The 220,149-nt window shown below is 73.0% G+C and carries 206 protein-coding genes and 7 pseudogenes (1 of these 213 cut by a window edge); 115 read left to right on the top strand and 98 right to left on the bottom strand.

Annotated features, from left to right (window positions below; translation table 11 throughout):
• Positions 1 to 1,742: the 5' portion of a flagellin hook IN motif-containing protein gene (locus MET2598_RS0124830; protein WP_018262727.1), read on the bottom strand. The gene continues 340 nt to the left of window position 1, outside the view; the window shows 1,742 of its 2,082 coding nt (coding positions 1-1,742); its start codon is at positions 1,740 to 1,742; its stop codon lies off the left edge, out of view.
• A 231-nt stretch (positions 1,743 to 1,973) separates the two neighbouring features.
• Here MET2598_RS0124830 and MET2598_RS0124825 point away from each other — a divergent pair, with 231 nt between their 5' ends.
• The gene (locus tag MET2598_RS0124825) at positions 1,974 to 2,417 is read left to right on the top strand and encodes a flagellar biosynthesis repressor FlbT (RefSeq protein WP_084673929.1); all 444 of its coding nucleotides are present in this window, start codon (positions 1,974 to 1,976) and stop codon (positions 2,415 to 2,417) included.
• Positions 2,418 to 2,563: 146 nt separating this feature from the next.
• On the opposite strand, the gene MET2598_RS0124820 is transcribed toward MET2598_RS0124825, so the two are convergent.
• The 8 genes from MET2598_RS0124820 to MET2598_RS0124785 are packed head-to-tail and all read right to left on the bottom strand — an operon-like array spanning position 2,564 to position 10,972.
• On the bottom strand, positions 2,564 to 3,268 hold the full coding sequence (locus MET2598_RS0124820; protein ID WP_012330524.1) for an ABC transporter ATP-binding protein: 705 nt from the start codon (positions 3,266 to 3,268) through the stop codon (positions 2,564 to 2,566).
• Positions 3,261 to 4,043, bottom strand: coding sequence for an ABC transporter ATP-binding protein (locus MET2598_RS0124815; RefSeq protein ID WP_018262725.1), 783 nt, complete (start codon positions 4,041 to 4,043; stop codon positions 3,261 to 3,263). Before MET2598_RS0124815 ends, MET2598_RS0124820 begins: the two co-directional genes overlap by 8 nt.
• On the bottom strand, positions 4,031 to 5,044 hold the full coding sequence (locus MET2598_RS0124810; RefSeq protein WP_018262724.1) for a branched-chain amino acid ABC transporter permease: 1,014 nt from the start codon (positions 5,042 to 5,044) through the stop codon (positions 4,031 to 4,033). Before MET2598_RS0124810 ends, MET2598_RS0124815 begins: the two co-directional genes overlap by 13 nt.
• A gap of 10 nt (positions 5,045 to 5,054) precedes the next feature.
• Positions 5,055 to 5,909, bottom strand: coding sequence for a branched-chain amino acid ABC transporter permease (locus MET2598_RS0124805; RefSeq protein WP_051086598.1), 855 nt, complete (start codon positions 5,907 to 5,909; stop codon positions 5,055 to 5,057).
• A 52-nt stretch (positions 5,910 to 5,961) separates the two neighbouring features.
• Positions 5,962 to 7,203, bottom strand: coding sequence for an ABC transporter substrate-binding protein (locus tag MET2598_RS0124800; RefSeq protein ID WP_018262722.1), 1,242 nt, complete (start codon positions 7,201 to 7,203; stop codon positions 5,962 to 5,964).
• A gap of 48 nt (positions 7,204 to 7,251) precedes the next feature.
• A complete protein-coding gene (locus tag MET2598_RS0124795; RefSeq protein WP_018262721.1) occupies positions 7,252 to 9,624 on the bottom strand; it encodes a xanthine dehydrogenase family protein molybdopterin-binding subunit in 2,373 nt (790 codons plus the stop codon).
• On the bottom strand, positions 9,621 to 10,109 hold the full coding sequence (locus MET2598_RS0124790; protein WP_018262720.1) for a (2Fe-2S)-binding protein: 489 nt from the start codon (positions 10,107 to 10,109) through the stop codon (positions 9,621 to 9,623). The genes MET2598_RS0124795 and MET2598_RS0124790 overlap by 4 nt, the downstream gene beginning before the upstream one ends.
• Positions 10,106 to 10,972, bottom strand: coding sequence for an FAD binding domain-containing protein (locus MET2598_RS0124785; protein WP_018262719.1), 867 nt, complete (start codon positions 10,970 to 10,972; stop codon positions 10,106 to 10,108). Before MET2598_RS0124785 ends, MET2598_RS0124790 begins: the two co-directional genes overlap by 4 nt.
• Before the next feature lie 140 nt (positions 10,973 to 11,112).
• Here MET2598_RS0124785 and MET2598_RS0124780 point away from each other — a divergent pair, with 140 nt between their 5' ends.
• A complete protein-coding gene (locus MET2598_RS0124780; RefSeq protein WP_012330532.1) occupies positions 11,113 to 11,814 on the top strand; it encodes a TetR/AcrR family transcriptional regulator in 702 nt (233 codons plus the stop codon).
• Between the two features lie 234 nt (positions 11,815 to 12,048).
• Positions 12,049 to 12,684, top strand: a complete 636-nt coding sequence (locus tag MET2598_RS0124775) for a hypothetical protein (RefSeq protein WP_018262718.1) — start codon at positions 12,049 to 12,051, stop codon at positions 12,682 to 12,684.
• Positions 12,685 to 12,702: 18 nt separating this feature from the next.
• On the opposite strand, the gene MET2598_RS0124770 is transcribed toward MET2598_RS0124775, so the two are convergent.
• Positions 12,703 to 14,202 carry an amidase gene (locus MET2598_RS0124770; protein ID WP_012330534.1) on the bottom strand — a complete coding sequence of 500 codons (1,500 nt, stop codon included), beginning with the start codon at positions 14,200 to 14,202 and terminating at the stop codon, positions 12,703 to 12,705.
• Positions 14,203 to 14,755: 553 nt separating this feature from the next.
• On the opposite strand from MET2598_RS0124770, the gene MET2598_RS0124765 reads away from it, so the two are divergent.
• The 6 genes from MET2598_RS0124765 (at position 14,756) to MET2598_RS37305 (ending at position 21,572) form a co-directional block, all read left to right on the top strand.
• Positions 14,756 to 16,726: an alpha/beta hydrolase domain-containing protein gene (locus MET2598_RS0124765; RefSeq protein WP_018262717.1), complete on the top strand. Its 1,971-nt coding sequence runs from the start codon at positions 14,756 to 14,758 to the stop codon at positions 16,724 to 16,726.
• 26 nt (positions 16,727 to 16,752) lie between these two features.
• Entirely contained in the window at positions 16,753 to 17,820 is a 1,068-nt protein-coding gene (locus tag MET2598_RS0124760) for an alpha/beta hydrolase (RefSeq protein WP_018262716.1), read from the top strand.
• 47 nt (positions 17,821 to 17,867) lie between these two features.
• Entirely contained in the window at positions 17,868 to 19,145 is a 1,278-nt protein-coding gene (locus MET2598_RS0124755) for an amidohydrolase family protein (RefSeq protein WP_018262715.1), read from the top strand.
• Positions 19,146 to 19,535: 390 nt separating this feature from the next.
• Positions 19,536 to 19,979, top strand: a complete 444-nt coding sequence (locus tag MET2598_RS37310) for a class I SAM-dependent methyltransferase (protein ID WP_018262714.1) — start codon at positions 19,536 to 19,538, stop codon at positions 19,977 to 19,979.
• Between the two features lie 40 nt (positions 19,980 to 20,019).
• Positions 20,020 to 21,225: an IS256 family transposase gene (locus MET2598_RS0124745; protein ID WP_018261581.1), complete on the top strand. Its 1,206-nt coding sequence runs from the start codon at positions 20,020 to 20,022 to the stop codon at positions 21,223 to 21,225.
• 59 nt (positions 21,226 to 21,284) lie between these two features.
• Positions 21,285 to 21,572 carry a hypothetical protein gene (locus MET2598_RS37305; protein WP_018262712.1) on the top strand — a complete coding sequence of 96 codons (288 nt, stop codon included), beginning with the start codon at positions 21,285 to 21,287 and terminating at the stop codon, positions 21,570 to 21,572.
• 208 nt (positions 21,573 to 21,780) lie between these two features.
• Here MET2598_RS37305 and MET2598_RS0124735 read toward each other — a convergent pair whose 3' ends face one another.
• Together MET2598_RS0124735 and MET2598_RS0124730 are read right to left on the bottom strand one after the other, a co-directional pair.
• Positions 21,781 to 23,658 (bottom strand): TRAP transporter large permease, encoded by a 1,878-nt coding sequence (locus MET2598_RS0124735; protein ID WP_018262711.1) that lies wholly within the window; start codon positions 23,656 to 23,658, stop codon positions 21,781 to 21,783.
• The gene (locus MET2598_RS0124730) at positions 23,655 to 24,689 is read right to left on the bottom strand and encodes a TRAP transporter substrate-binding protein (protein ID WP_012330540.1); all 1,035 of its coding nucleotides are present in this window, start codon (positions 24,687 to 24,689) and stop codon (positions 23,655 to 23,657) included. Before MET2598_RS0124730 ends, MET2598_RS0124735 begins: the two co-directional genes overlap by 4 nt.
• 260 nt (positions 24,690 to 24,949) lie before the next feature.
• On the opposite strand from MET2598_RS0124730, the gene MET2598_RS0124725 reads away from it, so the two are divergent.
• From MET2598_RS0124725 to MET2598_RS0124710, 4 genes are all read left to right on the top strand, one after another.
• Positions 24,950 to 25,852: a LysR substrate-binding domain-containing protein gene (locus MET2598_RS0124725; protein ID WP_018262710.1), complete on the top strand. Its 903-nt coding sequence runs from the start codon at positions 24,950 to 24,952 to the stop codon at positions 25,850 to 25,852.
• Between the two features lie 283 nt (positions 25,853 to 26,135).
• Entirely contained in the window at positions 26,136 to 27,494 is a 1,359-nt protein-coding gene (locus MET2598_RS0124720) for an NAD(P)H-dependent oxidoreductase (RefSeq protein ID WP_012330542.1), read from the top strand.
• A gap of 201 nt (positions 27,495 to 27,695) precedes the next feature.
• Positions 27,696 to 28,028: a putative quinol monooxygenase gene (locus MET2598_RS0124715; protein WP_012330543.1), complete on the top strand. Its 333-nt coding sequence runs from the start codon at positions 27,696 to 27,698 to the stop codon at positions 28,026 to 28,028.
• The gene (locus MET2598_RS0124710; protein WP_018262709.1) at positions 28,025 to 28,918 is read left to right on the top strand and encodes an NAD(P)-dependent oxidoreductase; all 894 of its coding nucleotides are present in this window, start codon (positions 28,025 to 28,027) and stop codon (positions 28,916 to 28,918) included. The genes MET2598_RS0124715 and MET2598_RS0124710 overlap by 4 nt, the downstream gene beginning before the upstream one ends.
• Before the next feature lie 177 nt (positions 28,919 to 29,095).
• Here the strand turns inward: MET2598_RS0124710 and MET2598_RS41565 are convergent, their stop codons facing one another.
• On the bottom strand, positions 29,096 to 29,257 hold the full coding sequence (locus MET2598_RS41565; protein WP_018262708.1) for a hypothetical protein: 162 nt from the start codon (positions 29,255 to 29,257) through the stop codon (positions 29,096 to 29,098).
• 247 nt (positions 29,258 to 29,504) lie between these two features.
• Here MET2598_RS41565 and MET2598_RS0124695 point away from each other — a divergent pair, with 247 nt between their 5' ends.
• From MET2598_RS0124695 to MET2598_RS0124680, 4 genes are all read left to right on the top strand, one after another.
• Entirely contained in the window at positions 29,505 to 29,876 is a 372-nt protein-coding gene (locus MET2598_RS0124695; protein ID WP_012330545.1) for a hypothetical protein, read from the top strand.
• Between the two features lie 426 nt (positions 29,877 to 30,302).
• Positions 30,303 to 30,527, top strand: a complete 225-nt coding sequence (locus MET2598_RS0124690) for a hypothetical protein (protein ID WP_012330546.1) — start codon at positions 30,303 to 30,305, stop codon at positions 30,525 to 30,527.
• A gap of 56 nt (positions 30,528 to 30,583) precedes the next feature.
• Positions 30,584 to 31,057, top strand: coding sequence for a hypothetical protein (locus MET2598_RS0124685; protein WP_012330547.1), 474 nt, complete (start codon positions 30,584 to 30,586; stop codon positions 31,055 to 31,057).
• Between the two features lie 98 nt (positions 31,058 to 31,155).
• Complete coding sequence (locus MET2598_RS0124680) at positions 31,156 to 31,428, top strand: hypothetical protein (RefSeq protein WP_012330548.1); 273 nt, start codon at positions 31,156 to 31,158, stop codon at positions 31,426 to 31,428.
• 393 nt (positions 31,429 to 31,821) lie between these two features.
• On the opposite strand, the gene MET2598_RS0124670 is transcribed toward MET2598_RS0124680, so the two are convergent.
• Positions 31,822 to 32,106 carry a hypothetical protein gene (locus MET2598_RS0124670; protein WP_236728808.1) on the bottom strand — a complete coding sequence of 95 codons (285 nt, stop codon included), beginning with the start codon at positions 32,104 to 32,106 and terminating at the stop codon, positions 31,822 to 31,824.
• 266 nt (positions 32,107 to 32,372) lie between these two features.
• On the opposite strand from MET2598_RS0124670, the gene MET2598_RS0124665 reads away from it, so the two are divergent.
• On the top strand, positions 32,373 to 32,723 hold the full coding sequence (locus tag MET2598_RS0124665) for a DUF1476 domain-containing protein (RefSeq protein WP_236728807.1): 351 nt from the start codon (positions 32,373 to 32,375) through the stop codon (positions 32,721 to 32,723).
• Positions 32,724 to 32,772: 49 nt separating this feature from the next.
• On the opposite strand, the gene MET2598_RS0124660 is transcribed toward MET2598_RS0124665, so the two are convergent.
• Positions 32,773 to 33,417 carry an SOS response-associated peptidase gene (locus MET2598_RS0124660; RefSeq protein ID WP_012330552.1) on the bottom strand — a complete coding sequence of 215 codons (645 nt, stop codon included), beginning with the start codon at positions 33,415 to 33,417 and terminating at the stop codon, positions 32,773 to 32,775.
• Positions 33,418 to 33,528: 111 nt separating this feature from the next.
• Between MET2598_RS0124660 and MET2598_RS0124655 the strand changes: the two genes are divergently transcribed.
• The 4 genes from MET2598_RS0124655 to MET2598_RS0124640 all read left to right on the top strand — a co-directional run bounded on the left by MET2598_RS0124655 (position 33,529) and on the right by MET2598_RS0124640 (position 35,901).
• Complete coding sequence (locus tag MET2598_RS0124655) at positions 33,529 to 34,080, top strand: hypothetical protein (protein ID WP_012330553.1); 552 nt, start codon at positions 33,529 to 33,531, stop codon at positions 34,078 to 34,080.
• 183 nt (positions 34,081 to 34,263) lie between these two features.
• Positions 34,264 to 34,479 carry a hypothetical protein gene (locus MET2598_RS0124650; RefSeq protein ID WP_012330554.1) on the top strand — a complete coding sequence of 72 codons (216 nt, stop codon included), beginning with the start codon at positions 34,264 to 34,266 and terminating at the stop codon, positions 34,477 to 34,479.
• Positions 34,480 to 35,173: 694 nt separating this feature from the next.
• The gene (locus MET2598_RS0124645; protein WP_012330555.1) at positions 35,174 to 35,419 is read left to right on the top strand and encodes a hypothetical protein; all 246 of its coding nucleotides are present in this window, start codon (positions 35,174 to 35,176) and stop codon (positions 35,417 to 35,419) included.
• Between the two features lie 50 nt (positions 35,420 to 35,469).
• Positions 35,470 to 35,901, top strand: a complete 432-nt coding sequence (locus tag MET2598_RS0124640; RefSeq protein ID WP_018262706.1) for a hypothetical protein — start codon at positions 35,470 to 35,472, stop codon at positions 35,899 to 35,901.
• 71 nt (positions 35,902 to 35,972) lie between these two features.
• Here the strand turns inward: MET2598_RS0124640 and MET2598_RS0124635 are convergent, their stop codons facing one another.
• Together MET2598_RS0124635 and MET2598_RS0124630 are read right to left on the bottom strand one after the other, a co-directional pair.
• On the bottom strand, positions 35,973 to 36,176 hold the full coding sequence (locus tag MET2598_RS0124635) for a hypothetical protein (protein WP_012330557.1): 204 nt from the start codon (positions 36,174 to 36,176) through the stop codon (positions 35,973 to 35,975).
• A gap of 128 nt (positions 36,177 to 36,304) precedes the next feature.
• Positions 36,305 to 36,604, bottom strand: coding sequence for a hypothetical protein (locus MET2598_RS0124630; protein WP_012330558.1), 300 nt, complete (start codon positions 36,602 to 36,604; stop codon positions 36,305 to 36,307).
• Between the two features lie 568 nt (positions 36,605 to 37,172).
• Between MET2598_RS0124630 and MET2598_RS0124625 the strand changes: the two genes are divergently transcribed.
• The 5 genes from MET2598_RS0124625 (at position 37,173) to MET2598_RS0124605 (ending at position 43,159) form a co-directional block, all read left to right on the top strand.
• Positions 37,173 to 37,847: an OmpW/AlkL family protein gene (locus MET2598_RS0124625; RefSeq protein WP_018262705.1), complete on the top strand. Its 675-nt coding sequence runs from the start codon at positions 37,173 to 37,175 to the stop codon at positions 37,845 to 37,847.
• 284 nt (positions 37,848 to 38,131) lie between these two features.
• Positions 38,132 to 38,644 (top strand): hypothetical protein, encoded by a 513-nt coding sequence (locus MET2598_RS0124620; RefSeq protein WP_018262704.1) that lies wholly within the window; start codon positions 38,132 to 38,134, stop codon positions 38,642 to 38,644.
• Between the two features lie 230 nt (positions 38,645 to 38,874).
• Positions 38,875 to 40,275 carry an IS30-like element ISMtsp4 family transposase gene (locus MET2598_RS0124615; RefSeq protein WP_026190740.1) on the top strand — a complete coding sequence of 467 codons (1,401 nt, stop codon included), beginning with the start codon at positions 38,875 to 38,877 and terminating at the stop codon, positions 40,273 to 40,275.
• Entirely contained in the window at positions 40,272 to 42,764 is a 2,493-nt protein-coding gene (locus MET2598_RS37300; RefSeq protein WP_157182259.1) for a sensor domain-containing protein, read from the top strand. Before MET2598_RS0124615 ends, MET2598_RS37300 begins: the two co-directional genes overlap by 4 nt.
• A gap of 143 nt (positions 42,765 to 42,907) precedes the next feature.
• Positions 42,908 to 43,159: a hypothetical protein gene (locus MET2598_RS0124605; RefSeq protein WP_012330562.1), complete on the top strand. Its 252-nt coding sequence runs from the start codon at positions 42,908 to 42,910 to the stop codon at positions 43,157 to 43,159.
• A 9-nt stretch (positions 43,160 to 43,168) separates the two neighbouring features.
• Here MET2598_RS0124605 and MET2598_RS0124600 read toward each other — a convergent pair whose 3' ends face one another.
• Positions 43,169 to 43,405, bottom strand: coding sequence for a hypothetical protein (locus MET2598_RS0124600; protein WP_018262702.1), 237 nt, complete (start codon positions 43,403 to 43,405; stop codon positions 43,169 to 43,171).
• Between the two features lie 154 nt (positions 43,406 to 43,559).
• Here MET2598_RS0124600 and MET2598_RS0124595 point away from each other — a divergent pair, with 154 nt between their 5' ends.
• From MET2598_RS0124595 to MET2598_RS0124585, 3 genes are all read left to right on the top strand, one after another.
• The gene (locus tag MET2598_RS0124595) at positions 43,560 to 43,952 is read left to right on the top strand and encodes a hypothetical protein (protein WP_018262701.1); all 393 of its coding nucleotides are present in this window, start codon (positions 43,560 to 43,562) and stop codon (positions 43,950 to 43,952) included.
• A gap of 477 nt (positions 43,953 to 44,429) precedes the next feature.
• Complete coding sequence (locus MET2598_RS0124590) at positions 44,430 to 44,891, top strand: MucR family transcriptional regulator (protein WP_018262700.1); 462 nt, start codon at positions 44,430 to 44,432, stop codon at positions 44,889 to 44,891.
• A 92-nt stretch (positions 44,892 to 44,983) separates the two neighbouring features.
• A complete protein-coding gene (locus MET2598_RS0124585) occupies positions 44,984 to 45,238 on the top strand; it encodes a hypothetical protein (protein WP_012330566.1) in 255 nt (84 codons plus the stop codon).
• A gap of 2 nt (positions 45,239 to 45,240) precedes the next feature.
• Here the strand turns inward: MET2598_RS0124585 and MET2598_RS43465 are convergent, their stop codons facing one another.
• On the bottom strand, positions 45,241 to 45,531 hold the full coding sequence (locus MET2598_RS43465) for a hypothetical protein (RefSeq protein WP_265576513.1): 291 nt from the start codon (positions 45,529 to 45,531) through the stop codon (positions 45,241 to 45,243).
• A 213-nt stretch (positions 45,532 to 45,744) separates the two neighbouring features.
• Here MET2598_RS43465 and MET2598_RS0124575 point away from each other — a divergent pair, with 213 nt between their 5' ends.
• Positions 45,745 to 46,056 (top strand): PsiF family protein, encoded by a 312-nt coding sequence (locus tag MET2598_RS0124575; protein ID WP_018262699.1) that lies wholly within the window; start codon positions 45,745 to 45,747, stop codon positions 46,054 to 46,056.
• A gap of 217 nt (positions 46,057 to 46,273) precedes the next feature.
• Here the strand turns inward: MET2598_RS0124575 and MET2598_RS0124570 are convergent, their stop codons facing one another.
• Together MET2598_RS0124570 and MET2598_RS0124565 are read right to left on the bottom strand one after the other, a co-directional pair.
• The gene (locus MET2598_RS0124570) at positions 46,274 to 47,179 is read right to left on the bottom strand and encodes a response regulator transcription factor (RefSeq protein WP_012330569.1); all 906 of its coding nucleotides are present in this window, start codon (positions 47,177 to 47,179) and stop codon (positions 46,274 to 46,276) included.
• A complete protein-coding gene (locus tag MET2598_RS0124565; protein WP_018262698.1) occupies positions 47,172 to 50,513 on the bottom strand; it encodes an ATP-binding protein in 3,342 nt (1,113 codons plus the stop codon). The genes MET2598_RS0124570 and MET2598_RS0124565 overlap by 8 nt, the downstream gene beginning before the upstream one ends.
• A 267-nt stretch (positions 50,514 to 50,780) precedes the next feature.
• On the opposite strand from MET2598_RS0124565, the gene urtA reads away from it, so the two are divergent.
• The 10 genes from urtA (at position 50,781) to MET2598_RS37295 (ending at position 61,200) form a co-directional block, all read left to right on the top strand.
• Positions 50,781 to 52,037 carry an urea ABC transporter substrate-binding protein gene (gene urtA, locus MET2598_RS0124560; protein WP_018262697.1) on the top strand — a complete coding sequence of 419 codons (1,257 nt, stop codon included), beginning with the start codon at positions 50,781 to 50,783 and terminating at the stop codon, positions 52,035 to 52,037.
• Between the two features lie 101 nt (positions 52,038 to 52,138).
• Complete coding sequence (gene urtB / locus MET2598_RS0124555; protein ID WP_012330572.1) at positions 52,139 to 53,065, top strand: urea ABC transporter permease subunit UrtB; 927 nt, start codon at positions 52,139 to 52,141, stop codon at positions 53,063 to 53,065.
• Between the two features lie 14 nt (positions 53,066 to 53,079).
• Complete coding sequence (gene urtC / locus MET2598_RS0124550) at positions 53,080 to 54,234, top strand: urea ABC transporter permease subunit UrtC (protein ID WP_018262696.1); 1,155 nt, start codon at positions 53,080 to 53,082, stop codon at positions 54,232 to 54,234.
• A gap of 11 nt (positions 54,235 to 54,245) precedes the next feature.
• Positions 54,246 to 55,016, top strand: coding sequence for an urea ABC transporter ATP-binding protein UrtD (gene urtD / locus MET2598_RS0124545; RefSeq protein ID WP_018262695.1), 771 nt, complete (start codon positions 54,246 to 54,248; stop codon positions 55,014 to 55,016).
• A gap of 12 nt (positions 55,017 to 55,028) precedes the next feature.
• On the top strand, positions 55,029 to 55,787 hold the full coding sequence (gene urtE, locus MET2598_RS0124540) for an urea ABC transporter ATP-binding subunit UrtE (RefSeq protein WP_018262694.1): 759 nt from the start codon (positions 55,029 to 55,031) through the stop codon (positions 55,785 to 55,787).
• Between the two features lie 157 nt (positions 55,788 to 55,944).
• Positions 55,945 to 57,174, top strand: coding sequence for a formamidase (fmdA, locus tag MET2598_RS0124535; RefSeq protein WP_018262693.1), 1,230 nt, complete (start codon positions 55,945 to 55,947; stop codon positions 57,172 to 57,174).
• Between the two features lies 1 nt (position 57,175).
• Positions 57,176 to 57,556 carry an FmdB family zinc ribbon protein gene (locus MET2598_RS0124530; RefSeq protein ID WP_018262692.1) on the top strand — a complete coding sequence of 127 codons (381 nt, stop codon included), beginning with the start codon at positions 57,176 to 57,178 and terminating at the stop codon, positions 57,554 to 57,556.
• Between the two features lie 78 nt (positions 57,557 to 57,634).
• Complete coding sequence (locus MET2598_RS0124525; protein WP_018262691.1) at positions 57,635 to 58,681, top strand: aliphatic amidase; 1,047 nt, start codon at positions 57,635 to 57,637, stop codon at positions 58,679 to 58,681.
• Positions 58,682 to 58,732: 51 nt separating this feature from the next.
• Positions 58,733 to 59,530, top strand: coding sequence for a CbbQ/NirQ/NorQ/GpvN family protein (locus MET2598_RS0124520; protein ID WP_012330579.1), 798 nt, complete (start codon positions 58,733 to 58,735; stop codon positions 59,528 to 59,530).
• The gene (locus MET2598_RS37295; RefSeq protein ID WP_051086528.1) at positions 59,527 to 61,200 is read left to right on the top strand and encodes a VWA domain-containing protein; all 1,674 of its coding nucleotides are present in this window, start codon (positions 59,527 to 59,529) and stop codon (positions 61,198 to 61,200) included. Before MET2598_RS0124520 ends, MET2598_RS37295 begins: the two co-directional genes overlap by 4 nt.
• Before the next feature lie 108 nt (positions 61,201 to 61,308).
• Here the strand turns inward: MET2598_RS37295 and MET2598_RS0124510 are convergent, their stop codons facing one another.
• The 3 genes from MET2598_RS0124510 to MET2598_RS0124500 are packed head-to-tail and all read right to left on the bottom strand — an operon-like array spanning position 61,309 to position 64,269.
• The gene (locus MET2598_RS0124510; RefSeq protein ID WP_018262690.1) at positions 61,309 to 61,908 is read right to left on the bottom strand and encodes a GDSL-type esterase/lipase family protein; all 600 of its coding nucleotides are present in this window, start codon (positions 61,906 to 61,908) and stop codon (positions 61,309 to 61,311) included.
• A complete protein-coding gene (locus MET2598_RS0124505; RefSeq protein ID WP_018262689.1) occupies positions 61,905 to 62,882 on the bottom strand; it encodes a hypothetical protein in 978 nt (325 codons plus the stop codon). Before MET2598_RS0124505 ends, MET2598_RS0124510 begins: the two co-directional genes overlap by 4 nt.
• Complete coding sequence (locus tag MET2598_RS0124500; RefSeq protein WP_018262688.1) at positions 62,869 to 64,269, bottom strand: MBOAT family O-acyltransferase; 1,401 nt, start codon at positions 64,267 to 64,269, stop codon at positions 62,869 to 62,871. Before MET2598_RS0124500 ends, MET2598_RS0124505 begins: the two co-directional genes overlap by 14 nt.
• A 179-nt stretch (positions 64,270 to 64,448) precedes the next feature.
• Between MET2598_RS0124500 and MET2598_RS0124495 the strand changes: the two genes are divergently transcribed.
• Positions 64,449 to 64,979, top strand: a complete 531-nt coding sequence (locus tag MET2598_RS0124495; protein WP_012330584.1) for a PaaI family thioesterase — start codon at positions 64,449 to 64,451, stop codon at positions 64,977 to 64,979.
• 67 nt (positions 64,980 to 65,046) lie between these two features.
• Positions 65,047 to 65,454: a globin family protein gene (locus MET2598_RS0124490; RefSeq protein ID WP_018262687.1), complete on the top strand. Its 408-nt coding sequence runs from the start codon at positions 65,047 to 65,049 to the stop codon at positions 65,452 to 65,454.
• A gap of 124 nt (positions 65,455 to 65,578) precedes the next feature.
• Here MET2598_RS0124490 and MET2598_RS0124485 read toward each other — a convergent pair whose 3' ends face one another.
• The 3 genes from MET2598_RS0124485 to MET2598_RS0124475 all read right to left on the bottom strand — a co-directional run bounded on the left by MET2598_RS0124485 (position 65,579) and on the right by MET2598_RS0124475 (position 68,838).
• Positions 65,579 to 66,079 (bottom strand): MucR family transcriptional regulator, encoded by a 501-nt coding sequence (locus MET2598_RS0124485; RefSeq protein WP_012330586.1) that lies wholly within the window; start codon positions 66,077 to 66,079, stop codon positions 65,579 to 65,581.
• Between the two features lie 514 nt (positions 66,080 to 66,593).
• Positions 66,594 to 67,532 carry an SMP-30/gluconolactonase/LRE family protein gene (locus MET2598_RS0124480; RefSeq protein WP_018262686.1) on the bottom strand — a complete coding sequence of 313 codons (939 nt, stop codon included), beginning with the start codon at positions 67,530 to 67,532 and terminating at the stop codon, positions 66,594 to 66,596.
• A 13-nt stretch (positions 67,533 to 67,545) separates the two neighbouring features.
• On the bottom strand, positions 67,546 to 68,838 hold the full coding sequence (locus tag MET2598_RS0124475) for an MFS transporter (RefSeq protein ID WP_012330588.1): 1,293 nt from the start codon (positions 68,836 to 68,838) through the stop codon (positions 67,546 to 67,548).
• A 101-nt stretch (positions 68,839 to 68,939) separates the two neighbouring features.
• Here MET2598_RS0124475 and MET2598_RS0124470 point away from each other — a divergent pair, with 101 nt between their 5' ends.
• Positions 68,940 to 69,668, top strand: a complete 729-nt coding sequence (locus MET2598_RS0124470) for a GntR family transcriptional regulator (protein WP_018262685.1) — start codon at positions 68,940 to 68,942, stop codon at positions 69,666 to 69,668.
• Positions 69,662 to 70,549 carry an NAD-dependent epimerase/dehydratase family protein gene (locus MET2598_RS0124465; RefSeq protein WP_012330590.1) on the top strand — a complete coding sequence of 296 codons (888 nt, stop codon included), beginning with the start codon at positions 69,662 to 69,664 and terminating at the stop codon, positions 70,547 to 70,549. The genes MET2598_RS0124470 and MET2598_RS0124465 overlap by 7 nt, the downstream gene beginning before the upstream one ends.
• Here the strand turns inward: MET2598_RS0124465 and MET2598_RS0124460 are convergent.
• Positions 70,539 to 71,525, bottom strand: coding sequence for an aldo/keto reductase (locus MET2598_RS0124460; RefSeq protein WP_012330591.1), 987 nt, complete (start codon positions 71,523 to 71,525; stop codon positions 70,539 to 70,541). The two genes, MET2598_RS0124465 and MET2598_RS0124460, sit on opposite strands and share 11 nt — an antisense overlap.
• Before the next feature lie 116 nt (positions 71,526 to 71,641).
• Between MET2598_RS0124460 and MET2598_RS0124455 the strand changes: the two genes are divergently transcribed.
• From MET2598_RS0124455 to MET2598_RS0124445, 3 genes are read left to right on the top strand one after another with little or no spacing between them, the layout of a single operon-like run.
• Complete coding sequence (locus MET2598_RS0124455; protein WP_018262684.1) at positions 71,642 to 72,238, top strand: metallophosphoesterase; 597 nt, start codon at positions 71,642 to 71,644, stop codon at positions 72,236 to 72,238.
• Between the two features lie 54 nt (positions 72,239 to 72,292).
• Positions 72,293 to 72,550, top strand: coding sequence for a helix-turn-helix domain-containing protein (locus MET2598_RS0124450; RefSeq protein WP_012330593.1), 258 nt, complete (start codon positions 72,293 to 72,295; stop codon positions 72,548 to 72,550).
• A gap of 32 nt (positions 72,551 to 72,582) precedes the next feature.
• Positions 72,583 to 74,325, top strand: a complete 1,743-nt coding sequence (locus MET2598_RS0124445; RefSeq protein WP_018262683.1) for a SulP family inorganic anion transporter — start codon at positions 72,583 to 72,585, stop codon at positions 74,323 to 74,325.
• On the opposite strand, the gene MET2598_RS0124440 is transcribed toward MET2598_RS0124445, so the two are convergent.
• Entirely contained in the window at positions 74,297 to 75,193 is an 897-nt protein-coding gene (locus MET2598_RS0124440) for an NAD(P)H-binding protein (protein WP_018262682.1), read from the bottom strand. The two genes, MET2598_RS0124445 and MET2598_RS0124440, sit on opposite strands and share 29 nt — an antisense overlap.
• Positions 75,194 to 75,300: 107 nt before the next feature.
• Here MET2598_RS0124440 and MET2598_RS37290 point away from each other — a divergent pair, with 107 nt between their 5' ends.
• Both MET2598_RS37290 and MET2598_RS0124430 read left to right on the top strand, forming a co-directional pair.
• Positions 75,301 to 75,774, top strand: coding sequence for a winged helix-turn-helix transcriptional regulator (locus MET2598_RS37290; RefSeq protein WP_012330596.1), 474 nt, complete (start codon positions 75,301 to 75,303; stop codon positions 75,772 to 75,774).
• Between the two features lie 308 nt (positions 75,775 to 76,082).
• Positions 76,083 to 77,768: a methyl-accepting chemotaxis protein gene (locus MET2598_RS0124430; protein WP_012330597.1), complete on the top strand. Its 1,686-nt coding sequence runs from the start codon at positions 76,083 to 76,085 to the stop codon at positions 77,766 to 77,768.
• Positions 77,769 to 77,902: 134 nt separating this feature from the next.
• Here the strand turns inward: MET2598_RS0124430 and MET2598_RS0124425 are convergent, their stop codons facing one another.
• Entirely contained in the window at positions 77,903 to 78,313 is a 411-nt protein-coding gene (locus MET2598_RS0124425; protein WP_012330598.1) for a DUF2000 family protein, read from the bottom strand.
• Between MET2598_RS0124425 and MET2598_RS0124420 the strand changes: the two genes are divergently transcribed.
• Both MET2598_RS0124420 and MET2598_RS0124415 read left to right on the top strand, forming a co-directional pair.
• Positions 78,312 to 79,202 (top strand): AraC family transcriptional regulator, encoded by an 891-nt coding sequence (locus MET2598_RS0124420; protein ID WP_018262681.1) that lies wholly within the window; start codon positions 78,312 to 78,314, stop codon positions 79,200 to 79,202. The two genes, MET2598_RS0124425 and MET2598_RS0124420, sit on opposite strands and share 2 nt — an antisense overlap.
• 64 nt (positions 79,203 to 79,266) lie before the next feature.
• A complete protein-coding gene (locus MET2598_RS0124415) occupies positions 79,267 to 79,527 on the top strand; it encodes a hypothetical protein (RefSeq protein WP_012330600.1) in 261 nt (86 codons plus the stop codon).
• Between the two features lie 19 nt (positions 79,528 to 79,546).
• On the opposite strand, the pseudogene MET2598_RS37285 reads toward MET2598_RS0124415, so the two are convergent.
• A pseudogene (locus MET2598_RS37285) lies at positions 79,547 to 80,232 on the bottom strand (sigma-70 family RNA polymerase sigma factor).
• A gap of 386 nt (positions 80,233 to 80,618) precedes the next feature.
• Here MET2598_RS37285 and MET2598_RS0124405 point away from each other — a divergent pair.
• The gene (locus MET2598_RS0124405; RefSeq protein ID WP_026190927.1) at positions 80,619 to 81,005 is read left to right on the top strand and encodes a hypothetical protein; all 387 of its coding nucleotides are present in this window, start codon (positions 80,619 to 80,621) and stop codon (positions 81,003 to 81,005) included.
• A 55-nt stretch (positions 81,006 to 81,060) separates the two neighbouring features.
• Here MET2598_RS0124405 and MET2598_RS0124400 read toward each other — a convergent pair whose 3' ends face one another.
• The 5 genes from MET2598_RS0124400 to MET2598_RS0124380 all read right to left on the bottom strand — a co-directional run bounded on the left by MET2598_RS0124400 (position 81,061) and on the right by MET2598_RS0124380 (position 85,958).
• Positions 81,061 to 81,726 carry a response regulator gene (locus tag MET2598_RS0124400; protein ID WP_012330603.1) on the bottom strand — a complete coding sequence of 222 codons (666 nt, stop codon included), beginning with the start codon at positions 81,724 to 81,726 and terminating at the stop codon, positions 81,061 to 81,063.
• 225 nt (positions 81,727 to 81,951) lie between these two features.
• Complete coding sequence (locus MET2598_RS0124395; RefSeq protein ID WP_012330604.1) at positions 81,952 to 82,599, bottom strand: DedA family protein; 648 nt, start codon at positions 82,597 to 82,599, stop codon at positions 81,952 to 81,954.
• A gap of 61 nt (positions 82,600 to 82,660) precedes the next feature.
• Positions 82,661 to 83,161 (bottom strand): secondary thiamine-phosphate synthase enzyme YjbQ, encoded by a 501-nt coding sequence (locus tag MET2598_RS0124390; RefSeq protein ID WP_012330605.1) that lies wholly within the window; start codon positions 83,159 to 83,161, stop codon positions 82,661 to 82,663.
• Positions 83,158 to 84,864, bottom strand: coding sequence for a cisplatin damage response ATP-dependent DNA ligase (locus MET2598_RS0124385; RefSeq protein WP_018262678.1), 1,707 nt, complete (start codon positions 84,862 to 84,864; stop codon positions 83,158 to 83,160). Before MET2598_RS0124385 ends, MET2598_RS0124390 begins: the two co-directional genes overlap by 4 nt.
• Positions 84,861 to 85,958 carry a ligase-associated DNA damage response exonuclease gene (locus MET2598_RS0124380; RefSeq protein WP_018262677.1) on the bottom strand — a complete coding sequence of 366 codons (1,098 nt, stop codon included), beginning with the start codon at positions 85,956 to 85,958 and terminating at the stop codon, positions 84,861 to 84,863. Before MET2598_RS0124380 ends, MET2598_RS0124385 begins: the two co-directional genes overlap by 4 nt.
• 133 nt (positions 85,959 to 86,091) lie before the next feature.
• Between MET2598_RS0124380 and MET2598_RS0124375 the strand changes: the two genes are divergently transcribed.
• The 5 genes from MET2598_RS0124375 to MET2598_RS0124355 all read left to right on the top strand — a co-directional run bounded on the left by MET2598_RS0124375 (position 86,092) and on the right by MET2598_RS0124355 (position 90,331).
• Complete coding sequence (locus MET2598_RS0124375; RefSeq protein WP_018262676.1) at positions 86,092 to 87,084, top strand: class I SAM-dependent DNA methyltransferase; 993 nt, start codon at positions 86,092 to 86,094, stop codon at positions 87,082 to 87,084.
• Positions 87,085 to 87,187: 103 nt separating this feature from the next.
• The gene (gene pyrH, locus MET2598_RS0124370) at positions 87,188 to 87,910 is read left to right on the top strand and encodes a UMP kinase (protein WP_012330609.1); all 723 of its coding nucleotides are present in this window, start codon (positions 87,188 to 87,190) and stop codon (positions 87,908 to 87,910) included.
• Positions 87,911 to 88,045: 135 nt separating this feature from the next.
• Positions 88,046 to 88,609, top strand: a complete 564-nt coding sequence (gene frr / locus MET2598_RS0124365; RefSeq protein ID WP_012330610.1) for a ribosome recycling factor — start codon at positions 88,046 to 88,048, stop codon at positions 88,607 to 88,609.
• Positions 88,610 to 88,682: 73 nt separating this feature from the next.
• The gene (locus tag MET2598_RS0124360) at positions 88,683 to 89,486 is read left to right on the top strand and encodes an isoprenyl transferase (RefSeq protein ID WP_012330611.1); all 804 of its coding nucleotides are present in this window, start codon (positions 88,683 to 88,685) and stop codon (positions 89,484 to 89,486) included.
• Positions 89,486 to 90,331, top strand: coding sequence for a phosphatidate cytidylyltransferase (locus tag MET2598_RS0124355; RefSeq protein WP_012330612.1), 846 nt, complete (start codon positions 89,486 to 89,488; stop codon positions 90,329 to 90,331). The genes MET2598_RS0124360 and MET2598_RS0124355 overlap by 1 nt, the downstream gene beginning before the upstream one ends.
• Before the next feature lie 49 nt (positions 90,332 to 90,380).
• Here the strand turns inward: MET2598_RS0124355 and MET2598_RS0124350 are convergent, their stop codons facing one another.
• On the bottom strand, positions 90,381 to 92,378 hold the full coding sequence (locus MET2598_RS0124350) for a methyl-accepting chemotaxis protein (protein ID WP_018262675.1): 1,998 nt from the start codon (positions 92,376 to 92,378) through the stop codon (positions 90,381 to 90,383).
• 266 nt (positions 92,379 to 92,644) lie between these two features.
• Here MET2598_RS0124350 and dxr point away from each other — a divergent pair, with 266 nt between their 5' ends.
• From dxr to bamA, 3 genes are all read left to right on the top strand, one after another.
• A complete protein-coding gene (dxr, locus tag MET2598_RS0124345; RefSeq protein WP_018262674.1) occupies positions 92,645 to 93,805 on the top strand; it encodes a 1-deoxy-D-xylulose-5-phosphate reductoisomerase in 1,161 nt (386 codons plus the stop codon).
• A 363-nt stretch (positions 93,806 to 94,168) separates the two neighbouring features.
• Positions 94,169 to 95,329, top strand: a complete 1,161-nt coding sequence (gene rseP, locus MET2598_RS0124340; protein WP_012330615.1) for an RIP metalloprotease RseP — start codon at positions 94,169 to 94,171, stop codon at positions 95,327 to 95,329.
• Between the two features lie 354 nt (positions 95,330 to 95,683).
• Entirely contained in the window at positions 95,684 to 98,173 is a 2,490-nt protein-coding gene (gene bamA / locus MET2598_RS0124335; protein WP_012330616.1) for an outer membrane protein assembly factor BamA, read from the top strand.
• Between the two features lie 417 nt (positions 98,174 to 98,590).
• On the opposite strand, the gene MET2598_RS43045 is transcribed toward bamA, so the two are convergent.
• Positions 98,591 to 99,139: a substrate-binding domain-containing protein gene (locus MET2598_RS43045; protein WP_018262671.1), complete on the bottom strand. Its 549-nt coding sequence runs from the start codon at positions 99,137 to 99,139 to the stop codon at positions 98,591 to 98,593.
• Positions 99,140 to 99,356: 217 nt separating this feature from the next.
• Positions 99,357 to 99,482 (bottom strand): annotated as a pseudogene (locus MET2598_RS43040) (helix-turn-helix domain-containing protein); the annotation flags it as partial.
• A 443-nt stretch (positions 99,483 to 99,925) separates the two neighbouring features.
• Here MET2598_RS43040 and MET2598_RS0124325 point away from each other — a divergent pair.
• The 6 genes from MET2598_RS0124325 to lpxB all read left to right on the top strand — a co-directional run bounded on the left by MET2598_RS0124325 (position 99,926) and on the right by lpxB (position 105,308).
• Positions 99,926 to 100,621, top strand: a complete 696-nt coding sequence (locus MET2598_RS0124325) for a type 1 glutamine amidotransferase domain-containing protein (RefSeq protein ID WP_018262669.1) — start codon at positions 99,926 to 99,928, stop codon at positions 100,619 to 100,621.
• Positions 100,622 to 100,804: 183 nt separating this feature from the next.
• Positions 100,805 to 101,863 (top strand): UDP-3-O-(3-hydroxymyristoyl)glucosamine N-acyltransferase, encoded by a 1,059-nt coding sequence (gene lpxD / locus MET2598_RS0124320; protein WP_018262668.1) that lies wholly within the window; start codon positions 100,805 to 100,807, stop codon positions 101,861 to 101,863.
• Between the two features lie 109 nt (positions 101,864 to 101,972).
• Positions 101,973 to 102,470 (top strand): 3-hydroxyacyl-ACP dehydratase FabZ, encoded by a 498-nt coding sequence (gene fabZ / locus MET2598_RS0124315; protein ID WP_018262667.1) that lies wholly within the window; start codon positions 101,973 to 101,975, stop codon positions 102,468 to 102,470.
• Complete coding sequence (gene lpxA, locus MET2598_RS0124310; protein ID WP_018262666.1) at positions 102,467 to 103,294, top strand: acyl-ACP--UDP-N-acetylglucosamine O-acyltransferase; 828 nt, start codon at positions 102,467 to 102,469, stop codon at positions 103,292 to 103,294. Before fabZ ends, lpxA begins: the two co-directional genes overlap by 4 nt.
• Positions 103,295 to 103,302: 8 nt before the next feature.
• Positions 103,303 to 104,145: an LpxI family protein gene (locus MET2598_RS0124305; RefSeq protein WP_018262665.1), complete on the top strand. Its 843-nt coding sequence runs from the start codon at positions 103,303 to 103,305 to the stop codon at positions 104,143 to 104,145.
• Positions 104,142 to 105,308: a lipid-A-disaccharide synthase gene (gene lpxB, locus MET2598_RS0124300; RefSeq protein ID WP_018262664.1), complete on the top strand. Its 1,167-nt coding sequence runs from the start codon at positions 104,142 to 104,144 to the stop codon at positions 105,306 to 105,308. The genes MET2598_RS0124305 and lpxB overlap by 4 nt, the downstream gene beginning before the upstream one ends.
• 55 nt (positions 105,309 to 105,363) lie before the next feature.
• On the opposite strand, the gene gltA is transcribed toward lpxB, so the two are convergent.
• Positions 105,364 to 106,656, bottom strand: coding sequence for a citrate synthase (gene gltA, locus MET2598_RS0124295; RefSeq protein WP_012330624.1), 1,293 nt, complete (start codon positions 106,654 to 106,656; stop codon positions 105,364 to 105,366).
• A 315-nt stretch (positions 106,657 to 106,971) separates the two neighbouring features.
• Entirely contained in the window at positions 106,972 to 108,399 is a 1,428-nt protein-coding gene (gltX, locus tag MET2598_RS0124290) for a glutamate--tRNA ligase (protein WP_026190925.1), read from the bottom strand.
• 128 nt (positions 108,400 to 108,527) lie between these two features.
• Here gltX and MET2598_RS0124285 point away from each other — a divergent pair, with 128 nt between their 5' ends.
• The 3 genes from MET2598_RS0124285 (at position 108,528) to MET2598_RS0124275 (ending at position 111,830) form a co-directional block, all read left to right on the top strand.
• The gene (locus MET2598_RS0124285; protein ID WP_018262662.1) at positions 108,528 to 110,744 is read left to right on the top strand and encodes a ComEC/Rec2 family competence protein; all 2,217 of its coding nucleotides are present in this window, start codon (positions 108,528 to 108,530) and stop codon (positions 110,742 to 110,744) included.
• A gap of 330 nt (positions 110,745 to 111,074) precedes the next feature.
• Complete coding sequence (locus tag MET2598_RS0124280; RefSeq protein ID WP_012330627.1) at positions 111,075 to 111,365, top strand: hypothetical protein; 291 nt, start codon at positions 111,075 to 111,077, stop codon at positions 111,363 to 111,365.
• 51 nt (positions 111,366 to 111,416) lie between these two features.
• Entirely contained in the window at positions 111,417 to 111,830 is a 414-nt protein-coding gene (locus MET2598_RS0124275; protein WP_012330628.1) for a hypothetical protein, read from the top strand.
• Positions 111,831 to 112,035: 205 nt separating this feature from the next.
• Here the strand turns inward: MET2598_RS0124275 and MET2598_RS37275 are convergent, their stop codons facing one another.
• The 5 genes and pseudogenes from MET2598_RS37275 to MET2598_RS0124245 all read right to left on the bottom strand — a co-directional run bounded on the left by MET2598_RS37275 (position 112,036) and on the right by MET2598_RS0124245 (position 119,639).
• On the bottom strand, positions 112,036 to 112,293 hold the full coding sequence (locus MET2598_RS37275) for a hypothetical protein (RefSeq protein WP_018262661.1): 258 nt from the start codon (positions 112,291 to 112,293) through the stop codon (positions 112,036 to 112,038).
• 212 nt (positions 112,294 to 112,505) lie between these two features.
• Positions 112,506 to 112,979 (bottom strand): YaiI/YqxD family protein, encoded by a 474-nt coding sequence (locus MET2598_RS0124265; RefSeq protein WP_012330629.1) that lies wholly within the window; start codon positions 112,977 to 112,979, stop codon positions 112,506 to 112,508.
• Between the two features lie 142 nt (positions 112,980 to 113,121).
• Complete coding sequence (locus MET2598_RS0124260; protein WP_018262660.1) at positions 113,122 to 113,775, bottom strand: response regulator transcription factor; 654 nt, start codon at positions 113,773 to 113,775, stop codon at positions 113,122 to 113,124.
• A gap of 21 nt (positions 113,776 to 113,796) precedes the next feature.
• Positions 113,797 to 116,278 (bottom strand): annotated as a pseudogene (locus MET2598_RS37270) (TonB-dependent receptor).
• Between the two features lie 766 nt (positions 116,279 to 117,044).
• Positions 117,045 to 119,639 carry a PAS domain-containing protein gene (locus MET2598_RS0124245; protein ID WP_018262658.1) on the bottom strand — a complete coding sequence of 865 codons (2,595 nt, stop codon included), beginning with the start codon at positions 119,637 to 119,639 and terminating at the stop codon, positions 117,045 to 117,047.
• Between the two features lie 291 nt (positions 119,640 to 119,930).
• On the opposite strand from MET2598_RS0124245, the gene MET2598_RS0124240 reads away from it, so the two are divergent.
• From MET2598_RS0124240 to MET2598_RS0124225, 4 genes are all read left to right on the top strand, one after another.
• The gene (locus tag MET2598_RS0124240) at positions 119,931 to 120,188 is read left to right on the top strand and encodes a (2Fe-2S)-binding protein (protein ID WP_012330633.1); all 258 of its coding nucleotides are present in this window, start codon (positions 119,931 to 119,933) and stop codon (positions 120,186 to 120,188) included.
• Positions 120,189 to 120,279: 91 nt separating this feature from the next.
• The gene (locus tag MET2598_RS0124235; RefSeq protein ID WP_018262657.1) at positions 120,280 to 121,479 is read left to right on the top strand and encodes an MFS transporter; all 1,200 of its coding nucleotides are present in this window, start codon (positions 120,280 to 120,282) and stop codon (positions 121,477 to 121,479) included.
• A gap of 107 nt (positions 121,480 to 121,586) precedes the next feature.
• Positions 121,587 to 122,066, top strand: coding sequence for a response regulator (locus MET2598_RS0124230; RefSeq protein ID WP_012330635.1), 480 nt, complete (start codon positions 121,587 to 121,589; stop codon positions 122,064 to 122,066).
• Positions 122,067 to 122,177: 111 nt separating this feature from the next.
• Entirely contained in the window at positions 122,178 to 123,305 is a 1,128-nt protein-coding gene (locus tag MET2598_RS0124225; protein ID WP_026190924.1) for a Ppx/GppA phosphatase family protein, read from the top strand.
• Between the two features lie 20 nt (positions 123,306 to 123,325).
• On the opposite strand, the gene MET2598_RS0124220 is transcribed toward MET2598_RS0124225, so the two are convergent.
• Both MET2598_RS0124220 and MET2598_RS0124215 read right to left on the bottom strand, forming a co-directional pair.
• Positions 123,326 to 123,793 (bottom strand): PIN domain-containing protein, encoded by a 468-nt coding sequence (locus MET2598_RS0124220; protein WP_018262656.1) that lies wholly within the window; start codon positions 123,791 to 123,793, stop codon positions 123,326 to 123,328.
• Positions 123,790 to 124,071, bottom strand: coding sequence for a hypothetical protein (locus MET2598_RS0124215; protein ID WP_012330638.1), 282 nt, complete (start codon positions 124,069 to 124,071; stop codon positions 123,790 to 123,792). The genes MET2598_RS0124220 and MET2598_RS0124215 overlap by 4 nt, the downstream gene beginning before the upstream one ends.
• 197 nt (positions 124,072 to 124,268) lie before the next feature.
• Here MET2598_RS0124215 and MET2598_RS0124210 point away from each other — a divergent pair, with 197 nt between their 5' ends.
• Both MET2598_RS0124210 and MET2598_RS0124205 read left to right on the top strand, forming a co-directional pair.
• Positions 124,269 to 125,045: an RlmE family RNA methyltransferase gene (locus MET2598_RS0124210; RefSeq protein WP_018262655.1), complete on the top strand. Its 777-nt coding sequence runs from the start codon at positions 124,269 to 124,271 to the stop codon at positions 125,043 to 125,045.
• Complete coding sequence (locus tag MET2598_RS0124205) at positions 125,020 to 125,340, top strand: hypothetical protein (RefSeq protein WP_018262654.1); 321 nt, start codon at positions 125,020 to 125,022, stop codon at positions 125,338 to 125,340. Before MET2598_RS0124210 ends, MET2598_RS0124205 begins: the two co-directional genes overlap by 26 nt.
• Here MET2598_RS0124205 and MET2598_RS0124200 read toward each other — a convergent pair.
• On the bottom strand, positions 125,328 to 125,561 hold the full coding sequence (locus tag MET2598_RS0124200) for a hypothetical protein (protein WP_012330641.1): 234 nt from the start codon (positions 125,559 to 125,561) through the stop codon (positions 125,328 to 125,330). The genes MET2598_RS0124205 and MET2598_RS0124200 overlap by 13 nt on opposite strands.
• A 462-nt stretch (positions 125,562 to 126,023) precedes the next feature.
• Between MET2598_RS0124200 and MET2598_RS0124195 the strand changes: the two genes are divergently transcribed.
• Complete coding sequence (locus MET2598_RS0124195) at positions 126,024 to 127,091, top strand: extracellular catalytic domain type 2 short-chain-length polyhydroxyalkanoate depolymerase (protein WP_012330642.1); 1,068 nt, start codon at positions 126,024 to 126,026, stop codon at positions 127,089 to 127,091.
• 23 nt (positions 127,092 to 127,114) lie between these two features.
• Entirely contained in the window at positions 127,115 to 127,594 is a 480-nt protein-coding gene (locus MET2598_RS0124190) for a hypothetical protein (RefSeq protein WP_018262653.1), read from the top strand.
• A 270-nt stretch (positions 127,595 to 127,864) separates the two neighbouring features.
• On the opposite strand, the gene MET2598_RS0124185 is transcribed toward MET2598_RS0124190, so the two are convergent.
• From MET2598_RS0124185 to MET2598_RS0124160, 6 genes are all read right to left on the bottom strand, one after another.
• Positions 127,865 to 128,806 (bottom strand): 2-hydroxyacid dehydrogenase, encoded by a 942-nt coding sequence (locus MET2598_RS0124185; RefSeq protein WP_012330644.1) that lies wholly within the window; start codon positions 128,804 to 128,806, stop codon positions 127,865 to 127,867.
• Entirely contained in the window at positions 128,803 to 130,407 is a 1,605-nt protein-coding gene (locus MET2598_RS0124180) for an ABC transporter ATP-binding protein (protein WP_018262652.1), read from the bottom strand. The genes MET2598_RS0124185 and MET2598_RS0124180 overlap by 4 nt, the downstream gene beginning before the upstream one ends.
• The gene (locus MET2598_RS0124175) at positions 130,404 to 131,246 is read right to left on the bottom strand and encodes an ABC transporter permease (protein ID WP_012330646.1); all 843 of its coding nucleotides are present in this window, start codon (positions 131,244 to 131,246) and stop codon (positions 130,404 to 130,406) included. Before MET2598_RS0124175 ends, MET2598_RS0124180 begins: the two co-directional genes overlap by 4 nt.
• Positions 131,243 to 132,214, bottom strand: a complete 972-nt coding sequence (locus MET2598_RS0124170; RefSeq protein ID WP_012330647.1) for an ABC transporter permease — start codon at positions 132,212 to 132,214, stop codon at positions 131,243 to 131,245. The genes MET2598_RS0124175 and MET2598_RS0124170 overlap by 4 nt, the downstream gene beginning before the upstream one ends.
• 3 nt (positions 132,215 to 132,217) lie before the next feature.
• The gene (locus MET2598_RS0124165; RefSeq protein WP_018262651.1) at positions 132,218 to 133,822 is read right to left on the bottom strand and encodes an ABC transporter substrate-binding protein; all 1,605 of its coding nucleotides are present in this window, start codon (positions 133,820 to 133,822) and stop codon (positions 132,218 to 132,220) included.
• Between the two features lie 106 nt (positions 133,823 to 133,928).
• Positions 133,929 to 134,687, bottom strand: a complete 759-nt coding sequence (locus tag MET2598_RS0124160; protein ID WP_012330649.1) for a class II aldolase/adducin family protein — start codon at positions 134,685 to 134,687, stop codon at positions 133,929 to 133,931.
• A gap of 120 nt (positions 134,688 to 134,807) precedes the next feature.
• On the opposite strand from MET2598_RS0124160, the gene MET2598_RS0124155 reads away from it, so the two are divergent.
• Positions 134,808 to 135,509: a GntR family transcriptional regulator gene (locus MET2598_RS0124155; RefSeq protein WP_012330650.1), complete on the top strand. Its 702-nt coding sequence runs from the start codon at positions 134,808 to 134,810 to the stop codon at positions 135,507 to 135,509.
• Complete coding sequence (locus tag MET2598_RS0124150) at positions 135,506 to 136,546, top strand: histone deacetylase family protein (protein WP_012330651.1); 1,041 nt, start codon at positions 135,506 to 135,508, stop codon at positions 136,544 to 136,546. Before MET2598_RS0124155 ends, MET2598_RS0124150 begins: the two co-directional genes overlap by 4 nt.
• Positions 136,547 to 136,747: 201 nt before the next feature.
• Here the strand turns inward: MET2598_RS0124150 and MET2598_RS0124145 are convergent, their stop codons facing one another.
• Positions 136,748 to 137,137, bottom strand: coding sequence for a response regulator (locus tag MET2598_RS0124145; protein ID WP_012330652.1), 390 nt, complete (start codon positions 137,135 to 137,137; stop codon positions 136,748 to 136,750).
• Positions 137,138 to 137,467: 330 nt separating this feature from the next.
• Between MET2598_RS0124145 and MET2598_RS0124140 the strand changes: the two genes are divergently transcribed.
• Both MET2598_RS0124140 and MET2598_RS0124135 read left to right on the top strand, forming a co-directional pair.
• Positions 137,468 to 138,259 (top strand): class II glutamine amidotransferase, encoded by a 792-nt coding sequence (locus MET2598_RS0124140; protein WP_012330653.1) that lies wholly within the window; start codon positions 137,468 to 137,470, stop codon positions 138,257 to 138,259.
• Between the two features lie 76 nt (positions 138,260 to 138,335).
• Positions 138,336 to 139,085 (top strand): class I SAM-dependent methyltransferase, encoded by a 750-nt coding sequence (locus tag MET2598_RS0124135; protein ID WP_018262650.1) that lies wholly within the window; start codon positions 138,336 to 138,338, stop codon positions 139,083 to 139,085.
• Between the two features lie 209 nt (positions 139,086 to 139,294).
• Here MET2598_RS0124135 and polA read toward each other — a convergent pair whose 3' ends face one another.
• Positions 139,295 to 142,345 (bottom strand): DNA polymerase I, encoded by a 3,051-nt coding sequence (polA, locus tag MET2598_RS0124130; RefSeq protein ID WP_012330655.1) that lies wholly within the window; start codon positions 142,343 to 142,345, stop codon positions 139,295 to 139,297.
• Positions 142,346 to 142,643: 298 nt separating this feature from the next.
• Here polA and MET2598_RS0124125 point away from each other — a divergent pair, with 298 nt between their 5' ends.
• The 3 genes from MET2598_RS0124125 (at position 142,644) to MET2598_RS0124115 (ending at position 144,431) form a co-directional block, all read left to right on the top strand.
• Positions 142,644 to 143,117 (top strand): hypothetical protein, encoded by a 474-nt coding sequence (locus tag MET2598_RS0124125; protein ID WP_012330656.1) that lies wholly within the window; start codon positions 142,644 to 142,646, stop codon positions 143,115 to 143,117.
• Positions 143,118 to 143,167: 50 nt separating this feature from the next.
• Positions 143,168 to 143,770, top strand: coding sequence for a ribonuclease T2 family protein (locus tag MET2598_RS0124120; protein ID WP_012330657.1), 603 nt, complete (start codon positions 143,168 to 143,170; stop codon positions 143,768 to 143,770).
• 85 nt (positions 143,771 to 143,855) lie between these two features.
• Positions 143,856 to 144,431: a hypothetical protein gene (locus MET2598_RS0124115; protein WP_018262649.1), complete on the top strand. Its 576-nt coding sequence runs from the start codon at positions 143,856 to 143,858 to the stop codon at positions 144,429 to 144,431.
• Positions 144,432 to 144,617: 186 nt separating this feature from the next.
• On the opposite strand, the gene MET2598_RS0124110 is transcribed toward MET2598_RS0124115, so the two are convergent.
• Positions 144,618 to 145,274 (bottom strand): glutathione S-transferase family protein, encoded by a 657-nt coding sequence (locus tag MET2598_RS0124110; RefSeq protein ID WP_012330659.1) that lies wholly within the window; start codon positions 145,272 to 145,274, stop codon positions 144,618 to 144,620.
• A gap of 291 nt (positions 145,275 to 145,565) precedes the next feature.
• On the opposite strand from MET2598_RS0124110, the gene MET2598_RS0124105 reads away from it, so the two are divergent.
• The 3 genes from MET2598_RS0124105 to MET2598_RS0124095 all read left to right on the top strand — a co-directional run bounded on the left by MET2598_RS0124105 (position 145,566) and on the right by MET2598_RS0124095 (position 147,749).
• On the top strand, positions 145,566 to 146,780 hold the full coding sequence (locus MET2598_RS0124105; RefSeq protein ID WP_012330660.1) for a polyhydroxyalkanoate depolymerase: 1,215 nt from the start codon (positions 145,566 to 145,568) through the stop codon (positions 146,778 to 146,780).
• A 254-nt stretch (positions 146,781 to 147,034) separates the two neighbouring features.
• On the top strand, positions 147,035 to 147,328 hold the full coding sequence (gene rpsU / locus MET2598_RS0124100) for a 30S ribosomal protein S21 (protein WP_012330661.1): 294 nt from the start codon (positions 147,035 to 147,037) through the stop codon (positions 147,326 to 147,328).
• Between the two features lie 112 nt (positions 147,329 to 147,440).
• Entirely contained in the window at positions 147,441 to 147,749 is a 309-nt protein-coding gene (locus MET2598_RS0124095; protein ID WP_012330662.1) for a cupin domain-containing protein, read from the top strand.
• 151 nt (positions 147,750 to 147,900) lie between these two features.
• Here MET2598_RS0124095 and MET2598_RS0124090 read toward each other — a convergent pair whose 3' ends face one another.
• Positions 147,901 to 149,979, bottom strand: coding sequence for a flagellin hook IN motif-containing protein (locus MET2598_RS0124090; RefSeq protein ID WP_018262648.1), 2,079 nt, complete (start codon positions 149,977 to 149,979; stop codon positions 147,901 to 147,903).
• Between the two features lie 164 nt (positions 149,980 to 150,143).
• On the opposite strand from MET2598_RS0124090, the gene MET2598_RS0124085 reads away from it, so the two are divergent.
• The 8 genes from MET2598_RS0124085 (at position 150,144) to MET2598_RS0124050 (ending at position 160,223) form a co-directional block, all read left to right on the top strand.
• Positions 150,144 to 150,602 carry a flagellar biosynthesis repressor FlbT gene (locus tag MET2598_RS0124085; RefSeq protein ID WP_018262647.1) on the top strand — a complete coding sequence of 153 codons (459 nt, stop codon included), beginning with the start codon at positions 150,144 to 150,146 and terminating at the stop codon, positions 150,600 to 150,602.
• A gap of 206 nt (positions 150,603 to 150,808) precedes the next feature.
• The gene (locus MET2598_RS0124080; protein WP_012330665.1) at positions 150,809 to 151,318 is read left to right on the top strand and encodes a ferritin-like domain-containing protein; all 510 of its coding nucleotides are present in this window, start codon (positions 150,809 to 150,811) and stop codon (positions 151,316 to 151,318) included.
• 127 nt (positions 151,319 to 151,445) lie between these two features.
• Positions 151,446 to 153,380, top strand: coding sequence for an ABCB family ABC transporter ATP-binding protein/permease (locus tag MET2598_RS0124075; protein ID WP_018262646.1), 1,935 nt, complete (start codon positions 151,446 to 151,448; stop codon positions 153,378 to 153,380).
• 61 nt (positions 153,381 to 153,441) lie between these two features.
• The gene (locus MET2598_RS0124070) at positions 153,442 to 154,683 is read left to right on the top strand and encodes a glycosyltransferase family 87 protein (protein ID WP_018262645.1); all 1,242 of its coding nucleotides are present in this window, start codon (positions 153,442 to 153,444) and stop codon (positions 154,681 to 154,683) included.
• Positions 154,684 to 154,868: 185 nt separating this feature from the next.
• A complete protein-coding gene (locus tag MET2598_RS0124065; RefSeq protein WP_018262644.1) occupies positions 154,869 to 157,244 on the top strand; it encodes a hypothetical protein in 2,376 nt (791 codons plus the stop codon).
• Positions 157,245 to 157,336: 92 nt separating this feature from the next.
• Positions 157,337 to 158,050: a phosphatidylserine decarboxylase gene (locus MET2598_RS0124060; protein ID WP_018262643.1), complete on the top strand. Its 714-nt coding sequence runs from the start codon at positions 157,337 to 157,339 to the stop codon at positions 158,048 to 158,050.
• Between the two features lie 151 nt (positions 158,051 to 158,201).
• The gene (locus tag MET2598_RS0124055) at positions 158,202 to 159,026 is read left to right on the top strand and encodes a CDP-alcohol phosphatidyltransferase family protein (RefSeq protein WP_018262642.1); all 825 of its coding nucleotides are present in this window, start codon (positions 158,202 to 158,204) and stop codon (positions 159,024 to 159,026) included.
• Between the two features lie 96 nt (positions 159,027 to 159,122).
• Positions 159,123 to 160,223 carry a site-2 protease family protein gene (locus tag MET2598_RS0124050; RefSeq protein ID WP_018262641.1) on the top strand — a complete coding sequence of 367 codons (1,101 nt, stop codon included), beginning with the start codon at positions 159,123 to 159,125 and terminating at the stop codon, positions 160,221 to 160,223.
• 42 nt (positions 160,224 to 160,265) lie between these two features.
• Here the strand turns inward: MET2598_RS0124050 and MET2598_RS0124045 are convergent, their stop codons facing one another.
• The 3 genes from MET2598_RS0124045 to dapA all read right to left on the bottom strand — a co-directional run bounded on the left by MET2598_RS0124045 (position 160,266) and on the right by dapA (position 163,766).
• Positions 160,266 to 162,140 carry an OmpA family protein gene (locus MET2598_RS0124045; RefSeq protein ID WP_018262640.1) on the bottom strand — a complete coding sequence of 625 codons (1,875 nt, stop codon included), beginning with the start codon at positions 162,138 to 162,140 and terminating at the stop codon, positions 160,266 to 160,268.
• Between the two features lie 201 nt (positions 162,141 to 162,341).
• Positions 162,342 to 162,815, bottom strand: a complete 474-nt coding sequence (gene smpB / locus MET2598_RS0124040; protein ID WP_012330673.1) for an SsrA-binding protein SmpB — start codon at positions 162,813 to 162,815, stop codon at positions 162,342 to 162,344.
• Between the two features lie 48 nt (positions 162,816 to 162,863).
• Entirely contained in the window at positions 162,864 to 163,766 is a 903-nt protein-coding gene (gene dapA / locus MET2598_RS0124035; protein ID WP_018262639.1) for a 4-hydroxy-tetrahydrodipicolinate synthase, read from the bottom strand.
• Between the two features lie 163 nt (positions 163,767 to 163,929).
• Between dapA and MET2598_RS0124030 the strand changes: the two genes are divergently transcribed.
• Together MET2598_RS0124030 and MET2598_RS0124025 are read left to right on the top strand one after the other, a co-directional pair.
• On the top strand, positions 163,930 to 166,206 hold the full coding sequence (locus tag MET2598_RS0124030) for a transglycosylase SLT domain-containing protein (RefSeq protein ID WP_018262638.1): 2,277 nt from the start codon (positions 163,930 to 163,932) through the stop codon (positions 166,204 to 166,206).
• Positions 166,207 to 166,346: 140 nt separating this feature from the next.
• A complete protein-coding gene (locus tag MET2598_RS0124025; RefSeq protein WP_012330676.1) occupies positions 166,347 to 166,634 on the top strand; it encodes an MTH1187 family thiamine-binding protein in 288 nt (95 codons plus the stop codon).
• A 230-nt stretch (positions 166,635 to 166,864) separates the two neighbouring features.
• Here the strand turns inward: MET2598_RS0124025 and MET2598_RS0124020 are convergent, their stop codons facing one another.
• The 10 genes from MET2598_RS0124020 to MET2598_RS0123975 form a co-directional block, all read right to left on the bottom strand.
• On the bottom strand, positions 166,865 to 167,152 hold the full coding sequence (locus tag MET2598_RS0124020) for a hypothetical protein (protein WP_012330677.1): 288 nt from the start codon (positions 167,150 to 167,152) through the stop codon (positions 166,865 to 166,867).
• A 10-nt stretch (positions 167,153 to 167,162) separates the two neighbouring features.
• Complete coding sequence (locus MET2598_RS0124015; protein WP_018262637.1) at positions 167,163 to 169,067, bottom strand: flagellar motor protein MotB; 1,905 nt, start codon at positions 169,065 to 169,067, stop codon at positions 167,163 to 167,165.
• Positions 169,068 to 169,169: 102 nt separating this feature from the next.
• Positions 169,170 to 171,173: an O-linked N-acetylglucosamine transferase, SPINDLY family protein gene (locus tag MET2598_RS0124010; protein WP_018262636.1), complete on the bottom strand. Its 2,004-nt coding sequence runs from the start codon at positions 171,171 to 171,173 to the stop codon at positions 169,170 to 169,172.
• 346 nt (positions 171,174 to 171,519) lie between these two features.
• Complete coding sequence (locus MET2598_RS0124005; RefSeq protein ID WP_026190921.1) at positions 171,520 to 173,088, bottom strand: porin; 1,569 nt, start codon at positions 173,086 to 173,088, stop codon at positions 171,520 to 171,522.
• A 748-nt stretch (positions 173,089 to 173,836) separates the two neighbouring features.
• Positions 173,837 to 175,654 carry an ABC-F family ATP-binding cassette domain-containing protein gene (locus MET2598_RS0124000; RefSeq protein WP_018262634.1) on the bottom strand — a complete coding sequence of 606 codons (1,818 nt, stop codon included), beginning with the start codon at positions 175,652 to 175,654 and terminating at the stop codon, positions 173,837 to 173,839.
• Between the two features lie 82 nt (positions 175,655 to 175,736).
• Entirely contained in the window at positions 175,737 to 176,726 is a 990-nt protein-coding gene (locus tag MET2598_RS0123995) for an MBL fold metallo-hydrolase (protein ID WP_236728806.1), read from the bottom strand.
• 101 nt (positions 176,727 to 176,827) lie between these two features.
• A complete protein-coding gene (locus MET2598_RS0123990) occupies positions 176,828 to 177,832 on the bottom strand; it encodes a DUF2891 domain-containing protein (protein ID WP_018262632.1) in 1,005 nt (334 codons plus the stop codon).
• Between the two features lie 134 nt (positions 177,833 to 177,966).
• The gene (locus MET2598_RS0123985; RefSeq protein WP_012330684.1) at positions 177,967 to 178,164 is read right to left on the bottom strand and encodes a hypothetical protein; all 198 of its coding nucleotides are present in this window, start codon (positions 178,162 to 178,164) and stop codon (positions 177,967 to 177,969) included.
• Between the two features lie 56 nt (positions 178,165 to 178,220).
• Positions 178,221 to 178,535, bottom strand: a complete 315-nt coding sequence (locus MET2598_RS0123980) for a polyhydroxyalkanoic acid system family protein (RefSeq protein WP_012330685.1) — start codon at positions 178,533 to 178,535, stop codon at positions 178,221 to 178,223.
• 126 nt (positions 178,536 to 178,661) lie between these two features.
• A complete protein-coding gene (locus MET2598_RS0123975) occupies positions 178,662 to 179,036 on the bottom strand; it encodes a septal ring lytic transglycosylase RlpA family protein (RefSeq protein ID WP_012330686.1) in 375 nt (124 codons plus the stop codon).
• A gap of 351 nt (positions 179,037 to 179,387) precedes the next feature.
• On the opposite strand from MET2598_RS0123975, the gene MET2598_RS0123970 reads away from it, so the two are divergent.
• Positions 179,388 to 180,578 carry a site-specific DNA-methyltransferase gene (locus tag MET2598_RS0123970; RefSeq protein WP_012330687.1) on the top strand — a complete coding sequence of 397 codons (1,191 nt, stop codon included), beginning with the start codon at positions 179,388 to 179,390 and terminating at the stop codon, positions 180,576 to 180,578.
• 24 nt (positions 180,579 to 180,602) lie between these two features.
• Here the strand turns inward: MET2598_RS0123970 and MET2598_RS0123965 are convergent, their stop codons facing one another.
• Positions 180,603 to 180,980, bottom strand: coding sequence for a response regulator (locus MET2598_RS0123965; RefSeq protein WP_018262628.1), 378 nt, complete (start codon positions 180,978 to 180,980; stop codon positions 180,603 to 180,605).
• Positions 180,981 to 181,462: 482 nt separating this feature from the next.
• On the opposite strand from MET2598_RS0123965, the gene MET2598_RS0123960 reads away from it, so the two are divergent.
• Positions 181,463 to 182,023 carry a carboxymuconolactone decarboxylase family protein gene (locus MET2598_RS0123960; RefSeq protein WP_012330689.1) on the top strand — a complete coding sequence of 187 codons (561 nt, stop codon included), beginning with the start codon at positions 181,463 to 181,465 and terminating at the stop codon, positions 182,021 to 182,023.
• Between the two features lie 109 nt (positions 182,024 to 182,132).
• Here MET2598_RS0123960 and MET2598_RS42340 read toward each other — a convergent pair whose 3' ends face one another.
• Positions 182,133 to 182,306: a hypothetical protein gene (locus MET2598_RS42340; protein ID WP_012330690.1), complete on the bottom strand. Its 174-nt coding sequence runs from the start codon at positions 182,304 to 182,306 to the stop codon at positions 182,133 to 182,135.
• Positions 182,307 to 182,516: 210 nt separating this feature from the next.
• Between MET2598_RS42340 and MET2598_RS0123950 the strand changes: the two genes are divergently transcribed.
• Positions 182,517 to 182,846 (top strand): hypothetical protein, encoded by a 330-nt coding sequence (locus tag MET2598_RS0123950; RefSeq protein ID WP_012330691.1) that lies wholly within the window; start codon positions 182,517 to 182,519, stop codon positions 182,844 to 182,846.
• A gap of 210 nt (positions 182,847 to 183,056) precedes the next feature.
• On the opposite strand, the gene MET2598_RS0123945 is transcribed toward MET2598_RS0123950, so the two are convergent.
• Positions 183,057 to 183,554 carry a hypothetical protein gene (locus MET2598_RS0123945; RefSeq protein WP_236728805.1) on the bottom strand — a complete coding sequence of 166 codons (498 nt, stop codon included), beginning with the start codon at positions 183,552 to 183,554 and terminating at the stop codon, positions 183,057 to 183,059.
• A 397-nt stretch (positions 183,555 to 183,951) separates the two neighbouring features.
• On the opposite strand from MET2598_RS0123945, the gene MET2598_RS0123940 reads away from it, so the two are divergent.
• Complete coding sequence (locus MET2598_RS0123940; protein ID WP_018262626.1) at positions 183,952 to 184,458, top strand: hypothetical protein; 507 nt, start codon at positions 183,952 to 183,954, stop codon at positions 184,456 to 184,458.
• Between the two features lie 160 nt (positions 184,459 to 184,618).
• Here the strand turns inward: MET2598_RS0123940 and MET2598_RS37265 are convergent, their stop codons facing one another.
• Positions 184,619 to 184,792, bottom strand: a complete 174-nt coding sequence (locus MET2598_RS37265; RefSeq protein WP_018262625.1) for a CsbD family protein — start codon at positions 184,790 to 184,792, stop codon at positions 184,619 to 184,621.
• A gap of 136 nt (positions 184,793 to 184,928) precedes the next feature.
• Between MET2598_RS37265 and MET2598_RS0123930 the strand changes: the two genes are divergently transcribed.
• Positions 184,929 to 185,198: a hypothetical protein gene (locus MET2598_RS0123930; protein ID WP_012330695.1), complete on the top strand. Its 270-nt coding sequence runs from the start codon at positions 184,929 to 184,931 to the stop codon at positions 185,196 to 185,198.
• 85 nt (positions 185,199 to 185,283) lie between these two features.
• On the opposite strand, the gene MET2598_RS0123925 is transcribed toward MET2598_RS0123930, so the two are convergent.
• Together MET2598_RS0123925 and MET2598_RS0123920 are read right to left on the bottom strand one after the other, a co-directional pair.
• Entirely contained in the window at positions 185,284 to 185,538 is a 255-nt protein-coding gene (locus tag MET2598_RS0123925) for a recombinase family protein (protein WP_018262624.1), read from the bottom strand.
• A gap of 150 nt (positions 185,539 to 185,688) precedes the next feature.
• Complete coding sequence (locus MET2598_RS0123920) at positions 185,689 to 185,991, bottom strand: hypothetical protein (RefSeq protein WP_012330696.1); 303 nt, start codon at positions 185,989 to 185,991, stop codon at positions 185,689 to 185,691.
• Between the two features lie 326 nt (positions 185,992 to 186,317).
• Between MET2598_RS0123920 and MET2598_RS0123915 the strand changes: the two genes are divergently transcribed.
• Both MET2598_RS0123915 and MET2598_RS0123910 read left to right on the top strand, forming a co-directional pair.
• Positions 186,318 to 186,845, top strand: coding sequence for a FecR domain-containing protein (locus MET2598_RS0123915; RefSeq protein WP_012330697.1), 528 nt, complete (start codon positions 186,318 to 186,320; stop codon positions 186,843 to 186,845).
• On the top strand, positions 186,842 to 188,683 hold the full coding sequence (locus MET2598_RS0123910; RefSeq protein ID WP_018262623.1) for a CHASE2 domain-containing protein: 1,842 nt from the start codon (positions 186,842 to 186,844) through the stop codon (positions 188,681 to 188,683). The genes MET2598_RS0123915 and MET2598_RS0123910 overlap by 4 nt, the downstream gene beginning before the upstream one ends.
• Before the next feature lie 58 nt (positions 188,684 to 188,741).
• On the opposite strand, the gene MET2598_RS0123905 is transcribed toward MET2598_RS0123910, so the two are convergent.
• A complete protein-coding gene (locus MET2598_RS0123905) occupies positions 188,742 to 189,428 on the bottom strand; it encodes a Crp/Fnr family transcriptional regulator (protein WP_012330699.1) in 687 nt (228 codons plus the stop codon).
• A gap of 151 nt (positions 189,429 to 189,579) precedes the next feature.
• Here MET2598_RS0123905 and MET2598_RS0123900 point away from each other — a divergent pair, with 151 nt between their 5' ends.
• On the top strand, positions 189,580 to 189,777 hold the full coding sequence (locus tag MET2598_RS0123900) for a hypothetical protein (protein WP_012330700.1): 198 nt from the start codon (positions 189,580 to 189,582) through the stop codon (positions 189,775 to 189,777).
• A gap of 16 nt (positions 189,778 to 189,793) precedes the next feature.
• Here MET2598_RS0123900 and MET2598_RS0123895 read toward each other — a convergent pair whose 3' ends face one another.
• Together MET2598_RS0123895 and MET2598_RS42335 are read right to left on the bottom strand one after the other, a co-directional pair.
• Complete coding sequence (locus tag MET2598_RS0123895) at positions 189,794 to 190,297, bottom strand: MucR family transcriptional regulator (RefSeq protein WP_018262622.1); 504 nt, start codon at positions 190,295 to 190,297, stop codon at positions 189,794 to 189,796.
• 228 nt (positions 190,298 to 190,525) lie between these two features.
• Positions 190,526 to 190,699 (bottom strand): hypothetical protein, encoded by a 174-nt coding sequence (locus tag MET2598_RS42335; protein ID WP_012330702.1) that lies wholly within the window; start codon positions 190,697 to 190,699, stop codon positions 190,526 to 190,528.
• A 242-nt stretch (positions 190,700 to 190,941) separates the two neighbouring features.
• Here MET2598_RS42335 and MET2598_RS37260 point away from each other — a divergent pair.
• Together MET2598_RS37260 and MET2598_RS39840 are read left to right on the top strand one after the other, a co-directional pair.
• Positions 190,942 to 192,355 (top strand): annotated as a pseudogene (locus MET2598_RS37260) (IS30 family transposase).
• A gap of 49 nt (positions 192,356 to 192,404) precedes the next feature.
• Positions 192,405 to 192,812: a hypothetical protein gene (locus MET2598_RS39840; RefSeq protein WP_084673928.1), complete on the top strand. Its 408-nt coding sequence runs from the start codon at positions 192,405 to 192,407 to the stop codon at positions 192,810 to 192,812.
• A gap of 211 nt (positions 192,813 to 193,023) precedes the next feature.
• Here the strand turns inward: MET2598_RS39840 and MET2598_RS42330 are convergent, their stop codons facing one another.
• The 13 genes and pseudogenes from MET2598_RS42330 to MET2598_RS0123815 form a co-directional block, all read right to left on the bottom strand.
• Positions 193,024 to 193,200, bottom strand: coding sequence for a hypothetical protein (locus MET2598_RS42330; protein WP_012330705.1), 177 nt, complete (start codon positions 193,198 to 193,200; stop codon positions 193,024 to 193,026).
• Between the two features lie 126 nt (positions 193,201 to 193,326).
• Positions 193,327 to 193,539 (bottom strand): hypothetical protein, encoded by a 213-nt coding sequence (locus MET2598_RS0123870; RefSeq protein WP_018262620.1) that lies wholly within the window; start codon positions 193,537 to 193,539, stop codon positions 193,327 to 193,329.
• Between the two features lie 757 nt (positions 193,540 to 194,296).
• Positions 194,297 to 195,112 carry a hypothetical protein gene (locus MET2598_RS0123860; protein WP_012330708.1) on the bottom strand — a complete coding sequence of 272 codons (816 nt, stop codon included), beginning with the start codon at positions 195,110 to 195,112 and terminating at the stop codon, positions 194,297 to 194,299.
• Between the two features lie 354 nt (positions 195,113 to 195,466).
• Complete coding sequence (locus MET2598_RS0123855) at positions 195,467 to 196,831, bottom strand: MFS transporter (protein ID WP_012330709.1); 1,365 nt, start codon at positions 196,829 to 196,831, stop codon at positions 195,467 to 195,469.
• Positions 196,832 to 197,826: 995 nt separating this feature from the next.
• A complete protein-coding gene (locus MET2598_RS0123850) occupies positions 197,827 to 198,081 on the bottom strand; it encodes a hypothetical protein (RefSeq protein ID WP_236728804.1) in 255 nt (84 codons plus the stop codon).
• Between the two features lie 11 nt (positions 198,082 to 198,092).
• A complete protein-coding gene (locus tag MET2598_RS43035) occupies positions 198,093 to 201,014 on the bottom strand; it encodes a S8 family serine peptidase (RefSeq protein ID WP_051086527.1) in 2,922 nt (973 codons plus the stop codon).
• A gap of 1,005 nt (positions 201,015 to 202,019) precedes the next feature.
• The gene (locus tag MET2598_RS41560) at positions 202,020 to 202,181 is read right to left on the bottom strand and encodes a hypothetical protein (protein ID WP_018262618.1); all 162 of its coding nucleotides are present in this window, start codon (positions 202,179 to 202,181) and stop codon (positions 202,020 to 202,022) included.
• A gap of 151 nt (positions 202,182 to 202,332) precedes the next feature.
• Positions 202,333 to 203,700 (bottom strand): DUF3618 domain-containing protein, encoded by a 1,368-nt coding sequence (locus MET2598_RS0123835; RefSeq protein WP_018262617.1) that lies wholly within the window; start codon positions 203,698 to 203,700, stop codon positions 202,333 to 202,335.
• Complete coding sequence (locus MET2598_RS0123830) at positions 203,697 to 204,158, bottom strand: hypothetical protein (RefSeq protein WP_012330714.1); 462 nt, start codon at positions 204,156 to 204,158, stop codon at positions 203,697 to 203,699. Before MET2598_RS0123830 ends, MET2598_RS0123835 begins: the two co-directional genes overlap by 4 nt.
• Positions 204,159 to 204,682: 524 nt before the next feature.
• Positions 204,683 to 205,261, bottom strand: coding sequence for a YciE/YciF ferroxidase family protein (locus tag MET2598_RS43030; RefSeq protein ID WP_026190917.1), 579 nt, complete (start codon positions 205,259 to 205,261; stop codon positions 204,683 to 204,685).
• A gap of 312 nt (positions 205,262 to 205,573) precedes the next feature.
• Positions 205,574 to 205,900 (bottom strand): annotated as a pseudogene (locus tag MET2598_RS43025) (alpha/beta fold hydrolase); the annotation flags it as partial.
• A gap of 98 nt (positions 205,901 to 205,998) precedes the next feature.
• Positions 205,999 to 206,889 (bottom strand): NAD(P)H-hydrate dehydratase, encoded by an 891-nt coding sequence (locus MET2598_RS0123820; protein ID WP_012330717.1) that lies wholly within the window; start codon positions 206,887 to 206,889, stop codon positions 205,999 to 206,001.
• On the bottom strand, positions 206,886 to 207,644 hold the full coding sequence (locus MET2598_RS0123815) for a histidine phosphatase family protein (protein ID WP_012330718.1): 759 nt from the start codon (positions 207,642 to 207,644) through the stop codon (positions 206,886 to 206,888). Before MET2598_RS0123815 ends, MET2598_RS0123820 begins: the two co-directional genes overlap by 4 nt.
• Before the next feature lie 546 nt (positions 207,645 to 208,190).
• Here MET2598_RS0123815 and MET2598_RS0123805 point away from each other — a divergent pair.
• Both MET2598_RS0123805 and MET2598_RS0123800 read left to right on the top strand, forming a co-directional pair.
• Positions 208,191 to 210,266 (top strand): methyl-accepting chemotaxis protein, encoded by a 2,076-nt coding sequence (locus MET2598_RS0123805; protein WP_018262614.1) that lies wholly within the window; start codon positions 208,191 to 208,193, stop codon positions 210,264 to 210,266.
• Positions 210,267 to 210,547: 281 nt separating this feature from the next.
• On the top strand, positions 210,548 to 210,859 hold the full coding sequence (locus tag MET2598_RS0123800) for a hypothetical protein (protein WP_018262613.1): 312 nt from the start codon (positions 210,548 to 210,550) through the stop codon (positions 210,857 to 210,859).
• 101 nt (positions 210,860 to 210,960) lie between these two features.
• Here MET2598_RS0123800 and MET2598_RS0123795 read toward each other — a convergent pair whose 3' ends face one another.
• Positions 210,961 to 211,674, bottom strand: a complete 714-nt coding sequence (locus tag MET2598_RS0123795) for a sigma-70 family RNA polymerase sigma factor (RefSeq protein WP_012330721.1) — start codon at positions 211,672 to 211,674, stop codon at positions 210,961 to 210,963.
• A gap of 482 nt (positions 211,675 to 212,156) precedes the next feature.
• Here MET2598_RS0123795 and MET2598_RS0123790 point away from each other — a divergent pair, with 482 nt between their 5' ends.
• Positions 212,157 to 212,582: a MerR family transcriptional regulator gene (locus MET2598_RS0123790; RefSeq protein WP_018262612.1), complete on the top strand. Its 426-nt coding sequence runs from the start codon at positions 212,157 to 212,159 to the stop codon at positions 212,580 to 212,582.
• A gap of 128 nt (positions 212,583 to 212,710) precedes the next feature.
• On the opposite strand, the gene MET2598_RS0123785 is transcribed toward MET2598_RS0123790, so the two are convergent.
• Positions 212,711 to 212,983 carry a hypothetical protein gene (locus MET2598_RS0123785; RefSeq protein WP_018262611.1) on the bottom strand — a complete coding sequence of 91 codons (273 nt, stop codon included), beginning with the start codon at positions 212,981 to 212,983 and terminating at the stop codon, positions 212,711 to 212,713.
• A 376-nt stretch (positions 212,984 to 213,359) separates the two neighbouring features.
• Here MET2598_RS0123785 and MET2598_RS0123780 point away from each other — a divergent pair, with 376 nt between their 5' ends.
• The gene (locus MET2598_RS0123780; protein WP_018262610.1) at positions 213,360 to 215,402 is read left to right on the top strand and encodes a D--3-hydroxybutyrate oligomer hydrolase lipoprotein transmembrane; all 2,043 of its coding nucleotides are present in this window, start codon (positions 213,360 to 213,362) and stop codon (positions 215,400 to 215,402) included.
• A gap of 631 nt (positions 215,403 to 216,033) precedes the next feature.
• Here the strand turns inward: MET2598_RS0123780 and MET2598_RS0123775 are convergent.
• Both MET2598_RS0123775 and MET2598_RS42525 read right to left on the bottom strand, forming a co-directional pair.
• The gene (locus MET2598_RS0123775; protein WP_012330725.1) at positions 216,034 to 216,276 is read right to left on the bottom strand and encodes a hypothetical protein; all 243 of its coding nucleotides are present in this window, start codon (positions 216,274 to 216,276) and stop codon (positions 216,034 to 216,036) included.
• A 951-nt stretch (positions 216,277 to 217,227) separates the two neighbouring features.
• On the bottom strand, positions 217,228 to 217,383 hold the full coding sequence (locus MET2598_RS42525; protein ID WP_210163416.1) for a hypothetical protein: 156 nt from the start codon (positions 217,381 to 217,383) through the stop codon (positions 217,228 to 217,230).
• An 851-nt stretch (positions 217,384 to 218,234) separates the two neighbouring features.
• Here MET2598_RS42525 and MET2598_RS39825 point away from each other — a divergent pair.
• The 3 genes and pseudogenes from MET2598_RS39825 to MET2598_RS43880 all read left to right on the top strand — a co-directional run.
• Positions 218,235 to 218,927 carry a phosphatase PAP2 family protein gene (locus MET2598_RS39825; RefSeq protein WP_084673926.1) on the top strand — a complete coding sequence of 231 codons (693 nt, stop codon included), beginning with the start codon at positions 218,235 to 218,237 and terminating at the stop codon, positions 218,925 to 218,927.
• 216 nt (positions 218,928 to 219,143) lie between these two features.
• Positions 219,144 to 219,971 (top strand): annotated as a pseudogene (locus MET2598_RS37255) (IS256 family transposase); the annotation flags it as partial.
• A 56-nt stretch (positions 219,972 to 220,027) separates the two neighbouring features.
• Positions 220,028 to 220,149: pseudogene (locus tag MET2598_RS43880) on the top strand (IS256 family transposase); the annotation flags it as partial.

The raw sequence follows: 220,149 nt of genomic DNA, 5'->3' as shown, positions 1-220,149 counted from the left end.
GTCGAGCCCTGCACCGACAGCGTCGACGTGTTCTTCTCGTTGAAGCTGATCTTCAGCGTGTCCCCGGCGAGCAGGTTGACGCCGTTGTAGCCCGAATCCGCCGCGAGCTGGTCGATCTGGGTCAGCAGGTTGTTGAAGGTGCTCACCAGCCCGTTGCGCGCGGTCAGCCCGTCGCCGCCGATCACCGCGCTCGAGGTGCCGGAGTTGAACGGGTTGCCGGTGCCCGAGGCGGTGATCTTGAGGTCGTCGGTGCCCGAGTCGTTGGCGGTGGTGATCGAGATCCGCCCGGTCGCGGTGTCGATCGAGGCCTGGGCGTTGGCCGCCGCCAGGGCGCTGTTGAGCTGCGTCAGGGTCGAGATCTGGCCCGCCGCCGAGCCGAAGGTGAAGGTCGCGCTCGGGCCGGAGCCGACCTGCACGGTCAGCGACTTGCCCGCCAGGGCCGAGCTCGAGCCCGGCGCTCCCAGGCCCGCCGCGAAGGTGGTGGGCGAGTTGAAGCCGAGGTTGGAGAGCAGCGAGGTCGCGGTCGAGCCGTTGCCGAGGGTGATGGCGGTGTTGGTGTCGGCGGCCGTGAAGGTGAACTTGCGGTTGGTGGCGTCGTAGCTGGCCGAGACGGTGCCGCTGGTGGCGGTGCTGACCTTCTGGGCGATGGAGCCGAGCGTGTCGCCGGCCGCGATGTTGACGGATTGGCCGTTGACCGTGAAGTTGTCGCCGGCCTTGAAGCCGACCGCGATCGCCAGGGTGGCGGCGCTCGGCGAGAAGGTGCCGGCCGTGGTCGAGGCCGTCGTCCCGAAGCCGACCTGGCTGCCGGTGCCGCCCTGGACGGTGATGCTCGACCCGTCCGCCGCGCCGGTCAGCTTGATCTTGCCGCTATTGTCGGAGGCGGTGACGCCGGTGGTCGAGGTGACGGCGTTGATGGCGTTGATGACCTGGCTCTCGGTCGAGCCGGTGGCGACCGTGATCGTCGTGCCGTTGATGGTCAGCGTGGTGGAGGACGCGCCGGCGCCGTTCGTGGTGGTGCCGCTGGCCGCGAGGCCGGTCTCGGAGCCGGTCGCCGCGTAGGTGAACTGGGCGCCGGAATTGCTGCCGGTGAAGACGAGCTTGCCGGAGGAGGCCGCCACGGTGACGCCGGTGGTGGCGGATTGCGCGTTGATCTTGGTGACGGCGGCGTTGATGTCGTCGCCGGTGGCGAGCGCGATCGCGGTGCCGTTGAGGGTGACGGTCGCGGAGGCGGTGAGGGTCGTGTAGGAGCCGGCCGTGTAGGTCGCGACGCCGTTGCTGTAGGCGGTGCCGGCCGTGACGGTGGCGGCGGTGGCGGTGGCGTTGGCGCTCAGGGCGGTGTCGCTGACCGCCTGCGTGGCGCCGGTCGAGAGCAGGTTCTGGGCCGAGGCGCCGGTGAGCGCGGTCGAGACCGAGGTGGCCTTGACCGAGAAGGAATTGGCGGAGGCGAGGGCCTGCTGGGCCACCGACTTGAGCTGGTCGGTGAGGGTCTGGACCTTGGTGAGGCCGGTATTGGCGGCCTGGATGGTCTGGATGCCGTTCGAGACGCTGTCGAGGAGGGAGGACAGGGCGGTCGAGCGGGAGGAGAGGCCGTCGGCGGTGAAGAAGTTGGTCGGGTTGTCGAGGGCGGTGTTGACCTTCTTGCTCGTCGCCAGGCGGTTCTGGGTGGTGGCGAGGAGGGAGGCGGTGTCCTGCAACGACAGCAGGTTCTGCCGCGTGGCGGCAGACAGCGTGATAGACGACATGTGGGCAGATCCTGTTGATCTATACGCCCTCCAGTTTTGAGGGCACTCCCACTTGGCGCGGCACTCTTTGCCTATCTCTTAATGGGACCGGCAAACTACCCGGTTATCCCGCCACAGCCAGGGTATGATTAACGTAGTTTTATCAATCAAGCTGCATAACTCTGGCCATACCGATGGGATACAGCCGATCCTGCTCGCAAGCGCGCCTAAGTTTTCCGATGGGGCTCGAACATGCCGCTCAGACTTAATTTGAAGCCATCGGAGACAATTTATATAAACGGCGCCATCATATCGAACGGCGACCGAGCAACTGATATTGTAATCCACAATCATTGCCGCCTCCTGCGCGAGAGCGAGATGATCACGGAGGCGCAAGCAACTACGCCGTGCAGTAAAATCGTACTCCTTTTACAGAACGTGCACCTGGATGTGGACCCCGATCATGCGCTGGACGACCTCGCGCGGATCTCTGCCCAAATCCTCGCGCGCATGCCGGAGGCGGGGCCCTACGTCAGCAGGATCGAGAAGGCGATCGCGGAGGGGCAGACTTACCTCGCGCTGAAGCACGGTCGCGCGCTCGCCGCCCACGAGGCCGCGCAAGCGCCGGCGGCCCGCCCGGCCGGGGCGGCCGGTGCGCGGCGCGCCGCTCGGCCCGCGCCGCCGAGCGGCGCCTGAGCGCGCCCGCCGGGGAAGCGGATCGCGCAGCTCCCGCGCCGCGTTCGGGCATCACGCGCCGCATTTCGGCCATGCGGATGTCGGCTTCGCTCAGGCGCCGCGCGGGCGCGGGATCCGGGATCCGCTCCGATCAAGCGGATCCCGGATCACACGGCGCAGTAGCGGTCCTGGATCTCCGCATCCTCGCGCAGGGCCGCCGCGCTGCTCTCGTGCACCACCGCGCCCTGGTCGATGATCACGGCGCGATCCGCGAGATTGAGCGCCCACTCGACGTTCTGCTCCACGAGGAGGAGGGTCGTGCCGCCCGCGCGCAGGGACGCGAACAGGCGCCCCATCTCCTCGACGAGGACCGGCATGATCCCCTCCGACGGCTCGTCGAGGAGGATCAGCCTCGGCCGCGCGATCATGGCGCGGGCGATGGCGAGCATCTGCTGCTCGCCGCCCGACATGGTGACGGCGATCTGGTCGAGGCGCTCGGCGAGGCGCGGGAAGGTCTCGGCGATGGCCGCGATGGCGGGCCCCTCCGCGAGATTCCGCGGCGCCCGCAACAGGCCCAGGCGCAGGTTCTCGCGCACGGTCAGCCCCGGCACGATGCGGCGGTCCTCCGGCACGTAGGCGAGGCCGAGCGGGAAGCGGGCATGGGCCGGGCGCCCGAGCAGCTCCTCGCCGCGGAAGCGCACCGCGCCCGAGACCTTCGGCATCAGGCCCATCACGGCCCGCAGGGTCGTGGTCTTGCCCGCCCCGTTGCGGCCGATCAGCGCCAGGATCTCGCCCTCGCGGACCTCGAGGGAGAGGCCGTGCAGGACGTGGCTCGCGCCGTACCACGCGTGGAGGCCGCGGATCTCAAGCATGGCCGTAGCCGCCGCTCTGGCCGAGATAGACCCGGCGCACCTCCGCGTCGGCCTGGATCTCGGCGGGGGTGCCGTCCGCGATCAGGCGCCCGTGATGGAGCACGAGGATCCGCTCGCTGAGGCCCAGGATCATCTTCATCTTGTGCTCGACGAGCAGGATCGTGCGCTCCTCGGAGAGGCGGCGCAGCAGCGCCACCATGGCCTTGGTCTCCTCGGGGCCCATCCCGGCGGTGGGCTCGTCGAGGAGGAGGAGCTTCGGGGCGGCGGCGAGGGCGACGCCGATCTCGAGCGCCCGCTGCTCCCCGTGCGAGAGGCTCGCGGCCGGCCGGTCGCGCCGGGCGGCGAGGCCGATCGCCTCCAGGAGCGCGTCCGCCCGCTCGGCGAGGTCGCGCAGGGCGTCGCGGCGGGTCCAGAGGTCGTAGCGCGCCGCGAAGGCCTGCATGGCGGTGCGCAGGTTCTCGTGGGCGGTGAGGCGCGGGAACAGGCTGGTGATCTGGTAGGAGCGGGCGATGCCCAGATGCGCGAAGCGGTGCTGCGGCAGGCCCGCGATGGGGCGCCCGCCGAACAGGAGCGTGCCGCTCGTCGGCCTCAGGGCCCCCGAGAGCAGGTTGAAGAAGGTGCTCTTGCCCGCCCCGTTCGGGCCGATCACCGCGGTGATGCGCCCGGCCCGGAACTGCGCCGACACGCCGTCGAGGGCGACGAAATCCCCGAAGCGGCGCCCGAGGCCGCGCGCCTCCAGGAGGACCTCGCCCGCGCCCGTGCTCACCTGCGCCACGCGAGCCTCCCGAGCGCCAGGGCCGCGCCGCCGAGGCCGCGCGGCAGGAACAGCACGAACAGGATGAACACCACGCCCAGCGCGAGCTGCCAGTGGGAGGTCCACAGGCTCAGGCTGTCCTCCAGCACCAGCACCGCGAGCGCTCCCAGGAAGGGGCCGAAGAAGGTGCCGGCCCCTCCCACCAGCGTCATCACGACCGCCGTGCCCGAGAGCGGGTAGGCGAGGCTGTCGAGGGGCACGATCGAGAGGTGCAGCGCCGAGAGCGCCCCGGCGAGGCCGCAGAACAGGCCCGAGAGCACGAAGGCGAGGAGCTTCGTGCGCTCCACGTCGAAGCCGCAGGCGCGGGCGCGGGCCTCGTTCTCGCGGATCGCCTCGATCACGGCCCCGAACGGGGAGGCCAGGATGCGCGACATCGCGGCCAGGGCGGCGGCCACGCAGGCCAGCACGAAGGCGTACTTGGTCGCCGGGTCGAGGATGTCGAGGCCGACGGGCCCGAGGCCGATCCGGGCGACCGTGAAGCCGCGCAGCCCGTTCTCGCCCCCGGTCCAGCAGGAGGCCTGGAGGGCCGCGTAGTAGACGAGCTGGGCCAGGGCCAGCGTCACCATCGCGAAGTAGATGCCGCGGCTGCGGATCGAGAGGGCGCCGATGGCCAGCGCGAGGAGCCCGGCGAGGACGATCCCGAGCGCCATGGCGGCGAGCGGGTGCAGGCCGAAGGCGCCGATGGCGATCCCGGTGGCGTAGGCCCCCGTGCCGAAGAAGGCGGCGTGGCCGAAGGAGAGCAGGCCCGTATAGCCGTACAGGAGATTGTAGCCCGTCGCGTAGAGCCCGTAGATCAGCACGTTCACGGCGAGGGCCTGCGAGGGCAGGACCAGCGGCAGGAGCGCGAGCGCCGCGACCGAGGCCGGCGCCCGCCAGCGCGAGAGCGCGCCGGCGGCGAGCGGGGAGCGGCGGGAGGCGGCCTCGGGGAGGCCCGGCGCCGCGGCGGGATCGAGGGCGGTCACGCGGGTCTCCTCAGGTGCCGAGGCCGGGCTTGCCGAACAGCCCGTGCGGTCGCGCGAGCAGGACGAGCGCCATGAAGGCGAAGACCGCGATGTTGGCCATCTCGGGCGCCACCAGGGCCGTGAGGCTCACCACGATGCCGACGAGGAGCCCCGCCGCGACGGAGCCGAGCAGCGAGCCCATGCCGCCGATCACCGTCACGGCGAAGGCCTCGGACAGGACCGCACTGCCCATCTCCGGGTTCACGCTGCGCATCGGCGCCGCCAGGACGCCGCCGAGCGCCGCGAGCGCGATGCCGAGCCCGAACACCCACAGCCACAGCCGCTGGATGTCGACCCCGAGCACCCGCAGGATCTCGGGGTCGCGCGCCCCCGCCCGCACGATCAGCCCGAGCCGCGTCCGCTCGAGCGCCCACCAGAGCAGCAGGAGCAAGAGGGCGACCACGCCGATCACGAAGAGCCGGTAGACGGGGAAGAGGCCGATGCCGAGATCGGCGACGCCCGAGAGCGCCTCGGGCGTCGCCACGGGCAGGCCGTCGCTGCCGAACAGGATCCGCACGCCTTCGACGAGCACGTAGCCGAGGCCGAAGGTCAGCAGCAGCGCGTCGTCCGGCGCGCGGCCGGCGAGCGGGCGGATCAGCAGCCGCTCGACCACGAGCCCGAGCGCCCCGACGAGGAGCGGGCCGAGGAGCAGCGCCAGCCAGAAGCTCCCCGTCCGCTCCAGCACGAAGACGCCCGCATAGGCGCCGATCATGAAGAAATTGCCGTGCGCGAAATTCACGATGCCGAGCATGCCGAAGATGATCGACAGGCCGAGCGCCAGCATCACGAAGACGGCCCCGAGCGCCACTCCCGAGAAGAGCTGCATCGCGACGAGTTCGACGTCGAGGAATTCGAAGGTCACGCCGGGCTCCCGCTCCTCAGGCCCTGTGGCCGAGTTCCTCGCAGCTGCGCAGGGCGGCCTCGGACCCCGGCTCGATCGCCAGGATGGTGAAGAGGTCGGCCTCGCCCGCCATCTCGGACTTCTTCTTGGATTCGAGGACCAGGACCGACTGCACCGCCTGGTGGTCGCAGGCGCGGTAATGCTCCGGCCCCTTGGCGACGTCGTAGGTGAGCCCTTCGAGGGCGGTCACGACCGCCTCGGTGTCGGTGCCGCCGGCCTTCGTCACCGCCATCAGCAGCGCGCGCACGGCCGTGTAGGCGTAGGCGCCGTAATCGGTCGGGACGGCGCCGCCATGCGCGGCCCGGAAGGCGTCGTTGAAGGCCCTGGCGCTCGGCACCGTCTCCTCCAGGCGCCAGAAGTAGTTCGCGGCGCCGACGACGCCCTCGAAGGCGTCGGGCCCGGCCGCGAGGCGCTGGTTGTGCAGGAGCACCGGCACGACGAGGCGCGAGGCCCGCTTCATGCCGAAATCGTTCGCCTGCTTGATGGCGTTCGCCTGGTCGCGGCCGAAATTGCAGATGCAGAGGATGTCGGGCCTCATGGCCCGCAGCCGCGGCATGAAGGTCGAGTAGTCGGGCGCCCCGAAGGGATGCAGGATCTCGCCCGCGGTCTCGGCGCCGATCGCGGCCGCGGCGCGCTTGAAGCCGCGCAGCATCTCGTGGCCGTAGGCGTAGTCGGCGGCGAGGTAGGCGATCCGGCTGCCCTTGCGGAAGGCGTGCTTGGCGACCGCGGCGGTCGTCATGTGCGGGTTGAGCGCCTCGTGGAAGGTGGTGCGGCCGAAATCCTTGGCCTCGTTGATCGTGTCCGACTGGCTGATCGAGACGTAGAGCACCTTGCGCGAGCGGGTGATCTCGTTGACCGAGAGCTGCACCGCGCTCGACAGGGCGCCGACGATGAAGTGGGCCCTGTCCTTCTCGATCAGTTCGAGGGTGCGGGTGGCGGCCTCGCCGGGGTTGAGCTTGTCGTCGCGGACCAGGAGCTCGGCCATGCGGCCGCCGAGGCCGCCGGCCTCGTTGAACTGGCGCACGGCGAGTTCGGCGCTGCGGACCTGGTCCTTCGCCTCCGCCCCGAACGGGCCGGTGATCGGGACCGGGAAGCCGATGCGGATCGGCTCGGCGGCGCGGGCCGGCCGCCCGAGCCCGGCCAGCGCCCCGAGGGCGAGCCCGCCGCCGATCACCGCGCGGCGCGTCGGCGCCGCCCCGCCCGCCAGAAACCCGCCCATCGTCCCCTCCCCTGTCGGCCGGCGCGCCCCCGGCCCCGGCGCATCGGATCACACCGTCCCGAGGGCGCGCAGGATGCGCTCGGGCGTCATCGGCAGCTGCGCCAGCGCCGCCCCGAACGGCCTGAGCGCGTCGTTGACGGCGTTGAGCGCCGCCCCGGAGGCGGCGGCGGTCCCGGCCTCGCCGACGCCCTTGGCGCCGAGATCCGAATCCCCCGTCGGCGTCTCGACGTGGCGGATGACGATGTCGGGCATCTCGCAGGCCATCGGCACGAGGTAGTCGGCGAGGGAGCCGTTGAGCAGCTGGCCGCGCTCGTCGTAACGGCACTCCTCGAAGAAGGCGGCGCCCAGCCCCTGCACCACCCCGCCGCGGATCTGCTCGTCCACGAGGAGCGGGTTGATGATGCGGCCGCAATCCTCGACGACCCAGTGGCGCAGGATCCGCACGAGGCCGGTCTCGGCGTCGACCTCGACCAGGCTGCCGTGGATGCCGTTGCTGAACGCGAAGGGATACCCGCGCGGCGCGTGGTGATGCGCCACGGTGAGGTCCGGCGCGATGCCGGGCGGCAGGAGGTCGGAGCGGAAGGCGACCAGGGTGGCGAGGTCGCCGAGGCTCATCCGGGCCGTGCCCTCGGGGCCCAGGATCTGCCCGTCGCGCAGGGCGAGGGCGTCGGGCGCGGCCTGCAGGATGGCGCCCGCGATCTCCAGCACGCGGCGCCTGAGCTTGCGGCTCGCCTGGAGCGCGGTCTCGCCGCCGATCCCCGCCCCGCGGCAGGCCCAGGTCGCCCCGCCCGAGGGCGTGACGTCGGTGTCGCCGGTGATCACCCGCACCGCCTCGCGGCGGATGCCGAGGCCCTCGGCGACGATCTGGCCCATGATCGCCTCGGTGCCCTGGCCCTGCTCGGTCACGCTGATCAGGCACTGCACCTCGCCCGAGGGCGTCAGCTTGAGGACGCAGCCGTCCTGCGCGGCGATGTGGGCGCCCCCGACCCCGTAGAAGGCGGGCGAGGGGTTGGTGATCTCCACGTAGGTCGCGAGCCCGATGCCGCGATGGACGCCCCGGGCGCGGAGCGCCGCCTGCTCGGCCCGCAGGGCCGGGTAGTCCATGAGCGCGTGGAGCTGCTCCAGGCAGGTCTCCAGGGACAGGCGCTCGAACCGGTACCCGCTCGCGGTGGTGTGCGGGTACATGTCCTGCGTCACGTAGTTGCGGCGGCGGATCTCGAACGGGTCGAGCCCGACCCGCTCCGCCGCGAGGTCGACGAGGCGCTCGGTCACCGCGCAGGCGATCGGGTGGCCGACCGCCCGGTACTGGCTCATCTGGGTCTTGGTCTGGGCCACGACCCGCAGGTCGGCCCGGTAATCGGCGATGCGGTAGGGCGCCCCGATCAGGCGCACGACCTGGTTGCCCTCGACGGCGCTGGTGCGCGGATAGGCCGAGAAGGGGCCGACGCCGGTCAGGTCCTCCACCTCGATCCCGCGCAGCGTCCCGTCCGGGGCGACGGCGAGGCGGGCGCGCACCCGGTGGTCGCGGGCGTGGATGTCGGACAGGAAGGACTCGATCCGGTCGGCGGCGAACTTCACCGGCCGCCCGGTCAGGAGGCTCGCGCCCACCACCGCCATGTCCTCGTGGTAGAGGTGGAGCTTCATTCCGAAGGAGCCGCCGACATCGGGCGCCACCACCCGCACGCGGGATTCCGCGAGGCCGAAATGGCGGGCGTAGAGGTCCTGGAACTGGTAGGGCGTCTGCGTCGACTGGTGGACGGTGAGGCGCTCCTCGCCGGGATCGTAATCGGCCAGGATCGCGCGGGGCTCCAGCGTCACCGCGGTGTGCCGGCCGAAGCGGAACTCGGCCTCGACCGTCTCGGCGCCCGCGAAGGCGGAATCGGGCGAGCCCGATTCGATCCGGGTGCGGAAGATCAGGTTGTCGCCGAGCGCCTCGTCGATGAGGGCTGCGCCCTGCGCGAGCGCCGCCTCCGGATCGACGACCGGGTCGAGCTCCTCGAACTCCGCCTCGATCGCCTCCAGGGCGTCCTCCGCCTCGGCGCGGGATTCCGCCAGCACCATCGCGACCGGCTGGCCGGACCAGACCACCTTGCCCGTCGCGAGCGGGCGCTGGGGCGAGGATTTCATGCCGGCGAAATGGCCGAGCGTGCCGGTCCAGGGCGCGCAGATCCCCTCGAAATCGGCGCCGGTCAGCACCCGCCGCACCCCCGGCAGCACCAGGGCGGCCTCGGTGCGCAGGGCGAGGAGCCGCGCATGCGCGTAGGGGCTGCGCAGGAAGGCCGCGTGCAGCATGCGCGGCAGGACGATGTCGTCGGTGTAGCGCCCGCGCCCCTGCAGCAGGCGCTTGGCGCCGGGCCGCGGCAGGGCGGCGCCGATATAGCCGCCCGGCGCCCGGTGGGGGCTGTCGGAGGACGGGCTCACGCCTGCCTCCCCGCCCGCCGCGCCCGGGCGACCTCGGCGATCGCGTCCACGATCGCCTCGTAGCCGGTGCAGCGGCAGTAATTGCCCGAGAGCGCGTCGCGGATCGCCTCGCGGGAGGGCGCGCCCTCCTGTGCCAGGTAATCCTGCGCGGCGACCAGCATCCCGGGCGTGCAATAGCCGCATTGCAGGGCGTTCCGGGCGTGGAAGGCCGCCTGGAGGTCGGCGAGGGTCCCGGCCTCGGTGAGCCCCTCGACCGTCTCGACGGTGCCGCCGTCGGCCTGGACCGCGAGCGTCAGGCAGGCATGGACCGCCCGCCCGTCGAGGCGCACCAGGCAGGCGCCGCAGGCCCCCATCTCGCAGCCCAGATGGGTGGCGGAGAGGCCGAGATCCTGGCGCAGGAAATCCGCCAGCGACAGGCGCGGCTCGACGAAGCGGCGCACGGGGGCGCCGTTCACGGTCAACCGGATGGGCAGCGGCTCGGTCACGGGGCCTCCCCGGCGAGCGAGGCGAGCACGCGCCCGAGGAGCACCCGGGCGAGGTGCAGGCGCACGGCCCCGGAGAGGGACGCGTCGTCGGCCGGCGCGAGGTCGTCGCCGAGGGCGGCCTGCGCGGCGCGGATCGCCTCGCGGTCGAGCGGCCGGCCCGTCAGCGCCGCCTCGGCGCGCGGCGCGCGCATCGGCGTCGGCCCAACGGCGCAGAAGGCGAGCCGGATCGCCGCGACGCGCCCGGCCTCGCGCAGATCGGCGCTGGCGGCGAGGCCCGCGAGGGCGTAGTCGCCGCGCCGCCGCGCGAGTTCGTCGAAGCGGTGGCGCTGCCCCGGCGCCGGCGGGGGCACCCACACGGCCGCGAGGATCTCTCCGGGCGCGAGGGCGGTGTCGTAGAGGTCGCGGAAGAAGTCCTCGGCCGCGACCATCCGGGCGCCGCCCGCGCCCGCGATCTCCATCCGGGCGCCGAGGGCCAGCATGCAGGCCGGGAATTCCGAGGCCGGATCGGCGAGGGCGAGGTTGCCGCCCAGCGTGCCCTGGTTGCGGATCGCCGGATGGGCGACGTGGGCGGCCGCCTCCGCGAGGAGCGGCGCCCGCGCGGCGACGAGCGGGTCGCGCAGGATCTCCGCGTGGCGGGTGAGCGCGCCGAGGCGCAGGCCCTCCGGGCCGTCCGCGATGCCGCGCAACGCCGCGATCCGGCCGATATCGATCAGGAGGTCGGGCGCGTCGAGGCGCAGCTTCAGGGCCGGCAGCAGGCTCTGGCCGCCCGCCAAGTAGCGCGCCTCTCCCTCGCAGGCCGCGAAGGCCGCGAGCGCCTCCTGCAGGCTCTCGACGCGGCGATAGGCGAAGGCGCGTGCCTTCACGGGCGTCCTCCGGGGCTGCGGTCCGTTTCGACCACTTGGTCACAACGCTACGCGCCGAGCCGACGGGCCGTCAAGAGAATTGACCAAGCGCTCACAACGGGGGCAGGGTCGGGCGGTGACGGGGGAGGAGCGGGCCGGCCGTGAGCGAGGGCGTCGTGACGGGTCCGCCGGCCCGGCGGCGGCGGCACCTGCCCGCCGCCGAGCGGGAGCGGATGATCATTGAGGGCGCGACGCGGTTCTTCGCCGCGCGCGGCTTCGAGGGGCAGACGCGCGACCTCGCCCGGGGGCTCGGCATCACCCACTCGGCGATCTTCCGCTACTTCCCGACCAAGGAGGCCCTGATCGACCGCGTCTACGAGCATGTCTACGTCAGCCGCTGGAACCCCGACTGGGCCGGGCTGATCCAGGACCGCTCGCAGCCCCTGGAGGCGCGGCTGGTGCGATTCTACCGCGAATACGCGGAGCGGATCTTCGACTACGACTGGGTGCGGATCTTCATCCATTCGGGGCTGAAGGGCACCGACATCACCCCGCGCTACCTCACGGTGGTGCGCGACAAGCTGATCCGGCCGGTCTGCGCGGAGCTGCGGGCGAGCTTCGGCCTGCCCGATCCGGACGAGGTCCCGCTCGCCGAGCGCGAGGAGGAAGCCGTCTGGGCGCTGCACGGCAAGGTGTTCTACCTCGCGATCCGCCGCTTCATCTACGGCTGGCCGGTCCCGGACGACGTGGCGCCGATCATCGCCGACGACGTCCGCATCTTCCTGCGCGGCGCCCCGGCGGTGATCGCGGAGTGCTGCCGCCCGGCGGGGGGCGCCGGGGAGGCCGCGCGGGACGATGCCTGAGGCGGGCCGCGGCCGCGGGCCGTGCGCACGATCGCGCGACGGGCCAAGCCGATGACCCCACGCCCCACCCCCGCCCGCGCGACGGGCCTCGCCGTGCTCCTCGCCGCCTTCGCCGCGCGATGCGGCGCCCCTCGGCCCGGGCGGCTTCCGTCCCGGTCGGCACGACGATAGGCTGGCGATCATGAGCCGTCCGCACGCCCTGACGCCGTCATCCCGTGACCGGGGTCGGGTCGGATGAGTGAGGCGGATTCGCGGGCCGCCCGGCAGGCGCGCGCCTACAAGGTCACGATCTGGTCGATCGCCGGGGGCACGTTCCTGTTCGCGCTGGCGCAAGCCGGCTGGGCCGTCTCGCTCGGATCGGCGCAGTTCCTGAAGGACGCCGTCGACTGGATCTACACCGTCCTGCTCTACGGCATCGCGGCCGTGGTGTTCGGGCGCGGCGCCGCCGTCGAACGCCTGTCGGCCCTCGCGATCGCCGCCATCCTGGCCGTCGCGGGGCTGCACACGCTCTACGACCTGTCGCAGAAGATCGCCGACCCCCGGCCGATCGATCCCGGGCTGCTGGGCTTCTCGGCGGCCAGCGCGATCGCGATCGGGTTGCTCACGGCTGGTGCGCTGGCCCGGTTCCGGCACGATCCGAACCCGCTGATCACGGCCACGTGGCTGAGCGCCCGCAACGACGCGGTGACGACGACCGTCTCGGCGGGGGTGACGCTGGCGCTGCGGCTCGCGCCCGTGCGGTGGCCCGAATACGCGCTGGACGTCCTCGACGCGGGCCTCGCCTTCCAGGCCGCTTGCGTGACGGCGCGCAGCGCAGCCGCGAGCGCCTCCGCCGGGGAAGCCGGCCCTCCCTCGGCGCCCGCCCGGTGAGCGCGGCGCGCCGCCTCCCTAGGCGGAGGCGGCGCCGAGCGGGGGCAGGCGATGGCTCCAGGGATGGGCCTGCTCCAGCTCGGCCGCCAGCGCCAGGAGCGTCGCCTCCTCGCCGACGCGGCCGACGGCCTGGACGCCGACCGGAAGGCCGTCGGGCGTCCAGTGCAGCGGCAGGCTCGCCGCCGGCTGACCGGTCATGTTCCAGACCGGCGTGAACGGGATGAAGCGGAAGGCGCGCTCGGCCGCCTGGCGCAGGAGGGGCCCGTAGCGCAGGTAGCGGCCGACCCCGAGGCGGGCCGCCAGCGCCTCCAGGACGGCGTCGAGGCCCCTCGACCGCAGGTCGCCGTGCCTCACCGGCGGGCTGGCCAGGGTGGGCGTCAGCAGCACGTCGCAGCTGTCGAAGAAGCTGGCGATCCGGCGGCTGGTCCGGTGCAGCCGCTCCAGGGCGAGCGAGAGTTCGGCCGCCGAGAAGCCGTGTCCGAGCGCGCGGCAGAGCCAGGTGCTCTCCTCGACCTCGGCGCGCCGGGCCCGGTGCCCGGTCGTCTCCTCCGCGAAGGTGAATTCCTGCGCCACGGCGGCGAGGAAGACGGTCAGGAACCAGTCGAAATACGCGTCCGGGATCCGGGGGGCCGCCTCCACGACCGCGTGGCCGAGCGCGGCGCAGAGTCCGGCCGCGTCCTCGACGGCCTGCCGGCATTCCGGATCGACGGGCGCCCCGTTGGGCGCCTGCGAGGACCAGGCGATCCGCAACCGCTCCGGGGGGCGCGCGGCGGCGGCAGCGAAGGACTGGCCGGGCCGCGCGAGCGCGCAGGGCGCGCCCGGATCGGGGCCCGCCACGGCGTCGAGCAGCCGTGCGCTGTCGCGGACGCTGCGGGTGAGCACGTGCCCGACCGCCGCGCCGTGCCAGCCCTCGCCCAGATAGGGGCCGTTCGGGGTTCGCCCGCGGCTGGGCTTGAGCCCGAACAGCCCGCAGCAGGAGGCGGGGATCCGGATCGACCCGCCCCCGTCCGTCGCGTGGGCCATGGGCACGCTGCGGGCCGCCACGTGGGCGGCCGATCCGCCGGAGGAGCCGCCGGCGGTGCGGTCGAGGGCCCACGGATTGCGGGCGGGCCCGAGGTGGCGCGGCTCGGTCACGGGCGTCAGGGAGAGTTCCGGCACCTTCGTGCTGCCGAGGATGATCAGCCCCGCGGCCCTGAAGCGCCGCACCATCTCGCTGTCCCGCGGCGGCACCCATCCGCGCCAGATGCGGCTGCCGTTGTGGTAGGGCAGGCCCGCCGCCACGTGCATGTTGTCCTTGAGGAGGAACGGCACGCCCGCGAAGGGGCCGCCGACGGGCTCCCGGGCCGCCCGGCGGGCCTGGTCGAGCGCCCACTCGGTCATGCCGGCGAGGTGGGGCTCGACCTGCTCCAGCCGCGCGATCGCGGCCTCGACCAGTTCGGCCGGACCGACCTGCCGCCGCCGCACCAGGTCGGCGAGCGCCGTGGCGTCGAGACCGGGATAATCCTCGCCGAGGCTCATGGGCCGCCCCCGGTCCCGGCTCCGCGACGGGCTCGGTCCTGTCCGGATCCGCGCGGGTGCGGAGAGGCCCGCGCCGTCCCCGGAGAGGATGGGCTGCGCTCCCCGCCGTCAAGGGGCGGCGCGGAGCTTCGCCGCCCGTCGCGGCGCGCGGATCCGGGTCGGGGACCGGTGAGGACCGCCCGGACCCTGGACCGCGGGGCCCCGGTGCCCCGCGAGCGGGCGCGCCCTCGCCAGGAGCGCGCCGCGACGCGCGGATGAGCCGCGGCGCGGCACCCGTCCAAGATCCGTCGCGAGCACCGTCTCTCGATGCAGGGGTCCGACCCGGATCATTTGTTCGCTGATTGGCCGCCCCTTGTTGGCTGCGCGCGGGCGGTTCCGGCGGCGCGGCCGAACGCTCTGTTCACGATTGTCTTGCGGCGCCGCATCGCGCGCCGTCGATCCTGATCGTCCCTTGCATCGCGAAATGAACCTCGTGGATCTCGACGGGCGAGAGACCGCGTGTAAGATCCGGATCAACAGCGCAGCTTGACGCTGGTCGGGTGAGGAAACTGAAATGTGGAAGGTCGCGACCGCATTGCTGGGTGCGTTCGTCTGTGGACATTGGGCTCAACCGGCCCAGGCCCGGATCACCGCGATCGAGGTCAGGACGGTCGAGCCCTTCGCGGAGGGGCAGAGCTTTGGCGAGAGCGGCCCTTACGAGCGCGTCATCGGCACGGCACGCGGCGAGCTGGATCCGGCCGATCCGCGCAATGCCGGGATCGCCGACATCGCCCTGGCGCCCCGCAACGCGCGCGGCCTCGTGGAGTATCGGACCGACTTCTTCATGCTGCGGCCGAGCGATCCGGCCCGCGGCAGCGGCACGCTCCTGTACGAGGTCGTCAACCGCGGCAGGAAGTTCCTGTTCAACTGGGTGCTCGACGCGCCGCCCCAGGGCGCCCAGGCGGTCAACGATCCCCGCACGCTGCAGGATGCGGGCACGGCGCTCGTCCTGCGGCGCGGCGACACCATCGTGTGGTCGGGATGGGAGGCCGATGCCCTGCGCCAGCAGGGCGGGATGGCGATCGACGTCCCGGTCGCGACCCGCGGCGGCAAGCCCATCGTCGAGACGGTCCGCGACGAACTCGTGAGCGCCACCCGCGGCCCGCCCGAGGCGCCGTTCCTCCTCACCTTCAAGGCGGCCTCCCTCGACAGGGCCGGAGCGAGCCTGACGGTGCGCCGCCGCGAGGCGGACGCGCCGCGCCCGGTCCCGGAGAGCGCCTGGACCCTGGCCTCGGCCGGCGAGCTGCGGCTCCTGCCCGAGGGGCTGAAGCCCGAGCCCGGGACCCTCTATGAGTTCACCTACCGGGCCATCAACCCGAAGGTGCTCGGCCTCGGCTTCGCCGCCACCCGGGACGTGGTGGCCTTCCTGCGCGGGCCGCAGGCCGCGCCCGCCAACCCGGCGGGCGGCGCGGTCAAGCACGCCGTCGCGCTCGGGATCTCGCAGAGCGGGCGCTTCCTGCGCGACTTCATCCGGCAGGGCTTCAACCAGGACGAGGAGGGGCGGCGCGTCTTCGACGGCATGCTCCTGCACATCTCCGGCGTCGGCGGCGTCTTCCTGAACGCCCGCTTCGGCCAGCCCTCGCGCACCAACACCCAGCACGAGGACCATCTCTACCCCGAGAACGCGTTCCCGTTCTCGGCCGCCGCGATGCGCGACCCGGTCACCGGCCTGTCCGGCGCGCTGCTGCGCGGAGACGGCTTCGACCCGCTGCTGATGGAGGTGAACACCTCCACCGAGTACTGGCAGAAGGGCGCCTCCCTCCTCACCACGGACCCGCTCGGGCGGGCCGATGCGGCGCTGCCCGCGACGGCGCGGGCCTACCTCGTGTCCAGCGGCTTCCACTACGGGCGGGCCGGCCTGACCTCGACCCGGGGGCCCTGCGCGCTGCCTCGCAGCACGCTCAACCCCGCCCCGGCCCTGCGGGCGCTGCTCGTGGCCCTGGAGGAGTGGGTGACGACGGGCGCCGCGCCTCCGGAGAGCCGGGTGCCGCGCCTCTCCGACGGCACCCTGGTGCCCGCCGAGGATGCCGGCTTCCCCTACATCCCGGGCATGCGCGTGCCGGAGGCGCCGAACGCCATCGCGCGGTTCTCGACCTACGTCGATCCGCGCCCGGAGAGCGGCCCGCAATACCGGCCCCTCGTCCCGAAGACCGACGCGGACGGGCACGACGTGGCCGGCATCCGCCTGCCGGAGGTCGCCGCGCCGCGCGCCACCTTCACGGGCTGGAACCTCTACGCGGAGCCCTTCCCGGGCGGGGAATTGTGCGACCGGGAGGGCAGCCGGATCCCCCTCGCGCGCAGCCGCGCCGAGCGGCAGGCGTCCGGCGATCCCCGCCCCTCCCTGGAGGAGCGCTACGCCGAGGCCGGAGCCTATCTCGACCGGGTGAGGCGGGCGGCGGACGCCCTCGTCGCCGAGCGGCTCCTCCTGCGGGAGGATGCCGAGCGCCTCGTCGAGGCGGCCCGCGCGGCGGACGGCCAACCCTGATCGGAGCCGACAGCAGGAGATCCCCCATGACCGTCCGTTCGCGTCGCTTCCCCCGCCCGGGCGGCCTCCTCGCGGGGGCCCTCGCGGGCGCCCTCGCGGCCGGCGCCGCCGCCCAGGAGCCGCCCCCCCTCCAGGTCCCGGCCAAGTCCGTGCCGGTGCCCGCCGACGTCAGCCCGCAGCTGGCGAAGATCATCGGGGCGCCGCTGCGCACCAACTGGAACATCCATCCGCGGACCGGCGAGGAGTGGAAGCCGGTGGCCGAGGCGGGCGCGGCCGCGCTCGGCAAGCTCGTGCCCGGCATGCTCGAACGCCTGCACGTGAAGGTCGAGCGCACCACCATCGACGGGGTGCGCGCCTTCATCCTGACGCCCGAGACGATCCCGCCGGAGAATCGCGACCGCCTGCTCGTGCACGTCCATGGCGGCTGCTACGTGCTCAACCCCGGCGAGGCGGGCCTGCCGGAGGCGATCTTCATGGCCGGCTTCGGCCGCTTCAAGGTGATCTCGGTCGATTACCGCATGCCGCCCGAGGCCTACTACCCGGCCGCGCACGACGACGCCATGACCGTCTGGCGGGCGGCGACCCGGATGGCCGACCCGAGGAAGATGGGGATCTTCGGCACCTCGGCGGGCGGCGCGCTCACCCTGGCGATGGTGCTGCGCGCCAAGCAGGAGGGCGTGCCCCTGCCGGCCGCGATCGCCCCCGGCACCCCGATGTCGGACACCACGAAGGTCGGCGACAGCTTCGTCACCAACGCCATGCTCGACAACGTGCTGGTCTCGCCCGACGGCTTCTGCGACGACGGCGCCAAGGTCTACGCCGCCGGGCACGACCTCAAGGACCCGATGCTCTCCCCGGTCTACGGGGACATGCACGGCTTCCCGCCGACCATCCTGACCACCGGCACGCGCGACCTCCTGCTCTCGAACACGGTCCGGGTGCACCGGAAGCTCAGGGATGCGGGCGTCGAGGCGTATCTCCAGGTCGGCGAGGGCCAGTCGCACGCCCACTACATCCGCGACGACACCGCCCCGGAGACCCGCAAGGTCTTCGAGGAGATCGCGTGGTTCTTCGACGGGCACCTGGGCAAGTAGCGATCGGAAGGCGTGACGCCGGCTGGGCGGCACGCAGGGAGGGCACCATGAGCGACGTGACACGTCGGACCTGGCTCGGCGGCCTGTCCGCCGCCGGCATCCTGGCGGCGGCGGGGGCGAGGGGCGCGATCGAGCCCAACGACAAGTTCGACCTCGTGATCAAGGGCGGCGAGGTCGTCGATCCGAGCCAGTCCCTGCGCGCCAAGCGCGACGTCGGCATCCGCTTCGGCGTGATCGAGGCGCTCGACCCCGAGATCCCGGCCGCGCGCGCGCAGCGCGTGCTCGACGCCTCGGGCAAGCTCGTCCTGCCGGGACTGGTCGATCTCCACGCCCACACCTACCCGTACGGGTCGGCCATCGGCATCCCGGCGGACGAGACCGTGCCGTTCTCCGGGGTGACCACGGTGGTCTCGGCCGGCGACGCGGGCGCCAACAACCTCGCGGCCCTGCGCCGGCACATCGCCGCCCAGACCCGCACGCGGATGTTCGCCTTCGTGCACATCGCCAACAATGGCCTCTCGGCCTTTCCGGTCGCCGAACTCTACAACATCGACAATGCCCAGGTGGAGGCCTGCGCCCTGGCCCTGGCGGAGAACCCGGACTTCGTCATCGGCGTGAAGGTGCGGATGTCCGAGAACGTCATCTTCAAGCACGGTGCCGAGCCGCTGCGGCGGGCCATTCAGGCCTGCGAGATGTCCGGGCGCCCCGCCAAGATCATGGTCCATATCGGCGGCGTCGAGACCGCCGCGCTCATGAGCCAGATCCTGGACCTGCTGCGGCCCGGCGACATCCTCACGCATTGCTATTCGGGGGCGCCGAACCTCGCCGGCCAGTTCACGAACATCGTGCAGGACGGGAAGCTGCTGCCCGCCGCCCTGGAGGCGAAGCGGCGCGGCGTGATCTTCGACATCGGCCACGGCGGCGGCAGCTTCGACTTCACCGTGGCCGAGGCCGCGATCGCCCAGGGGGCGCCGCCGGACACGATCTCGTCCGACCTGCACGTGGTCTCGGGCAACACGCCGGGCATGCCGTTCCTGCCCTGGGTGATGAGCAAGTTCCTGCCGCTCGGCTTCAGCCCGGAGCAGGTCGTCGCGATGGCGACCTCCGCCCCCGCCCGGGTGATCGATCGCGGCCCCAAGCTCGGCACCCTCCAGGTCGGCGCGCCCGGCGACGTGTCGGTGATGGAGTGGGTGGAGGGGCCCGTGACGTTCGTCGACACCCGCGGCAACACCCGCGGCGGGACCGCCTTCCTCAAGCCGGTGCAGACGGTGAACACCGGCGTGGTGTTCGGGCGACCGTTCCAGGCGCCCTTCGCCGTGCGCTAGCGCGGAACGCCCGCGCGCGGGACGACCGGGCGTGGGGAGGGGTGGGCCATCGCCCTGTGGACGCTCCACCCCTCGCGGCGGCTCAGCGCCCGCGTCTGCCCGCTCCTCGACCACCTGAAGGGGACTTCCCCACCGGGGCGCCGGACGAACCGACCGCCTCCGCGGGTGGGCCGCGGCGCGCTCACCCTCGATCCCGCGCGGATCGGGGGCGGCCTGCCGGCAGGGCGGGAGAACGCGGCGCTGCGCGGGCCAGCCGCCCCGCCACCGCCGCCCCTCCCGGCCTCGGGGCGGATCATCGGCATTCGGCGCGATCCGTGCTATGTCCGACGGACGTCCCTCGCATGCCCCGACACGACCATCGGGCGCGGCCACGCGCGGCAGGAGGAACGGATGGGCTTCTACGAGCGGCATGTCGGTCCCCGCCTCGTGCGGTGTGCGTGCGCGATGGCCAATGTGAGTGCCGAGCGCGAGAAGATCGTGCCGCGTGCCGCCGGCACGGTGCTGGAGGTCGGGTTCGGCCCGGGCCTGAACCTTCCCTTCTACGACCCTGCGCGTGTCTCGCGCGTGATCGGCGTCGATCCGAACGAGGCGTTCCTGAAGCTCGGCGCGGCGCGGCGGCGGGCGGCCAAGATCCCGGTCGAGATCCGGACCGCGCCGGCGGAGAGCCTGCCGCTGGAGGACGCTTGCGTTGACACGGCCGTGATCACCTACACGCTCTGTTCCGTGCATGATCCGATGAGGAGCCTGTCGGAAGTGGGTAGCGTCCACGGACGAGGTGTAATTTTCAGGGGGTCCGGGGTGGGGCTTGGAGTGGCCATCGGAGCTGGCGGCTAAGGTGGAGTTTGCGGACTTCAACCCGAGCCAGGAGCACCCGATGACCGACGACAGAGTGGCACTGATCGAGGCGCTGCAGAAGGCCGACGACGGCAACTTCCTGCGCAGCCTCGCCGAGACCGTCCTGCAGATCCTGATGGAGGCAGACGTGGAGGGCCTGATCGGGGCGGGCCGCTACGAGCGCACGGGCGAGCGCAGCACCTACCGCAACGGCTACCGCGAGCGCAGCCTCGACACGCGGCTGGGCTCGCTCAACCTCAAGATCCCCAAGCTGCGCACCGGCAGCTACTTCCCAGGCTTCCTGGAGCCGAGGAAGACGGTCGAGAAGGCGCTGGTGGCGGTGATCCAGGAGGCGTGGATCGCCGGCGTCTCGACCCGGCGCGTGGACGAGCTTGTGCAGGCCATGGGCCTGTCGGGCATCTCGAAGTCGAGCGTGTCCAAGCTGTGCAAGGACATCGATGAGCGCGTCACGGCGTTCCTGACGCGTCCGCTCTCTGGCGCGTGGCCCTATCTGTGGCTCGACGCCACCTACCTGAAGGTGCGTGAGGGCGGGCGCATCGTGTCGGTGGCCGCCATAGTCGCCGTAGCGGTGGACACCGAGGGCCGGCGGGAGATCGTCGGGCTGCACATCGGCCCATCCGAGGCCGAGGTGTTCTGGACCGACTTCCTGCGCAGCTTGGTCAAGCGCGGGCTGTCGGGCGTGCAACTCGTGATCTCGGATGCCCACGAGGGTCTCAAGGCCGCGATCCGCCGGGTGCTCAAGGCGACGTGGCAGCGGTGTCGTGTTCATTGGACCCGCAATGCCCTGGCGTATGTGCCGCGCGCCCAGCAGACGATGGTCGCGGCGGGCCTGCGTCACGCCTTCCAACAGACGGATCAGGCCGCGGCCCGCGCTGCGCTCCACCAACTCGCCGAGCAGCTGCACACCCGCTGGCCGAAGCTTCACGGCTTCATCGCCGAAACCTGCGAGGACGTTCTAGCCTACATGACCTTCCCGGCCCAGCATCGCAGTAAATTGCATTCGACAAACCCGCTTGAACGCCTGAACAAGGAGATCAAGCGACGCGCTGATGTGGTCGGGATCTTTCCCAATACCGACTCGATCCAGCGCCTGATCGGCGCGGTGTTGCTGGAAGCCAACGACGAGTGGCAGCTGCAGCACCGCTACATGCAGGTCGAGGGCATGGCCGGCCTCACGTCGGCGTTGATCGAGGAGGCGATCACTCTTCCACCGCAAGCCGCCTGACCGATGGCCGCTCCAACTCCACCCCGAAAGTCCACCTCATTGACGGACGTGACCCGGAAGTGCGCCGCGTCCTCCGTCCCGGCGGCCGAGCCCTGTTCCTGGAGCACGGGCTGTCGCGCGACCCGAAGGTCGCCCGCTGGCAGTCCAGGCTGAACCCGCTCTGGCGAGCGGTGGCGGTCGGCTGCAATCTCATCCGGCCGGTGGCCGCCTCGTTCCGAGCGGCCGGCTTCGCGCTGACCGAACTGGAGGAGTACTACCTGCCGGGGACGCCCAAGCCGCTGGGCTATTTCAGCCGCGGCGTCGCTCACGCCGTCCAGGGCGGGCCCGCTTCCGGCGGGGGGCCGTGACCGGCCGGAGCTGAGCCGCGCCGGAACGGTGCGGGCACCGGGGCGGCCCGGCCGAAAGCCCGCTCCCCCCCGTCACCGCCCAACCGCGGCGGAGCGCGTCCGCCCCCGCCCGGTCGTCGGGGCGGATCCGGCCCGGACAGGTCCGCGGCCCCGTTCCAGTCCCGGCATTCCGGCGGGGTGGTCGCGCCCGGCAAGGGCGCGCCAGCCCTCAGAGGAACCCGGTCGAGAACCAGGGCACGAAGGTGAGCACGAGCAGGCCGAGGAACAGGGCCCCGAGATAGATCCAGATCCGGCGCATCCCGGATTCCGGCGAGACCTGCCCGATGATGCAGGCCGCGTAGTAGCAGAGGCCGAAGGGCGGCGCGAACAGCCCCAGGCCCATGGCGAGGATGACCACCATGGCGTAGTGCACCTCGTGGATCCCGAACTGGTGCGCGATCGGGAAGAGGAGCGGCCCGAACAGCACGATGGCCGGGATGCCCTCCAGCAGGCTTCCGAGCACCATGAAGGCCACGACCGAGATCAGCAGGAAGCCGACCTGCCCGCCGGGGACCGCGGCCATCGCCCGGGCGAGGTCGTGCGAGAAGCCCGATTGCGTGAGCGCCCAGGCCATCGCGCTCGCCGCCCCGACGATGAACAGGATCGCGCCCGAGAGCGAGGCCGTGCGCGCCAGCATCGGCAGCACCGCCCGCCAGCACAGGCCGCCCCGGTAGACGAGGAGGCCGAGCACCAGCGAGTAGGCGATGCCGATGGTCGAGACCTCGGTGGCCGTCGCGATCCCCTCCACCACGGCGGTGCGGATCAGGAACGGCAGCAGGAGGGCCGGCAGCGCCGCCAGCAGGGTGCGGCCCACCACCGAGGCGGGCGCGCGCGCCACCCGGACCGCGTCCTCCTCCCGGCCCGCCCGGTAGCGGGCGACGGCCGCCAGCACGAGGGCGAGGACCAGGGCGGGCAGGATGCCGGCCGTGAACAGGGCGGCGATCGACACGCCGGTGACCGAGGCGATGGCGATGAGCACGATCGAGGGCGGGATCGTCTCGCTCATCGCGCCGGAGGCCGCGAGCAGCGAGAGCAGCTCGCCGTCCTTCATGCCGCGCCGGCGCATCTCGGGAAACAGCACCGGGGCGACCGCCGCCATGTCGGCCGTCTTCGAGCCGGAGATGCCGGAGACGAGCAGCATCGCGCCGAGGAGCACGTAGGACATGCCCGCCCGCACGTGGCCGAGCAGCGAGGCCAGGAAGGCCACCATCACCCGCGCCATCCCGGTCGCCTCGACGAGCTGCCCGAGCAGCACGAAGAGCGGGATGGCGAGCAGGATCAGGCCGCTCATGCCCTCGTCCATCCGCCCGACCACGATGGTGAGCGGCGTCGAGGTGACGGTCAGCAGGTAGGCCGAGGTCGCGAGCGCGAACGAGAACGCGATCGGCACGCCCGCCAGGATGCCGAGGCCGAGGAGCCCGATGAAGAACACCACGAGGGCCCAGTTGCCGAGATCCGTCAGGAGCGGGGCGCCGAGGGCGAGGAGCCCGGCCAGCCCCGCGAGGACGAGCCCGACCCCGAGGAGGTCGGCGATCCCGCGGCGGGCGAGGCGCAGCGAGCAGCCGAGCAGCGCCGCCACGAAGCCGACCGGCACCGCGAGCGCCCGCACCGTCCCGGGCCAGCCGAGGGCCGGCGTCTCCACGAAGGACTGGTCCTCCGTGTAGTCGGAGGCGGCGCGGAGCAGGAGGACCAGGAAGACGAAGACCGTCCCGACCGCCAGCGCCTCGCACCAGGCCTGCGCCCGCGGCGGGAGCTTGCCGACCACGAAGGTGAGCCGCATGTGCTCGCCGCGCTGGATCGCCACGACGCTGCCCAGCATGGCGAGCCAGAGGAACAGGATCGAGGCGAGTTCGTCGCTCCAGATGATCGGGTGCCCGAGCGCCCGCGCGACGATGCCGGCGAACAGGATCGCCACCTCGGCGGCCACCAGGAGGGCGGCCGGTCCCTCGACGGCCGCGCGCAGGACGCGGTCGGCGAGGGAGAGCCAGTCGGAATGGGGGGCGGGGAGCGCGTCGGCGCGGCCCGGCATGTCGGCCGCCGCGCTCATGCGAGCGCCCCCGTCACGGATTCGAGCGCCTTCCAGGCCTCGGGGCCGAACTTCTCCTTCCAGTCGCGGTAGAAGCCGGCCTGGGTGAGGCTGCGGCGGAACGCGTCCTTGTCGGCGGCCTCGAAGACCAGGCCCTTGGCGACGAGCTGGGTCTTGAGCGTGCCGTTCAGCCGCGCCACGTCCTCGCGCTGCTCCTGCGCGGCCCGGTCGAGCTCGCGCCGCACGATCTCCTGCAGCGGCTCCGGCAGCCGGCCGAAGGCCCGCCGGTTCGCCACGATCCAGAACGGGTCCCAGATGTGGTTGGTCTCGGAGACGTATTTCTGGACCTCGTAGAGCTTGCCGGCGTCGATCGCCACCAGCCCGTTCTCCTGACCGTCGACGAGCCGGGTCTGCAGCGCGGTGTAGAGCTCGTTGAAGTTGATCGAGGTCGGGCTCGCCCCGAGCGCCGAGAACAGCGAGGTGAAGATCGGCGAGACCGGCACGCGGATGCGGTAGCCCTTGAGGTCGTCGGGCGTCCTGATCGGCTTCGAGGCCGAGGTGATCTGCCGGAAGCTGTTGTCCGCGGCCTTGGCGGCGACGAGGAGACCGGCCTTCTCGATCTGGGTGCGGACGTACTGGCCGATCGGACCGTCCGCCCCGCGCCACGCCTGGTCGTAATCCGCGAAGGCGAAGCCCACGTTGGTGATCGCCGCCCCCGCCGCGACGGTCGAGATCACCGAGCCGGCGATGTTGAGGAACTCGATCCCGCCCGAGCGCACCTGCGTGATCAGGTCGGTGTCGGAGCCGAGCTGGCTCGCGGGGAAGAACTTCAGTTCCAGGCGCCCGCCGGAGGCCTCGCGGATCCGCTGCGTCGCCTGGTCGAGGCGGGCGTTGATCGGCTGGGTGAGGGATTGGCCGGTCGCGAGCTTGTAGGTGAACTCGGCCGCGCGCGCCGGCCGGGTGCGGATCGCGACCAGCGGGACGGCGGCGGCCGCGGTCAGCAGGCTGCGGCGCGAGAGGCCGCCCTTCGGCTTGGAATCCGTCTCGGTCATGGTGTTTCCTCCAGCGCGCCGTCATCCGCTCGGTCGCGGTGCGGCATCGTTTCTGTCTGGGTTGCGCCGCGGGTCGGGCGGTGCGGGATTGGGGGGCGGGGCGCCCCGGGCGCGCGTCCCGCGCTCCTCCTCCCTGTCGCTCCTGTCGGCGCCCCGCTCCGGGGCGGCTCTTCTGGTGTCCTGCCCGACACTAGGAAGGGCGTTCATGTAGGACAATCCAGATTGTTTGCGCGTTCATGTAGCGCGGCTAAACTGTCGGCATGCCGGTTCCGCTTCGCGCCATTACGGTCTTCCACGCGGTCGCCCGCTCCGGGAGCATCACCCGGGCCGCGGAGGAGCTCGGGGTCACGCCCTCCGCGGTGAGCCAGCAGATCCAGACCCTGGAGGTCGGCCTCGGCACGGCGCTGATCGGCAAGGCGGGCCGCAACGTCGTCCTGACCGAGGCGGGCGAGCGCTACTTCGAGATGATCGGCGGCGAGATCGACCGGATCATGGAGGCGACGGAGCGCATCCAGGGATTCCGGTCGGTCACCACCCTCACGGTGCGGGCGACGCCGAGCCTCTCGACGAAGTGGCTGCTGCCGCGGCTCGCCCGCTTCCTCGACGCGCATCCCGACCTCGAACTGCGCCTCGACGGGACCAACGAGCCGACCGCCTTCCAGAAGGAGAGCGTGGACATCGAGATCCGCCACGGCACCGGGGGCTGGCCCGGCCTCTACGCGGAGGGGCTGGTGGAGGAGTGCTTCCGGCCCGTCTGCGCGCCCGCCCTCGCCGCACCCGGCAGCCTCGCGCCCGGGGAGCTTCACCGGCACCGGCTCATCCACTCGGTGAAGTCGCAGATGCAGTGGGCGCACTGGTTCAAGCTCGCCGGCACCGCCCCGGCGGCGCGCTGGCGCCGGCTGCTCTTCGACCGCACCCACATGGCGATCGACGCCGCGGCGGGCGGGCTCGGCATCGCGCTCGAGAGCGACCTGATGCTGTGGGACGACCTGCGATCGGGGCGCCTCGCCTGCCCGGTGCGCGACCCGCCGCGCACCGCCCTGGTGACGCAGTGGGTCACCTGCCCGCCCGATCACCTGCGCCTGCGCAAGGTCCAGGCCTTCCTCGACTGGATCCGCCGGGAGCGGGACGAGTGGGCGCGGGCGCGGGCGGCGACCCTTTAGCCGGGCTTCACGGTGGGCTCGGAAATCTGGATTGTCCTACACGAAGCGCGCTTCTAAGCATCATTCGCCGAAGTGGTCACCGGTTCGGCGGCGAAAATGATGCAAGAACAAGAGCTAAGCAGAGCTGCCCCGCGCAACTCCGCTTAGCGTCCGACCGTCACGACCTCGCCGCGCGGCCCCGAGACCCGCCGAGGTTGCAAGAGCGCGGACCGCCGCGCCGACGCCGTCCCGGCCCGCGGGGCGCCGCGGCGACCCGGCACCGGTCCCGCGGAGGAGGAAGCGCATGAACCTGTCCACCCTGCTGCTCGCCCGCGCCTCGGCCGGCCGGCCGGTCCGCGTCGGCCTGATCGGCGCCGGCAAGTTCGGCTCGATGGTGCTGGCCCAGGCCCAGCGCATCGCCGGCCTGCACGTGGTCGGCGTCGCCGACCTCAATGTCGGCCGCGCCCGCGACTCCCTCGCCCGCGTCGGCTGGCCGGAGGAGCGCTACGCCGCCCCGACGCTCGGCGACGCGGTGCGCAGCGGCCGCACCTGCGTGCTCGACGACGCGGCGGCGCTCAGCGCCTGCGACGAGATCGAGTGCATCATCGAGGCGACCGGGCACCCGATCGCCGGCATCCGGCACGCGCTCCAGGCCATCGACGCGGGCAAGCACGTGGTCATGGTCAATGTCGAGGCGGACGTGCTCTGCGGGCCGCTGCTCGCCGAGCGGGCGCGCCGCAAGGGCGTCGTCTACAGCATGGCCTACGGCGACCAGCCCGCCATCATCTGCGAGCTGGTGGATTGGGCCCGCTCCTGCGGCTTCGAGCTGACCTCGGCCGGCAAGGGCATGAATTTCGAGCCGCGCTACCGCTACTCCACGCCCGACACCGTCTGGGGCTTCTTCGGCTGGTCCGAGGAGGAGGTGCGCAAGGGCGACTTCAACCCCAAGATGTACAACTCGTTCACGGACGGCACCAAGGCGGCGATCGAGATGGCGGCCGTCGCCAACGGGACCGGACTCGATTGCCCGGACGACGGCCTCGCCTTCCCGCCGACCGGCCTGCACGACCTCGCCCGGGTCTTCCGCCCGGTGGCGGATGGCGGGCGCCTGCCCCGCAGCGGCCTCGTCGACATCGCGGCGAGCCAGGAGCCGGACGGGCGCGAGGTGTTCAACAACATCCGGTACGGCGTCTTCGTCACCTTCAAGGCGACGAGCGAGTACACGCGGGCCTGCTTCCGCCAGTACGGCCTCCTGACCGACCCGTCCGGCTGGTACGGCTCGATGTGGCGGCCCTTCCACATGATCGGGCTGGAGACGAGCGTGAGCGTGCTCTCGGCGGTGCTCCGCCAGGAGCCGACCGGCTGCTCGAAGGAGTTCCGCGGGGACGCGGTGGCGACCGCCAAGCGCGACCTCAAGGCGGGCGAGATGCTCGACGGCGAGGGCGGCTACGCCGTGTGGGCGAACGCCATCCCGGCCGCGAAGAGCCTCGCCCTCGGCGCCCTGCCGATCGGGCTCGCCCACAACGTCGCCCTCAAGCGCCCGGTCGGCAAGGACCAGGTGGTGCGCTTCGACGATGTCGAGCTCGTGAACGACCTCGACGTGGTGGCGCTGCGGCGGCAGATGGAGGACGCCGCCCGGCAGGCTCCCCCGAAGGCGGCCTGAGCCTCCCGCCTCGGGGCGGTCGCCCGCCCCTGCGACGGCGGCGCGGGGCAGGCCCCTCCGGCCGGATCGCCCCGCGGTCCGGCGCGCGAGGGGGTCCCGCGCCCAGGCCGGCCCGGGCCGGGCCGGCCGGCGCCCCCGGCCTCGGCCGACCCCGTCCCACCCGTCCGCGCCGCAGAGGCGCCGGACCCGCGCGAGCTGCCGATGACCGAGTCCCCTCCCCGCCCCTTCGTGGTGATCGCCGAGTTTAAGGTCAGGCCAGGCTGCCTGGACGCGTTCCTGGACCTCGCCCGCGAGGATGCCCGCGCCTCGGTCGCGCGCGAGCCCGGCTGCCGCAGCTTCGACGTCGCGGTCGGCGAGAGCGACCCGCAGACCGTGCTGTTCTACGAGGTCTACGACGACCGCGCCGCCTTCGCCGCGCATCTCGAGACCCCGCACCTCGCGCGGTTCCGGGCCGGGTTCCCGGCCCTCGTGGCGGAGGAGCGCCCGGTGCGGTTCCTCGCCCTGGCCTGCGCCGGCGCGCAGGTGTCCCGATGACGTCCGCCGCCACGATCGGCTTCCTCGGCACCGGCCTGATGGGCGCGCCCATGGCGCGCCGCCTCTGCGCGGCCGGCCACGCGGTGCGGGTCTGGAACCGCACCCCCGACAAGGCCGCCGCGCTCGTCGCGGAGGGCGCGCGGGTCGCGCAGGATCCGCGGGACGCCGCGCGCGAGGCCGACGCGGTGATCTGCATGGTGAGTTCCGGCCCGGTCAGCGACGAGGTCCTGCTCGGGCCGGAGGGCGCGCTCGCGGCGATGCGGCCGGGCAGCGTGCTCGCCGTGATGAGCTCGATCCCGGTCGAGACGGCCCGCCGGCAGGCCGGGATCGCCGCCGCGGCCAGCCTCCTCTACGTCGACGCCCCGGTCTCGGGCGGCGAGGCCGGCGCGGTCGCCGGGACGCTCGCCATCATGGCCGGCGGCAGCCCGGACGCCTTCGCCCGGATCCGCCCGATCCTCGCCGCGATGGGGCGGCCGACCCATGTCGGGCCGGCCGGCAGCGGGCAATTGGCCAAGCTCGCCAACCAGGCGATCGTCGCCTCGACGATCGTGACCGTGGCCGAGGCGATCACCTTCGTGGAGCGCGGCGGGGCCGATCCAGCCAAGGTGCGCGAGGCCCTGCTCGGGGGCTTCGCCGACTCGACCATCCTGAAGCAGCACGCGCTGCCGATGATCGAGCGGACCTTCGCGCCCGGAGGCCCGGCCAAGTACCAGCTCAAGGACACGGGCACGGCCCTCGCGCACGCCGCCTCCCTGGGCCTGGATCTGCCGGTGCTGTCGCTGGTGGACCGCCTGTTCGCGGGGCTCGTCGCGCACGGGGATGGCGATCTCGACCACAGCGCGGTGATCCGCGAGATCCGGCGCCGGAACGGCCTGTCGGATCAGGCCTGATCAGAGCCGCGCTCCGGCCGCGGCATCCCGCCGATCCCGGCGACGGGGCCGTCTCGGATGCGGTCCGGGCTGCACGGACCGGAGGACGGCCCGCCGCGGCGGGACCGGGCGGGCCGGGATCGCGGCGCCCGCCGCGCGCCTCGGCCCGGGCGGACGCGCGCAGGAGGGCCGAACGGCTCAGCGCCACCGCGGCGGCAGCGGCTGGGGATTGAGCCCGCCCGAGGCGGCGTCGAGATCCGCGTCGGACAGAACCGCCTTCGGGTCGAGCTTCGTCTTGAGCTGCGTGTTGGGCTGCGGCTTGGTCCGCGCCTTGGTCGGCGGCTTCGAGGTCTTGCGCATCGTCGTCTCCCGTCGATCAGGGCGCTTGGCCGAGCGTGACGGTGCCGGAACCGGCCGAGCGCGGCCGTGCCGCGCCGCGCACCGGACGGGACGACGGCCGCCGTTGACGCAGGCGGGGAACAAGAAAGCGCGCGCGGCTTTGCTCGCGACCGATGGAATCCCGGCCCCTCGACCTCGCGGTCATCGCCACCGCGCTCGTCGGCGCCCCCGCCCTCGGCCCCTTCCCTCGCTGAGCGGAGACCAGCTCATGGCCTTCAGGAACGACGTCCCTCCCCACCTCTCCGCGCAGCGCGGCGACGATCCGGCGCCGGTCGATGAGGCGCGCCCCAATCCGGCGATGCTCAAGGGCGACATCGACGCCGGCCGCGCGGGCGACAAGGTCGAGGTGTTCGATCCCGGAATGGCGATGCTGGGCACCTGCGAGGAGGCCGGCGGAAACGCGCTGTCGCCCGTCGACATCGCCCGGGCGCGCCGGGCGGAGACCCGGGAGCGCTGGCGGTGGTCCGGGCGCAAGCCCGGCTACGCCCATCGACGCTCCCCCGTGACCATCGCGTATTTCGGCGGCTTCATCGCGGCGGCCGGGACCGGCATGGCCGGGCTCATCTGGTACCTGAGCTGACCGCGAGGTCCGTCTCGGACGCTCCCGGTCCGAGGCGCCTCGGACGCGGGTCGGATGGCGCTCCCGCCGCGTCGCGCGGATCCGAGCGTCGCTCGAAGCCTTGCCGCGGCATCCCCTGGCACCGGATCCCTTGGCACCGGATCCCTTGGCGCCGGATCCCTTGGCGCCGGATCCCTTGGCGCCGGATCCCTTGGCGCCGGATCCCTTGGCGCGGGACTTCTTGGCGCGGGATCCCGCCGCGGCCCGATCGGGCCCCTGCTCCACCGCTCGCCCCGCGTCGACCGCGGTCCTGATGATGCGGCGCAGCAGACATTCTGTGCGGTACCTGACAGTTTCGGCCCGATTCAGGTTGAACTTGCTTCGGGTTAATGTCTCGATGTAGCGTCGCTTCTACCTCTTACCCACCATCATCTTGGGGGGTTTTCGATGTCGGCGCTCGACGCCTACAACGTCTTTCTCCGCAAAGAGACGCCGGCGCTGCGCTGCGCCGTGCGGCAGGACCGGCCGGTGCCCGATTTCGTGCGCGGAGACGTTTGGGAATACGCTGGCACGGTCGATGCGGGGACCGCGCCGGCCGGGTTCAAGGTCGCGGCGGCGCGGCAGGCGACCTCCCATGTCGGCTACTACGTGTTCTTCGCCCTGACCGCCTGAGATCCGCGCGGCGGCGGAGTGCGGAACCATCCGGCGGGCTCGGCCATTCCAGGGGTATGAGAGCCACCTCCGCCCTGGTCAGCATCGCTCTGGCGGGCGCCGCCATCGGCGCCTGGGCGGCGACGCGCTCCCCGCAGGTCCCCCCGCCACCACCCGCGGTCGCCGCCTCCGCGGTCCCGTGGGTCACCCCGCCGACGCGCGATCCCGTCGCGGACGAGGCGGGGGACGCGCCCGCGAGGCCCGCCCCGCCGGACGCGGTCGCGCCGAGCGTCGCGGCCACCGGCTCGCTCGCGGCCGCGAGGCCGCGCGCCCCGGCCGAGGGGGCCGCCCGGCCCCGCGCCGCGCGCGGCACGCGGGTCCACCAGCTCGCGGCGCGCCGCGCCACCGTCCCGCGCCGGGCGGTCCCGGTCGCCCACGCCGCCCTGCCCGGCCGAGCGCGGGCGGTCGCGGAGCCGGCCGAGGCGGAGCGGGCGGAGATCCCGGCCGGCCCGGAGGCCGAGCCGATCCAGTTCGGCCTCGCCAGCCGCTGACCGACCCCGCGCGGCCCCTCGGTCCGCGGCCGGGGCTTGCGCGACGGGCGCCGGCATGCGTTGTTCCCTTTTCGTTCTAAAACGAATCGGAGGCGGCCGTGACGCCAGAGAGCCCGCACATCCCGCCCGAGCACCTGCCCGCCATCCGGGCCGCCCGGGTGCTGCGCGAGGCGCTGACCGGCAGCATGCACCTGCTGCCGCGCCGCTCCGTGATGCGCGGCATCTACCGGACGCTGATCGAGAACATCGACGAGTTCGCCTTCACGGTGACGCGGGAGCCGGACTATTTCAGCCTCAAGGCCCACTCGGCGACGCCGTTCTACGGGCGCCGCGACGGCGATCCCGGCGACGGGTCCGCCGACGGCGCTTGAGCGGCGGCACGTGCCGGGGCGCACGCCGCTCCCCCCGCGGCCCCGCTAGAGCTTGGCGTCGAGGCACGCACCCTCGGGAGCCGCACATGACCCCGCTTCACTCTCTCCCGTCCGACCAGGCCGACCCGCGCGCCGACGCGCCGGCGCGCGCCGCACCCGCCGAGATCGCCGAGCCGACCTCGACGCGGTCATGGGCGGGGCCGATCCCTGGGTGATCATCCGGATGTGGGGCATGGTCAACTTCCCGCCCAAGACCATCGGCCAGAGCTACAAGAGCCCCTCGCTCTGAGCCTCACGGGCCGGACGGGGCCGCCGATCCGGCGGCCGGAGCGATGCGCGGGCGCGCGTCCGAGCGACGGCGCGTTCGGACCCCGCGCCGCCCGGGCGGGGTCCTCAGTGCAGGCACACCGCCTCGCGGACGTATTGCTCGACCTGTTGCCGCGCCCAGCCCAGCGCCTCGTCCGTCGTCGCGAAGCTCGGTGCCCTGCCGCGGGGCTGGCACGGGCCGAAGCCGGCCTCCAGGAACCAGTGGCCCCAGAATTCCGGATCGAGGAACGCGTCCTGCTCCAGGCGGACCAGGACCGCGACGAGGCGCCGGTCCACGAACAGCAGGCAACCCTGATGGTCGGGGCCGGCGGTGTTCACCAGCACGGCTTGGCAATGTGAGGATGGTGCCATCCGTTACCCCCATCGGTTGCATCGGCGGACCACAAATATAGCGCACTAAGAGTTTTTGCACTCACAGTTTGGTCTCATACCTTTTGGCCTAGGCCGATTGCGGCGGACCATCCGGGGCGCCCGCGCCCAATCTCGGCACCTAGGCGGCCATCATATCCTTATATTGTCAAGTTTGAACGGGTTTTGCATTCGTGCCGGAAGCGGGTAGCATTCATTTAACAAGGATAGCCCGCGCTCGACAATCGGCTATCCGACGGAGGATGCTGATGACGAGGTTGTTTGAGGAACGCGAGAAGGCGGCCGAACTGTTGTTCGTTCGAGCCGAGGAGGCTCGGTTCCTGTCGTACTGTCAGGCTGTTAGATCGCTCGCGGTCTATGTAATGGAGAAGATCGGCCTCGATCGCTATAGCGCCGGACCCTACGCTCACGAGCTGCTGAGCTGCTTGGTCTATGGGTTGGACAAGTCGGCGCTGATCGAGCGCGTCGCGGCTGACCTGGAAGCGAATGGAGTCGCGGTCGATCGCGACGATCTGCGCCGCGAGCTGGAGCGCTCCGCCACGCAGGCGATCTATGCTGAGGAGGCCCCGGCCCGGAGAGGGAACGCGGCGCTCCACTGATCCCGGCCGCGGGCGGCGACCGGTCCGCCGCGGGACCGGCCGGGCCGGCTCAGGCGCCGTCCTGCCGCTCCCCGCGCGCGACCTCCCGCATCGCCTCGTCCGGCAGGGGGCGCTGCAGGCGCAGCGCCTCCTCGGCGGGCGCTTCGAGCCAGGTGCGCCACGCGGCCTCGTCGGTGAGCAGGACCGGCATCGCCTTCGGATGCACCGGGCCGACCACGCCGTTGGCCTCGGTGGTGAGGAAGGCGTAGAGCCGGTGCTCCTCCTCGGCCGGCTCCTCGCGCCGGGGCCCGCGCGGGCCCGTCCAGGGCCGCCAGATCCCCGCGAAGGCGAAGAGCGGCCGCGCCTCGGACAGGGCGAACCAGACCGGGGTCTTGCGCGGCTTGGTATCGGCGTACTCGCTGAAGGAGGAGACCGGCACGAGGCAGCGCTGGGCGGGCTTCAGCCAGGGGCGCCAGTAGGGCGAGGCCGGGTTGCGCAGGTTGGTGACCGGCTGGGAGCCGGCCTTGGGCGGCGGCGGGAAGCCCCAGCGCATCATCGTGAGGACGCGCGCGCCGTCCACCGCGCGCACCACGGGCGCCATCTGGTCGGGGAAGATCGCGGGCAGCGCCGGCAGGTTGCCGGTCTCGTCGCGGCTCACCCCGAAGATGCGGCGGATCTCGTCGGGCGAGCGGGTCAGGCTGTAGAGATTGCACATCGGCGGGGATCCTGCTCGGGGTCTCTGCGGCAGCGCTCGCGGCCGACCGGGTTGGAGGCCGGCGGCGAAGCAGCTATGCAGGAGCCGCGAGCACGGCGGGAGGATTCGGACGTGAGGTGGCGACGGGTCGCGGGCGCGGCCATCATCGTGGGTTCGACCCCCCTGGTTCCGGGGAGCGCGGGGGCGCAGCAGCTCGACATCCAGAACCTCGTCCCCTGCGCCCAGGAGGGGGGCGTGTGCCGGATGCCGCATCCCACCAACGTCTATTACGGCATTCCCGGCAAGACGGTCGGACGACCCTTTCCCCAGGGCGGCAGCATCGCCTGCACCAACCAGAGCTTCGGCGACCCGGTGCCGGGCCAGAGGAAGATGTGCTGGTACGCCCCGCGGGTGGGCGAGCGCGGCCGCGGCGAGGGGCGCGCCCGCGGGGGCGACGAGGATCCCGGCTACGGGCGGCGGGGTGCCCCCGAGCGCTGGGAGCGCGGTTACGACCGCCGCATCCCCGGCGAGGAGATGTCCCCCCGCTTCCGCCGCGAGCGCGAGAGCGACGACGAGTATCTCGGACCGCCCCGCGACCGCGGCTACGGCCGCTACGCTCCGTCCCCCGGCGGCTACGGGTCCCGGGAGGGGCGTCCCTACCGCCCCGATCCCGACGACGAGTGATCCGGGCTCCGAACCCGCAGCGTCGCTCCCGGCGGAGCCTTGCTCCCGGCGGAGCCTTGCTCCGCCCACGGGCGCCGGGCCGGCTTCGCTTTTCTTCGCGTCGGCCCCGCACCGATAAGGATCTCTCGGCCCAAGCTCGGCGTTGGACTGCAGGATGACGACCCGCAGGAGGGAGCCTGAGGCATGAGGGTGGAGCTACGTCGCCTGCTGAACCTGCTCGACCATGTCGGCGATTGGATCTCGCTGTCCGAACTGGACGGCGATCCCTACCTGCTGCCCGACGACGACCTGTTCGTGCCGGGCCTGGTCGCCCGGGGATGGGTGACGCACGATCGCGTGACCGGCTCGATCCGGATCAACGCCGCCGGCCGCGCCGCCTTCGAGCGGCTGGAGCTCTGATGCGCTGTCCGGACGATCACGTCCGGACAGCGGATGACCAGCCCGCGCGGCGCGTGAGCGAAGCCGACATCCGCATGGCCGAAATGGGAGATGGCGACGCAATCCGTCGGATGTCGGATGACGGGGAGCGCCGGGGACCCTCATCGCCCGGGCGCCCGGTCCCGCACGGGCGGGTCGCCCCCGGCCCCCGGGACCGATGCGCGGCCCGTGGCATCCCCCTCCTCATCTTGACGAACGGCGCGGGTGCCATCACCGGCCCGCCTCATCGCCCCTCCCTCACGCCCCCTCGCGGCAGGGCCAAGCCGGACAGCTGCGCCTGAATCCGAGAGATCTTCACCGTCTCACACGAGACATCGCCGGAGATTGCGGCTGCCCGCGGTTTCAGATCCGCCATCCTCTCCCGTGCGGACTCGCGCCGTGAGGCGCCACCACTCCGGCACAACGCTGACGGCACTCACGACGTCTTCGCGCCGGTGATGGCGCACGCATCACCAATCCTGTTCACGCGCGGCAAGCGGTATTGATCGGCGCCATGCGCCGATCCTGCTCCCGTCAAGATTGATCTAAATCCAGTATCATGGCTGATTTACTCGCGCACGTGCTCTGATGCACATGCCGTCTCCATTATCAGTATTACATTTCTTGTGTGACGGGCGGGACCGACCCGGTCCGTTTCTCGCACAGGAGACCAACCATGACGCACAGCTTCGAGACCAAGACGGCCCGGCAGGAGGCGCGGAGCGCCGCGCCCGAGCAGGATTCCCTCCCCGCCCCCGTCGTCCTGACCCCGGAGGAACTCGACGCCGCCGTGGGCGGCGTGCTCGCCACGGGCGGCCTGTCGAACACGCTCAGCGGGCTCCGCAACCCGACGAGCACGATGGGGGTGATCATCGGCCCCCTCGGACCGCTCGGGGCGCTCGGCGGCCTGCAGGCGCGCTGAGGGCGACCGGACCGAGATCCGCCGAGAGCCCGCCAGCAGGAGCCCGGACCATGACCACCCGCATCGATTGCCCCAGTGCTCAGCCGGGCTCCCGCGCGAGCCGGATCTTCGGGGTCGCGACCGGGCCCCTCGCCGAGCGCAGGATCGGCTACCTCACGGCGCCGGTCGAGGCGGCGCCGGAGGTGCTGGCGAAGGCCGGGTACGCGAAGCCGACCGAGCTGTTCCGGATCGCCGCGCCCTGCGCCAAGGCGGCCTGCCGGCACTACAACGGCGCCTGCACCCTCGGGCAGCGCATCGTGACCTCGCTGCCGCCGGTCGTGAGCGGCCCGCCGCCGTGCCAGATCCGGCCGACCTGCCGCTGGCACCACGAGCACGGCGACGCGGCCTGCCTGCGCTGCCCGCAGGTCGTCACGGACAAGGTCGGGGCCAGCGAGGCGGAGATCCGAATCGCCGAGGGCCCGGCCCGGACGGAGCCGGCCTGAGCGCAGGCCCGCGACGCCGCGGCCGACCGGGTCCGTCAGGGTCGGGAGGGGGCCGGCTTCCGGAGGAGCGGTCAGGGCCCGCAGAAGGCGACGTCGCCCATGGCGGTGATCCCGCAGGTGCCGTCGCTCCGCGCGACCTCGTGCAGGCCCTCGCCGGCGAAGGCCCGCGCCGGGACCGCGGCCCTCAGCGCGCCGAAGACGGCCAGCGCGACCGCGAGGGCGCACAGCATCACGACGGTGTTCTGATTGAAGATGAGGCGCGAGATCGCCAGCATCGGATCCTCCGTCCTACAACCAAAGTCGTACGACTTTAGCCGCGCCTGGCGCCCGCTGCGTCATCCGAACGATGGAGGAAGCGCGGCCGGCGCGCCCATGGCGGGCCGGGGAGGTTCGGCCCGCCGCGTCAGCACCCGTTGCAGATCGGCTTCATGGTCTTCTGGGACGTCTTCTCAAGCTGGTCCAGCCTGACCTCGCCGCTGTAGCGGTCCTCCGCGAGATCGCGCACCGTCCTGCCGCTCTTGTCCTTCGGGATGTTTGAGGTTTGAGGCACGTCCTCCGGGACGCGGCCGCCGGCCCGGCCGGCTTGCGCGATGTCCGACCGCCACATCAGCTTGGCGAAGTCGGTCGGCCGCTCCTTCGACCAGCGCGCGCGGTCGGCCTCGGAGCGGCGCAGCGCCGCGAACGGGTCGACGGCGTTCGCCATGACCTGCCTCGCACCAGCGGACCTCGACCGGCGAGGGGACGGCTCCCGCGGCTGCGTCTCGTCGGCATCACCGGCTTGCGCTTCCTCGACGGTCCGATATCCCTGGACATCTGCGGAATTGAACCTCAATGCCGTAAGGTTTGAGCAGCCGCACAGCTGCAATGACACAGCTCCGAGAACCGCAACGCGTCGAACCAACATATGCGACACTCTCCGGGTGCTTGAGTGCGGCCGCTTCCAGGGGTGAAGCGAGGGAAGGCTTAGCAATAAATCAACGCTCTGGCGAGTCGCACCGGTGCCCGCCCGATTCGCCGCAGGCGCCGGCCGGTCGGGCGCGGGACGCGGGCGGCGCCCCGGCATCCTGAGCCGGCGCGGCCCGCCCGAATTGTTGCCGAGGAGGCACACCGGCCGAAGCAGCCCGCCCCCATTGTTGCCGACGAGCCACAATGGTCACCGCAAGCTTGACCGTTTGATCAGGATCAAAGAATGCTCCGCTCCACCTGCGTCAGGTTGCGCCATCCGACGCGCCTGCGCCGGCCGATCTCACTTGAGCAAGAACAGGCACACCATGTCCAAGCGGATCCTCGCCGCCGTAGCGGCCGTCCTCGCCGCGACCACGGCCCAGGCGGCGGACCTTCCCTCCGCGGCCGCCCCGCCCCCCGTTCCCGACCTCGCGCTCTGGTCGCCCTGGATGCTGCGCCTGCGGGCCCTGGCGGTGGTGCCGGATCCGGGCGCGCGCCTCTCGGCGCGCGGCGCGCCGATCGTGGGCGCCGGCGTCGCGGTCACGGATTCGGTGATCCCCGAACTCGACATCTCCTACTTCTTCACCAAGAACATCGCCGCCGAGCTGATCCTGGGCGTGACCCGTCACGGCGTCCGCGGCACCGGCGCCCTCGCCGGGACGCGCATCGGCAGCACCTGGATCCTGCCGCCGACCCTCACGCTGCAGTACCACTTCACCGATTTCGGGCCGTTCAAGCCCTATATCGGCGCCGGTGTGAACTACTCGGTGTTCTTCGGCGAGCAGGAGCGCCTCGGCTTCACCAGCTTCAAGCTCTCGAACAGCGTGGCGCCCGCCGTCCAGTTCGGCTTCGACTACATGCTGGACGCGCATTGGGGCATCAACGTCGACGTGAAGAAGGTGTTTCTCGACACCCACGTCAAGCTGAGCCCGGGCCTGATCCGCGGCCGGGTGGACCTCGACCCGTGGATCGTGGGCGCCGGCGTGACCTATCGGTTCTGAGCCGAGCCCCCGGCGGCCGCGCCCGGCGCCGCCGCGTCCGGGACGCGGTCCGCCGGGGCGGGCCGCCTTCGTCCCGACGCACACGTCGCATCGGCCGGTCCGGGCCCCGTCGGGGGCTGGGGCCGGCCGCGTCGCGTCGTGGAGGCGCCCGGCCCCGCGCGGGACGCGGCGCATCGCCGGCCGCTCGGCTCTGCCGCTCGGCTCTGCCGCTCGGCTCTGCCGCAGGGATGCCGCGATGGCGTGGTGGCCTGCGGCCGCGGCCTCGCCGTCCCCTCGGAGCGGACATGCCCCCCTCACGATCGCTTCCCCTGCGCGCCCTGATCGCCCTCGCCGACGTCGCGGTCGCGGCCTTCGTCATCGGCATCGAGCTGCTGCGGCCGCTCTACCGCCCGCTCTACGAGGCGCTGTCGCGCCTCACCCTGGTGCGGCGCCTGGAGGCCGGCGTCGCGCGCCTGCCCCGCTTCGCGATCCTGGCGCTCCTGGCGGTCCCGTTCCTGGGCGTCGAGCCCCTGAAGCTGGTCGGCGTGGTCTGGATCGCCGAGGGCCGTCCCGGCCGCGGCCTCGCGCTCCTGGCGGGGGCCTACCTGGTGAGCTTCGTGCTGGTCGAGCGCATCTACCACGCGGGAAGGGCCAAGCTCCTCACCATCGGCTGGTTCGCGGTCGCGATCGGCTTCGCGGCGCGGGTGCGCGGGGCGCTGCTCGCCTATGCGCGGGCGACGCGGGCGTGGGGCATGGCCGCCGCGACGGCGCGGCGGGTCCGCGCCCTGCTGCGGCGCCTGATCGCCCGCGCCGCCTGAATCCCGGCCGCCCGATCGCGCCGTCCCGGTTTTTCGTCGTGCCGCGCCTCCGTCTGGGTGGATTTACGCTCCGAATCACGCAACAGACTAAGAAAGTTTTCAGCAAGCCGGTGGAACGCTAGGGCGGCGGGATCACGATCGCTTCATGCTTCTCGATGTCATCGCAACGATCGGTGCGGATTGGGTGGATTCAAGTGGTCGTCGCAACGGCTTGGCGGAGGGCGGTTGTGATGGCAGGTCGGCGGCGTTCGGATCGGGCACTTCGCGAGAAGCTGCGGTCACCGGGTCGTCCCGGGGTCGGTCTGCGCGAGACGCGGCGGGGGTTCTGGGCGTTCCTCGCGCAGGGTCTCTCCAGCGAGGTCGCAGCGATGAAGCTCGGGATCTCGCCACCGGTCGGCTCGCGGTGGTTCCGGACAGCAGGCGGAATGGCACCTTCCCACCTGTCACCATCATCCAAGTCGCCTTCTGCGCGCTACCTGTCGTTGGCTGAGCGGGAGGAGATCGCGATCCTACAAGCGCAAGGTCACGGGGTCCGGGACGTCGCTCGGCGTCTGGGACGGGCGGCGTCGACCATCTCGCGGGAATTGCGCCGCAATGCGGCGACCCGCAGTGGCGGCCTGGACTATCGCGCCACGACCGCGCAGTGGCACGCTGAACGCGCGGCACGCCGGCCCAAGCCAGCAAAACTGGCGGGGAACGCAGCGCTGCGGACGTACGTGCAGGAGCGGCTCGCCGGAACTGTCGCGACACCGGGCGGGAGCGCTCTGCCTGGCCCTAGCGTTGCCTGGAAGGGACGGCGGCACGGGCGACGCCAGAGCCGGCGATGGGGTCGATCCTGGAGTCCGCAGCAGATCGCCGAGCGCCTACGGCTCGACTTTCCGGGCGATACGACGATGCGCATCAGTCACGAGGCGATCTATCAGGCGCTCTACATCCAGGGCCGGGGCGGGCTGAAGCGTGAGCTGACCGCGTGTCTTCGCACAGGACGGGCTTTGCGTGTGCCGCGGGCCCGCAGCCTGGGCCGAGGCAGGTCGTTCGTCACCCCCGAGGTGCTCATCAGCGAGCGTCCGCCTGAGGTGGAGGACCGTGCGGTGCCGGGGCACTGGGAAGGAGATCTGATCCTGGGTCTGAAGAGTTCGGCGATCGGGACCCTGGTCGAGCGCACGACGCGCTTTACGATGCTGCTGCATCTTCCGCCGATGGACGGCCATGGGGTGACACCGCGTGCGAAGAACGGCCCGGCGCTGGCGGGGCACGGGGCCCAGGCGGTGCGCGAGGCGATCGCCGGCACGATCGCGCGCTTGCCCGAGCAGCTGCGGCGCTCGTTGACCTGGGACCAGGGTACCGAGATGGCCGAGCACGCGCGCTTGCGGATCGACGCGGGTCTGCAGGTCTACTTCTGCGATCCACGCTCACCCTGGCAGCGGGGGACGAACGAGAATACGAACGGGTTACTGCGACCGTACTTCCCGAAAGGAACGGATCTGAGCGCCCACAGCGCGAACGATCTTGCTGCTGTGGCCGCAGCCCTCAACAGCAGACCGCGCAAGACGCTGAACTGGAAGACGCCGGCAGAGGCGCTCGACGCTGTGCTGGCTGCCGTGCAAGATGGTGTTGCGACGACCGCTTGAACCCAAGTTGGTTCTGGCAGGCCGATGCCGACCTGCGGATGTCGTCGCTCGACGGCCGCTTCGAAGAGCTGACGGGCCGCTCCGCAGGGGAATGCCTCGGGCGTCCCTGGCCGGGCCTCGACGGGCCGGGCGATCCGGTCGGCGATCTCGCGCCGCTCGCCGCCCGCCGGCCGTTCCGCGACGCGGTCCTGGCCCACCGGCACCCGGACGGGCGCACCCGCTGGTTCCGGCTCGCGGGCGCGCCGGTCCTGTCCGCGGAGGGCGCCTTCCAGGGCTATCGCGGCGTCGGTTGCGACGTCACCGCGGAGATCGAGGCGCGCGACGCGCGGGAGGCCCGGGCGGAGGCGCGGCTCGCCGCGGAGCGGCGCCGCTCCGAGACCCTGCTCGCCCACATCGCCGACGGCGTCCTCATGCTGGACGAGACGCTGGCGATCACCGCCTTCAACCGGCGGTTCCTCGACCTCTACGGCCTCTCGGCCGGGGACCTTCGGGTCGGGCAGCCGCTGGAGACGCTAGTGCGCGCCTGCGCGGCCCGGGGGCTGTTTCCGGGCAAGACCCCGGACAAGGCCTGGGCCGCCGTGGCGGCGGACCTTGCCCGGCGGGTCCCGCGCCGGGCCGAGCGCAGGCTGGCCGACGGGCGCACGGTGGCGCTCACCGTGACGCCCACCCCCGACGGCGGCTTCGTCATGGTCCACGAGGACGCGACCGACCGCAAGCGCGCGGATGCCCGGATGGCGGAGCAGAACCGCTGGCTCGACACCGCCCTCACCCACATGTCGCATGGGCTCGTCCTGTTCGACGCCGCGCACCGGATCACGCTCCTCAACCGGCAATTCCTCGACCTCTACGGGCTGCGGCCGGAGCGGGTCCGCCCGGGCCTCACGGCCGAGCAGCTGATCCGGGAACGGGTGGCGGTGGGCAACTTCCCCGGCCTCGACGCGGACGAGGTCTGGGCGGAGGTGGCCCGGCGGCTCGCCAGCCGGTCCCGCTACCGCCGCGACGAGCAGCTCATCGACGGCCGCACCATCGCGGTCACCTGCGCGCCGACCCCCGACGGCGGCTTCGTCACGGTCCACGAGGACGTGTCCGCCCACAAGCGGGCCGAGGCCCAGATCGTCCACATGGCCCGCCACGACGCGCTGACCGGCCTGCCGAACCGCACCGTGCTGCACGAGGGCCTGACCGAGGCCCTGGCGCGGATCCCGGCCGCCGGCCCGGCCGCCGTGCTCTGCCTCGACCTCGACCGCTTCAAGGCGGTCAACGACACGCTCGGCCACGCGGTCGGGGACCTGCTCCTGAAGCAGGTGACCGCGCGGCTCGACGACGAGATCGGCCGCGCGGCCTCCGCCGGCACCGCCCTCCTGGCCCGCCTCGGCGGGGACGAGTTCGCCGTCGTCCTGCAGCCGGCCAGCCGCGAGCGGGCGGGCGCGCTCGCCGGGCGCCTGATCGAGGCGGTCGGGCGCGACTTCGCCATCGACGGCAAGCGCGTGAACGTGGGCTTGAGCATCGGCATCGCCCTCGCGCCGAGCCCGGGCGCGCTCCCCGCCGACCTGATGCGGGCCGCCGACATGGCCCTCTACGGTGCCAAGGGCGAGGGGCGGGGCGCCTACCGCTTCTTCGAGCCCGAGATGGACGTCGCGGTCCAGGCCCGGCGCGCCGTCGAGCTCGACCTGCGCGCGGCCCTGGCCTCGCCGCAATTCGAGCTCCACTTCCAGCCCTTCCTGACGCTGGCGAGCGACCGGATCGCGGGGTTCGAGGCGCTGGTGCGCTGGCGCCACCCCGTGCGCGGCCTCGTCGCGCCCTCCGACTTTATCCCGGTCGCCGAGGAGACTGGGATGATCGTGCCGCTCGGCGAGTGGGTGCTGCGGGCGGCCTGCCGCGAGGCGGCGCGCTGGCCGGAGACGCTGCGCATCGCGGTCAACCTCTCGCCGGTGCAGTTCCGCCACCCCGCCCTGGCGGCATCGGTCCTCGCCGCCCTCGACGAGGCGGGGCTCGCGGCCTCCCGCCTCGAACTCGAGATCACCGAGGGCGTGCTCCTGCAGGACAGCGAGGCGACGCTCGCGGTCCTGCACCGGCTCAAGCAGCGCGGCGTGCGCATCGCCATGGACGATTTCGGCACCGGCTACTCCTCGCTGAGCTACCTGCGCGCCTTCCCGTTCGACAAGATCAAGATCGACCGCGCCTTCGTGGCGGACCTCGCGGTCCGCCCCGACGCGCTGGCGATCGTGCGGGCCGTCACGAGCCTCGGCGCCGGCCTCGGCATCACCACGACGGCCGAGGGAGTGGAGACGCGGGGTCAGCTGGAGCTGTTGCGGGAGGCGGGCTGCGCCGAGGTCCAGGGCTACCTGATCAGCCCACCCCTCCCCCGCGGCGAGATCCGGGCGCTCCTCGCCCGGGACGCACCGGTGCCCGCCCGCCCGCACCCCGCCCGGACCGCCGCGCCGCGCCGCCGCGCCGGGCCGGCGGGCGGCGTTCCGGAACCCGCCTGAACCCGCGCCGGAACGGGCCGCACCGCCGGGGCAGTGCACCTCCCGGGCGCCGCAGCCGACGGCCTCGCTTTCCGGCCCGGGGCCCCTATGATCGCGGTCGCCCGCGGCCCCTGGCCGCGACCCGCGCCCCCGAGAGGAGCCCCATGACTCCACGCATCACCGCCGCCGTCCTGGGCCTCCTCGCCCTGCAGGCCCCCGCCCTGGCGCAAGGCACCCCGGAGCAGCGGCAGGCCTGCACGCCGGACGCGATGAGCCTGTGCGGCCCCTTTATCCCGGACGCGGTGCGGGTGAAGGCCTGCCTGCTGCACAACCGGCAGAGGCTGACCCCGGCCTGCCGCGCCGCCATCGTGCCCGACGAGCCCCGGCGGCCCCGCCGGCGGCGGCGCGCGCGCTGATCGCGCCGGTCAGGGCGGGTCCTGCGCGGGCTCGCCCGAGAGAGGCAGCACGCCTCCCATCTCGGCGACCGCCCCCGCCCGGAGGTTCGGCCCCGGGGTCGCGAGCGCCACCACGGCCAGGAAGGCGAGGCAGGCCAGGACGGCGAGTGTGCGGGTCAGCCGCTCGGGTCGGTCGCGCTGCGCGTGGATGACCGCGCAGCCGAGAGTGAACAGCGCGGCCTCGGCGAGCGGGACGGCGAGCGTCATGCGGGGGCTCCTGCGGGCCGCGTTGGAATACCACATACCAACCGGCCGGCGGCCTGGGAAGGGCACCCCGCCCCCATAAGTCCGGGGCGCGGCAAGGAACCGGACCGCCATTCACCCGCTTCTTCCTCGCCATCGACGGCAGGAGGAAGACGTCATGAAGGTACCGACTCTGCTGACGGCCGCAGCCATTCTCACGCTGAGCGCCGGTTCGGTTCTGGCCGGCCCGTGCAATACGGGAACGACCAAGGGCAAGTCGCCCGAGCAACACGCGACGAACGCGTCGAGCTCCGACGTGGACAAGGGCAGCAAGAACCTGGCCGGCGGCCAGCAGCCCGCTTCCCCGGGGACGGTCGGGGCGATGAACAATGTCGGCGCCGGTCAGGCGACCGGCGACAAGGGCGGCTCCAGCGCCGATGCCAGGAGCAACCAGACCGACCCGGCGAGCAAGAACCTCGCGGGCGGCCAGCAGCCCGCCTCGCCCGGCACGGTCGGCGCGATGAACAATGCCGGGGCCGACCAGAAGCTCGGACAGAAGGACGATTGCTGATCCGGCCCGCCGGACGCGAGGCCGGGCGCGCCGCCCTCCGGCACGGAGCGGCGGGGCGCCCGGCGCCTCCGCTCCCGACCCGCGCCGCGCTCCCGACCCGCGCCGGCCGGCGGCCCCGGGCGCGAGAAGACCTGCCCATCGCCCAAGGATCCTTGGCCGAGGGATCCTTGGCCGAGGGATCCTTGGCCCGGGGATCCTTGGCCCAGGGATCCTTGGCCCAGGGATCCTTGGCCCAGGGCTCCTTGACCAAAGGATCCTTGGCCAAAGGATCCGTGCCGCCCGCTCGCCCGCCAGGCACACCAGCGCCTCCGGCCTCCCCAAGGTCATGTCCTCTCCGGGCGGCGCTTCCTTCGATCTAATTCGAACGGATTAAATCCTGCGATAGATTATGATTTCACAAGAATTCTGATAATTATCGGCACCGAGGTCGATTTTCCTGTCATCCCCGAATGGAGTCGACCGGAAATGGGTGACCGAATGAGCGAGATCAAAGCGGAATCGACGGCGCCGGGCAGCGGCGCGCTGGCTGGGCTGACCGCCGGCATCGTCACCGCCTACGTGACGGGGAACGCGCTGCGCGCGTCCGACATGCCCCACCTCGTGCGCAGCGTCTACAGCACCCTGGCGACGCTCGGCGGCCCGGCCAAGCCCGCGGTCGCGGAGGCGCCGGTGCCGCCGATCCCGATCAAGAAGACCGTGACGCGGGATGCGATCATCTCGCTGGAGGACGGCAAGCCCTACAAGTCGCTGAAGCGCCACCTCACGGCGCGCGGCCTCAGCCCCGAAGAGTATCGGCGGAAGTGGAACCTGCCCCCCGACTACCCGATGGTGGCCGAGGTCTACGCCCAGCGCCGCTCGGACCTCGCCCGGGTGCTCGGCCTCGGCCAGATCCGCAGCCGGAAGGCCGCGGAGCGGCGCGCGGCCGCGGCGGCCGAGTAGGCGCGGCGGCGCCCGATCGTCGCCCGGCGGGATCCCGGAGCCGTCAGGGGCGTTCCCACGCCTCTCCCCGCTCGTGCCGAGGATCTCGTCAGGTGTCGCCGTCGCCGCTGCTCCCACTGATCGTCACCGCCGTGTTCGCGGCGGGGCTGTTCGTCATCACCCGGCTCGAGAAATGGGCCGATCTCGTCGGCGGGATCCTCGGCCTCACCGCGGTGGGGCTGCTCTGCCTGCTGCTGCTGGCCGTCACTCCCCCGGCGCCCAGCGGCCCGAACCCGGCGCGGGGCCGGCCGGGCGTGCCCGTCAGCATGATGGCGGGGGCCGACCTCGGCTGGCCGGCCCGGCCCTGACCTCACGCCGGCTCGGTGCGCCCCGCCGGCCCCGCCGCGGGGGCGGGCGGCTCGCGGACGAGGCGGTGCGCCTCGCGGACGAGGGCGGGCGCCTCGGCGAGCGGCTCGGGCCGCAGCCGCTCGGCCAGACCGTCGGCGATCCCCGACAGGACGGCGTCCCACGCGCTCCCGAAGCGGCGCAGCGGCGGGCGGGGCGTCAGGAAGGCGGGAAGCGGGCTGGCCGGGCGGGCCGCCGGGGCGGGCGGCTCGGCGGCGGGCGGAAGAACCGGGGCGGAATGCAATCCGTGTCGCATCGGAGCCTCGCGCGGCGGCTGTCCCGGGGCCCGACGCCCCGGTGGCTGACCGGGATACTCTCCCGCGCGCCGGGCCGGACGGCCGTGCCGCGGCGCACGCGCCGCGCGGCGCCCGCGCCGAACCTTCGCCACAGACGCCTCCGAGCATGCGCCCGCCTGGCGGGGCCGGCGCGGGAATCCGCCGCCGGCCCCCGGACGCTCGGAGCATGGTCGATGACGCACTCCCGCTCGGCGCTCGCCGCCGCCGCCCTCCTGGCCGGCCTGTCCGCCGCCCCGGCCAACGACGCCCTCGCCAAGGACACCCTCGCCAAGGACACCCTCGCCAAGGACACCCTCGCCAAGGACGCCCCGGCCAGGAACGCACCGGCCAAGCCGGCCGGCCGCCCCGAACCCGCCGGCGAGGAGAGCTTTCCGGGCGTCGACCCGGCGGTGCTCGCCCAGTGCCGCGGCGAGGCCGAGGCCAAGCGGCTGCGCGGCGAGGCGCGCCAGCTCTTCATGAAGACCTGCGTCGAGCCGGAGGATTGATCCGGGATCCGCTTGATCGACGCGGGTCCCGTATCCCAAGCCTGCGCGGCGCCCGAGCGACGCCGACATCCGCTTTGCCGAAATGGGAGATGGCGAAGCAATCAACCGGATGTCATGTGAGGGCGCCGCGCCCGACCGGCCACCGCGCCGGGGATCCGGTGTCGGGGGTCGCGCGCGGCAGGGGCAGCCCGCGCGGTCGTCCGATTTCGGGCCGGGCTCAGCCTCCCTGCTCCTGCAGCGCCCGCACGACCAGGGCCGAGGCCGAGGTGCGGTTCTCGACGCCGAGCTTGGCGTAGACCTGCTCCAGGTGCTTGGTGACCGTGCGGGGGCTCAGGGACAGGATCTCGCCGATGTCGCGGCTCGCCTTGCCGCGGGAGACCCAGAGCAGCACCTCGGCCTCGCGCTGGGTCAGGCCGAGGGCCCGGCGCAGGCGCTCGATCTCGCCGCCCCCGTCGAGGGCGAGCCGCAGCAGGATCTCGTCGCCCCCGACCTGGCCGATGCGGCTCAGCTGCAGGCGCCGCCCGTCCGGGGTGGCGAGCGCCACGGGCCCGGGCGCCGCGGCCCGCAGCCAGGCCCGGGCGGCCGGCGGCAGCGCCGGGTCGCCCGCCGCGGAGGATTCCGCGAGGTCGCGCAGGAGCCGCGCCGCTTGGGGCGTGCACCAGCGCACCGAACCCGCCCCGTCGACCGCGAAGAGGTAGCGCCCGGCGCTGTCGAGGGCGAGCCGCGCGCTCTGCGCCGCCCGCGCATTGGCGAGGTGGACGCGGATGCGCGCCAGGATCTCGGTCGCCGAGATCGGCTTGGCGACGTAGTCGACGCCGCCCGCCTCCAGCCCCCGCACGATGTGCTCGGTCTCCGACAGGCCGGTCATGAAGATCACCGGCACGTGGGCCAGGGCGGCGTTGGCCTTGAGGCGGCGGCAGGTCTCGAACCCGTCGAGGCCCGGCATCACCGCGTCGAGCAGGATGATGTCGGGGGTGATCTCCTGCACCAGGGTCAGGGCCGCCTCCCCCGAGACCGCGACCAGCACGGTGGCGCCCGTCGCCTCGATGGCGGAGGTGAGGAAGCTCAGGGTCTCGGGCGAGTCATCGACGACGAGGATGACGTCGCGGCCGGGCTCAGGCATCGCCGCGCATCCCCTCCAGCACCGCCATGTAGCGGGGCAGGTCGTAGGCCTGGACGAGGCCCCGCAGCTCCGCCACGAAGGGCGCGGGCGTCTCGGCCTCGATCTCGGCGAGCTTCGCCTCGATGCCCCGGACATGGCCGATGCGCCCGAGCCGGATCAGCTCGGCCACCTGCTCGGGCGCGGCGCGCCGGGGGCCGGTCCGCACGGGGGGCGCCTCGGCGGTGATCCAGTCGAGGCCGAGCAGGGCCTGGATCCGGGAGAGGAAGTCGCGCAGGTCGAAGGGCTTGGCGATGATCGCGTCGTGCGGCGCGTCCTCGCCCCGCACCGGGCTGATCTCGTGGACGTTGGCCGACATCATGGCGATGCGGGCGGGGCCGTGACCCTCCGCGCGCAGGCGCCGGGCGAGCTCCCAGCCGTTCATGCCCGGCATGGCGATGTCGAGGAGGAAGAGGTCCGGCCGGCAGCCCGCCGCGAGGTCGAGGCAGGACGGCCCGTCCGCGGCCGAGAGCAGGGTGAAGCCGAGGGGCGTCAGGATCTCGCGCATCAGGTCGCGGTGGGCGGGATCGTCGTCCACGACGAAGATGGTGCGGCGGCGCCCCGCGTAGCCCCGCACCGGCGCCTCGGCGGGGGCCGCGCGGCCGCTCTCCGCGAGCGAGGACAGCATCAGGCGCAGCCGGAAGGTGCTGCCGCGGCCGAGCGCGCTCGCCACCGTGATCTCGCCGCCCATCACCTGCGCCAGGAGATGGGCGATGGTGAGCCCGAGGCCGGTGCCGGGCGTGCTGGTCGCCGCCGGCAGCGTGCCGCGCACGAAGGGCTCGAAGATGCGCGGCAGGTCGGCCTCCGGGATGCCGGAGCCGGTGTCGGTCACGGCGAATTCGGCGATCTGGTTGCGGTAGGTCAGGTCGAGGCCGACATGGCCCCGGGCCGTGAACTTGATGGCGTTCGAGATCAGGTTGAGCAGGATCTGGCGCAGGCGCTTCTCGTCGGTGGCGACGAGGGCGGGCAGGATCGCCGGCCGGGTGAAGCGGAACTCGAGCCCCGCCGCCTCCGCCTGCGGCCGGCACATGTCGACGATCTGGTCGAGGAAGTCGGGCAGGCGCACCGCGTTGCGGTGGAGCTGGAGCCGGCCGGCCTCCATGCGCGAGATGTCGAGCAGGCCGTCGATCAGGCCCGACAGGTGCTCGGCGCTGCGCCGGATCACCCGGATGCCCGATTGCCGCTGGGGCGGGATCGCCGGGTCGTTCTCCAGGAGCTGCGCGTAGCCGAGCACGGCGTTAAGGGGCGTGCGCAGCTCGTGGCTGATGCCCACCACGTAGCGGCTCTTGGCGAGGTTGGCGGCCTCCGCCGCCTCCTTGGCCTTCTGGAGCTTGGCGTCGGTGATCTTGTGGGCGGCGATCTCGGCCCGGTGCAGGGCGGTCTGGCGGGCGGTCTCCTCCTGGGCGACGCGGCGGCTCTCCTGCGCCAGCACGAAGAGCCACGCCACCACGCCGAAGATCACCGCCATCACGAAGAACACCGCCTCCAGCGCCTGGGCGAGGACGGCGCCGTGCGCGGGGGCGCGGTGCGCCGCCTCCGCGTAGACGACGCCGAGGATCAGCCCGGCGGCGGCGCAGAGCGCCAGCATGATGCCGGCGTAGCGCCCGAGCCGGGACTCGACCACCGCCGCGACGCGGGGCGAGAGCCGCGCCGCGACGTGGCTCACCTGGGCGGAGAGCCGGGCGTGCGGCTTGCACAGGTCGCCGCAGCGCACGTCGAGGGAGCAGCACAGCGAGCAGATCGGCACCGCATAGGCCGGGCAATAGGCCATGTCCTCGGGCTCGAAGCTGTGCTCGCAGACGCCGCAGGTGATCTCGCCGCGCCGCTGCCAGTGCCGCCGCGGCCGGCGCGCGAAGTAGTAGCGGCCGTCCGTCGCCCAGGCGATGAGCGGCGCCGCCGCGAAGGCGGTGCCGAGGGCGATGAAGGCCGCGAAGGCCTGCGGCCCCGCCCCGAGCAGCCCCGCATAGGCCAGGAAGGCGACGAGGCAGGCGAGCGCCATCGCCCCGGTGCCGACCGGGTTCACGTCGTAGAGGTGGGCGCGCTTGAACTCGATGCCGGGCGGCGAGAGGCCGAGCGGCTTGTTGACCGCGAGGTCGGCCACCAGGGCCCCCATCCAGGCCGCCGCCACCAGGGCGTAGAGCCCGAGCGTGCGCTCCAGCGTCTTGTAGATGCCGAGATCCATCAGCAGGAGCGCGATCGCGACGTTGAAGACCAGCCACACCACCCGGCCCGGATGGCTGTGGGTGAGCCGCGAGAAGAAGTTCGACCACGCGATCGAGCCCGCATAGGCGTTGGTCACGTTGATCTTGAGCTGCGAGATCACCACGAACAGGCCGGTGACCAGGATCGCGCCGCCGGCCGGCAGGCCGTACCCGAAGGCCGCGGCGTACATCTGGGTCGGCTCGCTCGCCCGCTCGGCCGGCACGCCCTGGCCGAGCGCCAGCACCGCCAGGAAGGAGCCGAGCAGGATCTTGAGCATGCCCGGCACGACCCAGCCGGCCCCCGCCCCCAGCACCGCCGCCCACCAGCGCAGCTCCCGGTTCGGCTGCGGCGGCGGCACGAAGCGCAGGAAGTCGACCTGCTCGCCGACCTGGGCGAGGAGCGAGAACAGGATCCCGCAGGCGGCGCCGAAGAGCAGCGGGTCGAAGCCCTCGCCCCGCGCCCCCGCGAGGCCCGCATGCGCCATCCAGGCCTCGACGGGGCGGTCCGCCGCGACCGCGATGAAGGCGAGCGGCAGCAGGTTCAGCAGGAGCCAGACCGGCTGCGTGACGAGCTGGAACCGGCTGATCAGCGCGATGCCGTAGGTGACGAGGGGGATCACCGCGAGCGCGCTCACCAGGTAGCCGACCGGCAGCGGCAGGCCGAGGCAGAGTTCCAGCGCCAGCGCCATGATGGCGGCCTCGATGGCGAAGAACAGGTAGGTGAAGCTCGCGTAGATCAGCGAGGTCAGGGTCGAGCCGATATAGCCGAAGCCCGCCCCGCGGGTGAGGAGGTCGACGTCGAGCCCGTGGCGGACCGCGGTGGCGCTCACCGGCACGCCCGCGAGGAAGATCACGAGACCGACCGCCAGGATGGCCGCCATCGTGTTGGTGAAGCCGTAGGCCAGGATCAGCGTGCCGCCGATCGCCTCCAGCGCCAGGAAGGCGACCGAGCCGAGCGCCGTCTGGGCGACGCGCAGGACCGACCAGCGCCGGGCGCGCTTGGCGGTGAAGCGCAGCGCGAAATCCTCAAGCGTCTCGTTCGCGACCCACCGGTTGTAATCGCGCCGGACCGGGATGATGCGCTGTCGTCCCTGCATGTGCCTCCAGGCCGCGCTTGCTGCAGCGCAATCTACGACACGCTTCCGCAAATGCACGCCTGCGGCGCGCCGCTCCCCACCCCGATCGGGACTTGGCGTCCGCGCGCGACGGGGGCAGCGCGCAATCCTGCGCAGGGTCATGGCGCAGCGGTATACGCAAAACAGCGTATATGCTGCGTCGCACAACGCCGCCTAGCCTCCGCTCCGGTCGCGGCGCGGACCGCCCGGGACGGGCCGGCCCCGCGAGCCTTCAGGAGAGGACGAGCGATGGCAGACGAGAACGACCGGGGCCTGGAATCCGCGCTGCGGCGCCGGCTGCTGATGGGGCTGGCCGCGGTGCCGGCGGTGGCGGCCCTGCCCCGCCTCGCGCTGGCCGCCCCCCCGACCTCCGCGGTGAACACGACCGGGCTCGCCGTCACCGACACCGAGGTGACGGTCGGCATCCTGCACTCGGTCACCGGCACGATGGCGATCTCCGAGACCGGCGCGCAGCAGGCCGAGAAGCTCGCCATCGAGCAGATCAACGCCGAGGGCGGCGTGCTCGGCCGCAAGATCAAGATCATCCAGGAGGACGGCGCCTCCGACTGGCCGACCTTCGCCGAGAAGGCCAAGAAGCTGCTCGTCAACGACAAGTGCGCGGCGGTGTTCGGCTGCTGGACCTCGGCCTCCCGCAAGGCGGTGCTGCCGGTGTTCGAGCAGTACAACGGCATGCTCTACTATCCGACCTTCTACGAAGGACTGGAAGAATCGAAGAACGTCATCTATACGGGCCAGGAGGCGACGCAGCAGATCCTGGCGGGCCTCGACTGGGTCGCCAAGGAGAAGGGCGGCAAGACCTTCTTCTTCATCGGCTCGGACTACATCTGGCCGCGCACCTCGAACAAGATCGCCCGCAAGCACGTCGAGAACGTGATCAAGGGCAAGGTCGTCGGTGAGGAGTATTTCCCGCTCGGCCACACCCAGTTCAACTCGGTAATCAACAAGATCAAGCTGACGAAGCCGAACGTGATTTTCGCCGACGTAGTCGGCGGCTCGAACGTGGCCTTCTACAAGCAGCTCAAGGCGGCCGGCATCGACCTGTCGAAGCAGGTGCTGATGACGATCTCGGTGACCGAGGACGAGATCGACGGCATCGGCGGCGAGAACATCGCCGGCGCCTACGCCTGCATGAAGTACTTCCAATCCCTGAAGAACCCGAACAACGAGAAGTTCGTGCCCGCCTTCAAGAAGATGTGGGGCGAGAAGACGGTGATCGGCGACGTCACCCAGGCGGCCTACCTGGGCCCGTACCTGTGGAAGCTGACCGCCGAGAAGGTCGGCTCGTTCGACGTCGACAAGATCGCGGCGGGCTCGGCCGGCGTCGAGTTCAAGGGCGCCCCCGAGGGCTACGTGCGCATCCACCCGAACCACCACCTGTGGTCGAAGACGCGCGTCGGCCTCGCCAAGGCGGACGGGCAGTTCGAGGTGGTCTACGAGAGTGCCGACCTGATCGAGCCGAACCCGTTCCCGGTCGGCTACCAGTAGGCGCGCCGCCCGCCCCGCGAGCCCCCTCCTCCAGCCCCGGAGCGGGGGGCCGCGCCGCCCGCGCCCTCCCCCAGCGCCCCCCTCCGTCCCGGAGCCCGCCCATGTTCGGTGACTACTCGCTCGGCGATCTCGGCTCGATCTTCGCGATGCAGGGCTTCGCCGGCCTCATCCTGTTCTCGGTCTACGTCCTGATGGCCCTCGGCCTCGCCATCATCTTCGGGCAGATGGGCGTGATCAACATGGCGCACGGGGAATTCATGATCCTGGGCGCCTACATGACCTATTTGTGCTCGAATGTCTTCCAGTCGCACCTGCCGAGCCTGTTCCCGGTCTCGTTCTTCGTGGCGATGGGGCTGGCCTTCCTGGCCTCCGGGGCGCTCGGGATGCTGGTCGAGTGGGCGCTGATCCGGCACCTCTACAAGCGCCCGCTCGACACGCTGCTGGCCACCTGGGGCCTGTCGCTGATCCTGCAGCAGGCCTACCGCTCGATCTTCGGCGCCCGCGAGGTCGGCGTGGAGCTGCCCTCCTGGATGATGGGCTCGGTCCAGGCGACCGAGACCATCGAGATCCAGATCAACGGCATGGTCGTGATGGGCGTCACCGCCCTGATCACGCTCGCGGTGGCGCTGCTGCTGTTCCGCTCCGGCTACGGCAAGCGGGTGCGCGCGGTGATGCAGAACCGCGTCATGGCGGGCGCGGTCGGCATCGACACCGACAAGGTCGACCGCCTCACCTTCGGCCTCGGCTGCGGCATCGCCGGCATCGCGGGCGCGGCCTTCACGATGATCGGCTCGACGGGGCCGACCTCCGGCCAGCTCTACATCGTCGACACCTTCCTGATCGTGGTCTTCGGGGGCGCCGCCAGCCTCGCCGGCACCATCGCGTCGGCCTTCTCGATCTCGCAGACCCAGTCGACCCTCGAATTCTTCCTCTCCGGCTCGACCGCCAAGGTCCTCACGCTGCTCGGCGTCGTGGCGATCCTGATGATGCGGCCGCAGGGGCTGTTCACCCTCAAGGTCCGGCGCTGAGGAGTCCCGACGACATGACATCCCCGACCCTCAACGACAACGCCTTCATGAAGCCGATGGAGTGGGCGAGCCTCGCCGTCCTCGCCGCCCTGATCCTGGTGGTGCTGCCGCTCGCCCTCGACATCTTCCGGCTCAACCTCGTCGGCAAGTACCTCACCTACGCCTTCGTCGCGCTCGGCCTCGTCATCTGCTGGGGCTATTGCGGCATCCTGTCCCTCGGCCAAGGGGTGTTCTTCGGGCTCGGCGGCTACTGCATCGCCATGTACCTGAAGCTCGAAGCCTCCTCGGTCGAGAACACCAAGATCCAGTCGACGCCGGGCATCCCCGACTTCATGGACTGGAACCAGGTCACGGCCCTGCCCTGGTTCTGGAAGCCGTTCCACTCCCTGCCGCTCACGCTGCTCGCCGTGGTGGCGGTGCCGACCCTGTTCGCCCTCGTCATCAGCGCGGCGATGTTCAAGCGGCGGGTCGGCGGCACCTACTTCGCGATCATCACCCAGGCGATCGCCGCGATCCTCACCATCCTGATCGTCGGCCAGCAGGGCTACACGGGCGGCATCAACGGCATCACCGACCTGCGCACGCTCCACGGCTGGGACATCCGCACCGACCACGCCAAGAGCGTGCTCTACTTCGTCAACGGCGGGCTCCTGATCGCCTGCATCCTGGCCGCGCAATACGTCAAGCGCTCGAAGCTCGGCCGCATCCTGGTCGCCATGCGCGACAAGGAGGACCGGGTCCGCTTCTCGGGCTACTCGGTGGCGAGCTTCAAGATCTTCGCCTTCTGCCTCGCGGCGGCCTTCGCGGCGATCGGCGGGGCGATGTTCACCCTGCAGGTCGGCTTCATGTCGCCGTCCTTCGTCGGCATCGTGCCGTCGATCGAGATGGTGATCTACACCGCGGTCGGCGGGCGCCTGTCGCTGTTCGGCGCCGTCTACGGCACGCTGCTCGTCAACTGGGCCAAGACCAGCTTCTCGGAGAGCTTTCCCGAACTCTGGCTGTTCGGCCTCGGCGCGCTGTTCATCGGGGTGGTGCTGGCCTTCCCGAACGGGCTCGCCGGGATCTGGCGCCAGTTCGTCGCGCCGCGCCTCTCCGCCAAACCCCATCCCGCCAAACCCGGCGCCCCCGTCCTCCCGGCCGCGCTGCCGCACGGCGCCCCGGCCGAATAGGAGATCGCAGGATGAACGCCGCTCACGTCCCCGCCGCCCCCGGCCAGCAGGATTTCCTCCTCGCGGTCGAGGCCCTCACCGTCTCCTTCGACGGGTTCAAGGCGGTCAACGACGTCTCGTTCTACGTCGACCCGAACGAGATCCGGGTGATCATCGGCCCGAACGGGGCCGGCAAGACCACCGTCCTCGACCTGATCTGCGGGCGCACCAAGGCGACCTCCGGCTCGATCAAGTATCGCGGCCAGGAACTCACCCGCATGTCGGAGAGCGCGATCGTGCTGGCCGGCGTCGGCCGCAAGTTCCAGACGCCCTCGATCTACGACGACCTCACGGTGTTCGAGAACCTGGAGATCTCCTATCCGCGCGGCCGCACGGTGTTCGGAGCGCTGACCTTCAAGCGCGACGCCGCGGTGCGCGACCGCGTCCACGAGATCGCCGAGATGATCTTCCTCAAGGATCACCTCGACGCCCGCGCGGAATACCTCAGCCACGGCCAGAAGCAGTGGCTGGAGATCGGCATGCTGCTGATCCAGGACCCGGAGCTGCTGATGCTCGATGAACCGGTCGCCGGCATGAGCGTCGCCGAGCGCAAGAAGACCGCGGACTTGCTGCACCAGATCATCAAGGGCCGGTCGGTGCTGGTGATCGAGCACGACATGAAGTTCGTCGAGGACATCGCCTACCGGGTCACCGTGCTGCACCAGGGCCGGGTCCTGTCCGAGGGCTCGATGGAGCGGGTGAAGAACGACCCCAAGGTGGTCGAAGTCTATCTCGGGCATTGAGGGAGGCCGCGCATGCTTGAGACCGCCATCGCCACCCCGCCCGCCGCGCCGCCGGCCGGCCCGCAGGTCGGCCCGGCCCCCCTCCTCGCGGTGACCGGCCTGCACGCGGCCTACGGCCAGAGCGAGGTGCTGCACGGCATCGACCTCGCGGTCGCGCCGGGCGAGATCGTCGCGCTCATGGGCCGCAACGGCATGGGCAAGACCAGCTTCATGAAGACCCTGATGGGCATCCTGCCGGCGCGATCGGGCACGATCCGGATCGGGGAGCGCGACGTCACCGCCCTCAAGACCTTCCAGCGGGTCGCCGCCGGCCTCGCCTACGTGCCGCAGGGGCGCATGATCTTCTCGGCCATGACCGTGCAGGAGAACATCGAGACCGGGCTCACCGTGACCGGCAGCAGCCGGGTCCCGGGCGACCTCTACGAGATGTTCCCGGTGCTGCTGGAGATGAAGGGCCGGCGCGGCGGCAACCTCTCGGGCGGCCAGCAGCAGCAGCTCGCCATCGCGCGGGCGCTGGCGAGCCGGCCGAAGGTGCTGCTGCTCGACGAGCCGACCGAGGGCATCCAGCCCTCGATCATCCGCGAGATGGGCCGGACGCTGAAGCGCATCCGCGACGAGCGCGGCCTCGCGATCGTCGTCTCCGAGCAGGTGCTCAGCTTCGCCCTCGACGTCGCCGACCGGGTGCTGGTGATCGAGAACGGCGCGATCGTGCATGAGGACCGGCGCGCCGACGTCGATGAGGCCAAGGTCGCCCGCTTCCTCTCCGTCTGACGGAGGCCCGGCGGCACGCACGGCCCCGGGCCGGCGCAAGGATCCGGCCCCGGCCGGATGACCGAGAGACGGCAGGACGGGCCGGCCCGGGGCGAACCCGGCGCCGGAGGGAGAGCGCCTGCCCTCGATCCAACCCCACTGAGGAGCCTCGCAGGAAATGCCCGAGACCCTGATCAAGGTCGATCTCACCCAGTCGCCCTACGAAAACGACATGGTGCACAACCGCTGGCACCCGGACATCCCGATGGTCGCCATGGTGAAGCCGGGCGACGACTTCATCATCGAGACCTATGACTGGACCGGCGGCTTCATCAAGAACGACGATTCGGCCGACGACGTGCGCGACATCGACCTGTCGATCGTGCACTTCCTGTCCGGCCCGGTCGGCGTCGAGGGGGCGGAGCCGGGCGACCTCCTGGTCGTCGACCTGCTCGACATCGGCGCCAAGCCGGATTCGCTGTGGGGCTTCAACGGCTTCTTCTCCAAGAAGAACGGCGGCGGCTTCCTCACCGACCACTTCCCGCTGGCCCAGAAGTCGATCTGGGACATCGAGGGCCTGTTCACCAGGTCGCGCCACGTGCCGGGCGTGCGCTTCCCGGGCCTGATCCATCCCGGCCTGATCGGCTGCCTGCCCGACCCGAAGCTGCTCGCGACCTGGAACGCGCGCGAGACCGCGCTGATCGCCACCAACCCGACCCGGGTGCCGGGCCTCGCCAACCCGCCCTTCGGCCCGACCGCCCACATGGGCCGGCTCAAGGGCGAGGCGAAGGACAAGGCGGCGGCCGAGGGCGCCCGCACCGTCCCGCCCCGCGAGCACGGCGGCAATTGCGACATCAAGGACCTGTCGCGCGGCTCGAAGGTCTACTTCCCGGTCTACGTCCCCGGGGGCGGCCTCTCGATGGGCGACCTCCACTTCAGCCAGGGCGACGGCGAGATCACCTTCTGCGGCGCCATCGAGATGGCGGGCTGGGTTCACCTCCGGGTCGACGTCATCAAGGACGGCATGGCCAAGTACGGGATCAAGAACCCGATCTTCAAGCCCTCGCCGATCACCCCGCGCTACGACGACTACCTGATCTTCGAGGGCATCTCGGTCGACGAGAGCGGCGGCCAGCACTACCTCGACGTGACCGTCGCGTACCGGCAGGCCTGCCTCAACGCGATCGAGTACCTGAAGAAGTTCGGCTATTCGGGGGCGCAGGCCTACTCGATCCTCGGCACGGCGCCGGTGCAGGGCCACGTCTCGGGCGTCGTCGACGTGCCGAACGCCTGCGCCACCCTCTGGCTGCCGACCGGCATCTTCGAGTTCGACATCAATCCGAGCGCGGCCGGGCCCCAGAAGTTCCTCGACGGCTCGGTCCAGATGCCGCTCTCGCCGGACACGTGAGATGCCGGTCTACGACTATTCCTGCGAGAGCTGCGGCCCCTTCACGGTGCTGCGGCCGATGGCGCAGTTCCGCGACCCGCACGATTGCCCGGATTGCGGGCAATCGTGCGAGCGGGCCTTCCTGACGGCGCCGCGGCTGTCCGGCATGGAGGCGGGGGTGAGGGCGGCGCACGCCGCCAACGAGCGCAGCCGCCACGCCCCCCGGCGCAGCCACGGCGCCGGCTGCGGCTGCTGCGCGCCCGGGAAGGCGGCCGGCGGCTCGGCCAAGAGCGGCCTAGCCAAGAGCGGCTCGGCCAAGAGCGGCTCGGCCAAGAGCGGCTCGGCCAACGGCAGCCCGGCCAAGAGCTTCCCGGCCGCACGGCCGTGGATGATCAGCCACTGACGATCCGGGCGCGGCCCCTCTCCCGCCCGGGAAGGGGCCGCGCCTCGTCCGCACGCGCGTTCGATCGGGAGACACGCCATGCATCACGGGGACATTTCCAGCAGCCACGACAGCGTCGGCGTCGCGGTCGTCAACTACAAGATGCCGCGGCTGCACACCAAGGCCGAGGTCCTGGAGAATTGCCGCAAGATCGCCGACATGGTGGTGGGCGTGAAGGCCGGCCTGCCAGGCCTGGACCTGATCGTGTTCCCGGAATACTCGACGCACGGGATCATGTACGACGCCGCCGAGATGTACGAGACCGCGTCGTGCATTCCCGGCGAGGAGACCGCGATCTTCGCCGAGGCCTGCCGCAAGGCGAAGGTCTGGGGCGTGTTCTCGCTCACCGGCGAGCGCCACGAGGAGCACCCGCACAAGGCGCCCTACAACACCCTCATCCTGATGAACAACCGGGGCGAGATCGTCCAGAAGTACCGCAAGATCATGCCCTGGGTGCCGATCGAGGGCTGGTACCCGGGCCACTGCACCTCCGTCTCGGAGGGGCCGAAGGGGCTGAAGGTCAGCCTGATCATCTGCGACGACGGCAACTACCCGGAGATCTGGCGCGACTGCGCGATGCGCGGGGCGGAGCTGATCATCCGCTGCCAGGGCTACATGTACCCTGCCAAGGAGCAGCAGATCCTGATGTCGAAGGCGATGGCCTTCGCCAACAACGTCTACGTGGCGGTGGCGAACGCCTCGGGCTTCGACGGGGTCTACACCTATTTCGGCCACTCGGCCCTGGTCGGCTTCGACGGGCGGACCCTGGGCGAGTGCGGCGAGGAGGAGAACGGCATCCAGTACGCGGCCCTGTCGAAGTTCCTGATCCGCGACGCGCGCGCCAACTGGCAGTCGGAGAACCACCTCTTCAAGCTGCTGCACCGGGGCTACACCGGGATGATCAATTCCGGCGAGGCGCGGCACGGGATGGCGGCCTGCCCCTACGACTTCTACCGGCGCTGGATCGAGGATCCGGACGCCACCCGGGACGCCGTGCGGGCGATCACCCGGGCGAGCGTCGGCACGCCCGAATGCCCGATCGAGGGGATCCCGCTCGTGGGCGAGGGCGAGGCGCCGCACCGCTGAGGCGCCGGGGCGCCCCGGTCCTCTCCCCCCTCCTCCCGCACGGGCCCGTCCTTGCTCACCGATCCCCTCCTGCGCAGCGAGCCCTATTACCGCCCGGTCGGCGACGAGGTCGCGCTGTTCGAGGCCGCCTACGCGGCGCGGCTGCCGATGATCCTCAAGGGCCCGACCGGGTGCGGCAAGACCCGCTTCCTGGAGCACATGGCCTGGCGCCTCGGGCGGCCCCTCGTCACCGTCGCGTGCCACGAGGACATGTGCGCCGCCGACCTCGTCGGCCGCTGGCTCCTGGAGGCCGGGGGCACGGTCTGGCACGACGGGCCGCTCACCCGCGCGGTGCGCCAGGGCGCGATCTGCTACCTCGACGAGGTGGTGGAGGCCCGGGCGGACACGATCGTGGCCATCCACCCGCTGGCGGATGCGCGGCGCATCCTGCCGCTGGAGCGCAGCGGCGAGGTGGTGCCGGCCCACCCCGACTTCCTGCTCTGCCTCTCCTACAATCCGGGCTACCAGGCGGCGCAGAAGGACCTCAAGGAATCCACCAAGCAGCGCTTCGGCGCCCTCGCCTTCGCGTATCCGGAGGCCCCCGTCGAGGCCGAGATCGTCGGGCGCGAGGCCGGGATCGGCCCGGCCGTGGCGGAGCGCCTCGTGCGGGTCGGCGCGGCCTCGCGGGCGCTGGTCGCCGAGGGTCTGGCGGAGGGCGCCTCGACCCGGATGCTGATCCATGCCGGGCGGCTGATCGCGGGCGGGATCGGCTTCGCGCCCGCCTGCGCGCTCGCGGTCGCCACGCCCCTCACGGACGACCCGGCCCTGCGGGACGCGCTCGCCTCCTGCATCGCCGCGCAGGTGCCGTGACGGCGGCCGCCCCGGCGGGGGAGCGCCGCCGCGCCGCCCTGCTGCGGGCGCTCTGGGGGCGCGGCCACCCGATCCTGTCCCTGCCCGCCCCGGCCCCCGACGCGCCGCCCCAGCGCCCGACCTTCGACGAGGCGGCCCTGCGCCTGCCGCACGGCGCCGCGCCCGCGGCGGCCCGCGACGACCGGCTCGCGGAGGCGAGCCTCGCCCATCTCGGCGCCCACCTCGCCTTCGGGGGCGGGCGCTTCCCGGTCGGCCGGCTGCGCCCGACCCAGATCGCCCTCGTCTCGCTGATCGAGGATGCGCGGGTCGAGGCCCTGGCCCTGCGCGAGCGGCCGGGGCTGGTCCGTCTCTGGCGCCCCTTCCACGCGGGCGCGGCGGAGGAGGCCGGCACGGCGGCCGGGCTGATGGCGCGCCTTGCCCGGGCCCTCCTCGATCCGGACCACCCCGATCCCGACGCCTTCGTGGCGCGGGGCCGGGCCCTGTTCTACGCGGATCCCCGGGCCTGGGCCGATCCCGGCCTCAGCCGCCGCCTCGGCGACCGGCTCGGCAACGACCTCGGCCAGATGCGGCTCCCCTTCGGCCCGCGGGCGGGGTGGAGCGAGCCCGCCTACCGGGACGACCACGCGGGAATGTGGGAGCGGCGGGAGATCGAGGCCGCCGCCCGCCCGGAGCGGGAGCCGGGGCCGGGCGACGGGGCCGACGCGCCCGCCGCCGACGCCCTGCCGCCGCGGCCGGGCGGCCGGGTCTGGCGCTATCCCGAATGGGACCGCCGCATCCGCCGCGCCCGGCCGGGCTGGGTCAGCCTGCGGGAGGAGCCGGCCGCGCCGGCCCTCGGCCGCCCGACGCCGTCCGAGCCGCGCCTCGCCGCGGCCCTGGCGGCGATGCGCCCGCGCCGGCCGCGGCGGATGCGGCGCCGGATCGACGGCGACGAGCTCGACCTCGCGGCGGCGACCGACGCGCTCGCCGACTTGCGGGCCGGCCGGGCGCCCGATCCGCGGGTCTATTCCCGCGTCCTGCGCCGGGCCGAGGGCGTGCCGCTGCTCCTGGTGGTCGACGCCTCGCGCTCGATGGGGGACCCGCTGCCCCGGGGCGGGCGGGTGATCGACGCGGCCCGGGGCGCGGCCGCGGCCCTGCTCGGGGCGCTCGCCGCGTCGGGCGGGCCGGTGGCGATCCAGGCCTTCCGCTCGGCGGGGCGCCACGACGTGCGGGTGGCCTGGATCAAGCGCTGGGACGAGCCGCCCGCCGCCGCCTGGCCGCGCCTCGCCGGGCTCGCGCCCGCCGGATCGACCCGGCTCGGCGCGGCCCTGCGCCATGCCGGCCGCAGCCTGCCGCCGGGACGCGGGGCGGTGATCCTGCTCACCGACGGCGAGCCCTCCGACATCGACGTGCACGATCCGGCCATCCGCGCATCCTCGGCGAGGATGCGCGGATGGCCTGCCGGGCGCTCGCGGCGCGCGGCGTCGGCGCCTTCGCCCTCGCGCTGGCGCCGGCGCCGCCCCCGGCGCTGGTGCGGGCCTTCACGCCCGGGCGCTGCGTCGCCGTGGCGGGGCCGGAGCGCCTCGCCGGGGCGCTGGTCGGTCTCGCGGCCCGCACCCGGGCCTGAGAGGCTGAACAGCGATCGCTTCCCGGCGTCTGTCCGGCCTGGCGCAGTCTCGATGGAGGGGGCGTGAGACCTCGCGGGTTTGGCAGCCGCGCCCGTGCTGGCGGACGTGCTGGACACCAGCATCGCACCCCGCGAAGGGCGCCCGCGACCGACCGATGCGCGCGGCGGGCGCCTCCTACGACGGCCCCGGCCCGACGAGCCGCGCCCCGAGCCGGCGATAGCCCTCCGGGGCCACGTGCAGGCGGTCCGCCGCGAGGGTGTGCGCGGCCTCCGCCTCGCCGCCGAGCAGGGCGGCCGCGTCGAGCAGATCGGCCCCGCAGCCCCGCGCGAGGCCCGCGATCCCGCGATTGAGGGCGCGCCGGTCCGCGTCGGGGCGGCCCGCCCGCGGCGCCCGCCAGGGCAGCGTGACCAGGATCGGCCGGGCGCCCGGCCACAGGGCGAGGAGCTCGGCCGCGAGCAGGCCGAGCCCCGCCACGATCTCCGCGACGGGGTCGCCGTCCGCGAGGTTGTTGGTGCCGACCCAGAGCAGGGCGCGGCGCGGGCGCAGGCCGGAGAGGTCGACCGCCCGCAGCCGCCAGCGCGTGGTCTCGACCCGGTCGCCCGGCAGGCCGAAATTGAAGCTGCGCGGCGGCAGGGCCGCCTCGGGCCAGCCGGCCGCCTGCGAATCTCCCAGGAGCACGAGGTCGGCGGCGGCCGGCACGCGGACGGCCAGGCGCGCGTGCCGGCGCAGGGCCGAGGGCTTGACCGGCGGGGCGAGGCCGAGGGGGCGGGTCACGGCGGCGCCCGGCGCAGGCCGAGCGCGGCGAGCACGAGCCGGCCGATCCGCGGCGTGTAGTGCAGGTTGTCGAGCCACGCCTCCGTCGAGCCGGCGGCGGGGTCGAAGGGAAAGGAGGCGCCGAGCGCGGTGAGGTCGCGGATCGCGACCCCGCGCGCAGCGCCGACGCGCAGGACCGCCTCGCGCCAGCGCGCGAAATCGTCGAGGAGGCCGAGATCGGCGAGGACGCGGCGCTGCGCGTCGCTCACCGGCGACAGGTAGGCCTCGACGCGCAGCCCCGTGAGCCGGTCGAGGACGAGACCGAGAGCCTCCAGGGTCTCCGGGCGGAACGGCGCGGTGCTGCGCCGCCGCGCCGCGTCGTTCTCCCGGGTCAGGGCGGGGGGGAGCGGCGGCGTCTCCCGGAAGCCGTCGCGGGTCCAGGCGCCCGGATCCTCCGCGCCCGACACGGCCTCGATCCGGCTGTCCATCAGGGCGTAGCGGCCGAGCACGCTGCCCATGAGCGCGGTCAGCCGGCCGGTGGCGGAGGCGAGGGAGGGATCGAGGCGCACCGGCACGCTCGGGCGCGAGAACATGGAGTAGTCGAGGCCGATCACCACCCGGGACACGCCCGGCCGGGAGGCGACCACGCTCGCCACGAGCGGCAATTCCTCGGCGAGGATGGCCGAGATGCCGGCGTTGAAGACCGGCAGGGGCGCGGCGTCGAGGTCGCGCGGGTCGAGCCCGTGATAGACGGTGGAGCTTCCCACCAGCACGGTCGCGCAGGGGCGGGTGAGGGCCTGCAGCACCTTGGCGCGCCGGGTCTGGCGATCGAGCAGGCGGTTCCCGCCCCCCGTCGCCGCCCGCCAGGGCGGATCGGCGCGGAAGATCCAGTAGGCGTCGAACCAGACGACCCGCGCGGCGACGAGGAGGAGGAGCCCGGCCAGCAGCAGGGCCGTGAGGCCGAGGAAGCGCCGCGCCGGCTCAGAACTGGGCATAGATGAAGGCCTGGTTGGCGTCGTTGCCGACCTGGACGAGGAGCGCGGCGAGGAGCAGCGCCGTCGCGGCCGCCACCCGGCCCGAGAGGGGCAGCCGGTGGGCGAGGTCGTGGGCGGTCGGCCCGATCACCGCGAGGGCGAAGGCCAGGGCCGCGAGCGGCCACGCCTCCGGGACCGGCCCGGCCGCGGGCGCCGCGAGCCCGGCCGCGGGCTCCGCGAGCCCGGCTGCGGGCTCCGCGAGCCCGGCGAGCCCGCGATAGACTGCGAGCGCGGTCGCGAAGTCGGGGGCCCGGAAAGGCACCCAGGCCAGCGCCACGAAGGCGAAGGTCGCCGCCCAGCCGGCGAGCGGGGGCAGGGCCAGCCCGGCCCGGCGCCACAGGACGTGGAGCGCGAGCGCCGCCCCGTGCGCCGCTCCCCAGGCCACGAAGGTGAGCCCCGCCCCGTGCCAGAGCCCGCCGAGCGTCATCGTGGCGAGGAGCGCCGCCGCCTGCCGCGGCAGGCCGTGCCGGCTGCCCCCGAACGGGATGTAGAGGTAGTCGCGCAGGAACTGCGACAGGGTGATGTGCCAGCGCCGCCAGAAATCCTGGATCGAGGTCGCCCGGTAAGGCGCCCGGAAGTTCTCCGGCAGGACGATCCCGAACAGGAGCGCGAGGCCGAGCGCCATGTCGGTGTAGCCCGAGAAGTCGACGTAGAGCTGCAGGGCGTAGCCGAGCACCGCCTGCGCGGCGGCTTCCGGGCCGAGGCCCGCCCCCGCCGCGGCCCAGAGCGGGTCGATGGCGGCGGCGAGGGGATCGCCGAGCGCCGCCTTCTTGGCGAGGCCCGCCGCGAGGAGCAGGAGGCCGCGCGCGGCGCTCTCGGCCCCGGGCCGCGGCGGCGCCGCGGCGAAGGCGGCCGGCCGCACCAGCGGCCCGGCGATCACCCGCGGGAAGAAGGCCGCGTACAGGACGTAGTCGGTCGGGCCGAGGGCGGGTCCGGTGCCCCGGCGCAGGTCGACCAGGTAGGCCACGTGCTGGAAGGTCAGGAAGGAGAGGCCGAGCGGCGCGAGGAGGAGCGGCACCGGGACGGCGGCGCCGGTCAGGGCCGCGCCGAGCCCGGCGAAGAAGCCCAGATACTTGAAGAGTCCGAGGAGCGCGACGTCGAGGACGAGGGCCAGGGTGATCACCCGCCCGTCGCCGGAGCGCCGATACGCCTCGCCGGCGAGCCAGGTTCCGGCGATCGCGCCGAGGAGCAGCGGCAGGGCGCGCAGGTCCCACCACCCGTAATAGGCGAGCGACAGGCCGGCGAGGAGCCGAGCGTGCCAGGCGGGCCGCCACGCGAGGCAGAGCGCCTGCAGGGCGAGCGCGAGCGGCAGGGCGACGAGCAGGAAGGTGAGCGCGTTGAAGGGCATCGCGGCTCGCGGGGTGCCGCAGGGTTGCCGGCGGACCGGCCCGGCTGCGTCGGGGAAGGCGGCAGACGGCATAAGCGGCCCGCCCGGCGCCGCGGTCAACATCGCGGCCGGCCCGTCGCGTTGCCCGCCCGGCCGCGCTTGGCTAGGCTGCCGCGGCAGGCCTCCCGACGGGACGACAGATGACGAGCGACACGCCCGAGCCCTCCCCCGCGCGGCGCCGCCTCGTCGAGTGGGCGGATCCGCGGCTCACCGCCCGGGCGGGGCTCGGGCGCGCGGGGCTGGACTTCCTGCGCGCGCTGATGTCCGAGGAGGTGCCGCGCCCGCCGATCAGCGCGCTCGTCGGAATGGAGATGGTCTCGGCCGAGAGCGGCCAGGTCATCATGCGCATGGCTCCCGGGGAACACCTCTACAACCCGATCGGCTGCGTGCACGGGGGAGCGATCGCGACCCTGCTCGACAGCGCGATGGGCTGCGCCGTGCACTCGCTGCTGCCGGAGGGACGCGGCTACACCACGCTCGAGATGAAGGTGAACTACCTGCGCGCCCTCACCCGGGAGACGGGCGTGGTCACGGCCGTCGGCGAGGTGCTGCATGCCGGGCGCCAGCAGGCCGTCGCCGAGGCGCGGCTGACGGACGAGGAGGGGCGCCTCTGCGCCACCGCCACCTCGACCTGCCTGCTGTTCGACCTGCCGGCCCGGCCGTCGGCCTGATCGCGGCGCGACGGCGGACGATATCTGGTGTAAGCTCGGCCGTCCCCGGTCTATCTCGGTGATGCCGATGTCTCCTGATCAGATCCGCCTCGTCCAGGACAGTTTCGAGTCAGTCAGGCCGATCGCCGCGACGACGGCCGATCTGTTCTACGACCGCCTGTTCACGATCGCCCCCGACCTGCGCCCGCTCTTCCCCGACGACATGAGCGAGCAGAAGCAGAAGCTGATGGCGATGCTGGGGCTCGCCGTGGCGCAGCTCGGCCGGCCCGACACGGTGGTGCCGGCCATCCAGGAGCTCGGGCGGCGGCACGTCGCCTACGGCGTCGGCGAGGCGCACTTCGCGCCCGTCGGGGAGGCGCTGCTCTGGACCCTGCAGCAGGGCCTGGGCCCGGCCTTCACTCCGGAGCTGCGCGAGGCCTGGACCGCCACCTACGGCCTCGTCGCGGGGCTGATGTCGGGGGCGGCCCGCGCCTGACCGGCGCCGGCAGGCCCGCTCATCCGCCGTCCGGACGTGATCGTCCGGACGGCGGATGCCAAGCCCGCGCGGCGCGTGAGCGAAGCCGACATCCGCATGGCGACTCCGTCCGTCGGATGTCGCATCACTCGGCCGCCGTCCTCGGCGGCCGGCCGCGCCGCGCCGGCGTCTTCGCGCTCACCACCGCGTCGGCCGCCGCCCGCTTCTGCATCGCGCGCTCGCGGCGCAGCTGGCCGAGGCCGAGGCTCTTGGCGAGTTCGGAGCGCTGGGCCGCGTAGGTCGCCGCCACCATCGGGTAGTCCGGCGGCAGGCCCCACTTCTCCCGGTACTGCTCGGGGGTGAGCCCGCGCCCGGACAGGTGCCGCTTCAGCGACTTGTAGGGCTTGCCATCCTCGAGCGAGATGATCGCGTCCGGCGTCACCGTCTTCTTGATCGGGATCGGCGGCACCGGCTTCTCCGGGGCCGCCGGCGGCGGCGCGATCAATGCGTGCAGCGTCTCGTACACGCTGCGCAGCACGGCCGGCAGCTCGGCGCCGGAGATCCGGTTGTTGGAGACATACGCGGCAACGATGTCGCTCGCGAGCTCCGTCAGATTGATGGAGGATTCCTCTACGACGGCACTCATGGCTACGTCCTTTTGAATGACGCCACAATTTTCCCCGAGCGCGATCCTTCGTCAATCGATCCAGGCTGCTTGTTCGCAAATAATCACCGCTGCGCACTTTGTGGGAATGTCGGCAAGTGACTTACGGTTGCTGATATCTTTGCCAATCCACCGCCTGCGTGCAGAAACCCGGAGGCTTCGGGGGTGCGCCGCCAGGGTCGCGCTGCCGCGAACCCGAGGGAAGCCATGCGGTTTGGGCATGAATCGCGGCCCGGTTGCGGCCCGAGATGCGCGGGTCTCGCGGTCAGCCCCGACCGGCATGCAGCCGGCGCGCCCCTCCGGGCGGAGGGCGGCGGCTTCCCGGGAGGCCGCGACCGACGCGCGCCCGCCACCGGGGGCCGGCGCGCCGCGGTCGCGGCCCGGCGCCGGGACCCTGGAGCAGCGCCCGATCACGCTGCACGCGGACGCTGCTCCCGGTCGTGGATGGTGCCGCATCGTCCTCGACGAACCGGCATCCACGTCGCCGAGAATTGCTCTAGCCGCCGGGGCAGCCCTGCGCGTCCACGTACAGGGCGTAGACCGACTGGCTCGCGGCCATGAACAGGCGGTTGCGGTGCCGGCCGCCGAAGCAGAGGTTGGCGCAGCGCTCCGGCAGGCGGATGCGGCCGATCAGGCGGCCGTCGGGGTTGAACACCATCACCCCGTCGAGGGCGTCGTCGCCCATGCCCCAGCCGCACCAGAGATTGCCGTCGACGTCGCAGCGGATCCCGTCCGGCGTGCCCGGCCCGGCATCGATCAGGACGCGCCGGTTGGCGAGCCCGCGCCCGCCCGTCACGTCGAAGGCCGCGATGCGCCGGGTCGGCTGCCCGCGGGATTCCACGAGGTAGAGCACGGATTCGTCCGGGGAGAAGCAGAGGCCGTTCGGGCCGGCGATCTCCCGCGCCACCGCCTCCAGCGTCCCGGTCGCGGGGTCGAGCCGGTAGACGTTCTGGGCCAGTTCCGGCTCGGCCCGCTCGCCCTCGTAGTGGCCCAGGATGCCGAAGGGCGGGTCGGTGAACCAGACCGCCCCGTCCGAGGCCACCACGACGTCGTTCGGCGAGTTGAGGCGCCGCCCCTCGAAGGACTCGGCCAGGACCGTGACGGCGCCGTCGTACTCGGTGCGGGTCACCCGCCGCCCGCCATGCTCGCAGGTGACGAGGCGCCCCTGCCGGTCGCGGGTGTTGCCGTTCGCGAAGCGCGAGGGCTTGCGGAAGGTCCCGACTACCCCGCTCTCCTCGTCCCAGCGCAGGATGCGGTCGTTGGGAATGTCGCTCCACAGCAGGCAGCGCCCGTCCCCGAACCAGACCGGCCCCTCGGCCCAGCGGCAGCCGGTGGCGAGGCGCTCGACGGCGGCGCTGAAGACCCGGTAGCGGGCGAAGGAGGCGTCGATGATCTCGACCGCCGGGTCGGGGTAGCGCGGGCTCGGTGTCCACACGGGGCCTGTCTCCTCACTCGGCCTTCATCGTCGCGGGGCCGGCGCCCAGGGGCAAGGCGGGCGGCACGGCCGCCGCGCGGCCCCGCTCGCCGAGCAGGAGCCAGACCACCAGCAGCGCCGCGAGATCGAAGACCGAGAGGCAGGCGAAGAGCGGCTCGTAGCCGATGCGCGCGGCCGCCTGGCCGATCAGCAGCGAGAACAGCGTGGCGCCGAGATAGCCCGCCATGCCGCCGAACCCGGTCGCGGTGGCGACCTCCTGCGGGGCGAAGCGGTCGGTGACGACCGCGTAGAGCAGGCTCGACAGCATCTGGTGCGCGAAGGCCCCGAGCGAGAACAGCGCGATCACCGTGAAGGGGCTCGCCACGAGGCCGATCAGCCCCGGACCGATCATGCAGACCGCCCCCACCCCGATGCCGGCGACCCGCGAGTTGCGCAGCGAGATCCGGAAGCGCCGGGCGAGAAAGGGGGAGAGGTAGCCGCTCGCCACGCAGCCGAGATCCGCCGCCAGGAAGGGCATCCACGCGAACAGGGCGAATTGCCTGATGTCCATCCCCCGGGCCGTGACCATGTAGAGGGGGATCCAGTAGTTGAAGGTCTGCCAGGCCGGCTCGGTCAGGAAGCGGGCCGCCGCGATGCCCCAGAACGGCCGCGCGGTGAGGACCGCGCGCACCGAGGGCCTGGGCAGGGCCGGCCGCGTGCCGATATGGGCGCGCTCCGCCGCGCCGAGCGCCGGGTGGCGGTCGGGGTCGCGGTAGAGGAGCCACCACAGCAGGGCGACGCCCACCGACATCAGGCCGGTGATCACGAAGGCGGCCTGCCAGCCGAGGCTGAGCGAGAGCCAGATCACCAGCGGCGGCGCGATCATCGCCCCGACCGAGGAACCGGTGTTGAACCAGCCGGTGGCGATCGAGCGCTCCTGGGGCGGGAACCACAGGGTCGAGGTCTTCACGGCGGCCGGGATCGCCGCCCCCTCCCCCACCGCCAGCAGGGCGCGGAACCCCGCCATCGACAGCCAGCCGGTCGCCAGCCCGTGCAGCGCGCAGGCCGTGCCCCAGATCAGGGCGAAGACCACGTAGCCGGTGCGCAGGCCGATCAGGTCGGTGAGGTAGCCCGCGAGCGGCTGCATCAGCCCATAGGTCACCTGGAACGCCGCCACCACGTAGGAATACTGCTCGGTGGTGAAGCTCAGCTGCTCCTTCAGGACGGGGGCGAGCACGCCCAGCGCGTTCCGGTCGATGTAGTTGACCACCGTGCCGAGCGCCACGAGGACGAGGATGCCCCAGCGGAGCCTGCCGACCTTGCCCATCCGTTCCCCTCCCGCGCGGCGCGCCCCTCCCTTGCCACGGGGCGCGCGCTTCGTTACTGCGCTCGTTATCGATAATGATATTGGCTGACAAGAGAGGGCCCGTGCCCGAGGCCGCGCCGACCACGATCCACGCCCTCCCGCGGGGGCGGCGCCACGTCCAGGTGGCGGACGCCCTGCGGCGGGCGATCATGCTGGGCGAGGTGGCGCCCGGCGCGGCGCTGCTCGAACTCGAGCTCGCCTCCCGCTTCGGCTGCAGCCAGGGCCCGGTCCGCGAGGCGCTGCTGCTGCTGCAGGAGGAGGGGCTGGTGCAGCGTTTCGGCCACCGCGGCACCCGGGTGTCGGAGACGAGCCCGGACGAGGCGCTGGAGATGCTGCGCCTGCGCCGGGACATGGAGTGCCGGGCGGCGCGGCGGGCCTTCGCGGGGCCGCCCGACCCGGACCTGCTGCCCGACCTTCACGGCCGGCTCGCCGCCATGGAGGCGGCCGCCGCGGCGGGCGACGCCTACGCCCTGGCGCAGGCGGACCGCGCCTTCCACCGGCGCCTGTTCGCGGCGGCGCGGCTGCCGAGCCTGGAGCCGCTGCTGCTGCGCTGCCTGACCCACAACCACCGCTTCAAGATGCTGCGCGGCCCGGTGCCGCCCGACCTGGCGCACACGGCGCGGCGGCATCTCGGCATCCTGGCGGCGGTGGAGCGGCGGGACGGGACGGCGCTCGCGGCGGCGCTGGCCCACCACGTCGCCACGATCCTGGATGACGGCCCCTCGCTCCTCGACGAGGCCGAGGGGGCCGGCGGCGCGGGCGCGCCGGCGCGGAGGGGGGATGCATGGTGAGGATCGCGCTCTCGGGAGCGGGCGGGCAGATCGGGCGGTCCCTGCGCCCGCGGCTCCTCGCGGCGGGGCACCGGCTGCGCTCGGGCGCGGGCTTCGACGCGCTGGAGCCCCTGTCGGCGGAGGAGACGATCGCGGCGGGCGACCTGCGCGACCCGGAGGCGGTGGACCGTCTCCTGTCGGGCAGCGAGGTGCTGGTCCACATGGCGGGCACCAGCGTCGAGAGGCCGCTGCCGGAGGTGATCGAGAACAACCTCGTGGCGCTCCACGCGGTCTACGAGGGCGCGCGCCGCCACGGGCTGCGCAGGGTGGTGTTCGCGAGTTCGAACCACGCCTTCGGGATGCACCCGGTCGAGGCGCGGCTGGGGGCCGAGGCCCCGTTCCGGCCGGACGGGTTCTACGGGCTCAGCAAGGCCTGGGGCGAGGCGATGGGCCGGATGTACTGGGACAAGCACGGCATCGAGGGGGTGGCGCTGCGCATCGGCACGGCGCAGCCCCGCCCGACCGAGCCGCGCCACCTCGCGACCTGGCTCGGCCTCGACGACCTCGCGGAGCTCGTGCTTCGCGCGGTCACGGCGGCCGTGCCGGGCTACCTCGCGGTCTGGGGGGTGTCGGACAACGGCGCCAGCTACTGGGACAATTCCGGCGCGGCGGCGATCGGCTACCGGCCGCGGCAATCGGCGGACGCCTTCGCGCGCGAGATCCTGGCCGGCGCCGACCCGCGCGACCCGGTGGCGCGCCGGTTCCAGGGCGGGAGCTTCGCGGCGATGGACTACACCCCGGAGACGGAGCGGCCGGACCGCTCCTCGGGGGGTGATCCGGCGCGCGAAGGCGCGGTCCCGAAGCCGGATCGGCCCGCCGACCCGGATCCGCTCACCGGTTGACGGACTGCATCCCCGCCGCCGGGTAGCGCGTCCCGGCGGCCGCGCCGGGCGGGAGCGCCGCGGCGAGGCGGGCGAGGTCGTCGGGCGCGAGCGCCACGTCGAGGGCGCCCAGATTCTCCTCCAGGTAGCGCCGCCGCTTGGTGCCGGGGATCGGCACGATGTCCTCGCCCTGCGCCAGCACCCAGGCCAGGGCGACCTGGGCGGGCGTGCAGCCCTTCTCCCGCGCCAGCGCCTCGATCGCGCCGACGAGGGCGAGGTTCCTGGAGAAGTTCTCGCCCTGGAAGCGCGGCGCGTTGCGGCGCAGGTCGTCCGGCGCGAGGTCGTCCGGGGAGCGGATCCGCCCGGTGAGGAAGCCGCGCCCGAGGGGGCTGTAGGGCACGAAGGCGATGCCGAGCTCCCGGCAGAGCGGCAGCAGCGCCTCCTCCGGCTCGCGGCTCCACAGGGAATACTCGGTCTGCAGCGCCGTGATCGGGTGCACGGCGTGGGCGCGCCGGATCGTGTCGGGCGCCGCCTCGGACAGGCCGAGATGCCGCACCTTGCCCTCCCGCACCAGCGCCGCCATCGCCCCGACCGTGTCCTCGATCGGCGTGTCCGGGTCGACCCGGTGCTGGTAGTAGAGGTCGATCACCTCGACGCCGAGGCGGCGCAGGCTCGCCTCGCAGGCCTGCCGCACGTAGTCGGGCCGCCCGCAGATGCCCCGGAAGCTGCCATCCGCCCCGCGGACATTGCCGAACTTGGTGGCGACCACGATCCATTCCGAGCGCTCGCGCACCACGCGCCCGACCAGCTCCTCGTTCCGCCCGACCCCGTACATGTCGGCCGTGTCGAGGAAATTGACCCCGAGATCGACCGCCCGGTGCAGGGTCGCCACCGCCTCCGCCTCGTCGCGGCCGGCGTAGAAATCCGACATGCCCATGCAGCCGAGGCCGAGGGCGGAGACCTCCGGGCCGGCGGCCCCGAGCTTGCGCATCTTCATGGACGAGGCTCCTTCGCGTGCGGGATGAGGCGGGGGATCTGCGCCGACGGGTGGCCGATTCAAGGCGGGCCGGCCGCGCCTATCTGAGATCGCAGCCGCCCGCCGCCCGGACCCGCATGGCCACCTACTTCACCGCCGACACCCATTTCGGCGACGCCCGCATCCTGCGCCAGCGACGCCGCTTCGCCAGCGTCGAGGAGCACGACGAGACCCTTATCCGGCACTGGAATACCGTGATCGGGCCCGGGGACGCGGTCTGGCACCTTGGCGACTTCGCGGCCGGGGCGAGCCGCGCCCGCTGCCGCGAGATCTTCGCCCGGCTCAACGGCGTCAAGCGGCTGGTGCGCGGCAACCACGACACCAACCGCGTGCTCACCCTGCCCTGGGCCGAGCCGCCGACCGAGAGCTACCGGCTGAACCTCCCCGCGGCGGACGGGAGCGCCTGCCGGCTCTTCCTCGCCCACTACGCCCACCGGGCCTGGCCCGGCCTCTGGCGCGGCACCCGCCACCTCTACGGCCACACCCATGGGACGATCCCCGACACGACCCGCTCCTGCGACGTGGGCGTCGACGCCTGGGACGACCGCCCGGTCGGCATCGCCGCCCTGGTCGCCCGCCAGCGCGCCGCCACGCTCGTTCCCGACGAGCTGCGGCGCGATGCCGGGGTGGAGCCCGGCAGCCGCCGGGACTTATCCCTGAACCGTGATGATTGATGTTCTGTACATCAATCATCCGGTATGATACCGCTGTGCCACGAAGGAGCCGGCATGATCACCGCCGCACAGATGCGCGCCGCCCGGGCCCTGCTCGGCATCGACCAGCGCCAGCTCGCCGAGCTGGCGGGCGTGTCGCTGCCGACGATCCAGCGGATGGAGGCGAGCGAGGGCAACGTGCGGGGCGTCGTCGACACCCTCACCAAGGTGGTCGAGGCGCTCAATCAAGCCGGCGTCGAGCTGATCGGCGACAACGCGGTGAGCCGGGAGGGAGGGCGCGGCGTGCGCCTCGCCCGGCCGGCCCCGCGCTGAGCGCCGCCGGGACGGGGGACGGGGCCAGCATCATGAGTGCCGAGCGCAGTGCGGCGAGCTTCGCCGACCTCTACACGCCCAAGCTGGTGACGGTGCTGCGCGAGCGCTACGGCCTCGCCGACCTGCGGGCGGACGCGCTCGCGGGGCTCACGGTGGCGATCGTGGCGCTGCCGCTCTCGATGGCGATCGCGATCGCGTCGGGCGTCACGCCGGACCGGGGCCTGATCGCCGCGATCGTCGGCGGCTTCGCGGTCTCGGCGCTGGGCGGCAGCCGCTTCCAGATCGGCGGGCCGGCCGGGGCCTTCATCGTGCTGGTCGCCGCCACCGTCGAGGCGCACGGGATCGACGGGCTCCTCACCGCCACCCTGCTCTCCGGGCTGATCCTGCTCGCCATCGGCTTCCTGCGGCTCGGCACCTTCATCAAGTACATCCCCTACCCGGTCACGGTCGGGTTCACGGCGGGCATCGCGGTCATCATCTTCGCCGCCCAGGTCAAGGACCTGCTCGGGCTGACGCTGCCCGGCCGGGAGCCCGGGCCGATCCTCCCCAAACTGGCCGCGCTCGCCGCCGCGCTGCCGACCGTCAACGGCGCGGCGCTCGCCGTCGCGGGGCTCAGCGTCGCGATCATCCTGGGCCTGCGCCGCCTGCGCCCGCACTGGCCGGGCTTCCTGATCGCGGCCTGCGCCGCCTCCCTGCTCGCCTGGCTCGCCGGCCTGCCGGTGGAGACGATCGGCAGCCGCTTCGGCGGCATCCCGCAGATGCTGCCGGCCCCCGCCCTCCCCGACCTCTCGCCCGCGAAGGTCGCCGAGATGCTGCCCTCCGCCCTCTCCTTCGCGCTGCTGGGCGGGATCGAGAGCCTGCTCTCGGCGGTGGTGGCGGATTCGATGAGCGGACGGCGCCACCGCTCGAATTGCGAACTCGTCGCGCAGGGGGCGGCCAACGTCGCCTCGGCCCTGTTCGGCGGCCTCTGCGTCACCGGCACCATCGCGCGCACCGCCACCAACGTGCGCGCGGGGGCGCGCGGCCCGGTCTCGGGCATGCTGCACGCGGTGTTCCTGCTGCTCTTCATGCTAGTGGCCGCGCCGCTCGCCCGCTTCATCCCGCTGCCGGCCCTCGCCGCCGTGCTGGCGGTGGTCGCCTGGAACATGGCCGAGAAGCACGCGGTCGCGGCGCTCCTGCGCGCCTCGCGGGGCGACGCGCTGGTGCTCGCCGCCACCTTCGCGCTGGTGGTGTTCCGCGACCTGACCGAGGGCATCCTGGTCGGCTTCGGCCTCGGGGCGCTGCTGTTCCTGCACCGGATGGCGCAGGCCGTGGACGTGGAGCGCCGCCTGCCCCTGGTGGCCGAGGACGCGGCCGATTCCGCGGTGCCCCGCACCCCCTACGATGCCGGGCTCGCCAGCGATCCGGACGTGATCGTCTACCGGATCTCCGGCGCCTTCTTCTTCGGCTCCGCGGCCGCGGTGGGCGCCGCCCTCGACCGCCTCGGCGAGCGGCCGCGCGCCACCGTGATCGACCTCTCGGAGGTGCCGCTGCTCGACTCGACGGCCGCCGCCACGATCGAGGCCTTCGCCCGCAAGGCCGAGCGGCACGGGGCGAGCGTCCTCGTCGCGGGGGCGAGCCCGCCGATCCGGCGGATGCTGCTCAGCCACGGGGTGCGGCCGCCCGCGGTGCGGTTCCGCGCCAACGTCGCCGAGGCGCTCACCGCCGCCCGGGGGCCGGATCCCGAGCTGCCGGAGGCCGCGTCCGTCAACGCCGCAGCGCTGCGGCGACCGTGACGGCGGCGGGCGTCGTCGGCCGGCCGATGAGCCGGCTGAGCGCCCGTCCGTCGTCGAAGAGCGCGCCCCGCGCGGCCGCCGCGTCCGACTGGGCCAGCAGCGCCGCGACCGGCTCCGGCAGCCCGGCCCCGAGCAGGGCGTCCTTGAACGCGGCCTCCGTCAGGTCCCGGTAGGCGACGGGACGCCGCGCCTGCCGGGCGATCTCGGCGGCGAACTCCGCGAGCGTGTAGGCGCCGTCGCCGGCGAGTTCGTGGATGCGGGGCGCGTCGGCGCCGCCGGCCGGGTCCGCGGCGCTCAGCACCGCGGCGGCGGCCTCGGCGTAATCCGCCCGCGCCGCCGAGGCGATGCGCCCCTCCCCGGCCGCCCCCAGCAGCGCGCCCTCGGCGAGGGCCGCGGGGATCGAGGCCGCGTAGTTCTCCGTGTACCAGCCATTGCGCAGGATCACGCAGGGCAGGCCGGATTCGGCGAGGGCCGCCTCGGTCCGCCGGTGCTCCCCGGCGAGGGCGAGCGGGGAGGTGTCGGCCCGCAGCACGCTCGTGTAGGCGACGAGGCCGATCCCCGCCGCCCGCGCGGCCGCGATCACCGCCCGGTGCTGCGCCTCCCGCCTGCCGATCTCGCTCGACGAGATCAGGAGCAGCCGGTCGATCCCCGCGAAGGCCGCCGCCAGGGTCTCGGGCCGGTCGTAATCGGCCTCCCGCACGGCGACGCCGCGGGCCGACAGCCGCGCGCCGGCCTCGCCGTCGGGCCGGCGCATCCCGGCGACGACGCGCTCCGGCGCGAGCCGCGCCAGCAGGGCGTCGATCACCAGGGTGCCGAGCTGGCCGCTGGCGCCGGTGACGAAGAGGCGATGGGTCGCGTGCGCCGACATGAGGTCGTCCCGCCTATGGTCTCGCTGTGGTCCATGGTACCTATGCGAGACCGTTGACGCGCGGAAGGAGGCACTTTCATGGGACCGGGTGACCGCGAGGGAACCGCGTGAGCGCCCGGGCCGACCTCGCGCGGGCCTTCGCGGGCTGGCGGCGCGCCGCCCAAGATCCCGCTTCCCAAGATCCCGCCTCCCAAGATCCCGCCTCCCAAGATCCCGCTTCCCCGGACCCCGCCTCCTGCCCGGTGCGGGACGTGCTCGACCGCGTCGGCGACAAGTGGACGAGCCTGATCCTGATCGCGCTCGCCGAAGGGCCGCGCCGCTTCGGCGCGCTCGGCCGGGCGGTGCCGGACATCTCCAAGCGCATGCTGACCCAGACCCTGCGCCACCTGGAGCGGGACGGTCTCGCGACGCGGACCGTCTTCCCGACGAAGCCGCCGAGCGTCGAGTACCGGCTCACGCCGCTGGGGGAATCGCTGCTGGAGCCGCTCGCCGGGCTGGTCGCCTGGGCCGAGGAGCGCCACGCGGCGATCCGCGCCGCCCGCGCGCGCTTCGACGCGGGCGACGATGCGGGGGCGGGCTGAGGTCCGGCGGCCGCCCCCCGGCGGATGCGGGATGGGCCGCCTGCCCCACGGTCGAATCAGTCGAGCCGACCCGCGCATGCGGGGCCATCCGCTGATTGCAGCGTTACATTTGTCATCCCACTCTGAGAGCCGATACAACCGAAAGGCTTAATCACTGAATCTGACGATAGACTGGTCAAATTCGGCCTTTGTTAAAGATTCTGACGGAGGAGTAGGGCCCACGCTCCGAGACCGGATCCGCAGCCGCCGCCCGCCAGGGCGCCCGCGGCGCGGCCGATCCATGTCGGAGCACCGACAGGAGATCGCAGATGCGCACGACCCGGTCCCTCGGCGTGAGCGGAAAATTGTCCGCCGCTTTCGCGTTGCTGGCCCTCGTCACCCTGGCCGCCAGCGCGGCGTGCTATCTTCAGTTCTCGTCGATCGAGCAGAAGGTCGGCTGGACCCAGCACACCTACGACGTTCTCGGCGCCACCACCGACCTGACGGCCGCGATGGTCGACCAGGAAACCGGCATTCGCGGCTACATCATCACGGCCGACACCAAGTTCCTCGAACCCTATCAGGCGGGCAGGAGGGCCTACGGGGCGGCCTTCGACAAGGCGAAGTCCCTGACCTCCGACAATCCCGCCCAGCAGGCGCGGCTCGGGGAGCTCGACCGGCTGGTTCAGGCCTGGAGCCGCGAGATCGCCGAGCGCGAGATCGCCCTGACGTCGGAGCCGTCCACGCGCGACGAGGCGCGGGCCTCGGTCGGCTCCGGGGCGGGCAAGGCCGCGATGGACCGGATCCGCGCCAAGGTGGCCGAGATCGAGCGGGCCGAGACGGACCTGATGAGCGTCCGCGCGGGCGAGCAGCAGACCAGCTTCCGTCTCGGCTACGCCGTCACTCTCGGCGGGGTCGTCCTCGGCCTCGTGCTTCCCGGCCTCCTGTCGCTCGCCGTCGTCCGCACGCTCGCGCGGCCGATCCAGGATCTGACGGCGGCCATGCGGCGACTGGCGGAGGGCGACAGGACGGTGCCCGTCCCCGGCCTCGCGCGGCGCGACGAGGTCGGCGCCATGGCGGCGGCCGTCGAGGTGTTCAAGCGGAACGCGATCGAGGCCGAGCGCCTCGCCGCCGCCCAGGCCGCCGAGGACGAGGCGCGCACGCGCCGGGCCCGCACCCTCGACGCGCTGACCCAGAGTTTCGATCGCGCCGTCTCCACCCTCACGGCCGGGCTGGCCGGCGCGGCCAGCGAGATGGAGGCGACGGCGCAATCCATGATGGCGGTGGCGGACGACACCACCCGGCGCTCGGCGACGGTGGCGGGGGCCGCGGGCGTGACGTCCACGAACGTGCAGACCGTCGCGGCGGCGAGCGAGGAGATGTCGGTCTCGATCCAGGAGATCGTCCACCAGGTCACCCAATCCGCGCGGATCGCCGATCGGGCGGTCGAGAATGCCAAGCGGGCGGACGCCACCGCCAAGCACCTGACCGAGACCGCCGAGCGCATCGGAACCTTCGTGTCGCTGATCTCCGGGATCGCCGGCCAGACGAACCTGCTCGCGCTCAACGCCACGATCGAGGCGGCGCGGGCCGGCGAGGCGGGCCGGGGATTCGCGGTCGTCGCCGCTGAGGTCAAGGAACTCGCCAACCAGACCGGGAAGGCGACGGACGAGATCGGCGCCCGGATCGGGGACATCCAGGGCGCGACCCGCGGCATGGTCGCGGATATCCAGGAGATCGGCCGCGTCATCGAGGAGATCTCGGCCTACGCGGCCGGGATCTCGGCCGCCGTCGAGGAGCAGGGCAGCGCCGTCCAGGAAATCACCCGCAACGTGCAGGAGGCCGCCCGCGGCACCGAGCAGGTCACGACGACCATGTCGGGGGTGCGGGACGGCGCGGGCCAGACCAGCGCGGCCGCCACGCAGGTGCTGGGCGCGGCGCGCGACCTGGCGCGCCAGTCGGAGGTCCTCCGCGGCGAGGTCGCCGAGTTCCTGGCGAAGGTCAGGGCCGCCTGACCGGGACGGGGCTCCGGGGCCGCGGTCGGGCCCGGCGCGGGCCCGGAAGGTTCCGGGGGCGAGGGAGCCGCGACCGGAAGCGGGCCCGCGCCCCGCGAGGCGGGGACGGCGCCCGGGCGCGGGGCCGCGCCTCGTCAGGGATGCAGGACCATGTCCCTCATCACCTTGTCGACGGCCTTGCGGTCCGCGTGCAGGGCGAGGCCGACGAGGTCGAGATCCTCCGTCGCCACCCGCGCCACCGCGGCCCGGTTGTCGGCGTCGTTGCCGGTGGCGAAGAGGTCGCGGGTGTAGAGGCAGCAGGGCAGCTCCCGCTCGCGCGCCCGGGCCAGGGCCCGGGCCAGCGCCTCGCCCGATCCGGCGAAGATCAGGATCGGCTGGCGCACCAGCGGCCCGTAGACCCGGCCCGACCCGTCCCGGTAGGGTTCCCCGGGGAGGTCGGGATGGGCCCCGACCAGGCCCCCCGCGAGGAAGGCCGTGACGTTGAGCTTCTGCCAGGATGCGAGGTCATCCCGGACCGCGATGGCGATCTTGGTGTCGTAGCGCATGGACCCGGAGCTAGCGCCCGGTCGCGCCGACCGTCTTGAAGGATCGTGCGGGCTGCGCCGCCCGGACTGGATCCGCGTCGCGCCCGAGCAGGGCGGCATCCCGCGCATCGAGGCCTTCTTCACGGGTCACGCCTACGACCCGCACCGGCACGATTGCTACGCGCTCGGCCTCACCCTCTCGGGCGTGCAGCGCTTCGACTATCGCGGGGCGGAGCAGAACAGCCTCGCGGGCAACCTCATCGTGATCCACCCGGACGAGGTCCATAACGGCCGCGCGGGCGCCGCCTCCGGCTTCCGCTACCGCATGGCCTACCTGCCGCCGCACCGCCTGCGCGCGGCCCTCGACGGCCGCGCCGGCAGCCTGCCCTTCCTGCGCCGCGCCGTCCTCGACGACGGCCGGCTGCGGGCCGCCCTCGTGCCCCTGCTCGCCGACCTCGACCGCGGCCTCGAACCGCTCGAAGCCGACCAGGCGGTCGCGGACATCGCCGAGGCCCTCCTCGCCGGCGACCCCTCGGCCCGGCGGCGGCGCGAGCCGGCCGGCGCCGCGGCCGCCATCGAGCGCGCCCGCGCCTACCTGGACGAGGCGCATCGGGAGGGGGTGCGCGCGGAGGAGCTCGAGGCGCTGACCGGACTCGACCGCTTCACCCTGGCCCGCCAGTTCCGCCGCCGCTTCGGGACCAGCCCCTACCGCTACCTCACCCTGCGGCGGCTCGACGAGGCCCGCGCGCTGATCCGGGCGGGCGTCGGCCTCGCGGAGGCCGCGGCCGCGGCGGGCTTCTCCGACCAGAGCCACATGACGCGCCTCTTCGTCCGCGCCCACGGCCTCTCGCCGGGGCGCTGGCGCCGGATGCTGGCCACCGCGGAACGGTTCGGCGCGGCGGGCCGTTAGGGGGGCCCCGACCAGAAGCGGGCCCGGCCTCCGGGCCCGCCGGTCCCCGAGATGGAGATGGATCATGACGCGCGTCATCGCCACCGCCGCCGCCCTCGCCCTCCTCGCCACCGCCGCATCGGCCCAGACCCGGGCGACCAACCCGCAGAACGAGCCGCCCGGCCAGAAGATGCACGAATCCGGCAGCGCCAAGGGCACGACCGGCGCCTCCGGCTACACGCCCGGCCACGAGATGAAGACGACCGGCAGCGTCAAGGGCACCTCCGGCGCCTCCGGCTACGCGCCCGGCCACGACCCGGCCTCCTCGCGCGGCACCGGCCGCTGAGCCGGGGCGGCGCCCGCCCTCAGGGCGAGGCGCCGCCGAGCGCCGCCCCGCCCTCGAGCGCCTGGGCCAGGGCGGTGCGGGCGCGGCTGACCCGGCTCTTCACCGTGCCGACCTGGCACTGCATGATCCGGGCGGCGGATTCGTAGCTGAGCCCCTGCACCGCCACGAGCAGCAGGGCCTCGCGCTGGAGGGGGGCAGCCGCGCCACCTGCGTCCAGACCTCGCGCAGCGCGACGCCGTCCTCCTGGTCGGGCAGCGCGACCATGCGGGCGGCCTGCTCGCCGTCCGCGTCCTCCACCTCGCGCCGGCGCTTGCGCGCCACAGTGTAGAACTGGTTGCGCAGGATCGTGAACAGCCACGCCTTCAGGTTGGTGCCGGGCGCGAAGCGGTCCTGGTTCTGCCAGGCCCGCAGCAGCGTCTCCTGCACGAGGTCGTCCGCCTGGACCACGTTCGCCGTCAGCGAGAGGGCGAAGCCCCGCAGGCAGGGCAGGGACGCCACGAGTTCGTCCCGGAAGGAAGTGGCCGGCCGCGCCGCCGCGAGGGCCGCGTCGAGCCGCGCCACCAGCGCCAGGAGCGGTTCCGGCTGAGCCTCGGCCAGGAGCGCCGCGTAGCAGGCCCGCAGGTGCCGGCCGAGATGATCGCGCAGGAAGGGCGGGAGGTCGGGACGCCCGTCCAGGGAGCCGTCCGCCCGCAGCCGCAGGGACAGGGACGCGGCCGCGGCAGGTGGCTCGTCATCGGCGAGCGGGCCGAGAAGGTCGGGTCGCAAGCGGCTCTGCTCCGCGCATGGGTCGGCCAAGCTGATGCGCAGGAATGCCGCGCCGCCCCCGCCGTTCCCGGTTCGCCGGCGTTTCTTTGTCGGCCGGCCCGGCATAGGCGGATCAGGCCCGTCATGGACCGCCAGATCTGCCGAACTCAGCGGCGGGACGCGGTCCATCCCGCTCACGGGTGACCGGGCTGCCCCGGCGGACCTGGATACGACGCGGCCGGAGCGGGCGACGGGCCCTCGGCGGCCGGGCGCGGCGGGTCGGAGGAGGGGGTGGAACTTACCTCCCGCACACCCGTTCCTGGCCACCTCACACCTCGGAGGCCCTGATGCGTCTTGGACGATTCTTCCTCGCACTGATGCTGATCTGCGGGCTCGCCCCCGCCCTGCGGCCCGCCCCGGCCGCGGCCGAGACGGCGGCGGCGAGCGCGGCCGCACCCACCGCCTGGACCGGCTGGCACGGCGGCTGGCGCCACCACGGCTGGCACGGCCGCCACGTCGGCTGGCACCGGCACGGCTGGGGCCGGCCCTACGCCTACCGCACCGTCGGCTATTATCCGGCGCGCTACGGCTACCGGCACCATTACTGGCGGCACCGCCACTACGGCTGGCACCACCGGCCCTATTGGCGCCATTACGGCTGGCATCACCGGCCGCACTGGCGCCACTACGGCTGGCATCGCCACGGCTGGCGCCACGCCCGCTTCGGCTACTGAGCGGCGCCCCCGTCGGGCCGGGTGCGGCGGCCCGGCCTCGGGTGCGGCCCGGCCCTCAGGCGACGCCGGCCGGGGGCTTGAGCGTCGCGCCGATGCGCGAGGAGGCGATCACCGCCTGGGTGCGGCTCTCGACGCCGAGCTTCTGCAGGATCGCCGAGACGTGCGCCTTCACGGTCGCCTCCGAGACCGAGAGCTCGTAGGCGATCTGCTTGTTGAGCAGCCCCTCCGACAGCATCATCAGCACGCGCACCTGCTGCGGCGTGAGGGTCGCGAGGCGGCGCATCAGCTCGGCCGTCTCCTTGTCCTCGGAGGCCGAGAGGGCGATGTCGGGCGGCGCCCAGGTGCCCCCCGCCAGCACCTGCCGGACCGCCCCGCCGATCTCGTCGATGTCGAGGGATTTCGGGATGAAGCCGGCGGCGCCGAAATCGAGCGCCCGGCGGATCACCACCGGATCCTCGTTGGCCGAGACGATCACCACGGGGATCGCCGGGTGCTGCGCCCGCAGGTAGATGAGGCCGGAGAAGCCCTGGACCCCCGGCATGGTGAGGTCGAGGAGGATGAGGTCCACCTCCGCCTCGCGCTCGAGGAGCGCCGTCAGCGCGTCGAGGCCGCTGGCCTCGACGATGCGGGCCTCCGGCAGGATGCCTCCGACCGCCCCGCGCAGGGCGCCCCGGAAGAGCGGATGGTCGTCGGCGACGACGATGGTGGTCTCGGAACTCAAGCGGTGCCTCCCGCCCACACGCCACGGAGCCTCGCACCCGGTGACCGGCGGCCCTCTTGAAACGGAACCTTAAGCCTTTGCGGCGCGCCGGACAATTTCGGCGGGCTGCGGAATCGGCGCTATCCCGCCCTCGACCGCGCGAAACGGCCGCCGGACCGGCACTCGTCCGGCGAAACCTGGTGGAATCGGAGCCTGCGCGCCTCAGTCAGCGCGGCGTCACGCGCCTCAGCGCGGCGTCACGGGGCCCGGGAGCGCCCGCTCGGCCTCCCGCAGCAGGCGCGCCTCGTTGCGCCGCACGGTCACGATCAGCCAAGCCAGGGTGATCACCGCGACGGCCAGGAAGGCGATCCCGAGGGGACCGCTCACCGCCTCGATGCGGGTGCCGAACAGGTAGGCGCCGCCGCCGAACACGGTCGCCCAGAGCAGGCCGCCCGTGGCGTTGGAGACGAGGAAGCGCGGCCAGGCCATGCGGTTCGCCCCGGCGAGCAGGGCCGCTAGCACCCGCAGCACCGCGACGAAGCGGCCGAAGAACACCACCTTCCCGCCGTGGCGCAGGAACAGGTACTGCCCGAGCTTGATCTTGTCCGGGGTGAGGCCGATGCGCGGGCCGTGACGGATCAGCACCGGCTGGCCGAGGCGGCGCCCGATCCAGAAGCCCATCGAGTCGCCGACCACCGCCCCGCCGGCGGCCGAGGCGACGAGCCCCGGCAGGCTGAGATCGCCGGTGGCCCCCGCGTAGACCGCCGCGGTGACGAGGCAGGTCTCGCCCGGAAGCGGGAGCCCCAGGCTCTCCAGGCCGACGATCAGCGCCACGATCCACAGACCGTGCTGCGCGATCAGGCCGGACAGGTCTCCGAGCAGGGAATGCAGCATCCGGCAAGAACCGCGCCGCCCCGGGCGAGTTCCCGGGGGCCGCCCTCGCGCCGCCGGGCCGTCACGCCCCCAGGAGATGCAGCACGACCTCCCGCCGATGGTGCTGGTCCCGGTGCTCGATCAGGTAGACGCCCTGCCAGGTGCCGAGGGCGAGCTGCTGCTCGGCGACCGGGATCGCCAGGCAGCAATCGGTCAGCATCGTGCGGATGTGGCCGGGCATGTCGTCGGGGCCCTCGTCCCGGTGCAGGTAGAACATCCGCCCCTGCCCGCGCCCGGGCAGTTCCGCGTCGTACAGGGTGGCGCCCTGGCGCGGGGCGAGCCGGTCGAGGGCGGCCAGCAGGTCCGTGCGCACGTCCGGGTCGGCATTCTCCTGGATCGTGAGCGAGGCCGAGGTGTGGCGGCAGAACAGCGTGAGCAGGCCCTGGGCGATGCCGCTGTCGCGCACGAAGCCCGCCACCTCCTGGGTGATCTCCGTGAACCCCTGCCCGTTCGTGCTCACCGTGAGCCGGCCCGTCACCTGCCGCGTCACCGCGCCCCCGGCGATCGTCTCGATCCGCTTCATCGCGCCATCTCCCGTCCCGGCATCACCTCGCGCTCGCCCCGCTCCAGGATGCGCTCCAGCGTCTCGATCCGGTCGGCCTCGGCGGGCGGCTTGTCCCAGCGGATCCGGTTCACCCGGGGAAACCGCATGGCGACGCCCGACTTGTGCCGGGTCGAGCGCTGGAGCCCCTCGAAGGCGATCTCCAGCACCAAGCCCTGGCGCGGACCATACTCCACCTCGCGCACGGGCCCGAACCGCTTGACCGTGTGGTTGCGGACGTAGCGGTCGAGCTTGGCGAGCTCCTCGTCGGTGAAGCCGTGATAGGCCTTGCCGACCGGCACCAGCTCCTCGCCGCCCTCGGGGGAGTCCCGCCAGACCCCGAACGTGTAGTCCGAGTAGAAGGAGGAGCGCTTCCCGTGCCCGCGCTGGGCGTACATCATCACCGCGTCGACGAGGTAGGGTTCGCGCTTCCACTTCCACCACGGCCCCTTGGGCCGGCCCGGCACGTAGAGGCTGTCGCGGCGCTTGAGCATCACGCCCTCGATCGCGTCGGCATCCTCGCCGGCCCCCGCCTGGGCCGGGTCGGCCCGCGCCGCCGCCAGCGCCTCCCAATCGGCGAAGGGCACGAGCGGCGAGAGGTCGATGCGCCCGTGGTCGAGGCCGGCCACGAAGGCTTCGAGCCGGGCGCGGCGCGCCCCGAAGGGGAGCGGGCGCAGGTCCTCGCCGTCGAGCGCCAGCAGGTCGTAGGCCCGCACATGGGCGGGGAAGTCCTGGAGCAGCCGGCCCGTCACCGCCTTCCGGTTGAGGCGCTGCTGCAGCACGTTGAAGCTCTGCACCCGCCCCTCGCGCAGGATGAGGAGCTCTCCGTCGAGGGCGCCCTCGAAGCGGATCGCCTCGGCGAGGTCCGGGAAGGCGGCGGAGATGTCCTCGCCGGTGCGGGAATAGATGCGGGCGACCGCGGTCCCGGCGCGGTCGGGCCCGCCGACCAGCTGCACCCGGATGCCGTCCCACTTCCACTCGGCCGCGAAGGCGGCGGGGTCGAGCCTGGCGAAGTCGGTCTCCTCGTCGACCGGGTGCGAGAGCATCGGCGGCCGGAACGGGGCGGGATCGAGGCTCTCGGGCCGCTCGGCCCGGCCCTCGACCCAGGCGAAGAGGGGCAGGTAGGGGGGCTTGAGCCCGTGCCAGACCTCCTCGACCGCGTCCGGCTCGACGCCGCCGAGGCTCGCCACCGCGGTCTTGGCGAGGCGCGCCGAGACGCCGACCCGCAGCTCGCCCGTGATGAGCTTGATGAGCGCCCAGCGGCCGGTCTCGTCGAGGACGTCGAGCCAAGCGGCGATGCGGGCGGGCAGCTCGGCCTTGCCGATGGTGGCGAGCGCCTCGACCACCTCGCTCAGGCTCGGCACCTGCGGCGGCGGGGCGTTGTGGCCGATCCCGCCGGGCTCCGGCGCCGCGGGCGCGGGCCAGATCAGGGCGGTCGTCTCCGCGAGGTCGCCGACGTAGTGGTACGACATCCGGAACAGCACCGGGTCGACCCGCGCCTCGACGAGGCCGCGGATCAGGGTGGGCTTCGCCTCCCGGAAGGTCAGGGCGCCGGTCATGGCGGCGAGCGCGGTGCCGCGCTCGGGATCGGGCGCGCGGGAAAAGTAGTCCTGGAGCAGCCGCAGCTTCGCGGTGCGCCGGGGCTCGTAGGCGAGGCGGTCGAGGAGATGGGCGAAGTCGTTCACGCGGCGCCCCCCTGGGCGGGGCCCGCCCCGCCGCGGGCGGGCTGCGTCCCGCCCCGCGCGGGCTCCGCGTCGCCCGGGGCCGGTTCCGCCTCGCCCTCGTCGCCGTAGCCGAGCATGTGCAGGGGCCGGGCGGCGATGCCCCGCGTCGCGCACCAATGCACGAGCGCGTCCTCCTGGCCGTGGGTGACCCAGACCTCGCCCGCGCCGGTCTCCGCGATGGTCCGGCAGAGATCGTCCCAATCCGAGTGGTCGGAGATGACGAGGGGCAGTTCGACGCCCTTCTGGCGGGCCCGCGCGCGCACCCGCATCCAGCCCGACGCGAAGGCCGTGACCGGATCGGGGAACTTGCGCGACCAGAGATCCTGGATGGCGGAGGGCGGGCAGAGCACGACGGCGCCCCCGAGCTTCGGCCGGTCGGCGGCCGCGACCTTCGGGGTCTCGCCGAGGGGGATCCCCTCGCGCTTGTAGAGGTCGGTGAGCTTCTCCAGCGCCCCGTGCAGGTGGATCGGCGCGTCGTAGCCGGCGGCGCGCAGGAGCGCCATCACGCGCTGCGCCTTGCCGAGGCTGTAGGCGCCGACGATGTGGGTGCGCTCGGGGAAGAGCCGCACGGAATCGAGGAGCTTGCCCACCTCGTCGGCCGCGTCCGGGTGGCGGAAGACCGGCAGGCCGAAGGTCGCCTCGGTGATGAACACGTCGCAGGGGACGAGTTCGAAGGGCAGGCAGGTCGGGTCGGGGGCCCGCTTGTAGTCGCCCGAGACGACGATGCGGCGGGCGGCGGCCTCGATCACGATCTGGGCCGAGCCCAGCACGTGGCCGGCGGGCGCGAAGCGGACGGCGACGTCGCCGAGGCGGAGCACCTCCCCGAGCCGCGCCTCCTGGCGGGCGCCGCAGAAGTCCTCGCCGTAGCGCACCGCCATGATGCGCAGGGTCTCGGGCGTCGCGAGCACGCGGCCGTGGCCGGCGCGGGCGTGGTCGGAATGGCCGTGGGTGATGAGCGCCCGCGGCACCGGGCGGACCGGGTCGACGTGGAAGTCGCCGAGCGGGCAGTAGAGGCCCTCGCGGGTGAGGGTGAGGAGGTCGTCGCTTCTGGCCATGCTGGTCCGGGATCGGCGGGACACCGTATATAGGGGCGCTCCTCCCGGCGTCCGTGCCGCGCCCCCGCCCCCTGCCCTGCCGACCTGCCCTGCCGACCTGCCCTGCCGACCTGCCCTGCCGACCTGCCCTGCCATGACCGTGCCGCTCCGCTCCTCCGGCGACCTCCTCGCCGACCGCCGCTACGTCTGGGCCGAGGCGGCCCTCGCGGAGGGCGACGCGGCCGCCGCGGCCGACCTCGCCGAGCAGGTGCTGGCCCTGGTGCCGGACTACGTGCCGGCCTGGCTGCTGCTCGGGCGCGCCCGCGAGGCGCAGGCGGGGGACGACCCGGCGGCGCGGGAGCGGGCGCGGCGCGCCTTCGCGGCGGCCCTCGACCTCGACCCGGACGACGCGCTCGGCGCGCGGCTGCGCCTCGCCGAACTCGGCGCGCAGGCGGGCGAGGCCGCCCTGTCGCCCGCCTACGTGCGGGCGCTGTTCGACGGCTATGCGGGCCGCTTCGAGCGCCACCTCGTCGAGGGGCTCGGCTACCGCGCCCCGGCGATGCTCCGGGACGCGCTCCTGGCGACGGGCCACCCGCTTCCCTTCCGGCGCGCCCTCGACCTCGGCTGCGGCACCGGCCTCGCGGCCCGCGCCCTCGACGACCTCGTCGTCGCCATCGAGGGCGTCGACCTCTCGCCCGGCATGCTGGCCGAGGCGCGGCGCCTGGGGCGCTACGCGGCCCTGCACGAGGGCGACCTCACCGCCTTCCTGGCCGGCCAGCCCGCCGGAGGGGCCGACCTCGTCGTGGCGGCGGACGTCTTCGTGTATCTGCGCGCGCTGGGGCCGGCCTTCGCGGGCGTGGCCCGCGCCCTCGCCCCGGGCGGGCTCTTCGCCTTCACGCTGCAGGCCCATGCGGGCGAGGGTGCGGTGCTCGGCAGCGACGGGCGCTACGCCCACGGCGAGGCGCTGGTGCGCGCGGAGGCGGCCGCAGCGGGGCTCGCGATCCTGCGGCTGGAGGCGGCCTCGACCCGCCGCGAGCGCGGGGCCGAGGTGCCGGGCTGGCTCGCGGTGCTGGGGCGGGCGACCCACGGGCCGTCGGCCGCCGAGGCGGCGGGAGGGCCGGCCGGCAGCCCCGCCCTCGCGCCGTGAGGATGCCCCCGGGAGGCTCCCGCGGGGCGGGACGATCCCGCCTCGACGCACCAGCCCCCCCGGGGTAGAACCCGCCCGCGCCCGATTTCCCCTAGGAGGCCCCATGTCGGAGACGACGCCGTTTCGCCGCGTCCTCGTGAAACTCTCCGGCGAGGCCCTTCAGGCCCCGGACGGCTACTGGCTCCACCCGCCGACCCTCGCGGCCCTCGCCGAGGACATCGCCCAGACGCTGCAGGCCGGGATTCAGGTGGCGCTGGTGGTCGGGGGCGGCAACGTGATCCGCGGCGCACGGGTCTCGGCGGCGGGCTGGATCGACCGGGCCACCGGCGATTCCCTCGGCATGATCGCCACCGTGATGAACTCGCTGGCCCTCGAGACGGCGCTCAACGCCGCGGGCGTCACCGCCCGCACCATGTCGGCGGTGTCGATGCCGACCATCTGCGAGACCTACGCGCGCCAGCCCGCCCTGCACCACCTCGACAAGGGACAGGTCGTGGTCCTGGCGGGCGGCACCGGCAACCCCTACTTCACGACCGACACCGCCGCGGTGCTGCGCGCCGCCGAACTCAAGTGCGACGCGGTGCTGAAGGCGACCCAGGTCGACGGCGTCTACTCGGCCGATCCCAAGCAGGATCCCAGGGCCGTGCGCTACGACCGGCTCACCCACGACGAGGCCATCGCCCGCGACCTCAAGGTGATGGACACCGCCGCCTTCGCGCTCGCCCGCGAGAGCCGGCTCGCCCTCGTCGTCGGCTCCGTCCACGCGCCGAGTTCGGTGACGGCGATCCTGACCGGCCGGGCCCCCGCCACCCGCGTGGTGCCGTGACGCGGCGCGGCCCGGAAACGACCAGCGCCGGAGCCATTTGCGACAGGTCGGGTTTTGGTTCATTGAAGCCGGAACGAGGGGCGGGCGCCCGGGGCGCCGGCTCCGCGCGCAGGCTCCGTCTCGGGAAGAGCAGGAATGGCCACCCCCACCTTCGATCTCGCCGACATCAAGCGCCGCATGCAGGGCGCCGTGAACTCGCTCAAGCACGACCTCGGCTCGCTGCGGACGGGCCGGGCGAGCCCCACCCTGCTCGACCCGATCCAGGTCGAGGCCTACGGCGCGGCGATGCCGATGGCCCAGGTCGCGACGATCAGCGTGCCGGAGCCGCGCCTCCTCAGCGTCGCGGTCTGGGACCGCGGCATGGTGAGCGCGGTCGAGAAGGCGATCCGCGAATCCGATCTCGGCCTCAACCCGATGACCGAGGGCCAGACCATCCGGCTGCGCATCCCCGAGATGAACGAGCAGCGCCGCAAGGAGATGGTGAAGGTCGCGCACAAATACGCCGAGGAGGCCCGCGTCGCCGTCCGCCACGTGCGCCGCGACGGCCTCGACCTGCTCAAGAAGCTGGAGAAGGACGGCGCCATCAGCCAGGATGACGAGAAGCGCCAGGCCGATCAGGTGCAGAAGGTCACCGATCAGCACATCGCCGAGGTCGATCAGACCTTGGCCGCGAAGGAAAAGGAGATCATGCAGGTCTGATCGGGATCGGCAGGGATCTTCCACAACGGGTGCGCACGGGCCGGCAGGGCCCGTCCGACAGGTCGGGGCGGGGATGGCGGGCGACGGCAAGACGGCACTCCTCGCGGACGCGCAGACGAGCGCGGGCCAGTCGAACGGTGGCCAGTCGAACGGCGGCAAGGCGCGCGACATCCCGGCGCACGTCGCCATCATCATGGACGGCAACGGGCGCTGGGCCGCCCGCCGCGGCCTGCCGCGCGCGGAGGGCCACCGCCGCGGCGTCGAGGCGGTGCGGCGGGCCGTGCGCGCCGCGCTCGAATTCGGCATCGGCTACCTCACGGTCTACAGCTTCTCGTCCGAGAACTGGCGCCGGCCCGCGGCGGAGGTCGCGGACCTGATGGGGCTGCTCAAGCTGTTCGTGCGGCGCGACCTCGCCGACCTGCACGCGAACGGCGTGCGGGTGCGGATCATCGGCGCCCGCGAGGGCCTGCCCGCGGACATCGCCGCCCTGCTGCGCGAGGCCGAGGAGCGCACCGCCGCCAATACCCGGCTCACCCTGGTGGTCGCCTTCAACTATGGCGGGCGCCAGGAGATCGTCCGCGCGGTGCAGTCCCTTGCGCGGGCCGTGCAGGAGGGGCGGCTCGCCCCCGAGGCGATCGACCTCGACGCCGTGGCGGGCGCCCTCGACACGCGGGGGATCCCCGACCCCGACCTGGTGATCCGCACCTCGGGCGAGCAGCGGGTGTCGAACTTCCTCACGTGGCAGACCGCCTACTCGGAATTCGTGTTCCTGCCGGACCTGTGGCCGGATTTCGACCGCGCCGCCTTCGCGGCGGCGATCGACGCCTATCAGGGCCGCGAGCGCCGCTTCGGCGGGCTCTCCGCGCAGGCGGGCTGATGGCGCCCCCCGGCAAGGTCCCGGCCGGCCGCGCGGGCTGGCCGGCGAGCGAGCTCGGGCTGCGCGCCGTCTCGGGCGCCGTGCTGGGCCTCGCGGTGCTGGCCGCCACGCTCACCGGCGGCTGGCTCTTCGCCCTGGTCTGGCTCGCGGCCGGGCTCGCCATCGTGGGCGAGTGGCTCGCCATCACGGGAACGCGGCCCTACCGGCCCCTGCTCGGCCTCGCCGGGCTGGTGCTGGCCGGGCTCGTCGCCGGGGCGCGGCTCGGGGCGCCCGCGCCCTGGCTCGCCGCCGGCGCCGGGGCGGGCGCCGCGCTGCTCGCGCTCCTGGCCCGGCCGCCTGCCGGCCGGCTCTGGGCCCCCTTGAGCCTCGCCTGCGCGGGCGTCGTCGCCCTCGTGCCCGTGCTGCTGCGCGACGATCCCCGCATCGGGCTCGCCGGGCCGCTCTGGCTGTTCGGCACGGTCTGGACCACCGACATCGCCGCCTACTTCACCGGCCGGGCGCTGGGCGGCCCCAAGCTCTGGCCGGCGGTGAGCCCGAAGAAGACCTGGTCGGGCTTCTGCGGGGGACTCCTCGGCGCCACCCTGGTGGGCGGCGCCATCGCGGCGAACGCCGCCCATCTGGGCGGGGCGGCGAGCCTGCCCGCGGCCTCCGCCCTGCTTCTCTCGGCGCTGGGCTCGGTGCTGAGCCAGGGCGGCGACCTCGCCGAATCCGCCCTCAAGCGGGCCTACGGCGCCAAGGATTCCGGCCGCCTGATCCCGGGCCACGGCGGCGTCATGGACCGGCTCGACGGGTTCTTCGCCGTGGCGCTGCTCGCCGGGCTGATCCTGGCCCTGCAGGCCGGGTGAGGGCCCGCAGGGCCGGCGGCTGCGCCGGCGGCGGCTACGTCGGCGGCGGCTACGCCGCCTGGATGGCGTCGAGGAAGCCGTCGACCTCCCGCTTCACCGTCAGGGATTGCGAGGCGAGTTCGGCCGCCGCCGCGAGAACCTGCGAGGCCGCGCCGCCCGTCTCGCTCGCCGCGCTGAGCACCCGGGTCGCGCTGGCGGAGACGTCCTGCGTGCCCCGGGCCGCCTCGCCGGCATTGCGCGAGATCTCGTTCGTGGCGGCGGTCTGCTCCACCACGGTCGAGGCGATGGTGCCGGTGATCTCGTTGATCGACGCGATGGTGGCGCCGATCTGCCGGATCGCCGCGGCGGCCTGCTGCGTGGCCGCCTGGATCGCCGCGATCTGCCCGCCGATCTCGTCGGTCGCCCGGGCGGTCTGACCGGCGAGCTCCTTGACCTCGGCGGCGACGACCGCGAAGCCGCGCCCCGCCTCCCCGGCCCGGGCGGCCTCGATGGTCGCGTTCAGGGCCAGCAGGTTGGTCTGGCTGGCGATCGAGGAGATCATCGTCACGGCCGCGCCGATGCGCTCGGCCGCCTCGCTCAGGGAGGCCATGCTGGCGTTGGTCGCCTCGGCCTCCCGCGTCGCCAGGGTGGCGACCTCGCTGGAGCGCAGCACCTGCCGCTCGACCTCCTGGAGCGAGGCCACCATCTCCTCGGCGGCGGTCGCGACCATGCGGACATTCGCGGCGGTCTGCTCGGCGGCGGTGCTCGACGCGGCGGCCTGCTGGTTCGTCCCGTCGGCGACCCGCGTCATCCCGCGGGCGGTGGCGTCGAGCTCGGTCGCGGCCGAGGTCACGATCTCGAGCGCCCCCGCGATGCGCTGCTGGAAGCCGCGCACGAGTGCGTCGACCCGGTCGGCCCGCCGCTGGCGGGCGGATTGCGCCTCGGCCTGGGCCGCCTCAAGGGCGATGCGGTCGAGGGCGTTGCGGCGGAAGACCTCGACGGCCGCGGCCATGCGGCCCATCTCGTCGGACGTCCCCTGAGCCGGCACCTCGACACCCATGTCGCCCTCCGCGAGGCGCCGCATCGCCTCCGTCATCCCGATGATCGGCCGGACGATGCTGCGCGCGATCAGGACGGCGAGCGCGGCGCCGAGGACGAGGACCAGCCCGACCAGGACGAGCTGGGTCAGGCGCGCGGCCTCCACGGCGGCGGCGGCCTCGGCCCGCGACGCGTCGACGACCTCCTGGAGCTTGCCCTGGACCTTGGTCGCGTCGTCGGAGATCGCGGAGACTGCCGGCTTGATGCCGGATTCGTAGGCCGCCCGCGCCTCGGCCATGGCGGCGAAGGTGGACTCGAACGCCGCCGCGTAGGCGTCGAGCGCGCCCTCGACGGCGCGGATCGCCGCGGCGGAGAGCCCCTTGGGGTCGGTGCGCCGAAGGGTCTCGAGCGCGTCCTGCGCCTTGCCGACATGGGTCCGGAACGTGACCGCCCCATTCGGATCGAGGGTGGCGAGGAAGCGCCAGTTCGAGACCCGCGTCAGGAGCACGGCCGCCTCGACCGCGGCCACCTGCGCGACCTGGGCGCTGATGTCCCGCTCCCTGATCTCCGCCGTCAGCCCGCCGGTGAGCCGCGTCAGCTCCTCACCTCCCTTGAAGAGCCTGTCCTTCTCGCGCAGGACCGCCCGGCCGGCCTCGGCGAGGCGGTCGATCTGCGTCCTCAAGTGCCGGGCGTTCGCGCTGACCCGCAGGTAGATCTGCCGCCGCTCGTCGGTGAGCGCTTGGTTGACCATCCGGAGGCTCAGCTCCTCCAGGGCGCCGCGGCTCTCCTGCATCCGGGCGATCAGCTCGGGCGACCAGGTCGCCCGGTAGGCCTCGGACTGCTCGGCGAGGCGCGCCGCCAGCGCGGTGGCGTGCGTGGCCCTGCGGGCCCGCGCCTCGAACCCCTCGCGCGCCTCGTAATTGTCCATGGTGAGGCGCTGCTGCCGTAGGGAGAACAGACCCAGTCCGGCGGTGAGCAGCACCAGGATGCCGAAACCCGCGTAGAGCCGCCACCGAATTCCCAGCTTCATTTTCGTCCACCCTGCAGTTTTCCGCAACGTCATGAGGGTGCAGACTGGTTAAAAAAATGCTTTACATGCCGCGATTCGGCTCGGAATCTTGGTTGCGCCGCACTATGCGGGAGACTTGCGCCGGCCGGACCGAGGCCCCGGGCCGCAGGCCGTCCGGGGCGGACGGGCGCCGCGGCGCGGGCGCGCGGGCGGGTGCGAAACCGGACGGATTGCCGATCGGCCCTCCGCTTCGATATGGCTTCCGGGACCAGTGAGGATCTCAGACCTTGACGCGCACCGTCACCGTGCTCGGGGCGACCGGCTCCATCGGGCGCTCCACCGCCGACCTCCTCGACCAGCACCGCGACCGCTTCCGGGTCGCCGCGGTGGCGGGGGGCAGGGACGCCGCCTCCCTGGCCCGCGTCGCCCGCGCGCTCGGGGCCGAGTTCGCGGCCCTCGCCGATCCGGAGGGCGGGCCGGCCCTGCGGGACGCCCTCGGGGGCAGCGGCATCGCCTGCGGGGCCGGGCCGGAGGCGGTGGTCGAGGCGGCGAGCCGCGAGGCCGACCTCGTCGTGGCGGCGGTGAGCGGCGCGGCGGGGCTCGGCCCGACCCACGCGGCGATCCGGCTCGGGCGCACCGTCGCCCTCGCCAACAAGGAGAGCCTCGTCTGCGCGGGCGACGCCTTCATGCGCGACGCGCGGCGCTACGGGGCCCGCATCCTGCCGATGGATTCCGAGCACAACGCCCTCGCCCAGGCGATCGGCGAGGGCAAGGTCGAGGACATCACCCGGATGACCATCACGGCCTCGGGCGGGCCCTTCCGCACGGCCCCGCGCGAGACCATCGCGGCGGCGAGCGCCGCCCAGGCCGCCGCCCACCCGACCTGGTCGATGGGCATGAAGATCAACATCGATTCCGCCACCCTGATGAACAAGGGCCTCGAACTCGTCGAGGCGCACCACCTCTTCGCCATCGAGGCCGAGCGGCTCGACGTCGTGGTCCACCCCCAATCCATCGTCCACGGCCTAGTGACGTGGCGGGACGGGGCGGTGACGGCCGGGCTCGCGATGCCGGACATGCGGGTGCCGATCGCCCATTGCCTCGGCATCGGCGAGCGCCTGACCGTCGCGCGGGGGCGCCCCGTCGACCTCGCCGCCACCGGCAGCCTCACCTTCGAGCGACCGGACGAGGAGCGCTTCCCCTGCCTGCGCATCGCGAAGGCCGCGCTCGCCGCGGGCGGCGCGCAGCCGACGGTGATGAACGCCGCCAACGAGATCGCGGTCGCGGCGTTCATCGCCGGGCGCATCGGCTTCTACGACATCGCCGCCCTCGTCGAGCGGGCCTGCGCGGCCTTCGCGGCCCGCTTCCCCGCCGCCCCGGCCGACGTCGGGGAGGCGCTCGCCATGGACGACGAGGTGCGGCGCTGGAGCGCGCAGGCCCTCGGCTGACCGGCACCGCGCCATCCGGCCGAGAATCCCGCTCCCGCATCGTGCCCGGCGCCGAAATCGCCGCCGAAGTCGCCGCCGAAGCGGCCGCCGCTCAGGCGCACGGTGGCGTGCCGCCCGAGCGCGCCGTTAACCGCGGCCGGAGCCGGGCGGGGGCGGCGCATCCGCGCCCTGTCCTCGGCGCACGGGAAGCGGTATGACAGGCGGATGCGCGCCCGGGCCCTCGGCCCCGGACGCCCGGGGCGGAAGCCGGTCGCGGCCGGACCGCGCCCCGGGTCTTGATTTTGCCGCACGTCCCGACGGACCGGCCCCCGGCTTGGTCGGGACGTGCACTGAGAGGAACCGGCGGATGCCGGGCGGGCCGACATGACCTTTCTCAACGCCCTGACGGAGACGACCGGCAGCCTCCTCTACATCGTGCCGTCGTTCCTGTTCGTGCTGACCGTGGTGGTGTTCATCCACGAACTCGGCCACTTCCTGGTCGGCCGCTGGTGCGGCGTCGGGGTGACGAGCTTCTCGATCGGCTTCGGGCCGGAGATCGCCGGCTTCACCGACCGGCGGGGCACGCGCTGGAAGCTCTCGGCGATCCCGCTCGGCGGCTACGTCAAGTTCGTGGGCGACCAGAACGGCGCCAGCGTGCCCGACCCCGACAGCCTCGCGCGGATGAGCGCGGACGAGCGCGCGATCAGCTTCCACACCCAGCCGGTCTGGAAGCGCATCGCCATCGTGGCGGCCGGTCCGGCGGCGAATTTCCTGCTCGCCGTGCTGGTCTTCGCCGGCTCGATCTACGCCCTCGGGCGCATGGAGGTGACGCCGCTCGTCTCCGGGATCCAGCCCGGCAGCGCCGCCGCGCGGGCCGGCTTCCAGGTCGGCGACGTCGTCCAGGCGATCAACGGCCGGCCGGTGACGCACTTCGCCGATATGCAGCGGATCGTCTCGGGCAGCGGCGGCGAGACGCTCCGCGTCACGGTCGAGCGCGGGGGCGTGCGCACCACCCTGGAGGCCGTGCCCGACACCGTGCAGGAGAAGACGCCCTTCGGCACCCACCGCCTCGGGCGGCTCGGGATCCAGGGCCCGCGCGACGCCGCCGACGTCAAGCTCGCCCGCTACGGCCTGGTGGATTCCCTCAGGATCGGCGTCTCCGAGACCTACTACGTGGTCGAGCGCACCTTCGACTACATGGGCAAGCTGATCACCGGGCGCGAATCGGCCGACCAGCTCTCCGGCCCGATGGGCATCGCCCGGGTCTCGGGCCAGGCCGCCAAGGCCGGGGGCCTCTCGGCGGTGATCGGCCTCATCGCGGTCCTGTCGGTCTCGATCGGGCTCATCAACCTGTTCCCGGTCCCGCTTCTCGATGGCGGCCACCTGATGTTCTACGCCGTCGAGGTCCTGCGCGGCCGCCCCCTGAGCGAGCGTGCCCAGGAAATCGGCTTCCGCATCGGCCTCGCCCTCGTGCTCATGCTCATGCTGTTCGCCACCTGGAACGATATCGTGCAGATCGGCACCTCCTGGACCCGCGGAACCTGAGGCCCGCGCCGGGAGAAGCTGGCAATTCGAGCGATCGCGTTCAGCCTTTCCGCACAGGTCCCGACATAAATTCGTCGGGATCATGGGCGCTCATCTGCGCGAATCCCGATCTGGGCCGGCGCGCGACGGCGGTGCTTCAGGGCTTGCTGACTCTGCCGCGCGAAAGCCGGCGGGGATCCCGTGACAGGAAGGCCACGTCCCCCCAAAATCCCGGTCCGATGCGAGCTTGGCGTTTGCTTCGCGGGGGATTCTCAGTAGAAGCGGGCGAGGACCAGACGGTCCCCGCCCTCCTCGCAGAGGGTCGGCGACCCGCGGGTGCGAACCCGGACCGATAAAAAAGAGACGGGCCATTTGATGATGTCGATGACAGGGAAGCGCGCGCGCGTGTCGGCCACTGGCGCCATCATGATGGCAGCCGGACTGGCCGCGGGTGGCGCGCAGGCGCAGCAGGTCGTCGTGCAGGGCAACAGCCGCGTCGACGCCGACACGGTGCGGTCCTACGTGACCGGCGTGTCGCCCGAGGAGGCCCGGCGCAATCTGATCGCGAGCGGGATGTTCTCGGACGTCCGGGTCTCCCAGAGCGGCGGCCGCACCGTGGTGACGGTGCGGGAGAACAACACGATCAACCGCGTCGTCTTCGAGGGCAACAAGAAGGTCGAGAAGAGCACTCTCGAGAGCATCGTCGAGGCGAAGTCCCGCGCGGGCTTCAACCCCGCCGTGGTCCAGTCCGACGTCGAGCGCATCCGCGAGGTCTACCGCCGCTCCGGCCGCGGTCTCGCCAAGGTCTCGTACCGGACGGTGGACCTGCCGAACGGCTCGATCGACGTGATCTACACCATCGACGAGGGCGACAAGACCGGCATCAGGGAGATCCACTTCGTCGGCAATCAGGCCTATTCCGAGGGTCGCCTCAAGGACCTGATGACCTCGACGGAGATGAACCTCCTCAGCTTCGTCAAGACCTCGGACGTCTACGATCCCGACCGGATCGCCAACGACCTCGACCTCGTGCGCCGCTACTACCTGAAGAACGGCTACGCCGATTTCCGGGTCGTCTCCGCGGATGCGCGCTTCGACGAGGGCGCGGGCGGCTGGATCATCACCGTCACGGTGGAGGAGGGTCGGCAGTACCGGGTCGGCGCGGTGGCGATCGACTCGCGGCTCGGCGGCGTCGACGGCGCGACCCTGCGCGACGAGATCCGCACCGAGGTCGGCGACGTCTACAACGCCGAGGACGTGGAGCGCACCCTGACCGGCGTCACCACCGAGGTGGCGCGCCGCGGCTATCCCTTCGCGCAGGTCCGCCCGACCGGCGAGCGCGACCGGGCCTCCGGCACCGTGGCCCTCGGCTTCGTGGTCGAGGACGGCCCGCGCGTCTACGTCGAGCGCATCAACGTCCGCGGCAACACCCGCACCCGCGACTACGTGGTCCGGCGCGAGCTCGATTTCGGCGAGGGCGACGCCTACAACCGCGTCCTCGTGGACCGGGCCGAGCGGCGCCTGAACGGGCTGGGCTTCTTCAAGAAGGTCCGCTTCTCGAACGAGCCGGGCTCGTCGCCCGACCGCGTCGTCGTCAACATCGACGTCGAGGATCAACCCACCGGCTCGTTCTCGGTGGCGGGCGGCTATTCCACGGCCGACGGCGTCATCGGCGAGGTCTCGGTCTCGGAGTCGAACTTCCTCGGCCGCGGCCAGTACGTGCGCCTCGGCGTCTCCGCCGGCCAGTACACCCGCGGCATCGACTTCTCCTTCACCGAGCCGTACTTCCTCGGCTACCGGCTGGCCGCCGGCTTCGACGTGTTCAGCAAGTACAGCGACCTGACCCGCTACTCGCGCTACGTGACCGACGTGACCGGCGGCCAGCTGCGCCTCGGCCTGCCGATCACCGAGGAGTTCGGCATCACGCTGCGCTACTCGCTCTACAACACGACCCTCAAGATCCCGAACACCCTGAAGCGCCCCTACAACGATTGCTCGTTCCCGCTCGCGGGCTACACGGCGGTCAACGCGCTCGGGCAGGCGCTCTACCCGAACTGCGCCTATGACGGCGAGGCCTCGATCGCCCTCAAGGAATCGGTCGGCGACACGCTCACCTCGCTGGCGGGCGTGACCCTGGCCTACTCGACCCTCGACAACCTGCAGCTGCCGCGCAACGGCTTCTACGGCGAGTTGAAGCCCGAATTCGCCGGTCTCGGCGGCGACTCGAAGTTCTTCCGCGTCACCGGCGAGGCCCGCTACTACAAGGAGCTGTGGGAGGACGTCGTCGGCTTCGTGAAGATCCAGGGCGGCCACATCATGCCGACCGAGGGCAACACGCTGCGGATCACCGACCAGTTCTTCCTCGGCCCGTCGCTGGTGCGCGGCTTCGCGCCGAACGGCATCGGCCCGCGCGACATCGGCTCGACCGATTCCCGCTCGAACGCGCTCGGCGGCACCACCTATATCGGCGGCACCGTCGAGGTGCAGTTCCCGATCTGGGGCATCCCGAAGGATATCGGCCTGAAGGGCGCCATCTTCGCGGATGCGGGCACGCTGTTCGGCTACAAGTCCAAGCGCACCTTCGACGTCAACGGCGACGGCATCATCAACGGCTTCAGCCCGGTCGGCGGCTGCAACTTCAACACGTTCACGATCGGCGTCGAGCCCGAATGCGTGAACGTGCGCGACCAGGCGACTCTGCGCTCCTCGGTCGGTGCCTCGATCCTCTGGAACTCGCCGCTGGGCCCGATCCGCTTCGACTACGCCTACGCCCTCACCCGGGACGAGGGCGTGCTGACGGCGGGCGGCAAGGTCGGCAAGGACCAGCTTCAGGCCTTCCGCTTCTCGGGCGGCTCGCGCTTCTGAGCCCTCCCGGACGCGGCAGGGCGCCGCCACGGCGGCGCGCCTCGGCAGGGATGATCGATGCGGCACCCGTTCCCCCCGGAACGGGTGCCGTTCCGTTGAATGCCCCACGCCGCCTCGGACCAGCGGTCATCCGACATCCGACGGATTGCTTCGCCATCTCCGATTTCGGCCATGCGGATGTCGTCCGCGCTCAGGCGCCGCGCTCAGGCGCCGCGCGGGCTTGGGATCCGGGACCCGCTTCGATCAAGCGGATCCCGGATCCCTCCTCATGACCGCTGGTTCCGTTCTCGACGTGTCGCCAAGCCCTTTTTGCGCCAGTCCTTTTTCCACCAAGCCTGTCTCGCCACGCCTTCGGCGTGGCGCCGAGAATTCGCGAGGCTCGACGGCCCGCCGCGCCGGCATCCCGGGTCGTCGGGATCACAGGGCCGGGCCGCCTCGCAGCAGGTGATCCCTGACCGCCACGACGCGCTGCTGGCGAAGCGCGCCCGGGTTCCAGGCCAGGTAGAGGGCGTTGTCCGGCCCCTCGCGGGCGGTCGGCAGCTCGGTCAGCCGCCCCAGCGCCAGCGCCTCGGCGCAGACGTAGTCCGGCAGCACCGTCCATCCCACGCCCGCCACCGCCATGCCGGTCAGGAGGCGCAGGTCGGGCGCCGTCGCGACGGCCTGCAGGTCCGGGAGCCCGTCGAAGACCTGCGCGAAGAAGGGCCGGATCAGCGGCAGGCCCTCGTCGTAGGCGATGCACGGCAGGCCGCGCAGGATGTCGGCCGCGACGATGCGGCCCTTCGCGCGCGCGGCGAGCGCCGGCGCCGCGACCAGCAGCAAGCGCTCGCGGCCCAGTTCGGCGAAGCCGAGGCCCCTGCCCTCCGGCAGCGAGGCGGTGACGGCCAGATCCGCGTGGCCCTCCCCCAGGGCGGCGTAGATGCGGTCGCGGCCCCCCGTCCCGATGCGCAGCCGCAGCCCCTGCGCCACCAGCGGCGCCAGCGCCGGCCCGATGCGCGCGGAGAGGTAATTCGGCCGGACCGACCAGGTGCACGGTGCCGGAGAGCTGGCTCGAGCGGGCGCGGGCCGCCGCCATCACCGCGTCGATGCGGTCGAGGGCGGCCGCGACCGAGCGGGCGAGATCGTCGGCCGCCGGCGTCGGGCTCACGCCGCGCGCCTGCCGGACGAAGAGCGGCCTTCCGAGCTGCCCCTCCAGCGCCGCGACGTGGGCCGAGGCCGCCGGCTGGGTGATGCCGAGCTGCCGCGCCGCGCGGGTGATCGAGCCGGCGCGGTAGGCGCAGAGGAAGGTGCGCAAGGAGACGAGGTGGCTCATCACCGGCAGCGGGCATGGGAATGTTCCCGTTCCCTACCGCGACGGGCGATGCCTGTCCTCTCCCTCGGGCAGGCATGGCCCGGGGGCCGACCCGAGCATGGCGGGGGCCGGTCGCTGGATGGCCCCGCCGCCTCGCCAGGTGGGCAGCCCGCCACGCGGCAGCGGCCTGCGGGTGACCCCGCGGAGCGGTCATCTCGATAGGCGCGACGAGCGCGACCGGATGGCGGCGAAGCGGTCGGCGCGACGGGTCGGCGCTGGGGGAGCCATCGGATCTCTGATCGGTCCTCCCACGAGGAGTGATTTCCGCCGCCGAGTCCGGCTTGGCAAGGTCCGGCTTGGCAAGGTCCGGCGCGGCAAGGCCCGGTCCGGCAAGGTCCGGTCCGGCAAGGTCCGGCTTGGCAAGGTCCGGCTTGGCAAGGTCCGGCTTGGCAAGGAGCACGCACATGGCCCGTTTCAGCATCCTGATGATCGCCACCTCGGCCGCGACGATGGGCGATCCGGCGAAGCCGACCGGCGTCTGGTTCGAGGAACTGGCGACGCCCTATTGCGCGTTCGTGGACGCGGGCGCGGCGGTGACGCTGGCGTCGATCGCCGGCGGACCGGTCCCGATCGATCCGCGCTCGGTCAAGCCGAAGGGCGAGAACGAGGCCGCCGTCGAGCGCTTCCTCGGCGATGCGGCGGCCTCGAAGGCGCTCGCCGAGACGCCTGCCATCGCGGCGATCGACGCCGAGGCCGACGACGCGGTGTTCCTGCCCGGCGGCCACGGCACCATGGTCGACCTGCCGGAGAGCGCGGCCCTGGCCGCGCTGCTCGGCAAGGCGTGGGCGCAGGGCAAGGTGGTCGCCGCCGTCTGCCACGGGCCGGCGGGGCTGGTGAACGCCAAGGCCGAGACCGGCGCGCCGCTGGTGCAGGGCCGCCGCGTGACCGGCTTCTCCGACAGCGAGGAGCGCGCCGTGGGCCTCGACGCGGCCGTCCCGTTCCTCCTCGAAACGCGGCTGCGCGAGCTCGGCGGGGTCTACGGGCGCGCGGCCGATTTCCACCCCTTCGCGGTGGCGGACGGCCGGCTCGTGACGGGCCAGAACCCGGCCTCCTCGGCGCTCACCGCCAGGCTGGTCCTCGACGCGCTCGCCGCGCGCTGACCCGCGACGCCCCCGGCGGGACGAGGGAGTCGCCCTCCTCCCGGCCCCGGGGCCCGCCTCCCCGCATCCTCCCGGGCCGGCTCCGCAGCGGCCTTTTTCGTTTGTGCCGCCCGGCGCGACCCGCTAGGGCGGGCCTCCGTCGCGGTGCCGTCCGGCCCGCCGGTCCTGCCGCGAGCGCCGAGCATGTCCGACCCGGTCTTCTTCCCCTTCGCCGGCCCGATCTCCCTGGGCGAGGTCGCGTCGCTGGCCGGGGCCGCCCTGCCGGCCGGCCTCGACGGCACCCTCGCGGTCGCGGGCGCCGCTCCCCTGGAGAGCGCAGGGCCGGACGACCTCGCCTACATGGACAATGCCAAGTACGCGGAGGCGCTCGGCCGCACCCGGGCGCGGGCCTGCCTGGTCTCGCCGCGCTTCGCCGCCCGGGTGCCGGAGGGCACGGCCGCGCTGGTGACGCCCCAGCCCTACCGGGGCTTCGCCCAGGTGCTGGCGCGGCTCTTCCCGAGCGCCGCGCGGCCGGGCTCGCTGTTCGGCGCCACCGGCGTCTCGCCGGGCTCCTTCGTGCATCCGGAGGCGCGGCTCGAACCCGGCGTGGTCGTCGATCCCGGGGTGGTGATCGGCCCCGGGGCGGAGATCGGCAGCGGGACCGTGCTGGCGGCCGGGGCGGTGGTCGGGCCGGGCACCCGGATCGGGCGCGGCTGCGCCATCGGGCCGGGCGCCTCGCTGCTCCACGCGCTGGTCGGCAACCGGGTCATCGTCCACGGCGGCGCCCGCATCGGCCAGGACGGGTTCGGCTTCGCCATGGGGGCGGGCGGGCACCTCAAGGTGCCGCAGGTCGGCCGGGTCATCATCCAGGACGACGTCGAGATCGGTGCCAACACCACGATCGACCGCGGCGCCAGCCGCGACACGATCGTCGGCGAGGGCACCAAGATCGACAACCTCGTGCAGATCGCCCACAACGTGGTGATCGGCCGCCACTGCGTGATCGTGGCCCAGGTCGGCATCTCGGGCTCGACCACCCTCGAGGATTACGTGGTGCTGGGCGGCCAGGTCGGCGTCGTCGGGCACCTGCGGATCGGCATGGGCGCGCAGATCGCCGGCTCCAGCAACATCAACAAGGACGTGCCGCCGGGCGCCCGCTGGGGCGGGACCCCGGCCAAGCCGGTGCGCGAGTGGTTCCGCGAGATGACGACGCTCAAGCGGCTCGCCGCGCGCGAGCGCGGGCCGGAGGACACGGACGGCTAGTTCCGCCCCCATACGGCCGCAAAGTCCTTGCATCGGCGGTCGCTTCCTCGCCATTGACGAGGCCCGTCCTCGGCCCGCCGGCCGATCCCGACCATCCTTGAGGCCGCGCATGGAGCCCGACGCGAAGTCCCCGACACCCGGCACGACCGAGACGCCCCGCGAACTGGCAACGGCCGACATCCTGCGGGTGATGGAGCTCCTGCCCCACCGCTACCCGTTCCTGCTCGTCGACAGGATCGTCGAGATCGACGGCGACGCCAGCTGCATCGGCATCAAGAACGTCACCATCAACGAGCCGCAATTCACCGGCCACTTTCCCAAGGTCCCGGTCTTCCCCGGCGTGCTGCTGGTCGAGGGCATGGCCCAGACGGCGGGCGCCATCTGCTGCGCCCACACGCTCACCCGGGACACGCGGCCGAGCCGGGTCTACCTGATGACGATCGACAAGGTGAAGTTCCGCAAGCCCGTCGTGCCCGGCGACACCGTCGAGTACCACATGAGGAAGCTGACGAACCGCCGCACCATGTGGTGGTTCCGGGGCGAGGCGAAGGTCGCCGGCACGCTGGTGGCGGAGGCCGAGATCGGCGCCATGCTGGTGACCGAATGAGCGCCGGCGGCTCCCCGGGCGAGGCGCGCATCCACCCGAGCGCCGTGGTCGAGGACGGCGCGGTGCTCGGCGAGGGCGTGCGCGTCGGTCCCTTCTGCCATGTCGGGCCGGAGGTGCGGCTCGGCGACGGGGTCGAGCTCGTGAGCCACGCGGTGGTGGCGGGCCGCACCAGCGTCGGCGCCCGCACGCGGGTCTTCCCCTTCGCGTCGATCGGCCACCCGCCGCAGGACCTGAAGTACCGCGGCGAGCCCTCGAGCCTCACGATCGGGGCCGATTGCCTGATCCGCGAGGGCGTGACGATGAATCCCGGCACGGCCGGCGGCGGCCTGGAGACGGTCGTCGGCGACCGCTGCGCCTTCCTGGCCAACAGCCATGTCGGGCACGATTGCCGGATCGGCGACAACGTCGTGTTCTCGAACAACGTGATGCTCGCCGGCCACTGCACGGTGGGGGATTTCGCCATCCTGGGCGGCGGGGCGGCGGTGATCCAGTTCGCGCGGGTCGGCCCGCACGCCTTCGTGGGCGGCCTCTCGGGGCTGGAGAACGACCTCATCCCCTACGGGATGGCGCTGGGCAACCGGGCCTACCTCTCGGGCCTCAACATCATCGGCCTGCAGCGCCGGGGCTTCTCGCGGGAGGACATCCACGCGCTGCGGCGCGCCTACCGGCTGCTCTTCGCGCAGGAGGGCACGCTGATGGAGCGCGTCGAGGATGTGGCGGCGGAGTTCGAGACGCACCCGATCGTGCAGGAGATCCTCGCCTTCCTGCGCGAGGGCGGCAAGCGCTCGGTCTGCATGCCGCGCGACACGCCGGGACCGGCCTGAGGCGCGCCATGGCGGGCGGCACCGTGGCGATCGTGGCGGGCGCGGGACGGCTCCCGCTCCTCGTCGCCTCGGCCCTCGACGCGGCGGGGCGCCCCTTCCGGATCCTGGCGATCCGCGGCTTCGCCGACCCGGCGACCCGGCGCCGCGCCCACGCCACCGTCGACCTCCTCGACGTGCGCGGCGCGCTGGCGCGCCTCGACGCGTGGCGGCCCTCGGGCGTGACCCTGGCGGGCGCGGTGTCCCGACCGAGCCCGGCGGCCCTCCTCAACACGCTCGCGGCCCTGCGCAACCGGGACGAGCTGCGCTCCCTGGCGCAGGGGGGCGACGACCACCTGCTGCGCGGCGTGCTGGCGCTGCTGGAGGAGCACGGGCACCGCATCCTCGGCGTGCACGAACTCGCCCCCGGGTTGATGGCCCCGCCCGGCCCGCTCGGGGCGCGCCGGCCGGACGCCGCCGCCGAGACCTCGGTCGCGACCGGCCGGGCGCTGCTCGCGAGCCTCGCCGCCCACGATGTCGGGCAGGCGGCCGCGGTGGCGGGCCGGCGCGTGCTGGCGGTCGAGGGGCCGGAGGGCACCGACCGGATGCTCGCCCGCGTCCGCGGCCTCGCGCGGCGCCCCCTCGGCCTCGGGCGCCCTCCCGCGGGCCTCGTCCTGGTCAAGCTCGCCAAGAGCGGGCAGGACCTGCGGGTCGACTTGCCGGCGGTGGGCCCGCGCACGGTGCGGGCGGCGGCGGCGGCCGGCTGCGCCGGGATCGCGGTCGGCGCCGGCGACACGCTGATCCTCGACCGCGGCGAGACCGCCGCCCTCGCCGACGCGCTCGGCCTGTTCCTGATCGGCCTGGAGGCGGCGTGACGCGATCCCTGCGAATCTGGCTCGTCGCGGGCGAGGAATCCGGCGACCAGCTCGGCGCCAAGCTGATCCGGGCGCTGCGCGCGGCCGCGCCCGGGCCGCTCGCCCTCGCGGGGGTCGGGGGCGACGCCATGGCGGCGGAGGGCATGCCCTCCCTCTTCCCCCTGGAGGACGTCGCGGTGATCGGCTACCTCGCCGTGGCGGCGCGGATCCGGCTGCTGATGCGGCGCATCCGCGAGACGGTGCGGGCCTGCGTGGCGGCGCGGCCCGACGTGCTCGTCATCATCGACAGCCCGGGCTTCACCCACGCGGTGGCGAGCCGGGTGCGGCGCCGGCTGCCGGACCTCGCCGTCGTCGATTACGTGAGCCCGAGCGTCTGGGCGTGGCGGCCCTGGCGGGCCAGGACCATGCGCGCCTACGTCGATCACGTGCTGGCGCTGCTGCCCTTCGAGCCGGAGGCGCATCGCCGCCTCGGCGGCCCGGCCTGCACCTATGTGGGCCACCCGCTGATCGAGCGCCTCGCGGAGCTGCGCCCGGACGAGGCCGAGGCGGCCGCGCGCGGGGCCGAGGAGCCGGTCCTCGCCGTGCTGCCGGGGTCGCGCAGCTCCGAGATCGAGCGGCTGATGCCGGTCTTCGGGGCGACCCTGGGGCGGCTGCGGGCGCAGGGGGCGCGCTTCCGGGTCGAATTGCCGGCGGTGGCGCGCCACCGCGCCCTGATCGAGGCGCGGGCCGCCGCCTGGCCGGTGACGCCGCGCCTCGTGGCGGGCGAGGCCGACAAGCACGCCACCTTCCGCCGGGCGCGGGCGGCCCTGGCGGCCTCGGGCACGGTCACCCTCGAACTGGCGCTCGCGGGCGTGCCGATGGTGGTGGCCTACCGGGTTCCGAAGATCGAGGAGGTGATCGTCCGCCGCCTGATCCAGGTGCCGACGATCGTGCTGCCGAACCTGATCCTCGGCGAGAACGCCATCCCCGAGTTGATCCAGGGCGATTGCCGGGCGGAGCGCCTCGCGGAGGCGCTGGGGCCGCTGCTCGCGGGCGGGCCGGCCCGGGAGGCGCAGGACCGGGCCCTGCGCCGCCTCGACGCCGCCATGCGGCTGCCGGACGGGGACGACCCGAGCCGCTCGGCCGCCCGGATCGTGCTGGCGGCGGCGCGCGGGCCGGCGTGAGGGTCCCGCGCCCCGCCGGGCGGGTCGCGGCCCGCCCGGCAGGAGTGCGCCGCGCTCAGCCGCGCTGCGAGATCGACACGTATTCGCGCTTGGGCGGCCCGACATAGAGCTGGCGCGGGCGGCCGATCTTCTGCGAGGGATCCTCGATCATCTCGGCCCATTGCGCGATCCAGCCCACCGTGCGGGCCAGGGCGAACAGCACCGTGAACATCGAGGTCGGGAAGCCCATCGCCTTCAGGGTGATGCCCGAGTAGAAGTCGATGTTCGGATACAGCTTCTTCTCGATGAAGTACTCGTCCTTGAGCGCGATCTGCTCCAGCTCGACCGCCACGTCGAGCAGCGGGTCGTCCTTGATGCCGAGCTCGGCCAGCACCTCGTGGGTGGTCTTGGCCATGATGCGGGCGCGCGGGTCGTAGTTCTTGTAGACCCGGTGACCGAAACCCATCAGGCGGAACGGGTCGTTCTTGTCCTTGGCCTTGGCGATGTATTCCGGGATGCGCTCGGGCCGGCCGATCTCCTCCAGCATCTTGAGCGCCGCCTCGTTGGCGCCGCCATGGGCCGGACCCCACAGGCAGGCGATGCCGGCCGCGATGCAGGCGAAGGGGTTGGCGCCCGAGGAGCCGGCCAGCCGCACCGTCGAGGTCGAGGCGTTCTGCTCGTGATCCGCGTGCAGGATGAAGATGCGGTCGAGGGCGCGCGCCATCACCGGGTTGGCGTGGTACTCCTCGCACGGCACCGCGAAGCACATCCGCAGGAAGTTCGACGTGTAATCGAGCTCGTTCTTCGGATACACGAAGGGCTGGCCGATGGAGTACTTGTAGGCCATGGCCGCCAGGGTCGGCATCTTGGCGATCATGCGCATGGAGGCGATCATGCGCTGCTTCTCGTCCGAGATGTCGGTCGAGTCGTGGTAGAAGGCCGAGAGGGCGCCGACGCAGGCCACCATGATGGCCATCGGGTGCGCGTCGCGGCGGAAGCCCTGGAAGAAGCGGTTCATCTGGTCATGCACCATGGTGTGGCGCGTGACCCGGTAGTCGAAATCGGCCTTCTGGGCCGCGGTCGGCAACTCGCCGAACAGCAGGAGATAGCAGGTCTCCAGGAAGTCGCCGTGCTCGGCGAGCTGCTCGATCGGGTAGCCGCGATAGAGGAGGATGCCCTCGTCGCCGTCGATGTAGGTGATCTTCGACTCGCACGAGGCCGTGGAGGTGAAGCCCGGGTCGTAGGTGAACATCCCGGTCTGGCCGTAGAGCTTGCCGATGTCGAGGACGCTCGGTCCGATCGTGCCGTCCTTCTGCGGCAGCTCCACCTGGCGGCCGTTCACCGTGAGGGTGCTGTGGGGGAAGCTCATGGGGTTTTGGACCCTTTCATCAACGGAATGAGCGTCGGGGCACGGGCCGCGGGACCGGCGCGGTTCGCGGGCGCGGGCGAGGCGGCGGGAACTTTGCTGCAGGTGCTCACTCGCCGACCGGGTTAGCGGATCGACGCAGCGTCTTCAACTGGACCGCCCGAACCGAGTGACAAAATTCACGCGCTGTTCATAAACTCCGCGAGCCCGGGCCGGGCGCCGTTGCCTGGGTCGGGACCGCGCCCGATTCGGGGCGCGGCGCACTGGCATGCCAAAACCGGCAGGCCAAGCAGGAAAAACCGGCAGGCCAAGCAGGAATCAGGCCGCGCGGGCCTGGTCCCGCAGGCGGCCGAGGCTCTCCTCCCGGCCGAGCACCGCCATCACGTCGAAGAGGCCCGGCGAGGTCGCGCGGCCGGTCAGGGCGGCCCGCAGGGGCTGGGCGACGTGGCCGAGCTTCACCGCGGCGGCCTCGGCGAAGTCGCGCACCGCCTGCTCGGTCGAGGCGGCGCTCCAGTCGGGCAGGGCCTCCAGCCGCGGCAGCACGCCCGCGAGCCGCTCGCGCCCGCCATTGCCGAGGAGCCCCTCGGCGCGCTCGTCGAGGGCGAGCGGGCGCGGGGCGTAGAGGTAGTAGGCGCTGTCGAGGAGTTCGATCAGCGTCTTGGCCCGCTCCTTGAGGCCCGGCATCGCGGCGAGGAAGCGCGCGCGCAGGGCGTCGTCGAACCGGGCGGGGAGGCCGCGGGCCGGCCCCTGGCTCGGCAGGATCGCCTCGATCGCCGCCACCAGATCGGCGTCCGACGTCGCCCGGATGTACTGGCCGTTCAGGTTCTCCAGCTTGGCGAAGTCGAAGCGGGCGGGCGAGCGCCCGATCTGCTTGAGGTCGAAGGCCGCCACCATCTCCTCGGTGGAGAACACCTCCTGGTCGCCGTGGCTCCAGCCGAGCCGCACGAGGTAGTTGCGCAGGGCCGCGGGCAGGTAGCCGAGGCCCCGGTAGGCGTCGACGCCGAGCGCCCCGTGGCGCTTGGACAGCTTCGCCCCGTCCGGCCCGTGGATCAGCGGGATGTGCGACATGCTCGGCACGGTCCAGCCGAGGGCGTGGTAGATCTGCGTCTGCCGCGCCGCGTTGGTGAGGTGGTCGTCGCCGCGGATCACGTGGGTGACGCCCATGTCGTGGTCGTCGACCACGACGGCCAGCATGTAGGTCGGCGTGCCGTCCGAGCGCAGCAGCACGAGGTCGTCGAGGTCCTTGTTCTGCCAGACGACGCGGCCCTGGACCTCGTCCTCGACCACGGTCTCGCCCTCGACGGGGGCGCGCAGGCGGATCACCGGCCTGACGCCGGGCGGGGCCTCGGAGGGGTCGCGGTCGCGCCAGCGGCCGTCGTAGCGCAGGGGGCGGCCCTCGCGGCGCGCCGCCTCGCGCATCTCGGTGAGTTCCTCGGGGCTCGCGTAGCAGCGATAGGCCCGCCCCGCCGCGAGCAGGCCCTCGGCCACCTCCCGGTGCCGGGCCGCGCGGGCGAACTGGTAGATCACGTCCCCGTCCCAGTCGAGGCCGAGCCAGGACAGGCCGTCGAGGATGGCCTCGATGGCGGCCTCGGTGGAGCGCTCGCGGTCCGTGTCCTCGATGCGCAGGAGCATCCGGCCGCCGTGCTTGCGGGCGTAGAGCCAGTTGAACAGCGCCGTGCGGCCTCCGCCGATGTGGAGGAAGCCCGTGGGCGACGGGGCGAAGCGCGTGACGACGGAGGACATCAGCAACGGGAACCGGTCAGCAGGAGGTGGGGACGGAGACCGGTGGGCGAAGATAGGTCCGGTCGACCCGTCGGCGACCCGTCCTGTAGCATGCGCGCGACCGGCCGTTAAGAAATCCACGGGGCGCGGCGATGGCGCGCGGAGAGGCGGGGACCGGGCTCGCGGTGCGGAGCGCCGCCGCGCTCGCGGCGGTCGCCCGCCCCGGCGATCTCGCGCGGGGCATCGGGACATGGACGGCGCGCCGCCTCGCCGAGGAGGCGGCGCAGCGCCGCCTGTTTCCCTGGCTCGCCGTCGCCTTCGGGGCGGGCATCCTCCTGGTCTTCGCGGGGGCGGACGGGCCGCCCGCCCCGGCGGCGCCGCTCGTCGTGGCCGGCCTGAGCGCGGCCGCGGCGATCGGCCTGCGCGCCCGGCCGGCCTCGCGCGCGGGCGCCCTCGGGCTCTGCGCCTTCCTGTGCGGCTTTTCGGCGGCGGCCTACCGGATCGGGGACGTGGCGGCCCCGGTCCTCGCCCGGACCTTGGTCGCGCCGCTCGCGGGCTTCGTCGAGGGGCTCGACGAGCGCGAGGAGGGCGCGCGGCTCGTGGTGCGGGTGGTGCGCCTCGGCGACCTTCCCGCCGGGGAGCGGCCGGAGCGGGTGCGCGTGTCCTACCGCAAGGCCGCGCCGCTGCGGCCGGGCGACTTCATCGAGGCGAAGGCGCGGCTGCTGCCGCCCCCGGAGCCGGCGCGGCCGGGCGGCTACGACTTCGCCCGCGACGCCTATTTCCGCGGCATCGGCGCGGTGGGCTCGCTCCTCGGCGCGATCGCGGTGCGGGAGCCGCCCGCCCCGCCTCCCCTCTCGCTGCGCGTCGCCGCCGCGATCGACGACGCCCGCAACGCCCTGACCCGGCGCATCACCGACGCCAATGGCGGCCAGGCCGGGGCGGTCGCCGCGGCCCTCGTCACCGGCAAGCGCGGGCTCATCGACGGGCCCACCAACGACAGCCTGCGGGCGGCCGGGATCTACCACGTCGTGTCGATCTCCGGGCTCCACATGGTGCTGGCGGCGGGGGTGGTGTTCTGGCTCGCCCGGGCGCTCCTCGCCCTCGTCCCGGGCCTCGCCCTGTTCTGGCCGATCAAGAAGATCGCGGCCGGCCTCGGCATGGCCGGGGTGACCGGCTACTGCGTCTTCTCCGGCTGGGACATCGCGGCCGAGCGCTCCCTGATCATGACGCTGATCATGCTGGGGGCGATCCTGGTCGACCGGCCGGCCCTGTCCCTGCGCAACCTCGCCCTCGCGGCCCTGATCGCCCTCGCCCGCGAGCCCGAGGGGCTGCTCGGCCCGAGCTTCCAGATGTCCTTCGCGGCGGTGGCGGGCCTCGTCGCCTGCGCGCGGCTCCTCGACGGGCGGCTCTTCGCGGCGCCGGGGGCCGGGCCGCTCGGGCGCGCCCTCGCCTGGGTCGCCGGCACCCTGGTCGGCACGCTCGCGACGACGCTGGTGGCCCAGGTCGCGACCGCCCCCTTCGCCACCTACCACTTCCAGAACATCCAGCCCTTCGGGGTGGTCGGCAACGCCCTCACCCTGCCCCTGGTCTCGGTGGTGGTGATGCCGGCCGCCGTCCTCGGCATGCTCGCCTATCCCTTCGCCCTCGACCGGCCGGTCTGGTGGACCATGGGCCTCGCGGTGCGGGGCATGCTCGACATCTCGGCCTGGATCGCGGGCTTCGACCACGCGGTGGTGATCGTGCCGGCCTTCGGGGCGGGGGCGCTCGGGCTCCTCACCGCCGCGCTCCTGCTCCTGACCCTGCCGAGCCCGCGGCTGCGCGTCCTCGGCGTGCTGCCGGCCCTCGTCGGCGTCGCGCTCGCCGCCAGGGCCGAGCGGCCCGACCTCTACGTCGATCGCGAGGGGGCGGGCGCGGCGCTGCGGGGGGCGGACGGGCGCCTCGCCAGCCTCGGCCGGCCGCCGGCCTTCGGCCTGGAACAATGGCTGCGCGCGGACGGCGATGCCCGCCCGCGCGGCGACCCGAGCCTCGCCCGGGCCGAGCGCTGCGACGCGGTGGGCTGCGTCGCCACCGCCCGCAACGGCTGGCGGGTCGCCCTGGTCAGGGACAAGCGCGCCTTCGAGGCGGATTGCGCCCGGGCCGACATCGTCATCGCGCGGGCGACGGCGCCGCCGGGCTGCGCGGCGCGGCTCGTCCTCGACCGGGCCTTCCTGGCCGCCCACGGCGCCACGACGGTGCGCTTCGCCCCCGAGGGACCGGTCGTGACGACGGCCCGCCGCCCCGGCGGGCAGCCGGCCTGGCGCCCGCCCGCCCCGCCGCTCCCCGCGCCGGCCCCCGCCCCGGAGGCCGAGGAGGCCGAGCGGGAGCCGTGAGCCGGCGCCGCGCGAGGAGCCGGGCAGCTTGCCCTCGCGGATTAAACTGCTTAGCTTCATTCGCAGCCCCCGCCCGGCACCTCCGGTGCGTGCTCGCGAGCGCGGGCTCACGGCCCGCCGGTGCGGGCTCACGGCCGTCCCTGCGGGGGCGATCGCGCGGCCCGCAGGGCCGCCGACATCGGGCGCCCCGCCGCGGCACCCCGCGTCTTCGCGCCTGGACCGGGCGCGGAAGGCGCTTTTCCACCGCCCGTCGGACGCGGCCGCCCTCGGCGCCGGTGCGACCGGACCTCCGCGGGCCCCCGGCCCGCTCCCTGCGCGAGAGGACACGCGATGATCGATCACGAGCGCCGCCTGCTCATGAAGGCCGCCCGCACCGAGGAGGGCCGCATCTCGGTGAAGCGCGACCCCGACCGCTCCTGGCCGGGCGACCACAGCCGGCTCTGCGCCCTGGAGAACGAGGGTCACCTGCACTTCCTGGGCGAGCAGGCCGGTCCGCATATCGGCGGCACCTTCGCGGTCTGGCAGATCACCGAGCGCGGGCGCGCCACGCTGCGGCGCAAGGAGGCCGCGCCGCGGGGGCGCGACGCGGTGCCGTTTGGGGTCGAGGCCCGGCAGGGTTAACATGCCTCGCGCCGTCAGCTCGGGCGGCAGGTGGCCGGCCTGTGAGGAGCGATGGAATTCGTCTGCGACGCCGAGGGGGGCAAGACCTGGTTCCGCATCGAGACCGAGGCGGAGGCGATCCGCGAATCGGCCCTGATGGGTCACGCCGTCGAGAAGCACTTCCGGCAGGCGGAGGCCCGCGCCCGGGCCTCCTACGTGCCGCCGCCCGGTCCCTTCATCGAGCGGGAGATCGGCCTCAAGGCGCACCTCGCCCGCACGATGCCGCGCTTCTACACCCTGCGCGACCCGGAGGGCGGCGGGCTCGCCACCGCCATGGTGCCGCAGCGCGAGGATGCCTGCCCGATCATCGTCGGGCAGGGCAACCGCGACCCCTACGTGGCGCACGCGGCGGCGATCCGGACGCTCGCCGCCCATCTCGGGCGCGACCTCGACCGGACGCGGTGCTACCCCTACGGGCGGGGGTAGCGGCGCGGCGGCGCTCACACCCGTGCGGTCCCATCGTCCCTCCGTGGCGGCAGCGCCAAGCCAGGCAGGCCGAGCACCGATCGATTGATCCGCTGTCGTATCACGACCTCTCAGGGCAGCGCCCCGATGAGGCGCTTGGCGTCCGTGACGATGGTCTCGCAGGCGCGCCGGTTGCCCTCGCGATCCTCGGCCAGGGCCTCCTGGATCAGCAGCCGGGCCGCCGCGACGGCTCCCGGGTCGGCGTCAGCTGCGGGTCGCTCGGCGTCCCCTGGAGGAGTCGCGGCAGGGCCTTCGATCCCGTGGTCAGGCTGTGGCCGGGTTCGAGGCCCGCCACGCGCAAGGCGCCCGGGCTGTCGAGCCGGCGCTGCAGGGCGGCGACCTGATCGGCGCAGGGAGAGGCGAGAGCGTGCCCTCCGGCGAGCCCCGAGAGAGCACAGCAGAGGGCGAGGAAGGCAGCACGCATCGGGATCGTCCATCCTGAGCATCATTCGCCGAAGCGGTCACCGCTTCGGCGGCGACGATGATGCGAAGACGGAAGTCTAAGCAGAAGCGCCGCACGCCGTTCTGCCGAGTCGGGCGGGTCCGCGACCGCGCCGGACGCCACCCGTGTGCGCCGCAGCAGGGGGCGGGGCCTTGATGCCGATCAAGGCCGTCCCGCGCGGCGGCCGCGGGACCTCAGCCCGCCCGGGCCCTGCGCAGCCGCACGATGGCGCGGTCGAGGGCGCCCAGGAACGCCGAGCGGTCCTTGGCGGAGAAGGGCCGCGGGCCGCCCGAGACGAGGCCCGCCTCGCGCAGATCCTGCATCAGGTTGCGGGTCGCCAGGGCCATCCCGATCGAGGATTCCGTGAACGCCTTCCCGGTGGGGGCGAGCACCGTCGCGCCGGAGCGCACGCAGCGGTCGGCGAGCGGCACGTCGGCCGTGACCACGACGGCGCGCGGGCCCGCCCGCTCGGCGATCCAGTCGTCCGCCGCGTCGAGGCGTCCGGGCACCACGACGCGCTCGATCCAGGGCTCGCGGGGAACGTTGATGAAGCTGTTGGCGACCACGAAGACGCGCAGCCCGTGGCGGGCCGCGACGCGGTAGACCTCGTCCTTCACCGGACAGGCATCCGCGTCCACGAAGACCGCGATCTCATCCGACTCACTCACGCCGATCTCCCGCGCTGCGGGCGGCGGGAGCGGGTCCGGCGCGGCCGCCCGGCCACCGACCGTCCAGGTGGTTGCCCGGCGCGGCGGCGGCAAGGCGCGGCGGCGGCAAGGCGCGGGGGCGGCAAGGCGCGGGGGCGGCCCGTCAGCATGGATCGGCGGCGAGGCGGATCGCGACCGCCTCCCGGTGCCGCAGGGCGAAGCGGACCAGCCCGGACCGGTCGCCGGCCCGGACCCGCTCGCGGATCAACGCCACCTCGTTCGAGACGGTCTTCGCGCTGACCAGCAGCGCCTCCGCCGCCTGCCGCTGGGAGCGGCCCTCGGCCATGAGCCGCAGGATCCGCAGCTGGCGCCCCGTCAGCCCGTCGAGCGGGTCCGCGGACCGGGCGGGCGCGGCCAGGGCGAGGGCCAGGTCGGCCGTCAGGTAGCCCTTGCCGGCGCGGACCCGGCGGTAGGCGCGGGCGAACTCGGCGAGCCCCGCGGCCTTGCTCACGTAGCCGAGGGCGCCCGCGCGCAGGGCCAGTGGGGCGAGGCCGGGCGCATCGCACCGGCTGAAGACCAGCACGCGCGGGGCCGGATCGCGCTCGCGCAGCAGGCGCCGGATCAGGGCGAGCCCGCCGAGCGGCGCCCCCGGGAAGGCCAGGTCGGTGACGACGAGGGACGGCCGATGCACCCGGGCCAGGCGCTCGCCCTCCTCCGGGCTGCCGGCCGTCAGGACGGTGGCCCCCATGGGTTCCAGCAGCCCGCGCAGCGCGTCGCGGACGATCGGGTGACCGTCGACGAGCAGCACCCCGTCCATCGCCGCGCGTCCCGGCGCTCCTCACCAGGTCACGCGCATGCCGCCGTAGACCGAGAGCGGCTGCAGCAGGGTCGTGCTGCGCGGGTCGGTCAGCGCATAGCGGTTCGCGAAGGCCGCGCTCGGCTCGATGAACGTCCCGAAATTCGCCACCCGCGTGTTGGTTAGGTTCGTCACCAGACCGAACAGCTGCACCTCCCGCGACACTTGATAGCTCGTCGTCAGGTTCACCAGCGCGTAGGGCGCCAGCTTCCGGTTCAGGTTCGACTCGTCGCCCCGGAAAAACGACGACGAGAACGCCGCCACGTTCATCCCGAGCCGCCACTCCGGCGTCACCGCGACCTCGAACCCCGCCTTGATCTGGTGCTCGGGCACCAGCGGAACCTTGTTGCCCGGACGCACCCGGATCAGCCCGTCCCCGCTCGCCAGGGGGTTGTTAGGCGACGACAACTCGCCCTGGAACTGGAAGGTCGCGTCGATCAGCGCGTAGTTGGCATAGAGGCTCACCCGCTCCGCCGCGTACTCCGCCGCCACCTCCACACCCTGGCGCCGGGTCGCCGGCACGTTCACGTAGTAGCCCCGGGCCGCGTTGCCCGGCACCGCTACCTGCAGGATGTCGTGGGTCAGGTCGGTGCGGAACAGGCCGAGCTTGTAGCTCAGCAGCCCGCCCTCGTAGAAGTCCGGCACCGCGCCGCGCAGGCCCGCCTCGTAGGTCTGGGCCTCGACCTGCTTGAGCGGCGGGTCGGCGACCAGCGAGTTGGGCAGCAGGCAGGGCCGGTTCGGGTTGGCGCAGGCGAGTTCGAGCGGGGTCGGGGCGCGGTTGGACTCGGAGTAGCCGCCGTAGAGGCTGAGCCAGGGCGCGACCCTGTAGGTCAGGCCGGCGACCGGGTTGACGCGGGTGTAGTAGTGGGTGCCGGTGACGTCGGGCGAGAAGCCGGTCAGGTCCCGGGTCGCGATGCGGGCGAAGTTCAGGCGGGCGCCGGCGGTGAGCGAGAGTTGCTCGGTGAGGTCGAAAGTGTCGAGGGCGTAGAGGCCCATGGAGAGGTTGGAGCCGATCACGCTGCTGGGAGCGATGCCGAGGGCGGCGGCGGTGCGCAGGGGCCCGGTACCGAGGCCCGGGACGAGCCCGTAGGTGGGGTTGAGCGGGTTGGTGGTGACGCTCAGATCCGGGTTGATGAGGCCGAGCAGGCTGGCGGACTTGAAGCTGTAATCGGCGACGTCGATGCTGCCGCCGAGGATGAAGGTGTTGCCGTGATCGAGGAGGCGGTCGCGGTTGGTGGCCTGGAGCGAGCCGCCCCAGCCGGTCGCCTCGGTCTTGACCGTGTCGAGGGTGCCGTACGGGATGCCCGCCCGGAACGGGATCGGCGCGTTGCCCGCGCCGAGCAGCAGGAACTGGTTGCGGAACTGGGCCTGGGTCTGGCCGGGCGCGGCGGTGAACCCGTCATCCTCGAAGCAGAGGAAGCCGCGGAAGTTGGAGCGGGTGCTGCAATTCTCGAAGTTGCCGTCGTTGCCGTCCACGTAGCGCTGGCTGAAGCGGCGCAGGTAGGCGTTGCCCGCCAGGTCCCAGCCCGGCGTCAGGCTGACCCGCCCGGTGACCTGGATCTGCCCGACCTCGGTGTCGGTGGTCTGCGGGTTGGTGAAGATTGCCCGCTCGTCCGCGCGGCTCAGGTCGACCGGGGTCGCCGGCGGCGGCGCCGAAGAAGGTCTTGGCGCCCGAGGCGATGAGGTGGAACTCGGAATCGAGGCTGCGGTGGCCGAGATCGGCGTAGACCCGGCCGATCTCGGAGGGCGACTTGTAGCGCCAGCCGTCGTCCTTGAGCCCCTCGCCCGCGAAGTAGACGCTCCACGGCCCGACCACCTCGCCGTACTGCAGGGTGCCCAGGATGCGCCCGTCCGAGCCGCCCGCCACCGAGACCTCGCGGCCCTGCCAGGTGAAGCCGTTCTTCATCTCGACGTTGACCGCCCCGCCCAGCGCGTTGAGGCCGAAGATCGGGTTGCCGGTGACGATGTCGATGCGGTTGATGGCGACGGAGGGGATCAGGTCCCAGTTGACGACGTCGCCGAAGGCCTCGTTGATGCGGGTGCCGTTCTGGTAGACGGCGAGGCCCTGGGGAGCGCCCTGGACCGGCGAGGCGTCGAAGCCGCGATAGGTCACGGTCTGGCGGAAACCGTTGCCCTGGCCGTCGGAGAGGCTGACGCCCGGGGTGGTGCGGGCGAGCGTGAAGGTGGGATCGAGGGTGGCGCGGTCCTGCGCGATCTGGCGGGCCGAGACGGTCTCGACCGTGAAGGGGACCTTGGCGAGCGGCAGGGCGCCGCCGGCGGCGACGGGGGCGCCGCCCTCCGCGCGGCGCAGGCCGCCCGCGCCCGCGACCGGGGTGACCGGGACCACGTCGATCTGCTCGAGGGCGATCAGGCCACTCTGGGCGGCCGCCGGTCCGACGAGGACGGGCGCGGTGCAATGCGCGAGAACCGTCGTGACCAAGAGAGCGCGGCGCAGCGCCACCATCGTGTTCCCCCGATTCATGAGAATTTCTTAGATATCGCGGAGCCGTTCCCGCCTTCTCGGCATACGAAAACCGCGTTTCAGCCGCAATCAACCGGCCATCTCGGCGCGATCACCGGGATTGGATCGTCGCGATGGGGCGCAAACTGTATCATAATCATCACATCTGGCCGAGACGAATGGGAAATTCTCCCGGGAATACTTAGGAATCAATTTTGCCGCTTGTTCCCGGCCGGGGCGCGTCGCCGCGCCGCGCGGCCCGGCACCGCCATCGGCCCGTTCTTCACGCAACCGTAACCGTCCTCCGACTGCAAACGCCCCCGTATTTCATCATTTTTGCTATCCGAAAGCGTTTTGATCCGGACAGATGCCGGTCAATATCAGACATTCATCCGGATTTGATCGCCCAGATCGTCGTGCGTGAGGGTTCTTTCTTCCGAAAAGACGCGCGTGGAAATCCCGCCATCGTCACTGCAGCGACCGCCCGTCGCTCAGCATGGCTGTGTTTATGGGAATAGATTGTAATTTAGCACTGCAGAAGCGAACGCAGCTGCAGGCCGCGACGGACGCGACCGCGCTCGAACTCGGCAAGACGCCGCTCGCGACGGACGGCGCGCCCCACCGGCGGACGGCCATGCAGCGCATGGCGAGCAACTTGCCGAGCATCTTGCCGAGCATCTTGCCGAGCGTCGGCCCCGCCGTGATCCGCTCGGCTTTCCGAGCAACCCGCGCAAGACCCTGCTGCGCCCGACCGGCTCCGGAACCGCGATCAGGGGCGGACCTCCGCGGGCGCCCCGGCCTCAAGGATCGCCTGGACCTTCGCGGCGAGCGCCTCGATCGCGAAGGGCTTGGTGATCATCGCCATGCCGGCCCCGAGATGGCCGCCGCCGAAGGCGGCGTTCTCGGCGTAGCCGGTGATGAACAGCACCCTGAGGTCCGGCCGCGCGCCCCGGGCCTGGTCGATCATCTGGCGCCCGTTGAGGCCCGGCAGCCCGACATCCGTCACGACGAGGTCGACGGGGGCGGCCTCCAGGGCGGCGAGGCCCGCCGGGCCGTCCGCCGCCTCCCGCACCCGGTAGCCGCGGTCGCTCAAGGTCTCGGCGATGAGCGCGCGCACGGTCGGATCGTCCTCGACGACGAGGATCGTGCCCGTCCCGGGCCCGCGGGCCGGGGCGGGACGCGGCGCGAGGGACGCGGCGGCGGGGCCGTGGTGGCGCGGCAGGATCAGGCTCACCTCGGTGCCGCGCGCGACCTCCGAGGCGATGCGCACCTGCCCGTCCGACTGCTTGGCGAAGCCGTAGATCATCGGCAGGCCGAGCCCCGTGCCCTCGCCGAGAGGCTTCGTCGTGAAGAACGGCTCGAACGCGCGCGCCGCCACGTCCGGCGGCATGCCGGCGCCCGTGTCGCGGACGGCGATCCGCACGTAGTCGCCCGGCGCCGGCCCGTCCTCGCCCGCCGGCGCGGCCCCGTCGAGGCGCAGATTCGCGGTCGCGATCGTGAGCCGCCCGCCCTCCGGCATCGCGTCGCGGGCGTTGATCGCGAGGTTGAGGATGGCGTTCTCCAGCTGGTTGGGGTCGCACAGGGTCGCCCAGAGATCCTCGGCGAGATCGAGGTCGAGGGCGACGCGCTCCGACAGGGTGCGCCGCAGCAGGTCGCCCATCGAGGCGACGAGGGCGTTGGCGTCGACGCCCCGCGCCGCCAGGGGCTGGCGGCGCGCGAAGGCGAGCAACCGGTGGGTGAGCGCCGCGGCGCGCTGCGCCGAGGCGGTAGCGAGGTCGGCGTAGCGCGGCAGGGCGTCGAGCCGCCCCTCGGCGAGGCGCGCGCGCAGCAGGTCGAGGGCGCCCGTGATCCCGGTGAGGAGGTTGTTGAAGTCGTGGGCGATGCCGCCGGTGAGCTGGCCCACCGCCTCCATCTTCTGCGCTTGGCGCAGCCGCTCCTCGACCCGGCCGCGCTCGGCCATCTCGGCGGTGAGCCGCGCATTCGCCTCCTCGAGGGCCGCCGTGCGCCCGCGGACCAGGGTCTCCAGCGTCTCGCGGCCCCGCGCCAGCGTCTCGCGGGCGCGCACTTGGTCGTCGATGTCCGTGCAGGTGCCGAACCAGCGCTGGATCGCCCCGCTGGCGGGGTCCCGGAGCGGGACCGCGCGGCCGAGCACCCAGCGGTGGACGCCGTCGCGGCGGCGCAGGCGGTACTCGATCTCGTAGGTCTCCCCGGTGGCGAGGGCGCGTCGCCAGCGCCGCCACGCCTCGGCCCGGTCGTCGGGATGGAAGATCGCGTTCCAGCCCTCCCCGTCCGTCGAGCCGGGCGCCACGCCGGTGAACTCGTACCAGCGGGAATTGTAGTAGTCGTGGTAGCCGTCCGGCAGGGTCGACCAGACCATCTGCGGCATCGACTCGGCGATGGCCCGGAACTTCATCAGGCTGTCGGCCATGGCGGCCTCGGCCGCCTTCTCGGCCGTGACGTCGATGGCGAGCAGGTGGAAGCCCCCGTCCTCCGCCGGCACGTACTGCACCCGCACGTCGCGCGCCGCACCCCCGGGGCGCGCCGCCCTTCCGGGGCGCGGCAGCCTGATCTCGAAGCGGGCGGGCTCGCCGGCGAGCGCCCGCGCGATGTGGGGCCGGCGCTCCGCGTAGGCCCCCTCCCCGATCACCTCCCGCAGGGAGCGCCCGACGATCCGCTCCGGGCTCAGGCCGAACCAGGTCTCGTAGTGGCGGTTGACGAAGCGGTAGACCTCGTCTCGGTCGATCGTCGCGATCAGGACCGGGAGCGCGTCGGTGATGAGCCGCAGGTCGTGGCGGCTCGCCCGGGCGGCGGCGAGCGCCCGGTCGCGCTCGGCGAGGGCGCGGCGCAGCTCGATCTGCGTCATCACCTGCCGGGCGAGCGCCGCGAGCGCGACGAGTTCCTCCTCGGACAGGCCGCCCGGCCGCGGCGCGGTGTCGAGGACGCAGAGCGCCCCGAGGGGCAGCCCGTCCCGGCCGACCAGCGGGTGGCCGGCGTAGAAGCGCAGGCCCGGCGGCCCGGTCACCAGCGGGTTTCGCGCCGTGCGGGGGTCGCGCGCGAGGTCCGGGATGACGAGCGGCCCGGCCAGGCCCAGGGCATGGGCGCAGACCGAGGCGTCCCTCCCGGTCTCGCGCAGGGCGAGGCCCGAGGCGGCCTTGAACCATTGGCGCGTCTCCGCGACCAGGCTGATCAGCGCCATCGGCGCCCGGCAGGCCTGCCGGGCGATCTGCACCGCGTCGTCGAATTCGGGCTCGGGCGGCGTGTCGAGGATCCCGCAGGCGTCGAGCGCGGCCAGCCGCTCGCGCTCGCTCCAGCCCGCGGGCTCGCGAGAGGGGGTGGTCGGACCATCATCGCGCGGGAGGGTCATCGGCTGTCACGGTCCGCCGGCCGATCAGGCGGCCGCACCTTGGGCAAGAGCGTCGGGGCAAGAGCGTCGGGGCAACAAGAGCGTCGGCGATAGCCGCCCCCTGCCCCTGAGACAACCGGGCGCGCGCCGGCGCGGGGCCCCGGCGTGATTCCGTCGCAGGGTTGCGGCAGTGGTTGCAATGCCGCGACCGAATCGCTAACTTGTTGAAAGTGCTGTAGTTTTCAAGAGTTCTAATCTGCGGTGCAACCGGTTTGCCGGGCGCCACGCGAAACCGGATGCCCTGATCCCAGCATGATCGTCTGTTCCTGCAACGTCTTCTCCGACGGCCAAGTGCGCGCGTGCCTGAATCCGGGTCCGGCCTGCCCGCGGACGCCGGCCCAGGTCTATGCCTGCCTCGGCTGCAGCCCGAAATGCGGGCGCTGCGCGCGCACCATCCGGAGCATCCTCTCGCGGGCGCTCGACGAGGTGCACGCCTCCTGCGCGACGTCCTGCGGCGCCGCCTGCACGCTGGCGGCGGCGGCCGCGCCGGCTGCCGCCGAGGCGGCCTGACCCGGCCCGGGCCCGCGCGATCCGCGGGCGCGGGACTTCCCGGGGCCGGGCGCTTCCGGTAGCGAGGGACGGGGGCGGGGGCCGGGGCGGCATGCAGGACAGCATCGAGGCCGGCACGCCGGCCTTCCGCCGCACCGCCTACGCGCTCGCGGCGGCGGGCTTCTCGACCTTCGCGGTGCTCTACGCGGTCCAGCCGCTGCTGCCGGTCTTCGCCGAGGAATTCGGCGTCGGCCCGGCGGCGAGCAGCCTGTCGCTCTCCCTGGCGACCGGCCTCCTCGCCGTCTCCCTCCTGGTGGTCAGCCCCCTGTCGGAGGTGTTCGGGCGCAAGCCCGTGATGGTGGTCTCACTCTTTTCCGCGGCCCTCCTCACCCTGGTCGCCGCCGCGATGCCGACCTGGCACGGTTTCCTGGCCGTGCGGGCCCTGGCGGGCCTCGCCATGAGCGGCGTGCCGGCCGTGGCCATGGCCTATCTCAGCGAGGAGATGCACGGGCGCGCCCTCGGCCTCGCCATGGGGCTCCTGATCAGCGGGAATTCGCTCGGGGGCATGGCCGGCCGGCTCCTCAGCGGCGCCCTCGCGGACCGGCTCGGCTGGCGCGCGGCGCTCGCGGCGATCGGCCTGCTGGCGCTCGCGGCGGCCATCGCCTTCGCGCGCGGCCTGCCGCCCTCGGCCCGCTTCACGCCCCGCCCCCTGCCCTGGCGGGCGGTGCCCGGCAGCTTCCTGCACCATTTCCGCGACGCGGGCCTGCCCTGGCTCTTCGCCGAGGCCTTCCTGCTGATGGGCGGCTTCGTCACGCTCTACAACTACATCGGCTTCCGCCTGCTGGCGCCGCCCTACGCGCTGAGCCAGACCGCCGTCGCGGCGATCTTCGCGGTCTACCTCGCGGGCACCGCCTCCTCGACCGCGGCCGGGCACGCGGCGAGCCTGTTCGGGCGCCGCCGGGTGCTGTGGCTCGCCATCGCGGCGGCCCTCGGCGGCGTCGCGCTGACCCTCGCCGAGAGCCTCGTCCTGATCGTGCTCGGCATCGTCGTCGCCACGGTCGGGTTCTTCGGCGCCCACTCGGTGGCGAGCAGCTGGGTCGGGCGGCGGGCGCGCCGCGACCGCGCCCAGGCCTCCTCCCTCTACCTGTTCCTCTACTATCTGGGCTCCTCGGTCCTCGGCACGGCGGGCGGCTGGTTCTACGCCCAGGCGGGCTGGACCGGCGTCGCGGCCTTCGTCGGCGCGCTCTACGGCGCGGCCCTCCTGGCGGCCCTGCGGCTCGCCCTGCTGGCGCCGCTGCCGGAGGCGCCGTGAGGCGCGCTGCGCCGGTCGCCCGACGCCTCGGCATCCCGGGCCGCCGGGATTAGCGAAACCGTAGGCAGGGCGGGCGCAGGATCGGGCGTTCGCGTCGAGCCGCCCCGATGATCGCCACCCCGACCTTCCCGGACCTCTCCGCCCTGGTCGTCGACGAGAGCCTCTACCTGCGCCGCATCGTCCGCGACATGCTGATGCGCGTCGGCATCAAGCGCGTGCTGGAGGCGCCGGACGGGGCCGAGGCGCTGGGGGCGCTCGCCGAGAGCAAGCCCGACCTCGTGGTCCTCGACTGGGACCTCGCCATCCTGTCGGGGGAGGAGTTCATCCGCCTCGCCCGCACCCCGGCGACCTCGCCCGCCCCGACCGTGCCGATCATCCTGATGCTGGCCCAGCCGCGGCGCAACATCGTCGACCGGGCGGTCAATCTCGGGGTCAACGAGATCATCGCCAAGCCCTTCTCCCCCAAGACCCTCTGGTCGCGGCTCGACGAGGTCATCAACCGCCCGCGGCCGTTCTCGCAGGTGAAGAGCCTGCTGCGCCCGCTGCCGCGGGTCGCCTTCTCGATGAACCCGAAAGTGGTCGCCTGATCGGGAGAATCGGGTGCAACGACGCATTGCGTTCCCACGGCAGCGACGTAAGCTTGGAGCGTGACAGCGCTGCCCACGCGGATTGCGCGGGCTGGAAGGATTGTTGGCGTCGTGAGGGACGAGACTGCCGCCCCCGTGCCGGCGCGCGCCGCGGAGAGGGCGGAGCCGGCGCGCCAGAGCGTGCTGCTGCGCGAGGCGCAGCGGGCGGCCGGCGCGGTGCGGCCCCTCCCGGCGCTGCGGCCGCAGGGGCGGCGCCCCTACGCGGCCCTCGACCTCGGCACGAACAATTGCCGGCTCCTGATCGCCGAGCCGGCGCCCTACGGGTTCCGCGTCGTCGACGCCTTCTCGCGCATCGTGCGCCTGGGCGAGGGCCTCGGCAGCACCGACCACCTGAGCGACGAGGCGATCCAGCGCACCGTCGAGGCGCTCGCCGTCTGCCGGGCCAAGATGGAGACGCGCGGCGTCGTCCGCTCGAAGGTCATCGCCACGGAGGCCTGCCGGCTCGCCGTGAACGGCCCGGATTTCGTCCGGCGGGTGCGCCGGGACGTCGGGCTCAACCTCGAGGTCGTGGACCGCCGCACCGAGGCCTACCTGGCGGTGACGGGCTGCGCGGCCCTGGCCGACCGGCACGCGGAATCGGTGGTGATCTTCGACATCGGCGGCGGCTCGACCGAGATCGTCTGGCTGCACGGCTCCGCGGCGCTCGCCCGCAGCGCCGACCCGACCCTGCGCATCCGCGCCTGGGACTCGCTGCCGGTCGGCGTCGTCACCCTCACCGAGCGCTACGGCGGCACCGACGTCACGCCGGCGATCTTCGAGGGCATGGTCGAGGACGTCTCGACCAAGCTCACCAAGTTCGCCCTGATGGCGGGCGCGGCCGCGCAGGCGCCGCATTTCCACCTGCTCGGCACCTCCGGCACGGTCACGACGCTGGCCGCCATGCACCTGCGCCTGCCGCGCTACGACCGGCGGCGCATCGACGGGCTCTGGATGAGCGACCGCGAGGTCTCGACGGCGATCACCGACCTGCTCGACACGCGGCTCGCCGAGCGGGCGCGCAATCCCTGCATCGGCCGCGACCGGGCCGACCTGGTCCTGGCCGGCTGCGCCATCCTGGAAGCGATCCGGCGGGCCTTCCCGTCCGAGCGCCTGCGCATCGCCGACCGCGGCCTGCGCGAGGGCCTGCTCATGAACATGATGCGCGAGGACGGCGTCTGGCGCCGGGGCGGGCGGGGCTGAGCGGCGGCGCCTCCCCGATCTCACAAGAGGTCGAACTCCTCGCGCTTATGGTTGAAGTTCGTCGCGCGGAGGCTCAGGCCAACGGCCGCCAGGTAAAGGTCGAGGTCCGCGGTCAGAATCTCCAGATTACCGCGACCGATCTCAAGGATGGCTGAGTCCGTGATGCCGAGCCGCGCGTATTCGCGCCGTACCACCACCTTCCTGCTGGCCACGTAGTGCTCCGCGTGGCCGCCGATGATCTCGGCGAAGGTGCGCAGGATGGCGGTCCTCTCAGGATCCCGATGCTGCCGGAGCAGGTTCGCGGCCTCCGAGACGGTGTTCGGGAGCAGGATCAGAGCAGGATTATCACCGAGCAAAATCAGAAGCAGGTCGAAATCCTCCGCCGTGAACTCGGTGAGGTTCTTGTGCTTGGCGACGATTCCCTTCGACGTTCGGCCGACCACCAGGAGCACGAGCAACTGGGTGTCAAGGAGAATCGCAGTGCTCATCCCTCGCTCACCTCGCGAATTTTTATGGATGGCATCTCGTTCGAATCTTCCGGAATACGGACGATCTTATACGTTCTCTTGTACAGAACAGGCTTGAGAACCCCAAAGGAGGTCTGCGCGTCGGCCCCAGCCGGCCTCAAGAGGCCAAGAGTGACCAACCATGCCCGCTCACTCCGGTCGAACGCGATCTCCTCGAGCCGGATCTCGGATACGGTCTCGTCCGAAAAGACATCTGCCAGGAAGTGCTTCGCCCTCGCCACCGCTTCCTTGACATCCATGGGTCACCCCGGGCCGGCGACGGCCTGCGCCGCGCGCGGTGCGCAGCTTAGCACCCGGCCCGGCGACGTCGAGCGCCGCGTCCGGTCCGCTCCCGGAGGCGGCCGCGGGCGCCCCGCTCCGCCGCGTCCCCGGCCCGGGCGCCCCTTGCGAGTTGCGCGGTGCGGCGTCATCTGGATCGCGGGTGCAGGAGCGACGAATGAGCGACCGGAGGGGCGGCGGCCAGCGGGGCGACCTCAAGCAGCGGGTGAAGACCGGGCGCGGGCGCACGGTCTCGTCCAAGCGCTGGCTGGAGCGGCAGCTCAACGACCCCTACGTGGCCCGCGCCAAGCGCGAGGGCTACCGCTCGCGGGCCGCCTACAAGCTCCTGGAGATCGACGAGCGCTTCCACCTCCTCAGGCCCGGCCAGCGGGTGGTGGATCTCGGGGCGGCGCCGGGAGGCTGGTCGCAGGTGGCCGCCGCCAAGGTCGGCAGCCATCCGGGCGCGCCGCCGCCCCACGGCCGGGTCGTCGGCATCGACCTCCTGGAGATCGAGCCGATGCCGGGAGTCGACTTCCTCACCCTCGACTTCCTCGACCCGAGCGCGCCCGCGCGCCTGATCGCGCTCCTCGGCGGCCCGGCCGACCTCGTGATGTCGGACATGGCGGCCAACGCCACCGGGCACAAGAAGACCGACCACCTGCGCATCATGGGGCTCGCCGAGACCGCCGCCGCCTTCGCCCGCGAGGTGCTGGCCCCGGGCGGGGCCTACCTCGCCAAGGTGCTGCAGGGCGGGACCGAGGGCGGGCTGCTCGCCGACCTCAAGCGCGACTTCGCCGCGGTGCGCCACGTGAAGCCGGCGGCGAGCCGGGCGGATTCGAGCGAGCTCTACGTGCTCGCCACCGGCTACCGGGGCGCGAGCGAGCGCGCGGGCGAGGCGCAGGAGCCCGCCGAGGACGGGCGGGCGGACGATGCGGCGCCGGCTTGGCGGCCCTGACCGGCTGACCCCGCGCGCCGCGCGGGCGCTGGCGCACGGCCTGCTCCTCGCCGAGGGCTTCGAGACGGTGGCGCGGGGCGCGCGCAGCGGCAGCCTCTACCTGCGGGCGCCGGGCGGCCCGCATCAGGTCCGGATCGCCGACCATGCCCGCACGCCCAAGCGCCGCCGGCAATACCCGGACGTGGTGACGAGCCTCGTGATCGCCGCGCCGCTCTCCGAGGCCGGGGTGCGGGCGCGCGTCGCGGCCGCCCTGCGGGCCGTGGCGGCGGCGCGCCCGCCCGATCAGCCGGTATAGACGGAGGCCGCGACCGGGATCGCCGGCGAGCGGGCGGCGTGGGTGACGCTCCAGATCGCCCAGGCGGCGAGGCCCGAGCAGGCGAGGAGCACCAGGCCGCGCCGATAGCGGCCCCGGTGGATGTCGCGCACCGCGTAGACCGGCAGCAGCACCGCCTTGGCGAGGTTCCGAAGCGCCAGAACCATCAGGATCATCAGGAAGGCGGAGACCGTGCCGAGCATGAGCGTCGCCCCTTGGCGGTTGGAAGGCCGGGATGAGGGTGGGCCGCCAAAGCGGCGAAACCAAGTCCCGCGGCGGCGGAGAAACCGGGTCCCGCGGCGGGCGATTTGGACGCCGCCGCGCGGGGGCATTCTGGGAGCGGATGGTTAACGATTGGTCGCCCGCCCGCCCCTTGGGGAAGCCCGGCGCCGGGCCGAGGCGCGCCCCGCCCCGTTCCCGCCGGTTCCGCAAGGTCGCGCCAGACGACGCGCGGGCCGCCCCGGCACGCGGCCGGCCCGCGCCGCACCGGCCGAGCAACGCGGCATGGGGCGGAACATGTCCGCGCGTCCGACCCAGAAATCTTTTCCGAGGAAAAGTTCTTTCCGGCCCGATCGCGCGCCGCGAGAGCCTGGATGTGCCGTTTTCGCACTTGCGAAATCGGTGCGTCCGTGGCCTTCTCCGGCCCGACATCTGCGGAGACGGCGATGGGATTCGAGATCCGAAGCACGATCGAGCAATTGTCCTCGTTCCAAGTTCGGAAAGGTCAGAGCTCGGTGTCCGGCTTGTCGTCCGGCGCCTTCATGACGGTGCAGCTGCACTTGGCCCACTCGTCCCGCTTCGCGGGCGCCGGGATCATCGCCGGCGGACCGTTCCGCTGCGCCGAGTCGTTCCGCGCGGCCGCGCTGATCGCCGAGGACGCCTACGAGCAGGGCGCGCTCTACATCAGCATGAACCCGCTGATCCCGCAGATGGCGCCGAGCGCCGAGCACCTCGCGGAGATCGCCCGCAGGACGGCCGAGGCGGGGGAGATCGACCCCGTCGAGAACCTCGCCGACGACCGGCTCTACATCTTCACGGGCAGCGCCGACCGGGTCGTCTACCCGGACGTGGTCGCGCGGACCCGGCGCTTCTACGAGCTGCTCGGGGTCGCGCCGGAGAACATCCTCTACCGCGACACCGTGCCGGCCGGCCATTCGATCATCACCGACAATCCCGAGGATTCCCCCCTCTCGACCAACCAGCCGCCCTACATCAACAACGGCGGCTTCATGCAATCGCACGAGATCCTGCGGCACATCTATCCGGGATTGAATGCCCCGGCCGAGCGCCTGAACGGGCGGCTGATCCGCTTCGACCAGACGGAGTTCTTCGCGGGCGAGCCGCGCTCCAGCATGAGCCCGTTCGGCTACGCCTACGTGCCCGCCGAGGTGCTGGAGGGGGCCGAGGCGCGCATCCACGTCGCGCTGCACGGCTGCAAGCAGGGCTACGCCTACATCAACTACGTCAACGGCCAGCCGGACGTCGCCAACCAGCCGCCCTACGGCAACCGCTACGTCACGACGACCGGCTACAACCACATCGCCGAGAGCAACAACATCATCGTCCTCTACCCGCAGGCGCAGGGCAGCGACGGCGGGGCGCTGCAGAACCCCGACGGGTGCTGGGATTGGTGGGGCTACACGTCGCGCAACACGGACAAGCCCGACTATTACTCGAAGAACGCGATCCAGGTCGGCGCCATCCAGGCGATGCTGACGCGCCTGGGCGGCTGATCGGCCATCGGGAGACCTGCCTCATGAGCAATGGAAACGCCGTGGCTGCGATGCCGTTCGCGGTCCTCGCCAAGACCGTCGCCGACACCGTCGCCGAACCCGCCAAGGTCAGCCCGCCCCTGCGGCGGACCCTGATGATCAACGAGGCCGTGTCGCGCAGCGCGGCGAACGCGCTCGGCACCGTCCAGGTGCTGGCGATGCGGCCCGACCCCGACACGCTCGGCGACCTGTTCGACATGCAGGCCGCGCTCCTCGAACGGTTCCGGCAGCTCGACCGGGCGTGGATCGACGGCCTGACGCAGCTGGCCCAGGCACGGCTGGCCCTGCGCGAGGCCAACACGATCTCGAAGGTGATGGAGCAGGAATTCAACCTGCTCGGCCAGTTCGGAACCCTGGTGGCGAACCAGATCACCAACACCGCCGCGCTGCTGGAGAGCGTGAACGTGGGCTACGCCTATTGGCTGAGCCGGAAGATCGGCGCGCCGCAATCGCCGCAGACCTGATGGCGTCCTAGGGGGTCGATGCCGCCGCGGGCCTGCCCGGCCTGGATCGCCCGCCAAGGATCTTCCGCCAAGGATCTTCCGCCAAGAATTTTCCGCCAAGAGAGGACCACGCGGCGGGACGGTTGCGGCGGCCGCCCTCATCCGACATCCTGTTGATGGCTTCGCCATCTCCCATTTCGGCGATGCGGATGTCGGCTTCGCTCAGGCGCCGCGCTCAGGCGCCGCGCAGGCTTGTGATCCGGGACCCGCTTCGATCAAGCGGATCCCGTCTCAGTACCCGCGCCGCCGGTCGATGGCGTGCGGGATCGGCGCCCCCGTCCGCAGGGCCTCCGCCGTGGCGCGCAGCATCGCGGCCACGGCGGCGGGGCTCGCGTCGCAGGCCTCGTGCGGCGTGACGAGGATGCGCGGATGCCGCCAGAACGGGTGATCCTCGGGCAGCGGCTCGACCGCGAAGACGTCGAGGGCCGCGTGGGCGAGCCGGCCCGAATCGAGGGCACAGAGGAGGTCGGCCTCGACCAAGTGGTCGCCCCGCCCGACATGAACCAGGGCCGCCCCGGGCTTCAGGCGCCCGAACAGCGGCGCGGCGAGGAGGCCGCGCGTGTCCGGCGTCAGGGGCAGCAGGTTCACCAGCACGTCGCAGCGCGGCAGCAGGGCGGCCAGGCCCTCCGGGCCGTGCAGGTGGGTGATCCCGGGCTCGGCGGGGCGCGCCGCGCGGCTCCAGGCCAGGACCGGGAAGCCGAAGGCCGCGAGGTCGCGCGCCACCTGCGCCCCCATCCGGCCGCAGCCGAGGAGCCCGACCGTGACCTCGCCCGCCGCGCGCTGGCCGAGGGGCCGCCACAGGGCCCGGGCCTGGTTCTCCGCGTAGCTGCGGAAGCGCCGCAGGTGGCCGAGCACGTGCCAGAGCACGAAGCACGACATGGCGCGGGCCTGATCGGGATCGACGACCCGCACCACGGGCAGGTCCGGCGGCAGGCCCGGGCAGGCGAGCAGGCTGTCGACCCCCGCGGCGATCGAGCAGACCGCCCCGAGATTCGGGTAGCGCGCGAAGGCGTCGGCCGGCGGGAACCATGCCAGGGCGAGGCGCACCCGCGCCGCCTCGGCCGGGTCGGTCACCACCTCGACGGCGTCGGCGACCTGCGCCAGGACCGGGCCGAACAGGGCGGCGAGGTCGAGGGTCTCGCTGAGCAGGATGCAGGGGATCGGGCGGGTCATGCGGCGGCGCGGGTCCGGCCCGGCACGGCGTCGAGGAGGGCGCGCGTGTAGGGGTGCTCGGGGGCGGCGAAGAGGGCGGCGGTCGGCTTGATCTCGACGATCTCGCCCCGCCGCATCACCGCGATGCGGTCGCAGATCTGGGCGGCCACCCGCAGGTCGTGGGTGATGAACAGCATCGAGAGGCCGAGGCGGGTCTTCAGGTCCTCCAGCAGGGCGAGCACCTGCGCCTGCACCGAGACGTCGAGGGCCGAGACCGCCTCGTCCGCCACCAGCACCTCCGGCTCCACCGCGAGGGCCCGGGCGATGCCGACGCGCTGGCGCTGGCCGCCCGAGAATTCGTGCGGGTAGCGGTCGAAGGCCGAGGCGTCGAGCCCGACGAGGCCGAGGAGGTCCCGGGCGCGGGCCATCGCGTCGGCCTCCGGCACCCCGTGGGCGCGCGGCCCGTCCGCGATGATCCGCCCGACGCTGCGGCGGGGGTTGAGCGACGCGAAGGGATCCTGGAACACCATCTGGATCCGGCGCCGGGCGCGGCGCAGCGCCTCCCCGGAGAGGCCGGTGAGGTCGGTGTCGCCGAGGCGCACCGTGCCGGAATCGGGCTCGGCGAGGCGCAGGACGAGCCGCGCGACCGACGACTTGCCCGAGCCGGACTCGCCCACGAGCCCGAGGGTCTCGCCCCGGTGCAGCGCGAAGCCGACGTCCCGGGCCGCCTCGACCCGCCGGACCGGCCGGCCCCAGCCCCCGCCCGTCACGTAGGTCTTGGTGAGGCCGGCGACCTCGACCGCCGTCGCGCCGGAGACCGGCGGGCGGGGCGGCGGCTCCAGGGAGGGCACGGCGGCGAGCAGCGCGCGGGTGTAGGGCTCCTGCGGGCGCGCGAGCAGCGCGGCGGCCGGGCCGGCCTCCACCACGCGGCCGCGGCGCAGCACCAGCACCCGGTCGGCGATCTCCGCCACCACGCCGAAATCGTGGGTGATGAACAGGACCGCCATGCCGTGCCGCCGCTGCAGGTCGCGGATCAGCCGCAGGATCTGGGCCTGGGTGGTGACGTCGAGGGCGGTGGTGGGCTCGTCGGCGACGAGCAGGGCCGGTTCGAGGGCGAGCGCCATGGCGATCATCGCCCGCTGGCGCTGCCCGCCCGAGAGCTGGTGCGGGTAGGCCCGCAGGAGGCGGGCGGGATCCGGCAGGCCGACCTCGGCGGCGAGGTCGAGGGCCCGGGCGCGCCGCTCGGCCGCCTTCAGCCGGCCATGCGCCTCGAACATCTCGACGATCTGGTCGCCGACGCGCATCAGCGGGTTCAGGGCCGTCATCGGCTCCTGGAAGATCATGCCGATCCGGGCGCCCCGGGTGGCGCGCCACCCGGCCTCGTCCTGCGCCAGGAGGTCGGTGCCGGCGAGGAGGATCTCCCCGCCGGCCGGGCGCACCGCCCTGGGCAGCAGCCCCATCAGGGCGTGGGCGCACATCGACTTGCCCGAGCCCGACTCGCCGACGAGGCAGAGGATCTCGCCCGGCGCGATCGCGAAGGAGACGTCCTCGACGGCGTGGGCGCGGTCGGCGCCCGGCGGCAGGGCGAGGCGCAGGCCCCGGACGGAGACGACCGGCCTCATCGCTCGCCCCGGGCGAGGCGCGGGTTGAGCGCGTCATTGAGCCCCTCCCCGATCAGGTTGAGGGCGAGCACCGTGGCGAGGATCACGAGGCCCGGGAAGGCGGTGACCCACCAGGCCTGCCGGATCACGGTGCGGCCCGCCCCGACCATGAAGCCCCAGGACATCCGGTTCGGGTCGCCGAGGCCCAGGAAGGAGAGCGAGGATTCGAGCAGGATCGCGGTCGCCACCATCAGGGAGGCCAGCACCACGATCGGCGAGAGGGTGTTGGGCAGGATCTCGCGGCGGATGATGGTGAAGGGGGTCTCCCCCGTCACGATCGCGGCCTGCACGTAGTCGCGGGCGCGCAGCGACAGCACCTCCCCGCGCACCAGCCGGGTCACCGGCGGCCAGCTCACCAGGGCGATGGCGAGGATGAGCGAGGACAGGGCCGGCTGCAGGATCGCCACCAGCACGATCGCGAGGGCGAAGCTCGGGACCGTCTGGAACAACTCGGTGAAGCGCATCAGCGCGTCGTCGGTCCGGCCGCCGACATACCCGGCGATCGCGCCGATCGGCACGCCGATCACCAGGGCCGCCAGGGTCGAGACGAGGCCGACCATCAGCGACACGCCCGCCCCGTGCATCAGGCCGGCGGCGATGTCGCGCCCGAGCGCGTCGGTGCCGAGCGGCACCCGCTCCAGGGTGAAGGGCGGCACGAAGGGGCGCTGCACCATCCGCCAGGGCGAGGCCGGGTAGAGCACGGGGGCGAGGAGCGCCGCCGCCACCACGAGGGCGAGGATCGCGAGCCCCACCACCGCGCCCGGGTGGCGCAGGAAGGCCGCGAGGGCACCGCGCCTCACGCCCGGACCTCGATGCGCGGATCGACGACCCGGTAGATCAGGTCGGTGAGGAGGTTGAGGAGCAGCACCATGGCGGAGGAGACGACGAAGACGCCGAGCAGGAGGGTGTAGTCGCGCTGGAGCAGGGCCTCGTACATCAGCCGGCCGATCCCCGGCCACGCGAAGACCGTCTCGGTCAGGATCGCCCCGCCGACCAGCGTGCCGGCCTGGAGGCCGGCCAGGGTGACGACCGGGAGCAGCGCGTTGCGCAGCACGTGGCGGCGCTGGACCACCCCCTCGGGGAGGCCCTTGGCCCGGGCGGTCTTGACGAAGTCGAGGCTCCCCACTTCCAGCATGGAGGCGCGGGTCATGCGGACGTAGACCGCCATGAAGAACAGCCCGAGGGTGAGGGAGGGCAGCACGAGGTGGCGGGCGATGTCGGCGGCCCGGGCGAGGCCCTCGTAGCCGCCCCCCACCGTCTCGAAGCCGAAGGCCGGCAGCCAGTCGAGGCGCACCGAGAAGACCAGGATCGCCATCAGCGAGACCCAGAACAGGGGCGTGGCGTAGAAGAGCAGCGCCAGCCCCGTGATGGCGGCGTCCGACCAGCGCCCGGCCCGCCGCGCCGCCAGCGCCCCGAGGGCCACGCCGAGGCCGAGCGAGATCAGGAAGGCGGTGCCGGTGAGGAGCAGCGTCGCCGGCAGCCGGTCGAGGATCAGCCGGCCCACCGGCATCTGCTGGCGCACCGAGTAGCCGAGGTCGAGGGTGAGGACGTGGCCGAGATAGAGGCCGAGCTGCACCGGCAGCGGCCGGTCGAGCCCGAACCGCTCCCGCAGCTGCGCCACGTAGACCTCGTCGCCCGCCCCCGCCTCCCCGGCCATGACCAGGGCGGGATCGCCCGGGGCGAGGCGGATGAGGAAGAAGTTCAGGACCACGATGGCCAGGAGCACGAGCAGCCCCTTGCCCAGTCTCGCGGCGAGGAAGCGGGCCACGGGTCAGCGCTCGATCCAGGCGTCGCGGAAGCCGTCGTTCACGCCGATCCCGGTGGTGACGAGGTCGTGCACCTTGCAGCGGGTGATGGTCGGGAACTGGAGTTCGAGCAGCCACGCCACCGGCGCGTCCTCGATCAGGGTCGTCTGGGCCCGGTCGTACAGGGCCTGCCGCTCGGCGGGGCTCACCGCCGCCGCGGCCTGCGCGAAGGCCTCGTCGACCGCCGGATTGGCGTAGCCCTCGACGTTGTTGAACGGCGAGCCCTTGGCGATCTGCGAGGAGACGTAGTTGCGCGCCACGCCGAGCGCCGGGTCGCCGTACTGGTAGAGGTACGTGAAGGCGATGTCGTAGTCCCAGTCCGAGGTCTTCTGGTTCCAGCCGGCGACGTCGGTGGCGAAGATCTCGGTCCTGATGCCGACATCCTCCAGGTTCTGCTTCACCGCCTCGGCCCAGCGCTGCCATGTCTCGCCGTAGGGCACCGGCAGGAGGCGCAGGGTCTCGCCCTTGTAGCCGGATTCCTTGAGCAGCGCCTTCGCCTTGGCGGGGTCGTAGGCGTACCGGCCGAGGCCCGGGTTGAAGAAGCGCGTCGAGGAGGAGATCGGGCCGATCGCCGGCTTGCCGAGCCCGTTCCAGATCACGTCGCGGGCGAAGTCGCGGTCGATCGCGTAGGAGACCGCCTGCCGGAAGGCCTTGCTGGCGGTCGGGCCCTGGCGGTTGTTGAGCCAGAGCCAGGAATGGGGGCCGAAGAACTCCCAGCCCTTGCCGGTCACGCAGGCGCCCTTAAGCTGCGACAGCCGCGGCACGTCGAAATTCTCGACCGAGCCGCCCGGCAGGATGTCGACCTTGCCGGTCTCGAAGGCGACCGCCCGCGAGGCGGCGTCCGGGATCACGTGCCAGTAGATCTCGTCGAGGTAGGGCCGTCCCGCCACGTGGTAGGCCGGGTTCTTGACCAGCCGGATGTAGGCGCCCTTCTTCCATTCCTTGAACAGGAACGGGCCGGTGCCGATCGGGGTGGTGTTGGCCGGGTTGGTCTTGTAGTCGGTGCCCGCGTAGAGGTGCTTGGGGATCATCGGCAGCGAGCCGACCTCGAACACGCCCAGGAAGGGGCCGAACGGCTCCGAGAGCGTGAACACCACCGTGTAGGGGTCGGGCGCCGTGAGGCTCGCGACCTTGGCCATGTTGGCCCGGGCGCGCGGATGGGTCTGCTTGAGGAACTCGACCGAGAACAGCACGTCCTCGGCGGTGAACGGCTTGCCGTCGTGCCAGGTGGCGTTCCGCACGAGGTGGAAGGTGTAGGTCCGGCCGTCCGGGCCGACCTCCCAGGATTCGGCGAGGCCGGGCCGCGGCTCGAGGCTCTCGGAGTAGCGCAGCAGCCCCTCGTAGATGTTGCCGGCCACCATCTGGGTCGGGCCGTTCTGCAGCAGGCCGAGCATCAGCCCCGGCGGCTCGGGCTGGATGATCGCGTTGGCGATGCCGCCCGCCTTCGGCACTTGGGCGATGCCGCCCGCCTTCGGCGCCTGGGCGACGCCGCCCGCCTTCGGCGTCTGGGCGAGGACCGCCCCCGCGAGGGTGAGCAGCAGGGCCGTTCCCGCCGCCGCAAGCCTGATCATCTCCGCCGTCTCCGCTGCCTCGATGCCGATCGCGCGCCCGTCGCGCCGTGTTGGAGAGGCGGCCGCGGCGGCGCGCCCCGCCGCACGGCCGCGACGCCCGGCGGCGTCAGTCCCGGTAATCCGGGTCGCTGCGCTCCAGCATGCGCTTGAAGGCCGCCCACTCGACGTCCTCCAGGGCGCCGGCGGCCACCTTCTCGCCGAACTGCGCGTACTGCCCGGCGGTCTTGCGGGCGATGGCGGCCGAGGGGCGGACCAGCGGGGCACCCGCGGCCTGGATCGCGAGCTGCGCCCGGCAGGAGCGCTCCATGTTGTGCATGAGCCGGAACGCCTCGCCGACGCTGCGCCCGCAGGTGAGCAGGCCGTGGTTGCGCAGGATCATCACGAACCGGTCGCCGAGATCCGCGACCAGCCGCGCGCGCTCGTCGAGGTCGAGGGCGATGCCCTCATAGGCATGATAGGCGATGCGGTCCGTGAACTGCATGGACCATTGATTGAGGGGCAGCAGCCCCTCCTCCTGGCAGGAGACGGCGACGCCCGCGACGGTGTGCGTGTGCAGGACGCAGAGCGCGTCCTCCCGCGCCGCGTGGATGGCGCTGTGGATGGTGAAGCCCGCCGGGTTGATGCCCCGCCCGTGGGGATCGTCGATGACCTGCCCGTCGAGGTCGACGGTGACGAGGTTGCCGGCCGTGACCTCCTCGAAGCGCAGCCCGAAGGGATTGATCAGGAAGCGGTGCTCCGGCCCCGGCAGCCGGGCCGAGATGTGGGTGTAGATGCTGTCGTCGAGGCCGAGGCGGTGGATCAGCCGGTAGGCGGCCGCGAGGTCGAGGCGGATCGCCTGCTCCTCGGGTGTGCGGGGGGAGGGCATGGCCGGAGTCTCCTGCGACGGCGACGATGGCGGCAGACTGGCCCGCTCCCCGCGGCGGATCAAGCCGAAAGCGTCGACAATCGACGCTTACCGGGTGCACACTCTGCCGCCGGAGGTGTCATGCGCCCGTTGTCTCCCCCCGTCGGCCTGCCGGTGCCCGCTGACCAGGATCTCGTGCGGCAGGTCGCCCGCGGCCTCACCGCGGCGATCACGAGCGGTCGGCTCGCGCCGGGGACCAAGGTGGCGGAGGCGGCGGTGGCGCGGGAGCTCGGCATCAGCCGGGCCCCGGTGCGCGAGGCGGCGCGGCTCCTGGAGAGCCAGGGCCTGCTGCGGGCGCATCCGCGGCGGGGCTTCTTCGTGCGCGAGATCTCGGCCGGCGACGTGGACGAGCTCTACGACCTGCGCCTGTGCATCGAGCGCCACGCGGCCGTGGAGGCGGCGAGGCGGCTGACGCCGGCCGGGCGGGCGGCCCTGCGCGCCCAGCTCGACGCGCTCTACGCCGCGGCCGCGCGGGACGACGCCTCCCTGATCGTCGAGGCGGATTACGGCTTCCACCGCCTCGTCTGCGAGATCGCCGGCAATGGCCGGCTGCTGCGGCTGTTCGACGGCCTCGCCTCGGAGCTGAAGGTGGTGATCGGCCTGATCGGCCACCTCTACGACGATCCGCACGCCATCGCCCGCACCCACGAGCCGGTGCTGGCGGCAATCGAGGCGGGCCATGCCGAGCGCATCGTCGCCCATGTCGACCACCATGTCGGCGTGGCGTGGCGCGAGGTCGGCCGGCTCGCGCGCGCCCTCTCCCCGCACCCGGAGTCCCCATGAGAGCCGTCTACACCGAGGATCACCGCGGCCACGACCCGCAATTCTTCCTCGTCCGCGGGCGCGTCACGCGCACGACCGAGCAGCCGGAGCGGGCCGACCGGCTGCTCGCGGGCCTGCGCGCGGGGGGCCACGCCCTCGTGGCGCCGCAGGCCTTCGGGCACGAGGCGCGGGCGCGGGTGCACGGCCCCGACTACCTCGCCTTCCTGGCCGAGGCCTGGGACGCCTGGGCGGCCCTGGGGGATGCCGCACCCGAGATGGTCGCCAACATCCACCCGATGCGCGAGCGGGCGACCTACCCGGAGCACATCGTCGGCCGGCTCGGCTGGCACACCCTCGACACCGCCTGCCCAATCGGCCCCGGCACCTTCGCGGCGGCCTGCGCGGCGGCGGACGTGGCGGCGAGCGCGGCGCAGCTCGTCCTCGACGGGGAGGACGCCGCCTACGCGCTCTGCCGCCCCCCCGGCCACCACGCCTATCGGGACCGGGCGAGCGGGTTCTGCTTCCTCAACAACAGCGCGGTGGCCGCGGCGCAGCTGCGCACCCGGCACGGCCGGGTGGCGATCCTCGACGTGGACGTGCATCACGGCAACGGCACGCAGGACATCTTCTACGCCGACCCGACGGTGCTGACGGTCTCGCTCCACGCGGATCCGGCGCGGTTCTACCCCTTCGTCTGGGGCTACGCGCACGAGCGCGGCGAGGGCCCGGGGCTCGGCGCCAACCGCAACCTGCCCCTGCCCCTCGGGACCGGGGACGAGGGCTACCTCGCGGCCCTCGACGCGGCGGCGCGGACGATCCGCGCCTTCGCGCCGGGCGCCCTGGTGGTGGCGCTCGGCCTCGACGCCTCGGTGCACGACCCGCTCGCCGGGCTCGCCGTTACCACGGAGGGCTTCTCGCGGATCGGCGCCGCGCTCGCGCGGCTGCGGCTCCCGACCGTGCTGGTGCAGGAGGGCGGCTACCTGTCCGAGCATCTCGGCCCCAACCTCGCGGCCGTGCTCGCGGGCTTCGAGGGCGCGCGCGAGGGCATCGCCCGCTGAGGCGGATGCCGGCTCAGCGCAGGACATGCGGCACGATCAACGACCTGGAGCGGCGTCCGACCGCACCGTGATCGGGCGCTGCTCTAAGCATCATTCGCCGAAATGGTCACCGGTTCGGCGGCAGAAATGATGCAATAACGAGACTTAAGCAGAGTTGCCGCGCGCAAGTCTGCTCAGGAGCCGGCGCGACGGGCCCCCGCCTCACGCCGCCCGGCGCGAGGATTCCAGCGTCGCGCGCTCGGCCTGGACCAGCACGTCGAGGGGGCGCCAGGGCTTGCGCATGTAGACCGCGTGGTCGGTCTCCGGCCGCGCCCCCTTCTCGGAGGTCACGACCACCCGCACGTCGGGCCATTCCCGCTCCACCGTGCGGGCGAGCGCCCCGCCATCCATCGCGCCCGCGAGGTCCACATCCGTGAACACCAGCGCGACCTCGTCGGGATGGGCGCGGATCACGTCGAGCGCATCCTCGGCGCTCGCGCAGGCGATCACGTCGAGATCCGTCTCCTCGAGGATCGCCGCCGCGAAGTCGCGCACGGACGCGTCGTCCTCCACCACCACGGCGATCGGACCGGCGGACGCAAGTTTGCCCATGATGCCTCCTCTCAATTCGTGAAAGTATCCCGCTGCCGCGGAGGGCCCAGCCAAGGGTCGGTCACAAGAGTCCGGAAGGTGGAGGGACCGCCGGGGCGGGCTTTGGGACGTCGGAAGACCGACGGGGGTCAACGAGCGATGCCGCGCATCGATCCCGGGCCGGGGCGAACTAATCGTCATGCGTCCCGGCCCGGGCCGCTCCGGGGGCCATGCGGGGGCGCATTAACGGCCTGTTCACCTTCGCGATCGGAATGTTACGCTTCCATGAAGGCGTCGGGCGGCGCGGGCGGGGCCGGCGCGGGGCGCCTCTAACCCACGGGTGTTCGGGCGATGTGCCGCTTCCTCGCCTACCATGGCGACCCTGTCTACCTCGACGACCTCGTCTGCACGCCGACCCACTCCCTCATCCACCAGTCCCTGCACGCCGCCGAGGCCAAGACCGAGACGAACGGCGACGGCTTCGGCATCGGCTGGTACGGCGACCGGCCCGAGCCGGGCCTCTTCCGCGACGTGCGCCCGGCCTGGTCGGACGAGAACCTGCGCAGCCTCGCCCGGCAGATCCGGGCCCGCACCTTCCTGGCCCACGTGCGCGCCTCGACCGGCACCGCGACGACGCGGGCGAATTGCCACCCCTTCGCGCATGGCCGGCTGCTCTTCATGCATAACGGCCAGATCGGCGGCTACGGCCGGATCAGGCGGCGGCTGGAGGCGCTGATCCCGGATCCGCTCTACGACGCGCGCTGCGGCTCGACGGATTCCGAGGCCCTGTTCCTGCTCGCCGTGGCGAATGGCCTCGCGCAGGATCCGGTCGCGGCCATGGAGGCCACGGTGGCGAGCGTGCGCGGCCTGATGCGCGAGGCCGGCATCGAGGAGGCGCTGCGGCTCACCGCGGTGGTGAGCGACGGCGACAGCCTGACGGCCTTCCGCTGGGCCTGCGACGGGCGCCCGCCGAGCCTCTACTGGCGCGAGACGGGCGGCGGGGTGGTGGTAGTCTCCGAGCCGATCGACGGCTGCCGGGAGGGCTGGCAGGTGGTGCCGAAGGGCGCGACCCTGATCGCCCGGGGCGCCCTGCCGCCGCGCCTCGTCGCGCCGCATTCCGTCCCGGGCGCCATCGCGGCCTGACCCGATCCTTGACTCGGGCCGGAGGCGCCGCCTACGTCCCGCCGCCCGCCGGGCGGCGTCGCAGGGAGGGGAGAGGATGTTCAAGACCGGCCGATCCGCCACCGTCCCGGGAGGTTTCGGGGGCGTCCTGTACCTGGACTTCCTGGCCGCGCTCGCGGCCAAGCGGCAGACCCGCCACTACCTGGAGATCGGCGTCCATTTCGGGCACACGCTGGCGCGGATTCCCTGCGACACGGCGGTCGGCGTCGATCCGCACTACAGGCTCGACCGGAACGTGACGGCGGGCAAGCGCCGCACCTTCCTGTTCCAGATGACGAGCGACCGCTTCTTCGCCGAGACCGACCTGCGGGCGCTGCTCGGGGGCGGGGTGGACATGGCCTTCCTGGACGGGCTGCACCAGTTCGAGTTCCTGCTGCGCGACATCGCCCACGCGGAGGCCGCGAGCGCGCCGAACGGCCTGATCCTGCTGCACGATTGCATGCCGCTCAACGCCGAGATGACGACCCGCGACGCGGAGGCCGAGCGGGAGGACGCGCACAAGGCCATGTGGACGGGCGACGTCTGGAAGGTGGTGCCGATCCTGCGCCGCTACCGGCCGGACCTGGAGGTGATCTGCGTCGATTGCCCGCCGACCGGCCTCGTCTGCCTCACCAACCTCGACCCGACCTCGCGGGTCCTGCGCGACAACGAGCGCGCCATCGTGCGGGAGTACCGCGACCTCGCCTCGACCCAGGAGCAGCTCACCGCGTTCTACGCCGAGAACCCGATCGTGCGCTCCGTCGACATCCTGAACGGGCACGACCACAGCCTGTATTTCCGGGTCTGAGGGCGGGGCCGCGGTCGGCGGCTCGGCACGACCGCGGCGGCACCCGCAACACTCCCCGTGCTGAGCGTTGCGGGTGCCACATCCGGCGCATCCTGTCGCCCGTGCGCCAGCAAACCCGGTGCGCGCCCTTGCGCTGATCCGTCCAAACTCGTCATGCCGTGCGCAATCTCATTCGGCAGGACCCGGCGCGGGCGATCGAGGACCGCCCCTCAATGCGCCTCCTGCCAGTTCGCCGCCGCCTTGGCCTCGACGGCGAGCGGCACCGTGAGCCGCACCGCCGGCTGGGGCGCCTCCTCCATCACCCGGGCGATGATCGGCAGCGCCCGCGCGACCTCGTCCTGCGGCGCCTCGAAGACCAGCTCGTCGTGCACCTGCAGCAGCATGCGGGTGGTGAGCCCCGCCCCGGCCAGCGCCCCCTCCATCCGCACCATCGCGCGGCGGATGATGTCGGCGGCCGTGCCCTGGATCGGCGCGTTGATCGCCTGCCGCTCCACCGAGGCCCGCTCCTGCGGGTTGTTGGAGCGGATCTGCGGGTAGTGGCAGACGCGCCCGAACAGGGTGGTCACGTAGCCCTTGTCCCGGCAGGCCTTCTTGGTGTCCTCGATATAGGCGCGGATGCCCGGGAAGCGCTCGAAATACTGCTTGATGAAGGCCGAGGCCTCGCCCTGCGGGATGCCGAGCCGGTCGGCGAGGCCGAAGGCCGAGATCCCGTAGATGATGCCGAAATTGATCGTCTTGGCCCGCCGCCGCAGATCCGGCGTCATCTCGCCCAAGGGGACGCCGAACATCGCCGAGGCGGTCGCCGCGTGGATGTCGAGCCCGTCCGCGAAGGCCTGGCGCAGCTGCGGGATGTCGGCCATGTGGGCGAGCAGCCGCAGCTCGATCTGGCTGTAATCCGCCGAGATCAACTGGTGGCCGGCATCCGCCACGAAGGCCTGGCGGATGCGCCGCCCCTCCTCGGTGCGGATCGGAATGTTCTGCAGGTTCGGGTCCGAGGAGGAGAGGCGCCCGGTCGTGGTGGCGGCGAGCGCGAAGGAGGTGTGGACGCGGTCGCTCTCCCTCTCGGCATGCTCCTGCAGGCTGTCCGTGTAGGTCGATTTGAGCTTCGAGAGCTGGCGCCATTCCAGGATCTTGCGCGGCAGCGGGTGTCCCTGGGTGGCGAGCTCCTCCAGCAGCGTCGCGGGCGTGGCCCACTGGCCCGACGGCGTCTTCTTGGCGCCGGGCAGCCCGAGCTTGCCGAACAGGATGTCGCCGATCTGCTTGGGGGAGGAGACCGAGAAGGTCTCGCCGGCCATCTCCTGGATCTCGGCCTCGAGCCGGGCCAGCGACTGCGAGAAATCCCCCGAGAGGCGGCTCAGCATGTCGCGGTCGACCCGGATGCCCTCCCGCTCCATGCGGGCGAGCACCGGCACCAGGGGGCGCTCCAGGGTCTCGTAGACGGTGGCGCGGTGCTCGGCGGCGAGCCGCGGCTTCATCAGGCGCCACAGGCGCAGCGTCACGTCCGCGTCCTCGGCCGCGTAGGCCGTGGCCTTGTCGAGGGGCACGCGGTCGAAGGTGACCTTGGCCCGGCCCGTGCCCGTCACGTCCGCGAAGGTGATCGGCTGGTGGCCGAGATGCCGCCGCGCCAGCTCGTCCATGCCGTGCGAGCCCTTGCCGGCATCGAGCACGTAGGAGATCAGCATCGTGTCGTCGTAGGGCTGGATCTCGATGCCGTGGCGGACGAGCACCAGCCAGTCGTACTTCACGTTCTGCCCGACCTTGAGCACCGCCGGATCCTCCAGCAGCGGCTTCAGGCGGGCCCGCACCGCGTCCCAGGGGAGCTGGTCGGGGAGCAGCCCCTCGCCGAACAGGTCCTCGCTGCCGCGATGGGCGAGCGGGATGTAGGCGGCGCGGCCGGGCGCCGTGGCGAGCGAGACGCCGACGAGGTCGGCCCGGTGGGCGTCGAGCGCATTGGTCTCGGTGTCGACCGCGACCACGCCGGCCTCCGCCGCCTCGGCGATCCAGGCGTCGAGGCGGTCGAGGCGGGTGATCGTCTCGTAGGAGGCGGTGTCGAACGGCTTCACCGCCTCGGCGGCGCGGGCCGCCACGACTTGGCCGGGGGTCGGCTCGGCGGGGCCGCGGGGCCTGGGCGGGGCGTCGGGCAGGTCGAGATCCGCGAAGGGATCGGTCTCGGGCGCGGGCGGCGCCGTCGCCTCGTCGCCGAAGAACGGGGTCGCGTCGCTGCCGCCCTTCCCGTTGGCGTAGGCGGCGGCGCCCCCGGGGAGCAGGGCCGGATCGGGCCGCACCGCCTCCGGATCGACGTGGAGCAGCGAGGCGATGCGCCGGGTCAGCGTGTTGAACTCCATCGCCTTCAGGAAGCCGACGAGCCGCTCCGGGTCGGGCTTGCGCAGGCGCAGGGCCTCCAGCGGCACCGGCACCGGCACCGCCTCGTCCAGGGTGACGAGCCGGCGCGACAGCCGCGCCTGGTCGAGATGCGCGAGCAGCGTCTCGCGGCGCTTGGGCTGCTTGATCTCGGCCGCCCGCTCCAGCAGCGCCTCCAGGCTCCCGAATTCCTTGAGCAGCGCGGCGGCGGTCTTGAGACCGATGCCGGGCACGCCCGGGACGTTGTCGGAAGTGTCCCCGATCAGCGCCAGCGCGTCGCCGATCTGGGCGGGGCTCAAGCCCTCCCAGCGCTCCACGATGGCGGCGGCGTCGAGGTTGCGCTCGGGCCGGTAGCCGGGCTTGCCCTTCTGCCCGGATTCGAAGTCGTAGAAGCGCACGAGCTCGCCGACGAGCTGCATCAGGTCCTTGTCGGAGGACACGATGATGACGCCCGCCCCCCTCGCCTCCGCCTGCCGCGCGTAGGTGGCGATCAGGTCGTCCGCCTCGTAGCGCTCGAGCTCGATCGGCTCCAGGCCGAAGGCCCGCACCGCCTCCCGCATCAGCGGCATCTGCCGCTTGAGGTCGTCGGGCGCGTCCGGCCGGTGGCCCTTGTAGTCCGGGAAGATCTCCTTGCGGAACGAGCCCTCCGACTTGTCGAAGACGATGCCGAGATGGCTCGGCTGGATCCCGGCCGCCCCCTCCTGCACGAACTGGGCGATCTTGGCGCAGAACAGCCGCACGGCGCCGGTCGGCATCCCGTCGGAGGGCCGGAAATTGTAGCGCTCGGGCTGGTTGATCGACTGGAAATAGGCCCGGAAGATGAAGGAGGAGCCGTCGACCAGGAGCACCTGGTCGCCGGGGCCGACGGGCTTCGTCTCGGGGGCGGGGTCGGCATTCATGCGGGGCGGCTCGGTTCCTGACGGGCCGCCCTGACATAGAGCAGGAGCGCGCCCGCTTGAAGCGAGGGCGAGCGCCGCCCCGCCCGGGCCGCCGGCCCGGCTGCGGCGCGCCGCCGGCCCGCCCGGGCCGGCGCCTGTGATCTGCCGACACCACCTGCGCGCGAAAGCGCGGCGGCGCCCTCGCGGCGCCTTGACTTGGCCGTGCCGGAGGGCTTCGTCTGGCAGCCGAGACGCTGAAACCGCGGCGCGCCCGCGCGCCCCCAGGGCCCGCGCGCCCGCCCGAACCCGAGGTCCGGCCATGCGCCCCTCCTGCCTCCTCGCCTCGCTCGCCGCCGGCCTCGCCGTCGCCTGCGCCGTCACGCCCTCCCTCGCGCGCTCGGCCCGCCAGGAGGTCACCCCGGCGGAGGAGCGGGAATTCCCCTTCGACGCCGACATCCCGGGCTGCCAGGACGCGGACGTGCTGGAGAAGCTCTCGACGCAATTCGCCGAGAAGGAATCGAAGTTCTGGAACTCGTCGCTGACGATCCTCCGCTACGAGCGGATCGAGCGCACCGCGTGGCGGCCGTGGGGCCTGGACTTCTACCCGAGGCGCTTCTGCACGGCGGTGGCGACGACCTCGGACGGGGTGCGCCGCCGGGTGGATTACTCGGTGCGCGAGAGCCTGGGCATCATCGGCTCGACCTGGGGCGTCGAGTTCTGCGTGCACGGCCTCGACCGCAACCTCGCCTACGCGTACGCCTCGGCGACGTCCTGCCGGGAGGCGCGGCCCTGATCCGCGGACCCGCCCTCGCGCTGGCCGCGGCCCTCGCGGCCCTCGCGGCCGTGCCGGCCGCCGCGCAGGAGCGCGGCGGAACCCCCGGCCGGTTCGACTTCTACGTCCTGGCACTGTCCTGGTCGCCGACCTTCTGCGCGCTCACCGGCGAGCGGCGCGGCGACGCGCAATGCGATCCGGGCCGCAATCCCGGCTTCGTGGTGCACGGGCTGTGGCCCCAATACGACCGCGGCTATCCGAGCGAGTGCGGCGCCTTCCCGCGCCCGCCGTCGCGGCAGGCCCTGGCCGAGGCCGAGGGGGTGTTCCCGACCGAGGGGCTCGCCCGCTACGAGTGGCGCAAGCACGGCACCTGCTCGGGCGAGGATCCGGCGAGCTATTTCCGCCTCGCGCGCCGCGCCCGCGACGCCGTCACCATCCCGGAGCGCCTGCGCGGCGGGGAAACGCTGCGCGCGGCGCCGATCGAGGTGGCGCGCCTGTTCGTGACCAGCAATCCGGGCCTGCGCCCCGACATGATGTCGGTCACCTGCCGGGCCGGACGCCTGGAGGAGGTGCGGATCTGCTTGTCGAAGGACCTGCGCTCCTTCACGCCCTGCCCCGACCTGGCGCGGCAGAATTGCCGGGCGGGCGAGGTGACGGCCGCGTCCGGGCCCTGAGCCGCGCCGGAACCGTCGCCGGCCCCGTGCTTTGGTCCCCCACCCCGGGGCGGCGCGCCGCCCCGGGCGGCAGAGGGAGACCCGCATGGCGACGAATCCGAGCGACCGGGAGCCCCCGGTCCCCGGCGGTGGGGCATCCCCCGCGACGGGCGCGGCGGGCGAGGCCCGCCGGACGCGGCTGACCGAGGAGGAGCAGCGGGAACTCGACCGGCGGCTCAGCCGGCCGGACGGGCCGCGCGCCGACGCGGGCCGCGCGCCCGATCCGGGCGACCTGCCGGGCGAGGCGGACGACGTGCGGGCGGCCTTCGGCACGGCCGGCGCCCCGGCGGAGGGCGGCTCCCAGGAAGACGGCGGCAAAGGGTCCGGCGGCAAGGGATCCGGGGGCATGGGCGGCGACGGCACCGCGCATTCGGGCATTCTGAGCGCCCCGGGCGGGAGCGGCGCGACGCCGGTGCGGATCGACGACGTGCCGGCCTCCGAGCGCGGCAACCCGGACGAACTCGCCGCCCGCGGCGATCTCGACCGGCGCAACCCGCCGCGGCGGGAGGATACGGGGCCCGGCGGACAGACGGTGTTCTCGAACGCCGCCCGCGAGGGGCGCGAGGCCCCGCGGGACCCGCTGGCATCCCCGGCCGACCGGGCGGGGGCGAAGCGGGGCTGAGGCGGAGAACCCTGCGCGCCCGAGCGAAGCCGAGATCCGCCGTCCCGCAGCGATCGCGGCCGCCATCGCCGCGAGATCCGGGGGATGGGGCGCGCGAGGTGGCGCCGGGCGCCCGGGCCCGATCCTTGCGACCTCCCCGGTCCTTCAGAACTCCATTCCTTCAGAACTCCATGTCGAGTTCCTCGATCAGAACTCCATGTCGAGTTCCTCGATCTCCTCGGGCTCGCCCTCCGCCTCGGCGATCCATTCCTGCATCAGGGGCCAGGCCATGACGTGGTCGCGAAAGGCCGCGCTGCCGGGCGGCAGGCCGACATTGTAGGTGACGAAGCGGGTGCAGACGGGCGCGTACATCGCGTCCGCGATCGTGGGCGTCGCGCCGAACAGGTAGGGGCCGCCATGCGCGGCGAGCGCCTCCTCCCAGATCTCCACGATGCGCGCGATGTCCGACTGCGCGCCCCCCCACAGCTTGAAGTCGGTGTAGCGCGCCCGCAGGTTCATCGGCAGGGCCGAGCGCAGGTTCACGAAGCCGCCATGCATCTCGCCGGAGATCGAGCGGCACCACGCGCGCTTGACGAGGTCGGCCGGGACGAGGCCGGCCTCCGGGCGCCACTCGTGCAGGTACTGGGCGATCGCCAGCACGTCCCAGACCCGGACCGGGCCGTGGGTGAGGCGCGGCACCAGGAAGGAGGGCGAGAGGTGCAGGAGTTCGGCGCGGCTCGCCGCGTCGCCGGTCCCCAGCACCTCGACGGTGAAGTCGAGCCCGGCCATCCGGCAGAGCAGCCAGCCGCGCAGCGACCACGACGAGTAGTTTCGGCTCGATACCGTCAGCGTGGCCTCTGCCATGCGCATCCTCCCCCGCGGGCCCGGCCGGACCCGACCCGGCGTCAGCCCATCCAAGACTCGTGCCGTCAGCGCCGCGACCATAGGGGCAGCCGCCGCGGCGCACCAGACGACGAGAATCCAGACCGGCCCGGCCCGGGGTTTGGCACGAGCATCGCATGGCCGGGAGTCAGACGGGCATAGTCCCGGGACCACACCCAACGAAAGTCAGATCGCGGGAGGGCGAGCGTTGCCTTACGTCTCAGCAGCGGCAAGCGCGTCGGCTCCGGCGTGTGTGCGGGAGTCTTCGGGCTGATGCTCTACGATCTCTTCGAGGTGCAGTCCGACGCCGCGGCCGCGGCGCGGGGCTGGGGGCGCCTCCTCCACGAGACCGTCACGCCCTGGACGGAGGCGGGCGCCCGGGAGCCGGCCACCTGGGTGCTGGCGGCGGCCCGGATGATGATGCGCGCCGGCCTCACCCACGTGCGGCCGGCCTACGGCATCGCCGGCGTGCACGTCGGCAACCGCGAGGTGCCGGTGCGCGAGGAGCCGGTGCTGCGCACCCCCTTCGGCACGCTGCTGCACTTCCGCAAGGACATCGCCTCCGAGCAGCCCCGCGTGCTGGTGGTGGCGCCCCTCTCGGGCCACTTCGCCACGCTGCTGCGCTCGACCGTGCGCACGCTCCTCGCCGACCACGACGTCTACATCACCGACTGGCACAACGCCCGGGACGTGCCGGTCGAGGCCGGGCGCTTCGGCTTCGACGACTATGTCGGGCACGTGGTCCGCTTCCTGGAGACGATCGGCGAGGGGGCCCACCTCGTGGCGGTCTGCCAGCCCTGCGTCCAGGCCCTGGCGGCGGCGGCGGTGATGGCCGAATCGCGCAACGCCGCCCACCCGGCCAGCATGACCCTGATGGCCGGTCCGGTCGACACCCGCATCAACCCCACCAAGGTCAACGAACTCGCGACCTCCCGGCCGATCGAGTGGTTCGAGCGCAACCTCATCGGCACCGTGCCGCGCCGCCATGCCGGCGCGGGCCGCCGCGTCTATCCCGGCTTCGTCCAGCTCATGGCCTTCATGACGATGAACTCGGCCCGGCACATGCACGGCCACATCGACCTGTTCTGGCACATCGCGCGCGGCGAGGAGGCCAAGGCGGCGCAGATCGAGACCTTCTACGACGAGTACTTCGCCGTGCTGGACCTCGCGGCGGAATTCTACCTCGAGACGGTCAAGACCGTGTTCCAGGACGCGACGCTGGCCCGCAACGCCCTGACCTACCGGGGGGCGCCCCTCGACATGCGCGCCATCCGCAGGACCGCGCTGATGACCGTGGAGGGCGAGCGCGACGACATCTGCTCGGTCGGCCAGACGATGGCGGCGCACGACCTCTGCGCCAGCCTGCGGCCCTTCCGCAAGCGGCACCACCTCCAGGCGGGGGTCGGGCATTACGGCGTCTTCTCGGGGCGCAAGTGGGAGACCCAGACCTACCCGCTGGTGCGCAACTTCATCCAGTCGAACGCCTGACCAGCCGGGTCGGAGGGCGGTTCATTCAAGAATCGCGCCCCGCGCCCGCCGCGGCGCCGCGCACCCGGTTGGAAATCGTCCCGAACTGGTGTATGGCGCAGCCAAGCGCATGCGTGCGCCGGCCTTAGCGGCAATCGCGACGTGCGCTCCTCCCGGTCAGGAACGGCCGGGGTCTGGGGCGCATTCCGGTTCGCCGGATGTCGCAGGACGGCCCTCGGCCGGCCACGGTTCGAAGAATTCTAGAGGACACACCCTTGCAGGTACTCGTTCGGGACAACAACGTCGATCAGGCCCTCCGCGTGCTGAAGAAGAAGATGCAGCGCGAGGGCATCTTCCGCGAGATGAAGCAGCGGAAGGCCTACGAGAAGCCCTCCGTGCGCAAGGCCCGCGAGAAGGCGGAGGCGGTGCGCCGCGCCCGCAAGCAGGCGCGCAAGACCGCGATCCGCGAGGGGCTGATCGCTGCGCCGAAGCCGAAGCCCCGCGCCGTCGCGCCCCGCCGCCCGGCGGCCGCCCCGGCCCCGGCGTCGAGCCCGACCACCACCGCCTGAGCCCCGCGCCCGGATCGCCGGGCGCATCCCATCCTGACGTCCTCGCGGCGAGGCCCGGCGCATGCGCGCGCGGGCCCCGACGTGTGGACGGGCCCTCTCGGGAGATCCGCCCATGGCCTTCGCCTGCACGATTCCGGCCGTGCCGATGGTGCAGCTGGACGACGAGGCGGTGCGGATCACCCGCTGGGACTTCGCTCCCGGCGCCGTGACGGGCTGGCACGAGCACGGCTGGCCGTACGTGATCGTGATGGTGACGCCGGGCTGCCTGCGCGTCCATGACGGCGAGGCCGTGACCGAGACCGTGCTGGCGCAGGGCCAATCCTACCGCCGCCCCGCGGGCGTGCGCCACGACGTGATGAACGGCTCCGACCACCCGATCGCCTTCGTGGAGATCGAGCTGAAGCGGCCCGGCGCCCTCTGAACCGCCCCCGGTCCGCGACAGGCGCCGTCGGCGGACCGGATTCGGGACCAGCGCCCTCCCCCCGGCCGCGTCCGAGCCCCCGCCGGGCGCCACAACGAGAACGGCCGGGGCGAGGCCCCGGCCGCGTGCTCGTCGCAAGGTGCGGCGCCGATCAGCGCAGGAGCTGCAGCACGCTCTGCTGCGCCTGGTTGGCCAGCGACAGCGCCGAGACGCCGAGCGAGTTGCGGGTCTGCAGCGCCTGAGAATTCACCGCCTCCTCGTGCAGGTCCGCGTTGGTCAGGTTCGCCGCACCCGTGTCGAGCACGTTGATCATCTGCTTGGTGAAGTCCTGACGGTTCTGCACCACCGCAAGGTTCGCGCCCAGCGACGAGGCCTGGCTCTTCAGCGAGCTCGCCGCCGTGTTGATCGACTTGATCACCTTGTTGATCGCGCTGTTCTCCTGAAAGTCCGACTGCGACAGCACGCTCAGGCCGAGCTGCGTGTACGACACCGTCGAGCCCTGCACCGACAGCGTCGACGTGTTCTTCTCGTTGAAGCTGATCTTCAGCGTGTCCCCGGCGAGCAGGTTGACGCCGTTGTAGCCCGAATCCGCCGCGAGCTGGTCGATCTGGGTCAGCAGGTTGTTGAAGGTGCTCACCAGCCCGTTGCGCGCGGTCAGCCCGTCGCCGCCGATCACCGCGCTCGAGGTGCCGGAGTTGAACGGGTTGCCGGTGCCCGAGGCGGTGATCTTGAGGTCGTCGGTGCCCGAGTCGTTGGCGGTGGTGATCGAGATCCGCCCGGTCGCGGTGTCGATCGAGGCCTGGGCGTTGGCCGCTGCCAGCGCGCTGTTGAGCTGCGTCAGGGTCGAGATCTGGCCCGCCGCCGAGCCGAAGGTGAAGGTCGCGCTCGGGCCGGAGCCGACCTGCACGGTCAGCGACTTGCCCGCCAGGGCCGAGCTCGAGCCCGGCGCTCCCAGGCCCGCCGCGAAGGTGGTGGGCGAGTTGAAGCCGAGGTTGGAGAGCAGCGAGGTCGCGGTCGAGCCGTTGCCGAGGGTGATGGCGGTGTTGGTGTCGGCGGCCGTGAAGGTGAACTTGCGGTTGGTGGCGTCGTAGCTGGCCGAGACGGTGCCGCTGGTGGCGGTGCTGACCTTCTGGGCGATGGAGCCGAGCGTGTCGCCGGCCGCGATGTTGACGGATTGGCCGTTGACCGTGAAGTTGTCGCCGGCCTTGAAGCCGACCGCGATCGCCAGGGTGGCGGCGCTCGGCGAGAAGGCGCCGGCCGTGGTCGAGGCCGTCGTCCCGAAGCCGACCTGGCTGCCGGTGCCGCCCTGGACGGTGATGCTCGACCCGTCCGCCGCGCCGGTCAGCCTGATCTTGCCGCCGCTGTCGGAGGCGGTGACGCCGGTGGTCGAGGTGACGGCGTTGATGGCGTTGATGACCTGGCTCTCGTTCGAGCCGGTGGCGACCGTGACCGTCGTGCCGTTGATGGTCAGCGTGGTGGAGGACGCGCCGGCGCCGTTCGTGGTGGCGCCGCTGGCCGCGAGGCCGGTCTCGGAGCCGGTCGCCGCGTAGGTGAACTGGGCGCCGGAATTGCTGCCGGTGAAGACGAGCTTGCCGCCGGAGGCCGCCGCGGTGACGCCGGTGGTGGCGGATTGCGCGTTGATCTTGGCGACGGCGGCGTTGATGTCGTCGCCGCTGGCGAGCGCGATCGCGGTGCCGTTGAGGGCGATCGTCGCGGAGGCGGTGAGGGTCGTGTAGGAGCCGGCCGTGTAGGTCGCGACGCCGTTGCTGTAGGCGGTGCCGGCCGTGACGGTGGCGGCGGTGGCGGTGGTGTTGCCGCTCAGGGCGGTGTCGCTGACCGCCTGCGTGGCGCCGGTCGAGAGCAGGTTCTGGGCCGAGGCGCCGGTGAGCGCGGTCGAGACCGAGGTCGCCTTGACCGAGAAGGAATTGGCGGAGGCGAGGGCCTGCTGGGCCACCGACTTGAGCTGGTCGGTGAGGGTCTGGACCTTGGTGAGGCCGGTATTGGCGGCCTGGATGGTCTGGATGCCGTTCGAGACGCTGTCGAGGAGGGAGGACAGGGCGGTCGAGCGGGAGGAGAGGCCGTCGGCGGTGAAGAAGTTGGTCGGGTTGTCGAGGGCGGTGTTGACCTTCTTGCCCGTCGCCAGGCGGTTCTGGGTGGTGGCGATGAGCGAGGCGGTGTCCTGCATCGACAGCAGGTTCTGCCGCGTGGCGGCAGTCAGCGTGATGGGCATGGGGCCGATCCTTTTCGATCGTCGGATCCGTCGTTTTGACGGCACCCGCATCTCAGGGGGCCGGCCCTTGCCGCGGCCTTAAGTCGATCGCGCGGACTCGTGCGGCTTTGCGAAATCGTTAACGGTTAACCACGACCATGGGGGTGATTCGTGGAAAGCCCGCCATGCCGCTTCGCATCACCCTCAAGCCGCACGAGCGCCTCATCATCAACGGGGCGGCGATCCGGAACGGGGACCGCGCGGCCGACCTGCTGATCGAGACCCATGCCCGCTTCCTGCGCGAGAGCGAGATCATCCGCGAGAGCGAGGCGGACACGCCGGCCAAGCGCCTCTGCGTGACGCTGCAGGTGATCTACCTCGCCGACAACCCGGCCGAGGTGGAGGACCTGCTGGTGCGCCAGTCGACCGAGATCCTGCGGATCATGCCGAGCGCGGTACCCTATCTCCTCGCCGTTCAGGACGAGGTCGCCGCCCGCCGCTTCCACCACGCCCTGAAATGGGGCCGGGAGCTCGTCGCCCACGAGCGCGCCCTCCTGCAGCAGCAGGACGCAGCCCCGGGGGCCGCGCGGGAGGCGGCCCCGGGGGCCGCGCGGGAGGCGACCCCGGTGGCCGCCCGGGCCTGACACCGCCGCGGCCGCGGCGGACCGGGCCCCGCGGCGCCGGCGCCGCGCGCGGAGGCGAAGGCCCGAGGAGAGCGGCCGGGATCCGGGGCCGAACCGGCGCGCGGGAGGCCGCTCCGGTATGATACTTTGTCTCAGTATGAGTACCAGAACCGTCCCCGGCGGCGGGCGTTGGGCCCCACTCAACCCCTGTCCAGGAGGATGACCGGATGGCCGAGGATCTCCGCTCGCTCTACGTGACCGCGCTCAGGAACACCCACGCCCTCGAATTGCAGGCCCTGCAGATCATGGAGCGGCAGGTCGAGCGCCTGGAGCGCTACCCCGAGATGGACGCGGCCCTGCGGCGCCACATCACCGAGACGCACGGCCAGCGCGACCGCCTGGAGGCGGCGCTGTCGGCCCTCAACGAGAGCCCCTCGGCCCTCAAGGAGGGCGTGCTCGGCCTGATGGGCAACCTCGCGGCCCTGGCCCACACGCCGGCCCAGGACGAGATCCTGAAGAACGCCTTCGCCAACCGCGCCTTCGAGAATTACGAGGCGGCGGCCTACGACTCGCTCATCACCATCGCGGAGGCGGCCGGCCAGACCGCCCACCTGACGGGCTTCCAGCAATCCCTGAAGGAGGAACTGGCGATGGCCCAGACGGTGGCCGACCTCGTCAAGCCGACGACCCGGCGCTACCTCGAACTGACCGCGAGCGGCGCCAAGGCCGACCGCTGAGCCCGCACCGGCGGGCCGTGCGTTGATCCCAGCGCCCGCCGGCCCTGCGGTGCCCGGCGGGTGCACCCCGGGAGGATCGGGCCTATATGCGGGGCAATTCCTCTCCCGGAACCCGATCGTGACGCAAATGCAATCTCCGGCGGGCGGGGCCTCGGACCGGCCCGGCCTCGTCGGGACCTACCGGCGCCTCTGGCCCTATCTCTGGCCGCACGGGCGCCTGGACCTGCAGCGCCGCGTCTTCGCGGCCTTCTTCCTGCTCCTCGTCGCCAAGGGCGTCACGATGCTGACGCCCTTCACCTTCAAGTGGGCGACCGACGCCCTCGTGGCGGCGGCGGGCGGGAAGGACGGCCCCCTGCCGACCGGCCTCTGGGCGGCGCCGATCCTGCTCATCGGCCTCTACGGCCTGTCGCGGGTGGCGATGGCCCTCCTCACCCAGGTCCGCGACGGGCTCTTCGCCAAGGTGGCGATGCACGCGGTGCGCCGCCTCGCCCTCCAGACCTTCGCGCACATGCACCGCCTGTCCCTGCGCTTCCACCTGGAGCGCAAGACCGGCGGCCTCACCCGGGTGCTGGAGCGCGGGCGCAACGGCATCGAGGAACTCTCGCGCCTGATGGTGCTGACGCTGGTGCCCACCATCGTCGAGTTCCTGCTGGTGCTGGGCATCCTGGCCTGGGAGTTCGACCTGCGCTACTCGCTGGTGGTGCTGGTGATGGTCGCGGCCTATCTCGGCTTCACCTACAAGGCTACCGAGTGGCGCATCGCCATCCGCAAGCGGATGAACGACTCCGACACCGACGCCAACACCAAGGCGGTCGACTCGCTCCTCAACTACGAGACCGTCAAGTATTTCGGCGCGGAAGCCCGCGAGACCTCCCGCTACGACGTCTCGATGGCCAAGTACGAGAAATCCTCGACCCAGACCTACGTCTCGCTGGCGGTGCTCAATGCCGGCCAGGCGGTGATCTTCACGGCCGGCATGACCGTGGTGATGTGGCTCTCGGCGCGCGACATCATGGCCGGAAAGGCCACGATCGGCGGATTCGTGCTGGTCAACGCGATGCTGGTGCAGCTCTCGATGCCGCTCAACTTCATGGGCATGATCTACCGGGAGATCAAGCAGGCGCTGATCGACATCGACGACATGTTCCGGATCCTGCACCGCAACCCGGAGATCGCCGACCGGCCGGGCGCGCCGCCGCTCGCGGTGAGCGCGGGCGTGGTGCGCTTCGAGGACGTGCACTTCGCCTACAACCCGGACCGGCCGATCCTGAAGGGCATCAGCTTCGAGGTGCCGGCCGGGCGCACCGTCGCGGTGGTGGGCCCCTCGGGCGCCGGCAAGTCGACCCTGTCGCGGCTGCTGTTCCGCTTCTACGAGCCGCAGGGCGGGCGCATCCTCGTGGACGGCGAGGACATCGCCGCCGTGCAGCAGGAATCCCTGCGCGCGGCGATCGGCATGGTCCCGCAGGACACGGTGCTGTTCAACGACACGATCGGCTACAACATCCGCTACGGGCGCTGGGAGGCGAGCGAGGCGGAGGTCCGCGAGGCCGCCCGGCTCGCGCAGATCGACCGCTTCATCGCCGCCCTGCCGGAGGGCTACGACACGCCGGTGGGCGAGCGCGGCCTGAAACTGTCGGGCGGCGAGAAGCAGCGCGTCGCGATCGCCCGCACCATCCTGAAGGGGCCGCCGATCCTGGTCCTCGACGAGGCGACCTCGGCCCTCGATTCCTTCACCGAGCGGGAGATCCAGGACGCCCTCGACCGGGTCAGCCGGGGCCGCACGACGCTCGTCATCGCCCACCGGCTCTCGACGGTGGTGGGCGCCGACGAGATCATCGTCCTCGACCGGGGGGTGATCGTCGAGCGGGGCGACCACCCGACCCTCCTCGCGCGCGGCGGCGTCTACGCGGCGATGTGGAACCGCCAGCGCGAGGCGGACGCGGCGCGCGAGGCTCTCAAGCGGGCGGAGGGCGGCGAGGGCGAGAGCCTGCGCGTCCGCCTGGAATCGGGCGAGATCCCCCCGCCCGCCGCCAAGGCGCCCGAACCGGCCTCCGTCGCCTGACGGAACCCGGCCTTAACCGCGGCCGTCGGAGACTGGCCCGGCGGGGAGCGGGGATGCGCGGATGGCGGTGCCGGAACCTTGGAGGCTGACGGTCCGCCTGGGGACGATCCCGTCGCTCGCCATCGCCCTGTCCCTGTTCGGCGGCCTGCCGGGCGGTCTCGACCGGCAGGGCTACTTCGTCGGCCGCGACTTCGTGATCTTCTGGACGGCCGGCCGGCTCGCCGCGACCGGGCTGCTGGATCAGATCTACGATCTCGGCGCCTTCCAGGCGGCCATGCGGGCGCTGTTCACGCCCGTCCAGCCCTTCATGAACTTCTCCTATCCGCCGACCGGGCTCCTGGTCCTGGCGCCCCTGGCCCGGCTGCCCTACGGGGCGAGCTACCTGCTGTGGCAGGGGGCGGGGATCGCCTGCTTCCTCGCCACGCTGCTCGGCGGGAAGGCGGGTCCGCGCCGCGCCGGGCTGGTGCCCTGGCTCCTCCTCTCGCCGATCGTGGTGCTCGAAGTCGCGATCGGGCAGGCAGGCTTCTTCTTCGCGGCGCTGGTCGTCGGGGCGATGCGGCGGCTCGACCGGCAGCCGCTCCTCGCCGGGGCGATGATCGGCCTCATCAGCGTCAAGCCGCAGCTCGGCCTGCTGTTTCCCCTGGTGCTGATCGCCCGGCAGCGCTGGGACGCCTTCGCGGCCGCCGCCGTCACCACCCTCGGCTTGATCGGGCTCAGCCTGCTGGCTTTCGGCCCCGAGCCGTGGCGCGCCTACCTCGCGGTCACGCTGCCCTTCCAGGGCGAGGTCATCACCGGGATGGACGGCTTCTACACCACCCTGATGACGACCCCCTACGCGGGCCTGTGGTGGGTCGGGGTCCCGGTCCCGGCGGCGCTCGCGGTCCAGGGGGCCGTCTCGCTGATCGTGGCGGGCGGCGTCGCCTGGCTCGTCCGCCGGGACCCCGCGCGGCCGGACGGGCCGGAGGGCGCCGCGGGCCTGCACGCCGCCCTCGTCGCGGCGGGCTGCATCCTCGTGACCCCGTACTGCCTGAGCTACGACCTCGCGATCCCGATCACCGCCGCCCTGGCGTGGCGCCTGCGCTGCCCGGCCCCGCCGCCGCGGGCGGTCGACCTCGCCCTGCTGGCCCTGTTCCTGGTGCCGCTGCTCGGGATGATCGTGGTCGCGACCCGGCTGCCGCTCCTGCCGCTCGCCGCGGCGGCGGCCTTCGCGGCGCTCGCCGCCGAGGCCTACCGGGCCGCCCCGCCGGCAAGCCGCCCGCCGCGAAGCGGCCGGCCCCTCGCAGGCCGCCTCCCGGTGGGCTGAGCGGCTGGCGATCCGTCGGCGTCCGGCCTGGCGCCGCGGAGGTCGCCCCGGCCGCACCCGACGGATCGCCGGGACGCCGCATCGCGCAGACCGGGAACGGGCGATTCGGGGTCGGCCTGCGACCCGAAGAGCCTCCTTAATCCTTGCGGGCGATCATGCCGGGCGCTGCCGCAAGGACACGTGCCGTGCCCACCGCCCCGTCCTCCCTCGCCCCGCGGGTTCCGAGCGTCCCGGTCGCCGAGCTGCGGTGCGCCGCGGCCCTCGCGGCGCTGGCCCTCTCGGCCTTCCTGCTGTTCTCGGCACCGATCCTCCTCGCCCGCGCGGCGCTGCCCGGGCTCGGCGGCTCCCCCGCCGTCTGGTCCGTGGCCCTGGTCCTGCTGCAGGCGGCCCTGCTCGGCGGCCAGCTCTACGGGCTCGCCGCCACCCGCTGGCTTGCGGGGCGCCGCGCCCTCCTGCTGCACCTCGCCCTGATGGGGGCGGCGCTCCTCGTCCTGCCCCCGCATCGGCCGGCGGCCCTCGCGCGGCTGCCCGCCGAGGGCGAGGCGCCCTGGCTTCTCGGCCTCCTTGCCGTCGCGGCCGGACCGCCCCTCCTCGCCCTGGCGGCGAACGGCCTGCTCCTGCAGGGTTGGCTCTCCGGCGCGGATCACCCGCGCGCCCGCGACCCCGCCCCCCTCGCCGCGGCCTCCCATGGCGGCGCCTTCGCGGCGCTCCTCGCCTATCCGGTGCTGATCGAGCCGCTCGTCTCCCTGCGCGCCCAGGAATGGGCCTGGACGGCCGGGTTCTGCCTCCTCGCCCCGCTGATCGCGGCCGCCGCCTGGAGCGCCGCCGGGACGCCGCCCGCGCGGGCGCCGGCCCCTCCCCCGGCCCCCGCCAAGCGCCCGGTCCCGCTGACCGGCGCGGCGCTGGCGGGCTTCGTCGCCCTGGCCTTCGTGCCGGCCGCCTTCCTGGTCGCCGTCACGACCCGCCTCTGCGCGGAGCTCGCGACCGCGCCGCTGGTCTTCCTGCCGCCGCTCGCCCTGCACCTCCTGACCTTCGTGACCGCCTTCCGGGACAGCGCCGTGCGGGTCGCGCGCTGGCTCGCGCCGCTGCAGGTCGGGGGCACCGCGCTGGCGATCCTCGGCCTCGTGGTCGATCTCGGGCTCGCGGCGAACCTCGTCCTCGGCCTCGGCCTCGTCCTGGTGAATGCCAGCCTCTGCCACACGACGCTCTACCGCGCGCGGCCCGAGACCGCCCACCTGACGGTCTACGCCGTCTGCATCGCGCTCGGCGGCCTCCTCGGCAGCGCCGCCGGCGCGCTGCTCGCGCCCGCCCTGTTCCCGGCCGGCCAGGACTACCCGCTCCTCCTCGGCGCGGCCCTGCTCGGCCGGCCCGGCCTCCTCGACGGCGCCCGGGCCGCCCGCGCCAGGGGCTTCGGGGAGGCCGCCCTCGTCTGCGCCCTGCTGGCGCTCCTCATCCTGGCGGGCTGCGCCCTGCTCGGCCTCGCCGCGCCGCGCCTGCTCATCGGCCTCGGCCTGTGCGGGCTCCTCGCCCTGTCCTGGGCGAGCCCGCGCCTCGCGGCCCTCTCCGGGATCGGGGCGCTCCTCGCGCTGGCGGGCCCGGCGCCCGCCCCGCCCGGGGCCGCGGGGGAGAGCCTGCGCTCCTTCTCCGGCATCCACCGCATCGCCGCGAGCCCGGACGGCGGCACCCGGCTGCTCTGGCACGAATCCCGCCCGCAGGGCGCGATGCGGCTGCGCCGGGAGGACGGCACGCCCGCGACCGGCGAGCCGGCGCCGCTCCTCGCCTACGCGCCCGACGGGCCGGTCGGGGCCGCGATCCGGGGGATCCGCGCCGCCCGGGGCGGCGATCTCGGCGACGTGGTGGTGGTGGGCCTCGGCGCCGGCAGCCTCGCCTGCGCGGCGCGTCCCCGGGAGGCCTGGACCTTCCTGGAGAGCGATCCGGTGCTCCTGCGCATCGCCCGCGACCCGGCCCGGTTCCGGTTCCTGGCCGCCTGCGCGCCGACCATGCCGGTCGTCGTCGGGGATCCGCGCCTGAGCCTCGCCGACCGGCCCGCGGATCTCGGCCTGATCCTGATCGACACCGCCGCCTCCGGCCCGTTCCCGATCCATCTCCTGACCCGCGAGGCCCTGCGCCTCGCCGTCTCGAAACTCGACCGGACCGGCGTGCTGCTGATCCACCTCGCCCACCCGCACCTCGATCCCGGCGCGGTCCTGGCCGGGATCGGGGCCGAGTTCGGGCTGAGCGCCTGGGCGCTCGGCGCGCCCGGCGCGGCCCCGACGCTGCTCGCGCTGGTGCGCGATCCGGCCCATCTCGGCCCATGGGGCGGTCGCGCCCGGCCCGGCGGCGCCTTGCTCCGCGACACCGTGCCAAGCGACACCTTGCAAGGCGACGCCCTGCTCCGCGACGCCTCGCCCCGTGGCACCTGGGCCGGCAATCCCTGGCCCGGCCCCCCGGAGGCCGGCGGCCCCGGGTGGCGGCGCGTGCCGGCCGATCCCGGCCGCCGGCCCTGGACGGACGACCACGCCGACCTCCTCGGGGCGCTGCGCGCCCGCCCGGGCGGGTGAGGCCGCGCGGGCGATTGACGGGAGGACGTGCGCCTGCCATCCGCGGACGCGAACGGCGCTGCCCGCGCGCCTGCCGGAGTGCCTGAAGGCTGATGACCGACCTCTTCGAGACGATCCGCCGCGTCCTCGTGCCGATCCACAAGGAGGGCTACCTCTTCATCGCGATCGGCATCGTGCTGACGGTGCTCGCCGGCTCCTTCGTGCAGGCGCTGGGCTGGATCTTCTTCCTGCTCACGCTCTGGGTCTGCTACTTCTTCCGCGACCCCGAGCGCGTCGTGCCGGTGGGCGAGGGCCTCGTGGTCTCGCCCGCGGACGGGTGCGTGAACCTGATCTCGACCGTGGTGCCGCCCTCCGAGCTCGACCTGCCCTCCGAGCCGATGCTGCGCATCTCGGTCTTCATGAACGTGTTCGACTGCCACGTGAACCGGGTGCCGGTCTCGGGGCGCATCGACCAGATCCACTACACGCCGGGCCTCTTCCTCAACGCCGAGCTCGACAAGGCGAGCGAGGACAACGAGCGCAACGGGCTGGTGATCGAGACCGGCAGCGGGCCGGACGCCCTGCGCATCGGCGTGGTGCAGATCGCCGGCTTGGTGGCGCGGCGCATCGTCGACTGGGTCAAGCCCGGCGACAACCTGGTGGTGGGCGACCGCTTCGGGCTGATCCGCTTCGGCTCGCGGGTGGACGTCTACCTGCCGGCGGGATCGCGGGTGCTGGTGGGACTCGGCCAGAAGGCGGTGGCGGGCGAGACGGTGCTCGCCGACCTGCGCCCCGGCGGCCCGGTCCGCCAGTTCCGGCGGGTCTGACCCGCCCGGGCGGCGGGCAACCCGCCGCCGGGATGCCGGGAGCCTCGCGCGCCCGGCGCTTGTCCACGCCCCGAGGCGTGCTGGACAATTCGGCAACGGCGCCGGCGCTCGCCGGACCTGACCGTCGGTACGAGGCGCCTTCGGAGGCCGCATGGACGACAATCTCTTCCCGCCCTTCGCCCCCGACACCAACGAGCCCCGGCCGCGGCGCTTCAAGCCGATCCCGGTGCGGATGATCATCCCCAACATGATCACCCTGATGGCGGTCTGCCTCGGGCTCACCGCCGTGCGCCTCGCCTTCGAGGGCCGGTTCGAGCCGGCCGTCATCGCCATCGTGGTGGCGGCGGTGCTCGACGGCATCGACGGGCGGGTGGCGCGGCTCCTGAAGGGGACCTCGCGCTTCGGGGCGGAGCTCGACTCGCTCGCCGATTTCGTGAATTTCGGCTGCGCCCCGGCGCTGATCCTCTACGGCTTCACCCTCCACCACCTGAAGTCGCTCGGCTGGATCGTGGCCCTGATCTTCGCCATCGCGATGGCGCTGCGGCTCGCCCGCTTCAACGTGATGCTGGACGACCCGAGCCGCCCGGAATGGAAGAAGGACTACTTCGTCGGCATGCCGGCGCCGGCCGGCGCGCTGACGGCGCTGCTGCCGCTCTACCTCCACTTCCTCGGTCTCTCGTTCGGGCCGCGGCTCGCCCCGGCGGTCCTCGCCTACGTCCTGGTCCTGGCGATCCTGGTGATCTCGACCGTGCCGACCTACGCGGGCAAGACCATCGGCAAGCGGGTCCCGCGCGAGTACGTGCTGCCGATCTTCGTCGTGACGGTGGCGGCGTTCGGGCTGTTCATCAGCTTCCCGTTCGAGACGCTGGCGAGCATGAGCATCGCCTATCTGTGCGCCATCCCGATCGGCGCCAACCAGTACCGGCGCCGCCTCAAGGCCGAGGCGGCCGTGTCCGGAGAGACCCCGGCCGCCTGACGAGCGGCTTTCAGGCTGCCGACCAGCGGCCTCCAGGCCGCCAGACGGGCGGCCCTGGGGCGCACCCGCGCGGTCGGGCGAGACAGGGAGACGTTCATGGGTTGGTCGCTGCCGCTCGGGACGGTGATGGGCACGGTGATCCGGGTCCACGTCACCTTCCTGCTCTTCCTGCTCTGGATCGGCGCCGCGGGCTTCGCCAAGGGCGGCCAGGGGGCGGCGCTGCAGAGCGTGCTCTACATCGTGCTCCTGTTCCTCTGCGTGCTCCTGCACGAGTTCGGCCACGTCCTGGCGGCGCGCCGCTACGGGGTGCAGACGCCCGACATCACGCTGCTGCCGATCGGCGGGGTGGCGCGGCTGGAGCGCATCCCGGAGGACCCGCGCCAGGAGCTCGTCATCGCCCTCGCGGGCCCGGCCGTGAACGTCGTCATCGCGGGCCTGCTGTTCCTGGTCCTCGGGGCGGTGGCGCCGCGGGCGGAGGTGGAGAATCCGGGCATCTCGCTCTTCGAGCGGCTGCTCTGGGTCAACCTGTTCCTGGTCGGGTTCAACCTGATCCCGGCCTTCCCGATGGATGGCGGGCGGGTGCTGCGGGCGATCCTGGCCGCCCGGCTCGGCTACGCCCGCGGCACGCAGATCGCCTCGGGGGTGGGGCAGGCGGTGGCCTTCGCGCTCGGCCTGCTCGGGCTCGTCGGGGGCAACCCGCTCCTGCTCTTCATCGCGCTCTTCGTCTATCTCGGCGCCGCCTCGGAGGCGCACGCGGTGCAGATGCGGCAGGTCTCCCGCGGGCTGCTCGCGGGCGACGCGATGATCACCCGCTACGAGAGCCTGGGGCCCTCCTCCCGCGTCGAGGATGCCGTGCAGGAACTGATCGCCACGACCCAGCACGAGTTCCCGGTCGTGGACGGGGCGGGGCGGCTGCGGGGCGTGCTCACCCGCGACGACATGATCCGGGCCCTGCGCGACCGCGGCCCCGACGCCCCGGTGCTGGAGGTGATGCGGTCCGACATCCCGAGCGTGCGCGACCGCCAGCCCCTGGAGGACGCGCTGCGGCTGATGCAGGAGAGCGGCGTGCCGGCGGTGGGCGTGACGGACGCCCTCGGCCGCCTCGTCGGGCTGATCACGCCCGAGAACGTCGGTGAGATGATGATGGTCCTGACGGCCCGGCCGGAGGGCCGCACCGGGTTGAAGCGGAGCGGCTGAGCGGCGGCCCCCGGGCCGCCGCGGCGCCCGTCCGAAGGAGCCCTAGGGCCGCCCGGCCTGCTGCTGGATCAGCGGCGTGATCCGCCGCGCCGTCACCCTGCGGTTCTCGCGGTTCGCCTCCTGGGTGTTCACCTTCAGGTACTGCTCGCCGTAGCCCTGGGTGGTCAGGTTCTCGGGCGGCACGCGGAAGTCCCGGGTGAGCACCGCGGCGACCTCCTGCGCCCGCCGGTCGGAGAGCGAGAGGTTGTCGACGTCGCTGCCGACCGCGTCCGTGTGGCCCTCGATGAGGAACACCTCCTGCGGGTTGTGCTCGACCGCCCGCCGGATCGCCTCCGCGATCGCCGCGAGGCGCCGCGCCTGGTCGGGGGCGACCTGCCAGGAGCCGGTCTCGAAGGTGATCGTGTCGATGTCGACGCTGCGCATCCGGGCGCGCAGGCTCGGGCTGGAGCGCACCTCGTCGAGCGTGTAGCGCCGCTCCACCGGGGCGACCGGCGGCGCCGTGAGGGTCTCGTAGATCAGGCCCTCGTCGGCCCGCTCCGCCTCCACCACGTAGCGCTCGCGGGGAATGCGGATCTCGGGGGGCGGCAGCACCACCACGTCGCGCTCGATCGGCCGCGGACGGCCCTCGAAGGTGTTGTCGATCAGCACGACCTCGCGGCCGTCCCGCGCCCGGCGGCTGCGGCGCAGGAGCCGGCCGTCCTCGTCCACCACCGTGACGATCTGGTCGCCGCCGGGCCGGTCGATGATCGTGACCACGTCGCGGCCGCGGCGCTCGACGCGGGCGTCGCGATCGAGGGACCGGAACCGCTCCGTCTCGTCGTGGCGGATGAAGGTGCGGTCGTTCTCGCGCACGATCACCCGGCCGGGCTCGCGGATGACCAGCCGGCCGCCCTCGTTGACCTCGCGGCGGGCGCGGCGGACCTCGTCGTAGCTGCGCACCTCCACGTCGCTGCGGCGGAAGCCGCCGGGGATGGATTCCGCGTCGTCGCGGCGCTCGGCGCCGTCGCGGCGGTCGCGGCCATCCCGGCCGGGCGCGCCCGGCACCGGCAGCGGCGCGGCGCCCGGTCCGGCCGGGTCCGGCTGCGGCCGGGTCGGCGCGCCCGGCGGGACGGCGGGGCTTCCGGCGGGCGGCGGGGTCGGGGCCGCCTGCGGCGGGTTTGGAGCCGCCTGCGGCGGGGTCGGGGCCGCCTGCCCCGGCCGCGCGGGCGCTCCCTGCGGACGATCCGGCGCGCCGGCGCCCGGATGCGCCTCGCCGGGCCGCTCCCGCGGCTGGCCGGGCTCCGCCGGCGGGGCCGGCGGGCGCCCGGGCTCGCTCGGCACCGGGGGCGTCGGGCGGGCCTGGGCGGGCCGCTCGGGCGTGGCCGGCGGCCGGGGCGGCTCCGGGGGCCGCGCCGCCGGGCGCTCGGGCGCGCGCGGGCGCTCGTCGCGGGGCGGCGTCGCCTCGGGCGGGCGCGGCGGCGTGGGGCGCTCCGGCTGGCGGGCGTCTGGCGGCGGAGCCTGGGGACGGGCCGGCTCGGGACGCTCGGCCGGCTCCCGCTCCGGGCGCGGCGCCGGACGCTCGCCGCGCGACGCCTCGTGCGGCGGGGCTTCGCGGGCCGGGGCCTCCCGCGGGGGAGTCTGGCGTTCGGCCGGCGGCGCCGCCCGCTGGGGCGCCCGCTCGCGCGGTTCGGGAGCCCGCTCGCCGCGCTCGACCGGGGGCGCCGCCCGCTCGGGGCCGCGCTCCCGCGGCTCGGGCCGCGCTCCGCGTTCAGGGCCGTGATCGGGGCCGCCGCGCTCCACGCCGCCGCGCTCCGTGCCAGCTTGGGCCATCCGGATGGCCGCCGCGGCGCCGGGATCGGCCCGCCCGGGGAGCGGCTGGACGAGGAGGGCGGGCAGGATCGTTCCGGTCAGGAGCAGCAGGCGGGCAGGCCGCATCATCTCACCTCGGGTCACGTGGCGCGGTCCAGTCGAACCGCGACCGCGCCGGTCGGTTCCCCCGCCGCGACGATCCGGCGCCCTCCGGATCGCGGACCGACCCGAGGCGCCCCCGCTCATGCCAGAGGCCCGGGATGCGGAGCCGTCGGGCCGTCGATCCTCTCGAAAGCTCGATCCAAGCCAATGACTTGGGAGAAAAACGGATCAGCCCTTGTCGCGCATCAGCCGCGCCTTGTCGCGCTGCCAGTCGCGCTCCTTGGCGGTCTCGCGCTTGTCGTGCAGCTTCTTGCCCCGCCCGAGCCCGAGCTCCACCTTCGCCCGGCCGCGCTCGTTGAAGTAGATCTTGAGCGGGATGACCGTGTAGCCCTCGCGCTGCGTCGCCCCCAGGAACTTGTTGATCTGGCGCCGGTGCAGCAGCAGGCGGCGGGGCCGCTTGGTCTCGTGGTTGAAGCGGTTGGCCTCGAGGTATTCGGGAATGTAGGCGTTGAACAGGAAGAACTCGTCGCCCGACGGGCCCGCATAGGCCTCCCCGATCGTGGCCTTGCCGCCGCGCAGGGACTTCACCTCGGTGCCGGTGAGCGCGATGCCCGCCTCGACCGTGTCGGTGATCTCGTAGTGGAAGCGGGCCTTGCGGTTGTCGGCGACGACGCGGCGGGCGGGGTCGGCTTTCGGGGCCATTGACGGGCTCTTCTCAGGCGCCGGCGGGGCGCCGGCGCGTCACGGGGGTCAGGTGTTGGAGAGGCCGGCGTCGCGCAAGGCGCCGTCGACCGCGCGCCGCCCCGCCTCCCCGAGCGGGACCAGGGGCAGGCGCACCTCCTCGTCCATCAGGCCGAGCCGCGCGAGCGCGTACTTGGCCGGCGACGGGTTGGTCTCGACGAAGAGGTTGGTGTGGAGCGGCATCAGCCGGTCCTGAAGGCGCAGGGCCGCCCGGTACTTGCCCGCGAGGCAGGCCTCCTGGAAGTCGGCGCAGAGGCGCGGCGCCACGTTCGAGGTCACCGAGATGCAGCCGTGCCCGCCATGCGCCATGAAGCCGAGCGCCGTCGCATCTTCGCCAGAAAGTTGGATGAAGTCTTCTCCCATCGCTTGGCGCTGAAGGCTGACGCGAGCCACGTTGGCGGTGGCATCCTTCACGCCCGCGATATTGCGCAATTCGTACAGGCGCCGCATCGTGTCGACCGACATATCGATCACCGAGCGGGCTGGGATGTTGTAGATCAAGATGGGAATGCCGATTGCGTCGTTCACCGCCTTGAAGTGCTGGTACAGCCCTTCCTGGGTCGGCTTGTTGTAATAGGGCGTGACGATGAGGACCGCGTCAGCCCCGGCCTTCTCCGCATGACGGGCGCGCTCGATCGCCTCGGCGGTGGAGTTCGAGCCGGCGCCGGCGACCACCGGCACCCGGCCGCCCGCCTCGTCGATGCAGGCCTCGACCACCCGGTCGTGCTCGGCATGGCTCAGGGTCGGGCTCTCCCCGGTCGTGCCGACCGGCACGAGGCCGTGCGTGCCATGCTCGATCTGCCACGCCACGAATCGCCGGAACGCCGCCTCGTCGAAGGCTCCGTCGCGGAACGGGGTCACCAGGGCCGTGAGCGAGCCTCTCAGGCGCTGCGAAATCGGCGTCGACGTCATGGAACAGGTCCTCGCTCGGACGGGGCTGCCGCGGCCAGGCCGCCTCGCCCGACACATAGGCCGTCATGTGCGCCGGCGCAAACCGCGACGCACACGGTTAATGCCTTCTTAACGCACCGCTTCCACCATGGCGTGTCCGCTCTCGCATAGGGGAACGACGACGATGCAGCTCCCGCCCCGACGGCGCCGCCTCGCGACCCTCGCGCTTCTCGCCTGCGGGACGGCCCTCGCCCTCCCGCCCGGCCCCGCCGTGCGGGCCGCCGACCCGGACGGCGAGGGCCTGCCCGCCCGGGCCGAGGCGCCGGCGGCCGAGTCCCCGGAGATCGCCGGGGGCCTGCGCGCCACGGCCGGCCCCGAGGACGCGCCCGCCACCGCCGCCGCCGGGCGCCTCGCCCCGGCGGTGCCGCAGGCGGCCGCCGCCTACGCCTCGGCCGACCCGTCCGTGCCCCTCCCCTTCCCGGTGCCGGACGCCGCCGTCGCCCCGCGGGCGCCCGTGCCGAGCGTGCCCGATCCGGGCCGCCCGACGCCCGCCGTCGAGGTGGACGCGCCGGCCCTGCGCAACGCGATCGACGCCTACCGCCGGGGCAAGGTCGAGGAGGGCGACCGCCTGCGGGACGCCCTCGCGGATCCGGCCCAGCGCGCCCTGCTCGACTGGGTGGCGATCCGCTCGGGCGCGGGGATCGGGTTCGAGCGCATCGTGGCCTTCATCCGCGACAACCCCGACTGGCCGGCCGGCGCGGTGATCCGGCGCCGGGCCGAGGAGGCGCTGCTGAGCCAGCGCAAGGCGCCGGGGATCGTGCGCGCCTACTTCGCCGCCCGCCGCCCCGCGAGCCCGCCCGGCAAGTTCGCCCTCGCCCTCGCCCTCAAGGCCGACGGCCTCGACGAGGACGCCGCCGCCCTCGCGCGCGACCTCTGGCGCGAGGACGGCTTCGGCCGCACCCTCGAACTCAAGGTGCTCGACGCCTTCCCGGGCGCGATCACCGAGGTCGACCACCGCGCCCGCATGGAGCGGGCCCTGATGAAGGAGGATTGGGAGGCCGCCGGCCGCGCCGCGACCTACGCGGGCAAGAGCTACGGCACCCTGGTGCGGGCGCGCCGCGCCGTCGAGGCCAAGGCCGCCAACGCGCAGAGCCTCCTCGACGCCGTGCCGCCGAGCCTGCGCGGCGATTCCTCGTTCCTGTTCTCCCGCGCGCAGCTCCTGCGCCGGCTCGACAGGCCGGCCGAGGCGGCCGCCGTGCTGATGAGCGCGCCGCGCAACCCGGAGGTGCTGGTCGATCCCGACGAGTGGTGGATCGAGCGCCGGATCGTGGCGCGCAAGCTCCTCGACCAGGGCGACGCGAGGAATGCCTACGCGGTCGTGGCGGGGCACAGCGCACGGGCGGTGGAGAAGCGCATCGAGGCGGAGTTCCACGCCGGCTGGATCGCCCTGCGCTTCCTGCAGGATGCGGCGCTGGGCGCCCGGCACTTCGCGGCCGCCGCCGCCGTCGCCGAGACCCCGATCTCGATCGCCCGGGCCGCCTACTGGCAGGGGCGCGCCGCCGAGGCGCTGAACCAGCCGGCCGAGGCCAGGACCTTCTACGAGCGCGCCGCCGCGCAGCCGATCGCCTATTACGGCCAGCTCGCCCGGGCGAAGCTCGGCCAGGACACCCTCGCCCTGCGCCACGCCGCCCCCCTCGACGAGGCCGCGCGCCGGGCCTTCGAGGCGCAGCCCGTGATCCGCGCCCTGCGGTTCCTCGCGGCGGCGGGCCTGCGCGAGCAGGCGCTGCCCCTCTACATCGACCTCGCGCATCGGCTGAGCGACCCGGCCGAACTCGCCGCCCTCGGCGACGTGGCGGCGGCCGACAACGATCCCCGCGCCCTGGTGGCGCTCGGCAAGGTCGCGGTCCAGCGCGGCCTGCCCCTCGACCAGCACGCCTATCCGGTGAACGGCATCCCGTCCTACGAGGCCTTCTCGGCGGTGCCGCAGGTCGAGCGGGCCATGGTCTTCGCCATCGCCCGCCAGGAGAGCCAGTTCGACCCGAAGGCGCAGTCGAGCGTGGGCGCCCGCGGCCTGATGCAGATGATGCCGGCGACGGCCCAGCGCACCGCCCGGCGGGTGAGCGCCGCCTTCGACGCGGGCCGGCTCCTGAGCGACCCGGCCTACAATGCCCGCCTCGGCCAGGCCCATCTGGGCGAGCTGATGGAGGATTGGCGCGGCTCCTACATCCTGGCCTTCGCCTCCTACAACGCCGGCGGCGGCAACGTGAAGAAGTGGATCGACGCCTACGGCGACCCGCGCGATCCCAGGGTCGACCCGATCGACTGGGTCGAGCGCATTCCCTTCACGGAGACCCGCAACTACGTCCAGCGCGTGACCGAGAACCTCCAGGTCTACCGCAGCCGGCTGGAGGGGCGCAGCGCCCTGCTGATCGAGAGCGACCTGCATCGCGGCGGGCGCTGAGGCTTGGGGGAGAGCCGCGGCTTGGCGAAGGGCCGCGGCTTGGAGAAGGCCCGCGGCTCGGCGAGAACCGTCCGGACGAGCGGGCGTTGGCCCGGGCGCGGCCCGCGCCCCGGCGCCCGCGAGGACGGAGAGAGCCGATCATGAGAGTCGTCGCGGATCTGTGCATCGTCCCGATGGGCGTCGGGCCCTCGGTCTCTCCCTACGTGCGGGAGATCAAGGCCCTGATCGACGCGAGCCCCCTCGAGGCGGAGATGCACGCCAACGGCACCAACATCGAGGGGGAACTCGCCGACATCTGCCAGCTCATCGAGCGCTGCGAGGCGCGGCTCGCCGAACTCGGCGTCCAGCGGGTCTTCTACACCATGACCTTCGGCACGCGCCGGGACAAGGCGCAGAGCATGGCCGACAAGCTGCGGGCGGTCTCGTAGGGCGCCCTCGGCGCGCTCGGAAGCAGAGCACGACGCGTCCGGCACCGCTGTGCGGGGAAATTCGGACGCGCGGTGGCGATCGGGCCAGTGCAGCCGATGGCGGCGGGGTTCGATCGTCTTGCCGATTCATTTGCCGGATCCGCCATGGCACACCCCGCGCGGCACCCCCCCTCTTCCTCATGCCGAGGCGCGAGCGTCAGCATGAGGAACGCTGTAACGCGGATCCCGGATCAGGCAGGCGGAGCGGCCCGCGCCCGCCGGGGCCGCAGGGCACCGAGGCCGCAGCCGGCCGCGTAGGGGATCAGGAGCAGGGCGGCGACCTCGACCGCGAGGCCCGCGCGCCCCGGCACGAGGCCGGAGGCGGCGACGCCCGCCGCGAGGCCGGCCAGGGCCGCCACCGCGAGCGCGGCGAGGCGCGAGGCCCGCCCCGCCGGCCGGCCGGCGAGCCAGCCAGTCCCCGCCCCGAGGAGCAGGGCCACGAGGCAGGTCGGCCAGAGGGCGGCGAGGAGAACCGTCATCGGGCCGCCCTCAGGAGCGCAACGCGAAGGCGACGGCGCGCTGCGCCGCCTCGCCCGTCACGGTGGCGACCCGGTCGGCCGGCACGCCGGCCTTGAGCAGGTAATCGACGATCGCGGCGGCGCGGCGCTGCGCGAGCGTCAGGTCCGGCTCGGCCGGCGCGGGCTCCGTCTTGGGCTCCGCCTTCGCGTCGGCCTTGCCCTTGCCGGGCTTCTCGGCCCTCGCCGCGGGCGGCTTGGCGGAGGGTTTGGCGGGCGGCTTCTCGGGCGGCTTCTCGGGTGGCTTCTCGGGTGGCTTCTCGGGTGCCTTGGCGGGCGCCGTCCCGGGCGGGTCGTCGTGGCCCGCCACCTCGATCCGGCTGCCCGGGCAGGTCCGGGCGAGATCCGCGAGGTCGTCGAGGGCGGCGTAGAAATCCGGCTGCAGGTCCGCGCTGCCCGGGGCGAAGCGCACGGTGTGGGCGGCGACGCGCTCCGCGAAGGCGCTGCGGCAGGAGGCGGCGTCGCGGCGCACCGGGGCGTCCTTCGCCCGCACCTCCACGGCGACGCGCCAACCCTCCGGGGCGAGGCGCTGCCCGGTCTCGGAGAGGCGCCGGGCGCTCTCGGCATAGAGGCTCTCGCCGGTGAGGCGCAGGTCCCGGTCCGTCACCGCGACCTCCCCGCGGGCGAGCTGGCCGAGCGGGACGGCCGCCGCCCGCAGCGCGGCGAGGAGGCCCTCTGGCGCGCCGCCCGAGAGGCGGGTGCGGTCGACGATGCGCTCGCCGAAGAAGTGCGGGCGCAGGGCCGCGAGCAGGGCCGCCCGGGTCTCCGCATCGGGCAGGTGGCCGGTGAGCGTGACCGTCTCGGCGTCCCGCCGGATCGCGACGCGGTAGGGCGAGACCGGGCTCGCGGTCAGCTCGGCGCGGCCCGGGGCGAGCCCCTCCGGCAGGCTGCCGGTGGCGAGGGCGTCGGCCTCCTGCACCGCCTGGGCGTCGATCGCCGCGCCGCGCACCGACAGGGCGGTGCCGTCGAGGGCGACCGTGCCCTCGCGCACCAGCGCCAGGGCCGCGAAGGCGCGGGCGATCAGGGCGCGGGTCTCGAGGCCGGGCGGCAGGCCGCGGGCGGTGCGCATGGCATCCTCGACCGCCGCGCCCCCGGCGAGGTCGCGGGCGGCGGCCAGGATCGCGGCCCGGTCCGCCTCGGAGACCGTGTAGCCGTCGAGGCGGATGCGGCCGTCCGGGAGGCGCGTGGCCGACCACGTGAAGGGCTTCACGGTCGCGGGGACGAGGGCGACCTCGCCGAGGCCGAAGCCCGCGGGCGGAGCCGCGAGGGCTGCCCGCACGGCCTCGTAATCGCCGAGGGCGGCGGCCTCGCCCTGGAGCGACAGGGTGCGGTCGCGCAGGGTGGCGGTGGCGCCGGGGCCGAGCCGCGCCACCTGCGCGACGAGGAAGGACGCGGCCTCGGCGAAGCCCGGCGGCGCCCCGCGGGCGGAGCGGGCGGCATCGTGCAGCGCCACGCCCTCGGGCAGGAGCGGGCCGAGGCGCGAGGCGAGCGCGTCGTGCTTCATCTCGGCCGGGCGGTGGCCGCGCAGGTCGATGCGGTCCGGCGCCCGGCGCTGGACCGTCCAGACGAAGGGGCTCTGCTCGGCGACGACGCCGAGGCGGTCGATCAGGCGGCGCAGGCCCGGGAGTTCGCCCAGGCGGTCGAGGGCGGCCTCGCGCTCGGGCGGCGTCGGCGCGTCGCCGAGGGCGACGAGGTCGCGCCCCCGCCGCTCGACGCGCAGCCAGGGCTCCGCCGCCTCCCCGAAGGTGGCGGCCGCGAGCGCCTCGGCCGGGGCCGCGAGCGTCGCGTCGAGCCGCGTCTCGGCGATCCGCGCGGCGCCGATGCCGAGAATGGCCAGGAGAGGAAGGCCGGCGAGCCAGCCGATGGCGCGAACCGACACGCATGCACCCCGAGGACGCGCGCTCCCCGCGCGTCCCCTGAGATGGGCCGCCTTTGGGGCTCAAGCAAGGCGTGCACGGGCAAGCTCGGCCGGGCGGGCCGCTCATCCCCGGTCGGACTGCCCCGGACCGGGCTCCGGCACCGCGAAGGGGGCCGGCCTCAGCCCGCGATCGGCCCGCGCCACCATCTGCCGGAACGCCGCCTCCAGCCGCCGCGCGAAGGCGGGCGCATCAAAGATCCCGCCCGCCCCGTGCCGCCGCGCGGCCAGCCGGCCGCGCAGGTCCGCCAGACGCTCCGGGTCCGCGAGGCGCAGGGCCTGCCGCTCGTAGGCGTCGAGGCTCGCGGCGACGAGGTCGGGCAGGCCGAGCGCGGTCAGCAGGCTTCCGGCCATGCGGCTCGCATAGGCGCGCCCCGCCAGGGTGAGGAGCGGCACGCCCATCCAGAGCGCGTCGCTCGCCGTCGTGCCGGCATTGTACGGGAAGGTGTCGAGGAACAGGTCGATGTGCCGCAGTCGGTCGAGATAGGTCTCGTAGGGGGCCCGGCCCGCGAGGACGAGCCGCTCCGGGTCCACCCCGTGCCGGCCCGCCTCGCGCCGCAGATTGTCCCGCGTCGGGGCGTGGTCGGCGACCAGCCACAGCACGCTGCCCGGCACGGCCCGCAGCAGCCGCATCCAGGCCGCGAACAGGTCCGGCGTGAGCTTGTAGGAGGCGCTGAACGCGCCGAACACCAAGCCCTCCGCCGGCAGCCCGTGGGCGGCGCGGCGGGGCGGCGAGGCGGGCGGGGCCGGGCGGGCGCCGTTCGCCTGGAACGCCCCCGGCAGCCGCACGATCGCCTCCGAGAAGGCGCCCTGGAGCGCCTCCGGCGCCACGAACGCGTCGCCGATCGCGTAGTCGATCCAGTCCGCCCCGGTGCTGCCCGGATAGCCGAGGTAGTTCACCTGGATCCGGGCCGGGCGGGGAGCCAGGATCCCGGGCCGGCTGTGGGTGGTGAAGCCCGCGAGATCGACCGCGACGTCGATCCCGCGCGCCCGCAGCAGGGCCGCGACCTCGGCATCGGCCGAGCCCCGCACGTCCAGGAAATGCTCCGCCCCGTCGCGGATGCGGGCGCGCAGGGCCGAGCCGTCGTCGGGCCCGAAGGAGACGGCGTGCACCTCGAACCGCGCCCGGTCGTGGCAGGCGAGGACGTCGGCCATCAGCACCGCGACCGGGTGCTGGCGGAAATCCGGGGACAGGTAGGCGACCCTGACCCGCTCCCCGCGCGGGCCGGGCGGGGCCCGCAGCCGCTCGGCGGCGAAGCGCCCGGCATGGGCGCGGGCGCGCCGGAGCTGCGCCTCGGGATCGTCCGTGAGCGCCAGGACCGGGAAGGGCGGGGGCGGCTCGTCTGCCCGCCACGGCCCCGCCCTGGCGGACAGGGCCTCCCGGTCCGCCGCGAAGCCGCGCCAGTCGCAGAGGGCCTGGCGCAGGTGCGCGCGCAGGGCGACGGCGTAGCCGTGCGCCGGATCGAGGGCCGTGGCCGCCTCGATGCTGGCCAGGGCCTCGGGCAGGCGGCCGAGCGCCAGGAGGGTGCTGGCGAGGTGCACGTGTGCCTGCGCGAAGGCCGGGTCGAGCTCCGTCGCGCGGCGGAAGCAGGCGGCCGCCTCCTCGCCCTCGCCGAGGTCGAGGAGCGCGAGGCCGAGATTGCTCGCCACGCCCGCGTCGGGCCGCAGCGCGAGGGCCCGCGCGAAGCACCCCCGCGCCTCGGCGAAGCGGTGCAGGCCGCGATAGGCCGCCCCGAGATTGCTCTGCGCGGCGGCATCGTCCGGGGCGAGGCTCACCGCCCGGTCGAGCGCGCGCGCCGCCTCGGCGAAGCGCCCGAGATGGTTGAGGGCGACGCCGAGATTGTTGTGGACCTCGGCGTCGAGGGGCAGCAGCGCCGCCGCCCTCTCCAGGAAGGGCAGGCCGGCCCCGGTGCGGCCGCGGGCGTGCAGGAGGGTGCCGAGGAGGTGCAGGGCGACCGGGTGATTCGGCTCGCGCGTCAGGAAGGCGCGGTAGAGCGTCTCGGCCTGCGCGAGGTTCCCGCTCTGATGCACCGCGACGGCCTGCTGGGCGAGGGAGATCGTCTGAGCCATGGGGCAGACATAGCCCGACGCGGCGGCGCGCGGGAGGCGGGCCTGATCCGGGATCCGGTTGATCGAAGCGGATCCCGGATCGCGAGCCTGCGCGGCGCCTGAGCGCGGCGCCTGAGCGAAGCCGACATCCGCATGGCCGACATCGAAGATGGCGAAGCCATCAACCGGATGGCGGATGCCAAGCCCGAGCGCGGCGCCTGAGCGAAGCCGACATCCGCATGGCCGACATCGGAGATGGCGAAGCCATCAACCGGATGGCGGATGAGAGGCTCCCGCAGCGCGGCCTCAAACGCGAAGGGGGCCCCGGTCGCGCCGGAGCCCCCCGTCTCGGGATCGGTCGATCCGATCAGAAGTCGCGCTGGACGCGCATGCGGACCTGGAACGTGTCCTGGCTGTTGATGGTCGGCGCGGTGGCAAGCTGAGCCGCCGTTGCCGTGTTCGCCTGGACGGCCGCAGCGATGACAGCGCCCTTGTTCGGGTCGATGATGCGACCGTTGTTCAGAGCCTGCCGGACGTACAGCCCCTCGACGCCGATATCGAGATCCTTCACCGGCGACCAGATCAGGCTTGCGCCCGCGACGATCTGGTTGGAGTCGCGCAGAACCGGGCTGAGCGCAAGGCGCGCGAGGCCAAGCGCCGTTCCCGGGTTCGGCAGGCCGCCGACGTTCAGCAGCGCACTGTTGATGCGAGCTGCCCGATTGTAGCTAATCTCGCCGTAGCTACCGATGAAGGCCGACCGCCACTCCGGAGCCCAGTAGTGGAGGTACGAACCGACGACCGTCCAGCTGTCAGAGAGCGAGAGCCTGCCGGTCACAGGGTCGACGATGGCGTCGGCATAATACTGATTGAAGATGCCAGCGGTCGCACTGCCCGTGAGGGTGTAGGTCCCGTTGTAAGCAGGCAGGCCAGTGTAGACCGTGGTGCCTTCACCGTAGGAGCCCTGCAGGTAGAGCGAGTCGCCCGCGGCGATAAAGGGCAGGTTGACCTTGAGGCCACCCTGAACCGCCCACCCGTACTCGGTTTGGGGACGGCTGATCGCAACAGCGGCACCGTTGAGCGGTCCAGTTGTGACGTAGTTGCCCGTATTGAGCTCGTGAACGGCCGCAGAGATCTGCGCCGAACCCCATGCGGCGTCGTAGCGGAGAACGCCCACGAAGTCAGGAAGGCGCGACCGCTGGATAGCGTCGAGATTGGCAAATCCCAGGCCTTGCCCCGGAGTTAGCACCGGAGCCAAGTTAACGGTCGGAGTTACGCCAACGGTGATGTTCCCGAAAATGGGATTCTTGCGGAAGTTCGAATCTTCCATCGAGATCGTGGCCGAGAAGCCCTCGCCGAACGTCGCCGTGTAGGCGAGCAGGTTCGTCGAGGCGACGTCCGAGCCGAGCGAGACGGCGTTGATTTCGAAGTCGTGGGCGTAGAAGTCGTAGAACGAGGCCGCGCGACCGGCGGTGAGGCCGGCGAACTGGATGAAGGCCTTGTCGACGTTCACGAACTGCTGGACGCGGGCGTTGGTGTCGACGCCGGTGGCGGCGAAGGCGTTCGCGATGCGCTCCTGGGTGCCGGACTTCAAGAAGCCGCCGGTGCGGCTGGCGAGCTCGAAGCGGACGAAGGCGCGCAGGGTGCCGTAGCCGGTCTGCGTGCGGGCATCGAGGTTCAGGCGGCCGAGGCCGCGATAGCCGACCGTGTCGCCGCGGATCAGGGGCTGGACGTAGGTCGCCTCGAAGCGGGCGCGGCCGCCGACGCGCAGGCAGGTATCGGTGCCCGGGATGTAGAAGAAGCCCGCGCCGTAGGCCGAGCAGATCCGCACGTACTCAACCGGAGCCGCCTTCTTGACCGGCAGATCGGCCGCCTGTGCCCCAGCCACGACCGTCAGACCAGCCGCGGACCCGAGCAGTAAGCTCTTAACGAGCCTCATCGAGACCTCCAAAGTTTCGAGACCCTTGGGGTGAACGACTGTGCCACCCGGACCCGGAGGGATCCGATCCACGCCACTCTTATCCCCGCCGACTCAGCCCTCCCGCACGGGGCAGCGGCCGAACCGCTCCGGGCTTGTGCCCGGCGCCCAATCACCATGCGGGACGCTCCCCGCACGATCAACATTGTTCCGCTTGGGCGGCCGGACTCTGGCCGGCTTTCCGCCGCATTGTTGCACGCAGGCAACGAAATATTGGTAGAGCACCGACGAGGGAGGCGGGCCTGCTGATACAGCGCGCTGCCCGGCGGGATCGATCGCGCGCGACGGATCTGCTTCCGGCTGGGCCTCGGGCGGGACCGGAGCATCGCGCCACGACTCTCGGACGGCTGCCGGCGCCGGGCGAAAGCAGGATCGTCCGGGGCGACGCGGGGGCGCGCGGCGGCGGACGCCGCGGGGGCGGGCCGTCGCCTCGCGTGCTCGGGCCCTTGCCACGGTTCCCCGCTCGATCGGTTCAGCCTCGCCATCCGGCAAGGCCGGCATCCGGCCACTAGGCGCCCGCTCCGCCTTTCCCGGACGCCCGACGCGTCAGCGAAGGGAGATCCGGGACCCGGGAGGCATGGTGCCTCGCGGCGGCTCAACGCTCCGGCAACGGCGTTCGCTCAGGCGCCGCGCAGGCTCGTGATCCGGGATCGGCTTCAATCGAGCGGATCCCGGATCAGACGTCGGAAACCGCTCGATTTTCAACCTCTCAGCCCTCCAGCTCCTCGCGCAGCATCTCGAGGGCGAGCCAGCGCTCCTCGGCCGCGGCGAGGTCCGACTCGGCCGTGGCGAGCCCGCGGGAGATCGTCTCGAACCGGGCAGGGTCCCGGGCGTAGAGGGTCGGATCGGCGAGGGCCGCGCGCAGCTTGACCGCGGCCGCCTCCAGGGCCGCGATGCGCTTGGGCAGGGTCTTGAGCTCGTGCTGCTCGTTGAAGCCGAGGCGGCGGCGGGCCGGCTCGGATTTCCGGGCCGCGGCCGGCGCCGGGTCCTTCGGGGCCGGGGCCGGCCGCGGCTCGGCCGGGCGGGCCTCGACCCCCCTCCCCCGCTGGGCCACCATGTCCGAGTAGCCGCCCGCGTAGAGGCTCCAGCGCCCCTCTGCCTCCGCGACCAGCACCTCCCCGACGACCCGGTCGAGGAAGTCGCGGTCGTGGCTCACCAGGATCAGGGTGCCGGAGAAGTCGGTGAGCATCTCCTGCAGCAGGTCCAGGGTCTCGAGGTCGAGGTCGTTGGTCGGCTCGTCGAGGACCAGCAGGTTGGCCGGCGTGGCCAGCGCCCGGGCGAGGAGCAGCCGGTTGCGCTCGCCGCCCGAGAGGACGCCGACGGGGGTGCGGGCCTGCTCGGGCGCGAACAGAAAGTCCTTCATGTAGCCGATGACGTGGCGGGTCTGCCCGCCCACCGCGACGGAGTCGCTGCCCCCGCCGGTGAGCACCTCGGCGACGCTCCGCTCCGGATCGAGGGCGGCGCGGCGCTGGTCGAGGAGGTTGAGGGTGACGTTCGCCCCGACCCGCACGTTCCCCTCGTCGGGGGCGAGGCGGCCGGTGAGGAGGTTGACCAGGGTCGTCTTGCCGGCGCCGTTGGGGCCGACGATCCCGAGCCGGTCACCCCGGTGGATCCGCAGCGAGAGGTCGCGCACGACGGCGCGCCCGTCGTAGCTCTTGCCGGCCCTCACGGCCTCGACCACCAGGGTGCCGGAGGCCTCGGCCTCGGCGGAGGCCATGCTGACCGTGCCCACCGGCCCGCGATGCTCCCTGCGCTGCCGGCGCAGGTCGTGGAGGCCGGCGAGGCGCTTGACGTTGCGCTTGCGCCGGGCGGTGACGCCGTAGCGCAGCCAATCCTCCTCGGCGGCGATCTTGCGGTCGAGCTTGTGGCGGTCGCGCTCCTCCTCCTCGAAGAAGGCGTCGCGCCACGCTTCGAAGGCCGAGAAGCCCTGCTCGATCCGGCGCGTCACGCCCCGGTCGAGCCAGACCGTCGCCCGCGACAGGTTCTCGAGGAAGCGGCGGTCGTGGCTGATCAGGACCAGCGCCGAGCGCGCCGCCCTCAGCTCCGCCTCCAGCCACTCGATCGCCGGCAGGTCGAGGTGGTTCGTCGGCTCGTCGAGGAGCAGGATGTCGGGCTCGGGCGCCATCGCCTGGGCGAGGGCCGCCCGGCGCGCCTCGCCGCCGGAGAGCCGGGCCGGATCCTCCTCGCCGGTGAGGCCGAGGCTCTCCAGGAGGTAGCGGGCGCGGTAGGGTTCGTCGCCGGGGCCGAGCCCCGCCTCCACGAAGGCGAGCGTCGAGGGGAAGCCCGAGAAGTCGGGCTCCTGGGCGAGGTAGCGCACCGTGGTGCCGGGCTGCAGGAAGCGCACGCCGCGATCCGGCTCCAGCAGGCCCGCGGCGATGCGCAGCAGCGTGGACTTGCCCGAGCCGTTGCGGCCGACGAGGCAGGCCCGCTCGCCCGGCGCGATGGCGAGGTCCGCCTGCACGATGAGCGGGGTGCCTCCGAAGGTGAGGGCGACGTCCTGGAGGGTGAGGAGCGGGGGAGCGGCCATGGGCGGGGTTATGGCAGCGCGCGGCCCCGCGCAAAAGCCGTCAGACGGTGCCCTCGCGCCGCCGCGCGCCCCCGGCCCGGGTTCAGAGGGCGCCCACGCCCTGCATCTGGATCGGGGCCGGGACGTAGCGGAACCCATCCCCCTGCCGGGCGACGTGGCCGATGCCGGGCCACGCGAAGTGGTAGGCGAGCAGGGGCACCCGGTTGGCCGCCAGCATCGTCAGCATCCGCACCCGGCTCTCCGCCGACTGGACCGGATCGGTGTCGTACGCGAATTGGGTGCGCGGCCGCTCCAGCAGCAGCACCGGGTGGTGGGCCAGATCGCCGATGTAGCACAGCGACTTGCCGCCGGACTCGATCATGAAGATCGTGTGGCTGACCGTGTGCCCGGGCGCCGCCAGGGCGGTGACTCCCGGCAGGATCTGCTCGTGATCCCTGTAGAAGTGCAGCCGATCGCGCAGCGGCAGCAGGTTCTTGCGCGCCTGCGCGAGGAAGTTGCCTCGGGCCGGATAGGCCGCCGGCACCTTGGAGTCGTCGGTCCAGTACTCGAAGTCGGCTTGGCCGATATAGTATTGCGCGTTGGGGAAATTGGGAGTGCCGTCGTCGGCGACCAGCCCGCCGCAATGGTCGATATGGGCGTGGCTCATCACGACCGCGTCGATCTGGGCCGGGTCGATCCCGGCTTGGCGCAGCGTGGTCAGGAGCTTGCCGGTGGTGGTGCCGAACAGCGTGTCGGTGCCCATCCCGGTGTCGAACAGCACGGCGCGGTCGCCGAAATTCACCACCAGGACGTTCTGCTCCAGTGTCGCCGCGGAGGCGGGCAGGAAGGATTCCCGCAGCTCGCGCGCGATCTCGTCCTTGTCGATGTTGACGAAGGCGGCCCTGGGGTCGCCGAGCGGGAGCAGCCCGTCCGACACGACCGTGCACTCGGCCTCGCCGAGCATGAAGCGGTAGTAGTACGGCGCCTGCGGCTGGCCGAGCGGTATCCTGGCCCGCCCCTCGCGCGGCAGCAGCAGGGCCCCGGCCGCCCCGGCCAGGACGGCGCGGCGGGTGGTCATCGTGGAACGAAGCATGGCGCGGCTCTCCTCCCAGGCACGGCGCAGCGTTCTGCGTCCGGGAGCAGGTTCATCCGATTCGGGACACCGGCGCCAGCGTCCCGCCACGCCGCGGCCCCTCACGCCTCCAGCGCCAGCACGGCGAAGCTCGCGAGCCAATGCGCGCCCATGTAGTGGTCGGCGAGGTGCGGCAGGCTCGCGGCCAGGTGCGCCTCGGCGGCCGCCCGCATCGGCGGCACGCGGGGATCGTCTCGCGGCAGGGCCCGCGCCAGGGCGCGCAGGCACCACGCCCGGCTCAGGTTGAGCCCGTCGAGATGCGCGATCTTGCCGTCGCCGCGGTCGGCCACCGTGGCGGGCCGGAACAGGGTCTCCGGCTGCCCGGCGGCGAGGTCCGGCAGGAAGCGGGCGAACCACGGCAGGAAGCGCTCCGGCGGCAGCAGGCGCCGCATGCACTCGGCCTCGATCAGGGCGGAGGAGAGGAAGTCGTCCCCACTCGGTTCGCCCCAGGCGGGGCACGCCGCGTCGGCGCCGTACCACGCCCAGGCCATCGCCAGGAGCCGGCCGGTCAGGGCGGAATCGCCCGCGCCCTCGGCGTAATCCGCCGCGAGGCGCAGGGCGAAGGCGGTGTTGAAGTGGGTCCCGACCCGGACCGGATAGGGCGAGACCGGCAGGATCTCGCGGACGCGCGCCGCGATGAGCGCGGTCAGCGGCGCGAGGGCCTCGGCCCAGCGCGGCTCCGGCAGGCGCGCGAGGGCCTCGGCGAGCTTCAGGAGCCACGCCCAGCCGTAGGGGCGCTCGAAGCGCGCGGCGGCGGGCGCCGAGAGGGTGGCGCATTCCCCGGCGACCTTCGCGGGCACCAGGGAGTGGTCGAACAGGGTGCGCACGGACTCGGCCCAGGGCGCGGCCGGTTCGCGCGCCAGCAGGCGGGCGAGCAGCCAGTAGCCGTGGACGCAGGAATGCCAGTCGAAGCTGCCGTGGAAGATCGGGTGCAGGGCGGCGGGCGGGCGCGCATCCTGCGGCCCGGTCAGCACGAGGCCCGGAAGGTAGGGGTATTCGCGGGTGACGTGGCCGAGCGTGAGCGCCGCGAAGCGGGACGCGCGGTCCGGGGTCAGGCCTGTCTGCATCGTCGCGCGTCTCCGGCGCAGGGCCGGCGCGAATCGGGCGCGCGGCCGTCCGGCACTGCGCGGCAGTGTCCCTCGCCGGTCAAGCGGAGGCGCGGCGCGCGGCGGGGACCGGCCCGCACGCGCCGCGCCCGCGCTCACATCGTCGGGTTGGCGGGCCCCGTCGGGGAGGGGTCCGGGGCGACCGCCGGCGAGGTGCCGGGATCGTTGACCGGGATCTCCACCGGCCGGTCGCCCGGCGCCTCGGTCGGCACGGTGGTGGGCGTGTCGGGGCCGGGCCCCGGCGAGGGCGGCACGGGATCGTAGGGTTGGTCCGGGGATCCGGGATTGGCCATGGCGGGCTCCTTCGTCGAGTCCCGGAGCCAACCGGGTCCTGCCGCAGGAGTTCCGGCTACTTCTTGGTGAGGAGCTTGGTGCCGTTCTGGTCGATCACCTTCTGCACCGCGCCGGCGAAGACCGACAGGATCAGCGGCAGGTTCACCTCGACCCGCACGGTGTCCGCCGCCACGTCGATGTGCCCGTCCACCTTCTGGTTCAAGGCGCCGACCGCGAAGGAGAGGCGCTCCCCCTCCCAGCTCGCCTCGGCCATGCTGAGGCCCGCCTTCTGGAGCATCGCCTTCGCCTCGCCGATGCCGCTGTCCAGGCGCCGATGCGCCTCCGCCAGGCCGAGCTGATGCGGTATCACCACAACCAGAGGTTTTGCCATCACGTCAACTCCCTGTGCCCACCGCGCGCGGACGGTCCCCCGGGATGTTCACCCCGGAGAGGCCCTCCATAGCCAGCGTCACGGTCCCGAGGAAGCCGCCCGTGCGGGCGCCGCGCGGCGCGCGGCTCAGTCGAGCCGCTGGAGCGCCACGTGGGTGACGCCGCCCATGCCGATGGCCCGCGCGGAGCCGCGGCTGAGGTCGATGATCCGCCCGCCCGCGAAGGGGCCGCGGTCGTTGATGCGCACCACGACGGAGCGGCCGTTGGCGGTGTTCGTCACCCGCACGCGGGTGCCGAAGGGCAGGCTGCGGTGGGCCGCCGTGAGGCCGTTGGGATTGAAGCGCTCGCCGCTCGCCGTGCGCTGGCCGGAGCCGTACCAGGAGGCCCGGCCGGACTGGGCCGCGGCCTCGGAGACGGTCCCGATCTCCCCCAGCCCCGCCAGGGCCAGCGCCCCACCCAGATACAACGCCACCGGTCGACGCACGGCTCGTCCGCTGCTCATCCCGCATTCCCTGCTTGTTGATCGCAGGTCGATCAATCGATCCCGAACAGGACCAAAATGTGACCGCCGTCATGCGACATGATCACACCTATCCTGCGCTGATGTCTTGCCTCCCGCCCAAGCACAGCTTGATGGTTGCTGATGATCCTGAACGGTCGTAATTTTCACAGCGGGGATCGACCTGGATTGCAATTTTTCAGTATTGCGGAGATACGGGCCTCGACGCGCCCAAAGGGCGACTCGGCAAAAATTGCAGCCCCAATTCGAGACGGCGAACGTTTCTGAGCGCAACCAGGCCTTTACCGTGACCGGGGCAAGGTCCCCCTGTCAGTCGCGTAACCGGTGTTCGCCATGGCTTCCCCGCGTACCGCGGTCGCCGGCGCCGCCGCCCGGAAACAAGTCTCGCGTACCGGGCGTGCTGCGTCGGCGCCGCGGATGGGTCTCGTCCCGTCCGCCCCGCGTCTTCCCCTCGACGAAGTGATCCAGGGCGACTGCCTCGCCGCCCTCGACGCGCTGCCGCCATCGAGCGTGGACCTCGTCTTCGCCGATCCGCCCTACAACCTCCAATTGGGTGAAGCGGCCCTGCTTCGCCCCGACCAGAGCGCCGTCGACGCGGTCGACGACGACTGGGATCAGTTCGCCAGCTTCGAGGCCTACGACGCCTTCACCCGCCAGTGGCTGCAGGCCTGCCGCCGGGTGATGAAGCCGAACGCGACCCTCTGGGTGATCGGCTCGTACCACAACATCTTCCGGGTCGGGAGCGCGCTGCAGGATCTTGGTTTCTGGATCCTGAACGACATCGTCTGGCGCAAGGCCAATCCGATGCCGAACTTCCGCGGCAAGCGCTTCACCAACGCCCACGAGACCCTGATCTGGGCCTCCCGCAGCGCGCAGAAGGGCTACACCTTCCACTACGAGTCCCTGAAGGGGGGCAACGACGACCTGCAGATGCGCTCGGACTGGTTCCTGCCGCTCTGCACCGGCGAGGAGCGGCTCAAGGGCGAGGACGGCCGCAAGCTGCACCCGACCCAGAAGCCCGAGGCGCTCCTCGCCCGCACCATCCTGTCGGCCTCGAACCCGGGCGACGTGGTGCTGGATCCCTTCTTCGGCACGGGCACGACCGGGGCGGTCGCCAAGCGCCTGGGCCGGCGCTTCATCGGGATCGAGCGGGAGTCCGCCTACGCGGCGGCGGCCCGCGCCCGGATCGCCGCGGTCGAGCCCCTCTCGACGGCGGCCCTGCTCACCGCCCCGGCCAAGCGGGCGGAGCCGCGGGTGCCCTTCCTGAACCTGATCGAGGCCGGGCTGATCGCGCCGGGCAGCCAGCTCACCGACGAGCGGCGGCGCTTCCGGGCCCTGGTGCGGCCCGACGGCACGCTCAGCGTCGGGCCGGCCTGCGGCTCGATCCACAAGATCGGCGCCCTGGTCCAGGGCCTCCCGGCCTGCAATGGCTGGACCTTCTGGCACACGGAGCGCGGCGGCCGGCTCGTCGTGATCGATGCCCTGAGGGCCCAGATCCGCGCCGGCCTGGAGACGGCGGCCTGAGGCGCCCGCCGCGGCCGAGGCGCCTCACGCCTCGGGGCGCGGCGGGAGCAGCGCCCCGACCTCGCGCAGGAAGACGGAGGGCCGGAAGGGCTTGGGCAGCAGCCGGAAGGCGGTCGGCAGCGGCTCGGCCTCCGCCCAGGAGCCCGAGGTCATCACCACCCGCAGGCCCGGCCAGCGCCGTTGCGCGGCCCCCGCGAAGGGGGCGCCGCCGCTCATCCCGGGATCGGTCACCAGAACCCGGGGTCCCGGCCCCTCGCCGAGCATCCGCATGGCGGAATCCGCGTCCCCCGCCTCGGCGGCCCGGATCCCGGCCCGCGCCAGGATCTCGCCCATCAGGGTGCGCATCAACCGGTCGTCCTCGACGATCAGGACGTCCGCGGGCCTCCCACTCTCTTGCGTCATGCCAGCGGTTCCACTTCGTACAGCCGAGCTTTCACCGTGCCGCCGCGGTGATGACGGCCGTCGAAACCGGTCAGGGACGCGCCGGCCTCGCAACTCTGACGATCGTACAGCCGGTTTCTGCGGAGCCGCAATTCAGTCGCGTTGGCTAACCCCGGAGGCCTAGGCGAAACCTCACCGAAACTTGTGCATCAACATTTGAGCGGTAACGGCGCGTTTGAGCGATTCATGCTCAATTGGGCGCGCCGGGCGCCCATCGTGCGACCTAACCCAAGGGAATGAGAGGCGGGCGGGTGCCGCGGCCGGGGCGGAGGGGCGCCGCGCGGCGGATGCGGCGCCGCGCCTTTTCGCAGCGCAGCACCGCGCTACCTGCCCCCGGGCGGCGCGCCTGGGGCGTCGCATCGCCGCCGCATCGACCCGCGCGACCTGCCGGCCGAGCCCGGTGCGGAGACCGGCCAGCGGAGACCTGCCAGAGGAGACGCGCCATGCGCCTGCCCCCCATCCCGCCCTCCGACCTCACGGCGGAGCAGCGCCCCCTGTACGACGACATGCGTCACGGCATCGAGACGAGCTTCAAGGGCTTCACGGCGATCCGGGAGGACGGCGCCCTGATCGGACCCTGGGCCCCGTGGCTGCGTTTCCCGCGCTTCGGCGGGCCGGTCTGGGAACTGGTGAAGGCACTGTCGGCGGCGCCGACCCTGCCCAGGACCGTGCGCGAGGTGGCGATCCTGGTCACCGGCACGCATTTCCACTCGGGCTACGAACTCTACGCGCACATCCTGGTGGCGGAGCTGCGGGGCCTGTCCGACGACACGATCGCGACGATCTGCGCCGGCCAGCGCCCGCCCGATCTCGGCCGGGCGGAGGCGATCGCCTACGACGTGGCCTCCGCCCTGGTGACGGGGCGCCTGCTGCCGAAGCTCAACTACGAGCAGGCCAGGGCCGAGTTCGGCGAGGACGGGCTCGCCGAGCTCATCAACCTGGTCGGCCTCTATTGCTGCGTGTCGGTCACCCTCAACGGGTTCGACGTTCCGGTGCCCGACTAGAGCATTTTCGGACGAAGTGGATGCCGGTTCGTCGCAGAAAATGCGGCAAGATCAAAGACCTAGAGCAGCACCCGATGGCAACGTGACCGGGTGCTGCTCTAGCCCGCCCTCACACGGAGGTGGGCCGCCGCGAGCGCAGCCAGCTCTCGATGGCGGCCCGGCGTCCGCCGGGGTCGCCCATGTCGGGGATCGGGCCCGGCCGCGCCGGAGCGGCGGGCGCGGCCGCGAGGCCGGTGGCCGGCGTCGCCGGGGATGGCGGGGCTGCGGTGGTGCTCTCCTTCATCGTCGGTCTCCTGCAACGGGACGCGGTCGGCTCTTCCTCAACGGCGCAAGTGTTCCTCCGGCTCCAGCGTGACCTTCCCGGATCAGGCCAAAGTCGATGCCGGCGGCTCGCGCCGCCCGTGTCCGGCGGATCACTGCCCGGTGAGCGGCGGAACTTGGCAGGCACCGCCCCGCATGTTCCGACATCTCTCGACCTCGCGAAGGACGACCGATGTCACGCCTCCCCTGCCTGCTCATCCTGGCCGCGCTCGCGGCGCCCCCCGCCGAGGCCCGCGAGGCTCGCGACGGGCCGGGCGCCTCCCGGAGCGCCCGCTGGGTGCCGGTCCGGCACGACCTGCGCCGGCTCGACCGGCTCGACGCGCGGCTGATCCGGCACGGATTCGTCCCGGTCTCGCGCGTGCCGCCCCGGCGCGGCCCGGCCCGCGACCCGAGCGGCGTGACCGGGTTCAGCGGCCCGCCCGGGATCATCGGCGACAGCGTGAACAGCCTCGCTCCCCTGCCCCCCGGCTCGCCCGCCAGCCTCGACGGCCAGCTCTACTGATCCGGGATCCGGTTGATCGAAGCGGATCCCGGATCACGAGCCTGCGCGGCGCCTGAGCGCGGCGCCTGAGCGAAGCCGACATCCGCATGGCCGAAATCGGAGATGGCGAAGCCATCAACCGGATGGCGTATCAGAGGTCGGAGATCCCTCGGCTTCCGGCGCAGCTGTCCGGCTCGGCCTCGCCGCGACGGCCGTCGCCGCGCGGCCGGCCTATCCTCCGGCCGCCTGGGCCGTGAGCGCCGGCGCCGCGGCCGGCGCGGCGTCCGGGAGCGTCGTCCAGTCCACGACCTCGCTGACGAGGCGAAGCCGCTGCGCGTCGCGGTCCGGCGCCACCTCCTCGACCCCGACCTCCACGACGAGGCGCTGCGGCCGCGCGCGGCGGAAGAGGCCGGAGGGGCGCGGCGTGACGAAGAAGTACAGCCGCCCCTCCCCCGGCCCCTCGCCGGCCGCGCCCGGCTCAAACTGCGTCCGGTCGAGGATCTCGCGGTTCGGCGACAGGACGCGCTTGAAGGCGATATGCGCGTAGCCGCCCGCGCCGGAGGGCCCGGCGGGCCGGAACTCCGCGGCCGACACGCCCGCCCCCCGCGGGCCGCGAACCCTGATGTAGCCGACGCGGAAGCGGTTCCGCCTCGGATCGCTCAGGCGGATGTAGAACAGCATCCCCCGCGCACCCGGCACCGCGTGGGTTCCGACGTGGAGCGACCACATGCTCTGGGCGGCCTTCCGCGCGCTTCGCTGCAGATGCCGGAGGGTTCGCCAGCTGATCAGCAGGCTGGCAGTCGAGAGACATGCGATGAATGCCAGTATCAGCATAACCTGTGATGTGGCGGGCATGGCGCGGCTTCCGTACGGGCAACAAACCCGCGAATACTAGCGGCCCGCACCGAGCTGTACAGCTGATTTGGCGGCCAGGAAGGCGATCCCCGGGAGGGTGTGCTTTTTGCGACTGCACGCGCAGGCGGCACGCGTGGACCCTCGGCGGAGAGGCCGGCGAGGCCTCGGCGGTTCCCCGGGACCGCTCCGTAGTCTGCACCGTTCCGATTCCACACGGGCGCGACCACAGTCCGGCAAACCCGACCCGCAATCCGATCCTGGAGTCTCCGCGATGAAGTCGCTCGTCCTGCCCGCCGCCGCCCTGGGCGCGGCCCTCGCCCTGACCTCGACCGCGGCCGAAGCCGGCGGCTACCGCTACGGCGGCTATCACGGGGGCTACCATGGCGGTTTCGCCGGATACCGGGCCTCGGCCTTCCGGGGCGGCTTCGGCGGACACCGCGCGGCCTACGGCTACGGCCGCTACGGCGGCCACGGATACGGGTTCGTCGGCGGTCGCGGCTATTACGGCGGCTATGCGGGCCGCGGCTACGGCGTTTACGGCGGGCGGGGCTATTACGGCGGCTACGGCTACCGCCGCGGCTACGGGCTCGCCGCCGGGCTGGGGCTCGGGCTGGCCGCCGGCGCGGCCTACGGCTATGCCTACGCCCCCTCGACCTACGGCGTGACCTACGATTACGGCAGCTACGGCTACGGCAGCTACGCGCCGGCCAGCTACGGCTACGCCGTGGCGCCGGTCGGCTACGGGGGCTATGGGTACGGGTACGGCTGCGGCTGCTGAGGCCGCCCCTCCCGCGCGGACGTCACGGATCGAAGCCCGCCCGCGCGGCGGGCTTCGTCCGCGGCGATGGGGGGCGACGGCCCGGGCGGGCGCGTCCTCATCCCCTGCGAGGCGCCGGTCTCACCGGCCCTTCGCCAGTCTCACGGGCCCTTGGCCGGTCTCACCGGCCCTTGATGGCGTCCTTGATGCCGCCGACGGCGTTCTGGACCTTGCCCTTGACCTGATCGGCGACGCCCTCGCTGCGCAGCTTCTCGTCCCCGGTCAGCTTTCCGGCGCCTTCCTTGATCTTGCCGCCGACATTCGTGGCCGATCCTTCGATGCGATCCTTGTCCATGTCTCGCTCCCGTCTCTGCGACACTGCGTCGATGCCCCACAAACGGGGCAGCGGCGGCCATCGTTCCCGACTTTTCGACCAGGAACGAAGCGGCCGCGGCGCCGTTACGGAGCATCGACACGAGAGGAGCGACGCGATGAAACGGTTCATCCTGGGCATTGCCCTGGCGGCGATGGCGGGGTCGGCGGCGGTCGCGGGCGAGGCCGGGGCCGCGGCGGGCGCGGCTGCCGGCGCCGCCGCGGGCGGACCGGTCGGCGCGGCGGTGGGCGCGGGCGTCGGCGGCGTGGCGAGCGGACCGGACCGGCGCACGGTCGTCGAGGGCCGCGGCGGCTGCTCGCACACGACCGTCCGCAAGGAGAACGACCTCGGCGACTCGAAGACCGTGCACCGCGAGGATTGCGACTGACCTCCCGGCCCGGCCGGGAACCCCGCCCCGGGGCCGGATCCGGCCCCGGAAGCGCGGGCTCTCCCGGCGCGCCGGGAGAGCCCCGTCAGGCGCGCTGCAGCACCCGCCGCACCTGGACGGCGCTCCAGCTCCGCCCGCGCGCCGTCGGAATGCCGCGGGCGTTCAGGGCGCCCGCAATCTCGTTCAAGCTGACCGCGCCCGCCGCCTGCACTTCGCGGATGACCGGGACAGTCAAGGCAGCCCGCTCGGCCGCCGCCGCGGCCCGAATCGCCACGCTCGTCTGGATGCCCTTGTCCCGCGATCGCCTCAGACCGGCGAACTTGTGATTGTCGAACTGCATCGGTCTCGAACCCGAGACCCCCTCGCCCCTTCGGCTAGCACCGGGATTGCACCTCCACAAGCGAAACCGCCGCGATCACTGGGTTGTGACGGCTCCCGCGGGGCTGCGCGGCCGCCTCGGGCGCGGCCGCGCGCCGGGGCGGGCCGCCGCTCACGGCGCGCGGGCGTCGGGCCGGTCGCGGCACTCCGGGGGCTCGTGCAGCACGCAGTCCCGGGCCCAGGCCTTGGCCTCCGCGATCGTCGCGAAGATGGGATTGCGGGTCGGTAGCGGCTGGCACGGGCCGAAGCCGACCTCCAGGTACCATCGCCGGTGCAGGTCCGAGGCGCGGTGGACCTCGTCCGAGAGGCGCACGAGGACGCACAGGAGGCGCCGCCCGAGGAAGAGCAGGCGTGCGTCGCAATCGTGCGAGCCCGTGTCGACCACGGCCTTTCGGAAAGTCACATCGTGCTGCATTTCGCCAACACTGTCCCGTTTCCGCCCTAGAACAATTGGCCTAGCGTACGTCAGGCCTGACACGAAGGTCTTGTGCCAGATCAAAGGGAACCAGGATTGCGCGCCCGAGCGTCCGGCCGGCCTTCCACAAGGGAAGTCGGCCCGTGGCATGCCAATCCTCGTCGCAGCAATCGAGCCACAACTTTCATCAATGATGCGCAAAGGGGCCCGCACGGCCGTGTCGGCGGACCGTAATCCCGAAGGAAACGCCGCCCGGCCGCGAGACGAGACGGGCCCGGCAACGGTAGAGTGCGGCCCGCGAGAACCGATCAGGGCGGAGAACGACCATGACCAGCCGGGCGCGGCAGCGAGCGAGGCGGATCGGGGCGGTCCTGGTCGGCGTCTGCCTGGTCCTTCCGGGGTCGGCCCGGTCGCAGGGGCGCGGCTGCACGATCACGCCCTACACGGACCCGCCGCGCGAGGAACTGTCCTGCCCCGACGGGTTCACGCTGAGCGCGGAGCGGGGCTCCCTCTACCGGCTGCTCGACCGGAACCGGGACGGGCGCCCGGAAGCCGCCGAACTCAGCGGGCGCGGGCTCCTGGTCGACGCGCCGGCCCGCCGCGGCGCCTTCCAGATCCGCACGCCCCACGCGATCGCCTCGGTCCGGGGCACGGTCTGGGCGGTGGACGTCACGCCGGCCCGCACCTCCGTCTTCGTGCGCCGGGGCGCGGTCTCGGTGTCCCGGCCCTCCGGCCCGGCCGTGACGCTGCGCGACGGGGACGGGGTCGACGTCGAGGCCGGGACCGAGCCGCTCGCGGTCAAGCGCTGGAGCCCGGAGCGGGCGGCCGGGCTCCTGGCGCGGTTCGGGCGGTGACGACGCGGCCGCGCGCCCTCGCCGCGCTCGCGGCTTTGGCGCTGGCCGGCGCCTGGGCGGGACTGCTCGCTTCCCTCCACCTCGACGGGCGGGCGGGGCTCCTCGACCGGATCGAGGCGCCGCTGCTCGACCTGCGCTTCACCCTCGCGGGCGCGCGGCCCGCGCCGCCCGATGTGGTGATCGTGGCCCTCGACGACGCGACCGTCGCCGAGGCGGGCCGCTTCCCGCTCCCCCGCGGCACCCTCGCCGCGCTGGTGCGCCGGCTGAGCGCGGGCCGGCCGCGGGCGATCGGCCTCGACCTGCTGTTCCTGGAGCCCGGGGCGGAGGGCGCCGACCTGGATCTCGCCGCCTCGCTGCGGGAGGCGAACGCCGTCGTCGCGGGCGCGGCACTGTTCCCACCCGAGGGTGCGGAGGGCGACGGGACGGACGTGCCGCGGGCGAGCCGCATCCTGTGGCCGGTCGAGGCGATCCGGACCGGCACCGGTCTCGGCCTCGTCAACGTCTCGACCGACAGCGGCGGCACCCCGCGCCACGTCCCGCTGCTCATCCGCAGCGGCGACGCGCTCCTTCCCTCCTTCGCCCTCGAACTCGCCGCCCGGGCGGCCGGCGCCGCCCCCTCCCTCGCCGGGGACGAGCTGCGGATCGGCCGGGCGGCGGTGAGGCCCGATCTCGGGCTCAGCCTGCCGCTGCGCTTCTACGGCCCGCGCGGCACGCTTCCCACCCTGAGCGCGGCGGCCGTGCTGGCCGGCCGGACCCCGCCCGAGGCGCTGCGGGACCACGTGCTGGTCGTCGGCTCGACCGCCACGGCGGCGGGCGACAGCTTCGCGACGCCGTTCGACCCGATCCTGCCGGGCGTCGAGGTGCTGGCGACCGGCGTGGCGCACCTCGTCGCCGGCGACGGGCTCGTGCGCGACCGCCGGGTCCGGCGCGTCGACGCGGCGGCGGCGCTCGCGCTCGCCCTGGCGGGCGCCCTCCTGCCGGCCCTCGCGCCGCCCGCCCTCGGCCTCGCCCTGCTCGGGCTCGCGGCGGGCGCGTGGCTGGCCCTCACCCAGGCGGCCTTCGCGCAGGGCGGCCTGTGGTTCTCCGCCACGCTGCCGCTCGCGGCGATCCTGCCGGTGGCGGCCCTCGCGACGGCCGGCCGGGTCGTGCTGGAGCGCCGGCGGGCGGGCCGGCTCGCCCGCGCCGAGCAGGCCCTGCGCGTCTTCCACCCGCCGGCCCTGGCCGACCGCATCGCCGGCGATGCCGGCTTCCTCGCCGCCCCGGTGACCCAGCAGGCCGGCATCGTGTTCGTGGACCTCAGCGGCTTCACCGCCCTGAGCGAGCGGCTCGGACCGGCGCAGACCCGCGGCTTCCTGCGCGCCTTCCACGGCATCGTGGAGGAGGAGGTCACCCGCGCGGGCGGTGTCGTGCTCGCCTTCATGGGGGACGGCGCCATGTGCCTGTTCGGCCTGCCGGACCCGCGCCCGGACGACGCCGACCGCGCCCTCGCGGCGGCCTTCGCCCTCGTGCCGCGGGTGCGGGCGTGGCTCGCGGCGGATCCGCGGACGAGCGGCCTCGACCTGCGGGTCGGCGCCCATCACGGCACCGTGGTGGTGTCGCGCCTCGGGTCGGACGACCACCAGCACATCACCGCCACGGGCGACAGCGTCAACGTCGCGAGCCGCCTGATGGAGGTCGGCAAGGCGCACGGCGCCGCCCTGGTGGCGAGCGAGGACCTGCTCGCGGCCACCCGGGCCTCGCCGGCCGCGCGCGCCGCCTTCGAGGCGCTCCGCCCCGTGGCCATCCGGGGCCGGGCCCGGCCGCTCGGGGTGGCCTTCCGCTGGCTGAAACCGGCCTGACCCGAGCCGAGCCGAGAGCCGCCCCGCGACGCGATCCGCCGGCCTCCGCGGCCCGCCGTCACCCCTTCGCCCGGTCGTGGCCGGCGATCATCGCCAGGGCGGCGCGGTCGCGCAGGCGGATCCGCCGCCGCCCGAGCTCCACCAGCGCCTCGTGGCGCCACGCCTGCAGCTGGCGGTTCACGGTCTCGCGGGTCGTATTGGCGAATTCCGCGAGCTCCTCCTGCGACACGGCGATGTCGTCCCCGTAATCCTCCGCCAGGGCCGTGAGCCGGCGGGCGAGCCGCGCCGGGACGGGCAGGAAGGTCGTCTCCTCCATCCGCTCGCTCATCCAGCGCACGCGCCGGCACAGGAGTTCGATCAGCGCGACGGCGATCCGCGGCTGCTGCGCCAGGAGGTCGAGCAGGTCCCGGCGCCGGATCACGAACAGGTCCGTGGGCTCGGTCGCCACCGCGTCGGCGGTGCGGGGATGGCCGTCGAGGAGCGCGACCTCGCCGAAGACGTCGCCGGGCCCGAGCAGGTTGAGGGTGAGCTGGCGGCCCTCCTGCGTCCCCGTGCCGATCCGGATCTCGCCCCGGCGCACCGCGTAGAGGGCGTCGGCCGGATCGTTCTTCTGGAACAGCACCTCCTGCGCCCCGAGGCTGCGGGTCACGCACAGGCGCGCGACCGCCTGAAGGACGTCCTCCCCGAGGCCGGAGAAGAAGGGATTCGCCCGCAGGAGCCGTGAGAGCGGGTGGGCCTCCGACATCGGGTCGCTCCTCCTCGGCCGGCGCGGCGCGGTCCAGCATAGCACGACCGGACCCGGTGCCGGGGGAGTGTGATCCGGATCACGGTCGGCCGGGCGGGCGGGCACCATCCTGATCCTGCCTCGGACGAGGCGACGGATCGGAGACGCGACGATGACACATCCCCTGCTCAGGACCGAGACGACGGACGACGACGCTTCCCCGCGGCCGCGGGCCGAGGCCGCGCTCGACCTCGACAGCCTCGACGGCGTCGTCGGGGGGCTGGCGACCTACTACGAGATGAACGGCAACTGGTACATCGTCGGGCACGACAAGTCCGGCAAGGCGACGGGCGTGGTGCGCGTGACGTGAGGGCCGGCGCGCGGGATCAGGTCTCGCCGCGGGGCGCCGCCGGGGATCCGCCCCTCCCGCGGCCGGGCCGACCCGCCGATCCCGCGCGTCCCTTCGGCCGCCTCGCCCTCGGCCCGACCGGCACCGCAGGGTCCGGTCCGGCGGCGGGGCGCCCGCCCGACGCGGCGGCCGTCATCGGATAGTCGGGCGGCAGGCCCCATTTCGCTCGGTACTGCTCCGGCGTGAGCCCGCGCGCGGCGAGGTGGCGCTTCAGGGACCTGTAGGGCTTCCCGTTCTCCAGGCTGACGATGTGCTCCGGCGTGACGGTGCTCTCGATCGGCACGGGCGGCACCGGCCTTTCGGGCTGCGGCGGCGCGTCCGGTTGAGCGGCTGCCGGAAAACCGGCTATCGACAAGCTCCGCTCAAGACAGGTCGACACGATCTCCGCCGTAAGGCGAGAATAGGCCGACACCAGATCGCTGGCCAAGCCCATCAGGTCGAGGGGATCGGGCCGCCCCACCTTGTCGTCATCGGCGCCCATCACAATCCTGCCTGCCATACGGGTCCGACGGGGGCAGGACATACCACGATCGGCGCACGCATCATACGGGAGGAGGCCGAAATCGAAGGACCGGCAGAACGGGCGCCCGGCAAGCCTCCCTTCACGAGCCTCTCCCCACGAGCCTCTCCGCGCAACCCCCTGCCCCGCGAGTCTTCAGCGCGTGCCGCGCCTCCGGGACAGGGTGTCCGCGTTCGGGACCGCCGTTCGTCAGAACGTATCGTAGCCGGCTCCGGGCGGCAGCGGCGTTCTCAGCGTGATCTCGGTGGTGTCGATGCCGGCAGGCATCTTCGCCTGTGTTCTCGGCGGGTCGGTCAGCATTGTCGCCCAGAAGGCGACTGTGGCGAGTGCAAAAGCCGCAACAAACAAGCCAATCTTGCGCATGCGCGACTCCCCAGCATGGCAGGTGAATGACAAAGCTGTCGCTCATGCCGCGACTTCAGCCTTGCCGAACTACTGTGCCGCCAAAACTGATCAAGTCAAAGTTCAATTTTCAAGCATATTGCCGATTGGCAGCGCTTGCCCTGATCACAAGCACAAATCCAGGGCCGTCGCATCATTCATTTGATGGAGAACAGCGGTGGATTCAAGTGGTCGTCGCAACGGCTTGGCGGAGGGCGGTTGTGATGGCAGGTCGGCGGCGTTCGGATCGGGCACTTCGCGAGAAGCTGCGGTCACCGGGTCGTCCCGGGGTCGGTCTGCGCGAGACGCGGGGGGGGTTCTGGGCGTTCCTCGCGCAGGGTCTCTCCAGCGAGGTCGCAGCGATGAAGCTCGGGATCTCGCCACCGGTCGGCTCGCGGTGGTTCCGGACAGCAGGCGGAATGGCACTTCCCCACCTGTCACCATCATCCAAGTCGCCTTCTGCGCGCTACCTGTCGTTGGCTGAGCGGGAGGGAGATCGCGATCCTACAAGCGCAAGGTCACGGGGTCCGGGACGTCGCTCGGCGTCTGGGACGGGCGGCGTCGACCATCTCGCGGGAATTGCGCCGCAATGCGGCGACCCGCAGTGGCGGCCTGGACTATCGCGCCACGACCGCGCAGTGGCACGCTGAACGCGCGGCACGCCGGCCCAAGCCAGCAAAACTGGCGGGGAACGCAGCGCTGCGGACGTACGTGCAGGAGCGGCTCGCGCCGGAACTGTCGCGACACGGGCCGGGAGCGCTCTGCCTGGCCCCTAGCGTTGCCTGGAAGGGACGGCGGCACGGGCGACGCCAGAGCCGGCGATGGGGTCGATCCTGGAGTCCGCAGCAGATCGCCGAGCGCCTACGGCTCGACTTTCCGGGCGATACGACGATGCGCATCAGTCACGAGGCGATCTATCAGGCGCTCCTACATCCCAGGGCCGGGGCGGGCTGAAGCGTGAGCTGACCGCGTGTCTTCGCACAGGACGGGCTTTGCGTGTGCCCGCGGGCCGCGCCAGCTGGGCCGAGGCAGGTCGTTCGTCCACCCCCGAGGTGCTCATCAGCGAGCGTCGCGCCGAGGTGGAGGACCCCGCGCGGTGCCGGGGCACTGGGAAGGAGATCTGATCCTGGGTCTGAAGAGTTCGGCGATCGGGACCCTGGTCGAGCCGCACGACGCGCTTTACGATGCTGCTGCATCTTCCGCCGATGGACGGCCCATGGGGTGACACCGCGTGCGAAGAACGGCCCGGCGCTGGCGGGGCACGGGGCCCAGGCGGTGCGCGAGGCGATCGCCGGCACGATCGCGCGCTTGCCCGAGCAGCTGCGGCGCTCGTTGACCTGGGACCAGGGTACGCGGATGGCCGAGCACGCGCGCTTGCGGATCGACGCGGGTCTGCAGGTCTACTTCTGCGATCCACGCTCACCCTGGCAGCGGGGGACGAACGAGAATACGAACGGGTTACTGCGACCGTACTTCCCGAAAGGAACGGATCTGAGCGCCCACAGCGCGAACGATCTTGCTGCTGTGGCCGCAGCCCTCAACAGCAGACCGCGCAAGACGCTGAACTGGAAGACGCCGGCAGAGGCGCTCGACGCTGTGCTGGCTGCCGTGCAAGATGGTGTTGCGACGACCGCTTGAACCCAAGCATCTTAGCAAGACTCGCAGTATCTGGGCTTGACCGCCAAAGGTGAGGACGCCGATCGCGTGTGCGGCCGCGCCGCCGGACCACGCGCCGCGCGGCCGGACCCGCCGCGCGGCGAGCCTCATCCGACATCCGGTTGATGGCTTCGCCATCTCCGATGTCGGCCATGCGGATGTCGGCTTCGCTCAGGCGCCGCGCGGGCTTGGCATGCGCCATCCGGTTGATGGCTTCGCCATCTCCGATGTCGGCCATGCGGATGTCGGCGTCGCTCAGGCGCCGCGCGGGCTTGGCATACGCCATCCAGTTGATGGCTTCGCCATCTTCCATTTCGGCGATGCGGATGTCGGCTTCGCTCAGGCGCCGCGCTCAGGCGCCGCGCAGGCGCGTGATCCGCTTCGATCGAGCGGATCCCGGATCACTTCACGAGAACGAGCAGGATGCCGGCCAGGGTGAACAGCCCGACCACGAAGCCGAGGATGAGGATGACCGCCCGGCTCCCGCGCGTGTGGTGCGCGCCCACCATCGCCCTCCCTCCGTGCGAGCGCCGCGGCCGCGTCGCGACGGACTGCTCCTGCGGGGCCGCGGTCCGGCCGCCGCGCCCTGGGCGCGGCGGTCCTGCCTCGCCGGCGCGCGGCCGGCGAGGGGTGTCACGCGCCTTCCGGCGCTACTTGCCGCCCCCGGCGGATCCGCTCCCGCCGCCGCCGGCCGTGTTCGAGGTGGGCTTGCTGTTCTCCTCGGCGTTGCTCGCCGCTCCGGACGAACTCCCCGCCGGACGGCCCTGGGCCAGCACGGGCCCGGCCAGCACGATCAGCGCGGCGGTGGCGGCTGCGATCTTCCTCATCCGTGATCTCCCGTCTCCTGCCCGTCCTCCACGGACCGGCTCGAACCGGGGCAACGTCGATGCGCCGCGTTTGTTCTGACTCCGCGCGAGAGCGCCCGCTCGCCGGGACGGCCCCTCGCCCGGCGATCACTGGAGCGGCCGGCGCTCCACGGCCGGGCGCTCGGCACTCTCGCGCCCGACGGCCGCGAGCAGCCGCAGCGATTCCGCGAGTTCGGTCGCCGTCTCGAGGGGCAAGCCCGTCTGCGCGCGCCCGTTCACCCGGACGGGCTCCCCGGTCTGGAGAGCGTAGACGCCCCAGCCGTCACTCTCCCTGCGAACGGTGTAGGTGCGGTTCGGCATGCGCTCCTCCGGGCCCGGCTCCCGCGGGCTTGGTCCTGGGCAACGCGCCGCGGCGGTCCTTGCTCCCGCGCTGCCTCCGGCGCGGCCCCACGCCCGCCCCGCGGCCCGCCGGCTACTTCACGACGACGAGCAGGATCCCGCTCGACCCGAGGCTCAGGGACACGAAGGCGGCAATGACGCCGAGCAGGACCTCCGTCCGGTCAGGCGCGAGATCCGGATGCTGCCGGCGCGCCGATGTCCATCTCCGGCGCGCCCAGTAACGACGAAACGCTCTCATCTCGACTCTGTGTGTGGTGAAGGGGGCAGGCGGCCGACCGCGGCGGCGATGATCGGGCCCGAACCGGGCGGAGCGCGGGAGTCACCGCGAGGCCGGGCGGGGTCGGCGCCGCGCCGCGATCGATCCTTAGCTCGCTAACGGATCCCCCCGTTACTATCAATCTTGAAAATAGCAGGGGAGGTCCACGCCTCCCGCATGGCCGAGCGGCGGGCGGGACCCGGCCGCGCCCGCCGGCGCGGCGGCCCGCGTCGGCGGGCGGGGAGCGCCCCTGACGCAGATGGAGCAGAGCCGGCGACACCGTTCCTGCCCGCCGATCCGCAGTCCATTCAGGGAAATTACACGCCTTACGTGCGTTTCCACATCCAACGCATGCGCCTTGTCGAAACTTCGTACTTTCCCTTTGTTGCGACGCAGCGTAGAACGCGGGTGCGAGATCGCGGCGCTGCCGCGGTCGTGCAGCCCTTGATGGGCGTTTCCTCCCTACACTTCGGGCCGCCCCTCGGGCGGCCCTTTTTCTTGACGGCCACCCTCCGGCGACGGTGCGCCCGCGAGCCCTGGACCGGCCGCATCCCGCCGCGCCGCGACGGGACGGGCGCCCTGGTCCGCGGGCCCGAGGGCTCCCCGGCACGGATCGGCCGGCGCCGTGCCGGACAGGCGCCGGAACCGGTGCGCGATCCACCAGTCGTTCTGCCAATCCTCGTAGCCGAGGAGCGCGCCCTCGCGCCGCTCCATGGCCTCGGTCCAGCCCGACGACACCTCCCTGCGCAGGCGGATGGCGGCGTCGATGCGCCACTCCTCTCCCGGCAGCGCGAAGTACGCCTCGCGGATGCGGAGGCCGCACGGCTCGCCGGCGCTCCGCGGACCGGAGGCGGGCCGGTCGACGAGCCTGCGCACGATCCGTCCCTCGGACACGGCCGGATCGAACCGGGCCAGCAGCTCGTCGAGCCAGTCGACCGGGTACAGGTCGGAGAAGACCGCGAGCGGCTTGCGGCCCTCCAGCATCAGCGGCAATTCGAAGCCGGTGTGGACCAGGTAGGGCACCTCGCGCAGCCCGTGCCAGGGATCGAGCTGGGTGAAGACCGGGTCCGGCGCGAAGGGCGGGTCGGACAGCGCGCCGAGCCTGTCCAGCGCGTCGGGCGCGACCTCGTGGACGGCCCGCAGATCGGGATCCTCTCCGTCCGCGAGACCGAGGGCGGCGCGCAGCGCCTCCAGATCCCGGATCCTGAGCAGGGCCTCGACGCGGGGCGATCCCGTCGCCGGGTCGAGCGCTTGCAGGACGAACTTGCGGGCGCGCACGGGCTCGCGATCCTCCGCGGACGGTCGAACCGGCTGGAGATCACGGCGCGGGGCGGGCCGTCAAGTCGATCGGTCCCGCCCCGGCCGGAAACCGGCGCGGCACCCCGGAGCCGCCGCCCATTCGAGCGTCCTGCGCACCCGCGAGTCTGTTGCGCGCAAAGAAATGCCGGCCCAGATAGATATCCAGGCCGGCAGTCAGGGCTCCGTTTGGTGCCATCTGACGATGACTTTCCGGTTCTATAGGATCGCTCTTCCCCCGACAACTCCGAGTTTAGCCATCGCGCGAGCGGGACTACCGTCAATCCCGCAGGTAGTGCTTGGCCCGGCAGCGGGGCGAGGCGCGCACCGGGCCGCTCAATGCCCCAGCGCCTCGCCTCCGGCGGCGGCGCGGGCCGCCCGATCCTCCGGATGGGCGAGCTGCTTGATCACCAGGGCGGCGGCCGCGATCAGGCCCGGGACGGCCACGATCGCGAAGATGGCCCCGAAGCTCAGCTGCCGGCGCGAGAGCTCGGCGACCAGGAAGGAGCCGGCGATGCCGCCGAAGCGCCCCAGGCCCAGCATCCAGCCCACCCCCGTGGCGCGCCCCTGGGTGGGATAGAAGGCGGCGGCCAGGGCCGGCATCGACGATTGGGCGGTGTTCATCAGGGTGCCGCCGACGAACACGAACAGGACCAGGAGGCCCAGCACGCCGGAGACCAGGCCGATCGCCCAGATCGCGAGGGCGGTCAGCGCGTAGCCGGCCGCGATGACGAGGTTCCCGTTGGCGCGATCCATCAGCCAGCCGAGGAAGATCGCGCCCACCCCGCCGAGGGGGAACAGGGCGGCGATGAGCGCGGCGGTCCTGGCGTCCATGCCGGCATCCTTGAACAGGATCGGCATCCAGTTGATCAGCGCGTAGAAGATCACCAGCCCCATGAAGTAGGCCAGCCACAGCATCGCCGAGCCGACCACGTAGGCGCCCGAGAGCACGAGGCCGACGCCGCTCCGGGCCTCGCCGGCAACGGGCGCCGCCTCGGTCATGGTGAAGGCGCGCGCCTCGGCGGCCGCGCGGGAGATGCGGCCCAGCACGGCGCGGACGCGCTCGCTCGGCTGTCCCCTGGCGACCATGTAGCGCACGGATTCCGGCAGCAGCGCGATCATCAGCACGGTGAGGAGGAGCGGGACGACGCCCCCGAGCACCAGGACGCTGCGCCAGCCGAATTGCGGGATCATCCAGGCGGCGAGGAAGCCCCCGAAGGCGGCGCCGAGGGGGAAGCCGCAGAACATCATGTTGGTCAGGGTCGCCCGCCGGGCGTCCGGGCAGTACTCGCTCATCAGCGTCACGGCGTTGGGCATGGCGGCGCCCAGGCCCAGGCCCGTGACGAAGCGCCAGATCACCAGGTGGTCGAGGTCGCCCGCGAAGGCGGAGCACAGGCAGGCGGCGCCGAAGACCAGGACCGCGCCGATCAGGACCAGCCTGCGCCCGAGCCGGTCGGCGAGCGGCCCGGCCGCGAGCGCGCCGGCCGCCAGCCCGAACAGGGCCGCGCTCAGGACCGGGGCGAGCGCGGGCCGCGTCACCCCCCATTCGGAGATCAGGGACGGCGCGATGTAGCCGATCGCGGCCGTGTCGAACCCGTCCAGCAGCACGATCAGGAAGCAGAGCGCGAAGATGATCCACTGGAACGGGGAGAACGGGTGCTCGTTCAGGAAGCTCTGGACGTTCACGGCACCGTGATTCATCGCGCTGGTATCCTTCTTTCTGTCGGGGGGCTCGCATTCGCTGCGAGGGGTGCGGCGCGGGGCTGCGGAGCCGGCCGCGCAGGCGCGGAAACTCGGTCATCCGGGGGCGCGGCGCGGGGGGATCCCAGCGGGGCGCAGGACGCCGCCGTCGCCGGCCGACCCGACGCCGGTCGCGACGAGGGCCGCCGCGGCGCCTCCGACGGCCGAGACCCGGCTGGGGACGGTCCGGCTGCGGACGGGTCGGCCGCGCGTGGCATGGTCGCGCAGACATGGCCGGCCACGACATGGCCGGGGCACGACATGGCCGCGCATGACCTGGCCGGGCACGGGCGCCTCCTGCGGTGGTTTCACTCCCGGGACCGCCCGCGTCGAGGCGAGCGGCCCGACCCGGGAGCATGCGCGCGTCGCGGCCGCCTGACGATGGACCGCGCGGCGAATGACTTGGATTTTCGCGACGCCCGCGCGGGCCCGGCACCGCCGCCGAGGGGCTCCGCGCGCGGCGCAAGCTCTTGACCCAACGTCATTCTCTTTTCGAGGAGGACGGATCCGCGCCGGCGGATCGCCGCCGGCACTTGGAGGATCCGGACGGCCCGGCGGGCCGATGGCCGTCTCCCACATCACCGGGCCCGGCGCGCCGCGGATCCCGCAGCGTCGAGGAGGAGACCGCCCGCACCTTCCTCACGCCATCCGGCCGCGGCCCGACGGCGAGCCCTCCCGACTCCCGGCCGTCCTCGCGGTCGATCCCCGGGACGGCACCCCGACCGCACCGGTCCGGGACGAGAATCCGGGGACGGGCTCCGCCCCGCCCGGAACGGCGCGCGGGCCGGCCGATGCCGGGACACGCTCAGCGAGGCGACGGCTCGCGCCGCGGCCGGTCTTTCCCGGCCAAGCCTCCAGAGCCTTGTCCGACGAAGGGGATGCCGGTCCGTCGAAGGCAATGCGGCACAATCACAAACCGAGACCAGCGCCCGATCGCAACGCGATCGTGCGCTGGTCTAGATGAGACCGCGCTCCGCCGGCAGTTCGGCCGACACGATCCCGTCCTGCTCCCTCAATTGAGCGACCAAGGCCGAAGCCGCATCCGAATTCAACACTTCGGCATACCATAGACGCCGCAATTCAGGCTTTTTCGCACCAGGGCTAATCCTGCCGACACTGCGAACGCCCGGAATTTGCTTGATGCGGTCGCCGAGAGTGTCCTGCAGATGCTCCGGTGTGTGCTCGCCAAAAGTGAACATGACACTGCTCATCGTCGGCACCTTCATTGCAACAATTTGAGCAGGTTGATCCGCCCCGCACCGTAGTCGGCGCTGAAATCCGCTCCATTCATCGCCTGCACCTTGTCGGCCGACGTCATCAGGGCGGCTCTCACCTGATCGGGCTTGAGTTCGCCACCGGCAGCGATGCTCTTGGCGATCAGGAGCGCCGCGCTCCCCGTCACATGGGGTGTTGCCATGGAAGTTCCATCCCAGGCGTCGTAGTTGCACTCGCGGCGGACCCTGGCTCCCGGCTGCGGCCGCCCGTCCGGGCCGTACGCGATGCCGAAGGCGGTCTGGCCGTCATACCGGGGGAGCGTCGACCAGATGGCCTTCCCGGGCGCCGCGACCGCGATGTGGTTTCCGCTGTTCGAGAAGAGCGTCACCCTGTCGTCCAGCCCCGTCGCGCCGACCGCGACGACCCCCGGTATCGCGGCCGGGTACGAGGTCGGGCTGCCATACTGGCGATCATTGCCCATCGCCGCGCAGATCGTCACGCCGGACGCGAGCAGCTGTTCGAACAGGGTCCGCTCGGTCGGATCGGGAACGGCCGGCCCGCCGATGCTCAGGTTCACGACGTGGGGCGGGTCGTCCACGCACGCGGCCAAGGCACGACGGTACAGGATCGGATTCACGTAATAGACGAAAGCTCCTTGGCCGGGCGCGTAGGTCGGCTCATCATCGAAGATCTTCCAGACATCAAGTTGGCAGGCACACACCCCTTGAACCGAGACGCCGCTGGCGATCAGCGCAGCGATCGTTCCCGAGACATGCGTCCCGTGCCCGATCAGATCGAGCTCCGAGACGGGCCGCGTCAGATCAGCGTTCTGCCAGTAATAATTGGACACCCGCAGGCTCGGGTGCTTGGCATCGACGCCGGTGTCCAGCACCGCGACCCTCACCCGGGTTGCCTCCTGGAAGCCGGCAGCCGCACGCGCCTCCTGCCAGCGGATCTTGGCGAGGTTCCAGAGCAGCGATGCCGCGGGCGGCGCCGCGGCGATCCCGAGACCGCCGCCGGCGGCCGTGCGCCCCGCGCGCCGCGCGGCGAGGTAGCGGACCGGAACCTGCGACACCGAGAGAACGCTCGGGTCGCTCGCCAGAGCGCCGTGCAGCTGCTTCGCGTCCTGACCGTCCATCATCTCGATGAAGCGGACCGGGGCGCCGACGTCGGGTGCTCCGGCGGGACGGTGGAACCCCATCATCGCGGCGGCCGCGGCCATCGGGGACGGCGCCGTCACCGCCTCCTCGCTCGCGCGCAGCGGAACGACCCGCTTGATGCGTCCCGCGCGGGCGAAATACGACAGCGCACCCAGGCCGGGCGTCTCCGGCGCCGGCGCCATCCCCATCGCCATCCCCGCCGCCGCGGGAGCCTCCGCCGGTCCGGGCCGCATGGTCACGACGAGGATGTCGTCGTGGTGCTGCGGCAGAGCCTGCGTGGTGAAGATGCTGGCCGTGGTCCGGCGCATCGTCGCGCTCTCGAGGGTCCGAACGATGCTGGGCTTGGCCACGGACTCGGTCCGCGCCGCCGCGAACCGCTCCGCCGAAGCCGCCGCGCGGATCCGAGCGTCGCGAGCCAGGACGTAGACGAAGGCCTTCGCCTGCCAGCCGGTCCCCGTCCAGGGCCGCGAATCCGGACCCACGCCGCCGTGGGATTCGAGCGTCTCGCCGTTGGCGATCAGCACGACGTGTCCGATCCTCTTGCGACCGGCGTCCTGCGGCCGCAGGAACGCGATCCGGACCACGTCGTCCGTGGCCCTGCCCTCCGCCACGGACGAGGTCTCCAAACCCCTCGCGCGCGCCCATTGGTGCTGATTGACCGAGCCGTCGGGGAAACTCAGCGACGGGGTCGTGGCGAGCCGGACGACCTGTCGGACGAAACCGCTGCAATCGACCTGCGTGAAGTCGCGTCCCGGGACGGCATCGAGGAACGGCACCTTCTGCCCGAGGCCGTAGGTGACGCGCGGCCTCGCGGTCCGGCACGCGTCGAGGAAGGCCCGCGCCCGCGCGAGGTCGAAGGCCGTGTCGCCGACGGCCGCGACGCCCGGTTCCGCCGGCGCGGCACTCTCCGCATCGACCGAGTATCCGAGATTGGCGAGGAGGCGGGCGGTGTCCTCGTCCGCGACCTCGGTGACGTCGGTCGGAGCGGGGGCGCCCGGGTCGTCGTCCGAGGCGTCCTGCGGATCCATCGCGCCGAGGACCGCCCCGCCATCGCGCGCCGCAGAGGAGAGCGATGCAGAGGCGAGCGATGCAATCTGTGGAGAACCCGCCGCCTCCTCACAATATGGCAGCAATCTCATCACATCCTGAGCGTATTGACGGGCTTTCTGGCCAGATCCGTTGTAAGCGCGGACAGCTTCCTGAATGTTCCCGGTCGCTTCATACTTGCTTGTAAGCTCAGATACGACTCTGCTCACACACTCATCAAACAAATACCATTTCTTCTGACGAAAGAACGCTTCGTCCGTACGGACATGCTGCAGATCGTATTGGAATATACCGTAACCTTTGTAAATCATCGAGGCCGGGCTGAGGCCGCGCGCGGCCCTCGCCTTGTTCGTTTCGGCGATCAGGAGCTGCGTGAACGCATCCCCATACGTGAGTCTGAACTGAGCTGTATTGATCGGGAACGCGGTTCGGGGCGCGCCGGCTACGTCGCCGCTGGCGTCGTACACGCACAGACCGAGGATCTCCGCGGCCCCCCTGTGCGGCGTCAGCGGGAGCCAGTACATGCCGGCCTCGCGGCAGGCGATGGCGCACAGCAGCGGCACCGTGAACGGCGTCGATCGCGTCGCGTCCGCGAGTTCGGATCGGAAATTGGCGATCAACCAGCGCGTGACGCCCTGGGCGACGTCGCGCTCGCTATGCGCCGCCGTGGTCGCGAATCCCGCATCGGCGGCCCCGAGATCCGCCTCGCCCGCATCCGTCATCGCGCTTCCCTCCCGATTGAATGAACCGAAAGCCTCCGAGGCCCTTGGCAGGCATCGTCGTGACGCGGCCGGCCGGGCTGGTTTCACGCCTAAGTTGCTTCACCGACTCGATTGTCGCGGCCCAGCGCCGGCGCCGGCCACCGCGAAGCGAAGATGCCAAGAACGCCCGAACACGATCTGCGAGACCTTGGCGGCCGGCCGCCTTGCGGACCCCGACCGCCCTGCAACCATTGCAGACAAACACGAACTTCCGCACGAACGCTGAGATCGGGACTTCACCTGACAGTATTCAACCGACATCATTCTGCATTGGCGCTCAAGATGCGCCCAACGGCCGCCGCGGACCACGGATGCGCAAGGTTGGGGAGCGCGCGGATCCGCGGAAAGCCGTCGACACGAGGCATCTCGACCACCCCAGCCCATGACGGAAATTGCCTCCTGAGGCGGTCCATCACACTGACGGCCGGCTCAGGCACCGAACCTCAGATGAGAACGGCACGATCATCATCGGCCGTGCCTGGCATACCAAACGACATGCCTCATCGACATATATGGGAAAGCTGACGCTCGGCGGATTCGCGGCCTTTGTCGATCATGACGACTCCGCCCTGCCGACGATATTTAAACGCATTTGAATCTGCGTTGCAACGGCTGGAGACGGATTTTTCGATTCAGCGCTGCATGAGAGCTCATGCGGCGAATGCTCGGACCGGCACGGACGATTCGCCCGTTCGTCTGCACCACCAGCCGTGCGTACCGAGAATATATTCGCTATTTGGCGCTCGATCGGCCCGGATCTCGTTCGAGTTCCGCAAGAAGCAAGATGATTGAGCTCGTGTTTCGAAGCTTCATCTTGCCCTTATTCCTCCCGGGCGCGGTCTCACTGCTCGCCCGTTGGCGGGGCCGCGCGAGCGTCGACGCTCCGCCCGACCGTCCGGCGGCCCGGCGGGCCCGCGGCACCTGGGGCATCGAGCGGGTCGGGACCGCCCCGCGCGGCGTCGCGGATCAGGCCGGCGAGGCACACGGCGTGGTTGATGACCGCCAGTGGGTGAAGCCCCGCGGGACATTGCCCCGCCGCTCGCCGCCCGCCGCGTCGATCTCCTCGGCGAAGAGCCCGAGGAAGAACGCCGCGGCGAGGGAGACGGCCGCGTTGACGAGCGTGACCACCGGGGCCGCGACGACGGGCTGGCCGAGCCCCTTGTTGAGGGCGGCGGCGGCGCGGCTCTGGACCGTGTTGCGCGCCCCCGCCAGCGCGGCCGCCCGGGCGATCAGGACGGGTATGCCGGCCGCCTCGGCCGCCCCGACGGCGCTCCCCGCATCAGATCTCGGCGACGGTGCGGGGCTCGGCGGTCGAGCGGCCGTTCTCCTGCCGCCGCAGCGTCCCCATCGCCTCGTAGGCCCGCAGCCGCGCGCGGTTGATCGAGCCGAGCGGCCGGTGCGCCGCCAGCGTGTGGCTGGGGCAGAAGGCCAAGTCCTCCTCCTTGCCGATCCGGCCCTGGCTGTCCTGGGCCGGCAGGATCAGCCGGGCGACGGGGCGGTAGGGGCTCTCGGCCTCCGGCCATTCCCGGCTGGCATCCTCGATCGGCATCCGCGCGGGATCGGTGCAGAGCTGGACCGCGACCTCGTACGCGACCGGGTGGGTGGTGAGGTAGTCGGTCACCGCGTGGCGCAGCGCGTTCTCGTCGCCGCTCAGGTCGATGGTCCTGCCGATCAGGGCGCGCAGCCCCTCCGTCGCGGGCCGCACCGCCAGCTTGGCGACGTAGGCGCCGTAGCGCAGCGGCGTCTGGCTGTAATAGGCCTCGGCGAGCGGGTGGTAGGGCGGATGGCCGAAGAAATCGAGGGTGGCGCTGCCGAGGCCGACCGCGTTCAGCACCGCGTTCGCCGCGCGCGCGCCCGCCGAGACGGCCTGCTTGACCGCCACGGGCGCGGGCGTCGCCCGGCGCAGCGCGCCGATCGTGGCGAGGAAGGCCTTGGCGTCGGCGGCCGGGAAGGTCGTGCCGGTGTCCAGGATGAAGTCCTGCGTCGTCTCCCCCTCGTGACCGGGCAGGCGCTCGCCCTCGACGCCGAAGATCTTGAGGGAGAGGCCGCGCGGCGCGGAGACCTTGCGGTCGTCGAGGTACTCGCCCGGGACGTGCGAGAAGCGCGCGATCACCGGGTAGGTGCGCGGCTCGGCGAAGAGGCCCTGGCGCAGTTCGGGGGGCAGCCCGTCGAGGACGTGCAGCGTGCCCTCGGCGAGGCCGTGGCTCTTGGCGTGGGAGGTGCGCACCGCCCTGCCGTAGCGCTCGCGGGTGATGCGCCCCTCCTCCCGCATCGTGGCGATGATCCGGGCGATGACCTCGTCCTCGTCGGCCGCGCGGCGCTCGAGCCCGTCCGCGTAGCGCGCGTAGGTCCGGGGGGCGCCGGGAACGACGCGCAGGCGGCGGCGCTCCGCCTCCTGCCGCAGGGCGTCGTAGAGGAGGAAGCCCAGGCCGGCCCCGACCAGGAGCGTCGGGAGGAGGTTCTCCCGCGCCCCGTCGAGCAGGCGCCGGGCGCCCGCGTTCAGCGCCGGGCCCGGCGCGTTCGGGCCGACCAGATCCTCGGCGAGGCGGGAGACGTTGAGGCGGGCCTGCAGGCTGTCGAGGGTGCGGTCGAGCCGGGCCCGGCTCGCCTCGACCTCGTGCTCCAGGTCCTCGGTGGCATCGCTCATCGGGCGGGCTCCGTCGCGCGGGGATCGGGGATCGGCAGCGGCTCGGCCGGGACGAGGGCGCGCGAGCGCGGGATCGGCCGGGGGCCGGCCGCCCGCACGAGGCGGAACAGGGCGAAGCCCGCCAGGGCCGCCGCCGCGAGGGCGATCCCGGGACGGCGGCGGATGGCGGCGTCGACCTCGTCGTAGATCTCGCCGGGCGTGCGCGCGGCGATGCCGTCCGCGAGCGCCTCCACCCCCTCGGCCGCGCTGTCGAAGAAGGCCTTCAGGTGCGGGGCCTCGCCGAGGCCCGCGCCGCTGCCGCGGATCACCGCGGCCACGTCCGAGACGGCCCGGACCGCGTCGGCCTTGCGCTTCCCGACGTAGCCGTGCGCCTCTTCGAGGAGGCGCCCGGCGATGGTCTCGTCGCGGCCGCCCTCGCCGGCGGGGCCTCGCCCGAGGCCTTCGGTGTCGTCGAGCATGCGGGCCCTCCTCATCGATCGCGTCGGGAGAACCTCAGGCCGCCGGGCCGGTTCCGTGAGGCCGCGGCGGCCCGCCCCCGGGACGCGGCCGCTGGGCGCGGCCGCGTGCGACGGGAGCGACCGACGGGTCAGGCCGCGCAATGTCCGGCCGCCGAGGCGCATCCGCGGACCGGAGCGGGACGGGGCCTCGCCCGCATCCTCGGGACCGGGGCGATCACCGGGGCGGCGGATGACGATCCCTCGGCCACCGGCACCGACGCCGGCGCGAGGACCACGTTCGGCCTCGCGGCGGGTCGCCCCGGTCGTGCACCTCTCGGCCAAGCTCGGGCAGGTCCGCGGCAAGGGCCTGTTCGGATCGTGCGGTCAGCGGCCGGGTCACCAAAGGGCTCGGCTGGATCACCGCCGGAGTGACGGCCCCGGCCACCGCCTGCCCGGCGGCGCGGTTCCTGCGAGGGGCCGGGACCGCCCGCGACGGAGATGCGCTCCTCCGCGGGCGGTTCCTGCGCACGATCCGGGCCTGCGCCTCAGGCGGCCTTGCCACCGCGGCCTTGGCCACCGCGGCCTTGGCCGCCGCCGTCCTGGCCGCCGCGGTCCTGACCGCCCGGTTCGTCCCCGGCGCCCTCCTGGTTGATGCGCCCGGCGATCTCGGTGAGGAGCTGGTCGGTCCTCTTCTCCTCCTGCAGGGTCTCGTCGAGCAGCTTGGCGGCATCCTGGTAGCCGAGCTGGGCCGCCCAGGTCTTGAGCGTGCCGTAGCGGGCGATCTCGTAATGCTCGACCGCCTGCGCGCAGCCGACCAGGACCGCGTCCGCCGCCGGGCCGCCGCCGAAATCCTCCAGATCCTCCTCCATCTCGGAGGTCAGCCCCTGCATCGCCTCGCAGGTCTTGCCGCGGGCCGGCTTGCCGAGGATCTCGAAGACCTGCTGCAGCCGCTCGACCTGCTCGGCGCTCTCCTCGGCGTGCCGCTCGAAGGCCTGCCGCAGCTCGTCGTTCTCCGCCGCCCTGGCGGATTTCTTCAGCGCCCGGACGGATTGCCGCTCGGCGTAATAGACGTCCTTCAGCGTCTCGTAGAACGCATCCTGCAGGGTCTTGGTCTTGGCCGCCATGAACGAACTCTCGGATCGAGGGGGGGGCCGCGCGCCCGGGCCCGGGCGGCGCGGTCTCGGCAGAACGCGCCGGCCCGCCCAGAGGTCCGGCGCGCCGGGCAGCGGATGCGGCGCGCAGCGCCGGTCGAGCGCGTCCAGGGCGTCGAGCAGGGCGGCGGGGGCGGTGTGGTGCACCACGTGGCCGCAATCCGGGACCAGCGTGAGGGTGGCGTCCGGGAGGCGGCGGTGGCACGCGACCGACTGCGTCCGCGGGTCGACCATTCGGTCCCCGCCGCAGACCAGGGCGACCGGAACGGCAAGGCCGGCCGCCAGCCGGACGTCGAGCCGCGGGGTCGGGTGGAAGGTGCCGCCCTCCAGCAGGAGGCCGCGCACCTCCCGCGGCCTCTGCAGGGCCCAGGCGACGGCCACGCGGGCCCCCCGGGAATGGCCGAGCAGGAGGGGCCGGCGCACGCCGAGCGCGTCGAGGGCCTGGGCGAGGAGGCGGGCCTGCTCGCCGGGCGGGAAGGACCGGCCGCGCGGGCGGGTGCTGCGGCCGTGGCCGGGCCGGTCGAAGATCACGACCCGGTGCCGGCGGCCGGCGCGGGCCGCGAAATCCCCGAGCAGGACATCCTGCGCCAGGCTGCCGTTGCCGTGCAGCACGACGGGGGGCGGTCCCTCGCCGCGCGCGACCCAGTGCAGGCGCACGCCGTCGACCTCGATGAAGGGCCCGAGGGGCGGGTTCCGCGCCGCGGCCTGCGTCAGGCACGCCCTCCGGCCTTTCGGAGGAGCCCCGGAACCAAGCCGGCGAGTTCGCGCGCCAGGAAGCCGAGCGGGCCGCAGCGATCCGCGAGATCCCGGCCGGCCTCGCCGTGGAGGTAGACGCCCCAGACGGCCGCCTGCGCGGGGGCGGCGCCCCGCGCCAGCAGGCCCGCGATCAGGCCGGCCAGGACGTCGCCGGAACCGGAGGTCGCGAGCCCGACGCCGCCGCCCCGGTAGAGCCACGCCGCCCCGCGCGGCGCGACGACCAGCGTCCGGGCGCCCTTCATCACCACGACGGCGCCCAGGAGGTCGGAGGCGGATTGCGCCGCGCCCCGCGGATCGGCCTCGATCGCCTCGCGCGGGCGGCCGAGGAGCGCCGCCATCTCCCCGGCATGCGGGGTGATGACGACCCGGCCCTCGCGCGCCCGCACGGCCTCGGCCTGGGCGGGAAGGTCGCTCAGGCCCGCCGCGTCGAGGACGACGGCCGCCGAGGGGGCCGCCTCCAGGAGGGCCGCCCGCAGGGCCGCCACCGGCGCCCCCTCCATCATGCCGGGCCCGACGAGCAGGCTGTCGCAGCGGGGCGCGTAGGCCGAGAGCCGCGCGACCGCGGCGGCGGGATCGATGCAGCCCCCGGCCTCGGGCAGGCCGATGACCCGCGCCTCCGGCACCGCGAGGCCGAGGGGCAGCGCCGCCTCGGCGACGGTCGCGATCTGCAGCTTGCCCGCGCCCGCCCGCAGGGCCGCCGTCCCGGCCAGCAGGGCCGCGCCCGGGACCTCGGCGCATCCGGCCACCACGAGGACGCGGCCGCGCTCCTCCTTGCTGCCCTCGTGCGGCAGCGGGAGCGCCATGCGGCGCAGCGCCTCGGGCGTGACGTCGACGGGGTCGCTCATCGCACGGCGCCCGTCGCGTCGGGCGCGTCGGTGACCGGGGCGCCCGCCCGCGCGACCGGGGCCACGAAGTTGTAGCGCTGCAGGGCCGGCCGCCCGCCCGCGCCCGGGGCCACGGCGTATTCGGTGATCGCGCAATTCGCGACGCTGCCCTGACCGTCGATCTCCAGGATCTCCGCCTCGGTCAGGTTCTCCAGCAGGTACCTGATGCACAACACCATCACCTGATGTCCGACCAGCAGGACCCGGTCTCCCGCGTAGTACAGCGACACCGTGTGGAGCGCGCTGCGCAGGCGCAGGATGACGTCGCACCAGCTCTCGCCGGAGGGCGGCCGGTGGTAGAACTTGCCGAGCAGCCGGCGGTACTCGGCCTGCTCGGGATGGAGTTGCCGGATGCCGTGCGGCGTGAGGCGGTCGAGGAGGCCGAACTCCTTCTCGCGCAGCCGCTCGTCGAGGACGAGGGCGAGGTCGTCCTCCGCCAGCCCCCCCGCCGCCCGCACCCGCTCGGCGGTCTCCACCGCGCGCCGGTAGGGCGAGGTCAGGACGACGTTCGGCCGCTCGGCCCGCGGCATGGCGGCGAACCAGCGCCCGACCGCCTCGGCCTGCCGCTCGCCGTCCGGGCTCAGCGGGACGTCGACGTCCCGCCCCTCGATGGCGATGTGGGTGGAGCCCTCCCGGTGCGCCGCGGCCCGCGCGACGTTGCCGGCGCTCTCGCCGTGCCGGAGGATCCAGATCCGGGCCGGCCATTGCTGTGGCATGGAGCCTCCTCGGCCGCCTCCTGGCGCGCAGTGCCTCCTGGCGCGCAGTGCCGACCAACGCGCGCCCCGGCCGCGGGTTCTGCCGCGCCGGGGCCGGACCGCGCCGCGCCCACGCCGTCGCGGGATCAGGCCCGATCCGGAATATCACCGGATCTACTTCACCCAACGTCAATCGATTGCTGCAAAATACCGACAAGATCCAATCGATCCGCCCTAAGCAACCTGACATAGGCCGCAATTAGGTGATATTTAACAATTCAGGCAGACCTAGTATTCATCAAATATTCGCGCCCCGAGCGGCCGGCCGGCGCCGTGCCGGCAAGGTCCGCCCGCGTCGGAGCGCGATTCCGAGCCGCCCCCGTCACGAGGATCCGCCGCATGTCCGCCCTGCTCACGATCCGGCGCTAGCTGATCGCCACGGTGAGCCTCTTCCTGATCCCGATCGCCCTCCTCGCGGCCCTGTTCGTGAACCAGTCGCGCAAGGACATCAGCTTCGCGAGCCTGGAGCGGACCGGAACCGCCTAGCTGCAGGCGGTCTGGCCCCTCTTGCGGGGCGGCGTCGCGCCGGACGGGCCGACGGGGGAGGCCTGGGCGGCCTTCGAGGCCGCGCGGGCCGCCCACGACGCCGCCACCGGCAGCGCGGAGGCGGCCCGCGCCCTCGCGGCGGCGCGCGGCCGGGAGCCCGCCGCCGTGGCGGCGGCGGCGCGCGGCCTGATCGGCAAGATCGGGGACGGCTCCAACCTGATCCTCGATCCGGACCTCGACTCGTTCTACGTGATGGACGCGGTCGTGGTGAAGCTGCCGGACCTGCTGCAGCAGGCCGGCGCGCTCGCGGCCCTCGCCCGCGCCTATCGGGGGGCGCCGACCCTGCGCCAGGACGAGGTGGCCCGGTTCCTGATCGAGCAGGGCAAGCTGCGGGCGAGCGCGGATGGCCTCCAGGCCTCCCTCGCCTCGGCCTACGGGGCGAATGCGGACGGGGCCACCCGGCGGGCCCTGGCGTCGCCCGCCGGCGCGGTCGCGCGGGCCGTGGAGGCGCTGGCGGCGCAATCGGCCGCACTGGCGGAGGCCTACGCGGCCCGCCGGCAGGCGGAGGCCGATCCCGCCCCCTTCCTGCGCGCCGCGGGCGAGGTCGTCGCCGCGGCCGACCCGCTCTGGCACGCGGCCGCGGCCGAACTCGACCGGCTGCTCGACGCGCGCGTCGCGGGCTTCCGCACCAGCCTCGTCGCGGCGCTCGGCACCGCCCTCTCGGTCACGGCGCTCGCCTACCTGCTCGCCTTCCTGCTGACGCGATCGGTGGTGGCGAGCCTCGCGCGCCTCGATCGGCGCGTGCGGGAGCTCGCCGACCTGTCCCTCGACGCCGCGGTGCCGGAGGCCGCGGGACGCGACGAGATCGCGGCCCTCGCCCGGGCGGTCGTCTATTTCCGGGACCGGACGGTGGAGAAGATCGCCGAGGCGACGAGCGACGAGCGCCGCCAGGAACTGGTCGCGCAGGAGCGCCGCTTCATGGCGCGGGTCGCCGAGCGGATCCGCGACACCGTGGGGGGCGGCGTGGCGCATTTCCAGGAGGTCGCCGACGCCATGCAGGGCGCCACCGCCAGCGTGCAGAGCCGGGCGACCGACACCCGCGAGCGCCTCGCCCGCTCGGTGGAGGACCTGAACGGCACCGCCGCCGACGTGTCGAGCGCGGCGAGCGCCGTGACCGAGCTGTCGGCCTCGATCGGCGAGATCGCCGCGCAGGCCGCCCAGTCCACCGCCGCGATGCAGGAGGCCCGCGCCAGGGCCGACGCCGCCCGCGGGCTGGCCGCCGAGCTCTCCGCCCTGAGCGACCGGATCGGCAGCGTCACCGGGCTGATCCACTCCATCGCCGCCCAGACCAACCTGCTCGCCCTCAACGCCACGATCGAGGCCGCGCGCGCCGGCGAGGCCGGCCGCGGCTTCGCGGTGGTGGCCGCGGAGGTGAAGGACCTCGCCGGCCAGACCACGAAGGCGACGGAGGAGATCGACCGGCAGGTCGGCAGCCTGCGCTGCGCCTCCGCGGAGGTGCTGGCGGCGGTGGACGGGATCGGCCACACGGTCGGGGCGATCACGCAGATCGCCACCTCGATCGCCTCGGCGGTCGAGGAGCAGAACGCCGCAACCGGCGAGATCAACCAGATGGTCCTGACCGTGTCGGACCGCACCCAGGCGGTGATAACCGGGATCGCGGCCCTCCCGGGCCTCGCCCGGGAGACCGACGCGCTGGCGACCCAGCTCGCCGGCATGGCCGTCGACCTCGCCCGCGAGGCGGATCACGTCGACGGCGAGGTCAACCAGCTGGTGAGGGAGATCGCCGACCGCCGGGCCGCCGCCCGCTACCCGTCCGGCGCCGCAATCTGGGTCATCGTCGACGGGGTGCGCCACCCGACCACCCTGCACGACATCAGCGAGTTCGGGGTGCGCCTCGACGCGATCGGCACGCCGCTCCCGGCCGGGACCCGCGTGGGGCTCGACCTCGGCGACGGCACCTCCCGGGCGGGGCACGTGGTCTGGAGCGAGCGGGGCATGGTCGGCCTGTCCCTCGCGCCCGGGCGCCTCGACGAGCGCACCGTCTCCAGCCTCGCGGCCCCGCGCCGGGCCGCCTGACGCCGCCCGCCAAGCCCCCGGGCGCCGCAGGGTCAGGACCGACGAGGGCGCGGCGCCACCCGAATATCGGCCGCTCGCCGCGGGAGTTCCGACGTGTTCGGGCCCGCCGCGCAAGACGTTCCGGCCCTCCGGCGCCATGTTCGGCAGACCTGCACGGCCGCTTCCCTCATAAGAATATCATAAACACGGCGCGGATCGGCGGGCGATTGCGGAACCATGGCGCGGGTCTCGCCTTGTTGCAGGCACGGGCTCCGCGCGGGCCTCTCGCCCGACAGGATGCCATGCCACGCACCGTGACGTGCCAGATCGTGGAGAAGGCGGCGGACGGCTTCGCCGTGGTCGGGGTCATGGCGCCGGACAAGCCGTTCCTGCGCGACGGCTTCGCCACGCGCGCGGAGGCCGCGGCGTGGATCGACGGCCTGCGGGAGATCATGGCGGCCTGCGGCGCCCCCGTGCGCCACCTCGACGACGGCGATCCCGACGGCCTCGCGCGGCGGCAGGAGGCGGCGCCCGCGCGTCGCTCAGGGACGCGCCGCGCGGCCTGCGCGCCGGCCGCCCCCTGCGCGAGGCTGCCTCATCCGACATCCGGTTGATGGCTTCGCCATCTCCCATCTCGGCCATGCGCATGTCGGCTTCGCTCAGGCGCCGCGCGGGCTGGTGATCCGGGACCTGCTTCGATCAAGCGGATCCCGGATCAGAGCGCGGCCGAGCGGCCCGACCGGCCGCCCTCGTAGCCGAGGGCCTGCGCCAGCGCCGCCCGCGCGCGGTTGACGCGGCTCTTCACGGTGCCGACCTGGCAGCCCATCAGCGCCGCCGCGGCCTCGTAGGTCAGGCCCTGCGCCCCCACGAGCAGCAGGGCCTCGCGCTGCGGGGTCGGCAGCTGGCTCAGCCGCATCCAGACGTCCCGCAGCTCGATGCCGTCCTCCTGGTCGGGCAGCGCGACCATGCGGGCGGCCTGCTCGCCGTCCGCGTCCTCCACCTCGCGCCGGCGCTTGCGCGCCACAGTGTAGAACTGGTTGCGCAGGATCGTGAACAGCCACGCCTTCAGGTTGGTGCCGGGCGCGAAGCGGTCCTGGTTCTGCCAGGCCCGCAGCAGCGTCTCCTGCACGAGGTCGTCCGCCTGGACCACGTTCGCCGTCAGCGACACGGCGAAGGCGCGCAGGGCCGGGAGGGCCTCGAGCAGATCCTCGCGGAAGCGCGACGCCGGCTGCCCGTCCAGCGCCACCTCGAGCCGCGCGACCAGGTCGAGCAGCAGCTGGGGCTGGCGCTCGGCCAGGAGGGCGCCGTAGACGGCCTGCAGCTGCCGGCCGAGATGGGCGTGAACGGAGCGGGGCAGGAGCGGGCGCCCCTCGCCCGGGACCGCCGCTGCCCGGTCCCGCCCTGTCGGAGTGTCGTGGTCGAATGCCATGGTGCCTCTTACGCCCGCGTCGCGAGCAGATGCAGATCTCCGGGCTACGATGGCCCGGCTCTTGCCAAAGAGACCCTGAACGCTTCCTGTATAACAAGGCTAGGCAACGATAGGATTTTGGTTTCTGCAGTGTGATAGCTTCGCCTTGACAGCGAGGACCGGCTGATTTTCGCGCCCGCCCGGGCAGGTCGTTCGAGACTCTGCTTCAGGTCATCATCCGTCCCGGCTGGACCTGGCGGGCCCCCGCATACTAACGTACAGTATTATGCGGCCGGGAACGCGACGCGGACGGGTTTCGCCGCGCACCTCGGACCCTATCCGGGTCGACGGCGCGCGGGAGGCGGCACGCGCGCGCGATCCGGACCGATGAGGCGCGACGCCGCGCCGCTCCGGCGGGTCCCCGCGCGCCGCGCCGGCCCCTCGCCCCGGCGTCGCTCCTGCGGCAATCTCGGATCCGTAGCTGTTACGGGAGTCTGCCGAGGATGCGAGATCGGGCGACGGAGGGGCTCACCATTGGGGCGCTGGCGACGCGCACGGGCGTTCATCTCGAAACGATCCGCTACTACGAGCGGATCGGCCTGGTGCCGCCGCCCGCCCGGTCGGCGGCGGGCCACCGGCGCTACGGCGGCGAGGCGGTGCGGCGCCTGATCTTCGTGCGCCGCTGCCGCGACCTCGGCTTCCGGCTGGACAGCATCGGCGCGATGCTCGGCCTGGTGGACCGTCAGGCGGTGACCTGCGGCGAGGTCCAGGAGATCGTCCGCCACCACCTCGTGGAAATCCAGGCGAAGCGCGCCGACCTCGCGCGCCTGGAGCAGGCGCTGAGCGGCATGCTCGGGACCTGCCCGGGCGGCGACAGCGCCGAGTGCCCGATCCTGGACGCGCTGATGCGGGAGCCGGGGGCCGGCTGATCCGGGATGCGGTTGATCACTGCGGCTCCCGGATCACGCGCCCGCGCGGCGCGTGAGCGACGCCTCAATCCGCCAACCCGAAGGGATCACGCGGATGGGGGATGAGGCGCCGCCCGGCGCCGTCGGCCTCACGCCGCCCCGGGCCCCTTCGCGGCGCCGCGCCGGATCGGGCCGGACCCGCGCGGGCGCGCGGGGGCCGCGCTGCCGGGCGGGTCGTCGCCGCCGACGCGGGTGCGCGCGCCGCGGGGGCGGTGTTCGGGCGACGGGACCTGCGCGACCAGCCCCTCGCGCCGCGGCGCGGTGCGCGGGGAGGCGGGACCGCCCTCGCCGCCGGGGGAAGCGCCCGCGACTCCGACCAGGCTCATCATCGCGACGGCGACGCGTGCTGTTGTGCCGATCATGACCGCGCTCCGGGATCGCCCGCGCCGCCGAGCGGCGCGGCGGGAGGCCCGATCAGACCTGTCGGCTCCCTCCCGATCCTTGCGCTGGATCAAGGGCGCCGCGGCGGGCCCTCACCCGGCGCCGCCCCCGGTGAACCGGCCGGCGCCGGACCTGCCGCGCGGGAGGCGCGCCCTGCCGTGGCGGGGGCGGCGCGTGGACAAGGCGGGGCCGCGGGGGCATTCTCCCCCCGGCCAAGCCGGATCCGGGCGAGGACGGCGCGTCCGCCGGACGGCGCGGTCCCGGGATCCCGGTCGCGGGCGGCACGTCGACCGTGCCCCGCGACGCGGCGCCAAGAAGGGACGGTCCCGCGAAGGACCGGTGGGAGGAGACATGACGATGCGAGGCAGGGCCGCCGCGGGCGCGGCGACGGCGATCCTGTGCGCCTGGACGGTGGGCGCGCGGGCCGAGAGCGGCATCCTCAGGACGCACTATGACGGGACCAGCAACGACCTCCTGACCGCCGGCCTCGGCAAGTCCGGTCTCGCCGGGCCGGCGCCGCAGCCGGCCGATCCGCTGCGCCCGACCGCCGAGGAGCTGCGGCGGCTCGCCATCTACAGCAATTACCGCGCCCTGATCGACCCGACGCCGGGGGGCGGCTACGGCACGCTCTACGGCCCCAACGTCGCGGCGGACGGCACCGTCACGGCATCGGAGGGCAAGATCGCGGGCGACGAGTTCATCGCCTACGAGCGGGCCGGGGACCGGCGCAGCCGGGTGACGATGCTGGTGCAGGTGCCCGACAGCTACGATCCGAGGCGGGGCTGCATCGTCGCCGCGCCCTCCTCCGGCTCCCGCGGCGTCTACGGGGCGATCGCCACGGCCGGCGAGTGGGGACTCAAGCACGGCTGCGCGGTGGCCTACACCGACAAGGGCACCGGCACCGGCGCCCACGACCTCCAGGCCGACACGGTCAACCTGCTGCGCGGCGAGCGCGCCCCGGCCTCCGCGGCGGGCGAGGCCGCCAATTTCGTGGCGCCGATCCCGGAGGTCCAGCGCAGCGCCTACGTGGCGGCGAACCCGCACCGCTTCGCGTTCAAGCACGCGCATTCGCAAGCCAATCCCGAGGCGGATTGGGGCCGCAACGTGCTGCGCGCGATCGCGTTCGCCTTCGAGGTGCTCAACGAGACATTCCGCACCGGGCCGCGGATCGGCAAGCACAACACGATCGTGATCGCGTCGAGCGTGTCGAATGGCGGGGGCGCCTCGGTGCGCGCGGTCGAGCAGGACGACGATCACCTGATCGACGGTCTCGCGGTCGGCGAGCCGAACGTGACGCCGCGCTACTCGCCGGCCTTCTCGATCGTCCAGGCCGGCGCGGCGCCGCTCTTCGCGCACAGCCGGCCGCTGATCGACACGATCACCCTGGTCAACGTCTTCCAGGGCTGCGCCAACGCCGCCCCGGAGAACGCCGCGGCCGGCCTGATCGCCCTGGTCCCCAAGGGCGACGGCCGCTGCGCCGAGTTGCGCGCGCGGGGGCTGATCGGCGCCGACACGCTCGCCGCGCAGGCGCGCGAGGCGCAGGCCGCGATCAACGCCGCCGGCATCCTGCCCGAGCAGAACCTCGTCCAGCCGGGCTACTGGTACGGCAACGTCCCGCAATCGATCTCGGTCACCTACGCCAACGCCTACGGGCGCTTCAGCGTGCGCGACGCGCTCTGCCGCTACAGCCTGGCCGCCGCGGCGCCCGGCGGCCCGCCGGTCCCGCTCGCGGGGGCGGGCGAGGCCCAGATCTTCGGGACCAGCAACGGCATCCCGCCGACCGCCGGCATCGTCCTGATCAACGAGGCGGCCGAGGGCGGGCCGCGGGAGGATCGCGGCTCGACGCCGGGCCAGAACCTGGAGGGCGCGCTCTGCCTGCGGGCGCTCGCGACCGGTCGCGACCCGGTCACCGGGGGGCAGCTCGCCGGCCCGCGCCGGGCGGAGGCCGAGCGCGTGGCGGCGGGCGTGCGCGAGATCCTGGCGGAGGGGCGGCTGCACGGCGTGCCGGCGGTGTTCGTCACCGGCCGCAACGACGGCATCCTGCCGCCCAACCACGCCTCGCGCGCGTATTTCGGCCTGAACTCCGTCCTGGAGGGCGCGGCGAGCCGGCTGCGCTACTACGAGGTGACGCACGCCCACCACCTCGATTCCTTCAACCAGTTTCCCGGCTACAACGAGCAATTCGTACCGCTGCACCGCTACTTCATCCAGGCGATGGACCTGATGTACGCGCACCTGACGCGGCAGCAGCCGCTGCCTCCGAGCCAGGTGGTGCGGACGACCCCGCGCGGGCCGGGCGCCCCGCCGATCACGGCGGCGCAGGTGCCGCCGATATCCGCCGCGCCCGCGCCGGACGCGCTGATCACCTTCGCGGCCGGGCAGGTGCGCATCCCGGAGTGAGCGATGGGGGCGGGCCGCGCGAGCGGCCTGGGCCATCCCGCGGGCCGGGACCATCGAGGTCCGGAAATCCTTGGGTGGCAAGCCCCGAATCGACGGACTTGGCCATGCCTCGAATGTTCGACTGGATCTTCTACGCCATCATGCGTCCGCCCCCGCCCTGCTGCTCTGGGACCACCTGCGCAACCGCTGAGCTGCGCACCGGACCAGCGATCGTCCGAGCGCTCCGGGACGCGCGGCCGGGCCGCTCGCGCGGGGGGCCGGACCGCGTCATCGTCGCCCTGCCCGCACCTTAAGCTGTCACTGTTGGTGAGAATACGCCGCGGCGAGGGCTGCGGCGGCCCGGCCTCACCCCGTTCGCAGAATCGCCGGGTCGTCGCCTCTCCGGGCCTTGACCGCGCCTGCCTCGCCCAGCGCGGCCGCAGGCGGCCGCGCCTTCTCCCCATCCGGGGCCTCGCGGACGCTGGGCCGACCGGCTCGGGCCCAGCTCGGATGCTCCGCAGCGGCGTGACGGTGCGGAGGATCTCGGCGGTCATGCCCGGCGCGGCGGCGAAGGCGCCGCGCGCCGGGGGCCGCACGCGCTGCATCGAGGGCGCGGGCGGCGCGATCCAGGACCGGATCCCCCCGCCCTCGGTCAGACATCGGTGCCGCCCGGGCGAGGCGGCTCATCGGCCTGCGCGCGGTCGTGCGGAACGTCGTCGCCGAAGCCGATGACGTGCGCCGCCGCGGCGCGCGCCTCGATCGCGGCGGCATCCGCGTCGAACTCGGCCGCCATGGCGGTCAAGGCCGCCACCGCAGGATCGTTCTGGTTGTACAAGTGCTTCGCGAGCCGACGGCACTGCTCGGCCTTCTCGCGAAAATACGCGGCGTCCTGCACGATCCTCACCTCGTCGAAGGCGAAGCTCGGCGCCTTTTCCGTGCGCCCGATCTAGCGCGCAAGGAACAATCGTTCACGCGCAAACATGCCACCAGCGTGGATATAGGCCATCATACCTAGACCCCCATCCGAACCTTGCTCATGTTTTACGTATCTATACAGAGCTTCATGCCGCCACATGCGCCGCATCTGCTTGCATCGCCGTCACCCGGCGGCGCGTGGCCGATCCCGCGAGGGCCGAGGCGCGACGGGCCGCGTTCGACCGGGGACGGCGCCCGGTCCTCCCGATGCTGCTCACGGTTGACCCGACCGGGATGGCTGCCCGCGAAGGCGCGCACCGCCGCGCCTGCGGCCCGGCTTCGGGGCGCGGCCCGCGGGTCGTCGCGCGGGATTCCGGGGCGCCGCCGCAGAGGCGTGATCCTGAGCTTAATCTTTGATATCGAAAGAATCTGAGCGCCATCCGGCGTCGCCTTGGATGCCGGCCTCGTTCCCTGCCGCCAGGGCACCGGCTCGTTCCGCCGGGCGTTCGTGTCGACGCGTTCTCCTCCCCACCCGCACCTCGGCGCAGCATGACTCGTAGGAACGGATGAGATCGAAGGCGCGCCGGCATCATTCGTAGCGTCGCGGTTGAGGTGCGCCGTCGCGAGAACCGTGCGGGCAAAGCGCACCGTATGGAGCAGGTCCTCCGGGAGCATGCGGCTGCGCAGGACCCGGCCGCGCCCGTCGCGCCACGTCTCGGTCGCGGCGTCGAACCAGCGCCCGCCCTGAAGGCGACCCGTTGCAGGTGAGGCCGCCCGCAGCCCTCGCAGCGCCCGCCGGCGCGCCGGAAGCGGATCACGTCGGAGAGCCGGGGCCAGTCGATCGGGTCGAAGCCGCGGTGCTCGGGTCGGATCGGCATCGGTGAGATCGGCGCCCTGATCGGCGCAGGCTACGGCGGAGTTCGTGATCCCGCTAGGCCGCCTTCCCGAACTCCCAGACGGTCACGCCGCGGCAGCGCCCGGGCTTGGCCTTCCGCCAGGTCCAGAGGTGTGTCTTCAGGTACGCCTCTGCCAGCTCGAACACGGGGTAGGAGCAGGGCATCATCACGCCGCACCGGTCACCCCGCATAGCGCTCCGATCGCTTCTTTCCGTGAATTTCAACTGAGGGAGCCAGCCGAATGATGTTGCAATGCACGGAGAGGCGAGACATTATGGCAGATTAGGAAGAAAAAAGAAAAAGCGCATGTCCAGAATTGCTTGGTTCGTGGCCGGATTGCTCTGCACAAGCTCTGTTAATTGATATGCGCAAGAGAAGCCATGTGGCCCATTTTGTCAGGATTGCGTGGACCGCTTGAATATACCAAGAGACTCTAGCGGAAATCTAATATTCAAGATGTCTCCAGTCAGCAAGGCAACATTCAAGGAGTGCATCGCGAGTTCGATGCCGAATGGTGGCCCTCGCTCCAACGCTCGCACCTCAAATGCGAAGAAGCTCCGCGTTTTCTGAGTTTCAAAGCAGACTACAAGCCGGGGCACGGCGGCTGGCCGGGCGAGAGGGAGGCGAGGCCACGGCTCCACGCGGAGACAAGGCGCCGGGACCGGCCATCGGGTCGGCGGCCGGCATGGCGCCCCGATACTCGCCCGAGATCTGGCGGGGCTTGCCGCCGGTCCCGGCCTACGCGAGCCGCACCAGCAGGATCGCGGGGAGGTCGAGCGCCACATCCTGTGCGATCAGCCGCTACTCCACGACCAGGATCGCCAGGACGGTCTCGTCCTCATCGTGAATGTTGCTCACGCCACTGGCGAGATCGAAGCAGGGCGGATCAGGCCCCCTTCTACGCAGCCGGCGGTGCCCGGCTGCGCGCCTCGCGGTTGATAACAAGGCCATCAGCATTAGACAGCAAGCTATTTTTCTGCAAATCTTTGGGTGAAAATGAAACTCTGCTGCAGCGCAACGAGAAGCGTGAGGTAGCTCTGCGATGCTTACGACCATCGATAATTATTTCCTCGACTTGATGGGCAGATTTGCCGGACATAACGCATTGTTGGATAGATTTGTAATAAAATTCCTTGACTTGGATTCAGTAAAGTGCCTTCCTTTCATTATGTGTATTGTTTATTTCTGGTATCGCAAGTCCGATCGAAAGTCGTACAAAATCTTTGCTATCGGAGCAGTTATCAGTGTTTTCACAGCTATATTGACTTCTAGACTGACACAGAATCTTCTTCCAATGCGGCTGCGGCCTCTTCACTCAGGCGATTCTAATTTTATTGCTCCGATCGGAACTAAAATAGAGATATTTGAGCACTGGAGTTCATTTCCGAGCGATAGTTCGGCATACGCATTTGCACTCTCAACCGCGATCTGGTACGCCTCTCGATCATTGGGAAGCTTCTTTTATGCTTGGTCGATTTTCGTCATGTGTTTGCCTCGGATTTACGCTGGCTATCATTATGCAACCGATATCATCGCTGGGGCCATCATAGGCATTTCGACAGCTATGTTTGTAAGATTTCTTCTACCCATCAACACGATTTCAAGACGTGTTGAAGCTATATCGACAACCCACCCCGGCTTGTTCAACGTAGCGTTCTTTGTTCTGATGTTCCTACTTACTACTCAGTTCAGTGATATCAGGACGGCATTCGCCTCACTGTTTAAGGCGGCTTAAATCTCCGGTATGATCATGGTCCTGTGCCGCGCTATGCGCCAGCATCGGGGACGCGGGTCGTGTCCCTGGTGGTGGTGTAGCTCGACGGGAGCGAGAGAGCCCGCCTGCGCGCCCTCCACAGCGCCGAAGCAGGCGGGATCTCTCGCGGGGTGGTCATCGGCGGTTGCCGGGTAGGGTCGGGGTGCGAGCACCAACCTCGAACCCGAGAGACCTCCGATGACCGACGAGATGATGAGCCTGCGCGGGCTGCTGGAGAAGAGCGCCGACGCCGACCTGCTGCGCGAGATGATCGGCTTTGCGGCCGAGCGGCTGATGGAGCTGGAGGTAGGCGGCCTGACCGGGGCGGCCCACGGCGAGAAGAGCGCCGAGCGGCTGGTCCAGCGCAACGGCTATCGTGACCGGGACTGGCAGACGCGAGCCGGCACGGTCGAGCTGCGCATCCCCAAGCTGCGCAAGGGTAGCTACTTCCCCGTCTTCCTGGAGCCGCGCCGCATGGCCGAGAAGGCACTCACCGCCGTGATCCAGGAGGCGTACATCCAGGGCATCTCGACCCGCTCGGTCGATGATCTCGTTCAAGCCATGGGCGGCACCGGCGTGTCCAAGAGCCAAGTCTCGCGGCTCTGCCAGGAGATCGACGAGCGCGTGGGCGCGTTCCTTGACCGGCCGATCGAAGGCGAGTGGCCGTATCTCTGGATCGACGCGACCTCCGTGAAGGTGCGCCAGGACGGTCGTATCGTCTCGGTGGCGGTGATCGTGGCGGTGGGCGTGAACAGCGACGGGCGCAGAGAAGTGCTCGGCATGGACGTTGGCCCCTCCGAGGCCGAGACCTTCTGGACCGACTTCCTCCGGAAACTCGCCCGGCGCGGTCTGCGCGGCGTGAGGCTTGTGATCTCGGACGCGCACGAGGGCATCAAGGCCTCGGTTGCCAAGGTGATGAATGCCACCTGGCAGAGGTGCCGCGTCCACTTCATGAGGACCGTGCTGGCCCACGCCGGCCGCAGCGGGCGGCGCGTCGTGTCGGCCTTCATCGCCACCGCCTTCGCCGGGACTGTCAGGAATTTCGTGTGGGGCGGCCATAGTGAACCCGAAGGAGGTTCCCGATGGCACGACGCAAAGCGCCCCGCATCCCTGATGCGATCTTGGACCAGTTGCTGGCCGGCGCCGATCCCAAGACGGCGTTCGAAGCCGACGGCCTGCTGGACGAGCTGAAGAAGGCCCTGGC

The sequence above is a fragment of the Methylobacterium sp. WSM2598 genome (assembly GCF_000379105.1).
GTDB lineage: Bacteria > Pseudomonadota > Alphaproteobacteria > Rhizobiales > Beijerinckiaceae > Methylobacterium.
Note: the sequence above shows the minus strand (reverse complement) of the source record. Positions and strands in the feature narration are given on the sequence as shown.

Excerpts from the sequence above, each read along its gene's own strand:
- MET2598_RS0124825 (WP_084673929.1), top strand. The coding sequence starts at position 1,974 with ATGCCGCTCAGACTTAATTTGAAGCCATCGGAGACAATTTATATAAAC.
- MET2598_RS0124820 (WP_012330524.1), bottom strand. The coding sequence starts at position 3,268 with ATGCTTGAGATCCGCGGCCTCCACGCGTGGTACGGCGCGAGCCACGTC.
- MET2598_RS0124805 (WP_051086598.1), bottom strand. The coding sequence starts at position 5,909 with ATGCAGCTCTTCTCGGGAGTGGCGCTCGGGGCCGTCTTCGTGATGCTG.
- MET2598_RS0124800 (WP_018262722.1), bottom strand. The coding sequence starts at position 7,203 with ATGGGCGGGTTTCTGGCGGGCGGGGCGGCGCCGACGCGCCGCGCGGTG.
- MET2598_RS0124775 (WP_018262718.1), top strand. The coding sequence starts at position 12,049 with ATGAGTGAGGCGGATTCGCGGGCCGCCCGGCAGGCGCGCGCCTACAAG.
- MET2598_RS0124770 (WP_012330534.1), bottom strand. The coding sequence starts at position 14,202 with ATGAGCCTCGGCGAGGATTATCCCGGTCTCGACGCCACGGCGCTCGCC.
- MET2598_RS0124765 (WP_018262717.1), top strand. The coding sequence starts at position 14,756 with ATGTGGAAGGTCGCGACCGCATTGCTGGGTGCGTTCGTCTGTGGACAT.
- MET2598_RS0124760 (WP_018262716.1), top strand. The coding sequence starts at position 16,753 with ATGACCGTCCGTTCGCGTCGCTTCCCCCGCCCGGGCGGCCTCCTCGCG.
- MET2598_RS0124755 (WP_018262715.1), top strand. The coding sequence starts at position 17,868 with ATGAGCGACGTGACACGTCGGACCTGGCTCGGCGGCCTGTCCGCCGCC.
- MET2598_RS37310 (WP_018262714.1), top strand. The coding sequence starts at position 19,536 with ATGGGCTTCTACGAGCGGCATGTCGGTCCCCGCCTCGTGCGGTGTGCG.
- MET2598_RS0124745 (WP_018261581.1), top strand. The coding sequence starts at position 20,020 with ATGACCGACGACAGAGTGGCACTGATCGAGGCGCTGCAGAAGGCCGAC.
- MET2598_RS0124735 (WP_018262711.1), bottom strand. The coding sequence starts at position 23,658 with ATGAGCGCGGCGGCCGACATGCCGGGCCGCGCCGACGCGCTCCCCGCC.
- MET2598_RS0124730 (WP_012330540.1), bottom strand. The coding sequence starts at position 24,689 with ATGACCGAGACGGATTCCAAGCCGAAGGGCGGCCTCTCGCGCCGCAGC.
- MET2598_RS0124725 (WP_018262710.1), top strand. The coding sequence starts at position 24,950 with ATGCCGGTTCCGCTTCGCGCCATTACGGTCTTCCACGCGGTCGCCCGC.
- MET2598_RS0124720 (WP_012330542.1), top strand. The coding sequence starts at position 26,136 with ATGAACCTGTCCACCCTGCTGCTCGCCCGCGCCTCGGCCGGCCGGCCG.
- MET2598_RS0124715 (WP_012330543.1), top strand. The coding sequence starts at position 27,696 with ATGACCGAGTCCCCTCCCCGCCCCTTCGTGGTGATCGCCGAGTTTAAG.
- MET2598_RS0124710 (WP_018262709.1), top strand. The coding sequence starts at position 28,025 with ATGACGTCCGCCGCCACGATCGGCTTCCTCGGCACCGGCCTGATGGGC.
- MET2598_RS41565 (WP_018262708.1), bottom strand. The coding sequence starts at position 29,257 with ATGCGCAAGACCTCGAAGCCGCCGACCAAGGCGCGGACCAAGCCGCAG.
- MET2598_RS0124695 (WP_012330545.1), top strand. The coding sequence starts at position 29,505 with ATGGCCTTCAGGAACGACGTCCCTCCCCACCTCTCCGCGCAGCGCGGC.
- MET2598_RS0124690 (WP_012330546.1), top strand. The coding sequence starts at position 30,303 with ATGTCGGCGCTCGACGCCTACAACGTCTTTCTCCGCAAAGAGACGCCG.
- MET2598_RS0124685 (WP_012330547.1), top strand. The coding sequence starts at position 30,584 with ATGAGAGCCACCTCCGCCCTGGTCAGCATCGCTCTGGCGGGCGCCGCC.
- MET2598_RS0124670 (WP_236728808.1), bottom strand. The coding sequence starts at position 32,106 with ATGGCACCATCCTCACATTGCCAAGCCGTGCTGGTGAACACCGCCGGC.
- MET2598_RS0124665 (WP_236728807.1), top strand. The coding sequence starts at position 32,373 with ATGACGAGGTTGTTTGAGGAACGCGAGAAGGCGGCCGAACTGTTGTTC.
- MET2598_RS0124660 (WP_012330552.1), bottom strand. The coding sequence starts at position 33,417 with ATGTGCAATCTCTACAGCCTGACCCGCTCGCCCGACGAGATCCGCCGC.
- MET2598_RS0124650 (WP_012330554.1), top strand. The coding sequence starts at position 34,264 with ATGAGGGTGGAGCTACGTCGCCTGCTGAACCTGCTCGACCATGTCGGC.
- MET2598_RS0124645 (WP_012330555.1), top strand. The coding sequence starts at position 35,174 with ATGACGCACAGCTTCGAGACCAAGACGGCCCGGCAGGAGGCGCGGAGC.
- MET2598_RS0124640 (WP_018262706.1), top strand. The coding sequence starts at position 35,470 with ATGACCACCCGCATCGATTGCCCCAGTGCTCAGCCGGGCTCCCGCGCG.
- MET2598_RS0124635 (WP_012330557.1), bottom strand. The coding sequence starts at position 36,176 with ATGCTGGCGATCTCGCGCCTCATCTTCAATCAGAACACCGTCGTGATG.
- MET2598_RS0124630 (WP_012330558.1), bottom strand. The coding sequence starts at position 36,604 with ATGGCGAACGCCGTCGACCCGTTCGCGGCGCTGCGCCGCTCCGAGGCC.
- MET2598_RS0124625 (WP_018262705.1), top strand. The coding sequence starts at position 37,173 with ATGTCCAAGCGGATCCTCGCCGCCGTAGCGGCCGTCCTCGCCGCGACC.
- MET2598_RS0124620 (WP_018262704.1), top strand. The coding sequence starts at position 38,132 with ATGCCCCCCTCACGATCGCTTCCCCTGCGCGCCCTGATCGCCCTCGCC.
- MET2598_RS0124615 (WP_026190740.1), top strand. The coding sequence starts at position 38,875 with ATGGCAGGTCGGCGGCGTTCGGATCGGGCACTTCGCGAGAAGCTGCGG.
- MET2598_RS0124605 (WP_012330562.1), top strand. The coding sequence starts at position 42,908 with ATGACTCCACGCATCACCGCCGCCGTCCTGGGCCTCCTCGCCCTGCAG.
- MET2598_RS0124600 (WP_018262702.1), bottom strand. The coding sequence starts at position 43,405 with ATGACGCTCGCCGTCCCGCTCGCCGAGGCCGCGCTGTTCACTCTCGGC.
- MET2598_RS0124595 (WP_018262701.1), top strand. The coding sequence starts at position 43,560 with ATGAAGGTACCGACTCTGCTGACGGCCGCAGCCATTCTCACGCTGAGC.
- MET2598_RS0124590 (WP_018262700.1), top strand. The coding sequence starts at position 44,430 with ATGAGCGAGATCAAAGCGGAATCGACGGCGCCGGGCAGCGGCGCGCTG.
- MET2598_RS43465 (WP_265576513.1), bottom strand. The coding sequence starts at position 45,531 with ATGCGACACGGATTGCATTCCGCCCCGGTTCTTCCGCCCGCCGCCGAG.
- MET2598_RS0124575 (WP_018262699.1), top strand. The coding sequence starts at position 45,745 with ATGACGCACTCCCGCTCGGCGCTCGCCGCCGCCGCCCTCCTGGCCGGC.
- MET2598_RS0124570 (WP_012330569.1), bottom strand. The coding sequence starts at position 47,179 with ATGCCTGAGCCCGGCCGCGACGTCATCCTCGTCGTCGATGACTCGCCC.
- MET2598_RS0124565 (WP_018262698.1), bottom strand. The coding sequence starts at position 50,513 with ATGCAGGGACGACAGCGCATCATCCCGGTCCGGCGCGATTACAACCGG.
- urtA (WP_018262697.1), top strand. The coding sequence starts at position 50,781 with ATGGCAGACGAGAACGACCGGGGCCTGGAATCCGCGCTGCGGCGCCGG.
- urtB (WP_012330572.1), top strand. The coding sequence starts at position 52,139 with ATGTTCGGTGACTACTCGCTCGGCGATCTCGGCTCGATCTTCGCGATG.
- urtC (WP_018262696.1), top strand. The coding sequence starts at position 53,080 with ATGACATCCCCGACCCTCAACGACAACGCCTTCATGAAGCCGATGGAG.
- urtD (WP_018262695.1), top strand. The coding sequence starts at position 54,246 with ATGAACGCCGCTCACGTCCCCGCCGCCCCCGGCCAGCAGGATTTCCTC.
- urtE (WP_018262694.1), top strand. The coding sequence starts at position 55,029 with ATGCTTGAGACCGCCATCGCCACCCCGCCCGCCGCGCCGCCGGCCGGC.
- fmdA (WP_018262693.1), top strand. The coding sequence starts at position 55,945 with ATGCCCGAGACCCTGATCAAGGTCGATCTCACCCAGTCGCCCTACGAA.
- MET2598_RS0124530 (WP_018262692.1), top strand. The coding sequence starts at position 57,176 with ATGCCGGTCTACGACTATTCCTGCGAGAGCTGCGGCCCCTTCACGGTG.
- MET2598_RS0124525 (WP_018262691.1), top strand. The coding sequence starts at position 57,635 with ATGCATCACGGGGACATTTCCAGCAGCCACGACAGCGTCGGCGTCGCG.
- MET2598_RS0124505 (WP_018262689.1), bottom strand. The coding sequence starts at position 62,882 with ATGCCCAGTTCTGAGCCGGCGCGGCGCTTCCTCGGCCTCACGGCCCTG.
- MET2598_RS0124500 (WP_018262688.1), bottom strand. The coding sequence starts at position 64,269 with ATGCCCTTCAACGCGCTCACCTTCCTGCTCGTCGCCCTGCCGCTCGCG.
- MET2598_RS0124495 (WP_012330584.1), top strand. The coding sequence starts at position 64,449 with ATGACGAGCGACACGCCCGAGCCCTCCCCCGCGCGGCGCCGCCTCGTC.
- MET2598_RS0124490 (WP_018262687.1), top strand. The coding sequence starts at position 65,047 with ATGTCTCCTGATCAGATCCGCCTCGTCCAGGACAGTTTCGAGTCAGTC.
- MET2598_RS0124485 (WP_012330586.1), bottom strand. The coding sequence starts at position 66,079 with ATGAGTGCCGTCGTAGAGGAATCCTCCATCAATCTGACGGAGCTCGCG.
- MET2598_RS0124475 (WP_012330588.1), bottom strand. The coding sequence starts at position 68,838 with ATGGGCAAGGTCGGCAGGCTCCGCTGGGGCATCCTCGTCCTCGTGGCG.
- MET2598_RS0124465 (WP_012330590.1), top strand. The coding sequence starts at position 69,662 with ATGGTGAGGATCGCGCTCTCGGGAGCGGGCGGGCAGATCGGGCGGTCC.
- MET2598_RS0124460 (WP_012330591.1), bottom strand. The coding sequence starts at position 71,525 with ATGAAGATGCGCAAGCTCGGGGCCGCCGGCCCGGAGGTCTCCGCCCTC.
- MET2598_RS0124455 (WP_018262684.1), top strand. The coding sequence starts at position 71,642 with ATGGCCACCTACTTCACCGCCGACACCCATTTCGGCGACGCCCGCATC.
- MET2598_RS0124450 (WP_012330593.1), top strand. The coding sequence starts at position 72,293 with ATGATCACCGCCGCACAGATGCGCGCCGCCCGGGCCCTGCTCGGCATC.
- MET2598_RS0124445 (WP_018262683.1), top strand. The coding sequence starts at position 72,583 with ATGAGTGCCGAGCGCAGTGCGGCGAGCTTCGCCGACCTCTACACGCCC.
- MET2598_RS0124440 (WP_018262682.1), bottom strand. The coding sequence starts at position 75,193 with ATGTCGGCGCACGCGACCCATCGCCTCTTCGTCACCGGCGCCAGCGGC.
- MET2598_RS0124430 (WP_012330597.1), top strand. The coding sequence starts at position 76,083 with ATGCGCACGACCCGGTCCCTCGGCGTGAGCGGAAAATTGTCCGCCGCT.
- MET2598_RS0124420 (WP_018262681.1), top strand. The coding sequence starts at position 78,312 with ATGGACCCGGAGCTAGCGCCCGGTCGCGCCGACCGTCTTGAAGGATCG.
- MET2598_RS0124425 (WP_012330598.1), bottom strand. The coding sequence starts at position 78,313 with ATGCGCTACGACACCAAGATCGCCATCGCGGTCCGGGATGACCTCGCA.
- MET2598_RS0124415 (WP_012330600.1), top strand. The coding sequence starts at position 79,267 with ATGACGCGCGTCATCGCCACCGCCGCCGCCCTCGCCCTCCTCGCCACC.
- MET2598_RS0124405 (WP_026190927.1), top strand. The coding sequence starts at position 80,619 with ATGCGTCTTGGACGATTCTTCCTCGCACTGATGCTGATCTGCGGGCTC.
- MET2598_RS0124395 (WP_012330604.1), bottom strand. The coding sequence starts at position 82,599 with ATGCTGCATTCCCTGCTCGGAGACCTGTCCGGCCTGATCGCGCAGCAC.
- MET2598_RS0124390 (WP_012330605.1), bottom strand. The coding sequence starts at position 83,161 with ATGAAGCGGATCGAGACGATCGCCGGGGGCGCGGTGACGCGGCAGGTG.
- MET2598_RS0124380 (WP_018262677.1), bottom strand. The coding sequence starts at position 85,958 with ATGGCCAGAAGCGACGACCTCCTCACCCTCACCCGCGAGGGCCTCTAC.
- MET2598_RS0124375 (WP_018262676.1), top strand. The coding sequence starts at position 86,092 with ATGACCGTGCCGCTCCGCTCCTCCGGCGACCTCCTCGCCGACCGCCGC.
- pyrH (WP_012330609.1), top strand. The coding sequence starts at position 87,188 with ATGTCGGAGACGACGCCGTTTCGCCGCGTCCTCGTGAAACTCTCCGGC.
- frr (WP_012330610.1), top strand. The coding sequence starts at position 88,046 with ATGGCCACCCCCACCTTCGATCTCGCCGACATCAAGCGCCGCATGCAG.
- MET2598_RS0124360 (WP_012330611.1), top strand. The coding sequence starts at position 88,683 with ATGGCGGGCGACGGCAAGACGGCACTCCTCGCGGACGCGCAGACGAGC.
- MET2598_RS0124355 (WP_012330612.1), top strand. The coding sequence starts at position 89,486 with ATGGCGCCCCCCGGCAAGGTCCCGGCCGGCCGCGCGGGCTGGCCGGCG.
- MET2598_RS0124350 (WP_018262675.1), bottom strand. The coding sequence starts at position 92,378 with ATGAAGCTGGGAATTCGGTGGCGGCTCTACGCGGGTTTCGGCATCCTG.
- rseP (WP_012330615.1), top strand. The coding sequence starts at position 94,169 with ATGACCTTTCTCAACGCCCTGACGGAGACGACCGGCAGCCTCCTCTAC.
- bamA (WP_012330616.1), top strand. The coding sequence starts at position 95,684 with ATGATGTCGATGACAGGGAAGCGCGCGCGCGTGTCGGCCACTGGCGCC.
- MET2598_RS0124325 (WP_018262669.1), top strand. The coding sequence starts at position 99,926 with ATGGCCCGTTTCAGCATCCTGATGATCGCCACCTCGGCCGCGACGATG.
- lpxD (WP_018262668.1), top strand. The coding sequence starts at position 100,805 with ATGTCCGACCCGGTCTTCTTCCCCTTCGCCGGCCCGATCTCCCTGGGC.
- fabZ (WP_018262667.1), top strand. The coding sequence starts at position 101,973 with ATGGAGCCCGACGCGAAGTCCCCGACACCCGGCACGACCGAGACGCCC.
- lpxA (WP_018262666.1), top strand. The coding sequence starts at position 102,467 with ATGAGCGCCGGCGGCTCCCCGGGCGAGGCGCGCATCCACCCGAGCGCC.
- MET2598_RS0124305 (WP_018262665.1), top strand. The coding sequence starts at position 103,303 with ATGGCGGGCGGCACCGTGGCGATCGTGGCGGGCGCGGGACGGCTCCCG.
- gltA (WP_012330624.1), bottom strand. The coding sequence starts at position 106,656 with ATGAGCTTCCCCCACAGCACCCTCACGGTGAACGGCCGCCAGGTGGAG.
- MET2598_RS0124285 (WP_018262662.1), top strand. The coding sequence starts at position 108,528 with ATGGCGCGCGGAGAGGCGGGGACCGGGCTCGCGGTGCGGAGCGCCGCC.
- MET2598_RS0124280 (WP_012330627.1), top strand. The coding sequence starts at position 111,075 with ATGATCGATCACGAGCGCCGCCTGCTCATGAAGGCCGCCCGCACCGAG.
- MET2598_RS0124275 (WP_012330628.1), top strand. The coding sequence starts at position 111,417 with ATGGAATTCGTCTGCGACGCCGAGGGGGGCAAGACCTGGTTCCGCATC.
- MET2598_RS37275 (WP_018262661.1), bottom strand. The coding sequence starts at position 112,293 with ATGCGTGCTGCCTTCCTCGCCCTCTGCTGTGCTCTCTCGGGGCTCGCC.
- MET2598_RS0124260 (WP_018262660.1), bottom strand. The coding sequence starts at position 113,775 with ATGGACGGGGTGCTGCTCGTCGACGGTCACCCGATCGTCCGCGACGCG.
- MET2598_RS0124245 (WP_018262658.1), bottom strand. The coding sequence starts at position 119,639 with ATGACCCTCCCGCGCGATGATGGTCCGACCACCCCCTCTCGCGAGCCC.
- MET2598_RS0124240 (WP_012330633.1), top strand. The coding sequence starts at position 119,931 with ATGATCGTCTGTTCCTGCAACGTCTTCTCCGACGGCCAAGTGCGCGCG.
- MET2598_RS0124235 (WP_018262657.1), top strand. The coding sequence starts at position 120,280 with ATGCAGGACAGCATCGAGGCCGGCACGCCGGCCTTCCGCCGCACCGCC.
- MET2598_RS0124230 (WP_012330635.1), top strand. The coding sequence starts at position 121,587 with ATGATCGCCACCCCGACCTTCCCGGACCTCTCCGCCCTGGTCGTCGAC.
- MET2598_RS0124220 (WP_018262656.1), bottom strand. The coding sequence starts at position 123,793 with ATGAGCACTGCGATTCTCCTTGACACCCAGTTGCTCGTGCTCCTGGTG.
- MET2598_RS0124215 (WP_012330638.1), bottom strand. The coding sequence starts at position 124,071 with ATGGATGTCAAGGAAGCGGTGGCGAGGGCGAAGCACTTCCTGGCAGAT.
- MET2598_RS0124210 (WP_018262655.1), top strand. The coding sequence starts at position 124,269 with ATGAGCGACCGGAGGGGCGGCGGCCAGCGGGGCGACCTCAAGCAGCGG.
- MET2598_RS0124205 (WP_018262654.1), top strand. The coding sequence starts at position 125,020 with ATGCGGCGCCGGCTTGGCGGCCCTGACCGGCTGACCCCGCGCGCCGCG.
- MET2598_RS0124200 (WP_012330641.1), bottom strand. The coding sequence starts at position 125,561 with ATGCTCGGCACGGTCTCCGCCTTCCTGATGATCCTGATGGTTCTGGCG.
- MET2598_RS0124195 (WP_012330642.1), top strand. The coding sequence starts at position 126,024 with ATGGGATTCGAGATCCGAAGCACGATCGAGCAATTGTCCTCGTTCCAA.
- MET2598_RS0124190 (WP_018262653.1), top strand. The coding sequence starts at position 127,115 with ATGAGCAATGGAAACGCCGTGGCTGCGATGCCGTTCGCGGTCCTCGCC.
- MET2598_RS0124185 (WP_012330644.1), bottom strand. The coding sequence starts at position 128,806 with ATGACCCGCCCGATCCCCTGCATCCTGCTCAGCGAGACCCTCGACCTC.
- MET2598_RS0124180 (WP_018262652.1), bottom strand. The coding sequence starts at position 130,407 with ATGAGGCCGGTCGTCTCCGTCCGGGGCCTGCGCCTCGCCCTGCCGCCG.
- MET2598_RS0124165 (WP_018262651.1), bottom strand. The coding sequence starts at position 133,822 with ATGATCAGGCTTGCGGCGGCGGGAACGGCCCTGCTGCTCACCCTCGCG.
- MET2598_RS0124160 (WP_012330649.1), bottom strand. The coding sequence starts at position 134,687 with ATGCCCTCCCCCCGCACACCCGAGGAGCAGGCGATCCGCCTCGACCTC.
- MET2598_RS0124155 (WP_012330650.1), top strand. The coding sequence starts at position 134,808 with ATGCGCCCGTTGTCTCCCCCCGTCGGCCTGCCGGTGCCCGCTGACCAG.
- MET2598_RS0124150 (WP_012330651.1), top strand. The coding sequence starts at position 135,506 with ATGAGAGCCGTCTACACCGAGGATCACCGCGGCCACGACCCGCAATTC.
- MET2598_RS0124145 (WP_012330652.1), bottom strand. The coding sequence starts at position 137,137 with ATGGGCAAACTTGCGTCCGCCGGTCCGATCGCCGTGGTGGTGGAGGAC.
- MET2598_RS0124140 (WP_012330653.1), top strand. The coding sequence starts at position 137,468 with ATGTGCCGCTTCCTCGCCTACCATGGCGACCCTGTCTACCTCGACGAC.
- MET2598_RS0124135 (WP_018262650.1), top strand. The coding sequence starts at position 138,336 with ATGTTCAAGACCGGCCGATCCGCCACCGTCCCGGGAGGTTTCGGGGGC.
- polA (WP_012330655.1), bottom strand. The coding sequence starts at position 142,345 with ATGAATGCCGACCCCGCCCCCGAGACGAAGCCCGTCGGCCCCGGCGAC.
- MET2598_RS0124125 (WP_012330656.1), top strand. The coding sequence starts at position 142,644 with ATGCGCCCCTCCTGCCTCCTCGCCTCGCTCGCCGCCGGCCTCGCCGTC.
- MET2598_RS0124115 (WP_018262649.1), top strand. The coding sequence starts at position 143,856 with ATGGCGACGAATCCGAGCGACCGGGAGCCCCCGGTCCCCGGCGGTGGG.
- MET2598_RS0124110 (WP_012330659.1), bottom strand. The coding sequence starts at position 145,274 with ATGGCAGAGGCCACGCTGACGGTATCGAGCCGAAACTACTCGTCGTGG.
- MET2598_RS0124105 (WP_012330660.1), top strand. The coding sequence starts at position 145,566 with ATGCTCTACGATCTCTTCGAGGTGCAGTCCGACGCCGCGGCCGCGGCG.
- MET2598_RS0124095 (WP_012330662.1), top strand. The coding sequence starts at position 147,441 with ATGGCCTTCGCCTGCACGATTCCGGCCGTGCCGATGGTGCAGCTGGAC.
- MET2598_RS0124090 (WP_018262648.1), bottom strand. The coding sequence starts at position 149,979 with ATGCCCATCACGCTGACTGCCGCCACGCGGCAGAACCTGCTGTCGATG.
- MET2598_RS0124085 (WP_018262647.1), top strand. The coding sequence starts at position 150,144 with ATGCCGCTTCGCATCACCCTCAAGCCGCACGAGCGCCTCATCATCAAC.
- MET2598_RS0124080 (WP_012330665.1), top strand. The coding sequence starts at position 150,809 with ATGGCCGAGGATCTCCGCTCGCTCTACGTGACCGCGCTCAGGAACACC.
- MET2598_RS0124075 (WP_018262646.1), top strand. The coding sequence starts at position 151,446 with ATGCAATCTCCGGCGGGCGGGGCCTCGGACCGGCCCGGCCTCGTCGGG.
- MET2598_RS0124070 (WP_018262645.1), top strand. The coding sequence starts at position 153,442 with ATGGCGGTGCCGGAACCTTGGAGGCTGACGGTCCGCCTGGGGACGATC.
- MET2598_RS0124060 (WP_018262643.1), top strand. The coding sequence starts at position 157,337 with ATGACCGACCTCTTCGAGACGATCCGCCGCGTCCTCGTGCCGATCCAC.
- MET2598_RS0124055 (WP_018262642.1), top strand. The coding sequence starts at position 158,202 with ATGGACGACAATCTCTTCCCGCCCTTCGCCCCCGACACCAACGAGCCC.
- MET2598_RS0124050 (WP_018262641.1), top strand. The coding sequence starts at position 159,123 with ATGGGTTGGTCGCTGCCGCTCGGGACGGTGATGGGCACGGTGATCCGG.
- MET2598_RS0124045 (WP_018262640.1), bottom strand. The coding sequence starts at position 162,140 with ATGATGCGGCCTGCCCGCCTGCTGCTCCTGACCGGAACGATCCTGCCC.
- smpB (WP_012330673.1), bottom strand. The coding sequence starts at position 162,815 with ATGGCCCCGAAAGCCGACCCCGCCCGCCGCGTCGTCGCCGACAACCGC.
- dapA (WP_018262639.1), bottom strand. The coding sequence starts at position 163,766 with ATGACGTCGACGCCGATTTCGCAGCGCCTGAGAGGCTCGCTCACGGCC.
- MET2598_RS0124030 (WP_018262638.1), top strand. The coding sequence starts at position 163,930 with ATGCAGCTCCCGCCCCGACGGCGCCGCCTCGCGACCCTCGCGCTTCTC.
- MET2598_RS0124025 (WP_012330676.1), top strand. The coding sequence starts at position 166,347 with ATGAGAGTCGTCGCGGATCTGTGCATCGTCCCGATGGGCGTCGGGCCC.
- MET2598_RS0124020 (WP_012330677.1), bottom strand. The coding sequence starts at position 167,152 with ATGACGGTTCTCCTCGCCGCCCTCTGGCCGACCTGCCTCGTGGCCCTG.
- MET2598_RS0124010 (WP_018262636.1), bottom strand. The coding sequence starts at position 171,173 with ATGGCTCAGACGATCTCCCTCGCCCAGCAGGCCGTCGCGGTGCATCAG.
- MET2598_RS0124005 (WP_026190921.1), bottom strand. The coding sequence starts at position 173,088 with ATGAGGCTCGTTAAGAGCTTACTGCTCGGGTCCGCGGCTGGTCTGACG.
- MET2598_RS0124000 (WP_018262634.1), bottom strand. The coding sequence starts at position 175,654 with ATGGCCGCTCCCCCGCTCCTCACCCTCCAGGACGTCGCCCTCACCTTC.
- MET2598_RS0123995 (WP_236728806.1), bottom strand. The coding sequence starts at position 176,726 with ATGCTTCGTTCCACGATGACCACCCGCCGCGCCGTCCTGGCCGGGGCG.
- MET2598_RS0123990 (WP_018262632.1), bottom strand. The coding sequence starts at position 177,832 with ATGCAGACAGGCCTGACCCCGGACCGCGCGTCCCGCTTCGCGGCGCTC.
- MET2598_RS0123985 (WP_012330684.1), bottom strand. The coding sequence starts at position 178,164 with ATGGCCAATCCCGGATCCCCGGACCAACCCTACGATCCCGTGCCGCCC.
- MET2598_RS0123980 (WP_012330685.1), bottom strand. The coding sequence starts at position 178,535 with ATGGCAAAACCTCTGGTTGTGGTGATACCGCATCAGCTCGGCCTGGCG.
- MET2598_RS0123975 (WP_012330686.1), bottom strand. The coding sequence starts at position 179,036 with ATGAGCAGCGGACGAGCCGTGCGTCGACCGGTGGCGTTGTATCTGGGT.
- MET2598_RS0123970 (WP_012330687.1), top strand. The coding sequence starts at position 179,388 with ATGGCTTCCCCGCGTACCGCGGTCGCCGGCGCCGCCGCCCGGAAACAA.
- MET2598_RS0123965 (WP_018262628.1), bottom strand. The coding sequence starts at position 180,980 with ATGACGCAAGAGAGTGGGAGGCCCGCGGACGTCCTGATCGTCGAGGAC.
- MET2598_RS0123960 (WP_012330689.1), top strand. The coding sequence starts at position 181,463 with ATGCGCCTGCCCCCCATCCCGCCCTCCGACCTCACGGCGGAGCAGCGC.
- MET2598_RS42340 (WP_012330690.1), bottom strand. The coding sequence starts at position 182,306 with ATGAAGGAGAGCACCACCGCAGCCCCGCCATCCCCGGCGACGCCGGCC.
- MET2598_RS0123950 (WP_012330691.1), top strand. The coding sequence starts at position 182,517 with ATGTCACGCCTCCCCTGCCTGCTCATCCTGGCCGCGCTCGCGGCGCCC.
- MET2598_RS0123945 (WP_236728805.1), bottom strand. The coding sequence starts at position 183,554 with ATGTGGTCGCTCCACGTCGGAACCCACGCGGTGCCGGGTGCGCGGGGG.
- MET2598_RS0123940 (WP_018262626.1), top strand. The coding sequence starts at position 183,952 with ATGAAGTCGCTCGTCCTGCCCGCCGCCGCCCTGGGCGCGGCCCTCGCC.
- MET2598_RS37265 (WP_018262625.1), bottom strand. The coding sequence starts at position 184,792 with ATGGACAAGGATCGCATCGAAGGATCGGCCACGAATGTCGGCGGCAAG.
- MET2598_RS0123930 (WP_012330695.1), top strand. The coding sequence starts at position 184,929 with ATGAAACGGTTCATCCTGGGCATTGCCCTGGCGGCGATGGCGGGGTCG.
- MET2598_RS0123925 (WP_018262624.1), bottom strand. The coding sequence starts at position 185,538 with ATGCAGTTCGACAATCACAAGTTCGCCGGTCTGAGGCGATCGCGGGAC.
- MET2598_RS0123920 (WP_012330696.1), bottom strand. The coding sequence starts at position 185,991 with ATGCAGCACGATGTGACTTTCCGAAAGGCCGTGGTCGACACGGGCTCG.
- MET2598_RS0123915 (WP_012330697.1), top strand. The coding sequence starts at position 186,318 with ATGACCAGCCGGGCGCGGCAGCGAGCGAGGCGGATCGGGGCGGTCCTG.
- MET2598_RS0123905 (WP_012330699.1), bottom strand. The coding sequence starts at position 189,428 with ATGTCGGAGGCCCACCCGCTCTCACGGCTCCTGCGGGCGAATCCCTTC.
- MET2598_RS0123900 (WP_012330700.1), top strand. The coding sequence starts at position 189,580 with ATGACACATCCCCTGCTCAGGACCGAGACGACGGACGACGACGCTTCC.
- MET2598_RS0123895 (WP_018262622.1), bottom strand. The coding sequence starts at position 190,297 with ATGGGCGCCGATGACGACAAGGTGGGGCGGCCCGATCCCCTCGACCTG.
- MET2598_RS42335 (WP_012330702.1), bottom strand. The coding sequence starts at position 190,699 with ATGCGCAAGATTGGCTTGTTTGTTGCGGCTTTTGCACTCGCCACAGTC.
- MET2598_RS42330 (WP_012330705.1), bottom strand. The coding sequence starts at position 193,200 with ATGAGGAAGATCGCAGCCGCCACCGCCGCGCTGATCGTGCTGGCCGGG.
- MET2598_RS0123870 (WP_018262620.1), bottom strand. The coding sequence starts at position 193,539 with ATGCCGAACCGCACCTACACCGTTCGCAGGGAGAGTGACGGCTGGGGC.
- MET2598_RS0123855 (WP_012330709.1), bottom strand. The coding sequence starts at position 196,831 with ATGAATCACGGTGCCGTGAACGTCCAGAGCTTCCTGAACGAGCACCCG.
- MET2598_RS0123850 (WP_236728804.1), bottom strand. The coding sequence starts at position 198,081 with ATGAGCAGTGTCATGTTCACTTTTGGCGAGCACACACCGGAGCATCTG.
- MET2598_RS43035 (WP_051086527.1), bottom strand. The coding sequence starts at position 201,014 with ATGACGGATGCGGGCGAGGCGGATCTCGGGGCCGCCGATGCGGGATTC.
- MET2598_RS0123835 (WP_018262617.1), bottom strand. The coding sequence starts at position 203,700 with ATGAGCGATGCCACCGAGGACCTGGAGCACGAGGTCGAGGCGAGCCGG.
- MET2598_RS0123830 (WP_012330714.1), bottom strand. The coding sequence starts at position 204,158 with ATGCTCGACGACACCGAAGGCCTCGGGCGAGGCCCCGCCGGCGAGGGC.
- MET2598_RS43030 (WP_026190917.1), bottom strand. The coding sequence starts at position 205,261 with ATGGCGGCCAAGACCAAGACCCTGCAGGATGCGTTCTACGAGACGCTG.
- MET2598_RS0123820 (WP_012330717.1), bottom strand. The coding sequence starts at position 206,889 with ATGAGCGACCCCGTCGACGTCACGCCCGAGGCGCTGCGCCGCATGGCG.
- MET2598_RS0123815 (WP_012330718.1), bottom strand. The coding sequence starts at position 207,644 with ATGCCACAGCAATGGCCGGCCCGGATCTGGATCCTCCGGCACGGCGAG.
- MET2598_RS0123800 (WP_018262613.1), top strand. The coding sequence starts at position 210,548 with ATGCCACGCACCGTGACGTGCCAGATCGTGGAGAAGGCGGCGGACGGC.
- MET2598_RS0123795 (WP_012330721.1), bottom strand. The coding sequence starts at position 211,674 with ATGGCATTCGACCACGACACTCCGACAGGGCGGGACCGGGCAGCGGCG.
- MET2598_RS0123790 (WP_018262612.1), top strand. The coding sequence starts at position 212,157 with ATGCGAGATCGGGCGACGGAGGGGCTCACCATTGGGGCGCTGGCGACG.
- MET2598_RS0123785 (WP_018262611.1), bottom strand. The coding sequence starts at position 212,983 with ATGATCGGCACAACAGCACGCGTCGCCGTCGCGATGATGAGCCTGGTC.
- MET2598_RS0123780 (WP_018262610.1), top strand. The coding sequence starts at position 213,360 with ATGCGAGGCAGGGCCGCCGCGGGCGCGGCGACGGCGATCCTGTGCGCC.
- MET2598_RS42525 (WP_210163416.1), bottom strand. The coding sequence starts at position 217,383 with ATGCGGGGTGACCGGTGCGGCGTGATGATGCCCTGCTCCTACCCCGTG.
- MET2598_RS39825 (WP_084673926.1), top strand. The coding sequence starts at position 218,235 with ATGCTTACGACCATCGATAATTATTTCCTCGACTTGATGGGCAGATTT.